We start from the raw sequence: 228086 nt of genomic DNA, 5'->3' as shown, positions 1-228086 counted from the left end.
TACCTCGCGGCCGTCGCACCGGCGCGGTCGGCGCGGCGCCGCATCCGGCCGACCGCGCAGTCGACGGGTGCCAATGATCCGGGGGCGCGGGCGCGCATCCCCTCGGCGGCGTGGCGCGCCGCGACGGACGCCCTCAGCGACGGCGCCGTGCTGCTGCAGGTCGCCCGCCCCGGCTTCGACCCGCGGCTCGTCTGCACCGACTGCGGCACCCCCGTGCGCTGCCGGGCGTGCTCTGGGCCGGTCGGGGTGCGTCGCGCTGGCGCGGCCCCCTCGTGCCACTGGTGCGGTGCGGTGGCGTCCGCCGCACCGTGCGCCGAGTGCGGCGGCACGCGGCGGCGTCCCACGCTGCCCGGGTCGCAACGCACAGCCGACGAACTGGGCCGCGCGTTCCCCGGGGCACGGGTCATCGTCTCCGACGGCGAGCACGCCCACCAGCGGATCGCGCCCGGTCGCACCATCGTCGTCGCTACGCGCGGGGCCGAGCCGATCGTTGACGGCGGCTACCGCGCGGTGCTGCTGCTCGACGGCGAGCGCATGCTGGCCCGCGACAGCCTGCGCGTGCTGGAAGACTGCCTGCGCTGGTGGCAGAACGCCGCGGCCCTCGCGGCAGACGACGCGCCCGTGCTGCTCGTCGGCGTCGACGGGCCGGTTGCCTCGGCGTTGGCGACCGGCACGACCGACGAGCTGATCGCCGCCGAACTCGCCGATCGCCGACGGCTACGGTTTCCGCCGGCCGTGCGCTCAGCGACCGTGACCGGCACCGCGGAGGAGGTGCGCAGGGCCCTCGCCCCGCTCACCGACATGACCGGCGTCGACGTGCTCGGCCCGGTCGACCGAGAGCCCGGATCGGTGCGGGCAATCGTGCGCTTCGATTACGCGCGAGGGGCGGATGTTGCCCGCGAGCTCCGCGCCGCCCTCGTGGCCGCCGCCACTGCCCGTGCGCAGCGCAGACGCTCGACCCTGCGGGCCCGGCTCGACGATCCCGCCGCCTTCGACCTCACCGCTGACGACACACCCGAGTAGACGGTGCGGCAGAATCGACGGGTGACCGCCCCCTTGCGCCTGCTGTTCGCCGGAAGCCCCCGGGCGGCCGTCCCGACCCTCCAGGCCCTCGCGTCCGGTCCGCACACGGTCGACACCGTGATCACGCGGCCGCCGACGCCCCAGGGTCGCAAGCGCGTGTTGACCCCGACCCCGGTCGAGGACGCGGCGCTCGAGCGCGGATTACCGGTGCTGCACGCGCGAAGCCTCACCCCGCTGCAGGACGAGGTGATCGCCCGCGGTGCCGACCTCGGCGTCATCGTCGCCTTCGGCGGGCTGGTGCGCGAACCGCTTCTGAGCGCGCCGCGCTTGGGCTGGATCAACCTGCACTTCTCCCTCCTGCCTGCCTACCGGGGCGCGGCCCCCGTGCAGCACGCCATCATCGCGGGGGAGACCACGACGGGTCTCAGCGTCTTTCGCCTCACCGCCGGGCTCGACGAGGGTGACCTCTACGCACAGCGATCGCACCCCATCGGCGCCCACGACACGGCGGGAAGCCTCCTCGAGCGTCTCGCCGTGGAAGGCGCCGACGTCGTCGCTGACGTCGTGAACAGGCTCGCCGAGGGCACCATCGAGCCGAGCCCACAACAGGGCGAGCCGACCTTCGCCCCGAAACTTGATCGCCGCGACGGACGTCTGAACTTCGCCGAACCGGCGAGCGCCGTCTACGCCCGCCTGCGGGGGACGACGCCGGAACCGGGAGCCTTCGGCGAACTCGACGACGGAACCGTCGTCAAGCTGCTCGACGCCTCGATCGCACACGACGGCCCGTCGCCGGCCCCCGGGGCCCTCGTGCTTGACGGGCGCCGAGCACTCGTCGGCACCGCCGACCGCGCGCTCGAGGTGATCACGGTGCAACCGGCTGGCAAGCAGGCAATGTCCGCTATCGATTGGATGCGCGGCCTGCGCGACCGCGACGCGCGCCGATTCGCATGAGCCCGCGCCCCGTATCGCGCCCTCCGAGCGCCCGCCGCATCGCCTTCGACGTCGTGCACGCCGTCTCGACCGACGACGCCTACGCGAACCTGCTTCTTCCGGGCCGGCTGCGCTCCGCCCGCCTGAGCGCCGCCGACGTCGGATTCGCGACCGAGCTGACGTACGGAACGCTGCGCGGGCGCGGTTTTTACGATGCGGTCATCGCCGCCGCCACGGGGCGCGCCGTCGACCGCATCGACCCTCCCGTCCTCGACGTGTTGCGCATCGGCGTTCACCAGCTGCTCGCGATGGGGACGCCGCCGCACGCCGCCGTCGACGAGTCCGTGCGTCTCACCCGCCAGGTCGGCGCGGCCCGCGCCTCGGGGTTCGTCAACGCGGCGCTGCGTCGCGTGAGTGAACGCGACCTCGAGGGATGGCGCAGCACGCTGTCGCGGGGCGTCGACGACCCGGACGCGATGCTCGCGATTCGCCACGCGCATCCCGACTGGGTCGTGCGGGCTCTACGCGACGCCCTGGCCGCCGAGGGGCGCGAGCACGAGCTTGAATCGCTGCTCGCCGCCGACAACCTGCCGCCGCGGGTCACCCTCGTGGCGTTGCCGGGGCTCGCCGATGAGCCGAGCGACGAGCGCGAGGAGCGCACCGCCTTTTCGCCGCTGGGCCTGCGCGCCCCCGCGGGCAACCCCGCCGCCGATCCCGACGTTGCGGCCGGCGTGCGACGCGTGCAAGACGAGGGATCCCAGCTCGCTGCCCTTGCGCTCAGCCGGTCCCGCCCCGCCCGGCCCGGTGAACGATGGCTCGACCTGTGCGCGGGGCCCGGAGGAAAGGCTGCGCTGCTCGCCGCGGAGGCCCGCGCGGCGGGAGCCGCCCTCACCGCCAACGAGGCCGTGCCGGCGCGGGCCGAGCTGGTGCGGCGCGCCCTCGCGCCCATCGACGCGACGATCCGGGTGCGTGCGGGGGATGGTCGCTCGATCGCTGACGACACCGACGCGCTTTTCGACCGCGTGCTCGTCGACGCCCCCTGCACCGGGCTGGGCGCCCTGCGCCGCCGGCCGGAGGCGCGCTGGCGCAAGACCGCCGCCGACGTGGCGCCGCTTGCCGCGCTGCAGGCGGAACTGCTCACCGCGGCACTGGATGTCACGGCCCCCGGCGGCATCGTGGCGTACGTCACCTGTTCGCCTCACCTCGCCGAGACCCGCGACGTCGTCGACGCCGTGCTCAGCGCGCGTGACGACGCTGAGACGATCGATACCCCCGCCGTGCTCAGCGCGATCACGCGCACGCCCCTCGACCTGGGTGCGCGGGGCGACGCCGCCCAGCTGTGGCCGCACCGGCACCTCAGCGACGCGATGTTCATCCAACTGATCGGCCGTCGCCCCTGAGTACGCTGGCGGTGTGAGCGTGCGCATTAATCCGAGCATCCTGTCGGCCGATTTCGTCAACATGGAGCGCGACCTCGGGCGCATCGCGAGTGCCGACTACGTTCACGTCGACGTGATGGACAACCACTTCGTGCCGAACCTCACGTTTGGCCCGCAGATGGTCGGCCGCGTGAACGACGTGTCGCCCATCCCGCTCGACGTGCACCTGATGATCGCCGACATCGACCGCTGGGCGCCGGGGTACGCCGAGCTTGGCGCGTTTTCGGTCACGTTCCACGTCGAAGCCGCACGCGATCCGGTCGCTGTCGCCCGCGCGCTGCGCGATCGCGGCGCACGCGCCGGCCTCGCGGTGAAGCCCGGCACACCCATCGAGCCCTACCTTGACCTGCTTCCCGAGTTCGACCAGGTGCTCGTCATGACGGTCGAACCCGGCTTCGGCGGCCAGTCGTTCATGCCAGAGACCATGCCGAAGCTTCGGGCCCTCCGGGAGGCGAGGAAGCGAATGGGGGTCGACACGTGGCTACAGGTCGACGGCGGCATCGCGGAGGACACCATCGCGATCGCTGCCGAGGCCGGTGCCGACACCTTCGTGGCCGGTTCGGCCGTGTACGGAGCCGCTGACCCGGCGGAGGCGATCAGCCGTCTGCGGGAGCGCGCGCAGTCTGCTTGGATGGAACCATGAGCCAGCTGAGCAAGCCCGAGATCGACTTCTTCGAGGGGCCCGCCCCCGCCGAGCTCGTCATCACCGACCTCGTCGTCGGCGACGGAGCCGAGGCCACCCCCGGCGCAACCGTTGACGTGCACTACGTCGGTGTCGAGTTCGACACGGGCGAAGAATTTGACGCCTCCTGGAACCGCGGCGCGTCGATCAACTTCCCCCTCGGAAGCCTGATCGCCGGGTGGCAGCAGGGGATTCCCGGCATGAAGGTCGGCGGACGCCGACAGCTGGTCTGCCCGCCCCACCTCGCCTACGGCCCCGCCGGCGGCGGCCATCGCCTGTCGGGCAAGACGCTCGTCTTCGTCATCGACCTGCTCGGCGTCTCCTGACGCGCGACAGAAACACGCAGTGCGCGCCCGGTACGCTGAGCGCGTGAAGACGTTCGACCAGCTGTTCGACGAGCTCGCCGAGAAGGCGCGGTCACGCCCCGAGGGGTCCGGCACCGTGGCCCAGCTCGATGCGGGCGTGCACGCGATCGGGAAGAAGATCGTCGAAGAGGCCGCAGAGGTCTGGATGGCCGCCGAGTACGAGAGCGACGAGGCCGCGGCCGAAGAGATCTCGCAGCTGCTGTACCACCTGCAGGTGCTGATGCTCGCCAAGGGCCTCACGCCCGCCGACGTCTACCGCCACCTCTAACCCCGCCCACGACGGTTGCGCCTCCCGCGCGGCCGAGGAAGACACCCGAATGCTGAGAATCGCGGTGCCCAACAAGGGATCGCTGTCCGAGACGGCCGCGCACATGCTCGCGGAGGCCGGCTACACCGGTCGCCGCGATCCGCGCGCGCTCACCAGCGCCGACGCCCGCAACGGTGTCGAATTCTTCTACCTTCGGCCTCGCGACATCGCCACCTACGTGGGCTCGGGAGCGCTCGACGTCGGAATCACGGGGCGTGACCTGCTTCTCGACTCGGGTTCAGACGCGCGCGAAATCCAGGCCCTCGACTTCGGCGACTCGACCTTCCGGTTCGCCGCCCCGCCGAACACCGTGCGCACCCTCGACGATCTGAACGGGATGCGCGTGGCAACCAGCTATCCGGGTCTCGTCGGCGACTTCCTGGCCCGACACGGCGTCACCGCCGACCTCATTCGGCTGGATGGCGCGGTGGAGTCGGCCGTGCGCCTCGGCGTGGCCGACGCCGTCGCCGACGTCGTGTCGACGGGCGCCACGTTGCGCGCGCAGGGCCTGGAAATCGTCGGCCCCGTGATCCTCGAGTCGACCGCCGTGCTGATCAGCGCCCAGCCCGATCGTCCGGGAATCGCCACGCTGCAGCGGCGACTACAGGGCGTACTGGTCGCGCGACAGTACGTGCTGATGGACTACGACCTGCCCCGCGAGCTGCTCGAGCGCGCCCAAGCGATCACGCCGGGCCTCGAGTCGCCGACGGTCAGCCCGCTGGCCGACAGCGGCTGGGTCGCCGTGCGCGCCATGGTGCCCCGCGCCGACGTCAACCACGTCATGGACGAGCTGTACGACCTCGGCGCCCGCGCAATCCTCGTCGGTTCGATCCACGCCGCCCGCCTCTGATGACGGTCGCCGTTCGGGTCATTCCCTGCCTCGACGTGGCCGGCGGCCGCGTCGTGAAGGGTGTTAACTTCATGGGCCTGCGCGACGCGGGCGACCCGATCGAGCTCGCTCGCCGATACTTCGAGCAGGGTGCCGACGAGATCACCTTCCTCGACGTGACGGCCACGGTCGACCAGCGCGAGACGACCTACGATGTCGTGCGGGCTACGGCCGAGCAGGTGTTCATCCCGCTCACCGTTGGCGGGGGAGTGCGGTCGACGGAGGACGTGGCGCGGCTCCTCGGCCACGGTGCCGACAAGATCGGCGTCAACAGTGCCGCCATCGCCCGACCCGCTCTGATCGATGAGATTGCTGACCGCTTCGGTGCCCAGGTGTGCGTGCTCTCGCTCGACGTCACGCGCGATTCGGCGGCACCCAGCGGATTCGTCGTCACCACCCACGGCGGGCGCACCCGCACCGACATCGACGCGCTGGCCTGGGCGACGGAAGCGATCGAGCGCGGCGCAGGCGAGCTGCTCGTCAACTCGATCGATGCCGACGGCACGAAGGCCGGTTTTGACCTCGAGCTGATCTCGGCCATGCGTGAGGTGGCGTCCGTTCCCGTGATCGCGTCGGGCGGCGCCGGCGTGCTTGAGCACTTCCCACCCGCGATTGCGGCGGGTGCCGATGCCGTCCTCGCGGCCAGCGTTTTCCACAACGCAGAATTGACCATCGGTGAGGTCAAGCAGGCTCTCGCCGCCGAGGGGGTGCTGGTTCGATGACGGCCCAGGGCTCCGCCGAGGCGCACGACGCGGCTCGCCTCGGCGATGCGGCCGCGGCGGCGGTCGTCGAGCGCGTTCGCTTCGCCGCTGACGGGCTGGTGCCCGCCATCATCCAGTCGCACGATGATGACGCCGTGCTGATGCTCGGCTACATGAACGCCGAGGCACTGCGTCGCACGCTGACCGAGGGGCGCGTCACGTTCTGGAGCCGCTCGCGCCGCGAGTACTGGCGCAAGGGCGACACGAGCGGTCACATTCAACTGGTGCGCTCGGCCGCGCTCGACTGCGATGGCGACACGGTTCTGATTCGAGTTCACCAGGTCGGCCCCGCGTGTCACACGGGTGCGCGCCGGTGCTTCGACGTCGATCCCGTCATCGCGGAGGGAGCGCAGACATGACGACCACCATGGAGGACGTCCTAGCGCGGCGGCGGGATGCCCGCGTCGTGCCCGTCATTCGTGAGCTGTTCGCCGACGCTGCCACGCCGGTTGGCCTGTATCGCGCCCTGGCACACGACCGCCCCGGCACGTTTTTGCTCGAATCAGCCGAGCAGGGTGGTATCTGGTCGCGTTACTCGTTCATCGGCGTCGCGTCGTTCGGGGTCCTGACCGAGCACGACGGCGCCACCCGCTGGATCGACACGGGCATCGATGCCGATCGCGCGTTCGGCGGTCCCATCCCCGATGATCCCCTCGCGGCGCTCGACCTGCTTCACGCGCGCTGGCGAACGCCGGCTGACCCCGCGCATCCTCCGCTCACCGGGGGGCTCGTCGGCTTCATCGGGTGGGATGCGGTGCGCCGCGTCGAGCACCTTCCCGATGCGCCGCCGGCCGATTTCATTGTGCCGGAGCTCGCTGTCGCCTTCACGAGCGAGCTCGTGGTTATGGACCACCGCACCGGAACCGTGCAGATCGTCGCGGCGCTGCTGCTCGACGGCGAGCCGGATGACGCCGAGATCGCGACGCGATTCGCGGAGGCGCAGGGCCGACTGGACGCGCTTGCCACCGCCCTGACGCGCCCCATCACGCCCGAGCCTGCGCTCATCGACACCTCGGTGGCGCCGAACCCGCAGCACCGGTCGACCCCCGAGCAGTTCCTCGACGCGGTCGCCGCGTCGAAGCAGCACATCCGCGACGGCGACGTGTTCCAGGTGGTCATCTCGCAGCGATTCGACCACCCGGTCACTGCTGCGCCCCTCGACGTGTACCGCGTGCTGCGCGCCCTGAACCCGTCTCCGTACATGTACGTGCTCAACCTGACCAGTGCCGCCGGCGCTGAGTACGCGATCGTCGGTTCGTCTCCCGAGGCGCTCGTGAAGGTGCAGGACGGACGCGCGTTCTCTCACCCCATCGCCGGCTCGCGCCCGCGCGGAGCGACGCCCGAGCACGATGCCGCGCTCGCCGACGAGCTGCTGGCGGATCGCAAAGAACAGGCCGAGCACCTCATGCTCGTCGACCTCGCGCGCAACGACCTGTCGAAGGTGTGCACACCCGGCAGCGTGGAGGTCACCGAGTTCATGCAGGTCGAGCGCTTCAGCCACATCATGCACCTCGTCTCGAGTGTGGAGGGCGACGTGCGCGAGACCGCCAGCCCCATCGACGTGCTGCGCGCGACGTTCCCCGCCGGCACCCTGAGCGGCGCGCCGAAGCCGCGCGCCCTCGAGATCATCGACGCCCTCGAGCCGGCACGCCGCGGCGTGTACGGAGGCGTCGTGGGGTACTTCTCGTTCTCCGGAGACCTCGACCTCGCTATCGCCATTCGTACGGCCTTTCTCGCCGACGGCGTCGCGCGCGTGCAGGCCGGTGCGGGGCTTGTCGCCGATTCGCAGCCGCAGGCCGAGTTTGAGGAAACCGTCGCCAAGGCTGCGGCACCCCTGCGCGCGGTCGCGATCGCGAACGCGCTGCGTCCCGTGGCCGCGGACGGTGATCGCGCATGACGCCGGAACGCCGTCGACTCATCGCCATCGTTGCTCCGCTGCTGGCCGCGGGCCTCGCCCTCCTGGCCTGGACGCAGGTGTGGGTCGTGCTTGACCTCGGAGGCGGGCTCGCCGTCGAGGCGCGCGGCGAGACCGCTGCGGCCACCGTTCCCGCGCTCGCGCTCGCGCTGCTCGCGCTCACCGCGGCGCTCGCGCTGGTCGGACGCACCCCGCGCATCCTGCTCGCCATCGTGCAGCTCGGCCTCGGGGTGGGAATTGCGGCAGCCTCTCTCGCCGTCCTGACCGATCCCGTCGGACGCGGGGGGCCCGCCGTCACCGCCGTCACGGGCGTCGACGGAGACGCGGGAATCGCTGCTCTTGTTGCCGCGTCGAGCGTGACGGGGTGGGTCAGTCTCGCCATTGTCGCCGGCGTGCTGGCTGCCCTGAGTGGGGTGCTGACGGCCGCGACAGCGCACCGCTGGCCCGAGCGTGTCCGACGCTACGACGCTCCCGACGGCGGTGCCGCTCCGCGCACCGACCGACTGGGTGACTGGGATGCGCTGAGCGACGGCGACGACCCCACGGCCCGGTAGACTGTAAGCCCTGCCCGTTCCCGACTCAGGAGACGCATGAACGCCCAGAACGACCCCGGACACGGACACTCGCCCGCCGCCTGGACGGCCGTGGTCATTATGCTGATCGGCTTTACCGTCGGCACGGTCGCGTTCTTCTTCGAACTCGCCCCCGTCGTGTGGGCCAGCGCCGTCGTCGTGGTCGTCGGCTGGATCGTCGGTGGCGTCATGGCGAAGATGGGCTACGGCGTGAAGGGTCCCCGCTACGCGCCGAAGGCGCACTCCTAAGTGCTCGACGGGCTCACGGCGGGCGCGCTCGAAGATGCGGTAGCTCGTCGCGCTGAGCGTCCCCTCGCGGCGGTAGAGGCTGCCGCTTCTGCCCAGGCTCCGGCGCGCGACGCCGTCGCCGCGCTCGCCCGTGCCTCGCACGTGAAGCTGATCGCCGAGGTGAAGCGAGCGAGTCCGTCTCGGGGAGCGCTTGCGAGCATCCCTGACCCGGCCGACCTCGCCACGCAATACGCGACGGGCGGCGCCCACGCGATTAGCGTGCTCACCGAGCAGCGACGCTTTCAGGGCTCACTCGCCGACCTGGAGGCCGTGCGCGCGGCCGTCGACGTCCCCGTGCTGCGCAAAGACTTCATCGCCGACGAGTACCAGATCGCCGAGGCCCGCGCGGCCGGTGCCGACATGGTGCTGCTCATCGTTGCCGCCCTCGACGAGCCCACGTTGCGCCGACTGCACGCACACGTGCTCGAGTGGGGGATGACGCCGCTCGTCGAAACGCACTCAGAAGACGAAGCGCGCCGCGCCGTCGATCTCGGTGCGAGCCTCATCGGGGTGAACGCCCGCGACCTTCAGACGTTCGAGCTCGACCGCGACCTGTTCGGTCGACTCGCCCCGATCATCCCCGATGACGCGATCCGCATCGCCGAATCAGCCGTCCTCAGCGTCTCCGACGTTGAGCACTACCGGCGCGCCGGCGCCGATGTGGTGCTCGTCGGTGAAGCTCTCGTCACCGGTGGCGACCCCGTCGCTACCGCCCGGCAGTTTGTGAGTGTGTCATGACCCTGCGCGACGTTGTCGGCCCGTACTTCGGCACCTTCGGCGGGCGGTTCGTGCCCGAATCGCTGATCGCCGCGCTCGATGAACTCGATGAGGCGTACCAAGCGGCGCGTGTCGATCCCACTTTCGCCGCCGAACTGGCCGAGCTACACCGCAGCTACACCGGCCGGCCATCGATCATCACCGAGGCGCCGCGATTCGCGGAGCACGCTGGCGGCGCCCGTATCCTGCTCAAGCGTGAAGACCTGAACCACACCGGTAGCCACAAGATCAACAACGTTCTCGGTCAGGCGCTGCTGGCCAAGCGGCTCGGAAAGACGCGTCTCATCGCCGAGACGGGAGCGGGCCAGCACGGTGTTGCGAGCGCAACCGCCGCCGCCCTGTTCGGCATGGAGTGCGTCGTGTACATGGGCGCCGTCGACACCGAGCGTCAGGCGCTCAACGTCGCGCGCATGAAGCTGCTCGGGGCCGAGGTCGTCGCGGTGCAGACCGGGTCGCGAACGCTGAAAGACGCGATCAATGACGCGATGCGCGACTGGGTTGCGAACGTCGACACCACCCACTACCTGCTGGGAACGGTGGCCGGCCCGCACCCGTTCCCGACGATGGTGCGCGACTTCCACGCCGTGATCGGCACCGAGGCGCGCGAGCAGGTTCTCGCGCTCACCGGTCGACTGCCCGACGCGGTTGCTGCCTGCGTGGGCGGGGGTAGCAACGCCATGGGAATCTTCCACGCCTTCCTCGACGACACCGCGGTGCGCCTGGTTGGCTTCGAGGCGGCCGGCGACGGCATCGACACCCCGCATCACGCCGCCACGATCTCGAAGGGTCGCCCGGGAGTCCTGCACGGGGCCCGGAGCCTCATGCTGCAAGACGACGACGGCCAGACGATGGAGTCGCACTCAATCTCCGCCGGCCTCGACTATCCCGGTGTGGGGCCCGAGCACGCGTGGCTGGCCGACATCGGACGCGCCGAGTACCGCGGCGTGACCGATGCCGAGGCGATGAACGCGCTGCGGCTGCTCAGCCGCACCGAGGGCATCATCCCCGCCATCGAGACGGCCCACGCCCTGCACGGCGCGCTCGAGCTCGGAAAAGAGCTCGGCCCCGAGGGCATCGTGCTCGTGTCGCTGAGTGGCCGCGGCGACAAAGACATGGAGACGGCTGCCCGCTACTTCCGCTTGCTCGATGGAGAGGGCGAACCGGAGGTCACGCGATGAGCGACGTCGAGACGACGATTCGCACCCGCCGCGACGCCGGCTCTGGCGCACTCATCGCCTATCTGCCGATCGGCTTCCCGACCCTGGAGGAGAGCATCCAGGCCGCCATTGCCGTCGTCAACAACGGCGTCGACATCCTGGAACTCGGCTTGCCGTACAGCGACCCCGTGATGGACGGCGTCGCGATCCAGAAGGCCACGCAGACAGCGCTGCAGAACGGCTTCCGCGTGCGCGATGCCTTTACGGCCGTCGAGCGGGTGCGCGCTGCCGTCGATGCGCCGGTGCTCGTGATGACCTACTGGAACCCCGTCGTGCAGTACGGCGTCGACCGTTTCGCCGCCGATCTGAAGAGCGCCGGGGGAGCGGGACTCATCACCCCCGACCTCATTCCCGACGAGGCCAGCGACTGGATGGCGGCTTCGGAGGCTCACGACCTCGACCGCGTCTTCCTCGCCGCCCCCTCCTCCTCCGACGCGCGCATGCGCCAGGCGGTCGAGGCAAGCCGCGGGTTCGTCTACGCGGTCTCGACGATGGGCATCACTGGCGCGCGCGCCGACGTCGACGCCGCCGCCCGCGGCGTCGTCGCCCGGCTCCGCGATGCGGGATGCACGTCCACGTGCGTCGGACTCGGCATCTCCACCGCCGAGCAGGTGCGCGATGTCCTGAGCTACGCCGACGGCGCGATCGTCGGCTCCCGCTTGGTCGCGGCCCTCAGCGAGGGGGGCGTAGACAGCGTCGCCCGCGTTGCCGCCGACCTCGCCAGCGGCACCCGCTAGCCTCCGTCTTCGGCCAGTCGCCAGTAGGCTGGCACGCGATTCCACCCTGTCGAAAGGCCCGCATCCGTGATCTCTGCCCTCAGCATCCCGAGTCCTGGCGAGGAGTGGCGCGCGTTCAACCTTGGTCAGTGGCTGCGTGACATCGGCCTGTCGTGGTTCTCTTTCGATGTCACGATCAATGCCTACGCGCTGTGCATCCTGCTCGGCATTGCCGCCGCCGTATGGCTCACCCACGTGCGCCTGACGCGCCGCGGTGCTGAACCGTGGATCGTGCTCGACATCGCGCTGTTCGCCGTTCCGCTGGGCATCATCGGTGGTCGCATATATCACGTCGTGACGCACCCCGCCGACTACTTTTTCCCGGGCGCCGACCTGCTGCGCGTTCTGTACATCTGGGAGGGCGGCATGGCGATCTTCGGCGCCCTCATCGGTGGAGCCGTGGGCGCCTACATCGGATGCCGCGTCACGGGCATCCGGTTCTGGTCGTTCGCCGACGCGCTCGCGCCGGGACTGCTGATCGCCCAGGCGTTCGGTCGCCTCGGCAACTGGTTCAACCAGGAACTGTTCGGTCTGCCCACCGACCTGCCGTGGGGTCTCGAGATCGACCGCCCGAACCCGGCGATCCCCGTGGGTCTACCCGAGGACGTGCTGTTTCACCCCACGTTCCTGTACGAGATCGTCTGGAACCTGGCCGGCGCTGCGGTGCTGCTGCTCATCGACGCGCGGTTGCGCGTGCAGTGGGGCAAGCTGCTCGGCGGCTATCTGATCTGGTACGGCGTCGGGCGCAGCGTGTTTGAGACGATCCGCCTCGACCCGAGCGAACTCTTCCTGGGCGTGCGCGTGAACGTCTGGGCGGCGTGGGCCGCCGTGGTGCTCGGCATCGTCATCGTGATCGTGCAACGCCGCCGACACCACGGCCAAGAACCGGGGCCGTACATCGAGGGTCGGGGTTGGTCTCCCGACGCTGGGGTAGACTCCGAGGACGTCTACACCGAGACGGACCTGGCCGGCAAAGACGCCGTCGAGGTCGCCGAGAAATCCGGCGCACCTTCCGCCACAAGCGGACCCGCCGCGAACGCGTAACCGCACGGATCGCCACCACCTTGATCCCGGTTCCACGCTCCGCGGCGCGCGATTCCGCGCACACAGTCCCTGGGCCAGCGACGTCCCGCACCTCAGCACGAACACATGTGAGGACGGTCACGCGCATGACTCACAGCCCGTATCGCCGGTTTTCGAGTATCCCTGCCAAGCAGGGTGCCTACGACCCCGAGCGCGAACGCGACGCCTGCGGGCTCGCCATGGTGGCGACCCTGCGCGGCACCGCCGGCCACGACATCATCCAGAACGCCCTCGACGCTCTGCGCAACCTCGAGCACCGTGGTGCGGTCGGCTCCGACGCCGGAACCGGTGACGGCGCGGGCATCCTCACCCAGGTGCCGGACGTCTTCTTCCGTGCGGTCGTGCCCTTTGCTCTGCCCGCCGCGGGCGCGTACGCCGTCGGCGCCGCCTTCCTGCCGACCGACGCGGCCGAGCGGGCGCGCGAGAAGTCGGGTATCGAGGCCATCGCCGTCGAGGAGGGCCTCACGGTCCTCGGCTGGCGCGAGGTGCCCGTCGACCCGAGCCAGGTCGGCACGCTGGCGCGCGAGGCCATGCCCGCGATCGAACAGCTCTTTGTGGCGTCGGCGCGTGCCGACGCGACGGGTGCTCCGCTTGCGGGTATCGCCCTCGACCGACAGACGTTCCGCACTCGCAAGCGCGCCGAGCGTGAGCTGGGCGCGTACTTCCCTTCGCTGAGCTGCCGCACCATCACCTACAAGGGCATGGTCACCACCCTGCAGCTGGAGCCGTTCTACCCCGACCTCAGCGACGAGCGCTTCGCGTCGAAGCTCGCGCTCGTGCACTCCCGCTACTCGACGAACACGTTCCCGTCGTGGCCTCTTGCGCAGCCCTTCCGCATGATCGCGCACAACGGCGAGATCAACACGGTCCAGGGAAACCGCAACTGGATGCGCGCGCGTCAGTCCCAGCTCGTCAGCGAGCTGCTGGGCGACCTGCGCGATGTGTTCCCCATCGTGACGCCCGGCGCGAGTGACTCGGCCTCCTTCGACGAGGTCGTCGAGCTGCTGAGCCTCGGCGGGCGCAGCATTCCGCACGCGATCATGATGATGATCCCCGAGGCGTGGGAGAACCAGACCGGCATCGACCGCAAACTGCGCGACTTCTACGAGTACCACTCGATGCTCATGGAGCCGTGGGACGGCCCGGCAGCGCTGTCCTTTACCGACGGTTCGCTCGTCGGCGCCACCCTCGACCGCAACGGGCTCCGCCCCGGCCGCTTCCTCGTCACCGACGACGGCCTCGTGGTGCTCGCCAGCGAGATCGGCGTGCTCGACATCGACCCCGCTCGAGTCGTGCGCAAGGGCCGGCTGCGTCCCGGCGCGATGTTCCTCGTCGACACGGCTGAGGGCCGCATCATCGAAGACGACGAGATCAAGCGCGAACTGGCTGAGCTCGAACCGTGGGGCGAGTGGCTGGCCGGCAACCGCATCGCCCTGTCGCAGCTTCCCGAGCGCGAGCACATCGTTCACACGCCCGCCTCGATCACGCGCCGTCAGCGCACCTTCGGGTACACCGAAGAGGAGGTGCGCGTTCTGCTGGCCCCCATGGCGAAGGCCGGCAGCGAACCGCTCGGAGCGATGGGTTCTGACACACCGATCGCCGTGCTCAGCGACCGTCCGCGCCTGCTGTTCGACTACTTCACCCAGCAGTTCGCCCAGGTGACGAACCCGCCGCTCGATTCCATCCGCGAGGAAGTCGTGACGTCGATGGCGCTGGGCCTCGGGCCAGAGCGCAACCTGTTGGCGGCGACCCCGCGTCACGCGCGGCAGGTCACGCTCGACTTCCCGGTCATCGACAACGATGAGCTGGCCAAGATCCAGCACATCGACCCGCGTCCCGGCAGCGCCCTGACCACCACGATCAAGGGCTTGTACCGCGTTGACAAGGGTCCCCGCGCGCTCGAGAAGCGCATCCAGGCGATGTGCGACGAGGTCGACGAGGCGATCGACGACGGCGCCGAGTTCATCGTGCTCAGCGACCGCGACTCGACGGCCGACCTTGCGCCGGTTCCGTCGCTGCTGATGCTCGCCGCGGTGCACCACCACCTCATTCGCACCGAGAAGCGCATGCGCGTGGGCCTGATCGTGGAGGCTGGCGACGTGCGCGAGGTGCACCACATCGCGCTGCTGATCGGGTACGGTGCCTCGGCGATCAACCCCTACCTGGCCATGGAGACGGTCGAAAACCTCGTGCGCAGCGGCATGATCACGGGAATCACGCCCGAGAAGGCCGTGGCGAACGTCATTAAGGCGCTCGGCAAGGGCGTTCTGAAGATCATGTCCAAGATGGGCATTTCGACGGTGGGTTCCTACGCCGGCGCCCAGGCGTTCGAGGCCGTGGGCCTCAGCCAAGAGTTCGTCGACCGCTACTTCACGGGCACCACGAGCATCCTCGGCGGTGTCGGCATCGAGACGATCGCGGAAGAGAATGCCCGCCGGCACGCTCTGGCCTACCCCGCCTCGTCGCCGTCAAACCCACACGAACGGTTGCCGATCGGCGGCGAGTACCAGTGGCGCCGCGAGGGTCCGCCGCACCTGTTCAACCCCGAGACGGTTTTCAAGCTTCAGCACGCGACAAAGGCTGGCCGCTACGACGTCTTCCGCGAGTACACGCGAGCGGTGGATGAGCAGGCTGAGAAGCTCATGACGCTGCGCGGGCTGTTCCGCTTCAAAGACGGACTGCGCGCGCCCGTGCCGCTCGACGAGGTCGAGCCGATCGAGTCGATCATCAGACGCTTTACGACGGGTGCCATGAGCATGGGGGCCATCAGCCCCGAGATGCACGAGACGCTCGCGATCGCGATGAACCGCATCGGTGGCCGCAGCAACACCGGCGAGGGCGGTGAAGATGTCGAGCGCCTGCTCGACCCCGAGCGCCGTAGTGCCATCAAGCAGGTGGCCTCGGGCCGCTTCGGCGTGACGAGCATGTACCTGACGAACGCTGACGACATCCAGATCAAGATGGCGCAGGGGGCCAAGCCCGGTGAGGGCGGCCAGCTGCCGGCCAACAAGGTCTACCCCTGGATCGCGCGCCTGCGCCACGGCACCCCGGGTGTCGGGCTCATCTCGCCGCCCCCTCACCACGACATCTACTCGATCGAAGACCTCAAGCAGCTGATCTTCGACCTGAAGCGGTCGAACCCGGCGGCGCGCATCCACGTCAAGCTCGTGAGCGAGTCGGGCATTGGTGCCGTAGCCGCGGGCGTGGCCAAGGCGAAGAGCGACGTGATCCTGATCTCGGGCCACGACGGAGGCACGGGCGCGAGCCCGCTCAACTCGCTCAAGCACGCGGGAACGCCCTGGGAGATCGGCCTCGCCGAGGCGCAGCAGACGCTCATGCTGAACCAGCTGCGTGAGCGCGTCACGGTGCAGGTCGACGGCCAGATGAAGACCGGTCGCGACGTGATCATCGCGGCCCTCCTCGGAGCCGAGGAGTACGGCTTCGCGACCGCTCCCATGGTGGTCTCCGGGTGCATCCTGATGCGGGTCTGCCACCTCGACACCTGCCCCGTGGGCGTCGCAACGCAGAACCCCGAGCTGCGCAAGCGCTTCACGGGAACGCCCGAGTTCGTCATCAACTTCTTCGAGTTCCTCGCGCAGGAGGTGCGCGAGTACCTGGCGCAGCTGGGATTCCGCAGCCTGGAGGAGGCCATCGGGCACTCCGAACTGCTCGATGTCGACCGCGCGGTGCGGCACTGGAAGGCCGATGGTCTCGACCTCGCTCCGATCCTGTCGGGGCCGGTGTTCCCCGCCGACGCCGCGCGCACGCGCCGGGTCGGTCAAGACCACGAGCTCGATGAGCACTTCGACAACCAGCTCATTCGACTCTCGGCCGACGCGCTCGAGCACGGCCAGCCGGTGCGCATCGACCTGCCGGTGCGCAACACCGAGCGCGCGGTCGGCACGATGCTCGGCAACGCCGTCACCGTGCGCCACGGAGAGCAGGGTCTTGCGCCCGACACGATCGACGTCACGCTCACCGGGTCGGCCGGCCAGAGCCTCGGCGCGTTCATGCCGCGCGGCATCACGCTGCGTCTCTACGGCGACAGCAACGACTACGTCGGCAAGGGCCTGTCGGGCGGCCGCGTCATCGTGCGCCCCGCCCGCGAGGCCGTGTTCCACGCCGAGCGCAACGTCATCGCCGGAAACGTGATCGGCTACGGCGCGACGAGCGGCGAGCTGTTCATTCGCGGCATCGTCGGCGAGCGCTTCCTCGTGCGCAACTCCGGTGCAACGGCGGTCGTCGAGGGTGTGGGCGACCACGCGCTCGAGTACATGACCGGCGGCGTCGCCGTGATCCTCGGTGAAACCGGGCGCAATCTCGGCGCCGGCATGTCCGGCGGCACGGCGTACGTGCTCGACCTCACCGACGACCGCGTGAACCGCGACAGCCTCGCGAGCGGTGAGCTGACGCTCGGCCCCCTCGACGCCGACGACCGCGCCCTGGTCAGCGAGCTGCTGAAGAAGCACCACGACGAGACCGAGTCGGCGCTTGCTCAGCGTCTGCTCGCCGACGGCGACGCCGCGCTGGAACGCTTCGTGAAGGTGCTGCCCCGTGACTACGCTGCCGTCTTGGCTACCCGCCAAACGGCGCTCGACGAAGGCCTCGATCCCGATGGTGACATCGTGTGGGGCCGCATTCTGGAGGTGACCGGTGGCTGACCCCCGCGGATTCCTGAACGTGCCCGAGCGGGAACTGCCGCCGAGGCGTCCCGTGCCGATCCGGCTCATGGACTGGAAAGAGGTCTACGAGCAGGGCGACCCCGGCCAGCTTCGGCGTCAGGCCGGCCGCTGCATGGACTGCGGCATTCCCTTCTGCCACCAGGGCTGCCCGCTCGGCAACCTCATCCCCGAGTGGAACGACCTCACGTGGCGCGGTGAAGGGCGCCAGGCGATCGAACGACTGCACGCGACGAACAACTTCCCCGAGTTCACGGGCAAGCTCTGCCCGGCGCCGTGCGAGTCGTCCTGTGTGCTCGCGATCAACCAGCCCGCCGTGACCATCAAGCAGGTCGAGGCGTCGATCATCGAGAACGCCTGGAACAACGGATGGGTGCAGCCGGCGCCGCCCGAGCGGTTGACGGGCAAGACGGTTGCGGTCGTCGGCAGCGGGCCCGCCGGCCTCGCGGCCGCGCAGCAGCTCACGCGCGCCGGGCACACGGTCGCCGTGTTCGAGAAAGACGATCGCATCGGCGGCCTACTGCGCTACGGCATTCCCGACTTCAAGATGGAAAAGCGCCACCTCGACCAGCGTCTGACGCAGATGCAGGCCGAGGGCACGCGGTTCCGCGCCGGCGTCGAAATCGGCGTCGACATCACGTGGAGCGAGCTGCGCCGGCGCTACGACGCGGTGCTCGTCGCCACGGGGGCGCCGCGCCCGCGCGACCTGCCGATCCCGGGTCGCGACGCTCTCGGCGTGCACTTCGCGATGGAGTACCTCACGCAGGCCAACCGTGTGCAGGCCGGCGACACCGTCGCCGAGCAGATCACGGCGGAGGGCAAGCACGTCGTCGTGCTCGGCGGCGGTGACACTGGTGCGGACTGCATCGGCACCGCCCACCGTCAGGGCGCCCTGAGTGTGACCAACCTCGCGATCGGTGTGCAGCCGCCGAGCGAGCGCCCCGAGAACCAGCCGTGGCCCATGCAGCCGACGCTGTTCGAGGTGCAGTCGGCCCACGAGGAGGGCGGCGAGCGCATGTACCTGGCCTCGACCGTCGAGTTCCTCACCAACGACGCGGGCGAAGTGCGTGCCGTCGTGGTCGCCGAGACCGACTTCGTTGACGGTCGCCGCGTGCCCAAGCCGGGCACGGAACGTGAACTGCCGGCCGACCTCGTGTTGCTGTCGCTCGGCTTCACGGGAGCCGACACCGACACGCTGAACCAGCAGTTCCCGCTGCCCGTGGATGCACGCGGCACGATTCGCCGGGACGCGGACTACACGACGGTCGAGCCCGGCGTGTTTGTCGCCGGCGACGCCGGACGAGGAGCCTCGCTGATCGTGTGGGCGATCGCGGAGGGCCGTGCTGCGGCCGCCGAGATCGACCGCTACCTGCAGGGCACCACCGATCTTCCCGCACCCGTGCGGGCCACAGACCGCCCCATCGCGGTCTGAACCCACGGAGGCTCGCCCCCGTGTCTACCACCACCCCAACTCACTGAAGGACCCCATGAGACGAGCAAAGATCGTCGCGACCCTCGGGCCGGCGACGTCGAGCTACGAGAACATTCGCGCCATCATCGAGGCCGGCGTCGACGTCGCCCGCATGAACCTCAGCCACGGCACCTACGCCGTGCACGAAGAGGTGTACCGCAACGTCCGCCAGGCCGCCGCCGACGCCGGCCGCCCCGTGGCCGTCCTCGTTGACCTGCAGGGCCCCAAGATCCGCCTGGGTAAGTTCGCCGACGGCCCGCACGAGCTCGCCGAGGGCGACATCTTCACGATCACCACCGAAGATGTCGAGGGTACGAAAGAGCTCGTCGGAACCACGTTCAAGGGCCTGCCCGCCGATGTGAAGCCGGGCGACTTCCTGCTCATCGACGACGGCAAGGTGAAGGTGCGGGTGCTCGACACTGACGGTGTCCGGGTACGCACCGAGGTGGTCGTCGCTGGCCCCGTGTCGAACAACAAGGGCATCAACCTTCCCGGCGTCGCCGTGAACGTTCCGGCGCTCTCTGACAAAGACGAGGATGATCTCCGCTGGGGCCTGAAGCTCGGCGCCGACTACATCGCGCTGTCGTTCGTGCGCAACGCCGACGACGTGACCCGTGTGCACGAGATCATGCGCGAGGAGGGCCGGTTCATCCCGGTCATCGCGAAGATCGAGAAGCCGCAGGCGGTCGACGCGCTCGAGGGCATCGTCGACGCGTTCGACGGCATCATGGTCGCCCGTGGTGACCTGGGCGTCGAGTTGCCGCTCGAGGCCGTTCCGATCGTGCAGAAGCGCGCGGTCGAGCTGGCCCGCCGCATGGCGAAGCCCGTCATCGTCGCCACGCAGATGCTCGAATCGATGATCTCGAGCCCCATTCCGACGCGTGCCGAGACCTCCGATGTCGCCAACGCGGTGCTCGACGGTGCCGACGCCGTCATGCTGTCCGGTGAGACGAGCGTGGGGGAGTTCCCCGTGATCACGGTCTCGACCATGGCTCGTATCGTCGACTCCACCGAGGAGCACGGCCTCGAGCGCATTCCGCCGCTCGGCACCAAGCCGCGCACCCAGGGTGGCGCGATCACGCTTGCCGCCGCCGAGGTCGCCGACTTCGTCGAGGCGAAGTACGTCTGCGTCTTCACCGAGTCGGGCGACTCGGCGCGCCGAATGAGCCGACTGCGCTTCCGCATCCCGATGAAGGCGTTCACGCCCGATGAGGCCATCCAGCGTCGCATGGCGCTGACCTGGGGCATCGAATCCTTCCTCGTCAAGCGCGTCACCCACACCGACGCGATGTACCGCCAGGTCGACGAGGCACTGCTCGGCAACGGCCTCGCGACGAAGGGCGACAAGGTCGTCGTGATCTCCGGATCGCCTCCCGGCGTTCCCGGCGGCACCAACGACATTCGCGTGCACACCGTCGGCGACACGATCGGCACTGAGCTGCCGGCGTGGCTGGCGGGCGCGAGCGTCGAGTAGTTCGCCGCGAATTACGCCGGCCCGGGGCGCCCTGAAAAGGCGAACTCCGGGTCGGCGGCGCGCCAGCGGTCGGCGACCAGTTCGAGCGGCAGCAGCTCCGTGAGCGGGCGGATGCGCGCATCCTCGTCGCCGGGGAACCGCACGACGAGCTCCGCGCCGTCAAGCTCGCCGCCGATCGCGGCGTACCGAGCCTTTCGGCGCTGCAACCAGTCGACGGCCTGGGCGTCCCAGTGTGAGCCGGGGAAGATCGCTGCTCGATAATCGTGCGTCCGCGCGGTGTACAGGTCGACGTGCGCCCAATCGCCGGTCTCGCAGGCGACCGCGAGGCGCCGGGGCAACTCGCGCACCATGAGTGCCGACTGCTGGGCAGAACACAGGCGCTCGGCGGGGGCAAGCACGTGGGTTCCCGCCGGGGAGAGCAGCACCTCGCTGAGCGGCTCGAGCCAGGTGTCCCGATCGGCGAGCAGTGACGCCGTCGCTGTCGCGGCGCGGTCCAGTTCGCGTCGGGCGGCCTCGGCCGTCGTGAGGCCGAGCAGGCGCTCGAGCACGACGACGGTGTGGCGGTAGGTGCGGCACGCCACGCCACTTGCCTCCACGCCGGCGTGCAACAGGCTCACGGCGTCGGCCGCCTCGGCCAGCGCCGATTCTGGTCGGTTGGTCACGGCGATGAGTCGCCCGGTGCCCCGGTAGCGGTCGACAGCGTGCAGCACCTCGGCGCTGCCGCCCGTCGCGGAGATCGCGATGACGGCGAGGTCGTCCGCCGGCGGCGGCAACTCGTCGGTGCTGGCGAGTTCGTCGATCACGACGTGTCCGAGCGCTCGGGCCGCCCGGGCGACGCGGCCTGCCGCGTACCGGCTCGACCCCATGCCCAGCACCAGCACCCGCGAGGGGGAGAGCCGCTCGCGGAGCGCGGCGCCGTCGTCCGGCTGACCGAACGCATCCGCGAGGTGCGCGAACGCCTCGGGAATCGCGGTCAGGTCGTCGAAAAAGCGGGCGGTGTCCACGGTGGGTCCTCCAAGTTGGGGTCGGCGGAGAATCGGTGGGCGATCGCCCAGTCGGCGGCGTACGCCCACCGCGGCAGGAAGTCGCGGGCGTAGCGGAGCTCGCGCACGAGTCGCGCCGCCCGAAGCCCCGGAAGGCGTGCGGGGTCGAGCAGCGGTTGCCCCCCATAACTGGGAGCAACCGCGTCGTAGGCGGCGACCAGGCGCTCCTGCGCCGTGCGACACCACTGCGCGATGCGTGTGTCATCGGCCCCCCGACGTTTGGCGACGATGGCGCCGACGAGGTCGATGGAGACCTGCAGGTGGGCGACATCCCGCGCGGCATCCCCGACGTCGTCGCCGGCGGGATGCTGGGGGTCACCGTCGAAATCGATCACGCGCAACCTGCCATCTCCGTCGCGCAGCACCTGGCCGACGTGCAGGTCGCCGTGGAGCGCGAATTCGGGAGCCGTGGGATCAGGGAGCGCATCGATAAGGTCGCGGAGCGCCGCCGATCGAGCGGCGAGCCGCTGCGCGGCGCCGGGGCGCTCGGCCGCGCCCGCGCCGTGCGCGATGACGTCGGCGAGAACGGCGACGGCAGCGGCGCGCTCCTCGGCACCGCGCGCACGGGGAGTCGTGCGCGACGTCGCCGTCGCAGCGGCGAGCGCCACGTGCAGCTGCGCCGTGAGTGTCCCGAGCTCGTCGGGAAACGAGGGGTCCGCTCCGCCGTCGAGGTGCTCCATGAGCGCGTCAACCGCCCACGACCATCCGTCCGTGGCGTCGGGCACCCGCGCGGTCACCACGGCGACCAGGGTGCCGGTGTCGGCGTGTTCGACCGTGCCGACGACGGGCGGCACGAGTGCCGGCGCGTTCTCGGCCACGAGTCGCTGCAATCGGGCGCCTCGGTCGGCCGTGCCGAGGTGCCGCGGAACCTTCACGATGTGGGTGCTGCCGACAATGAGGGCCCAGCTCGTCATGTCGACGTCGGCGGCGAACGCGGACTCGGCCCCCGAGACCGCGGGGGATGCGCTCGACGACGGTCGACCGACGAGGGGGCCCGCCGTCGCGCCGGACACCGCGAGGGCGGCGAGGGCGGCGGCGACCCCGTCGGAGGCGACCGCCTCGCCGGATGCGCCGGTAATCGAAACGGCGCCACGAGCATCCCATTCGACGCGGCCAGCCCCCAGCGACACGCCCCCGGGGGCGGGTAGTGCGGGGGTCGTCATGACGCCCATCTTTGCACTGCCGTTCCGACGGCGGCGGTGTCAGGATGGGGGAGAAGCGCGTGGCGAGGAGGCCACGCGGGAGGAGGAGAGCCGCGCCCATGACCGCACCGTTGACCTTCCTGTTCATGCCTGAAAGCGCCTACGGTCCGACGAACAACTGCATCGGCATCGGGGCCGAACTGCGTGCGCGGGGCCACCGCGTTGTTTTCGCCGCCGAGTCGTCGTGGGCGGGCAAGCTGGCACCCCTCGGCTTCGAGGAAGACCTCGTTGACCTCGCGCCCCCGCCGGAGGCCGGCGCGGCTGAGCAGTCGGCTGGCCAGTTCTGGAAGGACTACATCGACGCGATCAAGCCGGAGTTTCGCAAGCCCACCATCGAGCAGCTCGAGACGGTGGTCGCCCCGATCTGGCAGGAACTGATCGACGGTGCGCGGTACTGCGAGCCGCAGTTGCGCGAGATCATCGCGCGAGTGCAGCCCGATGTGATCATCGAAGACAACGTGCTGTGCTTCCCCGCGCTGGTGACCGCGGGCAAGCCCTTTGTGCGCATCGTCAGCTGCAACCCCCTGGAGGTTGGGGGCGATGACATCGCGCCGGTCTTCTCGGGGCTGGGGGAGGCCGATCGGGATGCCTGGGGCGCTTTCCGGGCCGAGTACGACCGCACGCACCGCGCCATGTGGCACGACTTCGCGGCCTGGGTCGAGTCACAGGGTGCGCCGCCGCTGGACGACCTTCAGTTCATTCACTCGGGCGTGGCCAACCTCTACGTGTACCCGCGCGAACTCGACTACACCGACGCGCGCCCGTTGGACGACAGCTGGACCCGCCTGGACTCGTCGATCCGCGACACGGACGAGGAGTTCACGCTCCCGGACGAGTTGCGCACGGGCGATGAACCCCTCATCTACTTCAGTCTCGGCTCTCTCGGCAGCGCCGACGTGTCGCTCATGCGCTCGGTGCTTGATGCCCTCGCGGATGGTCCCTACCGAGTGATCGTGTCGAAGGGCCCGCGACACGACGAGATCGAGTTGCCCGCCAACTGCTGGGGCGCTGAGTTTCTGCCTCAGACCCGGATCCTGCCCCTCGTCGACCTCGTGATTACTCACGGGGGAAACAACACCACTACCGAGGCGATGCACTGGGGCAAGCCGATGGTCCTGCTGCCGCTGTTCTGGGACCAGTACGACAACGCTCAGCGCGTTCACGAGCGGGGCTACGGTCGGCGCCTGTCGACGTATGGTTTCTCGGCCGACGAGCTACGCGCCGCCATCGACGAGCAGCTGGCCGATGCGGCGCACCTGGAGCGGTTACGGGCGACAGGGGAGGCAATCCGTGCCCGCGACGGTCGTCGTCGCGCCGCCGACGTGCTGGAACGGGTCGGCGCGGGGAGCCGCACGCTGTAGCGGCTCCCCGCAGTCCCCTACTGTGCGACGACGTTCGGGTCGCCGGTGTGGCGATGGCGCGTACCCGCGGCACTGCCGAGGATGGCGCCTGCCAGCGACACCACGGCGATGACTACGGCGGTGATGATTGTTGTCGCCGTGAGGTCGGTGCCCGTCAGCGGTAGCAAGGGGAACCCGTCGACGCGGGCGAACCCGTCGAGTTGCGTTCCTCCGACAGCGGCAAGTACGCCGACGACGATGGCGAAGACGACGGCCCACAGCCAGACGACGAACCCTTGCATGATGCCCGAGACGCGGGCCATGCGCCCGGCGACATAACCGCCTGCGACGTAGGCGATGAACAGCACCAGGGCCAGGATGATCGCACCGACAACGCCGATCGTCGTTGCTTCGGCAAGGGCGCCTTCGACCGCCTCTTCAGCCGTATTTGCGTTACCAAGGCCGATTGCAGCTCCAATGCTGGCGACCAGGGCGGTGAGAAGAAGGGCGGCACCTGTGGCGGTGAGCCAGCCGAGGAATGCCGAGCCCACCGCAACGCCCTCGTCCGTATGGACAGGGTGACGTGCGGGGTCGTGAGGATGCGTGGTGGAACGTGCGGTGGTCATGGTGATCTCCTTCGTTCGAGAACCACCAGGAAACCGCGATGTCGTCGTACGCTCACCGGGCTTGACCCAGAATCACAATGACGCTAGGGGCGCCCGTGAGGAGCATTCATTCGTACCGGCTGTGGGACTCGAACCCACACGCCCTTTCGGACAACGCATTTTGAGTGCGTCGCGTCTACCATTCCGCCAAGCCGGCCTGCGCGCATCCCCATCGATGCTTGCGTAGTGACCATACCGTAGGCTTTCGTCCGTGAGTGATGAGCAGCAGACCACCGCCCCCCGCCGTGTTGTCGTCGCCGAGGACGAGTCGCTGATTCGCATGGACATCGTCGAGATTCTGCGCGACAACGGCTACGACGTCGTTGCCGATGTGGGCGACGGTGAGGCGGCCGTCGAGGTCGCCACCGAGCTTCGCCCCGACCTCGTCGTGATGGACGTACGCATGCCGAAGCTTGACGGCATAGAGGCGGCGAAGCGACTGAGCGAGAACCACATCGCCCCCGTCGTGCTGCTGACCGCGTTCAGCCAGAAAGAGCTGGTTGAGCAGGCCAGCGAGGCCGGCGCGCTCGCCTACGTGGTGAAGCCGTTCACGCAAAACGACCTGTTGCCGGCGATCGAGATTGCGCTGAGCCGCTACCAGCAGATCATCACGCTCGAGGCCGAGATTGCCGACATGGCCGAACGCTTCGAGACGCGCAAGCTCGTCGACCGCGCGAAGGGCCTGCTGAACGAGCGCATGGGGCTGACCGAGCCCGAGGCCTTCCGCTGGATCCAGAAGGCGTCGATGGACCGCCGCACCACGATGCAGGCCGTCGCCCAGGCGATCATCGACCAGCTCGCGCCGAAGAAAGACGCGAAGAAGGACGACGAGAAGTAGAACGCGCCCCGCGCATCCCGCCCGTCAGCGGTCGCGCAGCATGTTCGTCATGCGCACCGTCGAGAGGCGCCGCCCCTCCTCGTCGCGGATGACGATCTCGTGGGTCGCGAGCGTGCGGCCGAGCACGAGCGCGGTGCAGGTGCCGGTCACGAGACCGCTGGTGACCGAGCGGGAGTGCGTCGCGTTGATCTCGATGCCGACGGCGTAGCGGCCGGGGCCGGCGTGAATCGCCGACGAGATCGACCCGAGGCTCTCGCCGAGCACGACGTGTGCGCCGCCGTGGAGCAGCCCGATGACCTGCGTGTTGCCCTCGACCGGCATCGTGGCGACCGATTTCTCGGCCGACAGCTCGAGAAACTCGATGCCCATTTTGCGCGTGAGCGCCCCGCCGCCAGATTCCACGAGACGGGCGACAAGCTCCGGGTCGAGATCATCGGGGATGCGCGTCACAGGTTCTCCTCGCGAGCGTCGGGCGGTCTCGGGGCCGCGTCGGCGCACGCCGTTAAGCTGGCGGGCGTGACGGACTCCGCAAAGCCTACTCTGCTCATTGTCGACGGCCACTCGCTGGCATTTCGGGCCTTCTACGCCCTGCCGGTCGACAGTTTCGTCACGCGCGACGGGCAACACACGAACGCGATCCACGGCTTCATTTCGATGTTCCTGGGGCTCTTGGCGAAAGAGAAGCCCAGCCACGTTGCGGTGGCGTTCGACATTTCGCGTCACTCGTTCCGCACTCGCGAGTACCCCGAGTACAAGGGCACACGCGGAGAGACGCCGCCCGAGTTTGTGGGCCAGGTGCCGCTGCTGCAGGAAGCATTGGCCGCGATGAGTGTGACGACCATCACGAAGGAAGACTTCGAGGCCGACGACATCCTGGCCACACTCGCGACCCAGGGGGCCGAGCAGGGCTTTGATGTGCTGGTCGTCTCGGGTGATCGCGACACCATCCAGCTCGTCAACGACAGGGTGACGCTGCTGTACCCGAACGCGCGCGGGGTGAGCGAACTCAAGCGCTACGACCCCGACGCGGTGCGCGAACGCTACGGCATCAACCCCGAGCAGTATCCCGAGATCGCCGCACTGGTCGGTGAGACCAGCGACAACCTGCCCGGCATCGACAAGGTCGGTGAGAAGACGGCGGTGAAGTGGATCACGCAGTACGGCTCGCTCGACAACCTGCTCGCCCACGCTGACGAGATCACGGGCGTCGTCGGCAACAACCTCCGCGAGCAGCGCGACCGTGCCGAGCGCAACCGCCGCCTGAACCGCCTCGTGACCGACGTTGAACTGCCGGTCGGCCCGAGCGATCTCGAGCGCAAGCCGATGGCCGTGCCCGCGGTGAAGAGCGTCTTCGAGCGCCTGCAGTTCCGCACCCTGACCGAGCGCGTGCTGAAGATCGCCGCGGCCGAGGGTGCCGATATGGGCGAGGCCGTCGACGCGGGAGCCGCCGCGCGTGACGCAGCCCCTGCCGTACGCACCCTCGTCGACGAGGAGCTCGCGGCGTGGCTGCGGGCAAACGGTGCGAGCGAGTTGGCGCTCGTCGCCGAGGCGGACGGCGGCGAGCTGCGCGCGATCGGGCTGGCGAACAGCCGCGAGACCGTCCAGGTGAACTGGGCCGCCCATCGACCCGACTACGCCGCCCTCGAGGAGTGGCTGGCAAGCGACAGTCCCAAGGTTGTCGCCGACGCCAAGCAGCTCACCGCGCTGCTCGACCCCGTCGGGATGCCCGTTGACGGCATCGCATGGGACGCCAAGCTCGCCGCGTGGCTGCGTGCCCCCGGCACGCGCACCGCAAGCCTCGCCGAGATTGTCGACGACGTGCTGGGGGAGACCCTGCCGCAAGCCGACCCCAACCAGTTGCTGCCCGACACCGAGGCCGTGCCGGCCGCAACCAGCGCGTGGTACCTCCTGCGGGTCGCGCAGGCGCAGCGTGAGCGTCTCGACGGGGGGTCGACCCGTGTGCTCACCGACATCGAGGTGCCGCTCGCGCCCGTACTGGCCCGCATGGAGGCGATCGGCGTCGCCGTCGATCGCGACGGGCTGCAGACGCTGAGGCGCGAGCTTTCCGAGACGGCCGCCGGCCTCGCCGAGCGGGCCTTTTCTGAGATCGGCCGCGAGGTGAATCTTGGCTCGCCGAAACAGCTGCAACAGGTCTTGTTCGACGAGCTCGGCATGCCGAAGACCCGCGCCACCAAGACCGGCTACTCGACCGACGCCGCCGCGCTCGCCGATCTGCAGGCGAAGCACCCGCACCCGTTCCTCGGCATCCTGCTCGAGCACCGCGACGCGACCAAGCTCGGGCAGATCGTCGAGAGTCTCGACAAGGCGGTGCGCGATGACGGCCGCATCCACACGACGTACGAGCAAACGGGCACGTCGACGGGGCGGGTGTCGTCAACAGACCCGAACCTGCAGAACATTCCCGTGCGCACCGACGTGGGTCACCGCATCCGTGCCGCCTTTGTGGCGGGCGACGGCTTCGAGAGCCTCTTGACCGCCGACTACTCGCAGATCGAGATGCGCATCATGGCGCACCTGTCGGGCGATGACGGCCTCATCGAGGCATTCCGCTCGGGCGAAGACCTGCACCGTTTCGTCGGTGCGCGCATCTTCGGCGTCGAACCGGCTGACGTGACCCCCGCGATGCGCACCAAGGTGAAGGCGATGAGCTATGGCCTCGCCTACGGGCTGAGCGCCTTCGGTCTGAGCAAGCAGCTCGGAATCGAAACGTCCGAAGCCAAGCAGCTCATGGCCGACTACTTCGCCCGCTTCGGCGCGGTGCGCGACTACCTGCGCAGCGTCGTCGAGCAGGCCCGCGCCGACGGCTACACCGAGACCATCTTTGGCCGGCGCCGCCCCTTCGGTGATCTGAACTCGCCGAACCGGGTACTGCGCGAGAACGCCGAACGCGCGGCCCTCAACGCTCCGATCCAAGGCACCGCGGCCGACATCATCAAGATCGCGATGCTTGGCGTCGCCGCCGACCTGCGTGAGCGGCGACTGTCGTCGCGGCTGCTGCTGCAGGTTCACGACGAGCTCGTCTTCGAGGTCGCTCCCGGCGAGCGTGATGAGCTGGAAGAGCTTGTGCGCGCCCGTATGGGTGGTGCCGCCGAGCTGTCGGTGCCGCTCGATGTGCAGGTGGGAGTGGGTCAGAACTGGAACGAGGCCGCGCACTAGTCTCGATTGCATGACTGAGAGCACTGGCGCTCACGAAGCGCGCACGCCCACCGAGATCGACCGCATCGCTGAAGAGTGGGTCGACACCCTCGTCGCCTTCAGCCCCGAGCTGGCCACCTACATTGGGGCCGACGGCGACCTTGACCGGTACCAGGACTACTCGCCGAACGGCCGTGCCGCGATGCGCGGCGCGGCTCACGCGACGATCGCCAAGCTCGAGGCGGCCGAGCCCGTTGATGACACCGACCGCGTCACCAAGACCGATCTGCTCGCCGAACTCACTCTGGAGATCGAGCTGGGTGATGCCGGCTGGGAGGCGCGCGACCTCAACGTTCTCGCCTCGCCCGCCCAGGGCATCCGCGAAATCTACGACCTGATGCCGACCGGCAGTGACGACGACTGGGCGATCATCGCGAAGAAGCTCACCCGTGTCTCCGACGCCCTCGAGGGCTATGCCGAAACGCTGCGCGAAGGTATCGCCCACGGCAACACACCCGCCGTGCGTCAGGTGCGCGAGGTGCTCACGCAGGTGCGCACGAACGCAAGCCCCGACGGTTTTTTCCACGAGCTGGCGAGCGGCGCCGAGGTCTCGGACGCTCTGAAGAATGACCTGCTCGACGGTGCCCGGCAGGCCGCCGAGGCTTACGGCCGGTTCGGCGACTTCCTCGAGAACGAGCTTGCGCCCGCCGCCCGCGCCGACGATCCGGTGGGCCGTGAGCTGTACGAACTGCTCTCCCGGCGCTTCCTCGGGGCCACAATCGACCTCGACGAGACCTACGAGTGGGGTATCGAGGAGCTGCGTCGCATGGTCGACGAGCAGACCCGCGTCGCCGACCAGATTCTGCCCGGCGCGAGCGTCGAAGAGGCCATCGCGCACCTCGAGAAAGACCCGGCGCGCAAACTGCACGGTCGCGAGGCGCTGCGCGAGTGGATGCAGCAGCTGAGTGACACGGCCGTCGACGAACTGTCGCGCACCCACTTCGAGATTCCCGACCCGGTGAAGAAGCTCGAGTGCATGATCGCCCCGACCCCCGGTGGCGCGATTTACTACACCGGTCCCACCGACGACTTCTCGCGTCCGGGCCGCATGTGGTGGTCGATTCCTGAGGGTGTCGACGAGTTCGACACGTGGCGCGAAACGACGACGGTGTACCACGAGGGGGTTCCCGGCCACCACCTGCAGATCGGCCAGGCGGTCTACAACCGAGCGCAGCTGAACTCATGGCGGCGCTTGCTGGCCGGCACGAGCGGGCACGCCGAGGGCTGGGCCCTGTACGCCGAGCGGCTCATGGAAGAGCTCGGCTACCTCGACGATCCGGCCGACCGACTGGGCATGCTTGACGGCCAGCGCATGCGCGCTGCCCGCGTCGTGCTCGACATCGGCGTGCATCTCGGCAAGATTCACCCCGAAACGGGGCAGGTGTGGACGAGCGAGGATGCCTTCGCCTTCATGCGCAAGAACGTCAACATGAACGACGGCTTCGTGCACTTCGAGGTGAACCGCTACTTGGGCTGGCCGGGCCAGGCGCCGTCGTACAAGGTCGGTCAGCGCATCTGGGAGAACCTGCGCGCCGAGACGAAGCAGCGCGAGGGGGCCGACTACAGCGACAAGGCGTTCCACAAGCGCGCCCTCGACATCGGCGGCGTCGGCCTCGACACGCTGAAGGTCGCTCTGCTCGGCTGAGTGGACGAGTGACGATGACGCCGCGCGTGGTGATCGCCGGGGCATCCGGCTTCATCGGCGACGCGGTGGCCCGCGACTACGCGGACCGCGGCTGGCAGATCGTGACGATCGGCCGCCGCGGTCCGGTGTCGTGGGGTGACACCTCCGCCGTGGCGGAGGCCGTTGACGGCGCCGACACCCTCATCAATCTCGCGGGCCGCAGTGTCAACTGCCGGTATACCGCGAAGAACCGGGCCGAGATCCTGTCGTCGCGCGTCGATACGACGCGACAGCTGAACGCTGCCGTGCGCGAGGCCACCCAGCCGCCGAGGATCTGGTTCAACGCGTCGACGGCCACGATCTACCGGCACGCGACCGACCGCCCCCAGACCGAGACGTCGGGCGACATCGGCACTCGGTTCAGTGAACAGGTCGCCTCCGCGTGGGAGTCGGCGCTGTTCGACGGCGAGCTGCCCGGCACCAGACGCGTCGCGCTGCGCTTGTCGATCGTGTTCGGTGCCGGGGGAGGGGCTCTTCCTCCCCTCGTTCGGCTGGCGCGCTGGGGTCTCGGCGGCCCGCAGCACGATGGTTCCTGGCCGTCGACGCGCGCTCGCCGCGCCGCTGGCACCGACCTGCCTCCCGGCAGCCCCGGTGGCCGGCAGATGGTCAGCTGGATTCACATCGACGACGTTGTCGCCGCGCTTCGATTCCTGGATGCTCACGACGACATCGCGGGACCGGTGAACGTCACCGCTCCCCGCCCCGTCGACAATCGCACGCTCATGAGGGCCGTGCGCCACCGCCTGGGACGACCCATCGGCCTGCCCGCCTACCGGTTCATGCTTGAGCCGGCAATGGCGGTGCTACGCACCGAACCCGAGCTCGTCCTGAAGAGCCGGTGGGTGCTGCCCGAGCGGCTCGACAAGGCGGGGTTCTCGTTCGCGTATCCCGATCTCGATGGCGCGCTCGCGAGCATCCTGAACCGGGCGTAGCCCGCCGTTTGCCGCGCGCCCGCTCGCCGCGCTAGGCTGGAGAGTCGTCGATTTGACGACGATCCTGTCCGCATGCCCGGACGACACCCACAATGCACCACGTCGTTTCGGGCCCGAACCCTGTCCGCATCGGAGCAACCACTACATGACAACCGCAACGACCAACGCCCCCAAGCAGATCGCGATCAACGACATCGGGTCTGCCGAAGACTTCCTGGCGGCGGTCGAAGAGACTTTGAAGTTCTTCAACGACGGTGACCTCATCGAAGGAACCGTCGTGAAGATCGACCGCGACGAGGTCCTCCTCGACGTCGGCTACAAGACCGAGGGTGTTATTCCCTCCCGCGAGCTTTCCATCAAGCACGACGTTGACCCGACCGAGGTCGTCGCCGTCGGCGACAGCGTCGAGGCCCTCGTTCTCCAGAAGGAGGACAAGGAAGGTCGCCTCATCCTGTCGAAGAAGCGCGCGCAGTACGAGCGCGCCTGGGGCGACGTCGAGAAGATCAAGGAGGCCGACGGTGTTGTCACCGGTACGGTCATCGAGGTCGTCAAGGGTGGCCTCATCGTCGACATCGGCCTGCGCGGCTTCCTGCCCGCGTCGCTGATCGAGCTGCGCCGCGTGCGCGACCTGACGCCGTACCTCGGCCAGGAGATCGAGGCGAAGATCCTCGAGCTCGACAAGAACCGCAACAACGTCGTGCTGTCGCGTCGCGCTCTGCTCGAGCAGACGCAGTCCGAGAGCCGGTCGAACTTCCTCAACGCGCTGGCCAAGGGTCAGGTGCGCAAGGGTGTCGTGTCGTCGATCGTCAACTTCGGTGCGTTCGTCGACCTGGGCGGAGTTGACGGCCTCGTGCACGTCTCCGAGCTCAGCTGGAAGCACATCGAGCACGCCAGTGAGGTCGTCGAGGTTGGCCAGGAGGTCACCGTCGAGATCCTCGAGGTCGACCTCGACCGCGAGCGCGTGTCGCTCTCGCTCAAGGCGACCCAGGAGGACCCGTGGCAGGTGTTCGCCCGCACGCACGCGATCGGTCAGATCGCGCCGGGCAAGGTCACGAAGCTCGTTCCTTTCGGTGCGTTCGTTCGTGTCGCCGACGGTATCGAGGGCCTCGTGCACATCTCGGAGCTGTCGAGCAAGCACGTCGAGCTCGCCGAGCAGGTCGTGTCGGTGGGTGACGAGGTCTTCGTCAAGGTCATCGACATTGACCTCGAGCGTCGCCGCATCTCGCTGAGCCTCAAGCAGGCCAACGAGGGTGTCGACCCCGAGGGCACCGAGTTCGACCCGGCCGTCTACGGCATGCCCACCGAGTACGACGAGCAGGGCAACTACAAGTACCCCGAGGGCTTCGACCCCGAGTCGGGCGAGTGGAAGGACGGCTTCGAGGAGCAGCGCACCAAGTGGGAGCAGGACTACGCTGCCGCCCAGGCGCGCTGGGAAGCTCACAAGAAGCAGGTCGCCCAGTCGATCACCGACGAGGCCGAGCTCGACGTTCCCGCCGCGGGTTCGTTCAGCTCCGACTCCGCCGGCGCGGGAACCCTCGCCGACGACGAGTCGCTCGCCGCACTGCGCGAGAAGCTGTCGGGCAACTAGCACCACCCGGGCGCGCGAGCGCCCGTACGACGCGGGTCGTCTCCTACACGGAGGCGGCCCGCGTCGCCGTTTCCGGCTGCGGAACACGGCGGCGTCGGTCTCGGGCGCGCCGCAACACGAGCGTTGTGCCCACCACGAGTGCGACGATCACGACGAGGACCAGGATCGGCACAACGAGCGCCAGAACGCTGAGCGTGACGGCGGCGATGTCTTCTGCGGTCGACAGTGCGGGCGCGGCGGCACCGGCCGTGAGGGTGTTCGCGGCGACCCGCACGAGGGCCTTCGCAAGATGGACGACAAGGGCGATCCCGACGCCGATGGCGATGGGCACCCACTGGCCCGATTCCACGAAGGCCGCCGGGTCGCTCACCGCGACCGTCTCCGCACTCGCTCCGCCACCGAAGACGATGCCACCCGAGGCGGGGCGCACAACGGACTGGATCCAGTCGTTGATCGAGTCCACGGCCGGAATCTTGTCGGCGACGAGCTCACAGACGAGCAGCACGGCGATGATGCCGAGCACCCACTCGTTGCTGAGCCACGCCCAGCCCGCTGGCAGCGTCACGCCCTCGATGAACCGGCCGGCAAGGCCCAGGATGAGCAGGGGAATGTAGGCGTTCAAACCGGCCGATACCGCGAGTCCCGCGCCGGTGAGCAGTTCGAGCATGGCGCCTCCTGACGGGTTCAGTTGCCGTCATGCTAGACCCGGGCGCTCACCTTCGCCCGATAGCCTTCGCGCATGGATGTCGTCGGCCTCACCGGAGGAATCGCCGCGGGCAAATCGACCGTCGCCACGCGGCTTGCCGAACTCGGCGCCGTCGTCATCGACGCTGATCGTCTGGCGCGGGAGGCGGTCCAACCGGGAAGCCCCGGGCTCGCCGCCATCGTGGCGCACTTCGGCGACGCTGTGCTCAGCGATGACGGTTCGCTCGACCGCGCGGCGCTTGGGCGCATCGTGTTCGCCGATGAGGAGGCGAGGGGCGTGCTGAACGGCATCGTGCATCCGGAGGTTCGCCGACGCTACGCCGAGGCGGTGGCGGATGCTCGCGCGAACGACCCCGACGCGGTGATCGTCTACGACGTTCCGCTGCTGGCGGAGGCGCGGGCTGCGGACGAGTTCGGCACGATTGTCGTCGTCGATGCCCCCGCCGAGACGCGGATCGCTCGACTTGTTGAGCTGCGGGGAATGGACCGGCGGGAGGCGGAGAACCGCGTCGGCAGTCAGATCAGCGACGCGGAGCGGCGCGCCATGGCGGACGTCGTGATCGACTCGTCGGGAACCCTCGACGAGACGCTCGCACAGACTGACGAGCTGTGGCGTCGGTTGCGCGCGGGCAGTTCCGCAGGCTGAGTGCCCGCCCAGCGTCGATGTCGGGGGTGCGGCCTAGGCTTTCGGCATGCAACCCACGCGGTCTGTTCGCCCCTTCGAGGTGGTCAGTGAGTATCAGCCAAGCGGTGATCAACCCCAGGCGATCGCCGAGCTTGCGGGGCGCATCAACGCGGGGGAGACCGACATCGTGCTGCTCGGCGCGACCGGTACAGGAAAGAGCGCCACGACCGCCTGGCTGATCGAACAGGTGCAGCGGCCCACGCTCGTGCTCGCGCACAATAAGACGCTCGCCGCTCAGCTCGCGACCGAGTTTCGCGAGCTGATGCCGCACAACGCGGTCGAGTACTTCGTGTCGTACTACGACTACTACCAACCTGAGGCGTACGTCCCGCAGACCGACACCTTCATCGAAAAAGACAGCTCGATCAATGCCGAGGTCGAGCGCCTGCGCCACTCGACGACGAACGCTCTGTTGAGTCGCCGAGACGTCGTGGTTGTGTCCACCGTGTCGTGCATCTACGGCCTGGGGGCGGCGGAGGAATACCTCGACGCGATGGTCGCTCTCCAGGTCGGCCAGAGCATTTCACGCGACCAGCTCATTCGGGCCTTCGTCGCGATGCAGTACCAGCGAAACGACGTCGACTTCTCCCGCGGCAAATTCCGCGTTCGCGGCGACACAATCGAGATCATCCCCGTCTACGAAGAACTCGCCATCCGCATCGAAATGTTTGGCGACGACATCGAGGCGCTGTATGCGCTGCACCCGCTCACCGGAGACGTGATCAAGACCCTGGACGCCGTGTCCGTCTTCCCGGCGACGCACTACGCGGCCTCACCGGACACGATGCACCGGGCGATCGGCACGATCCGCGACGAGCTTGACGAGCGACTCGCCGAACTTGACCGGCAGGGCAAGCTGCTCGAGTCGCAACGACTGCGCATGCGCACGACGTATGACCTCGAGATGATGGAGCAGATTGGCTTCTGCAATGGCATCGAGAACTACTCGCGCCACATCGATGGTCGGGCGCCGGGCGAGCCCCCGCACTGCCTCCTCGACTACTTCCCCGATGACTTTCTCGTGGTGATCGACGAGAGCCACGTCACCGTGCCCCAGATCGGCGCGATGTACGAGGGCGATGCGAGCCGCAAACGCACACTCGTTGAGCACGGCTTCCGCCTGCCGAGTGCTCTCGACAACCGCCCGTTGCGGTGGGAAGAGTTCCTACAGCGCACGGGCCAAAAGGTGTACCTGTCGGCCACCCCCGGAAAGTACGAGTTGGGCGTCTCCGACGGCGTCGTCGAGCAGATCATTCGGCCCACCGGCCTCGTCGACCCCCAGATCGTGGTCAAGCCGTCCCAGGGCCAGATCGACGACCTGCTCGAACAGATCCGTCAGCGCGTCGAACGCGACGAGCGCGTGCTCGTGACCACGCTGACCAAGAAGATGGCCGAAGAGCTCACCGACTTCCTCGAAGAGGCCGGCGTGCGGGTGCGGTACCTGCACTCCGACGTCGACACACTGCGCCGCGTCGAGCTGCTGAGAGAGCTGCGGCAGGGCGTCTACGACGTTCTCGTCGGCATCAACCTGCTGCGCGAGGGCCTCGACCTGCCTGAGGTGTCGCTGGTTGCCATTCTCGATGCCGACAAGGAGGGGTTCCTGCGCTCGTCCACTTCGCTTATCCAGACGATCGGGCGGGCCGCGCGCAACGTGTCGGGCGAAGTACACATGTACGCCGATGTGGTCACCCCGTCGATGGCGCAGGCGATCGACGAAACCAACCGCCGCCGCGACAAACAACTCGCGTACAACGCCGAGCACGGCATCGATCCGACCCCGCTGCGCAAGCGCATCGCCGACATCACTGACCAGCTGATTCGCGAGGGCGAAGACACTCGGGAACTGCTCGAGGGGCGTGCCGACGGCAAGCGGGCGGCTACGCCGGTGCGGCGACGCGAAGGAAAAGCTGCTGAAGGTGCCGCCGAACTCGAGACGATCATCGCCGACCTCACGGCCCAGATGCTCGCGGCCGCCGATGAGCTCAAGTTCGAACTCGCCGCGCGCCTGCGCGACGAGGTGCAAGAGCTGAAGCGCGAACTGCGGCAGATGTCCGAGGCCGGCCACGTCCGCTGAGAGACGGCCGGGCATCCGTGTCGGAGGCGGAGCCTAGAATGACGCGAGTGCCGGCAACCCCTCTCGAATCCGCCCCTCACTTGAGCGTGCGCGGCGCGCGCGTACACAATCTGCGCGACGTCGATCTCGTCATCCCTCGCGACGCACTCGTCGTGTTCACCGGTCTGTCGGGCTCGGGCAAGAGTTCGCTCGCCTTCGACACGATCTTCGCCGAGGGTCAACGGCGCTACGTCGAGTCGCTGTCCGCCTACGCTCGACAGTTCTTGGGCCAGGTCGACCGGCCCGACGTCGACTTCATCGAGGGCCTGAGCCCCGCCGTATCGATCGACCAAAAGTCGACCAATCGCAACCCGCGCTCCACGGTCGGCACGATCACCGAGATCTACGACTACATGCGTCTGCTGTGGGCACGCGTCGGTATTCCGCACTGCCCCGAATGTGGCGAGCGCATCCAGCGCCAGACGGTGCAGCAGATTGCCGATGAGCTCATGCAGATGGAGGAGGGCACGCGGTATCAAGTGCTGGCCCCCGTGGTGAGCCAGAAAAAGGGCGAGTTTGTCGACCTGTTCAAAGAGCTCGCCCAGGCGGGCTACTCGCGCGCCGTCGTCGACGGCGAGACGATCTCGCTCTCGGAGGCCCCCGCGCTGAAGAAGCAGAACAAGCACGACATCGCTGTTGTCGTCGACCGCCTGGTGGCGAAAGCCGATCTGCTGCAGCGTCTCACCGATTCGCTCGAGACGGCGGTCGGCCTCACCGACGGTCTCGTCGTCATCGACTACGTCGACCGCGACCCGAAGGCGGCCGACCGTACCCGCACCTTCAGCGAGAAGCTCAGCTGCCCGAACCGCCACCCGCTGCAACTCACCGAAATCGAGCCGCGCACGTTCTCGTTCAACTCACCGTTCGGCGCCTGCCCGGTCTGCTCGGGGCTCGGTACCCGCATGGCGGTTGACGACGACCTGCTCATTGGTGACCCCAGCCTGTCGCTCAACGACGGCGTGATTCTGCCCTGGAACCAGCAGGGGAAGGGCCTGTACAGCTACTTCCAGAAGCTGCTCGCCGGGCTGGCGCGTGACCTCGGCTTCTCCCTCGACACCCCGTGGGGAGACCTCGAAGAGAGTGTGCAGCAAGCCGTGTTGCACGGCAACGACTTCGAGGTGCGGGTGAAGTGGCGCAACCGCTACGGCCGCGACGTGTCGTACTCGACGGGCTTCGAAGGCGTTATCCCCTACATCGAGCGCAAGTACGCCGAGGCGGAAAGCGACTGGTCGCAGCAGCGTTTCGCCGAATACCTCCGCGAGGTGCCGTGCTCCGAGTGCGACGGAGCCCGACTGAAGCCCGAGGTGCTGGCGGTGCAGGTCTCGGGGCGCTCGATTTCCGAGATTGCCGAGCTGAGCATCCAGGATGCCTACGCATTCATGGAGTCGCTCACGCTCACCGAGCGCGAAGCGGCGATCGCCGCCGCGGTGCTGCGCGAGATTCGCGCGCGGCTCGAGTTCCTCCTCGAGGTCGGGCTCGGCTATCTCACGATGGCGCGCGCCGCGGGTTCGCTCTCGGGCGGTGAGGCGCAGCGTATTCGCTTAGCCACGCAGATCGGGTCCGGGCTGACCGGTGTTCTCTACGTGCTCGACGAGCCGTCGATTGGGCTCCACCAGCGTGACAACCGACGCCTCATCGACACGCTCGTGAAGCTGAAGAACCTCGGCAACACGCTGATCGTCGTCGAGCACGACGAAGACACGATCCGCACGGCCGACTGGGTCGTCGACATCGGTCCCGGCGCGGGTGAGCACGGCGGTCGCGTGGTGCACTCCGGTTCGTACGCCCAGCTCATCGAAAACCCGAAGTCGATCACGGGTGACTACCTGGCCGGGCGCCGGCACGTCATCGAGCGCGTCGAACGCCGCCCGATTGACGACAGCCGCACGCTCACGGTCGTCGGCGCGAAGGCCAACAACCTGAAAGACGTGACGGTCGACATCCCGCTCGGGGCGTTCGTGGCGGTCACCGGCGTGAGCGGCTCGGGCAAGTCGACCCTCGTGAACGACATCCTGTACAAGGTGCTTGCCAACAAGCTCAACGGGGCCCGACAGGTTCCCGGCAAGCATGTTCGGGTCACCGGGCTCGAGCATCTCGACAAGGTCGTGCACGTCGACCAGGCCCCCATTGGCCGAACGCCGCGCTCGAACCCCGCCACATACACGGGCGTGTTCGACCGCATTCGCCAACTGTTTGCCGAGACCGTTGAGGCAAAGGCCCGCGGCTATCAGCCGGGGCGCTTCAGCTTCAACGTCAAGGGTGGCCGGTGCGAAAACTGCGCCGGTGACGGCACGATCAAGATCGAGATGAACTTCCTGCCCGACGTGTACGTCGCCTGCGAGGTGTGTGGGGGAGCCCGCTACAACCGCGACACGCTGCAGGTGCACTACAAGGGCAAGAACATCGCCGAAGTGCTCGACATGCCCATCGAAGAGGCTGCCGAATTCTTCGAGCCGATCAGCGCGATTCACCGCTACTTGAAGACGCTCGTCGACGTCGGACTCGGTTACGTGCGCCTCGGCCAGAGCGCCACCACCCTCTCTGGGGGCGAGGCGCAGCGGGTCAAGTTGGCGACCGAGCTCCAGAAACGCTCGAACGGCCGCAGCATCTACGTGCTCGACGAGCCAACCACGGGGCTGCACTTCGAAGACGTACGCAAGCTCCTGGTCGTGCTGAACGGCCTCGTTGACAAGGGCAACTCGGTGATCGTCATCGAGCACAACCTCGACGTGATTCGCGCGGCCGACTGGCTCATCGACCTCGGCCCCGAGGGTGGGGCCGGCGGGGGCACGATCGTCGCGACGGGAACACCCGAGGAGGTGGCGCGGGTCGAGGCGAGCCACACCGGGAGCTTCCTGCGCGAACTGCTGCCCGCTCTCGAGGTCGTCGGAGCCTAGTCGTGGTCTCGCGCGACGACTGGAGGCCGCGGCGAGGCGAGATCCCCACCGCGCCCGGCGTGTACCGCTTTCGCGACGACGCCGGTCGTGTTCTGTACGTGGGGAAGGCCAAAAACCTCAGGGCGCGGCTGACGAACTACTTCCAGCCCCTTCACTCGCTGCATGAGCGCACGCGCCGCATGGTCACAACCGCCCGCGGTGTCGAGTGGACGATCGTCGGCACCGAGCTCGAGGCGTTGCAGCTCGAATACACGTGGATCAAGGAGTTCGCCCCGCCGTTCAACATCAAGTTTCGCGACGACAAGACCTATCCGTACCTTGCGATCACGCTGGGCGACGCCGTGCCGCGCGTCATGGTGACGCGCACCCGCGGCATCCGCGGAGCGCGCTACTTTGGCCCGTACACGAAGGTCTGGGCGGTCCGCGAGACGGTCGACACGATGCTCAAGGCCTTCCCGATGCGGTCGTGCTCGGACTCCGTCTACAAGCGCGCGGAAAGCACCAACCGTCCGTGTCTGCTCGGCGATATCGGAAAGTGCGCGGCTCCCTGCGTCGGGCGCATTGCGAAATCCGATCACAAGGCTATCGCGCTCGACTTCGCCAGCTTCATGGCGGGCAACGACGTCTCGTACGTGCGCGGCTTGAAGAAGAAGATGGCCGAGGCGGCAGAGGCGTTTGACTACGAAACGGCCGCGCGCATCCGCGACCAGATCGGCGCCCTCGAGACCGCTTTAGAGAAGAGCACGGTGGTGCTCGCCGAGGACGTTGACGCCGACGTGTTCGGCATCGCGCACGACCAGCTGTCTGCCGCGGTGCAGCTGTTCACCGTGCGGGGTGGTCGCATCCGAGGCGTTCGCGGCTGGGTCGTCGACACCGAGCTCGATGTCTCGCTCGGCGACCTTGTCGACACGGCCCTGCAGAACGCGTACGACGACCTCGTCCCGCCGCGCGAGATCATCGTGCCGGCGCTGCCGGACGACGTTGCTGCCCTGCAGCAGGTGCTCGGCGATCGGCGTCGAGCGGCGGGCGAGCGTGGCGGCGTCCAGGTGCGCACTGCGCTCCGTGGCGACAAGGCGTCACTCGCCGACACGGTGCGCCAGAACGCGCACGGCGCCCTTGTGCAGTACACCACCCGTCGCGCCGGAGACTTCACCGCTCGTTCGCAAGCCCTCGCCGACATTCAAGAAGCGCTGGGCCTCGCCGAGGCGCCGTTGCGACTTGAGTGCTTCGACGTGTCGCACTTCGGCGGAAAAGGCCAGGTCGCCTCCATGGTCGTGTTCGAGGACGGCCTGCCGAAAAAAGACCAGTACCGCCGCTTCGCGATCGAGGATGCGCGTGACGACACCGACGCGATCTACCAGGTGCTGCGCCGCCGGCTCGCGTACCTGACCGATTCCGCCGCTGACCCCGATGCTCCGCCGCCCAGCGGCACCCGCGCCGCATTCCACTACCGCCCCGGATTGCTCGTGATCGACGGCGGCGAGCCCCAGGTCAACGCCGCTGCGCGTGCTCTCGCCGACGCGGGCGTCACCGACATCGCGGTGTGCGGAATCGCGAAGCGCCTCGAAGAGGTGTGGCTGCCGGGGGAGGGGTTCCCCGTGATCTTGCCCCGGGCATCCGACGCGCTGTTCTTGCTGCAGCGACTGCGTGATGAGGCGCACCGATTCGCGCTGCGGTATCAGCGTTCGACCCGCAAACGCGACATTCGCACCCAATTGGCCGACGTTCCCGGCCTCGGCCCCGCACGCATCCAGAAGCTCCTCGCGCACTTCGGGTCGGTGACCCGGTTGCGCGCCGCCGACGAGGCCGACCTCACGGCGGTCGACGGCATCGGTTCCGCGCTTGCCGCGGAGATCCGCCGGGCGCTGCGCGGATGAGTCGGCGGGTAGGCTGGTGGTGTCCACAACCCAACCGCAGGCTGAGGCGATGACCGACACTCCCGCGCACGACGTTCTGATCGTTACCGGCATGTCGGGGGCAGGCCGGTCGACGGTCGCGAACGCCTTGGAAGACCTCGGCTGGTACGTCGTCGACAACCTGCCGCCCCAGATGCTGCGTCCGCTGGTCGATCTGGCCGTGCACCCCGGAAGCCAGCTGCCGTCGCTCGCGGCCGTCGTCGACGTTCGCGGCGGCAAACTGTTCGCCGACCTGGTTGACATCGTGCACGAGTTGCGCACGCGGTCGAACCTGCGGGTGCTCTTCCTCGAGGCGACCGACGATGCCCTGGTTCGGCGTTTCGAGCAGGTGCGGCGGCCGCACCCGCTTCAGGAGGACGGCACCCTGCTCGACGGCATCGCCCGCGAGCGGGAACGGATGCTCGAGGTGCGCGAGCTCAGCGATATCGTCATCGACACCACCAGCTTCAACATTCACCAGCTCGCCACGACCGTGTCCGACATCTTCGCGCCCCAGGGCACGGCCGACGTCAAGGTCACCATTGAGAGCTTCGGCTTCAAGTACGGCACCCCCACCGACGCGGATGTGGTGACCGACGCCCGGTTTCTCCCGAACCCCTTCTGGCAGCCCGACTTGCGCGGGTCGACCGGGCTCGACGAGCCGGTGCGCGACTATGTGCTCGCGCAGCAGGGCGCAGACGAGTTTCTGGAGGGGCTGGTGGCGATGCTGCGACCCGTCCTCGCGGGCTACGCGCGCGAGAACAAGCGGCACGCGACGTTTGCGATTGGCTGCACGGGGGGCAAACACCGATCGGTGGCGATGGTCGAGCAGCTCGCTGCTCGTCTGCGCGAGATCCCGTCGATCGCGGTCACGGTGAAACATCGCGACCTGGGACGCGAGTAGGCTCGACTGTCGCCCCGAGGGCACAGACATGGATTCGCGAGAAAGAGGTACGCCTGTGGCACTGACCGCCGACGTCAAGGAGGAGCTGGCCCGGCTGGCAGCGACAAAGACGACGGTGCGGGCAGCAGAACTCGCCACGATCCTGCGCTTCGCTGGCGGGTTGCACATGATTTCGGGCCGCATCGCCGTCGAGGTCGAACTCGATTCGCCGAACGTCGCTCGTCGTGTCCGCCGTGACATCGCCGAGCTCTACGGAATGCGCAGCGACGGTGCCATCCTGTCGCCCGGCGGGGCCCGCAAGAACCCCGCATACGTCGTGCGCGTCGTTGACGGCGGTGAGACGCTCGCTCGGCAGACCGGCCTGCTGGATGCACGCCGGCGCCCGGTTCGCGGTCTGCCGAACAAGCTCACCACGGGCGGTCCTGAGCAGTTGGCCGCGATCTGGCGCGGGGCCTTCCTGGCTCACGGCTCGCTGACCGACCCCGGTCGCTCGGCTGCCCTCGAGGTGAGCTGCCCCGGTAACGAGTCCGCGATGGCACTCGTGGGGGCTGCGGGCCGACTGGGCATCCCGGCGAAGGCGCGCGAGGTTCGCGGCGTTCACCGCGTGGTCATTCGTGACGGCGAGAAGATCAGCGACATGCTCCGGCTGATGGGTGCCGACGAGACGGTGCACGCGTGGGAAGAGATGCGCCAACGCCGCGAGGTGCGGGCAACGGCGAACCGCCTGGTCAACTTCGACGACGCCAACCTCCGTCGCTCCGCCCAGGCCGCGGTGGCGGCGTGTGCTCGTGTCGAGCGCGCCCTCGAGATCCTCGCCGACGATGTCCCTGACCACCTTCGATACGCGGGGGAGCTGCGACTCGCGCACCGCGATGCGAGCCTCGACGAGCTCGGTCACCACGCAGACCCGCCCATGACGAAAGACGCCGTGGCCGGGCGCATCCGCCGCCTGCTCGCCATGGCCGACAAGCGCGCCGAGCAGCTGGGCGTTCCCGGAACCGAGGCCAACCTTCCTGAGGGCGTCGACGTCGAATAGGCGGCGCGCACCGCACCCTGGGCATCCCCGGAGTATCGGGAACAGGCCGCGGGGCAGGCAGGTTGTCGTCACTAGACTGACGACCAGTCAGCGGGGTGGCCGACCGGGCGCCCCGGCATCCGTCACGGAGGAGATGACACGTCGATGACCACCTACAGCCTTCCCGATCTGGGCTACGACTACGGTGCGCTTGAGCCGCACATCAGCGGCCGCATCATGGAGCTGCACCACTCGAAGCACCACGCGGCCTACGTCGCCGGCGCGAACGCCGCCCTCGAGGGCATGGCCGCCGCGCGCGAGTCGGGTGACTTCGCCAACATCAACCGGCTCGAGAAGGATCTCGCCTTCCACCTGGGCGGGCACGTCAACCACTCGATCTTCTGGACCAACCTCTCGCCCGAGGGCGGCGACAAGCCGACCGGCGAGCTTGCGGCAGCGATCGACGAGTTCTTCGGATCGTTCGACAAGTTCGTCGCGCACTTCACCGCCGCGTCCATGGGCATCCAGGGCTCGGGATGGGGCGTGCTGTCGTGGGATCCGATCGGTCGACGCCTCGTGATCCAGCAGTTGTTCGACCAGCAGGGCAACACGGCGCAGACCACCGTGCCGCTTCTCCAGCTCGACATGTGGGAGCACGCGTTCTACCTCGACTACGTCAACGTGAAGGCTGACTACGTCAAGGCCTTCTGGAACATCGTCAACTGGCAGAACGTGGCCGACCGTTTTGCCGCGGCGCGATCGACCACTGACGGCCTCCTGCTACTGTCGTAATCAACGGCGACGTGGCCGGGGCGCTTTCGCCCCGGCCACGCGCGGTTCAGCCCACCACCACTACATCGCAGCCTCCGCTGCCCCCGCACCCCCACAGGAGTTCTTCGTGAGCGTGAAGATCGGTATCAACGGCTTCGGCCGCATCGGCCGTAACTACTTCCGGGCCGCCCTCGCCCAGGGCAGCGACCTCGAGATCGTCGCCGTCAACGACCTGACCGACAACGCGGCGCTCGCCCACCTGCTGAAGTACGACTCGATCACGGGACGCCTCGACGCCGACGTTCAGCTCGATGGCGACACCATCGTCGTCAACGGCAAGCCGATCACCGTGCTCGCCGACCGCGACCCCGCCAACCTTCCCTGGGGTGACCTGGGTGTCGACATCGTCATCGAGTCGACCGGGTTCTTCACCAAGGCCGAGGCCGCAAAGAAGCACCTCGACGCTGGCGCGAAGAAGGTGCTGATCTCGGCACCTGCCACCGGTGAAGACGCCACGTTTGTCGTGGGTGTGAACCACGAGGACTACGACCCCGCCACCCACCACATCATCTCGAACGCGTCCTGCACCACGAACTGCCTCGCGCCGCTGGCCAAGGTCTTCAACGACGAGTTCGGCATTGAGCGCGGCCTGATGACCACCGTGCACGCGTACACGGCCGACCAGAACCTGCAGGACGGCCCGCACGGCGACCTCCGCCGGGCCCGCGCCGCCGCGGTCAACATCGTTCCGACCTCGACCGGCGCCGCCAAGGCGATCGGCCTCGTGCTGCCCGAGCTGAAGGGCAAGCTCGACGGCTTCGCGCTGCGCGTGCCGGTGCCCACGGGCTCCATCACCGACCTCACGGTCGAAGCGAGCCGCGAGGTGAGCGCCGACGAGATCCTCGCCGCGTACAAGGCCGCCGCCGAGGGCCCGATGAAGGGCATCCTCAAGTACACGGAAGACCCGATCGTCTCGAGCGACATCGTGACCGACCCGCACTCGTCGATCTTTGACGCGGGTCTGCTGCGGGTGAACGGTACCCAGGTGAAGCTGTCGTCGTGGTACGACAACGAGTGGGGCTACTCGAACCGCCTGGTTGACCTCACCGAGTACGTCGCCGAGCGCCTCTAGGCGCCGGGGCTGAGGGCAGCCGTCGTGGCTCTGCGCACCATCGAATCCCTCGGCGACCTCGCCGGCAAGCGCGTCATCCTGCGCTGCGACCTGAACGTGCCGTTGGCAGACGGTCAGGTCACCGACGACGGCCGCATTCGAGCATCGCTTCCCACCATCAACGCGCTCGTGCACCGCGGCGCGAAGGTCATCGTGATCTCGCATTTGGGTCGCCCCGATGGCGCCCCCGACTCTCGCTATAGCCTGCGCCCCGCCGCGCAACGGCTGAGCGAGCTTCTGGGTGCCCCGGTGACCTTCGCGGCCGACACCGTGGGCCAGGCAGCCCGCGACGCCGTCGATGGGCTCGCTGACGGTGGCGTGGCTGTGCTCGAGAACCTTCGGTTCTCGGCAGACGAAACCAGCAAGAACGCGGATGATCGTGCTCGATTCGCCGCCCGCCTCGCCGAGCTCGGCGATGTCATGGTCTCGGACGGCTTCGGTGTCGTGCACCGCAAGCAGGCGAGCGTGTACGAGCTCGCGCAGACGCTGCCGAGCGCTGCGGGCTCGCTTATCGCGGCCGAGCTCGACGTACTGGACCGACTGACGGAGAACCCCGAGCGCCCGTACACGGTCGTGCTCGGCGGTTCAAAGGTCTCCGACAAGCTGGGTGTCATCGCGCACCTGCTGCCGCGCGTCGATCGTCTGCTGATCGGCGGTGGGATGCTCTTCACGTTCCTGAAGGCACAGGGAAAGAACATCGGAGCGAGCCTGCTCGAAGAGGACCAACTTGATACGGTGCGCGGGTATCTCGCCGACGCGGAGAAGCGCGGCGTCGAGATCGTGTTGCCGACCGACGCCGTTGTCGCCGACCGCTTCGCGGCCGATGCCGAACACTCGGTGGTGGCCGCTGACGCACTGGAGTCGGGTCCGGCGGGTGCCGCTGGCATCGGCCTCGACATCGGTCCCGAGACCGCGCAGCGGTTCGCCGAACTCATCGCGTCGTCGCGGACCGTGTTCTGGAACGGGCCCATGGGCGTGTTCGAATTTCCCGCGTTCGCCGCGGGCACCCAGGCGGTGGCTGCAGCCCTCACCCGCCTGGAGGGACTCGGCGTTGTCGGAGGTGGCGATTCTGCCGCGGCCGTGCGCGCACTCGGCTTCCGTGACGACCAGTTCGGCCATGTGTCGACCGGTGGTGGCGCCAGCCTTGAATTCCTCGAGGGCAAAGCTCTTCCCGGACTGGAGGTCCTCGGATGGTAGATACGCGCATCCCGCTCATCGCCGGCAACTGGAAAATGAACCTCGACCACTTGCAGGCGATCGCCACCGTGCAGAAGCTCGCCTGGACGCTTCGTGACAAGGGGCATCCGTTCAGCGAGGTCGAGGTGGCGGTGTTCCCGCCGTTTACCGATCTGCGCAGCGTGCAGACCCTGGTCGGTGCCGACTCGCTCGATGTTCGCTACGGCGCCCAAGACCTGTCTGAGCACGACTCGGGGGCTTACACCGGCGAGATTTCCGGTCAGTTCCTGGCGAAGCTTGGCTGCCAGTATGTGATCGTGGGCCACTCCGAGCGTCGCCAGTACCACGCGGAGGACGACGAGGTCGTCGCCCGCAAGACGGCTGCCGCCATCAAGCACGGCATCGTTCCGGTGGTGTGCGTGGGCGAAACGGCCGACGACCTCGAGACCCATGGCGCCTCGGCGGTTCCGGTGGGCCAGCTGTCTGCCGTGCTCGACGCTGTCGACGCCGGTTCTGACATCGTCGTCGCGTACGAGCCGGTCTGGGCGATCGGAAGCGGCCAGGCCGCGACCCCCGAGCAGGCCCAGCAGGTGTGCGCGGCGCTCCGCGCAACCATCGCCGACAAGTGGGGCGACGACGCGGCCGCGGCCACGCGCATCCTGTACGGCGGAAGCGTGAAGTCGGGAAACATCGCCGGCTTCATGGCGCACAAAGACGTTGATGGGGCGTTGGTGGGCGGCGCCAGCCTCGATGTCGACGAATTCGCGGCGATCGCGCGCTACCGCAACCACGTCGGCACCGCGTAACCACCGCGCTGCAGTGGTGACCCGTTCCGGCGGGTCGCTCGGGCCTGCGCTAGAGTTGTTCTTCGTTCCCCACCCCGGAAGGCGTCATCCGTGCAAATCCTTCAGGTCGTGCTCCAGGTCCTCCTGGGCATCACCAGCCTGCTGCTCACCCTCATGATCCTGCTGCACCGCGGTCGCGGCGGCGGGCTGTCTGACATGTTCGGTGGCGGCGTGACCTCGAATCTGGGCGCCTCGGGCGTGGCCGAACGTAACTTGAACCGCATCACGATCCTGCTCGCGCTGGTCTGGGTGTCGACGATCGTGATTCTCGGGCTCATTACCCGGTTCACCGGACTGTAAGGGGGTACCGAATGGTGTCAGGAGGAAGCGCGATCCGCGGATCACGCGTCGGATCCGGCCCGATGGGCGAGCAAGACCGTGGCATTCACGCCGAGCGCATCGCCGTGTCTTACTGGGACGCTCTTGGCAACGAGACGATTCGCTACTTCGCGGCGAACCTGCCCGACGAAGAGATCCCCGAGGTCATTGATTCGCCCTCGTCGGGTCTGCCGGCCGGTCGCGACAAGAACAACCCGCCGGCGCTGGCGAAGAACGAGCCGTACAAGACGCACCTCGCCTACGTGAAAGAGCGCCGTACCGAAGAGGAAGCGGCCCAGATTCTCGACGAGGCGCTGCAGAAGCTGCGCGAGCGTCGCGGCACCGCCAAGGCGTCGTCCTAGCGTTTACACGAACAACGCGCCGGTCCGATTCTCTCGGGCCGGCGCGTTGTGTTGTTGGTGGGGGCTAGCCTCGCGGGCTGCTGGGGGTCCAGTCCGAAGGCATCCAGTCCTGCTGGTCCATGGCGCCGGTCCAGTAGGTCGGGGGAGTCGTCAGTGACTCCGGAACGTCGGTGGCCGCATCGCGGTCGACGAAGAAGACGGTTCGCTTCGTGCCCTGGGCACCCGCCGCGGGAACGTCTGCGGGGTTCGCTCCGGCGAGCGCGAGCCCGAGCGCGGGTGCCTTGTCGGCTCCCGCGAGGACGAGCCACACGCGCTCTGCGCGGCGGATCACCGGCATTGTCAGGCTGAGGCGTCCGGCTGGCGGCTTCGGGGAGTCATCGAGGGCGATCACGGTGCGATCGTCGACGAGCGGCCCCGGCCGTTCAGGGAACAGCGACGCCACGTGCCCATCGGGCCCGACGCCGAGGAAAAGGATCGCGAAGCGCGGATGCTCGGCACCGTCGCGCGCGTGTGCGCGCAACTCCTCGGCATACCGGCTGGCGGCCTGCTCGAGGTCGAGCCCGTCATCGCTCGCGGGGAAGGGGTGCACGTGGTCGTCAGGGATCGCCACGTGATCGAGCAGGGCACGCCGAGCCTGCGTCTCGTTGCGCTCATCATCGCCGCGCGGCAGCCAGCGTTCGTCGCCCCACCACACGTGCACCGCTGACCAATTGAGGCTGTCACGGGCGGGGGAGTGCGCGATTGCCTCCAGTACGTCGATGCCGACCGATCCGCCCGTGAGCACCACGTGAGCCTCGCCCTCGTCGTCGACGAGATCGATCATCTTCGTGATGAACCGCGCCGCCACACTGCCCGCCAGGGTTGCGCGGTCGGGGTGGACGAGAACTCGTCGGTCTGTGCTCACAGTGCGGTGGTGCCTTTCCGGTGCGGGGAGGCGCTAGGGCGCCGTCGCCCCCAGCGCGCCGAAGCCGCTGAGGATCACGTCGCCGAAGGCGTCGTCAGGGTCGAGCCTACGCAATTCTTCCGCCAGGCACTCCCGAAGCGGGCGCCTGGGGAGTGCGATCTCGTGCGTGGGCTGGCCCGGCTGCGTCAGCGTGGCGACGCCGGGTTCGCTGCGGTCGAGCGTGATGGGTCCGCTGTCTCGGTGCAGCACCACGCGGTGAATCCCGGTGGAGGGGTTACCGTCGGCGACATCGACCTCAACCGGCACACCGAGCCGTGTGCGCAGCCAGGCGGCCAGCAGAACGGTTGACGGTGAGTCTTCCGCGCCCGATACCTCGACGCGCGTGATCGGCTCGAACGGGGGCTGGTCGAGCGCTGCGGCGAGCTGCGCGCGCCAGAGAGTGAGGCGGGTCCAGGCGAAATCGGTGTCGCCCGGCTGGTATCCCTCCGCGACGCGCCGAAGAGCATCCAGCGGGTTCTCGTTGGCTGCGGAGTCGGTGATGCGGCGCTGCGCCAGGGAGCCGAGCGGCGTGTGGCGCACGGCGCTCGGGCACTCTTCCGGCCACCACGTGACGACGGGAGCGTCCGGCAGCAGCAGGCCCGTGACGAGGCCTCGCTGATCGGTCGCTGTCGCGCCGTGTGCGCGAAGAATGATGACCTCGCTCGCGCCCGCGTCGCCGCCGACGCGAATCTCGGCGTCGAGGCGCGAGTCGGCACCGGCACCGTTCGTGGCGACCACGATAATCCGCATGGGATGCTCGCGCGACGCTTCGTTGGCGGCCGCGATCGCGTCTTCCTCGTGTCCGATCTGAGTCGCGATGATGAGCGTGAGCACGCGTCCCAGTGCGACAGCGCCCGCCTCTTCTCGGATGCGCACGAGAGCCTTGGACACCGCGCTCGCGGTTGTGTCGGGCAGCGGAATGATCATGGTCGCCTCCAGACGCGGCCATCGCGGGCCAGCAGCGCGTCGGCCGATGCCGGACCCCAGGTGCCGGGCGCGTACTGCTCCGGCTGGCCCTGCGTGGCCCAGAACTCTTCGATCGGGTCGAGAATCTTCCAGCTGAGCTCGACCTCTTCATGACGCGGGAACAGGGGCGGGTCGCCGAGCAACACGTCGAGGATCAGCCGCTCGTAGGCCTCGGGGCTGGCCTCTGTGAACGCGTGGCCGTAGCCGAAGTCCATGGTGACGTCGCGCACCTGCATGCCCGCACCGGGGACCTTTGATCCGAAGCGGATCGTCACACCCTCGTCAGGCTGAACGCGGATGACGAGCGCGTTTTGACCGAGCGCCGATGTCTGCGATTCGGCGAACAGGTACTGGGGGGCGCGCTTGAACACGACGGCGATCTCGGTCACCCGTCGGCCCAGGCGCTTGCCCGCACGCAGGTAGAACGGCACACCGGCCCAGCGTCGCGTGTTGATGTCGAGTCGCATCGCGGCGTAGGTCTCGGTCACCGATTCGGGGTTCATGCCGTCCTCTTCGAGGAACCCCGGCACCCACTCGCCGCCCTGCCAACCGCTCGCGTACTGACCGCGCGCGGTTCCGGTGGCGAGATCCTTGGGCAGGCGTACCGCCGACAGCACCTTTTCCTTCTCCGCTCGCAGGTCGGCGGCATCGAACGACACCGGCTCCTCCATCGCGGTCAGCGCGAGCAACTGCAGCAGGTGGTTTTGGATCACGTCGCGCGCGGCGCCGATGCCGTCGTAGTACCCGGCCCGGCCGCCCACCCCGATGTCTTCGGCCATCGTGATCTGCACGTGGTCGACGTAGTTGGCGTTCCAGATCGGTTCGTACAGCATGTTGGCAAAGCGCAGCGCCAGGATGTTCTGCACCGTCTCTTTGCCGAGATAGTGGTCGATGCGAAACACCGAGTCGGGGGGAAAGACCGACTCGACGACGTCGTTCAACTCGCGCGCGGTGGTGAGGTCACTCCCGAACGGCTTCTCGATCACGACTCGTCGCCACTGCCCAGGCTTCGCCTCTGCGAGCCCACTGCGGCGCAACTGCTCGGTCACCACCGGGAACGACTTCGGCGGGATGGACAGGTAAAACGCGTGGTTACCCATCGTTCCGCGTTCGCGGTCGAGCTCGTCGATCGTGTCCGACAGGCGCGAGAACGCCGCGTCGTCGTCGAAGTCGCCCTGCACGAATCGGATGCCCGTGCGCAGTTGACGCCAGACCTCCTCATCGAAGGGAGTGCGCGCGTACTGCCGCACGGCGTCGTGCACGACCTGCTCGAAGTCTTGACGCTCCCACTCTCGGCGGGCGAAGCCGACCAGGCCGAAACCCGGGGGCAGCAGCCCGCGGTTGGCGAGGTCGTAGACGGCGGGCATCAACTTCTTGCGCGACAGATCGCCCGTCACGCCGAAGATGATGAGGCTGCTGGGGCCGGCAATGCGGTTGAGGCGCCGGTCGTCGGGGGAGCGCAACGGGTTAACGCCCGCCGCGATCCTGTGTGGTGCGGTCACGTGGTGCTCCGTCCGGAGGGTCAGACGATGGCGGCGATCAGGGCGGCGATCGCGTCGTCGTCGGCGACGGTGAGAGTGAGCACCGGCCGGCCGTGGTCGGCGAGCACGCGAGCGTCGCCAGCGGCCTGCGCGGCGATGAGCTCGCCGAACGTGAAGGGTCGACCCTCGATCTCGCGATCGTGGGCAGGGGTGCCGACGATCTGCAGGAACACGCCGTGCGCGGGACCGCCCTTGTGGTACTGGCCGGTCGAGTGCAGGAAGCGCGGACCCCACCCGAAGGTGACGGGCCGCCCCGACTGCGCAGCGAGTGCGTGACGAATCGCCTCCAGCTCGGGGTGTGCCAGACGGTCGAGGTAGGCCTGCACGGCGATGTAGCCGTCGGCAGGCACGGCGTCGCGCAGCCGGGCGACCGCGTCGGTGACCGACGTCGTGTCGGCGACCAGAGCATCCGGGCCGGTAACGGCGATTCCGCCGTCGATGACCGCCGGAGCGACCGGTTCGGGTCGGTGGTCGAGCAAGCCGCGTGCCGCGACCTTGGCGCTCTCGACATCGGGCTGGTCGAACGGGTTGATGCCGAGCAGTCGCCCGGCGACCGCGGTCGCGTACTCCCAGGTCATCAGCAGCGCGCCGAGTGAACCCGAGACCTCGATCTCGTTGTCGGCGACGACGCGGGTTGCCTTCTCGTTGGCGACGTGGCGCAGCACCTGTACGTCGGCCGCGCCCGAGCTGAGTTCGGGCGCATCGACGCCGACCACGACCGGGAGAACGCCCGTACCGTCTTTGCCCGTCGACTCGGCGACGAGCTGCTCGACCCAGTCGCCGAGCCCCACGATGTGGGTGCCGTCGGCGACGATGACGAGCTTGTCGCGTCGTGGGTTCGTGCCCGCGATGGCGGCGCCGAGGCGAAGGCCCGGGTTGGACTCCGCGTCGACCGCCAGGGGCAGCGACGCGGCGTCAGCCTCGTCGAGCAGGGCGTCGAGGTCGACGCCCGCCAAGCCGCTCGGCACGAGACCGAACGCGGTGAGCGCGCTGTAGCGGCCGCCAACGGTCGGATCGGCGGTGAACACCCGGTATCCCGCGTCAGCCGATGCGCGGTGCAGCGGCGAGTCGGGGTCGGTGACGACGATGATTCGCTCGGTCGGGTCGATGCCCGCCGCGCGGAACGCGCTCTCGAACGCCCGCTTCTGGCTGTCGGTCTCGACGGTCGAGCCGGACTTCGACGATACGACGACGGCCGTGCGCTCCAGCGCGTGGTCGACAGCCGAGGCGACCTGGTCGGGATCGGTCGAGTCCAAGACGACGAGCGGCACACCCGCGGTGCGGGTGATGACCTCGGGCGCGAGCGACGAGCCACCCATGCCGCAGAGTACAATCCGGTCGACGCCGCGCTCGGCCAGCTGCGACCGGAGCGCGGTGATTTCGCCGACGAGCGGCCGAGACACGCTGACTGCCTGGGTCCACCCCAGACGGACGCTGGCTTCGGCCTCGGCGGCCTCGCCCCACAGCGTCGCGTCTCCCGCGGTGATGCGGCTGGCAACGCGATCGGCGACGAGCGCCGGAACGTGGGTGTCGATCGCCGCCAGCGCGTCGCCGCGTGCCTCGACGACGGCCGTCATCGGGCCGCCTCGAGTGCGGCGCTGACGGTGTCGAGCAGCTCGTTCCAGCTCACGATGAACTTCTCGACGCCCTCCTTTTCGAGCTTCGCGGTGACCTCGTCGTACGAGATGCCGAGCGTCTCGAGTGCGGCGAGCACGTCGCGCGCTTCGTCGTAGCTTCCGCTCACGGTGTCACCCGTGATGTCGCCGTGGTCGAAGGTGGCCTCGAGCGTCTTTTCCGGCATGGTGTTGACGGTGTGGGCGACGGCGAGCTGCGTCACGTACAGCGTGTCGGGCAGCGCCGGGTCTTTGACGCCGGTCGATGCCCACAGCGGCCGCTGCACGTGTGCGCCCGCCTCGAGCAGGGCGCGGGCGCGATCGCTGGCGAACAGTTCCTCGAACGCCTCGTAGGCCAGGCGAGCGTTGGCGATGCCCGCCTTGCTCTTGAGCGCCAGGGCCTCGGGCGAGCCGAGTGCGACAAGGCGCGCGTCGATCTCGGAGTCCACGCGCGAGACGAAGAACGACGCCACCGAATGGATGCTCGACAGATCGTGCCCCGCTTCCTTCGCCTTCTCGAGGCCCGTGAGGTACGCATCGACGACCGCGCGGTACCGCTCGAGGCTGAAGATCAGGGTGACATTCACGCTGATGCCCGCCGCGATGGTCTCCGTGATCGCTGCGAGGCCCTCGAGCGTTGCGGGAATCTTGATCATCGCGTTGGGACGGTTCACCTTCGCCCACAGCTCTCGCGCCTGCTGCGCCGTTCCGTCGGCGTCGTGGGCAAGACCCGGCTCCACCTCGATGGATACGCGCCCGTCGCGTCCGCCCGTCGCCTCGGCGACGCCGGCGAAGATGTCGCTTGCCGCGGCAACATCGTCGGTGGTGATCTCGAACACCGCGCTCGTGACATCGGCACCGGCCGCGGCGAGCTCACGAATCTGCTCGTCGTAGGTGGTACCGGTGGCGAGCGCGGCCGCGAAGATCGTCGGGTTCGTGGTGACGCCGACGACGTTTCGCTCGGCGATCAACCGCTCGAGGCCTCCGGAGGTGATGCGGTCGCGAGAAAGGTCGTCGAGCCAGATGCTGACGCCGACGTCGCTGAGCCGGGCAGTGGGAGTGCTGGTCATGGGGATCCTTGAGTGTGTGGTGGCGGTGCGGAGGAGCGAGGGCGGATGTCAGCCGGCGGCGAGGGTCTCTCGGGCGGCGGCGACAACCGCGTCGGTGGTGATTCCGAACTCGCGGAACAGGGTCTGGTAGTCGGCGCTCGCGCCGAAGTGCTCGATCGAGACGATGCGGCCTCGGTCGCCCACGAAACGGTGCCAGGTCAACCCGAGCCCGGCTTCGACCGCGACACGTGCGGACACGCTGGCGGGGAGCACGGACTCGCGGTACTCGGCCGGCTGCTCGTCGAACCACTCGACGCTGGGCATCGACACAACGCGAGCGTGCACGCCGTCGGCGGCAAGACGCTCGCGCGCTTCGAGCGCCAACTGCACCTCCGAACCCGTCGCGATCAGAATCACGTCGGGCGAGCCGTTCGCGGCTTCGGCGAGGATGTACCCGCCGCGTGCCGTGTGGCGGGCGGAGGCGAGCGTGTCGCCATGAGCATCCCCGTCGCCGCGTTCGAAGACCGGAATGTTCTGACGAGTCAGCGCGAGACCGACGGGGCGGTCGAAGCGCTGCAGCGTGGCGAGCCAGGCGTACGCGGTCTCGTTCGCGTCGGCCGGGCGCACGATGTCGAGGCCGGGAATCGCACGCAGCGCGGCGAGCTGCTCGATTGGCTGGTGGGTCGGGCCGTCTTCACCCAGCGCGACGGAGTCGTGCGTCCACACGTAGATCACGGGAACGCGCATCAGGGCGGCCAAACGAACGGCCGGGCGCATGTAGTCGCTGAAGATCAGGAACGTGCCGCCAAAGGCGCGCGTGCGTCCGTGCAGCGCGATGCCGTTCAGAATGGCGCCCATGGCGTGCTCGCGGATGCCGAAGTGCATGATGCGGCCGTAGGGATTGGCCGACCACTCCTTCGTCGTGATCTGCGCGGGCACGAACGACCCGCCGTCGTGGATCGTCGTCAGGTTCGACTCGGCCAGGTCGGCGGAGCCACCCCACAGTTCCGGGAGGTGGGGAGCGATCGCATTGATCGTCTTGCCACTCGCCGCGCGCGTCGACAGGCTCGTGCCGCCCTCGAAGCGCGGCAGGGCCTCTTCGAGACCGGCAGGCAGTTCTCCGGCCTGCATGCGGTCGAACAGCGCCTTGCGCTCCGGCTGGGCAGCCGCCCACGCCTCGAAGCGCGAGTTCCACGCCGCGTGCCGTTCCTGACCGCGCTGAACGGCCTGGCGGGTGTGGGCGATGACCTCGTCAGACACGACGAACGTGGCCTCGGGGTCGAAGCCCATGAGGGACTTGGTGGCCGCCAACTCGTCGGCGCCCAGCGCTGAACCGTGGATCTTGCCCGTGTTGCGCTTGTTGGGGGCCGGCCAGCCGATGATCGTCTTGAGGATGATGAGCGACGGCTTGTCGGTCGCGGCCTTCGCCGTCTCGATCGCCTGGTACAGCTCGTGGACGTCCTCGACGTACTCGCCGGTCTTCTTCCAATCGACGGTCAACACCTGCCAGCCGTAGGCCTCATAGCGCGCAGCGACGTCTTCGGTGAAGGCAATGTCGGTGTCGTCTTCGATCGAGATCTGGTTCGAGTCGTAGATGGTGATCAGGTTGCCGAGCTGCTGGTGCCCCGCCAGCGAGCTCGCCTCGCTGGTGACACCCTCCTGGAGGTCTCCGTCACCAGCGATGACGTAGATGAAGTGGTCGAACGGGCTCTCGCCGGCGGGCGCGTCGGGGTCGAGCAGGCCGCGCTCGAAGCGGGCGGCGTAGGCGAAACCCACGGCCGAGGCGAGGCCCTGGCCGAGAGGGCCGGTCGTGATCTCGACGCCGTCGGTGTGGCCGTACTCGGGGTGCCCAGGAGTCTTCGAACCCCAGGTGCGCAGCGACTTGATGTCGTCGAGCTCGAGGCCGTAGCCGCCGAGGTACAGCTGAACGTACTGCGTCAGCGAGCTGTGCCCTGCCGACAGGATGAAGCGGTCGCGCCCGACCCACGTGGGGTCGCTGGGGTCGTGCTGCATGACCTTCTGGTGAAGAAGATAGGCAACGGGCGACAGGCTCATCGCCGTGCCGGGGTGGCCGTGACCAGCCTTCTCGACGGCGTCAGCGGCCAGAAGGCGGCCGGTCTCGACGGCGGCGGCATCCAGGTCGTTCCAGGTCAGTTCGGTCATCTCGGCGAAACAGCCTTTCCTCGAATTGGCCGGCGGGCAGGGTCGCTCCTCCGGCATCGTCTCAGCCGTGCCCGGTCATCGGCGACCGTAACCGCGATCCAGCCGGGTGCGGGGCACCCCCGTTCGAGAGACGGAATTCGGCGGTCTGCAGGCTCTGCCCAGTATAGGGATGCGCGCGGCGGCCGCCGATCGCTCCGTCACCGCCGGGCGTGTGCACAGGCACCCTCCCGTAGAATGGCGGCCGACCGACGCCCGTCGTGAAGAGGAGACATGGACACAGCGCTCGAGCAGGTCGTCAGCCCCCCACGCCCCTCGCTTCGCCGGACGGTCACCGCGTACGTCGCGCTGACCAAGCCCCGCGTTATCGAGCTGCTGTTGGTGACGACGGCGCCGGTGATGATCCTCGCCGAGGGCGGGCTGCCCAGCATCTGGCTGGTGCTCGCGACCCTGCTCGGTGGTTCCCTGGCCGCCGGCTCGGCGAACGCGTTCAACATGGTCATCGACCGTGACATTGACCGCCTCATGAATCGCACCAAGAATCGGCCCCTCGTCACCGGAGAACTGACGGCTCGGCAGGCGACCGTGTTCGCGACCGTCATCGGCGTGGGGTCGATTATGTGGCTGTGGGCCACCACGAACCTCTTGGCGGCCGCCCTCGCGTTCGCGGCGATTCTGTTCTACGTCGTGATCTACACGCTCGTTCTCAAGCGACGCACCGAGCAGAACATCATCTGGGGCGGTATCGCGGGATGCTTCCCGGTGCTGATCGGGTGGAGCGCCGTCACGGGCTCGCTCGACTGGGCCCCGGTCATCCTGTTCTTGGTCGTCTTCCTCTGGACTCCGCCGCACTACTGGCCGCTATCGATGCGGTACCGCGACGACTACGCCGAAGCGAGCGTGCCGATGCTCGCGGTGGTGCGCGGGCGCACCGTCGTCGGCGTACAGGTGGTGCTGTATGCGTGGGCCACCGTCGTCATGTCGCTGCTGCTCATTCCGGTCGCACCCATGGGCGCGCTCTACACGGCGGTCGCCGTGCTCGCCGGCGGATGGTTCATCGTCGAGAGCCACCGGCTTTACGGTCGCGCGGCCCGCGGCCTCGACGACGTGTCACCGATGAAGGTGTTCCACGCGAGCATCACGTACCTGACGCTCGTCTTCGTCGCCGTCGGCGTCGACCCGCTGCTGCCCTTCTAGCTCTCGACCTCCGGGGCGCTGCAGCACGAGCACCAGCGTCATGACCGCGACGAGCACGCACGCGAGCACCATGTGGATGCCGACGAGCAGCTCCGGCAGGCCGAGCCGGGCCTGGGCGATGCCCACGGCGATCTGAACAGCCTCGGTCGCCACAAGCCCGACCGTCGCGATGCGCAGGCCGCGGCGGGGAACGCGGAAGGCCCACACCAGCAAGAGCAGCGACAGCACGCCCGTCACGTAGGCGGGCCACGAGTGGATGTGCTGGAGCAGTTCGGAATCGAGTCCGTTGCGCGCGGCGCCACCGTCGCCGGCGTGCGGACCGGAACCGGTGACGAGGATGCCGACGAGGACGGTAATCCAGACGCCGACCGCCGTGAGCGCCGCGACGAACCGGAACCGTGCATCCACGACGAACGTGTCGACCTTCCGGCCGCGATAAACCCGCGCCACGAAGACCGTCGCGAGCGCCACCAGCACTGCAGAGACGACGAAGTGCAGCCCGACCACGTACGGGTTCAGGTTCGTCAGCACGGTGATGCCGCCGATGATGGCCTGGGCGGGAATGCCCAGCCCGAGCGCGACGGTCAGGCGGAGCAGTTCGGGCCGCTCGCGGCGCATTCGCACCACGAAGAGGAAGGCGACGATCGCGATGATGATCAGCACGAAGGTCAGCAGTCGGTTGCCGAACTCGACGGCGCCGTGGATGCCCATTTCGGGCGTCGCGACGAACGACTCCTCGGTGCAGCGCGGCCAGGTCGGGCAGCCCAGGCCGGAACCGGTCAGGCGCACCGCACCGCCCGTGCCGACGATCAGGGTTTGGCTAATGAGAGAGAGCCACGCGAACACGCGCACTCGCCGGGTGACCTCCGTGGGCAGCCAGCCCACAAAGCGGCGGACGATCGACGGCTTCTGCGCCACCTGCTGACTCACAGCATGCACCCCTCGTTCTCAGCGGGAGCGCGGTAGACTTTCAGCGCTCACCATCAGTGTTGATCGCGGGCGTCACCGCGACACTGCGCGGGCGCCGACCCGCCTAGAGCCCAGTGTACGTGGGGCTCTTTGAGCATCAGCCCCAAACGCGACCGGTCACGCCGGGAGCGGGAATGCCGGGCGAGACCTGACGGTTTCGTCCGGTGACAGAGAGGAACGCGACATGTCTGACGTGCTCATCGACCGCCCCGAATTGGAAGGGCTCGGCCAATACGAGTTCGGCTGGTCCGACAGTGACGCAGCCGGCGCATCCGCTCGTCGCGGCATTGACGAGGAGGTTGTCACCGACATCTCCCGCAAGAAGAACGAACCGGCCTGGATGCTCGAGCAGCGGCTGAAGGGCTACAAGCTCTTCCAGCGCAAGCCGATGCCGACGTGGGGAAGCGACCTGTCGGGTATCGACTTCGACAACATCAAGTACTTCGTGCGCACCACCGAGAAGCAGGCCACCAGCTGGGAAGAGCTGCCCGAAGACATCAAGAACACCTACGAGCGCCTCGGCATCCCGGAGGCCGAGCGTCAGCGGCTGGTGGCCGGTGTCGCCGCTCAGTACGAGTCCGAGGTCGTGTACCACCAGATTCGTGAAGACCTCGAGCAGCAGGGTGTCATCTTCATGGACACCGACACCGCTCTGAAAGAGCACCCCGAGTTCTTCGAAGAGTACTTCGGCACCGTGATCCCGGCCGGCGACAACAAGTTCGCGGCGCTGAACACGGCCGTGTGGTCGGGCGGCTCGTTCGTCTACGTGCCGCCGGGCGTGCACGTCGAGATTCCGCTGCAGGCCTACTTCCGCATCAACACCGAGAACATGGGCCAGTTTGAGCGCACGCTGATCATCGCCGATGAAGGCTCGTACGTGCACTACATCGAGGGCTGCACGGCGCCGATCTACAAGAGCGACTCGCTGCACTCGGCCGTCGTCGAGATCATCGTGAAGAAGAACGCCCGCGTTCGCTACACGACGATTCAGAACTGGTCGAACAACGTCTACAACCTCGTGACCAAGCGGGCCGTCGCGCACGAGGGCGCCACCATGGAGTGGGTCGATGGCAACATCGGCTCGAAGGTGACGATGAAGTACCCGTCGATCTTCCTCATGGGTGAGCACGCGAAGGGTGAGACGCTGTCGGTCGCGTTCGCGGGCCCCGGCCAGCACCAGGACGCCGGCGCGAAGATGATCCACATGGCGCCGCACACGACGTCGTCGATCGTGTCGAAGTCGATCGCGCGTGGTGGGGGCCGTGCGGGCTACCGCGGCGAGGTGCGCGTTGACCAGAACGCTCACCACTCGGCCAACACCGTGCGCTGCGACGCGCTGCTTGTCGACACGATCTCGCGCTCGGACACCTACCCGGCGATCGACATCCGCGTGGACGACGTCCAGCTCGGCCACGAGGCGACCGTGTCGCGCGTAAGCGAGGAGCAGTTGTTCTACCTGCAGTCGCGCGGACTACCCGAAGACGAGGCCATGGCCATGATCGTGCGCGGGTTCATCGAACCGATCGCCCGCGAGTTGCCCATGGAGTACGCGCTTGAACTCAACAAGCTCATCGAGATGAGCATGGAAGGATCCGTCGGCTAAATGACCGCCACGAATACCGCACCGACCGTCCCTGGCGCTGCGGCCCACTCGCATGGGCCCGGATCGCCCGTTCCCGTTCAGACTCGCTCCGAGCGTTTCCGGTCGACGAACCACGCCGACTTCCCCGCAGTCACCGGCCGTGAGGCCGAGTGGAAGCTGACCCCGGTCGACAAGGTTCGCGACCTGATCGACGGCGAGCTGGATGGCTCTGCCCTCCCGACGACGGTCACGGAGGCCGCGGGAGTCAGCGTCGAATGGGTCGGCGTCGAGGATGCTCGGGTCGGTTCCGCAGGAACACCCGAAGATCGCGCCTCGGCGAACGCATGGTCGCGCACCGAGAAGGCGCTCGTCGTCACGCTCAGTGCGGAAGAGCACACCGAGGTCACGATCGATCGAACGGGTGCCGACCACCAGCCGCGGGCTGCTCACACGGTGATCGTGGCGAAGCCGAATGCGCGTGGTCTCGTCATCATCGACAACCGTGGCAGCGCTCGATTGAGCGAGAACGTCGAGATCGTGGCGGAGGACGGATCACATCTGACCGTCGTCAGCCTCCAGGAGTGGGACGACGACAGTGTCCACCTCTCGGCCCAGTTCGCGCGCGTCGACAAGAGCGCGACGCTCACCCACCTCGTCGTGTCGCTCGGCGGATCCGTCGTGCGCGTGAACCCCTCGGCCGCTCTCGCGGGTGACGGCGCGACCGGCAACCTCTACGGCCTCTACTTCAGTGACGCCGGTCAGCACCTCGAACAGCAGGTGTTTGTGCACCACATTGCTCCGCACACCGTGAGCGATGTGCTCTACAAGGGCGCGTTGAACGGGCAGGGTGCGCGCACGGTGTGGATCGGCGACGTGCTGATCGGGCGCGACGCCACCGGCACCGACTCCTACGAGGCGAACCGCAATCTCGTTCTGAGTGACGGCACGCGCGCCGACTCGATCCCGAACCTCGAAATCGAGACGGGCGACATTGCGGGTGCTGGGCACGCGAGTGCGACCGGCCGCTTCGATGACGAGCAGCTGTTCTATCTGCGTTCGCGCGGCATCGCTGAGAAGGAAGCGCGTCGCCTCGTCGTGCTCGGATTCCTGCTCGAGATCGTGCAGAAGATCGGTCAGGCCGAGCTTGAGCAGCGGCTTGTCGCCGCCGTCGAGGCGGAGCTCGACGCCGTGGAGAGCATCTGATGGCCGCCCAGCGTGTCTGCTCCGAGAGCGAGCTCAGCGTGTCCACCGCGATGAAGGTCGTGCTTGACGGCAAGCCGATTGCCGTCGTGCGCGACTCCTCGGGCCAGGTGCACGCGATCGGCGACACGTGCACGCACGGCGACATCTCGCTGAGCGAGGGATTCGTCGAGGACTCGACGCTCGAATGCTGGGCGCACGGCTCGAAGTTCGAACTCGCGACGGGCAAGCCGCTGAACTTCCCGGCGTACGAACCCGTACCGGTCTACACCGTCACGGTGGAGGGCGGAGACGTCTTCGTCGACCCCGACGCGATCATCACTCCCTGAGCGGCCCCGCCGCATCCCGATCTGCGCCCGCACACGGGCCTCATGAACCGAAAGAAGAGTTGAGAACCATGGCCACGTTGACCATCAAAGACCTGCACGTCAGCATCGAAACCGACCAGGGCCCGAAGCCGATCCTCCGAGGCGTCGACCTCACGATCAACCAGGGCGAGATTCACGCGATCATGGGGCCGAATGGCTCGGGCAAGTCGACGCTCGCGTACACGATCGCTGGCCACCCGCGCTACACCGTCGACTCGGGTTCCATCGAGCTCGATGGCGAAGACGTGCTCGAGATGAGCGTGGATGAGCGTGCGAAGGCCGGCCTGTTCCTCGCGATGCAGTACCCGGTCGAGATTCCGGGCGTCACGGTGTCGAACTTCCTCCGCACCGCAAAGACGGCCCTCGACGGCGAGGCGCCGCCCGTGCGCACCTGGATTAAGGACCTGCGTGGATCCATGCAGGCGCTGCAGATGGACCAGTCGTTCGCCGAGCGCAACGTCAACGAGGGCTTCTCGGGCGGCGAGAAGAAGCGCCACGAGATCGTCCAGCTCGAGTTGCTGAAGCCGAAGTTCGCGGTGCTCGACGAGACCGACTCCGGGCTCGACGTCGACGCGCTGAAGATCGTGTCGGAGGGCGTGAACCGCGCGAAGGAGTCGAACAACCTCGGTGTTCTGCTGATCACCCACTACACGCGCATCCTGCGCTACATCACCCCCGACTTCGTGCACGTCTTCGTTGACGGCAAGATCGCCGAGGAGGGTGGCCCCGAGCTCGCGGAGCGCCTGGAGGAAGAAGGCTACGTTCGCTACGCGCAGGCGACGGCGTAGACTCCCGGCATGCCCACCGCACTCGAGCCGGCTCTGTTCGACGAGGTCGAAGAGGGCCTGAAGAACGTTGTCGACCCCGAGCTCGGCGTCAACATCGTCGATCTCGGCCTGGTCTACGACCTGGCCTGGGATGACGAGGCTGACGCTCTCATCATCTCCATGACGCTGACGAGCGCCGGATGTCCGCTGACGGACGTCATCGAGGAATCGGTCGCGAATTCGCTCGACGGCATCGTCAAACAGTTCCGCATCAACTGGGTCTGGATGCCGCCGTGGGGCCCCGAGCGCATCACCGACGACGGTCGCGACATGATGCGCGCATTGGGCTTCAGCATCTGATTTCCTGCGTCGACCTTCCGATTGCCGACCGGCGCACAGTCGTGCGCGATGGCTGCACGGTCGTCGCGCACGCGTTCGGAGCGGACGGCCACGTCGTGGTGTTCCTGCACGGCCTCGCGGGGAGCGCGACCGAGTTTGTCGCAACGGCGGAAGCTTTGGCGCCCGACTATCGCGTGCTTCTGATTGACCAACGTGGTCATGGATGCTCGTCCCGCCTTCCCGACAACGTGTCGCGGCAGGCCTTCGTCGACGACGCGATCGCCCACATCCAGTCGTTCGCCCGCGAACCCGTGACCCTGATCGGGCAATCGATGGGTGGGAACACCGCACTTCTGGTCGCGCACGCGAGGTCCGACCTCGTCGCACACCTGGTCATGGTTGAGGCTCACCCGGATGGCGATGACGGCGGAATGCCTGCACACGAACTCGAGGCCTATTTCCGCCGCTGGCCGGTTCCGTTCCGGGACCGCGCGTCCGCGGTGACGGCTCTCGGTTCTTCCCCGCTCGCCACGGCCTGGGCTGCCGACTTGCGGGACGACGACGGAGGGTATGTTCCGCGTTTCGACGCGTCAGTATTGCGCGCGGCGATTGAACCCGTTCACTCGTCGTTCGCGGGGGAGTGGCGCGCACTTCGCGTGCCCATCAGCGTCATCGTCGGGGAACACGGAATCGCGAGCGAGCGGCGCGCGACCCTGCGGAATGGACAGCCCTCGGCGCGCGTGCTGGAAGTGAGCGGTGCGGCTCATGATCCGCATCTGGAAACGCCAGAGATCTGGCTCAGCGTGCTGCGCGACGCGCTGGGATTCGATGAGTAGTCCAGCAGATGACGAAGGCCCCGCCGGATCACCGGCGGGGCCTTCGTCTGTGTCGAGGACGCGGCCTATCAGTTGCGGCCTGCGGCACGATCGGCGCGTGAGATTGCCCACCACGCAGCCGGGAGAAGTGCGGCGGCGAGAAGGGCCTTGATGGCGTCACCCACAAGGAAAGGCAGAAGACCCGCGGAGATGGTGGTCGCGAGCACGTTTTCGACACCGAGCTGCGCGAGTACGACACCGAGCCAGGAGAGCCCGAACGCGTAGATGATCAGCGTCGACGCGACAAGGGCGACGAGGGTCTTCAGGATCTTGCGGTCCCACTTCTGCTGGGCGAACCAGCCCATAATCGCAGCTGCGGCAACGAATCCAACGATGTAGCCGAAGCTCGGCGCCGCAAGCGCGGCGAGGCCCGTGAGGTGGGAGCCATCAGCCTGAGGCGCGAACACGGGCAGCCCCACCAGGCCTAGCAGCGCGTAGAGGCCCATCGAGAGTGCGCCGCGGGTCATCCCGAGGCTAGCGCCGACGAGAAGCACGGCAAACGTCTGACCGGTAAAGGGGACAGGCCAGGCGGGGATGATCACCTGCGCCGCGGCTGCGGTGAGGCCGGCCCCGGCCGCAACGAGGGCGATGTCCGTGACGAGGGTGCGGGGGATGACGCGATCGGCGAGCGTGGGCCCGGAGAGGGGTGCGGCGAGTGACATGGGGCTCCTCGGGTGGGGTCGGGAGTCGGTAGGTGGCGGTCGGCGCACAGCGCCAACCCCCGTAGACTATCCCGCTGGCCCCCTCGCGCGTGGCCTGTCGAACCCCACCAAAGAATCGGACGATCGCTGTGCTCGCTGTGCAAGACCTCGAGATCCGGGTCGGCGCACGCCTACTGATGGAAAACGTGTCCTTCCGCGTCGCCGCCGGCGACAAGATCGGGTTGGTTGGACGCAACGGGGCGGGCAAGACGACGCTCACCAAGGCTCTCGCGGGCGAGTCGTTGCCGACCGGCGGCAGCATCACGCGCTCGGGCGAGATCGGCTACCTTCCGCAGGACCCGCGCGCCGGCGATCCCGAGCAGTTGGCGCGCACGCGCATCCTCGACGCCCGTGGGCTCGGCACGATCGTGGCCGACATGACGACGGCGAGCCATGAGATGGCGAGCGACGACCCGGCGATCGCCGAGCGGGCGATGCGTCGCTACAGCCGCCTCACCGACCAGTTCCAGTCACTCGGGGGCTATGCCGCCGAGGCCGAGGCCGCCGCCATCGCGAGCAACCTTGCATTGCCCGACCGCATTCTCAGTCAGCCGTTGAAGACCTTGTCCGGCGGTCAGCGGCGCCGTATTGAGCTGGCGCGCATCCTGTTCTCGGACGCCGAGACGATGATCCTGGACGAGCCGACGAACCACCTCGACGCCGACTCGGTCGTCTGGCTGCGCGACTTCCTGAAGGCCTACTCGGGCGGCGTGATCGTCATCAGCCACGACGTGCACCTCGTCGAGGAGACGGTCAACCGCGTCTTCTACCTGGACGCGAATCGCCAGGTCATTGACATCTACAACATGGGGTGGAAGCACTACCTGCGCCAGCGCGAGGCCGACGAAGAGCGCCGCAAGAAGGAGCGCGTCAACGTCGAGAAGAAGGCAACCGCCCTGCAGCTGCAGGCGGCGCGCTTCGGGGCGAAGGCGTCGAAGGCGGCGGCCGCCCACCAGATGGTCGCCCGCGCCGAACGGATGCTCGCCGGCCTCGACGAGGTGCGCGCGGTCGATCGCGTGGCGAAGCTGCGCTTCCCCGAGCCCGCGCCGGTGGGCAAGACACCACTGCAGGCGAAGAACCTGTCGAAGAGCTACGGCTCGCTCGAGATCTTCACGGCCGTCGACCTCGCCGTTGACCGGGGATCGCGGGTCGTCATCCTCGGCCTCAATGGCGCGGGCAAGACGACGCTGCTGCGCATCCTTGCGGGCGTCGATCAGCCAGACACGGGCGAGCTCGAACCGGGGCACGGCCTCCGCATCGGGTACTACGCGCAGGAGCACGAGACGCTCGACGTGAACCGCAGCGTGCTTGCCAACATGATGAGCGCATCCGAGTCGATCACCGAGCGGGAGGCGCGCAGCGTTCTCGGCTCGTTCCTGTTCGTCGGCGACGACGTGCAGAAGCCCGCCGGCGTGCTGTCGGGCGGCGAGAAGACCCGGCTGTCACTCGCGATGCTCGTGGTGTCGAAGGCAAACCTCCTGTTGCTGGACGAGCCGACAAACAACCTTGACCCTGCCAGCCGCGAGGAGATCCTCGGAGCGCTCGCCAACTACTCCGGAGCCGTGATTCTCGTCAGCCACGACGAGGGCGCCGTGGAGGCGCTCAATCCCGAGCGGGTGCTCATCATGCCCGACGGAGTCGAAGACCTGTGGACCGCCGACTACGCCGAGCTGATCTCGCTCGCCTAACGACGCGTTAGCGCGCTGCGGCGTCGAGCAGCGCGTCTTCTTCTTCGTCGTCTGTGGGCCCTGACCGGCGACGCTTCGGGGGAGGAACCGGCTCGCCGGCGTCGGCGGCGCGCAGCACGCGAACCTCCTGGCGAATCGCCCAGCCAAAGCCGATGAACCCCAGAAGCGCGAAGACGTACCACTGGAAGGTGTAGCTGAGGTGCGGGCCCTCATTGATCTCGGGGCGCACGGCAGCCTGCGGGCGAGTCGCGGGAGCGGGCGATTCGTCGGCCAGCTGCAGGTACGCGCCCTCGACGACATCGTCACCGAGTCGTTCGGCGATGGTGGGCAGGTGAATCGTCGCGATCTGCCCCTCGGGCGCGCCCCGGCCGGCGATCGTCGGCTCGCTCGGGCGAATGCGCCCGATGACGTCGACCCTGCCGGTGGGGGCGGCGGGCACCACATCGGGCGAGTCCTGGGCCGAGCCGACGGGAAGCCACCCGCGGTTCACCACGACAAGACCGCCATCGTCGAGCCGCAGGGGAACAATGACCTCGAAGCCGGGCTGCCCGGAGCGCGGCCGCGCCCGGACCAGCAACTGCTCGTCGACCAGATACTCACCGGACACGGCGACCGGCTGCCATTCGTCGTCGGCACGGAATGCATCGCGATCGGGCAGGGCCTCGTCGAGGGTCACGGGAGTCGCGTCATAGTTGTTCTCGATGCGTTCGATGGCGGCGACCGCCTGCTCGCGGCGGTTCCACTGCCAGACGCCCAGGAGCGAACAGATCACCGCGAAGATCACGGTGACGGCGAAGTAGCCGAGCCACCGCTTCGTCAGCGCGATCTGGAGGATGCTCACGGGGTGTCATTCTGCCCGACCGCGTCAGGCAACGCGTCGACGACGACACCCGCTGGCGTGATCGCAGCGGGGAACCCGCGCTGGTCGACGAAGTCGTAGAGGTAGTCGCGGTGCTCGTCGCAGGCGAGCCACACCTTCACACGAGAGGCGTCGTGAATCTTCGGGTTGCGCCAGTTGATGGCCCAGGTCGCATCGGCGCGGCACCCGCTTCGCGAGCAGCGCAGCCCCGAGATCTCGCCCGGGAGACCAATCACGACTGGGGGCCCTGCCCCGACAGCACGATCGATCCGGGCCGTTCGACCTGGTTTCCGCCGGTGCGGGTCACCTGGTTGGCTGCGATCACCGCGAAGTACGGCAGGAACACCGCGCCGAGAGCGGGAATCAACAGCCACCAACCGGGCGTGTAGAAGCACGCGATGATGCACACCACGCGGATACCCATCGAGGTGGCGTACTTGATCATGCGCGCCTTGCGCTCCTCGTCGGGAGCGTCACCGAGGCTGGTGATGGCGCTGGTGGATGCGGCCTTCTGCTTCATCGTGTGGCGATGCTAACCCCGATGCCTGCTAATAGGCTTGACGGCTATGAGCACCCCACGCACCGTACTCGTCACCGGAGGCAACCGCGGAATTGGCCGCGCGATCGCGGAGGAGTTCCTCTCGCAGGGTCATCGCGTGGCGGTGACCGCCCGTTCGGGGGCGGGTCCTGAGGGTGCCCTGACCGTGACCGCCGATGTGACCGACGCGGCCTCCCTTGATGCGGCTTTCACCGAGGTCGAGGCGCAGTACGGCCCCGTGGAAATCGTGGTTGCAAACGCGGGCATCACCCGCGACACGCTGCTGCTGCGCATGTCGGAGGATGACTTCACCGACGTGATCGACACAAACCTGACGGGCGCGTTCCGCACCGTCAAGCGCGCGTCCAAGGGGATGCTGAAGGCACGTTTCGGCCGCATCATTCTGATTTCGAGCGTGGTTGGCCTCTACGGCTCGGCCGGTCAGGTCAACTACTCGGCGTCGAAGTCGGCTCTCGTGGGGATGGCGCGCTCGCTCACCCGCGAGCTGGGCGGCCGGGGAATCACCGCGAACGTGGTGGCTCCCGGGTTCATCGAGACCGACATGACCGCGGCCCTGCCGGAGGATCAGCAAAAGGCCTACCAGGAGGCGATCCCGGCTGGACGGTTCGCGACCCCGGTGGAGGTGGCGCGCGTTGTGACCTGGCTCGCGGGCGATGACGCCGGCTACATCTCCGGCGCGGTCATCCCGGTCGACGGTGGACTCGGGATGGGGCACTAACCCCGCAGGCCCAACAACGGCAGCACGGCGCTGAGGTCGCGCTGGTCGACTGCGACGTGTGCCCGCTCGCGCACGACGGGCTTCGCACAGAACGCGACAGACAGCTGCGCCGCGCGCATCATCTCGAGGTCGTTGGCCCCGTCGCCGACCGCGACCGTGCGTGTCGACGGTACGTCAAACGACGCCGCCCACTCTCGCAGCGCGCTGGCCTTCGCGGCCGCGTCGATCACGGGGCCGGAGGTGCGACCGGTGAGTCGGCCGTCCGCGACCTCCAAGCGGTTCGCGCGGTGCGCATCCAGGCCGAGCGTTGCGGCGAGCGGGTCGAGCAGTTCGTGAAACCCGCCGGAGACGACCGCGACGACTCCTCCGGCGGCGTGCACGGAGTCGATCAGCGCACGCGCGCCCGCCGTGACCGAAATGCGGGATGCGGCATCCGCGAGGCGGCCGACAGACAGGCCGGCCAGGGTTGCCACCCGTTCCGTGAGGCTCTCGGCGAAGTCGAGTTCACCGGCCATCGCGCGCTCCGTGATGCGGGCAACCTCCGCACCCGAGCCGGCCTCGTCGGCGATGAGCTCGATGGCCTCCTCGTTGATGAGGGTGGAGTCGACATCGAGCACCACGAGAAACCGCGCCACGCCCGCCTCACTTTCGTCGCGCCCGCGCGGGACGCGGGCGGGGACTACGCGACGGTCTGGCCCTTGCCAACCACCACGATTCCGGTCTCGGTCACCGTGAACCCGCGGGCTCGGTCGGCGGCGTGATCGACGCCCACCTGCGCTCCGGGGGCGACGACGACCTCCTTGTCGAGAATAGTGCGCTGTACGACTGCTCCTGCGCCGATCTGTGCCTTTTCGAACACGATGGAGTCGACGATGCGGGCCGACTCGGCGACGACACCCGATCCAAGCACGCTGCGCTCGATGTGGCTGCCGGAGAGGACGGAGCCAAGCGACACGATCGAGTCGATGACGGCGCCCACGTCACCGTTTGCGTCGCGAACGAACTTGGCGGGGGGAAGGTTCAACTGCTGCGTGAAAATCGGCCATTCGGCGTTGTACAGATTGAACACCGGCAGGGCCGAGATGAGGTCCTGATGGGCGTCAAAGAATGACTCGATCGTTCCGACGTCACGCCAGTAGTACTTGTCGCGGTCGGTCGAGCCCGGAACATCGTTGCGGTTGAGGTCGTACACGTACGCCTCGCCGCGGTCGACGAAGGCGGGGACGATGTCGCCGCCCATGTCGTGGTTTGAGTTGTCGAGCTCGGCGTCGCGCGTCACGGCGTCGATCAGCACGTCAGCGTCGAACACATAGTTGCCCATCGAGGCGAGAATCTCGTGCGGAGAGTCCGCGAGTCCGAGCGCGTCGGTGGGCTTCTCACGGAACGCGGCGATGCGCTGCGGATTTGCCGGGTCGGTCTCGATGACGCCGAACTGATCGGCCAAGGCGATCGGCTGACGGATTCCCGCGACGGTCACCCCGGCGCCGTTGTCGATGTGGGCGTCGATCATCTGCCGGAAGTCCATGCGGTAGACGTGGTCGGCGCCGACCACCACGACGATGTCGGGCTTCTCGTCACGAATCAGGTTGAGGCTTTGAAAGATCGCGTCGGCCGAGCCCGAGAACCATCGCTTGCCGACCCGCTGCTGGGCGGGAACCGACGCAACGTAGGCGTTCAACATGCCGCTGAGCCGCCATGTCTGTGAGACGTGGCGGTCGAGAGAGTGGCTCTTGTACTGCGTCAGCACGACGACCTGGCGCAAACCCGAGTTGATGAGGTTGGACAGCGCGAAGTCGATGAGGCGATAACCCCCGGCAAACGGCACCGCAGGCTTCGCCCGGTCAGCCGTCAGGGGCATCAGGCGCTTTCCTTCGCCGCCAGCGAGCACGATTCCGAAGATCTTGGGAGAGGCCATGACACCCACAGTAGGCGAGCGGTGGGCACCGTACTAGGGTCATCCGCATGCGCGTCGACGTCATTTCTCGTGAGTATCCGCCGGAGGTCTATGGAGGGGCTGGTGTGCACGTCGCCGAGTTGGTGCGTGCTCTGCGCCAGCGCATCGACGTGCGGGTGCGCTGCTTCGGTCAGCCGCGGCAGGAGGCCGACACACACGCCTACCTCGTGCCCGGCGCACTGTCGAGCGCGAATCCCGCACTCGCGACCCTGGGCGTCGACCTGGCCATCGCCGAAGACGTCGACGGCGCCGATCTTGTGCACTCGCACACGTGGTATGCGAACGCGGCGGGGCACTTGGCCCAGCTGCTGCACGACGTGCCTCACGTCGTCACGGCCCACAGCCTCGAGCCGCTGCGGCCATGGAAGGCCGAGCAGCTCGGTGGCGGATACCGCGTCTCGCGCTGGATCGAGAAGACCGCGTTCGAGTCGGCCGACGCCGTCATCGCCGTCAGCGACGGGATGCGCCGCGACATTCTGCGCTGCTACCCCGAGCTCGACGAGCAGAAGGTCACGACCATTCACAACGGAATCGACCTCGAGCGCTGGCAGCGCACGATCGATCACGAGGCCGTGCGTGGTCTCGGCATCGACCCCGACCGCCCCACTGTGGCATTCGTGGGGCGCATCACCCGTCAGAAGGGCCTGCCGTACCTGCTCGAAGCGGCCCGCCGCCTGCCGAAGGACGTGCAGCTTGTGCTGTGCGCCGGTGCTCCGGACACGCCCGAGATCCTTCGCGAGGTGCAGAACGGCGTTGCCGCGCTCCAGACGGAGCGCACGGGCGTCGTCTGGATCGAGAGGATGCTCGCCCCGCGCGAGCTCGCGGCCGTACTGTCACACGCCACCGCGTTCGTGTGCCCCAGCGTCTATGAGCCGCTCGGCATCGTGAACCTCGAGGCGATGGCCTGCGGGGTGGCGGTCGTCGGCACCAACACCGGCGGTATTCCCGAGGTCGTCGACGACGGGGTTACGGGTCGCCTGGTGCCGATCGATCAGGTCAATGACGGCACCGGTACGCCGCTCGATCCCGAGCGCTTCGTGGGCGACCTGGCGCGCATCCTGGAAGAGGTCGTGATGGATCCCTCACGGGCACACGCGATGGGTGAAGCCGGTCGACGTCGCGCCGAAGAGATGTTCTCGTGGGATCGGATCGCCGAACGCACCGACGCGCTCTACCGCAGCCTCGTGTGAGTGAGCAGGTGCCCTAGGCTGGTGGCACCATGGCGCGTGTTCTCGACTTCGACGATGTTTCTCTGACGCGGGGCGACACCCGCATTCTCGACGGCGTGCACTGGCAGGTCGAGGACGATCAGCGCTGGGTCGTGCTGGGCCCGAACGGCGCCGGAAAGACGACGCTGCTGCAGCTCGCCGCCTCGCACCTGCACCCGTCGCACGGCCACGTGCGCGTGCTCGACGAGGAACTCGGGCACAGCGACGTGCGCGAGTTGCGCCCGCGCATCGGCTTCGCGTCGACGGCGCTCGCCCGCCAGTTGCCGGCCGACGAACGTGTGCTCGACGTCGTCATGACCGCCGCGCACTCGGTGACGGGCCGCTGGAACGAGGAGTACGAAGAGGTCGACGAGCGGCGCGCGCGTCGCGTGCTGCGCGAGTGGAAGCTTGACGAGTTCGCCGAGCGCACGTTCGGCACCCTGAGCGACGGCGAGCAGAAGCGCGTGCAAATCGCGCGGTCGATCATGACCGACCCCGAGCTTCTGCTGCTCGATGAGCCGGCCGCAAGCCTCGACCTCGGGGCCCGCGAGGAACTCGTGCAGTTGCTGGGTGCGTACGCCTCCGAGCCGAGCTCGCCGGCGATGGTCATGGTGACCCACCATGTGGAAGAGATTCCCGCCGGCTTCACCCACGCACTGCTTCTCGCACACGGCCGCGTAGTTGCTGAGGGTGCTCTCGACGAGGTTCTTACCGGCGACCGACTCAGCGAGGCTTTCGGCCTCGGGCTGAACGTATGGCGCGACGGCGACCGCTTCGTGGCGCGCGCTTCCTGAGCGTTTTCGCTCTGCTAGACTCGTGTGTCGGCCCAACGGCCGTATACGCGTGCCCCGAATCCGGGGAAATCCACCTCCGACAACATCCAAGGACCAACGAATGAAGGCTGACATCCACCCCGACTACGCGCCCGTGGTGTTCCGCGACCTGGCGTCGGGCGAGACCTACCTCACCCGTTCGACGGTCACGAGCGACAAGACGATCGAGCTCGACGGCGTGACCTACCCCGTCATCGATGTCGAAATCTCGGCCGCCTCGCACCCGTTCTACACGGGCAAGCAGCGCATCATGGACTCGGCCGGTCGCGTCGAGAAGTTCAACAAGCGCTTCAAGAACTTCGGCGGCTAAGCCTCCGATTCAACACGACAATGGCCCCGCTTCGGCGGGGCCATTGGTCGTTTCGGGGAAGGCGCGATTCGCGCTATGAGGAGTGCCGCAGCGGCCAGCCGCGATCGGCGGTGAAATTCTGGTCTTTGGATGCGCGCATCCATGATTCGAAGCTGTCGGCCTGCTGCTGGTGCCACACGGCCTGCTGCGCGTGGAGTTCGGTGAGGGTGCCCGGCAGATCGTCGGCCCACCGCTCAATGATCGCGCGAGCGACGTGGCCGGCCCCGATCGCATCGACGCTGGCGTCGTGTGCGCCGTCGAGGGTGACGCCGTAGTGAGCGCTGACCGCCTCGAGGGTGCGCTTACCCTTTCGGTACCGGTCGACGGCCTTATCGATCACGAGGGGATCGATCACGAGCGGTGGAGGGATGAACGGACCCGCGTGGTGACGCTTCGCCTCGTGCCTCAGCAGGGTCAAGTCATAGGGCGCGTTGTAGACAACGAGCGGCAGGCCATCGGCAGAGCGCGCGGCGATTTCGTCAACGATCTCGCGCACGACGGTGGCCGCGGGGCGCCCCTCGGCCCGCGCTCGCTCGGTGGTGACACCGTGGATCGCTGAAGCGCCCGCGGGAATCTCAACCCCCGGGTCGGCAAGCCACGATCGGCTGGAAACGAGGGTGCCGTCGACACCGAGCACACCGACAAACGCCGTCACGATACGTGCGGTCGCGACGTCAACTCCCGTCGTCTCGAGGTCGAAGACGGCGAGCGCCGGGGGAGTCAGGCTCATGCGCGGAGGCTACTCGGCGCCACCGACACCGGCCGGACGTTCGATGTGCAGCCAGAAGAAGCTCTGGGTACCCATCGTGACCGTGACCGTGCCGTCTGCGGTGACGGAGGGGAACTGTGCACCACCGAACAGGTCGAAGAGCTCGGCGTTCGCGTCGTCTGCTCCCAGGCGGATCGTCGCCGACGTGGGGTTGTGGGCGAACGAGAACACGCACAGGACGCGTTCGGGTCGATCACCCATCGGGCCACCGGAACCCTCGTACTCGCGCACGAAGGCCAGCACCGACTCGTTGTCGGTCTCCAACACGCGCATGGAGCCCAGGCCGAAGGCGGGATGCGCCTTGCGCACGTGAATGACGTTGCGAATCCAGTGCAGCAGCGAGCGCGGCTGAGCCAGCTGCGTTTCGACGTTGATCTGGTTGTAGTGGAACACGAGCGACTGCACGACCGGGAGGTAAAGCTTGCCGGGATCGGCGTGAGAGAAGCCCGCGTTGCGGTCGGGCGTCCACTGCATGGGGGTACGCGAGCTGTCGCGGTCGGGCAACCAGATGTTGTCGCCCATGCCGATCTCATCGCCGTAGTACAGGAACGGGCTGCCATTCAGGCTGAACAGCAGCGCGTGCGCGAGTTCGAGTTCGGCGCGCGAGTTGTCGAGCAGCGGCGCAAGCCGCCGACGAATACCGATGTTCGCGCGCATCCGCGGGTCGTAGGCGTACCAGCCATACATGGCCTGGCGGTACTCCTCGCTGACCATCTCCAGGGTGAGCTCGTCGTGGTTGCGCAAGAACACGCCCCACGCTGAGCCCTCCGGCGCGTGGGTCTCTTCCGACAGCTGACGCTGCAGCTCGGTGGCTTGCTGGCTGCGCAGCGCGTAGAAAATGCGCGGCATGACGGGAAAGTCGAAGGCCATGTGGCACTCGGGCTCGTCGTCGGTGCCGAAGAATTCGACAACCTCGTGCGGCCACTGGTTGGCCTCGGCGATGAGCACCCGGCCGGGGTACTCGGTGTCGACCATCTTTCGCAGCTTTTTAATGAACTCGTGCGTTTCGGGTTCGCTCTCGCCCGTGCCGCCGTCCGACTCGTACAGGTAAGGGATCGCGTCGAGTCGGAACCCGTCGACGCCGAGGTCGGCCCAGAACCGCACGACGTCGAAGATCTCGTCGTGCACCTTCGGGTTGTCGAAGTTCAGGTCGGGCTGGTGGGAGAAGAACCGGTGCCAGTAGAACTGGCGGCGCTCGGCATCGAACGCCCAGTTCGACTCCTCCGTGTCGACGAAGATGATGCGCACATCTTCGTACTTCTCGTCGGTGTCACTCCAGACGTAGTAGTCGCCGTATGGACCCTCGGGGTCGCTGCGCGAGGCCTGGAACCAGGGGTGCTGGTCGGAGGTGTGGTTGATGACGAGGTCGATCACGATGCGCATGTTGCGCTCGTGGGCCTTCGTCACGAGCTCGCGGAACTCGTCGATCGTGCCGAACTCGGGCAGGATCGCGCGGTAGTCGCTGACGTCGTACCCACCGTCGCGCAGGGGCGACTGGAAGAACGGCGGCAACCAGAGCGCGTCGACCCCCAGCCACTGCAGATAGTCGAGCTTGGAGATAAGCCCGGCAAGATCGCCCGTGCCGTCGCCGTTGGAGTCGACGAACGACCGCACCATCACCTCGTAGAACACGCTGCGGCGGTGCCAGTGCGGGTCGAGAGTGAGGCCGGGCAGGGTGATGGGTGCGGTGAAGTTCACTGCGCTCCTCGAGACGGCTATCGGTGCGGGCGCTTCCCACTGTAGACGGCACCGCCCGCCCGGCTAAACGGCCCGCCGCACCTAGACTGGGCGGCGATGAGCACCTCCGCCCCGCACGCCGCGCTGCTCGCCGCCATCCCGCGCCGCGAGCGCGTGATTGAGGTGCTGGGTAGCCGCACGCGCCTCGTCGAATACGGGCCGAGTGACGCCGCGACGACCGTGGTCGTGGTGCACGGCTTCCGCGGCGATCACCACGGGCTCGAACCGGTGGTGGCGCGCCTTCCTCACCTGCGCATCCTCGCCCCCGATCTGCCGGGCTTTGGAGCATCGACGCCGTTTCCGGATCGTCCCCACGACATCGACGGCTACGCGGCGTGGCTCAATGCACTCGTGGCGGCCGAGGGCCTCACCGGCGAAGCGGTGCTGCTCGGTCACTCGTTTGGCACGATCGTCGTGAGCGCGGCCGTTGCCCTGGGTATGCCAACACCGTCGGTGATCCTGGTCAACCCCATCGGGGCCCCCGCCCTATCGGGCCCCCGCGGCGTTCTGACGCGCGCCGCCATCGGCTTCTATCGCCTGGGCGCTGCCCTGCCCGAGCGCGCCGGATTCGCCGTATTGCGCAGCAGGGTGGTGACCCGCGTGATGAGCGTGTCGATGGCGAAAACCGGCGACAAAGACTTGCGGCGCTGGATTCATGCCGAACACGACCGCTACTTCTCGGGGTTTGCGAACCGCGACATGCTGCTCGAGGCGTTCCGAGCATCCGTGTCGCATGACGTGTCGGAGTACGCAGAGCGCGTGACCCCGCGCACGCTGCTGGTCGCCGCGACGCTCGACGACATCACTCCGATCGAGGCGCAGCGCCGCCTCGTCACCCTCTTTCCGGATGCGCGGCTCGTCGAAATCGCGGACGTCGGCCACCTCATTCACTACGAGAAGCCGGTCGAGGCGGCGGGGGCGATCACGGAGTTTCTCGCGTGAGGGTCGCCGTCGACTGCCGCTACACGCGGCTCGAGCGGCACGACGGCATCAGCCGGTTCACCGCCTCGCTCACGGCGGCGCTCGCGCGGCGTCTCGGCCCCGACGATGAACTCGTCATGCTGATCAGCGACGAGCGGCAGCTGTCGATGCTGCCCACGCTGCCGCACGCAGTGATCTCGAGCCCAACGAGCGCGCGGGAGCCATTCGTTGCCCGGCAGGTGAACCGCCTGAAGCCTGACGTCGTGTTCAGCCCCATGCAGACGATGGGGTCGTTTGGGCGCCGCTACCCGCTTGTGCTCACCGTGCACGACCTCATCTACTACACGCACCGCACGCCGCCGCGCGACCTTCCCGCTCCCGTGCGCCTGCTCTGGCGGCTGTATCACCTGGCGTGGTGGCCGCAGCGGCTACTGCTGAATCGCGCGGATGCTGTCGTGACGGTCTCCGAGACCACGCGCGCCCTCATCGCGCGGCACCGGCTGACGTCGCGACCCGTCACGGTGGTGCCCAACGCCGCTGAGGTGCCGCCTGCTCGCGAGCGCACGCGGCCGGACGGCATCGAGCTCGTCTACATGGGTTCGTTCATGCCGTACAAGGGCGTCGACACCCTCGTCGATGCGCTGCACCACCTGCCGGGTGCGCGCCTGCACCTACTCAGTCGCATTCCGGCGGGCGAGCGCGAGCGGCTGACCCAGGCAGCACCCGCCGGCTCGCTCGTCATTCACGACGGGGTCGACGATGCCGAGTACGCGGCGCTGCTCGATCGGGCGACGGCTCTCGTGCACGCCTCCCGTGAGGAGGGCTTCGGCATCCCCCTCGTCGAGGCGATGGGGCGCGGTACCCCCATCGTCGTCGCTGACACCCCGATTTTCCGCGAAATCGGCGGCGAGACAGCGCTCTACTTCGGCGTTGACGACACCGACGCTCTCGCTTCCGCCGTCCGTCGACTGATCGAACCGGGGGAGTGGGAGCGTCGCAGCGCCGCCGCCCCCGGCGAGGCCGCCCGCTTCGACTGGGATGCGAGTGCCGCAGTGCTCGCCGAACTGCTGCGCGCCCTGGCCGCGCAGGTCAGACGCGCGGATCGCTAGGACGCGACGGACGCGACGCGCCCGCCCGACCATAAGACCAACTGGTCGAACGTGAGCGGGAAGTTGTCGTACGCGCTGCCGGCGGCAGCCCAGAGCACCGGGAATCGGTCAAACGCGTCGTCGATGAGTGTCGGCACCGGGTGGGGATGACCGATCGGCGGCACGCCCCCGATCGAGAAGCCGGTCGCCTGCTTGACGGTGCGGGCGTCGGCCTTCTCGATCCGCGCATCCAGGACGGTCGCGAGCAGCTCAAGGTCGGCGCGACGGTCGCCGGGGACGAGCACGAGCACGGGCTCGTGGACTGCGGAACCGTCTGACCCCTCGCGCACGGCGACGAAGACGAGCGACTTCACGATCGCGCCCACCTCGACTCCGAGGGCCGCGGCCGCATCGGCGGCGGTGTGCGTCGAGTCGGGCATCCGGTGGATGTCGAGCGCGAGGTGTTCGGTCGCCGCGCGGAAGCGTTCGACTCCGGACGGCGCCACTAGCGCGCCCCGCCGTCGGACTCGCGGTGCGCGAGCGGGTTCTGCTCGTCGTAGTCGTCGGCGTACGGGAAGATCGACTGCTCGTCGAGCGGGTCGTCGAACAGCACCAGTTCGAGTCCACCGTCGGCGTGCTGGAACGAGTGGATCGAGCCGTTCGTGATCGGCTCGCGGTGGTGCCCCGGCGCGACGGTCTCGAGCACGCTGCGAATGACCCCGCCGTGCGCGACGACGATGATCGCTTCGCCGGGGTGTGCCGCAGCCAGGCGGTGCAGGCCGTCGATGACGCGCTCAGCGACCGCCTCGCGGGTCTCGCGGCCGGGAACATCGGTGCCCTCGGGGAAGCGCGCGTCGAGATCAGCGCCTGTGAGCCCTTCAGCCTCGCCGTAGTTGCGCTCCACAAACGCCGGCTCGTGCTCGACGGGCCCGATTCCGGCCTCGCGGGCGATGATTTCGGCCGTCTCGGATGCACGGGACAGCGGAGAGGCAACGATCCGGCTCCAGGCACGGCCAGCGAGCAACCGGCCAGCGGCCGCAGCCTGCTCGCGGCCGGTGTCGTTCAGCGGAATGTCGGTGGCGCCCTGAATGCGGCGGGCGCGGTTCCAGTCGGTCTCACCGTGGCGCACGAGCGCGAAGACGGTCATCGGTCCCTTCCGTGCGGGGCCGGATTTCGGCCGCGCTGGTCAGGGCAGGAGCGCGTCGCGGAGGAGGGCGAGCGTCTCGGAAGTGCCCGCATCGATCTTAACGGCGGCCCGCGCATCGGCCTTCGTGACCCCACGATTGACGATGACGGTCGGAATGCGCTTCTTCTGCGCGAGCCCGACGAGGCGGATGCCCGAGTTGACGACGAGGGATGACCCGAGCACGACGAGCGCGTCGGCGCGCGCCACGATCGTGCGCGCCTCCTCGAACTTGACCGGTGGCACGAACTCGCCGAAGAACACGATGTCGGGCTTCAGGGTGCCACCGCAGACGGTGCACTCGGGCACTTCGAAGCGGGACACGTCGTCGACCTCAGCGTCGCCGTCGGGGTTGATGCGGCTGGCGACTGACTCGTCGAACCAGGGGTTCAGCAGCTGGATGCGGTCGGCGATCGCATCGCGCGAGAACGCCTGCCCGCAGTGCAGACACACGACGCGGTCCATCGAGCCGTGCAGGTCGACGACGCGCTGAGACCCCGCGCGCACGTGCAGCCCGTCGACGTTCTGGGTGACCACGCCGGTGACGAGACCCGCCTGTTCGAGCTCGGCGAGCATCCGATGCCCGGTGTTGGGGCGGGAGGTTGCGAACCGTGACCAGCCGAGGTGGCTGCCCGCCCAGTAGCGCTTGCGGTAGGGCTCGTCGGCGAGAAACTGGCTGAAGGTCATCGGCGTGCGCACCGGCGCGCCCGCGCCCCGATAGTCGGGGATGCCCGAATCAGTGCTGATGCCGGCGCCCGTCAACACCGCGAGACGGCGGCCCTTCAGCAGCTCAGCGGCACGCGCCAGCTCGCCAAGCGCCTCATCGCCAAGGGCGAGGGCGGGGGCTGCGGTGCTCGTCACGGGCGGTCTCCGATTCGCGGTGCTGTCGCCACAGTAAACGCTCACGGTTTCCGATATGTTTCCGAGGGCTTTGAGGGAGGCAATTCCGTGCAGATTCGCGAGTTCGAGACGCTCGACGACCCGGCGCTCGACGACTACGCCCGGCTGACCGACGTGGCGTTGCGCCGGGCGATCGAGCCCGAGGGCGGACTGTACCTGGCCGAGTCACTCACCGTCATCGGTCGTGCCCTGGCGGCGGGACACCAGCCGCGCAGCGTGCTGACGAGCGCGCGCTGGCTGCCCGAGCTCGAGGCGCTGCTCGCGGGCCACGATGTGCCCGTGTACGTCGGCACACCCGCCCTTCTGGAGGAGCTGACCGGGTTCCACCTGCACCGGGGGGCGCTCGCGAGCATGCACCGGCCGCAGCTTCCCGATCCCGCCGAGCTGCTGCGCGGCGCACGCCGCGTCGTCGTCATCGAGAACGTCGTCGACCACACCAACATCGGCGCAATCTTCCGCTCGGTGGCGGGCCTCGGCGCCGACGCCGTCTTCGTGACGGCCGACGCGGCCGACCCGCTGTACCGGCGCAGCGTGCGGGTGTCGATGGGCACGGTGCTGCAGGTGCCGTGGACGCGCCTTCCCGAATGGGATGCGGCACGCACCCTCTTCACGGACGCCGGCTTCCAGCTCGCGGCCCTCGCGCTCGCCGACGACGCCGTGGGGTTGCGCGAGTACGCGGCCTCGGCACCCGAGCGGGTGGCCGTCGTCGTGGGCTCGGAGGGAGATGGGCTATCGCGGCGAGCGCTGGCCGCGGCCGACACAGTGGTGACGATCCCCATGGGGCACGGGGTCGACTCGCTCAACGTGGCCGCTGCGGCGGCCGTTGCCCTGTACGCGCTGCAGGTCTAGCTGGCGGCGACCGCGGTCGCGCGCAGCAGAATCGCCTGCTCGGGGGCGAGTAGGGGCACGGGAACCCCGAACTCGGCGAACGCGCGGCCCGTAATGTCGATCGACACTGCCTGCCACCACGCCGGAGGGGCGTCCTGCACCACGTGCGCTGGTGCGCCGAGCGCGACGGGTTCGAGGCGATACACGCGGCCGGCGTCGAGGCCCGGCAGTCGCAGGCGCGGGGGCGTCGCTGTGGGGGACGCGGTGAGCTGGATCAGCGCGATGAGGGCGTCGCGTGCATCCGCGCTGACGACCGCGTGCACGAGCCGGTTGTCGCCCGCCTCGTCGGTGCGGACGGTGCGGCCCCCGTGGAGCAGCGGGCGCAGTTCGCGGTAGAGCGCCGCCCAGGCGGCGAGCTGCTCGCGCTCGGCGTCGGAGGCGCGGGTGAGATCCCACTCGATGCCGGCGTGGCCGAACAGAGCCGTGATGAGGCGCAGCGACAGGTCGTGCGTGCGACCCGTGATGTGGGCGCGGTCGGAGCCGACGTGGCCGCCGAGCAACTCGGGCGGCATGAGGATGCTCGTGTAGCGCTGAATGGCCTGGCGCTCGAGCGCGTCGTTCGTGTCGGAAGTCCAGAAGCGGTGCACGCGGCGAGCGATGCCGAGGTCGATGCGGGCGCCGCCCGAGGCGCACGACTCGATCGCGACGCGCGGGTGCGCGGCGCGCAGCCGGTCGAGCAGCGCATAGAGGGCGCGTGTCTGGGACGCGGCCGACCCGGCGTGCAGCGCACGGTTGTGGTCCCACTTGAGAAAGGCGATGGGGTACTCGGTCAGGAGTGCGTCGAGCGCAGCGAACACGTGGTCGACCGCGCCGTTGGCGGTGAGGTCGAGGGTGTGCTGCCAGCGCCAGCTCGGGGGAACGCTCTGGCCACTGTTGTCGGCCGCCGTGTCAGCGAGTACCCACTCGGGGTGGGCACGGGCGAGCGCGCTGTCGGGGCTGACCATCTCGGGTTCGACCCAGAGGCCGAACTCCATGCCGCGCGCCTGCACCTGGGCAATGAGCGGGTGCAAGCCGTCTGGCCAGCGCTCGCGGTCGACGGTCCAGTCGCCGAGAGCGCGCTTGTCGTCGGTGCGGCCAGTGAACCAGCCGTCGTCGAGCACAAAGCGCTCAACACCGACCTCTGCCGCCGCGTCAACGAGGGGCGTCAGTCGCTCGAGCGACTGCTCGAAGTACACGGCCTCCCAGGTGTTCAGCACGAGCGGGCGCGACGCCGCGGGAGTGAGGCGCCGCACGAACGGGTGGAAGCGGTCGCTCAGCCCGTCGAGCCCCGCGCGTGAATACGTCACGACGGTGTCTGGGGCGGTGTACGTCTCGCCGGGCGCGATCACGAGCTCGCCCGGTTCGAGCAGCTCGCCGGCAATGAGGCGTCGGTCGCCGGTGGCGAGGCTGTCGAGTCCGGTGACGCTGTTGCCGCTCCACGCGTGGTGCAGCGCCCACACCTCGCCGTGGCGGAAGCCGAAACCGGGGGTGCCGGCAACGGTCAGGAACGGGCTGTCGTGTCCGGGGCGACCCTGGCGTTGCTCGCGCAGCATCAGGCCGTCTCGGACTGCTCCGCGCTGAGGGCGTCGCTCGTAGGCCCAGAGGCCGGTGAAGTCGAGGAGCTCGCTCGCTCGAGCGGGAACGGGAACGGCCGCGGCTAGGCGCGTCAGCTCGACCGGCTCGGCGCCCGCGTGCGCGGTGAGCGCGATCGTGACCACGCCCTCGGAGCTGAGGGCGAGCATCCATTCGATCGTCGCGACGAGACCGTGGTCATCGCGCGCATCAAGAACAATGCGGATGCTCGAGGCGGCATCCGACGCGACTTCTCGCGTCGCGAAGCGGGTGGCGAATCGCGAAGCAGGGGACGTCGCGCGGCGCAGCACCACGGTCGGCCAGCCGGAAAACCCCTCGGAGGGGTTGGCGACGAGCGACGGAACGACGGCGATGTCGGGGGAGCTGGGTGGGATGGCGGCGGGTGCGGCGAGGGCGGCGAGCGCCTCGTCATCAAGCCCGCCAAGGTCGCCGCCGACGTGAAGCAGCCGGGGCACGCCCGTGCCGCGGGCGTCGAGCAGAACGCTGACACCCGCGGCACGGAGGTGATGGAGTGAGATGGTGCCTACTCCTGGACGGGGATGCTCGCGGCGCGGAGCGCTGCGATGGTCGACTGCTGACCGGCGGTCAGCGCGTCCATGAGCGTACCGGTGCCCGAGATGGCTCCCGAGAAGCCGTCAGCCACGTCGTTGTAGACCTGCGTCATCGTCGGGCCCCACACGAAGTTGGGGTCGACGTTGGTGCCGGCCTCGGCGAAGACCTGGTAGATCTCCTGGCCACCGTAGAACTCGACGCCCTCTGCGAAGACGGGAAGGTTCGCACCCTCGATCGTCGCCGGGTAGATCTGCGCCGTGCGGTTCATGGCCGTCAGCGCGTCGGGGTCGGTGTTCAGCCACAGCGCGAACTGCGCGGCCTCGTACGGGTGGTCCGAGCCCTTCAGCACCGCGGTGGTCGAGCCACCCCAGTTACCGGCAGCGCTCGCGCCCGCCTCCCACTGCGGCATCGGGGCGACGGCCCAGTTGCCGGCGGTGTCGGGAGCACCGCTGAGGATGGTGTTTGCACCCCAGACGGCCGAGACCCAGGTCCAGACCTCGGAGTTGTTGAACGCGGCGTTCCACTCGTCGGTCCACGGCGGGTTGGCCGAAACCAGGTCATCGGCGAGCAGGCCCTGCCAGTACTCGGCAACCTTCAGCGACTCGTCGCCCGTGAGGTTGACCTGCCACTCGTCACCGTCGTTCGAGAACCACTGGCCACCGGTCTGCCACACGAAGCCGGCGAACTGATTGATGTCGCTCTGCGAGAAGTTGGTGATGTAGCCGCCCTCTTCGCGGATCGCCTCGGCCGCGGCGCGGTACTCGTCCCACGTGGTGGGCACGTCGATGCCGGCCTCCTCGAACAGGTCGGCGCGGTAGAACATGGCCATGGGGCCGGTGTCCTGCGGGATCGCGTAGACCGCGTTCTCTTCGCCGAAGGTGACCTGGCTCCAGGTCCAGTCGACGAACTGGCTCTCGGCCTCGAGGATGCCCTCGCAGGCCGCGATGTTCTCGAGACCGTCCTGCACGCGGAAGTTCGGCATGGCGTCGTACTCGATCTGGCCGAGGTCGGGCGCGTTGCCGGCAGCGAGCTGGTTGAAGAAGTTCTGGTACGTGCCACCGTTGCCGTTGGGGCCGGTCTGCACCTCGACCTGGATGTCGGGGTTGCGCTCGTTCCAGATGGCCACCGCTTCATCGATGCCGGGCAGCCAGCTCGTGAACGTGAGGGTGACGGGTCCGTCGCTCGGTGCGCAGTCGCCAGAGGCGCCGTCGCCTCCGGTGCCGGTCGAGCAGGCGGTAAGCGCGAGCGTTGCCGCGGACACGATGGCCCCGGTGCGCGCGATTCGGGAGATCGCCATGCGGGTTTCCTTTCTCTTGGTGGTGAGGGTGCGGGGAGGGCGTTGCGTGCCCGCCGCGGTTTCGCCGGCTGTCGGTCTCACTTGAGACCGCCGTTCGCCAGCCCGGACTGCCAGAACCGCTGCAGACCGAGGAACGTGATGATGAGGGGGATGATCGACAGCAGCGAGCCGATGATGACGAGCGCGCGGATGTCGGGAATCTGGCTCACCTGGGTGTTCCAGACGTACAGGCCGAGCGTGACGGGGAACAGGCTCTCGTCGCGCAGCATGATGAGTGGCAAGAAGAAGTTGTTCCAGATCGCGACGAACTGGAAGAGGAAGATGGTGACGAGTGCGGGCGCCATCATTCGCGTGGAGACGGTGAAGAACGTGCGCACCTCGCCCGCGCCATCGATACGCGCCGCCTCGATGATCTCATCGGGCACGCTCGCCGCCGCGTAGATGCGCGAGAGGTACACCCCGAAGGGGCTGACGAGGCTCGGCAGAAAAACGGCCCAGTACGTGTTTGTGGCACCGACCTGGCTGAACAGCAGGAACAGCGGCAGCGCCAGCGCCGTCGCCGGTACGAGCACGCCGCCGAGGATGATGTTGAACAGAGCGTTTCGGCCCCAGAAGGTGTACTTGGCGATCGCGTAGCCCGTCATCGCTGCGAAGAGCGTCGCGAGCGCCGCACCGAGGCCCGCGTAGAGCGCGCTGTTGAGCAGCCAGCGGAGGAACACGGCGTTGCGGTAGTCGAACAGCGCCTGGATGTTGTCGAACAGGGCGAAGTCGGCGAACCACAGGGGGGCGGTGGTCGTGAACTGTCCCCGCGTCTTGGTGGAGGCGACGAACAGCCACCAGATCGGCGTGAGGAAGTAGAGCGTCGCGATGCCCATGACGGCCATGGCGAGCACACGCGAGGCGATGGACTCCTGGACGGAGCTACGGCCCTTCGTGCGGGCGGGAGCGGTTGTGGCGCTCATGCTTGGGTCCTCCGCTGGGTGAGCTTCAGCACGGTGAACGACAGGATGAACGTGGTCAGAGCGAGGACGACCGACATGGCCGCCGCGAGGGACACGTTCGGAACGGACGCGGTCGAGTAGATGAGCAGGTTCGGGGTGAAGTCGCTCGTCACGGTGGAGGTGAAGCTCCGGAACACCTGCGGCTCGGCCAGCAGCTGCAGGGTGCCGATGATCGAGAAGATTCCGGTGAGCACGAGTGCCGGAACGATGAGCGGAATCTTGATCGACCACGCGATTCTGGCCTGGCCGGCCCCGTCGAGACGGGCGGCCTCGTAGATCTCCTGCGGAATCGCGAGCAGGGCCGAGTAGATGATCAGCATGTTGTAGCCGACGTAGACCCAGGTGACGACGTTCGCGATAGACCACAGCACGAGCTCGCCCGACAGGAACGGGATGGCCCGCGTGACGTCGGTGAACGGCGACAGGTTCGGCGAGTACAGGAAGCCCCACATGATCGCCGCGATAACGCCGGGCACGGCGTACGGAGCGAAGAACGCGAGCCGGAAGAACTTGGTGCCGCGGACCAGCGGTGAGTCGAGCAGCAGGGCCAGCAGGAGCGCAAGGCCCAGCATGACCGGCACCTGCACGATGCCGAACAGCATCACTCGACCGATGGATTGCCAGAAGGCGTCGTTCTGGAAGACGGCGATGTACTGCGTCAGGCCGCCGAAAACCTGGCGGGCGGCGCCGAACGTTCCATCACGCTCCACCACGAGAGTGGACTGGTACACGGCGTACAAGATCGGAACGATGTAGAACAGCGTGAACAGCACGCCGAAGGGGGCGAGGAAGAACAGCAGGGCGCCGCGGTGGCGAACCGCGGTGGACTTCGGTTTTCCTCGACGGAGGGTGTCGGTGCTCATCGGGTCTCCTTCGCCTCCTCGTCGGTGAGGGGAGTGCGCACGACAATCGCGCGGCCAGCATCGACCGGGTCACCCACCGCGATGGTCTCCGCGCTGAGCAGGTCGACCCCACTGACGGGGCTCGTGACCTGGCCGCTGCCGTGGTTGATGACGAACGTATAGCGAGCATGGGGGCCCCGACGCACCACCAGGTCAACGTCGGGACCGACCTCGGTGACAGGGACCGAGGCAGCCTCGCACACCTCGGACAGGAGGCGGGCGAGATCATCCTCAGCGAGCACCGTGCCGACGTACCACGCGGTCGCGGTGCCGCGCGCGTGTCGGGTGATCGCGGGGGAGTCGGCGGCGGGTCCGGTCACGAAGGTGTCGTGGGCCTCCGCACCGGCCAGGCGGATGCTGTCGACCCAGATGCTGCCGGTGGCGCCGCTACGAAGGCGTGCCGTTGACTCAGCGGCGAGGGGGCGGAACTCATCGATCGTGATGCCCAGAAGGTCGCGGAACGCGCCGGGGTACCCGCCGAGCCGGATGGCATCGGTCTCGTCGGCGATGCCGCTGAACGGGGTCACAACGATGCTCGTACCGGCGTCAACAGCGCGGGTGATTGCGTGCACATCGACGTCGCTCGGGGCGTAGAACGTGGGAAGGATGACGAGGTCGTAGCCGTCGAGGTCGGCACCCGGGCGCACCATGTCGACGGTGACGCCGAGCGCGCGCAGCGCCCGGGCGTAACGGTGTGCCTCGTCGAGGTAGCGCAACAGCGTGCTGGGGTGTGCTTCGCCCTCCGCTGCCCACCACTGCTGCCACCCGAAGATCATCGCCACGCGGGCTTCAACGCGGCTGCCGACGACCTCGTCGAGGCGGTCGAGCATGCCGGAGAGGGCGACGGATGCTCTCCACCCCTCGGAGTCGACCCCCGCGTGCGGCACAAGCGCCGAGTGAAACTTCTCGGCACCCCGCTGCGATTGCCGCCACTGGAAGAAGCACACGCTGTCAGCGCCGCGTGCCACGTGCGCGAGCGCGGTCAGCCGCAATTGGGTGGGCGACTTCGTGTGGTTGACCGGCTGCCAACTGACGGCGCTCGTGGAGGTCTCCATGAGCATCCAGGGTTCGCCGTCGGCCAGCCCGCGGGTGAGGTCGGCGCAGAACGCGAGCTCAGCGAGAGGATCCGAGAGCCGGTGATCGAGGTAGTGATCGTTCGCGATGAGGTCGAGGTCATTCGTCCACGACCAGTAGTCCTGCGTCTGGATGTGGGCGGTCACCATGAGGTTCGTGGTGATCGGAGCCGACGAGTGCTGCTCGATGACCGCGCGCTCCGCTCGGTAGTAGTCAAGCAGGGCGTCCGAGCTGAAGCGACGGAAGTCAAGGCTGTGGGCAGGGTTGCCGGCGGATCGGGTGCGCCGAGGGGGGAGAATGTCGCCCCACTGGCTGTAGCGCTGACTCCAGAACGCGGTGCCCCAGGCGTCGTTGAGGGCCTCGATCGTTCCGTAGCGGGCCTCGAGCCAGCGGCGAAAGGCATGCGCCGATGTGTCGCAGTAGCAGTGGGCGTTGTGGCAGCCGAGCTCGTTGGAAATGTGCCACAGCGCCAGCGCGGGGTGGTCGCCGTAGCGCTCGGCAACGCGCTCGACGAGGGCCAGGGCGTGCTCACGAAAAACGGGCGAGCTGGGGCACCAGGCCTGGCGGCCTCCCGGCCACGCGGTGACGCCATCGGCATCGACCGGCAGGATCGACGGTTCAATGCGCGACAGCCACGGAGGGGGAGAGGAGGTTCCCGTACCGAGGTTCAGCCGGATGCCTGCCTCGTGCAGAAGCGCGATGATCTCGTCGAGCGCGCTGAAGTCGTAGTCGCCTGGCTGCTTTTCGATCTGCGCCCAGCCGAAGATGTTGATCGCGACGAGATCGATGCCGAGCTCACGCATGAGCGCCACGTCGTCACGCCAGACGTCGCGGCCCCACTGCTCGGGGTTGTAGTCGCAGCCGAGCAGCACGTGACCCGCGGGGTAGCCGCGCACCAACTCGGGTGCGATGCGGGTTGCGGGGGTGATGCTCACAGCGGTCCTCTCGGAACGATCAACGACGGTGTTGCTCTGATCGCGCGGTCAATCTCTCGCCTTCTGTGAACGTGCACAGAAATGTGTCGAGAAAAAGACCCCGGAGGATCTGTGAGCGCTCACAGAATAGGAAGAGCCGGCGGGCGTGTCAACACCCGCTCCGCCCTTCGGCGTGTCGCGCCCGTGGATACACTGGCCCCGTGGCCGAGCCGAGAACGCGACCCAAGCGCGCGACAATCTTCGACGTCGCCGCCGAGGCGGGCGTCTCGCGCGGCACCGTTTCGCGGGTCTTGAACGGCGAACCCTACGTGTCGCAGGGCGCTCGCGAGGCGATCGAGGCCGCCATCGAGAAGGTCGGATACGTTCGCAACACCGCCGCGAGAAATCTCGCGACCCAGAGTTCGGGTGCCGTCGCCCTCATCGTTCACGAGCCCCACTCGGTGTTCGTGGAGGACCCCAACATCGGGGCCATTTTGCTCGGCACGAACGCCGCCCTGAGTGAGGCCGACTACCAACTCGTGTCGCTGATCATCGACACCGACCGCGACACCGAGCGCGTCGTGTCCTATCTCGGCGGAGGGTTCGTCGACGGGGCCATCGTGGTCTCGGCACGCGAAGACGACCCGATTGCCGAGGCGCTCCAGCGACTGCGCATCCCGACCGTCCTTGTTGGACGCCCCGAGACTGCACCTGAGTTGCCCTCGGTGAGCATCGATAACCGCACAGCGGCTCGCCAGATCACCGAGCGGCTCGTGAACACGGGGCGCACGCGCATCGGGATGATCGCGGCAGCTCTCGACCGCGACTCCGGTCGCGATCGCCTCGCCGGATTCCGTGACGCGCTGGGCGACCAGTTCGACCCCCAGCTCGTCGCGGATGTGCCGCTGTACTCCTTTCACTCGGGGCAGGAGGGGATGCGCGAACTGCTCGCGCAAGCCCCCGACATTGACGGGCTGTTTGCGGCCTCCGACGCGATTGCCGCGGGAGCGGTGGATGTGTTGCGCGCCCACGGCCGACGCGTTCCCGACGACGTCGGTGTGGTCGGCTTCGATGACAGCGCCTGGGCGCTGCGGTGCCAGCCAGCTCTCTCGACGGTGCGCCAGCCGGCCGACCTGCTCGGGGCGCGCGCTGCCGAACTCGTGCTCGACGAGATTCGCACGGGCGAGCGTCGGCGCGGTGTGGTGCTGCTGCCGACGGAAGTCGTCTGGCGCGACTCGGCTTAGCGCACGTCGTCGCGCCGCGCCGTCTCCTCGGCCTGCTCATGCCCTCGGGGGTGGGCGAGCGTGCGGCGCTTGGCCTGAATGAGGTCGCCCGACGACTGGTGTCGAATGCGGCGAACGACCCACGGCACGAGGTATTCGCGGGCCCATCCGATGTCGTCGACGCGGGCCTTACGCCAACTCTGCCTCGGCAGCGGCTCGGGGTGCCGGGCTTCCAGCCCGTGCTCGACGCCGAGTGCCTCGAGCATGGCGATCGCGATCGTGTGGTGGCCGAGCGGCGAAAAGTGCAGCCGGTCGCGATCCCACATCTGGGGGTCGCGCAGTTGGCGCAGCGCCCACATGTCGACCACGATCGCGTCGTGCTTTGCGGCGACGGCGCGGAGGTTCTCGTTGTAGATCGCCACCTTTCCACGAATGCGGCGCATCACCGGCGTCATGCCGATATCGGGACCGTTGAACATGACGACCGTTGCGTCGTCGCGGCGCAGGCGAACGACCGCGTCCTCGAAGCGGTTCGCCACCTCGTCGGGGTCGGTGCCCGGGCGCAAGATGTCATTGCCGCCCCCCGAGATGCTGATCAGGTCGGGGCGCAGTTCGAGCGCCGGCTCGATCTGCTCATCGGCGATCTGCTGGAGGAGGCGGCCGCGGATCGCCAGGTTTGCGTACGCGAAGTCGGTGGTCTGATCGGCCAAAACCTCGGCGACGCGGTCTGCCCAGCCGCGGTGTCCGCCGGGACTGCGTGGTTCACGATCGCCGATGCCCTCGGTGAACGAATCGCCGATCGCCACGTAGCGCGACCACGGGTGTTGCTGAGACATGCTCTCCAGAGTGGCAGAGCGCCGCTCGCGACGCGACCGGCGTCGGCGCCGGGCGCGTCGCAGCGTCGCTCGCGGGATGTGTGCGGCGGTGTCAGCGGGGGCTGAGAGGATCGCGGGGTGAGCAAGCAGGACGGATCGGGGCGGCAGGTCACCGACACGCCGACCGATGACGCGACCGCGCGCATCCTGCACGTCGATATGGACGCGTTTTTCGCGTCAGTCGAGTTGCTCGCGCGACCCGAGTTGCGCGGTCAGCCGGTCATCGTCGGGCATCGCGGACACCGGTCGGTCGTCACCGCTGCCACCTACGAGGCGCGCGCCTACGGGGTGAACTCGGCCATGCCGATGGCCGTGGCCCTGCGCCGCTGTCCGAAGGCGGTCGTGCTGGAGCCGCACTACGAGCGCTACCAGGCTGCCTCCCGCCAGGTCATGGCGATCCTGGGCGATGTGACGCCGCTCGTCGAACCGCTGAGCATCGACGAGGCCTTTCTCGACGTCGGTGGATCTCGCGCCCTGTTCGGTGCGCCCTGGCACATCGGGCGGATGCTGCGCGAGCGTATCCGTGCCGAAACCGGCCTCGTCGCCTCCGTCGGCGCGGCGTCAACCAAGTTCGTCGCGAAGCTGGCGTCATCTCGCGCTAAGCCCGACGGCTTGCTCGTCGTACCCCACGACGACACACTGGCATTCCTGCACCCCCTGCCCATCAGTGCGCTGTGGGGCGTGGGCCGGGCCACGGAAGAAAAGCTCGCGCGACTCGGCCTGCGCACGGTGGGCGATGTTGCCCAGACGCCCATCGACGCGCTGCGTCGCGCCGTGGGGGAGGCGGGCGCGGCGAAGCTGCACGCCCTCGCGTGGGCACGTGACCCCCGCAGCGTCACGCCTGAACGCGCCGAGAAGTCGATCGGTCATGAGTCGACGTACGAACGCGACCTCAGTGACCTCTCGCACATCGATCGCGAGCTGCTGCGGCTGTCTGACGCGGTGGCCAAGCGGCTGCGCTCCGGCGGATGGGTGGCGCGTACCGTGGCGGTCAAGGTGCGCTTCGGCGATTTCACGACCCTGACCCGCTCTCAGACACTCACGGAGCCGACCGATGTCGCGCAGAGAATCGCCGCCGAAGCGCGCGCGCTCTTTCGCGCGGCGGGTGCGGATGGGCGGGGAATCCGGTTGCTCGGCGTGCGAGCAGAGAACCTGTTGCCGACCGGCGCGGTCGAGCGTGGCCTGTGGGATGACGACGAGGGCTGGCGAGAGACCGAAGAGACGATGGATGCGCTCACCGCCCGTTTCGGCTCGGCGGCGATCCAGCGGGCAAGCCTTATGCGAGCGGAGGGCCGGCGTCGCTCGGCCCGGTCGAGTCGGGATGTCGGCTCGCTCGACTAGGGTTCTGTCACCGTGACAGCCTCCTTCCGCGCCGCCCCGCACGTCGGCACCTTCGCGGCAGAGCACCTCTCACCGTCGTACCCCGAGCGCGCCGCGCGCGGCACCGCTAGCCGCCTGCGCGCCTGGCAGGCCGAGGCCCTCGACCGCTACTTCGAGACGGAACCACGCGACTTTCTCGCCGCAGCTACCCCGGGCGCGGGCAAGACGACGTTCGCACTCCGCCTCGCCACCGAACTGCTGGCGCGCCGTACCGTCGACCGCGTCATGGTCGTCGCACCGACCGAGCACTTGAAGAAGCAGTGGGCCGACGCGGCGCACCGGGTCGGCATCCGCCTCGACCCCGCGTTCAGCAACTCGTCGGGAGCGATCGCTCGAGCGTTTCACGGCGTCGCCGTCACCTACGCCCAGGTCGCCGCAAAGCCCTACCTGCACCAGACTCTCACCGACCAGGTGCGCACCCTCGTGATTCTCGACGAGGTGCACCACGGCGGCGACGCCCTCAGTTGGGGTGAGGCGATCCGCGACGCGTACTCGGGCGCCACCCGCCGGCTGTCGCTCACCGGTACGCCCTTCCGCAGCGACACCGCGCCCATCCCGTTCGTCCGATACGAGCCGAATGACGAGGGAATCCGCATGTCGGCGACCGACTACAGCTACGGCTACGGTCGGGCGCTGCGCGACGGCGTCGTTCGCCCCGTGCTGTTCATGAGCTATGCCGGCCGCATGCGCTGGCGCACCACCACGGGTGACGAGATGGAGGCCGTGCTCGGTCAAGACGACACCGCCGACGTCACCTCGCAGGCTTGGCGCACCGCGCTCGACCCCGAGGGGCAGTGGATGCGCGGGGTGCTCGAGGCGGCAGACCGTCGCCTCACCGAGGTGCGCCACCATGTGCCCGATGCCGGCGGCCTCGTCATCGCCACCGACCAGACGACGGCGCGGGCATACGCGGCGCTGCTGCATCAGATCACGGGGTCGGCGCCCACGGTTGTGCTGAGCGACGAGCCAGGCGCCTCCGACCGCATCGAGACCTTCAGTCGCGGCGACTCGCGGTGGCTCGTCGCGGTCAGGATGGTGTCCGAGGGCGTGGACGTTCCGCGACTGTGCGTGGGTGTGTACGCGACCAGTGCATCCACGCCGCTGTTTTTCGCCCAGGCGATCGGGCGCTTCGTGCGCGCCCGCCGTCGCGGCGAGACGGCGAGCATCTTCATTCCGAGCGTGAAGCCGATTCTGCGGCTGGCCAACGAGCTCGAGCGTGAGCGCGATCACGCCCTCGACCGCGAAGGTGCGGGTGACGGCGAGCTGCTCGACGATTCGCTCATCGACGACGCGAACCGCGACGAGAAGGCGAGCGACGACCTGCTCGCCGAGTACACGTTCGCAGCACTCGACTCGACCGTCACCTTCGACAAGGTTGTGTACGAGGGCGCCGAGTTCGGCCAGCAGGCAGAGGTGGGAAGCCTCGAAGAGCTCGACTTCCTCGGTCTCCCCGGAATTCTCGAACCGGACGAGGTGCACGAGCTCTTGCGTCATCGCCAGGCGCGTCAGGCCCGCCGTGTGGCCGAGCGACCGCCGACGGCACCCGCCCCCGAGCCGCTCTACCGGTCACTGAAAGAGCAGCGCAGCCTGCTGAACAGCCTGGTGGGGCTGCGGGCGAAGCTCACCGGGCAGCCGCACGGACACATCCACGCCGAGTTGCGCCGCGTGTGCGGTGGGCCCGCCGTAGGCCAGGCGACGGTTGCCCAGCTGCAGGCACGAATTGATCTGCTGCGTCGTCAGATGCAGAGCCATTAGCACTCACACCGCGCCTCACCGGGCGTCGCGATGACCAGGCGGGTCGGGCAGGATGGGGGCGTGCGCGATACCCCGTACACCCGCGTCGATGTCGCCGTGCTCGAACAGAACCTCGCGGCGATGGCTGACCGCGCGCGGGCACGGGGCGTCGCGCTTCGGCCGCACGCCAAGACCCACAAATCGCCCGATATCGCGGCCCGGCAGCTGGCCCACGGCGCTGACGGCCTCACGGTTGCGACCGTGGCGGAGGCCGAAGTGTTCGCCGCCCACGGCTTCGCTGATCTGTTCATCGCCTACCCGCTGTGGCTGCAGGGCCCGCGCGCGGCCCGGCTTGCCGCCCTGCTCGCCCGGGGCGTGCGGCTCAGGATCGGCGTTGACTCTCTCGACGGGCTCAGGATGCTCGCGGCGGCCACCCGAGATGCCAACCGGTCACGATTGACGGTCGCCGTCGAGGTCGACAGTGGCCACCACCGCAGCGGCGTCGACCCCGAACGCGCGGGCGCGCTGGCGCGCGCCGCGACCGAGCTCGAGCTCGAGGTCGCGGGGGTGTTCACGTTTCCCGGCCATTCGTATTCCCCTGACGGCATGCATGCGGCGGCCGCGGACGAGCAGCGCGCCCTGCGGAGCGCTCGCGACGCGGTGCTCGCCGCGGGGCTCGCCTGCCCGGTCGTCAGCGGCGGCTCCACACCCACCACGGGCGATTATGCCGCGGCTGGTGGCGCACTCGACGGGGGCGCCGACGACGTGCTCACCGAGCTCCGCCCCGGCGTCTACGCGCTGGGCGACGCTCAGCAGTGGGAACTCGGAGCGGTGCGGCCCGAATCCATTGCGCTGAGCGTCGTGGCGACCGTCGTCAGCCGGCGGGAAGACGACGACGGAGGCCTGCGCCTCATCGTCGATGCGGGCAGCAAGGCGCTCGCGAGCGACCGGCCCGAGTGGGCGAGCGGATTCGGGCGGTGCATCGAGCATCCCGATGCGCGCATCGTGGCGCTGTCGGAACATCACGCGACGATTGCGTTTGCACCGGGCGACGCGGCACCGGCGCTGGGCGAGCGGATGCGCATCGTGCCGAATCACGTCTGCACGGCGGTCAACCTCGTCGACGATCTCATTGCGGCCGACGCAGACGGCACCGAGGAGGTCTGGCCGGTCGCCGCGCGCGGCGCCAACACCTAGCGCTGGCCGCGCTCCGGGGCGAGTTCAGCGGCGCGGTCGAAGAAGCGCTCGAACACCGCGCGCCCGAGCACCACCACCTTGTCGGTGCGATCGGGGTCAAGGTCGGCGTCGTCGGGAAAATCATCGCGCAGCGATTGCACCTCGGCCGAACCCATCTCGAGGTGAAATTGCAAGCCGTACTGGCACGACCCCAGGCGGAACGCTTGCTGTTCGTATCGTTCGCTGCGCGCGAGGTGCACCGCCCGCTCCGGCAGCGTGTACGTGTCTTCGTGCCAGTGCATGGCTTCGAAGTACCGGCCGAGCGGGCCGAGCACGGGGTCGGCGAGCCCGTCCTTCGTGAGTTCGACGGGCCCGAGGCCGTCTTCGCTGCCGTCCTCGCCCGCGAGCAGTTCACCGCCGCCGGCAATCGCCAACAGCTGCGCACCCAGACAGACGCCGAGCACCGGCAGGTCGCGTTCGACGGCGGCGGCCATCAGCGCGCGTTCGCCGGCGAGAGCGGGATGCTTATCGTCATCGAGCGCGCCCATCGCGCCACCCAACACGATGAGTCCCTCGTAGGCGTCGAGCGCGTCGGGGCTCGGCACGGGTTCACCCTGGTCGGTGCGGATGATGCGCAGCTGGAGGCCGCGCTCGCGGGCAACGTCGCCGATCGCCGCGGGACCCTCAAACCACATCTGTTGCAGCACCAGCCAGGTCATGGGGTCACTGTAGAGCGTGGCGACCCGTGTCTCGCTGAGCCGTCGAGTGGCGCGAGCTGGCGGAGGTGCTCAGTCGAGCCGCGCGTAGCGGGCACGGGCACAGCAGTAGACGCCGTAAGCGATGAGTCCAGCGCCGACGGCTCCCAGAATCCAGGCCCCGAAGGGCAGGTCGAGGAGCGACCGTAGCGCCCCGTCGAGGCCGGTCGAGCGCGCCGAGTCGGAGGCGATGGCGGCGCTTCCGATCAGGAGGCCGACCATACCGAGGGCGACTCCTTTCGCCAGGTAGCCGCCAACACCCAGCGCGACGACCGCGGTTCCGGCGCCCCCGGCCGGTGTGTCGAGGTCGTCGCGGAACCCCTGGGTGACGCCCTTCACGCTGAAGTACACGCCGATTCCGAGAACAATGAGGGCCGCGAGAATCACGAGGACGACGCCCGCCGGGGCTTCGAGCAACGTTGCGGTGACGCTCTGGGCGTCGCCGGACGAGTCCGTGCGGCCGCCGAGGGCGACCTGTCCGGCCGTTGCCGCAATGGCGAGGTAGGTCAGGCCTTTGGCGCAGGCGATAGCCACGTGCCGGACGGCACCCTCGTCGGGGCGGTCAATGATGCCGTCGACGAGGAGCCAGAGACCGAGCGCGGCGAGGCCGACGGTCACGACCCACAGCAACGGTCCGCCGACGGGTGTCGCGGCAAGGCTTTCGAGCGCCCCGCTCTGGTCGGCGTCGGCGTCGCTGCTGCCCGGCAGGGCGAGCTGGATGGCGATCGCGCCGAGAAGAATGTGCAGCAGCCCGTTGACCGCGAATCCGGTGCGGGCGAGGGTGCGCCAGGTGCGGCTGTTGTGCAGTCGGCGCGTGGTCTGGCGTGCGGATGAGCGCGAGGGTGTCTGCGGCATCCGCCGAGGGTAGCGCCGTGACTGCGGTGCCGCAGCGAACACTCGGGCGGCGCTCAGCGAAAGTCGCGGCTCGGCATGGTGGCTTTCAGCGATAGCGCCTCGACCCGGTCGGCGACGACATTGACAACGCCCTCGGGCGAGCGCTCGAGAATGCCGCGCACGATGAGCGCCCGGCTCTCGCGGACGGTGCGCCGGTAGCGCCCCCACAGCCCGACCGAGCAGATGATGTTGGCGAGCCCCGTCTCGTCTTCGAGGTTCAGGAAGGTGATGCCGCTCGCCGTCGCGGGCCGCTGCCGGTGCGTGACGACCCCGGCCACTTCGATGCGGCGCCCCGGCTCGGCGCTGCGCAGCTCGCGGGCGCTCAGCACCCCGCGGGCACGCAACCGCTCGCGGGCGTAGCGCACGGGGTGGTCGCCGGGAGCGACACCCGTCGTGACGAGGTCGGCGACCATCCGCTCGGCCGGCTCGAGGTCGTCGAACAGCGGAGGCTGAATGGCGACGACGCTGCCCGGCAGGTATTCGGGGCGCGCCTGCGCCGCAGCACCGGCGGCCCACAGCGCCTCGCGCCGCGTCATGCCCCACACCTCGAAGGCCCCGGCGGTGGCGAGCGACTCGAGCTGCGCCGCCGTGAGCCCGGTGCGGTACACGAGGTCGGTGAGGTCGCGGTAGGGGCCGTAGCGCTCACGCTCGGCGATCACCTTCTCGGCGGTCTCTTTCCCGAGCCCCGACACAGCCCCCAGCCCCATCCGCACGGCGAGGTCGCCGTCGCGGCGGTGCGGCAGGAGGTCCTCCAGTTCGCCGTCGCGCGAGTCTGGTCGAAACTCAGGGACGGGCGGATGCACGCGGTTCGCGCACGAGGCGAGCCCCGTCGGCGCCGCGCGGCGAGCATCCGCAGTGAGCGGCGAGAACGGGTCATCGACCGTGAGGTCGACCCGTTCGAGGCCCGCCTCAACGCCGGAGCGCACAATGCAGGGGCCGCGCACCTCGACGCCGTGCCGTTCGGCGTCGGCGGTGAGCGAGGCGGGGGAGTAGAAGCCCATGGGCTGGGCGCGCAGGAGGGAGGCGAGGAATACGCCGGGGTAGTGCAGTTTGATCCACGAGCTGGCGTAGACGAGCAGGGCGAAGCTCAGCGAGTGGCTTTCGGCGAAGCCGAAGTTCGCGAACGCCTGAATGCGGGCGTAGATCTCGTCGGCGAGGCGCCCGGTGATGCCGTTGGAGGCCATGCCGGCGTAGAGGGTTTCGCGCAGCGATTCGATGCGTTCGAGGCCGCGCTTTGAGCCCATGGCGCGGCGCAGTAGGTCGGCGTCGTCGCCCGTGCAGCCGCCGACCGCCATGGCGATCTGCATGAGCTGCTCTTGGAAGATGGGCACCCCGAGCGTGCGCTCGAGTGGTTCGACGAGCTTCGGGTGGTCATAGGTAACGGGCTCTTCGCCGAGCTTGCGCTTGACGAAGGGGTGCACGGCGCCACCCTGAATGGGCCCGGGGCGAATCAGCGCGATCTGCACGACGAGGTCGTAGAACTTTCTCGGCTGCAGCCGCGGTAACAGCCCCATCTGGGCGCGGCTTTCGACCTGGAAAACGCCGATCGAGTCGGCGCGGCACAGCATGTCGTAGGTGGTCTGTTCCTCTTTCGGGATCGTGGCGAGCTCCCACCGCTCGCCGAGATGGTCATCGATGAGGTCGAAGGCGTACTGCAGGGCGGCGAGCATGCCGAGGCCGAGCAGGTCGAACTTCACGAGGCCCATCCAGGCGCAGTCGTCTTTGTCCCACTGCAGCACGGTGCGCTTCGTCATGCGGGCGTGCTCGATGGGCACGATCTCGCCGACGGGTCGGTCGGTGAGCACCATGCCGCCGGAGTGGATGCCGAGGTGCCGCGGGTACGTGAGCACCTGCTGGGCAAGGTCGACGACCGCGTCGGGGATGTCGTGGTCGTCGCTCGAGAGCACGGCGCCCCAGCGTTCGACCTGACGGCTCCACGCGTCCTGCTGGCCGGTCGAGTAGCCGAGCGCCTTCGCCATGTCGCGCACCGCGTTCTTCGGCCGGTACGAGATGACGTTGGCGACCTGGGCGGCGTTGCGCCGGCCGTACGTGTCGTACACGTACTGGATGACCTCTTCGCGCCGGTCGGAGTCGAAGTCGACGTCGATGTCGGGCTCTTCGTCGCGCAGCGCCGACAGGAAGCGTTCGAAGGGCAGCTTGTAATAGATCGAGTCGACGGCGGTGATGTCGAGCAGGTAGCAGACGGCCGAGTTCGCGGCCGAGCCGCGACCCTGGCAGAGGATGCCGCGGCGGCGGGCGAACTGCACGATGTCGTGCACGATGAGGAAGTAGCCGGGAAAGTCTTTCTGCTCGATCACGTCGAGCTCGCGCGCGATGCGCGCCCGATCGGCGTCGGAGGCGTCGGGGTACTTCTGCGGCACCGCCTGCCAAACGAGTTCGCGCAGCCAACTCATGGGGGTGTGCCCCTCGGGAACGGGCAACTTCGGTAGCTTCGGCTTCGCCTGGCGCAGCGAGAACCCGAGCTCGCGGGCGAGCTCGACGCTGCGGTCGACGGCGCCGGGGTAGCGGGCGAACAGCCGCTGCATTTCGGCGCCGCTTCGGAGGTGCGCGGTGCCGGCGGCGGGCAGCCAGCCGTCCATGTCGTCAAGGCTGCGCCGGGCGCGCAGGCCCGCGAAGGCGCTCGCGAGCGGGTAGCGGCCGGGGTGCGCGTAGTGCACGGCGCCGGTGGCGACGACCGGCAGGCCACGCTCGGCGGCGAGGGCGGCCAGCGCGTCGTTGTAGACGGTGTCGAGCGGACGCCCGTGGTCGAACAGCTCGACGACGACGTTCTCGCGCCCGAACCGCTCGACGAGCGCGTCGAGTTCGCGCCCGGCCGCCTCCACGGATGCGCGGGTCGGCACCGTTTGCCCGTTCGGGTCGCCGGCGGTGAGCGCCGTGCGCACGGTGCCTTTGCGACAGCCGGTCAGGATCACCCAGTGGCCGGGTGCCGTGGCGTCGCCGCCGCGCCCGGCGTGCTGGGCGAGCACGTCGAGGTCGTAGACGGGGCGCCCTTTGGCGCCGCCGGCGAGCTGCCCGTCGGTGAGGGCGGCGGCGAGCCGGTGGTAGCCCTCCTGGCCGCGGGCGAGCACGAGCAGGTGGGTACCTTCGGGGTCGGGTTCGCCCAGCTGCGGCTTGGTGAGACCGAGCGAGAGTTCGGCGCCGAACACCGTCGTGAGGCCGTAGGGTTCTGCCGCCTCGGCCATGCGCACGACCCCGTAGAACCCGTCGTGGTCAGTGAGGGCGAGCCCGGTGAGACCGAGCCGCGCGGCCTCTTCGAGCAGTTCTTCGGGGCTGGACGCGCCGTCGAGGAACGAGAAGCTCGAGTGCGCGTGCAGTTCGGCGTACGGCACGACCGTCTCGGGGTCGGGCTGTTCCACGCGACCCGGCCGGTAGGGGGCCCGCTTGTTCGACCACGCGGGGGAGTCGCTGCCGTCGCCCACCTCGGGCAGCGAGGGGTTGGGGCGGTTGCCCGAGCGCAGGGTGCGTTCGAGTTCGCTCCAGGGGATGGGCGGGTTGTGCCAACCCATCAGTGCTCGCCACCCATCAGCGCTCGCCACCCATCAGTCGTACCGCGCTTCCGCCCACCAGCTGCCGCCGTCGAGCACGAGCAGCCAGGCGATGCCGGCCTCGTCGACGACCTGCAGCCGGTGCAGGCGGCGGCGCTGCGCCGCATCCCACCAGCGTTCGTCGAGCGGCCAGGGCCCCGCCCACGATCGGATGGGTCGGGTCGCCCCTCCGGCGGCGGGCGCGAACGCGGCGGGCGCACCGGTGACCCGTAGCCGGTCGTCGACGAGCACGATGTCGCCGCGACCGTCGATGACGGTGACGGCGTGCCGGCTGGGGAACACGGTCGCGGGCGCCGGCTGCGGCAGGGCGCCCGGCCAGGGCCGGTCGAGCGGGCGCTGGTGCACGGCGCGGTCGCCCCACGGCACGAGGATGCGCCGCTCGGCGAGGGTGCGCCCGCCGGCCCGCTGCGCGGTGACGACGGATTCGTGCCCGAGCATGCTCTGCACGCGCGACAGGGCGTGGTGCACCCGGTCGTCGGGTTCGCCTCCCCAGAGCCCCGGCTCGTGGTTGGTGGTGGCGTCGACGCTGTCGGGCGCGATGCTCACCCGGTCGACGGGCGAGGCGAGGCCGGGCCCGAGCGCCGCGTCGGGCGTGGAGCCGAGCCGGCGCGTCGAGCCGCTCAGCTGCCAGCGCACCCGGTCGACGATCTCGCTCGCCCGGAACGCGCGCGGGTGTAGCCACACCCGGTCGGATTCGCGTCCCGACTCGTCGCGCACGCTCACCCTGACTGCGGTGGCGACGAGCCGCCGGGCGGCGAGGGTTTCGACGACGTCGTCGGCGAGCTGCCGTACCGCGAAGGCGATCTGGTCGACCCGGTCGAGCGGCGGTTCGAGGTCGATCACCCGCTCGAGGTCGTCGGGTGGTGTTCTCGGGATGATCGGGGTCGCGTCGACAGCGCCGGCGAGCGCGTGCGCGTACGCGCCGGCCGGCCCGAAGCGTTCGCGCACGGCGGCGGCGGGGAGGGCGGTGAAGGCTCCGAGGGTGCGCACGCCGAGCCGCGTGAGCAGGGTGGCGAGCTCGGGGTCGGCGAGCGTCGACACGGGCAGGGGGGCGAGGTAGGCGGCAGCGGCGCCCTCGGCGACGATGCGCACGGGGGCGTGGGCGCGCGTGTCGCGGGCGGCGCGGTCGGCGGCGAAGGGTCCGTCGGAGACCCCGACCCGCGCATCCGCGACCCCCTCGTCGGCGACGGCGCTGATGAGCGCGAGGGCGGCCGCCTTTTCGCCGCCGTAGTAGCGGGCGGGGCCGCGCGCGGCGAGCGCGAGCAGGCCGGGGCGCACGATCTGCACGCCGGCGGCGCGCTGCTCGAGCGCGTCGACGAGGGGAGCGAAGTGGCGATGCTCGCGGTCGTCGTCGTGGGCGACGACGACGAGGCGGGGGCAGGCTCCCTGCGCATCCCGGCGTTTCTGCCCGCGATGCACTCCGTGAACTCGGGCGGCGGACGAGCACGCCACGACCCGATTGGCGGCCACGATCGCGATCGGATGCGCGTCACCGGCAGGTGCGGCCTCATCACGCACGGCGGCGATCACGGGCCAGTCGGGAACCCAGACGACCATGGTGCGCTGCATCAGCCGGCCCTCCTGGGGAGGGCGGTGACGGGAGCGGTACGGCCGCGTCCGGCGCCGAGAGGCGGATCGAGGCGGCGGATGCCGACCTCGGGGTCGGGCAAGACGAGCCTGCCGCTGCGCGGCGTGGGGGAGCGACGCGAGCTGACGGTGACGGTCACTTCGCGCTGGGTGAGGTAGCCCCAGCCCTGCCCGAGCCCCGACCAGCGGCTCGCGGTGATGCTGATCATCGCTTCGGTCTGCGGCCAGGTGCCGAGGACGAGCAGGGTCGCCCCGCGCTCGCGCAGCCGGCCGGCGAGCTTCGTGACGGCGCCGTCGCTCGCCGCGCGCCCTGGCTTGACGACGATCACGCTCATGGCGTCGGCGATCGCGGCGGTGACGGTGAGCCACTGGTCGCCGGGGTGCGGCACGAGCACGAGCCGGTCGAGGTCGATGCCGAGTGCCTCGGCCGCCTCGACGCCGAACTCGGGCATGCCGACGACCCCGCACCACGATCCGGCCTGCGACGGCCCGGCGAGCAACGCCATCACGAGCGCGCTCGACGAGGTTACCGAGTAGGCGGCGCCCTGCTTCAGCCCGCCGTCCGGCAGGAGGTCGGCGAGGGCCTCGTGGGTCGGCGTGAGCTTCGTGTCGAGCGTCGTTCGCTGCATCGCGTTGATGCGCGCCTGCAACGCCTCAACAGCCGACGGGGTCGGCTGGGGGGAGGCGAGGGCGAGAGCGGGCACCTCTCCATGGTCGAACATATGTTCGAATATGGCAACCTGCACCGACATTCCATCGGCGTGTCGGTGGAACCGTTGACAAGACGGCGCCGGAGGAGAAGGCTTCGAGCATGGCTCGGCTCATGACCGCCGCGGCGCTGGCCGCACTCGCCGCTCTGGGCGTGGCCGGATGCGCCCCCGCCGATTCCGGATGCTCGGGCGCGTTCGACGCCGAACTCACGCCCGACGCGTCCGGCTACGCGACCCCCATCGAGGCCGCCGAAGCCTGGGCCGCCACCACGGATGCGCCCGACACGGGGTGGACGGAGTCAGGGGAGACCGTCGTCGCCGACGACTGGGTACTCACGGTCGTCGAGGCGGGCGGAGGCGGCTGGCTGGTCCAGTCTCAGCGCTGCGCGTGACCCGTCTCGACAGGCTCGCCTAGAGCCCCAACGCGGCGACCCGCTCGCGCAGGAACGCCGCACCCGCCTGATCGTGAATGAGCGACCCCATCGTGACGACGGGGTAGTCGCGCTCGAGCATGCCGTCGCCCGGCCTGACGTCGACGTGCACGGCCTCGAGTCCGTCGGCGTGCACGTGGTCGGCCATCAGGTAGTCCGAGCGCGAGTCGCCCGCCGAATACCAGCGCGGCGCCGTGACGCCCTGCGCGGCGAACCACTCCAGCGCCCTGGCCGCACCGCGATCCTTGTCGAGCAGCACCGATTCGACGTCGGTCGAGATGATCGTCGGGTCGATGCGCCAGGGAACCTCGCCCCGCGCATCCGCGCGCACCCGCTCGCCGTAGCGCAGCCCCAGCCCCCGATCGACCAGCAGTTGCCAGACCCGCTCTTGGAACTCGTCCCGCGCCGGCCAGTAGTCCTCGTGCGGGATGTCGCTGCGGGCCTCCAGCGAGATCATCACGTGCTTGCCCTCGTCGACCTCCATCGCGTGCGCATACTCAGCCCGCGCAAGGGAGTGCACCGCCTCCGTGACATCCGCGGGAATCGCGAGCGCCGCATCCAGCTCGAGAGCGCCGAGGCCGCCACCGGCGGCGATCGGCGCCCACACGCCGCCCTTCTCCATGACCGCAAAGACGGGCGCGCCGTCGGGCAGCCCCGCCTCGACCAGCCGCGCCGCGACCTCATCGCGCACAAACACCGCACTGCGCCCCGTGATGAAGGCAATCGGCACGCCCACCGTCGCCAGCGCCACTAGGTCCGGCAGGATGCTCGGCTCGACGATGCGCCGCTCCACCGGGCTCGCGATCGGCCCGTCGACGTCGAGAAGCAGTCCGAACGGTGCTGAGAATGCGCTCACGCCTCCATCCTCGCCGAACCGCGCCGGGCACAATGACCCCATGACCCGCTACTGGACCCCGCGCGCCGTCGTCTTCGGCGTCATCGCCGTCGCCGGCCTCGTCGGCACCTGGACGTACAACGCCATCGCCATCATCGAACGCACCGACTTCCTCGGCGACTGGTTCAATAACGGCCCCGCCGTCGGCTCGCTCACCACCGATCTGCTCGTCATGGCGGTCGCGGGATGCGCCTTCATTGTCATCGAGGGACGTCGGCTCGGCATGCGCCACCTGTGGGCGTACATCGTCTTCTCGGGACTGACGGCGATCGCCTTCACCTTCCCGCTGTTCCTCATGAACCGCGAGCGCCACCTCGAGCGGCAGCGGCAGAACGCGGCCGCGCACGATCACGAAGTCGAGCCGGGCGCGTCGGGGCAGGGGAGTACCGTTCCCGCATGAGCATCGAGGTTCTCTCCGCCGTCGGCCGCTTCGCGGATGTCGCCGAGGTCGTCGGCACGAAGAACCCCGGCGCAGGCGCCTGCTGGTGCATGAGCTACCGCGACTCCCGGCCGGCGAACGCCGAGCGCCCTGCCTACATGGCGCGCGAGTGCGAGACCGCGCCCGGGCCTGGTGTCCTCGCGTACGTCGACGGCGAGGTCGCCGGCTGGTGTTCGGTTGCCCCGCGTTCGACGTATCGGCGACTGATGAACTCGCGCACGATCCCGCTTCTCGACGACGGCAGTGAGTGGTCGATCGTGTGCTTCGTGGTGCGCGCCGGTTACCGCAAGCGCGGCCTCATGCACGAGCTGCTTGACGGCGCGGTGGCTCACGCGGCGGCGCACGGTGCCACTGTGGTCGAGGGCTACCCGGCCGAAACCCAGGGCGAGCGCATCGACAGCATCTCGGGATACGTCGGCACGACCGCGCTGTTTGAGGCGCACGGCTTCGAGCGGGTGCTCGAGACCTTGGCGCACGCCGGCCATCGCACCCGCTGGCTCATGCGGCGCGAGCTGTGACGGCCACACGGCGAGAAATGCGAAACGGCCCCCGAGATTCATCGTCTCGGGGGCCGCTTACACCCAGCGTGCGCGAGGGGGGACTTGAACCCCCACGCCCTAATACGGGCACTAGCACCTCAAGCTAGCGCGTCTGCCAATTCCGCCACCCGCGCTGGTTTGTCAGGCCCCGAGGGGCCGAACGAGGTACGACATTAGCACGGAATGCGGGCCCGGATGCGCGCCGGGTAGCGTGGAAGTCATGGCCGCCGACGAGACCCTCAGCGACACCGCCCGGATCGCCCGCGACCTCATTCGTTTCGACACGACGAACTGGGGTGAGGGCCGCAGTCGCGGCGAGACGGAGGCGGCCGAATACGTCGGCGCGATCCTCGAATCGCTCGGCCTCAGCATCGAGTACGTCGACGCCGCCGATCGTCGCACAAGCGTGATCGCGAAGGTCGCTGGCTCGTACGCGAACCCGGTCGACACGAGCCGCTCCGAGCGCCCCGGGCTCGTCGTGCACGGCCACCTCGACGTCGTTCCCGCCGACCCGGCGAACTGGAGCGTCGACCCGTTCGGCGGCGAGATCCGCGACGGGCTCTTGTGGGGTCGCGGCGCGGTCGACATGAAAAACATGGATGCGATGATCCTGACCGCGCTCACCGAGATTCTCGAAAGCGGTCGCCAGCCGAATCGTGACCTGACGGTGGCGTTTTTCTCCGACGAGGAGAACGGTGGCGTCTACGGATCACATCACCTGGTCACCCACCGCCCTGAGCTGTTCGCCGGCGCGACGGAAGCCATCAGCGAGGTCGGCGGCTACTCCGTCGAGATCGGCGGCAAGCGCGCCTACCTGCTGCAGACGGGGGAGAAGGCGCTCATCTGGATCCGCTTGCGCGCTCGCGGGGTGGCCGCGCACGGATCCCGCGTCATCCCGAACAATGCGGTCACGAAGCTCGCCGAGGCGGTCGTCGCGCTCGGGCGCGAAGAGTGGCCGCTACATCTCACGGATACCACCACCCAGCTGCTCGGCGAGGTTGCCCGGCTGCTTGACGCCGACCTTGAGAGCACAGGCCCCGATGAGCTACTCCTGCGTACGGGCACAGCGGCCGGTTTCCTCACCGCAACCCTCCGCACGACGAGCAATCCGACGCTCCTCGCGGCGGGCTACAAGCACAATGTGATTCCGGACACGGCCGAAGCGCTCATCGACATCCGCACCCTGCCGGGGGAGGAAGACGCCGCACTTGCGCGCGTGCGCGAACTCATCGGCGACGAGATCGAGCTCGAGGTGGTCGTCCAAGACGTCGGGCTCGAAAACCCCTTCTCGGGTCCCATCGTCGACGCAATGGTGGGCACGCTGCAGCGTCACGACCCCGAGGCGCAGGTATTGCCGTATCTGCTCAGCGGCGGAACCGACAACAAGGCGCTCAGCGAGCTCGGAATCACCGGATACGGCTTTGCCCCGCTGCGCCTCACGCCCGACCTCGACTTTCCCGCTATGTTCCACGGGGTCGACGAGCGTGTGCCGCTCGCGGCCCTTGACTTCGGCCACCGAGCGCTGACCGACTTCCTCCTCACCTACTAGAAGGCGAGCCCCGATCCCGTGAGCACGAGTACGTACGTCGACGCGATCATCCTGGGCATCGTCCAGGGCGTCACCGAGTTCCTCCCCATCTCGTCGAGCGCGCACCTGCGCATTGTCGGCGAGTTTCTCCCCGCCGCAACCGACCCTGGTGCGACGTTCACCGCAATCACCCAGATCGGCACGGAGCTTGCCGTCGTGCTGTTCTTCTGGCGCGACATCACGCGCATCCTCAACCGCTGGTTTGCGCACGTTTTTCGCCGTGGGGTGCCGGCCAGCGACCCGGATGTGCGCATGGGCTGGCTGATCATCATCGGCTCCGTCCCCATCGCCGTCGCCGGCTATCTGGGGCAGGAGTACATTCGCGACACGTTCCGCTCGCTGTGGCTGGTAGCCATCGTGCTGATCGGCTTCGGCCTCCTGCTCGGCCTTGCCGATTACCTCGGCCGCCGAACGCGGGAACTCACCGACCTGACGTACCCCCACGGCCTCTACTACGGCCTGGCACAGATGCTGGCACTCGTTCCGGGGGTCTCGCGCTCGGGCGCCACGACGACGATGGGTCTCGCACTCGGGTACACCCGACCCGCTGCCGCCCGCTACGCGTTCCTCCTCGCGATTCCGGCCGTGTTCGGATCCGGCTTCTACGAGTTGCGTACGGCTCTGCTCGATCCGACGACGACGGGGCCCTTTGGGTGGGGAGAGACGCTCGTCGCGACCGGTATCGCCTTTGTCATCGCCCTCGTGGTCATCGCTGGCCTGATGGCGTACATCTCGAAGCGGTCGTTCCTGCCGTTCGTGATCTACCGGGTGCTGCTCGGTTCGACGATCCTGGTCCTGCTCTCGATGGGCGTTCTTGAGGGCTGAGCGGGCGCGTTAGTCGTCGCGGCGCACATCGCCGCCGGGTTCGTCGTCGTCGTGCCGGCGCAGGTACCGTTCGAATTCCTGCGCGATCGCCTCGCCGCTGGCCTCGGGAGCCTCCACAGCATCCCGCGCCTTCTCGAGTTGGGCGATGTACCCACGCATGTCCTCGTCGTCGTCGGCGAGCGCATCGATGCCCTCTTCCCACGTGCGGGCTTCATCGAGAAGGTCGCCGCGCGGGATCGTGACATCGATCAGCTCTTCGAGGCGGTCGAGCAGCGCGAGGGTCGCCTTGGGTGACGGCGCGTTGTGCACGTAGTGGGGAACCGACGCCCACAGGGACACCGTGGGAATGCCCACCTCTTCGGCAGCCTCGACGAGGACGCTGAGAATGCCAACCGGGCCTTCGTACGTCGAGCGCTCGAGCCCGAGTTCGTCGCGCACCTCGGCGTTTTCGCTCGTGGCGGTGACGGCGATGGGACGCGTGTGCGGGACGTCGGCGAGCAGCGCCCCCAGGAGGATGATGCCGGTCACGTCGGCGGTGAGCGCCTGGTCGACCGTCTCGGTCGCGAACGTGCGCCAGCCGCGGGACGGTTCGGTGCCGAGCAGCAGGTAAATGTTGTCGTGATTCATGCCGCTGACAGCCAGCGGGTTCTCGGGTTGCTCGGCGGATTCTCGCGGAAGCCCGTCATCGACGGCCGGTCCAAACAGGGTCACGCTGGGCCAGCGCAACCGGCGACGACCGTCATCGTCGGTCTCGATCTGCGGCCGGTTCAACTGAAAGTCGTAGTAGTCCTCCGGATCGATGTCGGCGATGGGGACGACGTCGAGTACATCCTTCAGCGCCCGCACCGCGCCGCTGGCGGCCTCCCCGGCGTCGTTCCAGCCCTCGAACGCCACCACCAGGAGGCGTCCTCCGCGAAACAGATCCGTGTGCGCCACGCGCCCTCATTTCCTTGCGATGTCCGGATGCTCACCGGAGCGTCCCCCAGGATAGAACGCAACTAGACTCGTGCGTCGTGACCCGCGTCAGTACACCCTTCGATCGCCCGGCCGCCGTGCTGTGGGATATGGACGGCACGATCGTCGATACCGAGCCCTATTGGATGGCCGCCGAGGTCGCCCTGGTCGAGTCGTACGGAGGGTCGTGGAGCACCGAGGACGCCATGCAACTCGTGGGCTCGGGTCTCGAGAACTCGGCACTCATTCTGCAGCGCGCAGGTGTTGATCTCGGCGTGCAGGAGATCATCGATCGACTGACAGACGAGGTGCTGTCGCAGATCGACGTTGCTGTGCCGTGGCGGCCAGGAGCGCGCGAATTGATTGATCAACTGCGCGCGGCCGGGATTCCAATCGCGCTCGTGACAATGTCGATGCGGCGTATGGCCGTGCGCGTGGCCGACGCGATTGGCCCCGGCACGTTCGATGTCGTCATCGGCGGTGATGACGTGTCACACGAAAAGCCCCACCCGGAGCCCTACCTGACGGCCGCCGAGCGACTCGGCGTCGACATCGCGCACTGTGTGGCCATCGAAGACTCGCAATTTGGTCTCGCGTCCGCGATCAGTTCGGGCGCAGCCGCGATCGGAGCACCGCTTCACCTCGCGTTGCAACAGGGGCCGACGCACGTGCTGTGGCCCACGCTGGAGGGCCGGACCGTTGACGACCTCACCGCCGTGCTGAACGCTCACCACGGTTTCCGCCGTGCTGCCGGAGGGCACCGGTGAGCGCCGCACGGCGCCGCGGACCCTTCCGCGCTGGCGATCAGGTGCAGCTCACCGACCCGAAGGGGCGGCTCAACACGGTCACCCTTCAACCGGGAGGCTCGTTCCATTCGCACCGCGGAGCCCTCGCGCACGATGACCTCATCGGCCTGGCCGATGGCAGCGTGGTGGAAAACTCCGCGGGCGTGGCGTACCTCGCGCTGCGGCCGCTCCTGACCGACTTCGTGATGTCGATGCCTCGGGGCGCGGCAATCATCTATCCCAAAGACGCGGCGCAGATCCTCGGCGCTGCCGACATTTTCCCCGGCGCGCGCGTGATCGAGGCCGGTGTCGGATCAGGCGCGCTGTCGACCTGGCTGCTGCGCGCGATCGGGTCAGACGGTCATCTGTACTCATTTGAACGCCGCGAAGAATTCGCCGACATCGCCCGGGGCAACGTGGAGACGTTCATGGGTGGTCCGGTGGCGAACTGGAGCATCACCCTCGGAGACCTGCAGGAGCAGCTCCCCACGGCTATGGAGCCGGGAAGCGCCGACCGCGCCGTCCTCGACATGCTCGCACCCTGGGAGTGCCTTGACGCCGTCGCCGACGCCCTCGCGCCCGGCGGTGTCCTGCTCTGCTACGTCGCGACCGTCACGCAGTTATCTCGCGTCGCGGAGGCGATGCGCGATAGTGGCCGCTTCACCGAACCGCAGGCCAACGAAACGATGGTGCGTGGCTGGCACCTCGACGGTCTTGCGGTGCGACCCGACCACCGGATGGTCGCCCACACCGGCTTCCTCATCACCGCTCGACGACTCGCTGACGGAGCCCCGACCTTCTCGAAGGCGCGTCGCGGCTCCAAGACCGAGGCGAGCGATGAGGACATCGAGCTGTGGACCCCCGGCGCCGTTGGTGAACGTCAGGCCAGCGCGAAACGGCTGCGGAAGGCCGCGCGCCAGGCTCAGTCGACCGCGCAGCGGTCAGCCGACGGCGCACTAGAGTGAAGATCGCCCACCCCGACGAAAGAGGTCACGTGCGCTCTGTTTCTGCGCTCATCGTCTCGACGGCCCTCGTCGCCACGCTCGCTGCGTGCGCGCCGCTGGGCGGTTCCGCTGCGTGCGAACCCGCCATCCCGAGCGGCGACTCACCGACGTTCGTCCGGGCATCCGGACCGGTGTTCAGCGCGCCGGAGGTGAGCTTCCCCACCCCACTGCGAACCCAGGGCGCTCAGCAGGCCGTGCTCGTTGAGGGCGAGGGAGAACCGATCGCCGAGGGGCAGATCGTCGACTTCCAGGTCAGCCTGTTCTCGGGCGTCGACGGTGAGTTGATCACGCAGAGCGCGTATGACGCCACGAGCAATCCGCTTCGGCGTACTGCCGGTGCTGACATGGACATCCTCGCCGAGGTCGTCCAGTGCGCCCAGGTGGGCTCCCGCATCGCGGCAACCGGCACGATCGCTGACGTTTTCGGTGCGGGCACCCTCGACCCGTCGCTCGGGCTTGCCGACGACGATGCCGTGGTGCTCGTGCTCGACATCGAAGCGGCCTACCTGGGACGCGCTGAGGGCACCCCTCAGCTCGGCGCCAACGGCGTTCCTGCCGTCGTCACGGCACCGGACGGTCGCCCCGGCATCACGATCCCGAACCAGGATGCGCCGGACGACCTGGTGGCCCACGTCCTGACGCGCGGCGCCGGTGCCGAGGTTGCCGCCGGCGACAGCGTGGTGATGCACTACACCGGACTGATCTGGCAGACGGAGCGAGTATTCGACTCCAGCTGGGAGCGCGGCGCCCCGTCGACTTTCCTCGTGAGCAGTTTCCTTGACGACCCGAACGGGATTGTGCCGGGTCTCGCAGAGGCGCTCGTCGGGCAGACCGTGGGTTCTCAGCTCGTCGTCGTGATTCCGCCGTCTCTCGGCTATCCCGCCGGGCAAGCGCCTGCCTCGATTCCCGACGGCAGCACGATGGTGTTCGTCGTCGACATTCTCGGCGTCGAGGAGCGCGACTGAGCAGCAGTCGCGTTCTAGGATGGCGATCGTGACCGACGACGCCCCCAGCCGCCGCACCTCGGCAGAAGAGCGCCAGTTCAGTCTTGTGCTCGCGCTGATCGCTACCGAGACCGGTCTCACCAAGACACAGATCCTGTCGACCGTCGAGGGGTACTCCGCGCGGTACGTACCCGGCGGCGACAATGCGAGCCTCGAGCGGCAGTTTGAGCGCGACAAAGACGACCTGCGCGAACTTGGTATTCCGCTCGAGACGTTCGACCAGCCAGGCGCTGACGGTGACACCAAGCTGCAGCGCTACCGCGTATCGCGGGCCGAGTATCCGCTGCCCGACGACATCACCTTCAGCTCGGAAGAGCTCGCGCTGCTCGGACTCGCCGGTCAGGTCTGGCGTGAAGGCTCTCTGAGTGACGACTCGCGTCGCGCCCTGACGAAACTGCGCGGGCTCGGTGTTGCCGTCGGCGACGCGGTGATCGGTGTTGCGCCCACGCTGCGCGCTCACGACCGCGCCCACGCGCCGCTGACGCTCGCAATCAGCCGCGGCCGCCAGGTCGAGTTCGACTACCTGAAGCCCGGTGACGCTCGTCCTGACCGGCGCCGTGTGTCTCCGCAGGCGCTCGTGCAGCACGAGGGTCGCTGGCATCTGCAGGCCTTCGACGAGGGCAGGGGAGGGTATCGAACCTTCCTCTTGCAGCGCATCGTTGGCGCGGTACGCCTGCGCACCGATGCGGCGAAAGAGCCCGCTGCCGACGCCGCCGAGCGCGCACTCGCCGAGTTGCGGGCCCTGTGGCAGAGCCAGCGGGCGACCGTGGCTGTGACCCCGGGAAGCGAGGCCGATGTGGTGTTGCGCAATCGTGCGGGCACCGACGTCGACGGCGATCTCCTCATCGTGCGCACGACCGACCTGCAGTTGCTTGCCGACGAACTTGCCGGCTTCGGAGACGATGTGCAGGTCGTGGCCCCGCGCGAACTCATCGACGCTGTCCTCGATCGGTGGATGCAGGTGGCGGGCTCCCATGGCTGAGCGTCGCGACACCGGCGGCACGAGCACCGATCGCCTGGCGTTCCTGCTCGCCCTCGTTCCGTACCTCATCGATCAGGTGAGCGTCACGGTGGACGAGGCCGCCGAGCACTTTGGCACCTCACCCGAGCGCATCCGTCGGGCCGTCGAGCTGATCGCGGTGAGCGGTGTGCCCGACGCCAGCGGCAGCGTCTTGCCTGGGTCCGGGATGTTCGACATCGATTGGGACCAGTTCGAGGAGCAGTCGATCATTCGCTTCCGACAGGCGCCGCTCACGGAGCAGCCGCGACTGTCCGGGCGCGAGGCCGCCGCGCTCATCGCCGGTGTGCAGACGATCATGGCGCTCCCCGACTTCGCTGAGCGTGACGATCTGTGGGCGTTGCGCGAGAAGCTCGCGCGCGGAACAACCTCGGGGGTTGCTCCTGTGGCGGTGGCGCCGGCGGATTCCGGCGAGACACTGACCGAGGTGCGGCGCGCACAAGCGGCGGGCCGTCGCCTGGCGCTCGACTACGTGAGTGCTGACGGCGTCCGCGAGGAACGACTCGTTGATCCCGTGCGTCTCGACTCCGTCGACGGCGTGTGGTATCTGCGCGCCTGGTGCCTGACCCGCGAGGCCGAGCGCACCTTCCGTGTCGACCGCATCGCAACGGTGCGATCTGTCGGGACCGCTGACGAGCATCCGGCATCGACGGCAGACCCGGCGAGTCTGTTCAGCGGGTCGGACGGTGGGGGTGTGCGCGTCGAGATTGAGCTCGATGAGGCCGCGCTTCCTCTCGTGGCCGATTACCTTCCCGACGACATCCGCCCCGTCGATGGCTCTGCGGCACTCGTGCGCGCCACCGTCGAGCTGTCACACCTGGCGAAGGTGGGGCGCTTGGCGAGCCGACTGGGCGCGGCCGGCCGGGTCGTGACGCCCGCCGCGGCTGACGAAGCCCGACACTGGGCGGAACGCGCCATCGCCGCACAGCATCGACGGTTAGACTTCTGAGCACCTCGCACCCCCGCACACGAAGGACGTGAGCTGAATGCCACAACTTTCCGGCTGGACCGGCCTCATTCTGCTGTTGGTCATCCTGCTCCTCTTCGCCGCGCCCAAGCTTCCGCAGCTCGCCAAGAGCCTCGGCCAGTCGATGACGATCTTCAAGAAAGAAGTGAAGGCAGGCCGGGAGGCCGACGCGGCCGAGCGCGAGCAGGCGTCGGGCGGCGCCGACACGACGACCGACGGTCCTGACTCCGCGTCCACCAAGTAGGGCGGTGAGCGACCGCCCGACGCGGTCCCGGAATCCCGAGGGCCGCATGACCCTTGGCCAGCACCTCGTCGAGTTGCGCAAGCGCATCACGATCGCTGGCGTTGCGATCATTGTGGCCGCGATCGGCGGCTGGTGGCTCGTCGACCCGATCTGGGCCGCGCTGAGCGAGCCCGTTCTGCGCATCGCAGAAGAGCAAGAGCGGAATGCGTCACTCACGTACGTGACGGTCGGCGAGGCGTTCGACACACGCCTGATCATCATGTTCCTCGTCGGCATCGTCGTCGCATCGCCGGTGTGGCTGTACCAACTGTGGGCGTTCATCGTTCCCGCGCTCCACAAGAACGAGAAGCGCTACGCCGTCGGTTTCCTGTTTGCGGGAGCGCCGCTGTTCATTAGCGGGTGCGTCGCGGCGTGGCTGGTTTTCCCGAACATCGTCACCCTGCTCACCGGTTTCGCGTTCGTTGAGTCAGCGACGTTGCTTCAGGCACGCACATACCTCGACTTCGCGGTGAAATTTATCCTCGCGATCGGTGTGGGGTTCGTACTTCCGCTCTTGCTCGTCCTGCTGAACTTCGCCCGGGTCGTGAGCGCCCAGGCGATGCTGAAGTCGTGGCGGTGGGCCATCCTCGCGATCGCGACATTCACGGCGCTCGCAACCCCCGCGGCCGACGTGCTCTCGATGATCTTGCTGGCCCTGCCGCTCATCGGCCTCTACTTCGCCGCCTGCGCGGTTGCCGCGTTCAACGACCGGCGAGTTGCCCGCAAAGAGGCGAAGATTGCGGCTGAGTACGGCTTCGCCGACGCGCCCGACGGCGCCGACGACACCGACGCTGGGGCGGTGGCGACGCGCGATGACCGCGACTGACGAACGGTCGCCGGCCGAACGGTATGAAGCTGCCCGCGCGATGAGGCAGCTTCCGCGTCTGCGCGCGTTCCGCGACCAGTTGGCGTTCGATCTCGATCCGTTCCAGGCGGCCGCCTGTCGGACCCTGGAGGAGGGTCGCAGCGTGCTCGTTGCCGCGCCGACGGGCGCGGGCAAGACGATCGTCGCCGAGTTCGCGGTCTTTCTCGCGATGTTTGATGCCCGCGCGAAAATCTTCTACACGGCGCCGATGAAGGCGCTCAGCAACCAGAAGTACACCGAGCTCGTCGCGCAGTATGGGCCCAGCGAGGTGGGGCTTCTCACCGGCGACACCAACATCAACGCTTCCGCCCGCATCGTCGTCATGACGACCGAAGTGCTGCGCAACATGCTGTACGCCGATTCGGCGCTGCTGACCGATCTGGCGTATGTCGTCATGGACGAGGTGCACTATCTCGCTGACCGCTTCCGCGGCGCGGTGTGGGAAGAGGTCATCATCCACCTACCCGCGTCGGTTCGGCTCATTTCGCTGTCGGCGACCGTGTCGAACGCGGAGGAGTTCGGCGACTGGCTGCAAGCCGTGCGTGGCGACACCGACGTGATCGTCTCGGAGGTGCGACCCGTGCCGCTCGAGCAGCACGTGATCGTGCGCTCAAAGATGGTTGACCTGTTCGATTCGTCGGGGCGGGCGGCCACCAACCGGGTCAATCCGGAGCTTGTGCAGCTGGCAAAAGCGGGCGGCTACTCGCAGAGCGGAGGCGGCCGCGGCAGGAAGCATCCGAACCGCTGGCAGGCCCACCGCGGGCGCGACGAGGGCCGCATGTCGCGCGCCGATATCGTGCACCTGCTGGACGGGAAGAACCTCCTCCCGGCGATCTTCTTTATCTTCAGCCGGATGGGCTGCGACCAGGCCGTTCGCCAGGTGCTGCGTTCGGGCGTGCGCCTCACCGACGCGCACGAGCGTGAAGAGATTCGCCAGATCGTCGAGGAGCGCTGCCGCACGCTGCGCGACGATGATTTGGCCGTCCTTGGGTACTGGGAGTGGCTCGACGGCCTCCAGCGCGGGGTCGCAGCCCACCACGCCGGACTGCTGCCGGCCTTCAAGGAGGTCGTCGAGGAGCTGTTCCAGAAGAAGCTCCTGAAGGTTGTGTTTGCAACCGAGACCCTCGCCCTCGGCATCAACATGCCCGCCCGCACGGTGGTTCTCGAGAAACTCGAAAAGTACAACGGCGAGGCGAGGGTGCCGATCACGCCGGGGGAGTACACGCAGTTGACCGGCCGTGCCGGCCGGCGCGGCATCGATGTGGAAGGCCACTCGGTGATCCAGTGGGCGTCGGGGCTCGACCCGCAGGCGGTCGCCTCGCTCGCGTCGCGGCGCAGCTACCCGCTGAACTCATCCTTCCGGCCGACCTACAACATGGCTGTCAACCTGATCGAGCAGTTCGGCCGGGCTCGCACGCGCGAGATTCTCGAGAGCTCCTTCGCACAGTTCCAGGCTGACCGTGCCGTCGTCGACCTGGCACGCACTGTGCGCAAGCACGATGAGGCTCTCGAGGGATACGCCAGGGCGATGGAGTGTCACCTCGGCGACTTCCGGCAGTACTCCTCGTTGCGACGTGAACTGAGTGATCTGGAGCGACGCCGGGCTGCGGATGCTCACGGTCGTGCTGAGCGCGATCGTCGCCAGAAGCAGATCGAGGGCGTGCGCACCCGCATGCGGAAGCATCCCTGTCATGGATGCGCCGATCGCGAGGCGCACTCGCGCTGGGCCGAGCGCTACTGGCGGCTCAAGCGCGAGCGCGACACCGTTAGCCGACAGATTCAGGGTCGCACGGGCGCGGTCGCGCAGGTGTTTGACCGCGTGACCGAGGTGCTCGGCGAGCTCGGATACCTCGTGGACGACGAGCACGGGCGGCTCAGCCTGTCGACGCACGGACGATCGCTGCGCCGCATCTACGGTGAACGCGACCTCCTGGTCGCCGAGGCGCTGCGCCGCGACCTCTGGCGCGATCTCGATCACGCGGGCCTCGCCGCGATGGCGTGCGCCGTCGTGTTCGAGGCTCGGCGCGACGACGGTCAGGCGCCCGAGTACGCGTTGCCGCGTGGCGCCTTCCGACCGGCCCTCGAACGCACTCAAGAACTGTGGGCGCGGCTCGACGACCTCGAGCGTGAGCATCGCCTGCCCGGAACCGAGCCGCTCGCGACGACACTCGCTCTTCCGATGCAGAAGTGGGCGCAGGGCGCATCCCTTGATGTGGTGCTGCGTGATGCGGATCTTGCCGCGGGCGACTTCGTGCGCTGGTGCAAGCAGACCATCGACCTGCTCGATCAGATCTCCCTCGTGGCTGACGGCCCCGTGGGCCGCACGGCCCGCACCGCCCTCGACTCCGTGCGACGCGGAATCGTCGCTTACAGCTCCGTTGCCTGACCTCAGCACGACGACCCGCCCGGCGCCAAGCATCGGCGTTGCGCTGCTTGCTGCCGTGTTCGGGGGCTGGCTGATGAGCCTTGCCTACCCCGACCCCGGCTGGTGGCCGCTGCTCCTTCCCGGGCTCGGTTTCGTGCTCTGGGCGCTGCGCGGGCGGAGCATCGGAGGCGGCCTGCTGGTCGGCGCCGTGAGCGGCTTCGCGTACTACGGAGCGCTCATCGAGTGGCTCACCGTCTATCTCGGAATCGTGCCCTGGCTTGCCCTCACGCTCGCGCAGGTCTTCTTCACCGCCCTCGGCGGCGCACTCATCGCTCTGGCCTGGCGCTGGATTCCCCGCGCCTGGCCCGGAACCGCCGGCCGTCTCGTGCTCACTCCGCTCGTGGTCGGGGGAGCCTGGATGGTGCGCGAATCCGTCTCCAGCGTCTTCCCGTTTGGCGGATTCGCGTGGGGCAGACTTGCCCACAGCCAGGCCGAGGGGCCGCTGGCGCCGATCGTTGCCTGGACGGGGTTCTCCGCCCTCAGCTTCTTCATCGCCGCCCTCGTGGCCCTCGGCGTCGCCGGCATCGTCGAACGCCGCCTCCCGCGCGCGCACCGAGCATCCATGCCGGTGGGATTCGCGGTGCTTCTGCTCGTCTGGCCTGCTTTTCCCGTGACGATCATCGGCACGACGACCATCGCTGCCGTGCAGGGAAACTCGAACTCCGGGCTCTTCGCCGACTACGAGCGCGGCGAAATCCTGCAGGACCACTACGACGCCACTCGGCCGCTGTTCGGACGCGACGATATCGACATGCTCGTGTGGCCCGAGAATGCGAGCGACATCGACCCGCTGCGCAACGAGTACGCGGCCACCGTCATGGACGTCGTGTCTGAGCAGGTGAACGCCCCGCTGCTCGTCGGCACCATCACGGCCGACGGCGAGCAGACCTTCAACAGTCAGCTGCTCTGGCGCTCCGGCGTGGGGGCGGTCGATCAGTACGACAAGATCCGCCCGGTGCCCTTTGCCGAATACCTGCCGGCGCGAGAGTTCTTCTACCCGTTGGCTCCCGATCTCTTCGACCTCGTGCCGCGCGACTTCGCGTTCGGAACGCGCGACACGATCTTCGACGTCGACGGCGTGATCGCCGGCATCGCGATCTGTTTCGATATCGTCGCTGACGACCTGTTTCTGCAGATGATTGACGAGGGGGCAGAGGTCATCATCTCGCCAACCAACAACGCCGACTTCGGCGTCACCGACCAGAGTGTGCAACAGCTGGCCATTGCCCGACTGCGCGCGGTAGAGGCGGGGCGTGCCCTGGTCAATGCGTCCACCGTCGGAGCGAGCGCGATCATCGCCCCTGATGGCTCGACCATCGTCGACCTGCCGCGCTTCGAGCCGGGAACGATGGTCGCTGATGTGCCGCTCAGCGACACCATCACCCCGGCGCACGCACTCGGCCGCACGCTCGAGTGGTTGGTGATCGTGTTCACGCTCTCGACCATGCTCGGCGCTGGGGTTCTCGCGCGTCCGCGACGCGGAGACAACGCCGTATGACTCCTCCTGCCGCCACGTCGGGGGCGGACTGTCTCGTCGTCGTGCCGACCTACAACGAGGCCGACAGTCTGCGCTCGATCATCGCGCGCATCCGCGTTGCTGTTCCCGACGCTGATGTACTCATCGTTGACGACGCCTCGCCAGACGGTACGGGCCGCATTGCCGACGAGCTGGCCGAGGCTGACACGCGTATCGAGGTGCTGCACCGCGCGGGCAAAGACGGGCTGGGCAGCGCCTACCTCGCCGGTTTTGCCATCGCGGCCGAGCGTGGATACGCCCGTGTGGTCGAAATCGATGCCGATGGTTCCCATGACCCGGCCGAGTTGCCGGCGATGTTGTCGCTCGCGCACACGGAGGGAGCCGACCTCGTCATCGGATCCCGCTGGGTGCCAGGAGGGTCAGTGGTGAACTGGCCGTGGTTTCGGCGAGCGATTTCGCGAGCGGGCAACAGCTACGCTCGTCGGATGCTCGGATCACGCATTCGAGACATCACCGCCGGCTTCCGGGTCTACCGCGTCGCCGCCCTGTCGGGCATCGATCGCGCGCATGTCTCGAGCCAGGGGTACTGCTTCCAGGTAGAACTCGCGTGGCGCATCGAGCAGGCGAACGGCGTGGTGCGCGAGCATCCGATCGCTTTCGTTGAGCGTGCAAACGGGCGCTCCAAGATGCACGCGGGGATCGTCGCGGAGGCGTTAGGCCGTGTCACCGCGTGGGGTATCGCCTCGCGCGGCGGGCGCCGGCGACTCACCAGCTGGGACGCCTAGGCGCCGATCTTCTCTCCGCCGCCGCGCCGGGCGCGCAGGAGTTCCAGTCGCTCCTGGAGCAGTTCTTCGAGCTCGTCACGCGTCCGCCGCTCCAGCAGCATGTCCCAGTGCGTTCGGGCAGCCTTCTGCTCGCCCTCGTCGACCTCGACGGGCGTGCCGTCCGGAGCGAGCAGGCGCCCCTCCTTGCCCGACTTGGGCGACTCCCACACCTCGGGCAGCTCGGCATCGGCGGCAAAGATCACCTCGAACTCTTCGCCATCCGACGTCCGGAAGCGGGCCCGCTGGCGCTCGGCGAACTCAACACCGTCTTCGCTCTGCAGGCTCTGCGAGCCGAGACGCATGCCGCGAAGGGTTCGATCAGCCATCGTGCACCTCCTGTTAGCGACCGCAAAATTCCATGTATAGGTATAGACCCGACACATGGGAACCGTGGACGAAGGTGCTGTGTTCCCAGAACATTGACAGACCCGGCGGGGCTGTCACGCGCGATCGGCAACCACCGAGAGCGCGAGGTCGGCACGGTCGGTGACGATCCCGTCGATGCCGCGGTCGAGCAGCCGAGCCATGTCGGCGGGCTCGTTGACGGTCCACACGTGCACCTCCACGCCCGCGGCATGAAACGCCGCGATGCGTGCCGGGGTCACCGTCGAGATGCCGAGGGCGCGTTCGGGAATCTGCACGGCGTGCAGCCCGCGCAACGCTTGTCGGACGACCGGGCCTGCGCGCACGACCGTGGCCAGCAGGGCCGCGGCGAATCGCGGCCCGGATGCGCTGGTCGCCACCTCAGGGAGCAACCGCAGCGCCGCCCGGCGCCGCTGCTCGCTGAAGCTCGTGAGCAGCACCCGCTGCTCCGCTCGCGCCGCGCGGATCGCAGCAACCGTCGGGGCGATCGCGGCAGCCGACTTGAGGTCGATGTTGAATCGCGCGTCGGGGAATGCGTCAAGCGTCTCGGCGAGCGTCGGCACATGTTGCCCCGCGCCGAGGTCGAGGCGGGCGAGGTCGCGTGCCGTCAGCGCGTCGACGCGGGCATCGATCCCTCCGACACGGCGGAGGTCGTCGTCGTGGGCGACGATGGCGTGCCCGTCACTGCTGGCGTGCACATCGATTTCGATGTGGTCGACGCCGAGCTCGAGTGCGTGCTGAAAGGCGAGCAGCGTGTTTTCCGGCGCGGAAACGGCGAGGCCGCGGTGCGCGAACACCCGCGGCCTCGCCGGAGAAAAGTACGGCAGCTCGGTCGACACTGACCCTTAGACAGCCGGGGGAGTGCGGCGGTCGCCCTGGGGAGCGAAGAACCCCTGGCCGATCCCCTTCAGGGCCTCGGTCAACTCGCTCGGGATGATCCACATCTTGTTCGAGTCGCCCTCGGCGAGTTTCGGCAGCGTCTGGAGGTATTGATAGGCCAGCAGCTTCGAGTCGGGATTGCCCCGGTGGATGGCGTCGAACACGGTCTGAATCGCCTCGGCCTCGGCCTGGGCGCGCAGCACCTGCGCTTTCGCGTCACCCTCAGCCTTGAGAATCTCGGCCTGCCGACGACCCTCGGCCTCGAGAATCTGCGACTGCTTCGTGCCCTCGGCCGTAAGGATCGCGGCGCGGCGATCGCGCTCGGCGCGCATCTGCTTCTCCATCGAGTCCTGGATCGACACGGGCGGATCGATCGCCTTCAGCTCGACGCGGTTGACGCGGATTCCCCACTTGCCCGTCGCCTCATCGAGCACGACGCGCAACTGACCGTTGATGTTGTCGCGACTGGTCAGCGCCTCCTCGAGGTTCAGACCACCGACGACGTTACGCAGCGTCGTAGTGGTGAGCTGCTCGACGGCGGCCAGGTAGTTCGCGATCTCGTAGGTCGCGGCACGCGCATCGGTCACCTGGAAGTAGACGACCGTGTCAATCGACACGACGAGGTTGTCTTCCGTGATCACCGGCTGCGGCGGGAACGAGACGACCTGCTCACGCATGTCGACCAGGGGCCGCATGCGATCGATGAAGGGCACGAGCAGGTTCAGACCGGGTTGGAGGGTCTTGTGATAGCGCCCGAGGCGCTCCACGACGCCGGCGTAGGCCTGTGGCACGATGCGAATCGCGCGCACGATCACCACGATCACGAAGATCGCAAGAACGACGAGCAGCGCGATGACGAACAGCTGCCCGATGAATTCGGATGGGCCGATCATTCGGTCTCAGTCCTTTCTTCTGGCGCAACCTCCACGGTCGCCCCGTCGACGCGGGTGACGACGAGACGAGCGCCCTCCGCGATGGTCGTGTGTTCGTGTTCCGGCGCGAGGCGCGCCGTCCACGTCTCTCCGTTGGCCAGCCGCGCGAAGCCGCCATCGTCGGTGATCGCGCTGGTTGCCCGCGCGCGCATCCCGTACAGGGCGTCGACGTTGCTCTTCGCAGGGTCTCCGCCCGACTTCAGCCGTTTCAGCAGGAGGGGTCGAATCGTGAAGAGCAGCCCGGCGGCAATGACCGCCGCAAGGGCGATCTGCGCCCACCACGGGAAGCCGAGCAGGTTCGCCCCCAAGCCGCCGATGAGGGAACCCGCGGCGATCATGAGGAAGGTGAACTCGAGCGTCAGCAGCTCGATGATCACGCAGATCAGCACGAAGACCAGCCACATGATCCACAGGTACTGGGTGAGGTCCAGCAGCATCGTGGCGCCCCTTCGTCGCGTGCTGTCAAACGGTGCTTTTGTCACGCTATCAGCACTGACCCGCGCGCCGCCGAACATCAGCACCCGGTACGCTCGGAACCCGTGAACAGTCCTCTTCCCGCTGGCGCACTCGCCGGCAAGACCGCCCTCGTCACCGGATCCTCGCGCGGCATCGGCGCGGACACGGCGCGCTACTTCGCCGCCGCTGGCGCCAACGTCGTCATCAACTACCGCTCGAAGGCCCCGCGGGCCGAGAAGCTCGTCGCAGAGCTTGCTGAGCAGGGCACCCAGGCGATCGCCGTCGGCGCCGACCTCACTGACCCCGCGTCGGTCGCCGAGATGATGGCGGCTGTGCGTGAGCGCTTCGGTTCGCTCGACATCCTCGTGCTCAACGCCTCGGGCGGGATGGAGTCGAACATGGGGGAGGACTACGCGTTGCGCCTCAACCGCGACGCGCAAGTGAACACCCTCGAGCAGGGCACGGCGCTCATGGGCGAGGGCGGTCGTGTCGTCTTCGTCACGAGCCACCAGGCCCACTTCATTCGCACGGTGCCGACGATGCCCGAGTACGAAGCCGTCGCGCTGTCGAAGCGGGCCGGTGAGGACGCCCTGCGCGAGCGCATCGGCACTCTCGCCGACCGTGGCATCGGCTTCACCGTTGTTTCTGGCGACATGATCGAGGGCACGATCACGGCGACGCTGCTGGAACGCGCACGACCCGGCGCGATCGAGACGCGCAAGGAGGCCGCCGGCAAGCTCTACAACGTGTCGGAGTTCGCTGCCGAGGTCGCCCTCGCCGCTGTCGAGCCGGTGCCCGCCGACAACACGCGGCTCGTCGGCGACGTCAGCTACTTCACCTCCTACGCGGGCGAGTAGGGGTGGGGCCGCGGCCCGGCCTGCGACGAACGTCGCGCATCCTCGTCGTCGACCCGTCGGGGGCCGCGCTGCTGTTTCTGACCGCGGCCCCCGACTCGTCGCGGTCCGCGCGCTGGATTACCCCCGGGGGCGGCGTCGACCCGGGTGAGACCCATGCGCAGGCAGCCGTGCGTGAGCTGTTCGAAGAGACGGGCCTTCGTGTCGATGACCTGGGGCCGAGCATCCATTCGCTCGACTTCGCCGTCTCGTGGGACGAGGCCGACCACGACCAGGGTCACGCCGAGTATTACGCGCTCCGCGTCGCCGAGAGATTCGTTCCGTCGAGCGCGAACTGGACGGCGGAGGAGCACGTGGATGTCACGGCGCATTGGTGGGCCACCGCGGAGGAGCTCCGTTCCGGCTCGGAGCCGTATGAGCCTGCGCACCTGCCCGACCTCATCCGGCTCGTCGCCGACGAGGGCTGACCGTCAGGACCGCGTGAGTTCCTTGCGGCCGAAGACCGCCTCCGCCTCCGCGAGTTCGTCGTCACTCGCCTCACGGAACGGCGGTGCCGCGTCGACCTGAGGAGCGTGGCGCCCCTCGCCCCGCGTCTTCACGATGCTGGCGACGATCGCCGTGGTGAGAATCACCGCGATCACGGCGAGAGAGATCGCGGTCGGCACGTGCAGCACCTCGATCAGAGCCAGCTTTGCGCCGACCCACAACAGCACGACTGCGAGTCCGATCTTCAAGTACACGAAACGGTGAATGAGGTCGGCCAGCAGGAAGTACAGCGCGCGGAGTCCGAGGATGGCGAACGCGTTCGCGGTGAAAACGATGAAGGCCTCCTGGCTCACGCCAAAGATCGCGGGAATCGAGTCGACCGCGAAGATGATGTCGCTGACCTCGACGAGTACGAGCACCGCCAACAGGGGAGTGGCGTAGACGACCCCGGCGCGACGGATGACGAACTTCTGCCCGTAGTACGCGTCCGTCATCGGGGTGACCCGCTGGAACCACTTCATGACCTTCGAGTTGGCGACGTCGATGTGGTCGTCGCGCTTCACGATCATGGTGATCGCCGTGTAGATGAGGAACGCGGCGAAGATATAGAGCACCCAGCCGAACTGGCTGATCAAGACGGCTCCGGCGGCAATGAAGATGCCGCGGAAGACGAGGGCGCCCAGGACTCCGAGGAAGAGCACTCGGTGCTGGTACTGCCGTGGCACGCCGAAGAAGGTGAAGATGATCGCCCACACGAACACGTTGTCGACCGACAACGACTTTTCGATCAGGTACCCGGCGTAGTACTGCTGGCCGAACTCCGCGCCCCACACGCTCCACACGATGCCGCCAAAGATTACGCCGACAACGATGTAGAAGACGCTCCAGAGCGCGGCCTCACGCACGCCGATGACGTGCGCCTTCCGGTGCGCGAACAGGTCAATTGCGAGGAGGGCGATGATGGCGCCAATCACGGCAAACCAGACCCAGAGGGCAACGTCCACGATGCAGTACTCCTGACCACCCGAGCGGGGTGACGATCAGGAGGTCTCTCCCGACCGGTCGTGACCGGCCCGTGGCCCCGGGTTCGATTGCGAACCGTGGTGACGAGGCGACGTCGAGTGCGGGGATACTCCCCTCCGGGCGCAAGTAGAGCACACCGGTGGCGGTGCGCGCGAATCGGCACGCGGCCGCTTCCCAGCGTCGCGCGGTGAAATCGCGTCATGGATGCGTCGATGACGGTGAGCGCGGATCTCGCGGCAGCGAGCATCCCCCCCTTTTTCGGCTCGCCGGTGTCCGGACTGTTGATCGTCGTGTTCGTGTTCGGGCTGTGCGCCCTCACCTCACTCCACGCGCATCGACAGTGGATGCGCGACTCCACCCTCATGGCGTGGGTCGCCGTGGTCATCATCGGGGGACCGCTCGGCACGATCTGCTGGTTTGCCTGGGGGCGGCCCGCTGTCCGTCGATTCGGCGTGTCGGGGGAGAAAGGTCTGGTCACCGGCGACGACTACCCCTAGAGTCGGGGCATGCTCACACTTTTCCTGCGTTCCGCTCAGCAACGGCACGTCGGTGTCGCGTCCACCGTCGTTGCGGCGGCGCTCCTGTTGTCGGCGTGCGCCGGGGGAGGGGAGAGCGTGGGAACCGAACCGACAGTCGAACCGCCCGTTCTCGAGATCGTCGACGCAACGCCGTCCGAGCTCACCGGCGTGGGGCCGGAGTTCGAGAAGCCGATCATGCTCGACATTCCCGAAGGATCGAACTCGTTCCACATCGAGTTCGACTGCGAAGGCCCCGGCGAGTTCGTCGTCCAGTTCGGCAACATGTGGGAGGCCACTGCGGGTTCGCATCGCGGCGAGTGCTCGACGAGCAGTGATTTCGCCTGGCCGATCACCGAGTCGTTCCGGTCGACCCTGCGCATTGTTGTGCACGACGAAGCGTCGTGGACGCTGAGGCCAACGTTCTCACCAATGGCGTTCATCTCCGACCAGGCGATCGGCGACGACTGCGCCGCGTTCATCCCCGTCGTGAGCGACCTGTCGAACGCTGATTTCGGGTATCGCTACTACAACGCTGTTGACGAAGACGAGTGGCGCGAGCGCGTCGCGCTCGCCACGGCCGAGCTCGACGCCCTCGTCTCGTCGGCCGAGTCCGAGCTGAAGGATGTGTTCGCCGAGGTGCGCGCGACCCTCGGCACCGACGTGGGAATGGCACTCGACAGTGCGTACGACGCGATCACCACCGTGCACACGGCGTGCAGCCGCAACCACACAGCGGTCTACTACATATCGGAGTTTGGCGGATGAGCGTGATGGAGTTTCCGGGTTCTGTCGCGGGTGTCGGGCTGATTCTTCCGCCGGTGTACGACCTGATCTGGTCGATGGCCGCCCTGGTCGTCGTCATACCGCTCCTGCTCGCCATCGTGTCTATTTCCCGACACCGAGACGGACTCACGAGTCTTGCTCTCGTCGGGTGGCTGCTCCTCGCCGTCTTCCTGCAGGTCCTCGGGCCGCTGCTGTGGTTTCTGATCGGCCGTCCACACACACGGGATCGCCTCCTCGTGCCGACCAACACGAGCGTTCGGCGGTGATCTACGAGGTGCGCACGGCCACCGCTGGTGACGCCAGCACGATCGCCCGCGTGCACCTGGACACCTGGATCGAGACGTATCGCGACCAACTTCCCGAGCACTTCTTTGGACGTGAGGCGCTTGAGCATCGAGAACGCATGTGGTCATGGATGCTCGGTGACGCCACGGCTCCGACGCAGCGCATCGCCGTGGCGGAACGCGACGCAGAGGTTATCGGCTTCGCATCGTCCGGGCCACCGCTCGATGAGTCCGATCGGGCGACAGGTGCCGGGCGCCAGCTGTACACCCTGTACGTGCTCGCTGAGCACCACGGAACCGGCATCGGCCAGCGACTGCTGGATGCTGTGCTCACCGCGAAGGACGACGCGGTTCTGTGGGTGGCAAAGCGAAACCCGCGCGCTCAGGCGTTCTACCGCCGCAACGGATTCCGATTCGACGGAATGGTCAAGCCTGACGACCGGGTGCCGACGTTCCTCGAGGCTCGAATGGTGCGCATCTCCGCGTAAAGTCTTTATCCGATAATCTTCATTATGTCAGAAAGTAAATCCAGAACTTGCAGGAAATGCAGGATCTGGAGAACCGGCTAACCACTTCCCCGCATGCGCAATTTACACATGACCAGGGAAAACTCGATCTCGGTCAGATTCTGCGGCCACGCTTGCGCTAATGCATGCCACGCGTCGCCATTGGGCTGAATTTGCCCTCTGATCGGCTTTTCCACAATCCGCCGTTGCGATTTCTGCAGGAATCCTGCAATATTTGCAGGCGAGGTGGTGAGGTCCGATGGCGGGTGCTGGTGGCGGTGGGACGCTGTCATTCCTGCCCGTTCCCGGGGCCGGTCCGGATCCGGATGCGTTCCTCGAAGAGGTCCTCGACGCGTGGGGTGCCTCGTTGCGCTCGCGCGGGATCAAGGCGGGTTATGTGCGCACGAGTCGTTCTGTGGTGCTCCGCCTGTGCGACTCGGCTGGCAAGTTCCCGTGGGAGTGGAGCATCGGAGACGCAACCGACTGGTTCGACCACCTTCGAGCGGTTCGAGGCTTGGCGCAGTCGACGCTGCGCGCGTATCAAGGCATGATCGAGGCTTTCTGCGACTTCGCGACGAGCCCGGCGTACGACTGGAGCGTGCGATCAGCTCAGATGTTCGGCCAGGTCTTCTCTCAGGTCGTCAATGAGTTCAACCGGATCACGCACTCGCAGACCAACGAGGCCAAGCCTGAAAAGCGGGCATTCACCGAGGACGAGCTCCAGCAGCTGTTCGACCTCCTGGACGTGGAGTACGTCCGTGTGCTCGAGTCTGGACGCAGCGGCGCCCTGACGGTGCTGCGGGACGCCGCGGCCTGCAAAATCGCGTACGGGTGGGGGCTTCGCGTCACCGAGGTCCGGCGCCTGCAGATCGTCGACTTCTCTGCGAATGCCCGTACGCCATACTTCGGCGATTTCGGCAACCTGCACGTGCGATTCGGGAAAGCGAAGGCTGGCCAAGTGTTCAAGCCGCGCAACGTGTTGACGGTGTGGCAATGGGCCGCCGAGGTCGCAGAGGACTGGACGAACAACGTCCTCCCCCGCTACGGCGAACCGTTGACCGATCTGTTTCCCACCAACACCGGCAACGTGGTGTCGGCGAACCACCTCTGGCAGCGAGTCAGCGATTGCGTCGACGAGCTCGGCTTCCCACCCGGGCTCGATTTCCACTCCCTGCGCCGTTCGTACGCGACGCATCTGCTCACGTCGTACCGATACGACATCAAGTTCATCCAGATGCAGCTCGGACACGAGCACGCGGCCACAACATCGATCTACACCCTCCCAGCGGCCGACTTCCAAATCGCCGAGCTCGCCCGAGTCCACCGTGAAACGCTCGAGGCGACCGGCACGACGGTGGCCCTGCCGAAGCGAAAGCTCAGGCTTCCGCCGCGGCCGCCGCTTCCACCGAACCGCAAGAAGAGACGGGGCGCATCATGAGACGCGAGATCAAGTACCAGTGGCGCATCCGCGAGCTGATGGCCCGCCAACACATCACCAGCAGCACGCAGCTGGTCGAGCCCCTCCGCGAGCGAGGAATCACGTTGTCGGCCTCACAGGTCTACCGGCTAGTGGCGCAGGATCCGGAACGGATCGCGTTCAAGGTCCTCGTCGCGCTATGCGACATCCTGCACTGCGAGGTGAATGACCTGGTCACCTTCACCGCGACCGACGCACGCAACATTCGTCAGAAGCGCGCGGCCAACGGTGATCCAGGAGTCCCCGACCTGCGGAACTATCGACCCGTTCGCGCACGCGTCACCCGAGACGATGGCTAGGCCCCGCGAGTTCGGCCGGGTCCGCCCAGCCACGCTGAACTCGCTCACACCGCCCGGGCAACGCGGGAGGCCCCGGAGCGAGGGCGACAAGCATTGCGACCGGTGCGGACGCATGAGCGCCAAGATCCGCGTCCATTGGCCAGACGGCGCGATCTGCGGCATCTGCTTCACCGAAGCGACACACACCTACGGGATATGCGCCGGCTGCGGCGACGACCGGCTGCTGCCGGGCCGGGACGCGCATGCCAAGCCGATTTGTCGCGACTGCGCCGGCATCACCACCAACATGACGTGCAACAAGTGCGGCGTCGAAGCCGAGCGATTCCGCGCCGGACACTGTGCCCGATGTGTGATCGAGGCCGACCTCACTCAGCTCCTCAAGCCCACCACTCCCCCAGACCTGCGAATCAAACGGCTGATCCAAATCCTCGTCGAATCCGCACGCCCCGAGAGCATCTACACCTGGATGCGCGGGGCGAAGGCCCAGGAACTGCTCAGGAAGATCGGCGACAGAGAACTCGACCTCACCCCAGAGGCCTTCAACGCATTGCCAAGCACTCACTCGGTGGAACATCTCCGCGAAATCCTCATCCACAACCGCCTCATGGTGGCCCCAGCGGATCGACACCTGGCGATCTTCGAACGCTGGGTCGACACCCGCCTGCGCGAGCTAGGTCCCCATCCCGACGTGGCATCCATCATCGAGCAGTACGCACGGTGGCATCACCTGAACCGACTGCGCGGACGCGTCGGCGTAGCGAACATGGACATCGCCTGTCGTAACGCGCGACAGCAGATCACCGAGGCCGGCAAGTTCCTCATCTGGGTCGAAGAGGCCCGCGAACGGACCGTCACAACGTTCCGCCAAGAAGATATCGACGCCTACCTCGACGGTGCAGTCACCACACGTTTCCAGATCAAGCACTTCATCGGCTGGTTCGCCCGCGGCCGCGGTGGCTCACGGAAGCTCTACGTCCCACCCCGCAAGGCGATCACCTTGCCCACGCTCACGCAGGCGCAACGCATCCAAGCGATCCGCAACGCCGTCGAGTTCCAGCAGGTCGCGCTTAGCACCAGAGTCGCCGCGCTCATCCACCTGCTGTGGGCTACCTCGCTCACGCGCATCGTCAGGCTCGCAACGGACCAGCTCGAGCTTCGCCCCGATGGCATGTTCATCCGCCTTGGATCGAACCCGAGCGAGATCCCCGAACCCCTTGCGCCCATGTTCTGGCAACAGCTCGAAGACCGCGACGGACTTACCACGAACACCGGCACCGACTGGCTCTTTCCGGGCTACAGGGCCGGTCGACACCTGTCAGTTCCTACGCTGCAGCAGCGGCTCAACACGCTGGGTATCGACCCCCAGCGCACCCGCAACACAACGCTGAAGCAGCTCACCGCCCTCATCGATGTGGCGTCCCTTTCTGACTTGCTCGGCTACTCGCCGAAGACGCTCGCTCAGCATGCTGAACGTTCCGGATCCCACATGGCGCGCTACGTAGACGCGAAACAGCACGCGCACGGCAATTGACCTCTGGGGGCGCCAGCACAGGTAACCGGCTCGGAAGGAACGTCGTCGATGCCTGCCGATCACCAGGCCGGCCGAGAGCTATGGCAACGACACCGATTGCCCGACAGATTCGCGCGCAACGCGGCGTTCAGGTACCCGGTCAGTCGTCGTCCTCGTCGAGCTCGTCGAGGACCTCGAACGGAGACTCGACGTCGCCACGCCATGCCTCGATACCTTCCCGGATCGCGAGTCCGGCCACGACGAGGGCCGCGACGGAGTCGGCCCACATCCACCCGAACAGCGAGTTCAGCAGCAGACCGATCAGGACGGTGCCGGACAGGTAGATGCACAGCAGGAGCTGCTTCGCATCCGCCTGGACACTCTTCGAGCCGAGTTCACGGCCCGTGCGGAACTCGAACCACGCCAGCACCGGCATTACGACCAGGCTCAGCGTCGCGATCCCTATGCCGAGCGGGCTGTGGTCGACCTCCTGCGCGCCGGTGAGCGTGAGGATCGCGTCGATGATGACGTACGCCGCCAGAGCGAAGAACGCGATCCCGATTGCGCGGACCGTGGCCTTCTCCCAGCGTTCCGGGTCCTTGCGGGTGAACTGCCATGCGACCGCGGCCGCTGAGAGCACTTCCACCACCGAGTCGAGGCCGAAGCCGATCAGCGCGGCCGATGAGGCGACCGAGCCGGCCCAGATCGCCACAATCGCCTCGATCACGTTGTACGTGATCGTAAACGCGACGATGAACCTCACACGCCGATGCAGCGTGGCACGACGTTCCGTGGTCAGCATGGTCATCGCGCCACCTCCTCACGGCAGCCAGGAACCGCGCAGGTGACGTCCATACAGGCGGCCCCTTCGTCGACGGCGAGCGTCACATCCAACAGCGCCGTCAGCGCGCGGGCCAGATGCGCATCGGCGATCTCGTACCGAGTCTGACGCCCTTCGGGTTCGGCGATCACGATGCCGCAGTCACGCAGGCAAGTCAGATGGTTCGACACGTTCGAACGCGTCAAATCCAACTCGCGCGCGAGGACCGCGGGATAGCTCGGCCCATCGAGCAGGGTCATCAAGATCCGCGACCGCGTTGCATCCGCCATCGCCCGGCCCAGCCGGTTCATCACATCAAGTCGAGTCGCAATAGTCAGCACCCACTGACTATACAGCGCAGGCTGACTATTGCAAGATAGGTGCGATTCATTGCGCGCCTGCAGGCCACCACGACCTTCGGGTTGGCCGTGATGGAACTAGGCCAGTGTGATTAAACATGGCGTCCGATTCGCCGGACGGCGAAACGGCGAGCACGTCCCAGGTCAGAGAGTTCTGGAAGAACGATTAAGCGACTTCACCATCAAAGGGTGATTCGGATCCGGCAGCGATCGCACGTCACTGCCCGCGACGCTCCGCTCAGTTCGCGAGCCCAAGCAACGGCCGCACCTCGACGCGGCGGTTGCAGGCGCGTGACGTGGCGACGGCCACGTGGTGCGCCGCGGCGACGCTCGGCGCCTCGATGATCCAGAACCCCGCAACGAAATCGTCCGCGTCTGTGACAGGACCGTCCGTGGTCACGGCCTCCGCCCCACGAGCATCAATCGTCACGCTCTGATCGGGCGCAGCGATCCCGCCGGCGAGCACCCAGTGGCCTCGCGACTTCAATTCGTTGTTGAAGGCGTCGATGGCCGCCCCTTCGTCGGAGGTTGCCGAACCGCTGACGGAATCGATGACGCCCACAAAGAAGTGCATGGCTCCGAGACTAGGTCTGCGCGCGCTTCCGATGGGCTCGATTTCATCAGTTGCACTATGTGTGCACTATAGTGCACTCATGGAATCCTCGTCCAGCGCCCCCGACGCGCTCGCCGTCGCGATCGGTGCCCGTGTGCGCGAGGCGCGCCAGCGTCGCTCCCTCACGCTCGATCAGCTCGCCGAGTCGGCAGAGCTCTCGCGGCGGATGCTCGTCAACGTCGAGCAGGGAACCGCCAACCCCAGCGTCGCCACCCTATTGCGCCTGGCGCAGGCCCTCGGTCTCGGACTCCCCGAACTGGTCGAGCCGCCGCGCGCCGGCGACGTGGTGGTCTCGCCGGCGGGTACAGCCCCGGTGCTGTGGCGCGGAGACGCCGGCGGCACGGCGTCACTGCTTGCCAGCGCGAAGACCCCCGACGTGCTCGAGCTCTGGACCTGGACCATGCATCCCGGTGAGTCCCGCGACAGCGACCCCCACCCCGCGGGCACGCGCGAGCTCGTGCACGTTCTTGGCGGCACGCTCGAGTTGGTTGTTGACGGCGAGTCCCAGACGCTCGGTGCGGGCGACGCGGCGAGCTTCCCGGGCGACCGGCCCCACGGTTACCGGACCGCTCACCATGAACCGGTCACGTTCATCCTCACCGTCTTTGAGCCAGCCCCGTGAGCGTGCTCGAGCGGGGCGCGGCCCGCGCGACCGCCGCCACTCCCCCGTGGACCCTCGCCGTCGCGGCAATGCTCATGATTCAGCTCGGCTCTGCCCTGTCGGCCGGGCTGCTCATACCCGAGCTGGGCGCCGGCGGTACCGCGTGGCTCCGCCTGACACTTGGCGCGATCATCCTCATCGCGATCGCCCGGCCGCCTCTGCGATCGATCCGCCGCAGTGACGTGCTGCCGCTCCTCGGGCTGGGGGTCGCGACGGGCCTCATGACCGTCTTCTTCCTGGCGGCGCTGGCGCGAATTCCCCTCGGCGTCGCCGTCGCCATCGAGTTCCTGGGCCCGCTCACCGTCGCGGCCATCCGGCGCCCCAGCGCTCGCGCGCTCGCCTGGCCGGCACTGGCCCTGATCGGCGTCATTCTCATGACCGAACCGTGGCGCGACAGCGTTGACCCGCTTGGCGTGCTGTTCGCCGCCCTGGCCGGAACGGGGTGGGGCATCTACATCGTGTTGACCCAAAAGGTGGGCGACCGATTCACCGGTATCCGCGCACTGTCCATCACCATCCCGATCGCCGCCTTGACCGCTGCCGTGATCGGCGTGCCGCAGGCCGTGGGTTCGCTGCGCTGGGAGCACGTCATGATCGGCGTGGGTGTGGCTCTGCTCGTTCCGGTCATCCCCTTCGCGCTGGAAATGGCCGCGCTCCGTCGGCTGACGACCACCGCCTTCGGCACGCTCATGGCCGTCGAACCGGCGATCGGTCTGGTGATCGGTTTGATTGTGCTCACGCAGGTACCGAGCCTGCTCCAGCTACTCGGTATCGGACTCGTTGTGCTCGCGGGCGCGCTCGCTCAACGCGGGGGTCGCCGGAGGCCCGCCAGCGGCGAGCTGGTCACCCCCGGCTGAGCGGCGTCTCGGCAAAGAAGCGCCGCTCCAGCTGCATCGAGGTGCGGTAGGCGACAGCCATGCGCCGACGCTCGGCCCGATCGACCCGATCTGCAGCGACACTCGCGATGCGCTCGGCGCGAGCGGAGGCCTGCACGAACGCAGCGCCGCCGTACAGCTCAAGCCATGCCGCGTACGCGTGGTCCGAACGCGCGATCGAGAGCCACCGCACGCCCAGGTCGGCGTACAGGGCGTAGCACGGCAGCACCGCGGCCACCGCGCGCGCGTAGGAGCCGGACGACACAGCGCTGCGCAGGTGAGCGAGATACTCGGTCGTCACGGCGACGGGATGCTCCCGGTGTTCACCGATGACCTCCGCGTGGAGGCGATCGACCTCGGCGCGCGACGCCTCGGCACCGGCCCGCCAGAAGTCGCGGTCAGCCGCGTCGGGCGCAAGGTCGGCGAGCTCCGCGAGCACCGCGGAGTACCCGTCGAGATAGTGAGCGTCTTGGGCGATGTACCGACGAAAGTGATCAGGATCGAGCGTTCCGGCACCGAGGTCAGCGACGAACGGAACGCTCAGCACGTCCTCCACAACCGCCGCGCACTCGATCCAGGCGGCTCGCGCCCACTCGCCCGACGCGCTCATCCGGTGGAGGTGATTGATCGGGCCATTGCCCTCACCCACGTCGAGGGAATCCGACGTGAGCAGCGCGCCCTCCATCCAGTGCTTTGCCTCGACGAGCGCGTCGTCCCAACTGAGCCCGGTTGCTCGCAGCGTCGCCATCGCGGACGACAACGAGCATCCCGTGCCGTGGGTGTTGAGCGTCGGCACGCGATTGCCGAAAACCTCGTGCACGGACGACGCCGTCACGAGCGCGTCGGGCGCCCCCGCTTCGGCCAGGTGCCCGCCCTTGACGAGCACCGTCGTCTGCAGGCGCGTCGCGAGACGGCGGCCCTGGTCGATGGCCTCCGGCCAGGAGCCGGCGACGGGCTCCCCCACCATGACCGCCAACTCACTGAGATTCGGTGTCACGAGGTGCGCACCCCGGGCGAGTTCTCGCACCGCGTGCTCGGCGTCGTCGTTCAGAAGGCGGTGCCCACTCGTGGCGACCATGACGGGGTCGAGAACGACCACGGGAGGCGCGACCCGCGTAAGCCATGCGTCCACTGTCTCGATCAATTCGACCGAGTGCAGCATCCCGATCTTCACGGCGTCGATGGTGATGTCGGCATCGATCGCGGCCAGCTGCGCGGCAAGAAAGCTCGCCGGCGGAGCGTGCACCCCGTCGACCCCGCGGGTGTTCTGCGCGGTGAGCGTCGTGATGGCGGCCATGCCGTAGCCCTGGAAGGCGGCGATCGACTTCAGATCTGCCTGGATACCCGCGCCCCCGCTCGGGTCGGAACCCGCGATCGTGAGGACACGCGGGGGCCGCTCGGCCATCGTCACGACGCCGCTCCCGCGACGAATGACCGCGCGGCAGCCTGCGGGTCATCGGCCGCGCAAATGGCGGACACCACCGCAACGCCCGCCGCGCCGGCGGCGCGAAGCGGGCCGACATCGGCAGGCGTCACTCCCCCGATTGCCACGCAGGGCAGTGCGGTGCGACGGGCCAAGCGCGCGAAGCCATTCACGCCCAGCGGCGCGGGATGATCCGGTTTGGTCGCGGTGGGCCGAATAACACCCACGCCGAGGTAGTCGGCCGCGCCGTGCTCCGCAGCCGCGTCCAGGTGGTCCAGCGTGTTGGCGGTGAGCCCGATCAGCGAGCCGTCGCCGAGCATCCGGCGAGCCGTCTCGACCGGGAGGTCGCTTTGCCCGAGGTGGACGCCGTCGACCGTGGCACCCCGATCACGCGCTGCGAGCACGACGTCCGCGCGGTCGTCGATCACGAACGCCGCGCGATCGTCGATCACGCCGGAGAGCATGACGGCGCGGTGTGTCAGCTCGCGGGCGGACGCACCCTTTGCTCGCAGCTGAACGACCGTCACACCGCCGCGGATGGCCGCATCGACCACCTGCGCGAGCGCGTGCCCGGTCAGCGACTCGTCCGTCACGAGGTGCAGCGACAGGTTGTAGCGGTGGTTCACTGCTGAGCGCCCTCGCGAACGTCGTCGGTGACCCGGCCGGCCGCGACGAGCGCGCTCGGGTCGACCGAGGCCAGCGCGTCGATGAAGGCCGTCGCGAACGAACCGGGGCCGGAACTGACGCTGGCCGCAATCTCGGATGCGGCGGCGTGCAGTGCCGAGGCCGCGATGGCGGCCGAGAACGGATCGGTGACGCCGAGAAACGCCGCCATGGTCGCCCCGAGAGAGCAGCCTCCGCCCGTGACTCGGGTGAGCAGAGCACTGCCTCCCGTCACGCGAACGTCGCGCAGTCCGTCCGTGATGAGGTCGCGCTCGCCCGAGACAGCGACGACAGCACCGGTCGTGCGAGCGAGTGTCCGCGCGGCGTCGCGGGCCGCCTCGGGGCCGTCCACCGAGTCGACTCCCCTGCCTCCCGCGCCGTCGCCGGCGAGAGCGCGGATCTCCGACGCGTTGCCTCGGATGATGGCCGGTCCCGCGTCGAGCAGTTCGCGGGCGAGCGCGGTGCGCACGGGCAGTACCCCGACCGCGACAGGATCAAGAACCCAGGGGGCACCTCCGGCCGCGGCCTCGCGCGCTGCCTCACGCTGTTCGGCGGTCGGCGTCCCCAGGTTGATCAGCACGCCGTTAGCCACCGACGCGAAAACACCGGCCTCCCCCGGCAGGTCACACATGGCGGGGGCCGCGCCGACGGCGAGCAGCGCGTTCGCGGTGAAGTTCGTGACGACCGCGTTGGTGATGCACTGAACCAGCGGGTGTGCATCGCGCAGTGCGACGAGAGCATCGTCAGCGCTGAGGATGGGCAGGGTGGACAGGCGAGCGCTCATAGAGAGACATCCCTTCGCTAGTACGACCTAGATCAGGTTCGACGGGTGTGATCTCAGCCCGCCGTGCGGGCACCCCGTGTCAACGGCGCCGACAGTAGCACGGGAGAGACCCGTTGGCAGACCGCGTAGCATTCCGAGGTGCGCTGCCCCTGCCTGAGCGGACTGTCCTACGACGAGTGCTGCGGTCGCCTGCACCGCGGCGACGCGCGCGCGATCACCGCCGAGCAGCTCATGCGCTCGCGCTTCAGCGCTTTTGCGGTCGGCAGGGCCGACTACCTGCTGGCAACGTGGCACCCGTCGACGCGACCGTCAGAGCTCACACTCGACGACGACGTCCGCTGGTACCGCCTCGACGTGCACGACACGATCGCGGGCGGCCTCATGGATGCGCGCGGCGAGGTGCGCTTCACGGCCCACTACCGCTCTCCCGACGGTCCCGGCCGTCTCGATAAGCACAGCACGTTCGAGCGCGTCGACGGCGCCTGGATGTACGTGGCGGCGAAGTGAGACCCGCGCCGGCCGTCAGCGCCTAGCGCAGTCCGTCCTCGAGGTCGGACCAGAGGTCATCCACGCCTTCGAGCCCCACCGAGAGACGAACGATGCCCGCTCCGGGCCGAGCATCGGGCGCGACGGGTCGGTGGGTGAGCGACGCCGGGTGCTGAATGAGCGAGTCCACACCGCCGAGCGACACCGCGTGCGTGAACCAGTGCCGTCCCGTGGTGAGCTTCTGAGCGGCGGCGAAACCGCCGAGCAGATCGACGCTCAGCATGGCGCCCGGTCCCCGCAGCTGTCGTCCCAACAGCCCGCGCGGGTCGCCGCCCTCGGCCGTCGGGTAGTACACGCGTCGAACGGCGGGATGGTCGGCGAGGCGCACGGCCAGCTCCGCAGCGCTTGCCTGCTGAGCGCGCACGCGCAGGGGCAGAGTGGGCAGACCGCGGTGCAGCAGGTAGGCGGCGAGCGGGTGCAGGATTCCCCCGGTGATCGCCCGGACGGGCCGGATCGCGGTTGCCCAGTCCGCGTTGACCGCCACGACGCCTCCTACGACGTCGCCGTGGCCGCCGAGGTACTTCGTCGCACTGTGCAGCACGACCGCGGCACCGTGTGCCGCGGGGTTCTGCAGCACGGGGGTGGCAAAGGTGTTGTCGACGAGCACGGGCCGCTCCCCCGCCGCGGCAACGACAGCGGCGATGTCCACGAGGTCGAGAGTGGGGTTGGCCGGTGTCTCCATGACGACGAGGCAGGTATCCGGGCGCAGCGACGATGCCACCTCGTCGGGTGAGCAAAAGGTCGTCTCCACCCCGAGCATCCCCGACGCCAGCAGATGATCGGTGCCTCCGTACAGCGGGCGGACCGCGACAACGTGGCGACCCGCGCCGCGGTTCGCCGCGGCGGTCACCGCCGCGGACAACGCCGCCATTCCCGAAGCGAACGCGACCGCCTCATCGGTTCCCTCCAATTCGGCGATGGCCCGTTCGAAGCGCGCGACGGTCGGGTTCCACAGTCGCGCGTACACGGCGCCGCCCTCGGTGGGGTGCCTGCCGGTTGCCATCGCCTCGTAGGACTCTCCCCCGCTGTCGATGTCGGGGAGTGGGTTTGTCGACGACAGGTCGAGGGGCGGTGCATGCACGCCCAGGTCAGTGAGGTCATCCCGGCCGGCGTGCACCGCCCGGGTGTCAACGGAGGCGGAGGAGACGGCGGAGTCAAGCAGCATGCGCACAGTGTGATGCGTACTGCGGCAAGGCTCAACATCTGTTGCAGAACGCGCGTTCATGTGCGCTGCTGACGAAGATCGTGCACACTGGAGTCATGCCTGACCGCGTCGCCCCGCAGAATCCACGTGTGCCCCTCGACGCTGTCGACCGGGCGCTGCTCAGCGCACTCGACCACAACGCTCGCCTGACGAACGCGGCGCTCGCACAGGTGGCCGGAATCGCGGAGTCCACGTGCACGCAACGCCTGCGCGCACTGCGCGATCGGGGCGTCATCCGCGCCTTCCGCGCCGACATCGATCCGGCGGCGGTCGGCAGGCCCATGCAGGCCGTGATCAAGGTGCGTCTCGGCAGTCACGATCGCGACGGCGTCCTTGCATTCCACGCCCGGCTGCGGCGCATCCCGGGCGTGATCCGCATCTTTCACGTCGCGGGCGCGGACGACTACCTGCTGCACGTTGCCGTGGCCGACGCCGGTGCGCTGCGTGACCTAGTGCTCGAGCACATCACCCAACATCCCGGGGTCGTGCACACCGAGACGCAACTCGTCTTCGACGTTATGGACGGGCCGGGCGTCATCACTGCTGGCGCGCCAGAGCCGTCACCGACTCAGCGCTGAGTCGCGGCTGCCCACTCGTCGAGCTTGGCCTGGGCGGCGCCGGAGTCGATCGACTCGGCCGCCGTCGCAAGGGCCTCGCTAAGGCGCTCGGTGATGGGGCGCGTGATTTGCGCGGGGTCATTCGCCAACTGGTACGAGACGAGACCCGCCGCCGCATTCAGCAGCACGATGTCGCGCACCGCACCCGTGTCTCCGGCAAGCACCCGCCGGGCGATCTGTGCGTTGTGCGCGGGCTCACCACCGAGCACCGCCTCGACCGGGTGGTAGTCCAGTCCGAGCTCGCGGGGATCGATGTCGTGCTCGGTGACGGACCCGCGCGACACCTCCCACATGTGCGAGTGCCCGCTCACGCTCAGCTTGTCGATTCCGTCATCGCCCCGATACACGAGCGCGGTCGCTCCGCGGGTGCGGAAGACGCCCACCATGAGCGGTACCCGGTCGAGCTGGGCGACTCCGACCGCCGAGGCCTCTGGTCGCGCCGGGTTGACGAGCGGGCCGAGGATGTTGAACACCGTCGACACACCGAGTTCGCGGCGCGCCGGCCCGGCGTGACGGAAGCCCGGATGAAAAACCTGAGCGTTGAGATACGTCACGCCCACCTCTCGCCACACGTCGGCGACCTCGTCGGGGTCGAGCGCCAGGTTGATGCCGAGCTCACCGAGCACGTCGGACGCTCCCGATTTCGAGCTGGCCCCGCGATTGCCGTGCTTGGCAACGCGCACGCCCGTCGCGGCCACCACGATCGACGCGATCGATGAGACATTCACGACGGCGCCATACGGGTCTCCCCCGGTGCCGACGATGTCCAACACCATCGGATCGATGGCAACGGGATGCGCGTGGCGCAGCGCGGCATCACGGAATCCGACGATCTCGTCGACCGTTTCGCCCTTCACCCGGAGGGCGACGAGAAACGCGGCGAGCTGGGCGTCGGTTGCCTCCCCCGCCATGACCTGCTCCATCGCCCAGGTGGCCTCTGCTATCGAGAGATTCTCACCCTCGATGAGTCGCGTGAGGATGGCCGGCCAGCTCAGGGTCACAGACATGTGACGATGCTAGTGAAATCCTGCAAAGAGGCGCGGCGAGCGCAATGAACCTCCAGGAACATCGGTCATAATGAACGGGTGACCAGTACCCCACTCGCCGCATCGCTCAACGCCCCCACGATCAACAGACCCAACGTCGTCGCCGTCGGAACGATCGTGTGGCTCGGCAGCGAAGTGATGTTCTTCGCCGGACTGTTCGCCATCTACTTCACGCTGCGATCGACCTCACCCGAGTTATGGGCGATGGGCACCGAGAAGTTCGACGTGACCTTCGCGGCGGTGAACACGACGATCCTCGTACTGTCGTCGGTGGCCTGCCAGTTCGGGGTGTTCGCGGCCGAGCGACTGCAGCCGCGACGCAAGAGCTGGAAGATCACCGAGTGGGGCATGATCGAGTGGTTCTTCGTCACCTACGCGATGGGCGCCATCTTCGTGGTCGGCCAGATCTACGAGTACTCGATCCTCACGAGTGAGTTCGTCTGGCTGAACTCCGATGCGTTCGGGTCGGCGTTCTACCTCACGACCGGATTCCACGGCTTGCACGTCATCGGCGGGCTCATCGCCTTCCTGCTCGTGATCGGCCGCGCCTACGCCGTCAAGAACTTCACCCACCGGGACGCCACCAGCGCCATCGTCGTGTCGTACTACTGGCACTTCGTCGACGTGGTCTGGATCGGCCTGTTCCTCGTCATCTACGTCCTCCAGTAAGTAGCCCGATCAGCTCGTAACGCGACAGCAGACACCGAGAATCGAGACGCACCGCACCATGGCAATCACCTCACCCGCTTCCCCCCGACGCACCGGCCGTCGCCACCCTCTGGCGACCGCCGCGCTGCTGATCGTCGGTCTCCTCGCGACGGGCGGCGCGTACGCGCTGGCTACCAGCACCGCGACGGCCGAGACGACGGCGCACACGGCCGAGATGGTCGAGGAGGGCGGCAAGCTCTTCGCCGCGAACTGCGCGAGCTGCCACGGCACGCTCGCCGAAGGCACGGCCGCTGGCCCCTCGCTGATCGGTGTGGGCGCCCTGGCCGTTGACTTCCAGGTCGGCACGGGTCGCATGCCCATGGCTGCGTCTGGGCCCCAGGCGGAAGTGAAGCCCGTGCAGTTCAGCCAGGAGCAAATCGACGCGATGGGCGCCTGGGTTGCCGAGCTCGCGCCCGGCCCCGCTCTGCCGGCCGAGCGCTACTTCGCCGGCGACGGTGACGTCGCCAACGGTGCCGAGCTGTTCCGCATTAACTGCGCGATGTGCCACAACGTCGCGGGCGCTGGTGGCGCATTGACCGAGGGCAAGTACGCGCCGGGTCTTGCCAACATCGACCCGATTCACGTCTACGGCGCGATGGTGACCGGCCCGCAGAACATGCCCGTGTTCAGCGACATGAACCTCACGCCCGAAGAGAAGAACGACATCATTTCGTACCTCCGCTACATCGACGAGAACCCGTCGGTCGGTGGCTTCGATCTCGGATCGCTCGGCCCGGTTTCGGAGGGTCTCTTCATCTGGATCTTCGGCCTCGGCGGTCTTGTCGCCGTGACCGTCTGGCTCACCGCGAAGTCGAACTGACGGATGCGCGCAATTAGGAAGGATCGATAATGGCCGACATCCACGACGACCGCGACGAGGCAGTAGCCCCGTCGAACGAGGTCGCCACGGTGGACGACCACAGCGCTGCGGCCCCCGCGACCGCTGTCGTGCGCGCTGACCGTATTCCGAACCCCGGCTTCCCGCCGCACCGCCCGCGGGTCACCGACCTTGACCCGAAGAAGGAGAAGCAGGCCGAGCGCACGATCAGCGCGCTGTTCCTGCTGTCGATCGTCGGAAGCGTCTTGGCCGTCGTGGCCTACTTCGCCTTCCCCATCGACGAGGCGAACCCCGGCTCGGTGCGACTGAACAACCTGTTCCTCGGTCTCGGCATCACGCTCGCCCTGCTGGGCGTGGGCATCGGTGCCGTGCACTGGTCGAAGGCGCTCATGCACAGCCACGAAGAGGTTGAGCTGCGTCACCCGACCCGCGGCTCCGACGAGTCCCGCACGAAGGCCGTCGAGATCTTCAGCCAGGCCAACAAAGAGTCGGGCTTCACCCGCCGTAGCCTCGTGCGCAACACCCTGATTGGTGCGGTCGCGGTTACCCCCATTCCGGCGGTCGTGATGTTCCGTGACCTGGCGGGTCAGGACGATCCCGTGGCTCTGCTGAAGCAGACCATGTGGGACGAGGGTGTTCGCCTGTGCCGCGACCCCTCCGGAACGCCGATCCGCGCCGCGGACGTCACCATCGGCTCGGCCTTCCACGTGATCCCCGAGGGCCTTGCCGAGCTCGAGTATCACCGCATCGAAGAGAAGGCGAAGGCGGCCGTGCTGCTCATGCGTCTTCCGGTCGACGAGCTCAACGAAGACCCGGCGAAGGCCGATTGGTCGTACGACGGCATCGTCGCCTACTCAAAGATCTGCACGCACGTGGGCTGCCCCGTCGCGTTGTACGAACAGCAGACGCACCACCTGCTGTGCCCCTGCCACCAGTCCCAGTTCGACGTCGCAAACCACTGCGAGGTCATCTTTGGACCGGCGGCACGTCCTCTTCCCCAGCTCCCGATCACTGTGGACGATGAAGGATTCCTTGTCGCGCGTAGCGACTTCACCGAACCTGTGGGTCCGAGCTTCTGGGAGATTGCGCGATGACCACGACCACTACCCCGCCGAGCGCTGGCACGACCACGCAGGTCGCGCCGAGCACGGGCATGCGGTTCACCGGATGGGCCGCCAACTACATCGATGAACGCACGAGCGCGTCGACCGCGGTCAAGACGCTCGGCCGGAAGATCTTCCCCGATCACTGGTCGTTCATGCTCGGTGAGGTGGCGCTGTACAGCTTTATCGTCATCCTCATCTCGGGCACGTTCCTGACCTTCTTCTTCGACCCGTCGATGACCGAGGTTGAGTACAGCGGCTCCTACGTGCCGCTGCAGGGCATCCCGATGTCGGTGGCGTACCACACGGCTCTCGACATCTCGTTCGAGATCCGCGGTGGCCTCCTGATGCGTCAGGTGCACCACTGGGCCGCTCTGCTGTTCGTCGCCTCGATCGCGCTGCACATGCTCCGGGTGTTCTTCACCGGCGCCTTCCGCAAGCCGCGCGAGCTGAACTGGGTGATCGGCTTCCTGCTGTTCGTCATGGCGATGGCCCTCGGCTTCACCGGCTACTCGCTGCCCGACGACATGCTCTCGGGCAACGGCCTGCGCATCATCGACGGCATGATCAAGGCGGTTCCGCTCGTCGGCGCCTGGATCTCGTACCTGCTGTTCGGCGACGAGTTCCCCGGTACGCAGATCATCCAGCGTCTGTACATCCTGCACATCATGCTGCTGCCGGCGATCACGATCGCCCTGATCGGTGTGCACATGCTGCTGCTCATCGTGAACAAGCACACGCAGTTCGCGGCCCCCGGTCGCACCAACGACAACGTCGTGGGCGCCCCGGTGATGCCGACGTTCGCGGCCAAGGCCGGTGGCTTCTTCTTCATCGTGTTCGGCACCATCGTGCTGATCGCCTCGCTGTTCACGATCAACCCGATCTGGAACTACGGACCATACGACCCCTCCCCCGTGTCCGCCGGTACACAGCCGGACTGGTACATCGGCTTCGCCGATGGGGCGTTGCGTCTGATGCCGCCGAACCTCGACTGGGTGATCGCTGGCTACACGCTGCCCATGGGTGTGTTGATCCCCACGGTCGTCCTCATCGTGTTCCTCGCGGCGATTGCGGCGTACCCGTTCATCGAGGCCTGGATCACCGGCGACAAGCGCGAGCACCACATTGCCGAGCGCCCGCGCAACGCCCCGGTGCGCACCGGAATCGGTGCTGCTGCGGTGGTCTTCTACTGCGGCATGTGGGCGGCGGCGAGCTCCGACCTCATCGCCACGCACTTCCGGGTGACGCTCGAAGGCGTGATCCACACGCTGCAGTTCATTACGGTGGTGGGTCCGTTCATCGCGTTCTGGATCACCAAGCGTGTGTGCCTCGCCCTGCAGCGTAAGGACCGCGAGATGGCACTCCACGGCTTCGAGACGGGCCGTATTGTGCGCCTGCCTGGCGGCGAGTACATCGAGGTGCACGAGCAGCTCGACGACTACGAGCGCTGGAAGCTGGTTGCGCACGACGAGTACCAGCCGCTCATGATCCGCCCCGACGACAACGGGCGCATCACGGTACGGCAGCGTGTCCGGGCCGGACTGTCACGCTGGTTCTTCGAGGACCGCGTGGCGCCTGTGACGCAGCGCGAGATTGAGGCGCAGAAGCACTAGCTCAGCGCTCGGTCGACGGCCCCGGTTCCACGCTCGGAACCGGGGCCGTTGCCGTTACTTGACGAGGAGAACGGTGCCGGCAGCGCGATCGTGCAGGCCCCGATGGTTCACGTCGAAGAACACGGCGGGAAGCACGAGCACGAGCAGAGCTGTGCGGAGGATGGGGCGCCACAGACCGATGCGGCCGCCCGCCATCGGCACCACGTGCATCCCGAGAATGAGGTGGCCGGGGCTCCCTCCGAGAAGCGCGGTCGACACGATGTGCAGTCCGGCGAATATCGCGATGGTCGCCAGCGGGTCGTAGGAGAAGAATGCCGCCGAAATCAGGACGCTGAACCCCCAATCAATCGCGATACCGCCGATGCGGCGGCCGATGCGGGCGACGGAGCGGGATCCGGATTCAGGCAGGCCGATGCGTTGCCCCGGCCAATCGGGCAATTCACTGTCGGGGGTCACCCGCTCAGTGTACGAGCGCACCGATGGCACACGGTGCGCCGCGTGCAGGGCGTTCCCCGCTGGGCGGCGTAGACTCGGCACGTGATCGACTACGTCGACACGGGGCTAAGCGCCAACTCCGTGCCGTATTTGTCGGGTCTCGAGCAGCAGCGTGCCCTGCATGCCGCCGTCGTCGAGGGCCGGGCGCCCGATTCCGTCATGCTGCTTGAGCACGAGAGCGTCTATACCGCGGGCAAACGCACCGAGCCCCATGAGCGTCCGCGCGACGGCACTCCCGTCGTTGAGGTTGATCGCGGCGGCAAGATCACCTGGCACGGTCCGGGTCAGCTCGTCGGATATCCCATCCTTCGCCTTGCGGAGCCGATCGACGTCGTCGGCTACGTGCGCTGTCTCGAGGGGATGCTCATCGCCGTTCTCGAGGATCTCGGCGTGACCGGGGCCGAACGGGTACCCGGGCGCAGCGGCGTGTGGTTGCGCGGCACCGACAAGATCGCCGCCATCGGCATCCGGGTCGCTTCCGGTGTCACCATGCACGGCTTCGCCCTGAACTGCTCGAACAGCTTCGAGGCATACGACAGCATCATCGCCTGCGGCCTCAGCGACGCCGGGGTCACCTCCGTCAGCCGCGAACTCGGCCGCACTGTGACGCCGGCGGAGGCTGCGGCCGCTGTGCGCGCGCGGTTCGATGAGCACGTGTACGCGCGTGTGTCGGCCCGAGCATCCTCCCCCGTTATTCACCCCTCACCCACTGGAGTCCCCGCATGACCGCACCCGTTGACGGCCGCAAAATGTTGCGCCTGGAGGTGCGCAATGCGCAGACTCCAATCGAGAAGAAGCCCGAGTGGATCAAGACGCGGGCCAAGATGGGGCCCGAGTTCAGCGCGCTGCGCTCCCTCGTGGGCGACAAGCAGCTGCACACCGTGTGCCAGGAGGCGGGCTGCCCCAACATCTACGAGTGTTGGGAAGACCGCGAGGCGACGTTCCTGATCGGAGGCAGCCAGTGCACGCGGCGCTGTGACTTCTGTCAGATCGACACCGGCAAGCCCGCCGACTACGACACCGACGAGCCCCGACGCGTCGCCGAGAGCGTGCGCGAGATGAATCTGCGGTACGCCACGGTGACCGGCGTGGCGCGAGACGACCTCCCCGATGAGGGGGCGTGGCTGCACGCCGAGACGGTGCGACAGATTCACGAACTCAACCCCGGCACCGGCGTCGAAATCCTCGCCACCGACTTCAGCGGCAACCCTGATCTGTTGCGGGTTGTCTTCGAGTCGCGCCCGGAAGTTTTTGCGCACAACGTCGAGACCGTACCCCGAATTTTCAAGCGCATCCGACCGGCATTCCGCTACGACCGCTCACTCAACGTCATCACACAGGCGCGCGATTTCGGACTGATTACGAAGTCAAACCTGATCTTGGGGATGGGCGAGACCCGCGAGGAGGTCAGCCAGGCGCTGCGCGACCTGCACGATGCCGGCACCGACATCGTCACGATCACCCAGTACCTGCGGCCGACCCCGCGGCATCACCCGATCGACCGCTGGGTCAAGCCGGAGGAGTTCGTGGAGCTGAAGGCGGAGGCCGAAGAGATCGGGTTCCTCGGTGTGCTCGCCGGGCCGCTCGTGCGGTCGAGCTACCGCGCCGGTCGCCTGTGGGCGCAGTCCATGGTGGCGAAGGGTCGACCCATCCCCGACCACCTGCGCCAGCTGGCCGACAGCGCCGCCGGTTTTGCGCAGGCCGTCAGCTAGTCCGCGTAACATCGCCGAAACATTGGGGACACTGCGGGGAAATGCCACCCGTTTACCGTGAACAGCGGTCGCAGTTGCGCCCGCCAACCCGGATCTAGCTCAGGAGACCATACGCATGTTCCGTGACTCGTCCGAGGTGCTGAAGTTCATCACGGAGACGGACGTCAAGTTCCTTGACATCCGCTTCACCGATCTGCCCGGTGTGCAGCAGCACTTCAACATTCCCGCCTCCACCGTCGACGAAGACTTCTTCACCGTCGGCCAGCTCTTCGACGGTTCGTCCATCCGTGGCTTCCAGTCGATCCACGAGTCGGACCTCCAGCTCATTCCCGACGTCTCGACCGCCTACGTCGACCCGTTCCGCACCGAGCGCACGCTCGTGATGGTCTTCGACATCTACAACCCGCGCAACGGCGAGATCTACACGCGCGATCCGCGCCAGGTTGCCAAGAAGGCCGAGAAGTACCTCGCCTCGACGGGCATCGCCGACACCGCGTTCTTCGCCCCCGAGGCGGAGTTCTACGTCTTCGATGACGTGCGCTACGAGGTCAGCCAGGGCAAGAGCTTCTACCAGGTCGACTCGGACGAGGCGGCGTGGAACACCGGGCGCGAGGAAGCCGGCGGAAACCTCGCCAACAAGACCCCCTTCAAGGGCGGCTACTTCCCCGTCTCCCCCGTCGACAAGCAGGCCGACCTGCGCGACGACATCGTGCTGAAGCTCATGGAGGTTGGCCTCGAGGTCGAGCGCAGCCACCACGAGGTCGGCACCGCGGGCCAGGCGGAGATCAACTACAAGTTCGACACGATGGTCTCGGCCGCCGACGACATCCTTAAGTTCAAGTACATCGTGAAGAACACCGCTCTCGAGTGGGGCAAGGTTGCGACCTTCATGCCGAAGCCGCTGTTCGGTGACAACGGTTCGGGCATGCACACCCACCAGTCGCTGTGGAACGACGGCAAGCCGCTGTTCTACGACGAGGCGGGCTACGGCGGCCTCAGTGACATCGCTCGCTGGTACATCGGCGGTCTTCTGAAGCACGCCCCCGCTGTGCTCGCGTTCACGAACCCGTCGCTGAACTCGTACCACCGCCTGGTGAAGGGCTTCGAGGCACCGGTCAACCTGGTGTACTCGGCCGGTAACCGCTCGGCTGCGATCCGCATCCCGATCACGGGATCGAACCCGAAGGCCAAGCGCATCGAGTTCCGTGCTCCGGACGCCTCGGGCAACCCCTACCTCGCCTTCGCCGCGCAGATGATGGCGGGCCTCGACGGAATCCTGAACAAGATCGAGCCGCACGAGCCCGTCGACAAGGACCTGTACGAGCTGCCCCCGGAGGAGGCCAAGGGCATCCCGCAGGTTCCCGGCTCGCTCGAGGAGGCGCTCGTCGCGCTCGAGAACGACCACGAGTTCCTGCTCGCCGGCGGTGTGTTCACGAAGGACCTCATCGAGACGTGGATCGACTACAAGCGCGAGAAGGAGATCCTCCCCGCCGCGCAGCGTCCGCACCCGTTCGAGTACGAGCTGTACTTCTCGGTGTAAGCGCGTCCCAGACGCCCGGGGGCCTCGTTCCAGCAGTGGAGCGGGGCCTTCGCGGCGTTAACGCCCAGTTCGCCGAGACCGATGAGCCACCACCTGTCGAATCGCAGGGCCCGTACCCCCGCCGCTCACGCGACGCTGAAGTCCTCCGTGATGATCCGATCGACCCCGACCCCGTGCTCGCGCAAGTCTTTCGTGACCGTCTGCATCATTGGCGCGGGCCCGCAGATGAGAAACACCTTGCCGTCGAGACCGCCGACCATCTCGCCGATCGTCGTGGCATCGAGAAAGCCGTCCTCGTCCGAAGAATGGCGAATATAGGACAGTGCCTCGGAGCGACTACGTGTCGTGATCTCGTCGTCGTAGACCGCCTCCTCCGGCTTCACGACGCTGTAAATCAGGTGCGCCGTGCGCTCCCCCTCCCGCACGAAGCGGTCGTCACCGATCATGCTGAGAAACGGCGTCACGCCGATGCCGCCCGCGATCAACACCGGGTCGAGGGTGGGCGTGGAACGGAGACTGTCACCGAACTTTCCGTAGGGGCCCCACACCTTGACCCGCTCGCCGCCTCGGAGTTCGCTCAGAGTGCTCGTCCAGTCACCGACCTCCGCAACGGAGAGTCGGAGGTGTGGCTGGCCCGGCGGAGACGAAATGCTGAACGGATGAAGTTCGGCGCTCACCTCGTCGGTATCGATGGAGATGTAGATGAACTGTCCTGGCCGATGGGTGAGGTGGCGACCCGGCCTCGTCGGTGTCAGATACAGCTCGGTGACATCGCCGCGGTGCGCCACCGTCGCCACCTCATAGTCATGGAGCGGACCCATCCACCGGTAGAGCACGCGGATATATAGGAAGCAAAACGCCGCCACCGCCAGCCACGAGAAGAACCACGCTCTCAGAACCGGGAACGTCATGATCTCGGCGTCGGCAACGATGGTGTGCACAATCACCACCAACAGCAGCAGCCCGAAAAAGTGGTGGGTCTGTTTCCACACGTGGTATCGCAGGGTGATCCACAGCGAGACCGAGACCAACACGATGAAGAGAAGCAGCGCGATGATGCCGGAGTTTCTCACCCAGTCGTCGGAGAACCAGAAGAAGCCGAGGAACTCGCCCCACTGAGGAATGAGCGGAACCGCCAGGAACGTGGGGTGCAAAAGGATGAGGACAAACGCCACGCGCCCGATGTTTCGGTGGGCCTTGTAGACCTTGTCCAGACCGCCGAAGAGACGCTCGACGACGGGAAAGCGCGTGGAGAGGACGAAGGTCCAGCAGATGAGCGTGGTCGCGCCCATGCTGCCAACCTTCGCGACGTACCGAAAGGGGTCGTCGTCCCAGTCGTCGACGTACCACTTCGAGCCGAGCCAGATGAGCAACGTTGTCACCGTTGTGGCGACGACGACGGTATAGCCCCAGAAATACTGCTTCCGCATGACAGCGGGAACGACAGGACCGGGGGCTGATTCCGCGTGAGTCATCAGGTTGCGTAGAAGCCCTTCTCAAACACCTGGCGCGCAAGCCGCGTGGTGCGCAGGTAGTCCTCCTCGAGGCGAGCGGCCGACTTCGGCGGGTACGCCAATAGACGCGCGATCGCGTCCAACTGGATGCGGTCAGCAGGCAGAACATCCGCCGTGCGTCCCGTCCAGAGCATCGCTGCTGAGCGCACGCGCGATGCGAGCAGCCAGGCGGCACGCAGCCGCTCAGCGTCGGATGCAGCGACGAGGCCTGCGCTGGCCGCCGCGTCCAGTGCCGCGAGAGTTGAGGGGGTTTGCAGCCCGGGGTGCGTGTGGGCGTGTTGGAGCTGCAGCAGCTGCACGAACCATTCGACGTCGCTCAGCGACCCGCGTCCCAGCTTCAGGTGCCGCGCCGGATCGGCCGCCTGCGGCAGCCGCTCTGACTCGACGCGGGCCTTGATTCGGCGCACCTCGCGCGCCTCCGACTCGCCGAACGAGACCGGATAACGAACCGCGTCCGCGAGCGCCATGAAGTCGGCACACAGGTCACCATCGCCCGCGGCGGGTCGCGCGCGCAGCAACGCCTGCGCCTCCCAGGTGAGCGACCATCGCTCGTAGTAGGCGCGGTACGACTCGAGCGAGCGCACGATCGGGCCGTTGCGTCCTTCGGGCCGCAGCCCGGCATCCAACTCGAAGGGAAGGCGGATGTCTTCGGTGAGCTGTCCCAGCCGGGTCACGATGCGTTGGGCAACGGTCGCCGCACGATCGCCTGCGCCGGTGTCACGGAAGACGTAGATGACGTCGGCGTCCGAGCCGAATCCGAGCTCGGCCCCGCCGTATCGGCCCATCGCGATGACCGCGAACTCAACGCCGTCATCGGCGGTGTGCGCGAGCGATACGGCGCCCGTCAGGTACGCGGTCGTGATGTCGCTGAGTGCTACCCCGAGCTCTTGTACGTCAATGACGTCGACCATGGCTGCCAGCGCTATTCGCAGCGTCTCGCGGCGTCGCGCCACCCGCAAAGCCGTCGCCGCGGCCTCATCATCTCCGGCGTGCCGCGCGACCGTCGCCCGTACCTCGTCGAGCAGCGTCGACAGGGGTCGGGGGCGCAGCTCGTCGTCGTCTTCGAGCCACGCGGCGCCCTCGGGGATGCGCTCGAAGAGTCCGCCCACGAAGTGCGAGGCCGCGAGCACGGTCGAGAGTCGCTGCGCCGCTCCCGAGGAGTCGCGCAGCATCCGCAGGAACCAGTACGTCTCCCCCAGCGCGTCGCTCAGACGCCGGAACGACAGCAGGCCGTGGTCAGGGTCGGCGCCGTCGGCAAGCCACTGCAGAATGACCGGAAGCAGGGTGCGTTGAATCGCCGCGCGTCGCGAGACGCCGCCGGTGAGCGCCGCGATGTGCTGAAGGGCACGCTGGGGGTCGGCGAAACCGATCGCCGCAAGCCGGGCTTCCGCCTGGTCTGACGTCAGCGCGAGCTGCTCGTCGGGGAGCTTCGCCACCGCCGACAGCAGGGGTCGGTAGAACAGCTTCTCGTGCAGAGAGCGCACGGCCAGCTTCGTGCGCTGCCACTGCGCGAGCAACTCGTCAGCGGTCGCCGCGAGCCCGGTGGCCCGCGCGATGACGCGCTGCCGGTCCGGATCGCGCGGCATCAAATGGGTGCGACTCAGTCGGTCGAGTTGCAGGCGGTGCTCGATGACGCGAAGCAACCGGTAGTCGCCCGAGAACTCGGCCGCCTCCGCCCGACCGATGTAGCCGCACTCCGCCAGGGCCGCGAGGGCACCCAGGCTGTCGCGCTGCCGGACCCGGTCGTCATGGGCGCCGTGCACGAGTTGCAGCAGCTGAACGGTGAACTCGATGTCGCGCAGCCCCCCTGGCCCGAGCTTGACCTGCACGTCGACCTCGTCAGCAGGAATGTGCGCCGTGACGCGTTCGCGCATCCCCTGCACCTGCTCAACGAAACCGTCGCGTTGCGAGCTGTCCCAGACGAGCGGCTGCGTGATCGCGAGGAATCCCGCTCCGACCTCGGGATCACCGGCGATGGGCCGTGCCTTCAGCAGCGCCTGGAACTCCCAGTTCTTCGCCCAGCGCTCGTAGTAGGCGCGGTGCGACTCGAGGCTGCGCACAAGGGCGCCGTCTTTGCCCTCCGGTCGCAGGTTGGCGTCGACCTCCCACAACGGCGGTTCGATTCCCGCCTCCTGGATGCTGCGGGCCGTCATCGAGGCAAGCCGCGTCCCGATCTCGACCGCGCGCCCCGTCTCGATCCCCTCCCCCGCCTCGACGGCGTAGATCACGTCGACATCACTCAGGTAGTTGAGTTCGGCCGCACCGCACTTGCCCATGCCGATGATCGCGAGCCGTGTTGCCGCGACCTGGTCAGCCGGGAAACCACACTCCCGTCGTGCGATCGCCAGTCCGGCTTCCAGGCTTGCCCCGGCCATGTCGGCCAGAGCCCGGCCCACCGCGGGCATGGCGGTAAGCGGGTCGTCGTGGTCGAGATCCCACGCGGCGAGCTGCAGAACGTGACGGCGGTACCGCACGCGTAAGGCGGTGCGCGCATCCTCGCCGGTGAGATCGGAGACGGCCGCGACGAGGTCATCGCGATACGCCGCGGCGTTCTGCGGGTGCGGGAGCGGCTGGCGCAGGGCGTCGAGTTCCGCCGGGCGGCGGAGGAGGAAGTGACCGAGCCCCTCGCTCGCGCCCAGCACGCGGATGATGCGGCGCATCCAGTCGGCATCGTCGAGGGCAGGTGCGAGCGCCTCGGCGTGCCGGTCGAGAAGTGACTGCAGCCCGCGCAACGCCCGATCGGGGTCGGCCGCGAGGGCGAACAGCTCGAGATGCTCGGTGATGCCGCCCGATCCCGGCGTCGCGTCCAGAGCGTCGATGGTCGACCGGGCGGCTCCGAGGTCGTCGAAGCCGAGGCGGGCGAGCAACGTCAGCGTCGACGCCGGACGGGAATTCATGCGGGCGACCTGGCCTCCGGCCGCTAGAGGATCTCGAGGTTGCTGGCCAGCTCGTACGGCGTCACCTGGGCGCGGTATTCACGCCACTCGCGCCGCTTGTTGAGCAGCACGTAGTTGAAGACCTGCTCGCCGAGCGTTTCGGCGACGAGCTCGCTGTCTTCCATCAGGCCGAGTGCGCGATCGAGGCTCGCAGGAAGCCCCTTGTAGCCGAGGGCCCGTCGCTCGGTCTCGCTGAGCGCCCAGACGGTGTCTTCCGCCTCGGGCGGCAGCTCGTAGCCGTTTTCGATGCCCTTCAGGCCGGCCGCGAGCAAGAGCGCGTACGCGAGGTAGGGGTTCGCCGCCGAGTCGAGACCGCGGTACTCGACGCGCGCGCTCTGGCCTTTGCCGGGCTTGTAGAGCGGAACGCGCACGAGCGCCGAGCGGTTGTTGTGGCCCCAGGTCACGTAACTCGGTGCCTCGTCACCGCTCCAGATGCGCTTGTACGAGTTGACGAACTGGTTCGTGACGGCCGTGATCTCGGGCGCGTGGTGCAGGAGCCCCGCGACGAACTGACGGCCGATCTGCGAGAGCTGGTACTGCCCACCGGGATCGAAGAAAGCGTTCGTGTCACCCTCGAAGAGCGACATGTGGGTGTGCATGCCGCTGCCGGGGTGCTTCTCGAGCGGCTTCGGCATGAAGGTGGCGTACACACCCTGCTCGATGGCGACCTCTTTGACGACCGTGCGGAACGTCATGATGTTGTCGGCCGTCGTCAGTGCATCGGCGTAGCGCAGGTCGATCTCGTTCTGCCCGGGGCCAGCCTCGTGGTGGCTGAACTCGACCGAGATGCCGAGGTCTTCGAGCATGCGCACCGCGCGGCGCCGGAAGTCGTGCGCCGAGCCACCCGGCACGTTGTCGAAGTACCCGGCGGAGTCGACCGGCTGCGGCCCCTCGGGGCCGAACTTCGAGCTCTTCAGCAGGTAGAACTCGATCTCCGGGTGCGTGTAGAACGTGAAGCCGGCGTCAGCGGCCTTCGCGAGGGTGCGCTTCAGTACCTGACGCGGGTCGGCGGCGGCGGGCTGGCCGTCGGGCGTGGTGATGTCGCAGAACATCCGGGCCGTCGGGTCGACGTCTCCGCGCCAGGGCAGGATTTGGAAGGTAGTCGGGTCGGGGTGCGCGAGCACGTCGGCCTCGTACGCTCGGGTGAACCCTTCGATCGACGAGCCGTCGATGCCGAGGCCCTCGGCGAATGCGCCCTCGACCTCTGCGGGGGCGATCGCCACCATCTTCAGGGTTCCGACGACGTCGGTGAACCACAGCCGCACGAACTTGACGCCGCGCTCTTCGATGGTGCGCAGAACGAAGTCCCTCTGCTTGTCCATGCTGCCCTTCCGCCGGGCCCGTCACGGGCCGCCACTACTGCCGGGTGTGGGCCCCGTGTGCGCCTCTCGGCAACAGGTCACGGGCCCGCCATTAGGCTACTGCGTATGCCTCGACTGCGCGTCGCCCTCGCCCAGACGAACCCGGTGGTCGGCGACCTGTCGGGCAACGCCCGTCGCATCCTCGACGCCACCGTCGCCGCCCACGCTGCCGGGGCCGACCTGCTGGTCACCGGCGAGATGGCACTGTCGGGCTACCCGATCGAAGACCTCGCGTCACGGCCGTCATTTCTCGCCGCGTCGCGGCGCGCCGTCGAAGAGCTCGCCCGCGAACTGGATGCGCGTGGTCTCGGTTCCCTCGCCGTCATCGTCGGTCACCCCGACGGTCCGTTCGAGCCGCGCGCTCTCGGCAGTTCGAACGCTCCCACCGCGATCGCGCAGAACTGCGCGAGTGTGCTGCAGGGCGGCACCGTCGTCGCCCGGTACGCCAAGCACCACCTGCCGAACTACTCGGTGTTCGACGAGTACCGGGTGTTCATTCCCGGCGACGAGCTGCTCGTGCTGCGCATCGGCGGCGTCGACGCCGCGGTCATCGTCTGCGAAGACCTGTGGCGCGACGGCGGTCCGGTCGGCCGAGTGCTCGAGTCCGACGCCGGCGTGTTGCTCGTGTTGAACGCCTCCCCGTTCGAGCGCGACAAAGACGAGGTGCGCCTGCCGCTCGTGACCCGTCGCGCCACCGAGACCGACACGATCGTCGCCTACGTCAACATCGTGGGCGGGCAAGACGATCTCGTGTTCGACGGTGACAGCGTCGTCGTCGACGGCTCGGGGCGCATCCTCGCCCGTGCACCGCAGTTCGACGAGCACCTGCTCATCGTCGATGTCGACGCCGACGAGGCGGGTGACCATCCCGCACCGGCTGGCGTGCACCGCGTCGAGCTACCCGCGAGTGAGAGCCGAGACCGTTCCCCCCTCCCCACCGATATCGCGACACTCCCCGACGACCGAGAACAACTCTGGAACGCGCTGGTCACGGGCCTTCGCGATTACGTCGACAAGAACGGCTTCCGTTCCGTCACGCTCGGACTCTCGGGGGGAATCGATTCGGCCGTGTGCGCCGCGATCGCCGTCGACGCCCTCGGGCCCGATCGCGTGTACGGCGTGTCGATGCCGAGCAAATACTCAAGTGAGCACTCGAGAAGCGATGCCGACCTGCTGGCCGCCGCCACGGGCATCCACTATTCGGTTGAGCCGATCGCCGACCTCGTCCACCCGGTCGAGAGCCAGTTGGCGCTCGACGGGGTAGCCGCCGAGAACCTGCAGGCGCGCATCCGCGGGGTCATTCTCATGGGGCTGTCGAACATGCACGGCCACCTCGTGTTGACGACCGGCAACAAGACCGAGCTCGCGGTCGGCTACTCGACGATCTACGGAGACTCGGTGGGCGGGTTCGCCCCCATCAAGGACGTGCCGAAGTTGCTGGTGTGGGAGCTCGCTCGGTGGCGAAACGACCACGCTCGCACGCGTGGCGAGACCCCGCCGATTCCGGTGGGCTCGATTGAGAAGCCGCCGAGCGCCGAACTGCGGCCCGACCAGACCGACCAAGACTCGCTGCCGCCGTACGAGCTGCTCGATGCCATTCTCGAGCACTACATCTCGCAACTGCTCGGCAAAGACGACATCGTCGCGCTCGGCTACGACCGCGAGACGGTCGAGTTCGTCACCGGGCTCGTTGACCGTGCCGAGTGGAAACGGCGCCAGGGCGCGATCGGCCCCAAGATCTCGGCGATCGCGTTCGGCCGAGACCGCCGACTGCCGATTACCTACAGACCCACCGACTGATCGGGGCGGCCGCGAGTAGGCTCGCTGCATGGCCGAAGCACCGAAGCGCGTCCGCACCCGCCACTTCGCCCGCGCGAAGCAGGAGGGCATCACCATTACCGGGCTCACGTCGTACGACGTGCTGACGGCCCAGATTTTCGATGAGGCGGGAATCGATTTTCTGCTCGTCGGCGACTCGGCCGGCAACACCGTGCTCGGCTACGACACGACCCTCCCCGTCACGATCGACGACCTGATTCCGCTCACGCGCGGCGTTGTGCGGGGCGTGAAGCGCGCGCTCGTCGTCGCCGACATGCCGTTCGGCTCGTACGAGACGGGGCCGGACGAGGCCCTGCACACCGCGTTTCGGTTCATGAAGGAGACGGGCGCCCACGCTGTGAAGCTGGAGGGCGGCGTGCGCTCGGCCGAGCAGATCCGTCGCATCGTCTCGGCGGGCATCCCCGTCATGGGGCACGTCGGCTTCACGCCGCAATCCGAGCACGGTCTTGGCGGTCACGTCATCCAGGGTCGAGGTACCGCCGCCGACCAACTGCTCGCCGACGCCAAGGCCGTCGAGGAGGCCGGAGCGTTTGCCGTCGTGCTCGAGATGGTGCCCGCAGAAGCCGCCGCGCGCGTGACGGCCGAGCTGAGCATCCCGACGATCAGTGTCGGAGCCGGCCCTCACTGCGACGGCCAGCTCGTCGTCTGGACCGACTGGGCGGGGCTCACGAGCGGCCGCATCCCCAAGTTCGTGAAGCAGTACGCGAACCTCCGCGACGTGCTGTTTGACGCGGCGACTGCCTTCAAAGCCGACGTGGAGTCGGGCGCGTACCCCGACGCGGCCCACAGCTACAGCGACGAGACGGCCGAGAAGGCGCACCGCGAGCGCGAGTAGCGCCGGGGCGGTGGCGCGACGTCAGTCGTTCTCGCGCTCCTCGGCCTCCCAGTCGTCCGCGCGCTGGCGAAGCCTCTGCGGAGCACGTTCCGCCTCCTCGCGCGTATCGAACGGGCCGTAGCGGTCGCTTCCGAGCGACTTCGGGCCCTCCTCGACCTCGCCGGTGCGGTGGTTGTACCACCAGGCCATGGTGTCCTCCTCACCCGCGCCCGGGGCCATCCCCGGCGCTCGATAGACTCGAGCCTATGCCCCGCGACGATTCTGGCCGCCTGATTCCGGGGCGAGTATCCCCCACCCGCGCCGTTCCCCCGAGCATCCCGAAGCCTCCGTACGTTGGGAAGGCCGCGCCTCCCGAGCACGTCGGGGGCGATGTCTACGACGCCGAGACGATCGAGCGCATCCGGGCCGCCGGTCGCATCGCCGCGGGCGCCGTCGAGGAGGTCGGCCGCGCGATCCGTCCGGGCGTCACGACCGACGAGCTCGACCGCATCGCCCACGAGTACGTGACCGACCACGGCGCGTATCCGTCGACCCTCGGCTACCGCGGATTCCCCAAGTCGTGCTGCACGAGCCTCAACGAGGTCATCTGTCACGGCATCCCCGACGACACGGTGATTGCCGAGGGCGACATCGTCAACATTGACATCACCGCGTACAAAGACGGCGTGCACGGCGACCTGAACAAGACGTTCCTCGCCGGCGCGGTCGACGACGAGGCGCGGATGCTCGTGGAACGCACCGAGGAGGCCCTGCGTCGCGGCATCAAGGCCGTTGCTCCCGGCCGCCCCATCAACGTGATCGGACGGGCCATCGAGGCGTACGCAAAGCGCTTCGGGTACGGCGTCGTGCGCGACTTCACCGGGCACGGCGTCGGCACCTCCTTCCACACGGGGCTCGTGATTCCCCACTACGACGCCGCCCCGCTGTACGACCAGGTCATCCAACCCGGCATGGTGTTCACGATTGAACCCATGCTGACCCTCGGCACCCACGAGTGGGACATGTGGGCCGATGAGTGGACGGTGACCACGAAAGACAAGAAGTACAGCGCCCAGTTCGAGCACACGCTGGTGGTGACCGAGCGCGGCGCCGAAATTCTGACACTGCCGTGATGCGGCCTTCCCCGGATCGCTGAGAAGAGACGACGACACCCATGACCCAGGCAATCGGAATCGACATCGGCGGCACCGGCATCAAGGGCGCGCTCGTCGACCTCGACTCGGGAGAATTGGTGAGCGAGCGGGTCAAGCGCGCGACACCGGCCGGCGGCCGCCCCGCTGACGTTGTGGCGACCGTTGCCGAGATCGCCGATGAGTTGGGCGCCGAAGCGCTCGACTCGGTGGGTGTGTGCTTCCCCGCCATCGTGCTGGACGGCCACACCATGTCGGCGGCGAACGTCTCAGACGAGTGGATCGGTCTGAACGCTGACCGACTGTTTGCCGACGCGCTCGGGCGAGATATTCACTTCGTCAACGATGCGGACGCGGCCGGGTACGCGGAGGCGCGCTACGGCGCTGCCGCAGGGCAGCCGGGGCTGACCATCGTGACGACACTCGGCACCGGCATCGGCTCAGCGTTCATCTACAACGGGGTTCTCGTTCCCAACACCGAACTCGGGCACCTCGAGCTCGATGGCGCCGATGTCGAGACCTGGGCGGCAAACTCCATCCGCGAACGCGATGAGCTCAGCTTCGCCGTGTGGGCGGAGCGACTGCAGCGCTTCTACTCCCACGTCGAGTTTCTGTTCTCACCGGACCTGTTCGTCGTCGGCGGTGGGGTCTCGAAGCACCACGAGGAGTTTCTGCCGCTGCTTCGCCTGCGCACGCCGATCGTGCCGGCCACCCTGCGCAACAACGCCGGGCTCATGGGCGCGGCGGCTCTCGCCCACCGACACGGCTGAGCGGCGACCTGCCGCGCTAGACCAGGACGTAGTTGACGACGACGTACCAGATGAAGACCGCCGCGATCACCACCGCGGAGAGCACGGAAACGGCCATGATGAGTCGCTGCGTCATCGCGATCCTTTCAACGGGAGCCTCACACCCAGTATGGCGGAGACCTCCTGAAGAATCGTTGCTGATCAGGTCGTTCGGAACCGGTTCACCAGCGGGCAGTCGAACGGGTCACGCGCGTTCAACCCGACCTCGTTGAGGTATCGGATCACGATCCCGTACGACTCGATAACGCCGGCCTCGGTGTACGGAATGCCCAGCTGATTCGCGTACTCGCGGGTGATCTCACGAGCGCGCGCGAGCGCCGGCCGCGGCATGTTCGGGAAGAGGTGGTGCTCGACCTGGTGGTTCAGCCCTCCGAACAGCACCGTCGCCCACCAGCCGCCGCGAATGTTGCGCGAGGTGATGATCTGGCGGCTCAAGAAGTCGAGCGGGCTGTCTGCCGGCAGAATCGGCATGCCCTTGTGGTTCGGGGCAAAGCTTGCGCCCATGTAGACGCCGAAGACGGCCAGCTGCACGCCGAGGAACGCGAACGCCATGCCGATCGGCAGCGCCCAGAAGAGCACGGCAACGTACAGGCTGAGGCGCAGGGCGATCAACGTCAACTCGAGCGCACGCCCTTCGATGCGACCCTTCTGCAACAGCGAACGCACCCCCTGCACGTGCAGGTTGAGGCCCTCTAGGGTCAGCAGCGGGAAGAACAGGTACCCCTGCTTACGCGTGATCAGCGCCAGGAACCCGGTGTGCTTGCTCGCGTCTTCCGGTGTGAACACGATCGTGTCGGGTTCGATGTCGGGGTCGGCACCACGCTGGTTCGGCTTGGCATGGTGGCGGGAGTGCTTGTGCATCCACCAGTGGTAGCTGATGCCCACCACGCCGGCAGCAAGGATGCGGCCCACGCGGTCGTTCACCTTCCCGGACTCCCAAATCTGACGGTGGGCCGCTTCGTGGGTCACGAAGGCGATCTGCGTGAGGATCAGGCCGAGCGCCGCGGCGATGAGCAGCTGGAACCAGCTGTCGCCGAGCAGCACGAAGCCGGTGACGGCCCCGCCGAGCGCGAGCGCGAGCCCGCCGAAGACGGCGTAGTAGAAACCCGTGCGGCGGCGCAGGAGGCCACCGTCACGGACCGTGCGCATCAGCGCGGAGTACGTACTGGTCGGATGTACGTAGTCGGTCGGACGGGCGGAGGTCGGCCGAACGGGGCCGAGCGAAGAAACGGTAGACATACGGCTCTCGGGGTGTCGGGACGCGACTTCCCAGCCGTCATGGTGATCGAGCAAGCGCCCGGTAGATGGTCTCCACGCTACGCGCCCCACCATGCCCGAACAGGGATATGGCCGGGGCTGGCGGCGTGTCGCGCCGGGGGCAAGTGGGTCGGCCGATACGCCGGGTTCTGTCCCCGGGTTGCCCCGGGTGACGGCCATCTGTCTCGGGGTGGCGTTGCCGACACCCTCTAGCGATCTACCCGGCACCTCGGCGAGCAGCGTCACCGGTGCCTGTCTGATCTAGCTCCGGGCGAGGTTTACCCAGCGGCCCCGGTCACCCGAGGCCCTGGTGGTCTCTTACACCACCGTTTCACCCTTACCGCCGGCCGAAGCCGGAGGCGGTCTGCTTTCTGTTGCACTTTCTCGCGGATTGCTCCGGGTGGGTGTTACCCACCGCCCTGCTCTGCGGAGCCCGGACGTTCCTCGGCGGTGCCGTTCCCCGATTGCTCGGGGCGTGCATCCGACGCGGCCGTCTGGCCGACCCACTTGCCCATCCAGGCTATCGCCTCGATGCGCGGATGCGCGGGGCGCGGGTCAGCGACGGAACGAACTGCGCGCATCCATCGCCTGATTCGCGCAGGCGTCGGCGCGCGCATTCTGCTCGCGGGGAATCCACTCGAAGCGCACCGGCGTTCCGGTGAGCACCTCGCGCGCCTCAGCGGCGAGCTCAGCCATCGCTGGGTGCTTGATCTTCCAGCGACCCATCATCTGCTCGACCACGAGCTTCGAATCCATGCGCACCGTGAGCTCGGCGCTCGGATCGAGCGCGATCGCGGCGCGCACACCCTCGATCATGCCGCGGTACTCAGCGACGTTGTTGCTCGCGGTGCCCACCCAGATGCCGAGTTCGGCGAGGACCTCGCCCGAGAGCGGGTCGATGACGACCGCTCCCCCGGCTGCGGGGCCGGGGTTGCCGCGCGAGCCGCCGTCGGCCTCGACGACGAGCTCGCGCGTCACAGTCCCGACTCCGCGGTGCGAACGAGGATGGCGTTGGAGTCGGGGCAGAGGATCACGGCGTCGGGTGCTGCCGCGCGAACGGCGGCCAGGTCGTTTCCGGTCAACTCCACGCCGCTCGCGCTGGAGATGCGTGCCCGCAGGTGCGAGGCGCCGACGCCGTAGCGTTCGCGCTGCTTCTCATAGAGGGCAAGCAGGTCTGCGGGGATGCGCCCGGCGACATCGGCCCGGTCGGCGCTCTGGTTGTCGCGATCGCGCGCAAGGGTGCCGAGCGCCTCGTCGCGGGCCTGGGTCGCGGCCGCCACCGCCGTCTCGTGCGCTGCCAGGGCCGAGCGAGCATCAGCGACCTCAGACTCGAGCGTTTCGACCTTTTCCATGATGGCGAGCTCGATCTCTTCGAGGTCGGCCAGGCGCGTCTTCAGTGACGCCACCTCGTGCTCGAGACCCGCGATATCTTTCACCGACGAACTCTGCTGCACGAGCCCCTCGTCGCGGGCGATGCGCTTCTCGACCAGCTCGACGTCAGACTCGACGCGCGACAGCTCGAGTCGGGCGTCATCGAGAGCGTTCTCGCGTTCGACTAGCGCCTCGCGAACCGAGGGGCTGAGCGCGGTGAGCTCGTCGAGCCTGGCCTGTTCGGGCAGGGTGCGCGCCCGGTGCGCGATGCGCTGCAGCTCGGTGTCGATGCGCTGCAGATCGAGCAGAAGCGCCTGAGCCTCGGGAGGAGCGGTGAGAGCCATGCGGGTAGCGGGCCTTCCTGGGGTCGGTGGTGGTGTTAGGAGGAGGACGCGGGATGCACGACACCCGTCCAGGGATCGGTCGACAGTCGGCTGACGGTCACCGTGAGGCCGGGCACATCTGCGCGCAGTTCGTCAGCGACGGCATCGAGCCAGAGGGACTCGCTGGCCCAGTGCGCCGTATCGATGAGGGCGGGACCGCCGGAGACGGCAGCCGACTCGAGCGCTTCGCTCGCCGGGTGGTGGCGAAGATCGGAGGTGATGTAGACGTCTGACTGGCGCACCGCCGATTCCGCCAGCAGTGAGTCTCCCGCGCCGCCGCAGACGGCGATCCGACGCACGACGCGGTCAGGGTCGCCGGCGAACCGGACACCCCCGACCGTCGGCGGCAGAACGTCGGCGACGCGCTGCGCGAGCTGAGCGAGGGTGAGCGGCTCGGGCAGCGAACCGACGCGGCCGAGCCCGTGAGCCCCAGTGCCCGGCACGATCGGAACCGTGTCCACCATGCCGATCGCGTCGGCGAGCCGCGCGCTTGTCCCCGTCTCGACGACGTCGGCGTTCGTGTGGGCGGCGTACAGCGCGCATCCTGATCGGATCAATCGCGCAATCAGCGCGCCCTTCGCCGTCGATTCGGCGACCGAGGTCACGCCGCGCAAGAGCAGCGGGTGGTGCACGAGCAACAGCTCGGCCCCGATGCGGATCGCCTCATCAATCGTCGCGGCGACCGCGTCAACAGCAATGTGGATGCGCGTGACCGGCTGATCGGGGTCGCCGACGACCAGCCCGGGCGCGTCCCACGACTCGGCCCCCTCGAGGGGAAACCGCCGCTCCAGCACAGAGCAGACGTCGCGGAGGGTCACGGGCATGTGGGTCAGTCTAGGAGGACGGCCGGACGGCAGACGGTGGTCGCTCACGCCGCGGCGCTGGCCTCGGCATCGTGCAGCCGTCGCAGACCCGGCACGCTCGCCACGGCGACGAGTGCGCCCACGAGCAGTGCGAGCACGACCCCGGCGTCTGACGCGAGCCACGCGCTGTCCGCGGGAAGGGGAAGCAGCGGCCACAGGTAGCCGGTCCAGCCGAGCGCGGGGCTGGCCGTGTCGATGAACCCGAGCCCGAGACCTGAGGCGACGAAGAATCCGACCAGGGGTGTCCAACGAACGCTGGGGTACACGCCGCCCGGCTGCAAGAGGGACGGCGCGTGCACGCGACGGCGGCGCAGCAGGGTCTCGGTGCCGAGGATTCCGGCCCACGCGGCGACGGGCACGGCGAGCACGATCAAGACATCACGGAGCAGACCGTCGACTCCCCCGCCGGCGATGAGAAGACCCACAAGCACGACCGCACTCACCACCGCCGCGATCAGCACGCCCAGCCAGCGCGGCGCCGGAGCGCCGAGGGTGAGAACGGCGAAACCTCCCGAATACAGACTGAAGGCGGCCCCGGTGATCAGGCTCAGCCCGACAGCGAGGGCGAGTGGCACCGGGTACCAGAGCGGCAGCAGCCGGGCGAGGGTGTCGACCGGGTTCGTCACGAGCCCGTCGAGCAGGAGCGGGCTGGAGGCGGCCAAAACGGCACCCCAGCCGACCAGCAGGAACGCGGGTAGTGCCACGCCGATTCCTGTCCACAGTGCGGCAGCCGTTCCCGACGATCCGGCGGCCTGGTAGCGGACGAGGTCACCGCCGCTACTCACCCAGGCGAGGCCAATCGCGCTGAGGATCAGCACAGATCCACCGACGAGCAGCGCCCATGAGCCGTCGGGAATCCCAAGCGCCGCGCCCAGGTCGACGCGCGGAGCCGTCAGGACGATGAGTCCGACGACGAGGACGCCGGCCAGCGGCGCGATGACGGCTCCGAGCCGCGCGATGAGACCGAAACCGAGCAGAGCGGTGGTCGCCGCGAGAACGAAGCCGATCGCGGCGACGATCGCGGCGATCACGGGCTTACCCAGTCCGCCGTCGAGCTGGGCTTCGACGAGCACCTCGGCCACGCCGATGCCCAGCACAAACAGCAGGGCGGATGCCCACACCACGCGAACGAGGACGGCAACGACCGCGGGAATCGCGTTACCGACCGTGCCGAACGTGGCGCGGGCGACAACGATGGTGGGCTGCCCACTCCAGCGGCCGGTACGCGTGATCACCCCGAGCAGGAACGACGACAGTGCAACACCACCCAGTGCGGCGAGCACGGCCTGCCGGAGGCTCGCGCCATCGGCGATGAGCAGGGCGCCCAGGGCGACCGTCACGACCGACGCGTTCACGGCGAACCAGAGCCAGAACAGGCGCACGGCGCGGCCGGCTCGCAACGCGGCGGGGGTCGGCTCGAGCGCGCTCTGCTCGAGCGCAAAGGCGCGGGGCCCGCGAGCCGGAGTCTCGTCGGCACTCGGCAGCGGCGGGTGGGCTGCGCTCGCTGGCGGCGCCGCTGCGGGCGTCGGAGCAGGCGCCGGGGCGGGAGCCTCGTACAGCGGGGCCGCCGTCGCGGGCGGGGGGTCGGACGCGTCGGGCGACGCAGAATCCCCCGGAGGTTCGACGTCGGGCGTCAGCTCGGCCGGCGCTGCGGCCTCGACGGGCGGCACCACCATCGGTGCCTCCTCCGCCGCGGCGGCAGGAGACGTGGGCGTCAGCGTGAACGGTGCCGGCGGCTCGGGCGACGCGGAGGGGGCCTCCGTGACCGGAGCGAGTAGTGCATCCCAATCGGAGGCCTGCGCGAGCGGATCGCGGGGCTCGTCGGGCATGTGCGGTTCGACGAGCGGCGGCGGAACCGGCGCGCCATCGGTGACGGAGTCGTCCGGCGGCGTCGCGACCGTGCGCTGCGCCGTGTCGGGCGGTGGGGCATCCGCGAGCGCGCTCGACAGCTCGTGGGGCGTCAGTGTCGCCGGGTCGATGGCGGGGGCGACGACCGCTCCCGGCGCCGTGGGAGCGCTGTCGGCCGAGACGACCTCACTGGGTGCGGGAGCCAGCGGCGGCGCGGCCGGCGAGGCGGGCGGCCCGGATGATGCGGGAGACCCGGGCGAAAGGGACAACGCTGACGACGCGCTCGGCGCATCCGCTTCCGGCGCGATCACGTCGATCACGCCCGTGTACGCAGAGCGCACCGAGGCGACGATCTCGTCGGCGCTGTCGACGCCGGAGCGACGCACCTGCTCTTCCCACTCGTCAAGCTGGCGAAGCTCTTTCTGGCGAAGCGTGAGCTGCTCCTCGAACAGGTCGATGAGTGCCCCGGTGTTGCCTCCCGCACGATCGGGGTCAAGCACCGCGACCAGGTCGTCATCGGTGAGCGACGCGCGCGCCGGTGGGGGCGGAATGGACGGGCCGAAGGGTGCCGCCTCGGGCGAGCTCAGCCCCGCGAGCGGGTTCTCGGGGGGCGTCACCGGATTGCTCACGCCGCCCGAGGGTGCCGGCGGCTCCGGCTGACGGCTCACGGGAACCCACGCGCGGTACTCCGCGGCGATGGCGTCCGCCAGCGGATCGGCCTCCTCGGGCGCGGGCGTCGGCGGGGGCGTGTAGGTCGAGCGGCGCGGCCCCGGGGGCAGCACAGAGTCAGCGTCGTCGGGAGTGGACGCGGGGCTGTCGACCATGGCCCCGATGTTAGGTGCGCGGAGCGCGCAAACGCGGGCGACGGGCCGGGGAAAGCAGGGTTACGCCGAGCAAAATCACGGCCAGACCCGCCCATCCGAGGGGGTCCAGTCGCTCCCCCACGATGGCGACGGCCAGGAGGGTCGCCATGAGCGGCTCCAAGAGGGTGATGACCGTGACCACCGAGCTGCGCAGACGCCGCAGCCCGATCCCGAAGAGCACATAGGCCAGAAACATCGGGCCGAGGGCGAGGTACGTGATGATCGACACGTTTGAGATCGACTGCACGAGCGGGGCGCCGGTCACCGCGAGCACCACGGCGAGCGGAATCGCGCCGAGGCCGAACACCGCGCCCATCGTCGCGCGACTGGAATGGCCGCGCGCGATGACCTCCGCCGACGTGAAGGTGTACAGCGCATAGGACGCGCCCGCGAGCAAGCCCACGGCCACCCCGATCGGCACCTCGTCAGGGTTCACCGGAGAGTCGGCGCCGTGGCCACCGGCGGCGAGCATGACGACGCCGCTGATCGCGATCGCGGCCGCGAGCATCCACTGCCTGGTGAGGGGTCGCCGGCTGACGCGCCATTCCAGCAGCGCGGCGAACAGCGGACCAGAGCCGAGCGACACGACGTTGCCAATCGCGACGCCGGCGAGGGACATCGAGCTGTAAAAGGCCAGCGGATAGATCACAACGCCGATCGCGCCGACCAACAGCCAGCGTCGAGTCCGCGGGTCGGCGATCGCGCGCGCTGCCGGACGCGCCGCGATCGCAAAGAGCAGCGCACCGCCGATGGCCATCGTGGCCGAGCCGGTCGCCAGTGGGCTGACGTCGCTCGACAGGAAGGTGGCGGCGGTGCCTGTGGTGCCCCACAGCGCTGAGGCAATCACGACGGCCCAGACGGCGAGAATCACGGCGGCTCCGAGGGGGTGAGGCCCGTGCACGACACGGGTGTGGGGCCATCGTATCCACGCAGCAAAGGGTGCGAGACTGACGAGCGTTCGGGCGCGGCCCGCGCCCATTCCCGATGCCGAGGAGCCCGCATGAGCGAGACCGACCTGATCCGTCAGTGGAACACGACGCGGTGGCACATCATCGTGTCCCAGATCGCGCCCACCCTGCTGTTGGCGTTCACCGTCTGGATGCTCGTCGACGGTCTCGCCGAGACGTCGCTCGCCGTGCGCCTGGCCGCAACGGGCATCCTGTTGGCATCGGGGATTCTCGGTGCCGCAGCGCAGTATGCGGCGGCGACCGAGGGTGCCGGGGTCGTGGACGGCTTGCGCCAGCTCGAGGCGCCCAGCGCGGTTGCCACGCGGATCGTCGCAATGGGCTGGGGCGTGAACGTCGTGCGCTTCGTCACGCCCGCCGTCTTCATCGTGGTCTTCGTGGCGCTCGTCCTCGCCCTCTTCGCCGGCCTCTGATCGGTCACGCGCCCGATTCGGCGCGTCGGTCGTAGGCGCCAACGAAGAGCGCACCACGGATCTCGCCGAGACGATCAACGAGCGCGTCGACCGCTCGGGCAGTCACGCCCGTCACGACGAGGTCGTGCGGCCCGAGCGGCCGCAGGGGCGCATGCCGGAGCCGCACCACCTCCCACCCAACGGCGCGCAGCAGCGCGTCTTTTCGCCGGTCGGATCGCTCCCGACGCCCGACGTGTTCGTCTCCGGCGCGGCCGACCGTGTCGTACTCGACGGCGACGGCCAGCTCCGGGAGGATCAGGTCGGGCCACACCTCGAAGCGCCCGTGGAACGGCTGAGCCACGCTGACGGCCGTCGACGAGAGGTCGCACGCCAGGCGCTCGCCGACGAGCGCGCGCAGCCGCTCTTGAGCGCCCGAGGTCGCCGAGGAGGCGTGGGCGGAAACGAACGCCGTGCCCGGCCGCGTGGGGCGCGGATCGGCGGCCCGTCGGGGGCGCACTGGGTCGCCCACCGACCGGAGGGCGCGCACGGATCGGACGCGCCCGTGTAGCGGGGCGAGCGGCCCGTCGTCTGCGGGGGCTGCTGCTGCGGTCGGCTCGGGACGCGGATAGCGTCGGGCCGCGGTGGGGGCAGCGGACGGCGTCGCGCAGACGGGACACCAATCGCCGCGCGCATGCCGCGCGCCCGGCCGGGCACGCTGTTCGGCGGGAGTCGCCACGAAGTCGTGCCCGATCGCGCACACCCACACCAGGTAGACGTCGGCCGCGGGAGGGATCTGCGACAGCAACAGCTCGGCATTGCGCTCGGGCCGGAACTGGGCGACGAGCGGGAGGTACGGGGCCCAGGCATCGCGAAACCGGCCGATGGGGTACGGCTCGGCTCGCCCGGTCGCCCACTGGCGGCGGGCCCACCACTCATGGACTGGTCGCGGCACACCGCGACAGTAGAAGCGACCCCCGACACGGGGGCGTGCATCTGACAGCGGTGGGCCCTGAGGGATTCGAACCCCCGACATCCACGGTGTAAACGTGGCGCTCTAACCAACTGAGCTAAGAGCCCGTGCGCCTCTCACCCTACCCGCCCCGCGCCGACACCTCAGGACCGACGCTCGCCCCTTCCGTGTCGACAATTCAGGACAAACGCCTCACAGCTCGGCGATCGCCTTCCGGTAGGCCGCGAGATCGCGGGCTTCGCCGGGAGAGGTGGCGAACGCCGCGTGCACTCGTCCTGAATTGTTGACAACGACGGTGGCGCGGGTGGCGAAGCCGCGCTCCTCCACGAAGGCGCCGTAGGCGCGGGCGACGGCACCGTGGGGCCAGAAGTCGCTCAGAAGTGGAAACGTGAAGCCCTCGCGGTCGGCGAACTCGCGCAGGGTCGCTGTGGAATCGACCGAGATGCCGACGAGCTGCACCCCCGCATCGGCAAACAGCCCGATGTTGTCGCGCAGCTCGCACAATTCCCCCGTGCACGTGCCGGTAAAGGCGAGCGGAAAGAACACGAGCGCCACCGGGGAAACTCCGCGAAAGCTGCTGAGGGTCACGGCGGCGCCCCATTGGTCGCGCAGCGTGAAATCGGGGGCGAGAGAGCCGATCGCGGGCATCGGCTCAGTTGTCGCACTCACACAAAGCTCCTTCGCGACAGTGACTAGACTCGGGGGGTTGCCGGCATGCCCACGTCGCACACCGACGGCGCGGCGCGCCGCAACGCACTCTTTTGTCTACCACCAGGAAGAGGTTCAGGGTGACGGTCAACGACCAGGATCCGTATTCAGTCGAGGCGATGGACGCCGATCCGGAAGAGACCGCCGAGTGGAGCGAATCGCTCTCCGCCCTCGTCGCTGAGCGTGGCCACCAGCGTGGCCGCGAGATCATGCTGAGCCTGCTGAAGCGGTCGAAAGAGCTGCACCTCGGTGTTCCGATGGTGCCGACGACCGACTACCTGAACACGATCGCGTCGGAGAACGAGCCGGAGTTCCCGGGCGATGAGGAGCTCGAACGCGAGTACCGTCGCTGGATCCGGTGGAACGCCGCCATCACGGTGCACCGCGCCCAGCGCCCAGACATCGCCGTGGGCGGTCACATCTCGACCTACGCCTCCAGCGCCGCGCTGTACGAGGTGGGGCACAACCACTTCTTCAAGGCTGCCGACCACCCCGACGGCGGCGACCAGATCTTCTACCAGGGCCACGCCTCCCCCGGTATGTACGCCCGCTCCTTCCTCGAGGGTCGCCTCGGCCCCGAGCACCTCGACGGCTTCCGCCAGGAGAAGTCGCACGCTGCCGGTGGCCTCTCCAGCTACCCGCACCCGCGGTTGATGCCGGCGTACTGGCAATTCCCGACGGTGTCGATGGGACTGGGCCCGATCAACGCAATCTATCAGGCACAGGCCAACAAGTACCTGACGAACCGCGGCCTCAAGGACGCCGGCGAGAGCCACGTGTGGGCCTTCCTCGGCGACGGCGAGATGGACGAGCCCGAAAGCCGCGGCGCCCTTCAGCTGGCGGCCAACGACGGCCTCGACAACCTGACCTTCGTGATCAACTGCAACCTGCAGCGCCTCGATGGGCCGGTGCGCGGCAACGGCAAGATCATCCAGGAGCTGGAGAGCTTCTTCCGTGGCGCCGGCTGGAACGTCATCAAGGTCATTTGGGGCCGCGAGTGGGACGCCCTGCTGGAGAAGGACCACGACAGCGCGCTGCGCGATCTCATGAACGCCACTCCCGACGGCGACTACCAGACGTACAAGGCCGAATCGGGCGCGTTCATCCGCGAAAACTTCTTCGGTCGTGACCCGCGCACCGCCGCGATGGTTGTCGACATGTCGGACGACGACATCTGGCGCCTGAAGCGCGGTGGCCACGACTACCGCAAGGTCTACGCCGCGTACAAGGCCGCTGTCGAGCACAAGGGACAGCCGACGGTTATCTTGGCGAAGACGGTCAAGGGCTATGGACTCGGCCCGAGCTTCGAGGGACGCAATGCGACCCACCAGATGAAGAAGCTCACGCTCGACAACCTGAAGCAGTTCCGCGACGAAATGCGCATCCCGATCACGGATGCCCAGCTCGAGGAGGACCCGTACCGTCCGCCGTACTACCACCCGGGCAACGACCACCCGGCCATCCAGTACATGCACGAGCGTCGCCGCGCGCTCGGCGGCTACCTGCCGGAGCGCCGCTCGAAGTACGTCGACGTACAGATCCCTGACGACAGCGTGTACGGGGTCGTGAAGAAGGGCTCGGGTAAGCAGGGCGTCGCCACGACGATGGCGTTCGCGCGTCTGCTGAAGGACCTGTTGCGTGACAAGAACTTCGGCGACCGGATCGTTCCGATCATCCCGGATGAGGCGCGCACCTTCGGCATGGACGCCTACTTCCCGACGTCGAAGATCTACAACCCGAAGGGTCAGCACTACACCTCGGTCGACCGCGAGCTGCTGCTGGCCTACAAGGAGAGCCCGCAGGGGCAGATCATCCACACGGGCATCAACGAGGCCGGCGCCTTCGCCGCATTCACGGCTATCGGCACGAGCTACGCCACGCACCAGCAGCCGCTGATTCCGGTGTACGTCTTCTACTCGATGTTCGGCTTCCAGCGCACGGGCGACGCCATGTGGGCGGCCGCCGACCAGATGGCGCGAGGCTTCATCATCGGCGCCACCGCCGGTCGCACCACCCTGACCGGTGAGGGCCTCCAGCACGCGGACGGCCATTCGCCGCTGCTGGCGTCGACGAACCCGGCCGTTGTGACGTACGACCCCGCGTTCGGCTACGAGATCGGGCACATCGTGCGCGCCGGCCTTGAGCGCATGTACGGCGGCTCGCACCCCGACCCGAACGTCATGTACTACCTCACGGTGTACAACGAGCCGATCGCGCAGCCGGCCGAGCCCGAGAACCTCGACGTCGACGGACTGCTGAAGGGCATCTACCTGCTCAAGCGCGGCGAGCACACGGGACCGAAGGCCCAGATCCTGGCCTCCGGCGTCAGTGTGCCCTGGGCGTTGGAGGCGCAGCAGTTGCTCGCCGACGACTGGGGCGTGAGCGCCGATGTGTGGAGCGTCACCTCCTGGACGGAGCTGCGCCGCGACGGCCTCGCCGCCGACGAGCACAACTTCCTCAACCCGACGGCCGAGCAGCGCGTTCCGTACGTCACGCAGAAGCTGCAGGGCTCCGAGGGCCCGTTCGTTGCGGTCAGTGACTTCATGCACGCGGTTCCCGACCAGATTCGCCCGTTCGTTCCCGGCGACTACGCGACGCTCGGCGCAGACGGTTTCGGCTTCAGCGACACGCGGGCCGCGGCGCGGCGCTTCTTCACGATCGACAGCCCGTCAATCGTGGTGCGCACGCTGCAGCAGCTCGCCCGCCGCGGAGTGGTCGACGCGCAGGCGCCGGCACGTGCAATCGAGCAGTACCGACTGCACGATGTGACGGCAGGCACCACCGGCTCCGCCGGCGGCGACGCATAGACAGCGGGCACGGTGCCCCGTCCCTGATCACGGGGCACCGCATCCTTCGTAAGGAGGGATCTACATGGCGGCGATGACAAAGACGCAGACGCTCGCCTGGCTGCGAAACATCTCGGGTGAGTTGGCCACCGAGACGCTTAAGCGGCTCGACGACACGCTGCCCTGGTACGGCGACATGCCACCCAGCCGACGCAGTGCCGTGGGCCTCGTGGCACAGGCGGGCATCACGTCGTTCATCAGCTGGTACGACGACCCCAGCTCGCAGCCGTGGATCGCCGCAGACGTGTTCGGTGCCGCTCCGCGTGAGCTGCTGCGCTCGGTCAGCCTGCAGCAGACGCTGCAGCTGATTCGCGTGGTGGTCGAGGTCGTCGAAGACCGTCTCACGAGCGGCGACGCGAGTCTGCGCGAGGCGATTCTGCTGTACAGCCGCGAGATCGCCTTCGCTGCGGCCGACGTCTATGCGCGGGCCGCCGAAGCGCGTGGACTGTGGGACGCGCGCCTCGAGGCACTCGTGGTCGACTCGATCCTCTCGGGTGAGTACGACAACGAACTGCCGAGCCGCATCGCCGCGCTCGGCTGGAACGGGCACGGCGAGGTCTGCGTGCTCGTCGGAACCGCGCCCCGCATTGTCGACGTCGATCAGTTGCGCCGCACCGCTCGCCACGTCGATGCCGATGTGCTCATCGGCGTGCAGGGCAACCGTCTCGTCGTCGTCATCGGCCGGGCCCTGCCGCGCGGCGAGGAGCAGGCGGGCGAGCGCAGCTTCACCTTCCCCCAGATCGCCGAAGCGCTCGAGCCGGCCTTCGGCCCGGGACACCTCGTGCTGGGTCCCGAAGTGCCCGACGTCGTCGACGCGGGCAAGAGCGCCAAGGCCGCCCTCGCGGGATTCGCGGTCGCCCGAGCATGGCGGAACGCCCCGCGGCCCGCCCTGGCCGACGACCTGCTTCCCGAACGCGCGCTCGCCGGAGACCCCATCGCGCGCGCCACCTTGATCAGTCGCATCTACCAGCCGCTCAAGCAGCACAACACCGAGCTGCTCGCAACCCTCTGGGCGTACCTCGACAATGGGCGCAGTCTCGAAGCGACCGCGCGCGAGTTGTTCGTGCATCCGAATACGGTGCGTTACCGCCTGAAGCGCATCAGCGACGTGATCGGGTGGGATGCGACCGGCCCTCGAGAGGCGACCATTTTGCAGACGGCACTCATCGTCGGCGCCATCGCCGAACCGGGCGCTCCCCGCCGCTGATTGTCGAGATCGACCAACGCTGTAGCCGCTGCACTGGAGACAACCACCACTGCCCCGACCCCGCACCTTGGGAGGATGGAACCCATGATCATCGTCGTCGCGCCCGGCCAGGGCTCGCAGACCCCGGGATTCCTCGAGCCGTGGCTCGAGGACGCGCAGACCCGTGACCGACTCGGCTCACTGGGTGAGTCGATCGGCGTCGACCTCGTTGCGCACGGAACGACGAGCGATGCCGACACGATTCGTGACACGCGTATCGCTCAGCCGCTCATCGTCGCGGCGAGCCTGCTGAGCGCCAGCGCCCTGCTCACCGGTCGGCGGGATCGCGTTGGTGCGGTCGCTGGCCACTCCGTCGGCGAGTTCGCCGCTGCCGCGATCGCGGGAGTGCTGAGCGATGAAGACGCGCTGGCGCTGGTGGGCGCCCGCGGAACAGCCATGGCGGCCGCCGCGGCCGAGGTGCCCACCGGCATGAGCGCGGTCATCGGCGGCGACGCCGCGGCGCTCGCGGAGCGACTCGAGCAGCTCGGACTCGTTCCCGCCAACGTCAACGGCGGCGGCCAGGTGGTCGTCGCCGGCGAGGTGAACAACCTCGCGGCATTCGCCGCCGACCCGATTCCGGGTGCGCGCGTCATCCCGCTGCAGGTCGCCGGCGCGTTCCACACCTCGTACATGGCCTCCGCCGTCGACGCCGTGCGGCAGGCGACCGAGGGGGTCGCGATCAGTGACCCAAGCATCCGCCTGTATTCGAACCGCGACGGCAGTGTCGTGACGTCCGGTGCCGACTTCGTCTCGCTGCTCGTCGGCCAGATCTCGTCGCCCGTGCGGTGGGACCTCTGCATGGAGTCCTTCGCCGCCGACGGCGTCACGGGCATCATCGAGCTGCTTCCCGGTGGCGCCCTCACCGGGCTCGCGAAGCGCGCGCTGAAGGGCGTACCGACCGTCGCCGTCAAGACGCCCGCCGACCTGAGCGCGGCGATCGACATGCTGGACGCCGCATGAGCGCCGCGCTGACGCCGTCAACCGGCTCGCCGTACACGCGCATCCTCTCGCTGGGCGCCGCCCGCGGCGAGCACGCCGTCACCAACGACGACATCGCCGGCCCGATCGACTCGAGCGATGAGTGGATTCGCCAGCGCACCGGTGTGATCACCCGCATGCGCGCGGGCGACGGCGTCGAGGCGGTCGACCTGGCGGAGACAGCGGCCCGTGAGGCCATCGAGAAGGCAGGCATCCAGCCGAGTCAGGTCGGCGCGGTCATCGTCTCGACGATCTCCAACACCGTCCAGACGCCCTCCCTCGCCGCCTTGCTGGCAGAGCGCGTGGGCGCGAACCCCGCCGCCGCCTACGACGTGTCGGCCGCCTGCGCCGGGTACACCTACGGCATCGCCCAGGCCGATGCACTCGTACGGGCGGGCCTTGCCACCTACGTGCTTGTCGTCGGCGCCGAAAAGCTCAGCGACTTCGCCAAGCCCACCGACCGCACCATCTCGTTCCTGCTGGGAGACGGCGCCGGAGCGGCCATCGTGGGGCCCGCCGACGAGCCGGGGATCAGCGCCACGGTCTGGGGATCCGACGGCTCCAAGTGGGACGCGGTGGGCATGGACCGGCCGCTCAAGGAGGCGTGGAGCGACCCGGACGGCGAGTTCCCGACGCTCCGGCAGGAGGGCCAGACCGTCTTCCGCTGGGCCGTCTGGGAGATGGCGAAGGTTGCGCAAAAGGCGCTGGATGCTGCCGGCGTGCGTCCCGAGGACCTGGCCGCGTTCATCCCGCACCAGGCGAACATGCGCATCATCGACGAGTTTGCCAAGCAACTGAAGCTGCCCGACCACGTCGTCGTGGCGCGCGACATCGCCACCACCGGCAACACGTCGGCCGCGTCGATTCCCCTCGCCACCCACGCGCTGCTCGCCGAGCACCCCGAGCTCAGCGGCGGACTCGCCCTGCAGATCGGATTCGGCGCAGGACTCGTGTACGGCGCGCAGGTCGTGCGCCTGCCCTAAACCCCTGACCAGGGCCGACCCCCGCCCTAGGATGGGGGACGGTCATCCGACACCATCCCCAAGGAGATAACACTCATGGCACTGTCCACCGAAGAGGTCCTCGCCGGCCTGGCCGAGCTCATCAACGACGAGACCGGCATCGCCACCGACTCGGTCGCGCTCGACAAGTCGTTCACCGACGACCTCGACATCGACTCGATCTCGATGATGACCATCGTCGTGAACGCAGAAGAGAAGTTCGACGTGAAGATCCCCGACGAAGAGGTCAAGAACCTGACCACCGTCGGCGACGCCGTCACCTTCATCGTCAACGCCTCCGCGTAGGCGCGCTGCGGCTGACGCCGCACTCGCGTCCGTGCGGCGTCAGCCGCGCCGCACGGACGCCTCCCCTCCCCCGATCTCAACCGGAGAACTCGCATGACCACGATCGTCGTCACCGGAATCGGCGCGACCAGCCCCATCGGCGGCACCGCCCGCGACAGCTGGAACGCCCTGCTCGCCGGCGCCTCGGGCGCCCGACCGATCGAAGAAGACTGGGTCGAGCAGTACGAGATTCCGGTCACCTTCGCCGCCCAGGCGCTCGTCCGCCCCGACGAGGTGCTCGAGCGGCAAGAGGTCAAGCGACTCGACCCGTCATCACAGTTCGCCCTCATCGCGGCCCGGGAGGCCTGGGCCGACGCGGGAGCCCCCGAGGTCGCGCCCGAACGCATCTTGGTCGACTACGCGACCGGTATCGGCGGGCTGTGGACCCTCCTCGACGCGTGGGACACGCTGCGCGACAAGGGCCCGCGCCGGGTCCTCCCCATGACCATTCCCATGCTCATGCCGAACGCCGCCGCGGCCGCGATCAGCATGCACCTCGGGGCTCGCGCTGGCGCGCGCTCCGTCGTCTCGGCCTGCGCCTCCGGCACGGAGTCGATCGCCAACGCCTACGAGCACCTGCAGCTCGGCCTCGCCGACGTCGTCGTCGCGGGCGGAACCGAGTCGGTCGTTCACCCACTGCCGATCGCCGCATTCGCCTCCATGCAGGCCCTGTCGAAGCGCAACGACGACCCCGCTGCCGCCTCCCGGCCGTACGACGTCGACCGTGACGGCTTCGTGCTCGGCGAAGGTGCCGCCGCGATCGTGCTCGAAACGAAGGAACACGCGCTGGCGCGCGGAGCCCGCATCTACGCCGAACTGGCCGGCGGCTCGGTGACGAGCGACTCGTACCACATCACGGCACCCGACCCGGAAGGATCCGGCGCCGCCCGCGCCGTCATCGCCGCGCTCGAGCAGGCGGGCGCGAGCGTCGACGACGTCACCCACATCAACGCACACGCGACCTCCACGCCGGTCGGCGACGTGGCCGAGTACGAGGCGCTGAAGCGGGTCTTCGGCGATCGGGTCGGCGAGATTCCCGTATCGGCGACCAAAGCATCCACGGGTCACCTGCTCGGTGGAACCGGCGCCCTGGAAGCGGTGTTCACGATTCTCGCGCTGCACGAGCGCACCGCACCGCCGACGATCAACCTCGATAACCAGGATGAGCGCATCCCGCTCGATGTCGTGACCTCGCCGCGCCCGCTCGGTGACGGCCCGCAGGTTGCGATCTCGAACTCGTTCGGCTTCGGCGGCCACAACTCGGTGGTCGCGTTCCGCTCGTACGACGCGTAGGCGCGCGTCAACAACTCAGGACTAGCTGCGTCTCACGAGCCCGGGGAGCGTGTCACCCGGTGTCCGCGTCGGCTTTAGTCCTGAGTTGTTGACAGTGCGCGGGCGGGGGGATCGGGGGGATCAGCCTGCGCGGTGCAGCCAGACGACGCGGGAACCGTCGCCGGCGTGGCGGAAGGGCTCGAGCTCGTCGTCCCACGCCTGCCCGAGGGCGAGACGCAGTTCACGCTGCAGCTCGATGGCGTTACCGCCAGAGACCTCCATCGCGTAGCGAACGCGGTCTTCAGGGATGACCGTGTTGCCTGCGGTGTCGGTCTGGGCGTAGTAGACGCCCAGGTCGGGGGTGTGCATCCAGCGGCCACCGTCGGCGCCGGGAGAGGCGTCTTCCGTGACCTCGTAGCGCAGGTGCTCCCAGCCGCGCAGGGCGCTGGCGATCTTGGCGCCGGTGCCGCGCTCGCCCTCCCAGACGAACTCGGCACGCTGGGTGCCCTTCAGGACGGGCTGGTCGGCCCAGTCGAAGTTGACGGCACGATCGATGGCGCGCCCGGCGGCCCACTCGATGTGGGGGCAGAGCGCGCGTGGAGCGGAGTGCACGAATAGCACTCCGCGTGCGAGTGTGTGTGCCACTGTTGTTCCGTCCATTTCTCTTTCAGGTGCGACTTCCCCATCGACCTTCGAGAAATGTGCCGGATCGCGGCGTATTCAGTTGCGGATGCGCGAAGAGCGCCTCAGGGGAATTATTGCGCACCCGTACCCGAAATCACAAGCATGTGATTTACGGCGCGGCGTCAGCCGTGCAGCAGCTCCCCCGACGTCGCCAGCACGTTTTTCTCCCCCGCCTCGATGCGGAACGGGAACCGGTTCTGCTTGGGGGGCAGCGGGCAGTTGAAGTGGTAGCTGAAGGCACAGGGCGGCAGGATCGCGGTGTTGAAGTCGAGCGTGATCGTGCCGTCGGGGTTCGGCGCCATGAACAGGAATCGGCCGACCGAGTACGTGTCGTCACCGTTCGTCGCGTCGGCGAACACCAGCTGCAGCGCGCGGCCCGACTTGAACGCCGCGATGTCGTATTCGACGCCGTCGTGGGTGAAACGGATCTCCCCCGGCACGACCTCATCACGCGTGTGACCGTCGCTCTTTAAGTGTTCGAAGCCAAGGGTGGTTCCGCCCTCGATCTCGCGGAAGGTGCCCGTCACCACCCAGTCGGGGTTGTAGTCGTAGGCGTCGATTCCGCCAAAGTTCTGGATGGCCTCGCTGTGGGCATCCCACACCCGAAGGGCGTAGAGGCCGTCTTCGCCGGCGATGACGAAGCCCGTGGTGTGCTCGTCGAACTGGATGGTGCTGGGCGACGGATCGTCCTTGCCGCGCACCCGCACGGTGCCGTCGACGAGCTCGCCGTCGACGGTGATGCCGTCGGCGGCCTCCGCTGTCACGAGCAGCCCACCTTCCGGCGCCGGCGCCCAGGTGCCGGGTACGCCCCAGATTGTCTGCTCCTCCCCCACCCACTGCGTGTTGACGAGCGCGAGCGGGCCCTGGGGCTGGCGTGCGGCGAGTTCCCGTCGTTCACGGAACGTCGCGTAGCGCTCGGCGGGGGTCGGTGCGGGGGCGGAGTCGGCCATGCGTCCATCCTGCAAGCGATGCGGGATGCGCGCCAATCGACGCGCGGGAAGGCTCAGCCCCCGAGAACCCCCAGCACCACAACCGCTCCAGCCGGGATGCTCGCGAGCGCGGCCGAGGACGCGACGCGCAGCGCCGCAGCGCGCTCCGGATCGCGCGCGAGGCCCGCGGGTCGCGCAATCGCCCACTCGGCGGCGGCCCACAGCGCGGTCACGGCGAGGACCACGAGCGTCGTCACTCGAACGCCCTCGCTTGCCGGCGCTCCGACGACGATCCCCGTGACCTGGACGAGCGCGACAACGCCCCAGGGCACGATGGCGAGCACCGTGAGGAACGCGTATGGCCACAGGTGCCCGCGCGAGCCGTCGTGACGGGGTGCGCGGTCGGAAAGCCAGCCGAGCATCCCGGAGCCGGCGGCGAGCGCGTACAGCGCGACGATCGTGGCGGCCTCATCGACGCCGTTGAGCGCCGCGATGATCACGATCGTGATGCCGAGCGACTGTGAGACCGCGACCCAGTGGAGTGTCGAGGCGGCGGGACCCGAGAGTGCACCACGACTGGCGGGGACAGCGAGCCACGCGAGGACAGCCCCCGTGACGAGCAGCACCGGCAGCATCCCCGCCTCGGCGGAGAACCAGATCCCCGCTCCCGGAACGAATGCGAAGGAGCCGTCCTGGCTCACCTGCGGCGGATCGAACGAGACCATGACATCGAGAAGTCCGCCGGTCGAGACGACGAGCAGCACCGAAACGAGCAGTTGGCCGGCGAGCACGCCCGCGCCGAGGGCTGCCGATCGAGCGGATGGCGGTGCGGGCAGGGTCACGACGGCCTCCTCGTCGACCACGGTGGTCCGTAGGGCGGACGGGACTTGAACCCGTGACCGATGGATTATGAGTCCACTGCTCTAACCAGCTGAGCTACCGCCCCGTGGCGCAGAAGGCGCCGCCAGTGATGCTACCCGGCGGCCTCGGCGTCACGCTCGATTACCGTGATGACACCCGTGTCGACCACGGGGTCGGTGACGGGTCGTCCTCGGTAGAGATCTTCGAACGTGTCGAGCGTGCGGCGAATGTCGTGACCGGCGACGATCCTCATGCTGTCGCGCTGGAAGGCGACGCGCTCCTCGTGCGACATCGTGAAGATGCGCCGCAGCCGCTCGGCAAAGCCCTCGACATCGCCGGGCTCGTAGAGGAACCCGTTCTCGCCGTCGTGGATGAGGTGCGGCAGCGCCATCGCGTTGGCCCCGACGACGGGAAGCCCCGAGGCCATGGCCTCCATGGTCGCGATCGATTGCAACTCGGCGCGCGACGGCATTGCAAACACGGATGCTCGGGTCAGCTGCTCGCGCAGGTATTCGTCGGTCGCGTACCCGGCAAAGTGGACGCGGTCGCCGAGTCCTAGCTCGACGGCCAGTTTCTCGAGGGCCTGGCGCTGCTCACCGTCTCCGATGATCTCGACCCGCACGCCCAGCGCCTCGTCGAGCAGCGCGACGGCCCGCAGGAGCTCGTCGATGTGCTTTTCGGCCTCGACCCGGCCGAGGAACAGCACCACGTTGCCGCTGCGCGGCGTGAGGTCGGCGGTGTAGTTCTCGACGTGCAGCCCGCAGCTGATCGCGTGAACCTTCTCGAGGTCGGTGTACTTCTCGAAGTACTGCGCGGCCTTGAGCGTCGGCGTGGTGACCTCTGCGGCGAGCCCGAAGGTGCGGCCCGCGGCCCGCCACAGCGCGCGCACGACGATGTCGTGCAGCGGCCCGATGAACGGCGTGAACTGCATGGCGTTTTCGGGCATGAAGTGGTTCGTGCCGATCACGCGGATGCCGCGTTTCGCCGCCTGGCGCGCCAGCCCGCGGCCCACGACGATGTGCGACTGAAAGTGCACGACGTCGGGCTTGACCGTGTCGAGGATGCGCGCGGCGTTGCGCTCGATGCGCCACGGCAGGGCGTAGCGCAGCCACGGGTGCGGCCGCCACCGCCACGAGCGCAGGCGGTGCACGGTCATCTTCTGCCCCTCGTGCACTTCGGTGCGGGTGACGTTGGGGCCGCGTTCGGCGCCGGGCGCGACGACGTGCACCTCATGGCCGCGCTCGACCATGCCGGCTGCGAGGTGCTCGGCAAACTTGGCGGCGCCATTGACGTCGGGGCCGAAGGTGTCGCATCCGATGAGGATGCGCAGCGGTCGGTCGCTCGAACCGCGGAACTGCGGGTCGTCGGGCACGGCGGGATCCTTGGCAGTCTCGGGGGATGTCGGGATGCGGTCGACGGTGTCGACCCGCGATAACCCTAGCTGAGGCCCGGCCTCACCGATGGGTTTGCGGATGGTGCTTCGCCAGCTCCCGCACGCCGACCACGGCAACGGCACCCGCCGCCACCCCGACGAGCACCGCCGGCCACGGCATGAGCACCGCTTCGCCGAGCACGAATGCGCCAATCAGCACGGCCACGATCGGGTCAACCACCGTCAAGCCGGCGATGACGAGATCGGGCGAACCGAGCTGATGGGCCGTCTGCACGAAGTAGCCGCCGAGCGCGGCGGCGGCGAGCAGCGCGACGATCGCGATTACCGTCAGCGGGTCCAGCCCTCCCGTCGTCAGGCGGGTGATGACCACCTTGGCGAGGGTGGCGACGAAGCCGAACAACACGCCGGCGGCCAGGATGGCGAACAGCGCCCCGGAGCGACGGCGCACCACGGCGAAAACGATCGCCAGCGTCAGGGTCAGCGCCCCGAGCATCCCGAGAATGATGAGTAGCTGGCGGTCGTCGACAAGGCGGTCGACGGCGTAGAGGGCTGCAACGACCACAAACACCGCGACGCCGCCGACGCACAGAGCGATGGCGCGCTGCGCCCGACGGTCGAGGCGGATGCGTGCGAGCCGCGCGTTCACCACGGCCGTCACGACGAGCGCGACCACTCCGATGGGCTGCACGACGATCAGGGGGGCGAAGCCCAGGCTTGCGAGCTGGAAGACGACGGCGACGCCGAGCATAAGGGACCCCAGCAGCCACGAAGGCCGCGCGAGAAGGCGCACCAGCTGCCGTCGGCTCAGCCCGGCACGGCTGCCGTCACCGTGGCGGAGCTCGATCTTCTCGACACCGCGGTTCTGAAACTGCGCTCCGAGCGAGAGAAACACCGCGCCAACGAGCGCGAGGGGGATGCCCACAGCGACGAGCGGGCTGCGCAGGAGCTCGCCTGCCAGGTCGGTCACGTCGGGCGCCACCGCGCCACTCTACTGAGCACGAGCCCGCCCGCGCGCCGATACGCTGGACGCCGTGGCAATCCTCCCGATTCGCATCGTTGGCGACCCCGTTCTGCACCGGCCCGCGAGCCCCGTGACCACCATCGATGCATCGCTCGAGCAGTTGGTGGCCGACATGCGCGACACCATGGCCGAGGCGCCCGGCGTGGGCCTCGCCGCCCCCCAGGTCGGCGTCGACGCCCGCGTGTTCGTCTGGGACTGGACCGACGACGACGATGTGCACCACGTCGGCGTCGCCATCAACCCCGAGCTGTGGATCTCACCGCCGCCCACCGACGAACCCGACGAGTGGGACCACGCGGAGGGCTGCCTCTCGGTTCCGGGCGAGCGGTTCCCTCTCATGCGCTCAGACCGCGCTCTCCTGCGCGCGACGGGGCTCGACGGTGAGCCGTTCGAGATCGAAGCCGACGGGTGGCTTGCCCGCATCTTCCAGCACGAGTACGACCACCTCGACGGGGTGCTCTACGTCGACCGGCTCGGGCACCCGCACGGCAAGCTCGCGGCCAAGGCGATCAAGCGCAACTCGTGGGGTGGGCCCGGGCACAGCTGGACGCCCGGAATCGACCGCCTCGAAGACTGAGCGAACGGTCGGGGCCGCTTAGGCGGCCCAGCCGAGCGCGCGCAGCGCCGCGGCCGTCGCGGCGGCGGCAATGATGACGAGGATGAACGGCACGCGCATCGCAAACAGGCCGGCGGCGACGCCGATGGCCGGGAGGCGTGCATCCAGGGCGAGCCCCTGTCCGGCCCCCACGGTCTGTACGACAATGAGGGCGGCCAACAGCGCGACCGTGACGAGTTCTGCGGTGCGGGCCGCCGCGGGCTTCTCGAGCACGCGGGGCGGCACCAGGTAGCCGAGCAGCTTGATCGCCAGCACCGCGATCGAGGCGAGCAGGATGATCTGCCAGAGGGTCATGCGCGCTCCCTCCGGGCGGCGATGATGCCGACGACGACCCCCACGAGTGCCGCCGCGAGCACCGGAATGCCGGGAGGAACCACGGGAATCAGCACGATGGCCACGACCGCGGCACCGACGGCGACGCTCACCGGTTGCAGGCTCTTCAACCGCGGCCACAGCAGGCCGAGGAACGCGGCCGCTGCGGCGGCATCGAGCCCGTACGCGCTCACGTCGCCGAGCAGGTTGCCGAGCAGCGCCCCGAGCAGCGTCATGAGGTTCCAGCCGACGTAGATGATGGCTCCCGTCGCCCAGAAACCGACGCGCTGGGCGCTCGGAACCGTCTGCGCGGTCGCGACCGCGGTCGACTCGTCGATCGTGAGGTGGCCGGCGACCAGGCGCTTGGCGAACCCGGGCCCGACGATCGGCGACACCCGGATCGCGTAGAGACCATTGCGCAGACCCAGCAGGGTGGCGCCGGCGATCGCGGCGGGCCCGGCGGGCCCGCCGGCCACTCCCCCGGCCGCGACGACGCCAATGAGGGCGAACTGCGACCCGCCCGAGAACATGACGAGGCTCAGCACGCAGGCCTGCCAGACCGTGAGGCCGGAGGCGACGGCGAGAGCACCGAACGAGATCCCGTACGCCGCAACGGCGAGCCCCACGGCGATGGAAGCGCGCAGCGCCTCCGCGCGGGCGGCGGCCTCCTCGAGCGGCTCTGCGTGCGACGTGCTGACCATCAGCGGCGCACGTTCACGCCGTGCACGGCGTTGTGGAATCGCAGGGCCGGGAACACAACCGACACGGAGAACCCGACGCCCGGGACCGTCTGCGCACTCACCACGCCGCCGAACAGCTCGGCGCGGGCGCGCATCGCCCCGAGGCCCGTGCCCGTCACCCGGTCGGTGAGGGCCGCGAGGTCGTCGTCGATCGTGTAGCCGCGAGCGGCGAGCTCGTCGGGCGTGAGGCCCTCGCGTCGCGCCTGCGCGCGAATGCCATCGTCGTCGACACGCACGTGCAACCCCTGGTCAGACCAGGTCAGACCGACCCGCACCTCGGTGCCCTCACCGCCGTACTGCGCGGCATTCGCGAGCGCCTCCTCGAGGATGCGGTACAGGGCGAGTCCCGCACCCTCGGCGACGGGAAAACGGTCGCCCAGCTCGGACACGGTCACCACGATCCCGCGCGCCCGCATCGCGTCAAACAGCCCGTCGAGCGCCTCGAGTGCGGGCCGGGCGGCCGCCAGCTGCTCGGCGTCGGTCGTCGCGGTCACGACGCGACGCAGCTCGGCGAGGGTGGTGCGGGCGCTCGCTGCGATCTGGTCGGCCGCGCGCGCGGCGATACCCGGATCCCGGGTGGCCGCCGAACTCGCGCCCTCAGCCAGCTGAACAACGCCCGACATGCGGTGGGCCGCGATGTCGTGCTGTTCGCGGATGAGGCGCAGCCGGGCGCTCTGCTCGCCCAGGGCGATCTCGAGCTCGCGGGCCCGATCTGCGGTCTCTTGGGCGGCGGCGCGGTGCTGGCGCAGCCTCGAGGAGGCGACGGTCGCGACGGCGACTGCGACGAGCATCCCGATCGTCGCCGCGACGGCGACCGCCACGAGGATGCTCGATGCGACGTCACTCACGGATGGGCTCCTTCACGGGACCGGACGCGCCGCGATCAGTGCAGGGGGTGTGTGGCTCCCCGACTTGGACTCGAACCAAGAACCTGCCGGTTAACAGCCGGCTGCTCTGCCAATTGAGCTATCGAGGATCGCTGTGAACAGCGGGCTCTACGGTACCAGAAATCGCGCGCGGGTTCCGACCACGCACGACGCTCACGGCGCCGGTCAGTACCCCGCCCGCGGGTCGACGATGCCGACAAGGCCCGTGCCCGCGAGGAAGCCGCGAACGTTCTCGTCAACGCGGCCGGCCAGAAGCGGAGCGGTCATCTCGGCGGTGTCGGCCGAGTGCGAGGTGATCAGGCAGCGGGGCTCGGCGAACAGCGGATGATCGTCGGGCAGCGGCTCGGGATCGGTGACATCGAGCCCCGCGCCCAGCAGGTTCCCGGACGCCAGGGCCTCGGTCAGAGCGTCGGTGTCGACCAGTGGCCCCCGCGCGATGTTGACGAGCACGGCATTGTGCGGCAACAGCGCCAGACGCCGCGCGTCCATGAGGTGCCGCGTGCCCTCCGTCGACGCGGCGGCGAGGATCAGCACATCGGTCGTCGGAAGCACCGCGTCGAGCTCGGCGACCGGCACCGTGCGGGTCGCGCCGGGCAGCGGATCGGCGCTGCGACGCACCACGGTCACCTCGCACCGCCAGGGCGCCAGCAGGCGAAGAAGCTCGGCGGCAATACCCCCGGCGCCGACGATCGTGACCGCGAGCCCGTACAGGGATCGGCCCGTGCGCTGCTGGGCCCAGCGCGCGGCGCGGGCCTTCGGCGCAAACTCGCGCAGGGTGGCGTGCGCGAGCGCGAGCGCGTGTTCGGCGACCGGTTCGGCGTATGCCCCCTTGGCGCTCGTGAAGACCGGGCCGTCGGCGTGGGCGCGCAGGACGTCGCGGAAGGCATCCACGCCCGCCCACGGAAGTTGCACCCACTCGATCGACGGATAATCGGTGAGGATCTGGTCGAGTTCGTCGGCGCGGCCGGCGCTCAGCCAGAGCAGCCCTCGCGTGTCGGCGCTGAGTGGTGCGACCTCACCGCCGGCCCGCTGCACGGCCGTGACGAAGAGCGCGTGCGCCTCGGGCAGCACCGCGATCGGCCCGGGCGTGATGGGGCGCGGCGGGGCGGTTGCGTGGCCCGAGAGGGGGTCTCTGTGCTGAGCCACCGCGGGAGCGTTGTCGGGTGGACGTACGTCGTAGCGGGACGGTGAGGCGTCGGCAGCGGGCATACGCCCAGGCTAGACGGCCACCGGCTTTCGACGCCCGAGCGCCGCCAGTTCGCGCACGTACGGGTGCATGCCGGTCTCGAGCACCTCGTCGATGGTGCCGTAACCCACGAAACGGCCAGCGTGCATGACCGCGAGCCGAGTCGTCAGGCGGCGCACCTCGCCGATCTCGCTGGAGACGACGAGGGCGGCGAAACCGCGGTTGCGCTGCACTTCGGCGAGATGGTCGAGGATCGTCGAGCGCACCGTGGCGTCGACCCCGCTCGTCGCCTCGTCAGTCACGAGAAGCTCGGGTTCGAGCACGAGGGCGCGCGCGATGGCCACGCGCTGACGCTGCCCGCGGCTGAGTTCGTGCGGGTACTTCGGGATCGTCGCGAGGGTCAGGTGCATGGCGTCGATCGCCTCGGCGACGATGCCCCCGGCGACCACGCGATCGAGCTTCGGGGTGCGCTGATAGAGCGGGTAGGCGACGTTCTCGCCGGCGGTGAGGTGCGGATCGAGCGCCGTTCCCGCGTCTTGCGGAACGTAGCCCACGCGCAGCGCGAGCTCGTTGTCGTCGCGCCGCCGCAACCCGCGCACGTCGATGCCGAGCACGGTGAGCGAGCCTCCCACAATGCGGGGGCCGCGCTCGATGGTGCGGTCGGTCAGGCCGGCGACAGCCCGTGCGAGAGCGCTCTTGCCGCTGCCCGCTTCGCCGAGGATGGCGAGCGTCTCACCTGGGGCGATGTCGAGGCTCACGCCGCGCACCGCCGACACCGCAGACGCCCCGTCGATGCCGGGAAAGCGCAGGCTCAGGTCGCGCGCGGACACCGCGGGTGTGGACATCGAGCGACTCCCCCTTTTTCCCGTCGACGACGGGTCTGCGCGAGTCTAGTGGGGAAGCACGCGAGCGTGATGAACACTCATCACAGGTCGCCGCGCATGCGACGTCGCTCCCCCTCGATGGCCATCAACTGGGTCTGCAGCTCGCGGTAGCGGGCCGGGTCGGCGGTCTGGTCGGTGCGTTGCAGGGCCCCGAGCAGCTCGGCCTTCCGGCGCAAGAGATCGCGCTCGATCAGCGACGTCGTGATGCCGGCGCAGTATTCAGCGACGTGGTCATCGCGCACCGGCAGCGGCGCGATCGCCAACTGGGTCACGAGCGGAGCAAAGGCCGCCGGCGCCTCCTCCGAAACCATCCGCGCCCAGTGCGCCGTGCCGTAGTGCTCGAACGCGGCGATCAGGGCGTCGCGCACCGTCGCGAGCGCCGGCTGGCTGAAGGCGGTGGCGAGAGCCCGCTGCGCCCGGTCACGCGGAACGTCTTCGGGATGCTGCAGGAGCGCCATCAGCAGCTCCCGTTCCAGCCGGGTCACCGGATCGTTCGGCAACTGCGCGAGCCCGATCGCCGGGGCCGCAGGAACCCCGCCCGCTGCGGACTCCCCCGGGCGCGACGGGGCGGCGCCCGCCGCCGGCGGCGGCGCGTCGCCGGGCCGGCCCACACCGGGTTGCCCGGCGGGACCGGACGCGGCCGGAGCGGTGCGCGCGTCGCGACCCCGTGCATCCGCTGCCGGAGCGGTGCGCGAGGCGGCCGACACGGCCCGCTGCACGTCGGCGGTATCGACGCCGATCCACCCGGCGACCTGGCGCACGTAACCGGAGCTCAGCGCCCGGTCGCGAATGCGTGCCACGACGGGAGCGGCCGCGCGCACCGCGGCGACCCGCCCCTCCACGGTCTCCAGGTCGAACTGGTCGAGCTGGCGGCGGATCATGAACTCGAACATCGGGCGGCGCGTGCTGACCAGCTGCCGCACCGCCTCGTCGCCACGCTCGAGCCGCAGATCGCACGGATCGAGCCCGTCGGGGGCGACCGCGACGAACGTCTGCGCCGCGAAGCGCTGCTCGTCGGCGAAGGCGCGACTGGCCGCCTTCTGACCCGCCTCGTCGGGGTCGAACGTGAAGATCACCTCGCCGAGCTGCGTCGTGTCGGCGTTGTCGGTGTCGCCCATGACGCGGCGGATCATCGTGATGTGGTCGCCGCCGAACGCCGTGCCACACGTCGCGACGGCGGTCGTGACACCCGCGAGGTGACAGGCCATGACGTCGGTGTAGCCCTCGACGACGACGGTCTGCTTGCCGCGCGCGATGTCGCGCTTGGCGAGGTCGAGCCCGTACAGCACCTTCGCCTTGTGATACACGGCCGTCTCGGGCGTGTTCAAGTACTTCGGGCCGGTGTCCGACTCCAGCAGGCGACGCGCGCCGAAGCCGAGCGTCGCACCCGTCGTGTCGCGGATCGGCCAGATGAGGCGGCCACGGAACCGGTCGTACGGGCTGCGGTCACCCTGGCCCTGCAGCCCCGCGGCGACGATCTCGTCGGGCGTGAAGCCCCGAGCGCGCAGGTGGGATCCGACCGCGTCGTACGCGTTCGGTGCGTAGCCCACCCCGAACCGCTCGGCGGCGGCCGCGTCGAAGCCTCGCTCGCCCAGGAAGCGTCGCGCGGGCTCGGCCTCCGGCGTCGCAAGCTGAGACCGGAAGAACTGTTCGGCCGCCTCGTTCGCCGCCAGCAGGCGGCGGCGGTTGCCCTGATCGACCGCCGGACCGCCGTCTTCGTAGGTCAGTGTGTACCCGATGCGCGCCGCGAGTCGCTCGACCGACTCGGCGAAGGTCATGTGATCCATCTTCTGCAAGAACGTGAAGACGTCGCCGCCCTCGCCGCAGCCGAAGCAGTGATAGAAGCCGACCTGGGGGCGCACGTGGAAGCTCGGGCTGCGCTCGTCGTGGAACGGGCACAAGCCCTTCATCGAGCCCACGCCCGCGCTTTTCAGCGTGACGTAGTCGCCCACAATGTCGGCAATGTTGACGCGGGAGCGCACCTCGTCGATGTCACTTCGTCGGATGCGGCCGGCCACAGGCCGATTCTAGGTGCGATCAGGCGGGCGCTCGGTGACCCTCGACCCAGCGCTCGTGCCAGGCCAGTGCCGACTGATCGGTGAGGGAGGCAACCTGGTCGACGACGACGCGGCGGCGCGCGTCGTCGTCGGAGGCCTCGGCGAAGTCGGCTTGGAAGACCGGGGCAAGCGCCTGAGGGCCCGCCGCCCACACCGCGTCGGCAAGGTCGGTGAGCAGCGCCCGCTGTCGGGCGTACAGCGGCTGACGCTCGTCGTTGGCCATGACCAGCGTGCCGACGATGCCCTTCAGCACGCCAATCTCGGCGCGGGTGTGCAACGGCACCACGACGTGTGCGTGATAGCGCACGAGCGACGACTGCGGGTAGGCGTGCCGCGTCGCGTGCACGGCGTCGTGAGCGAACCGGCCGATCAGTCGGCTCGTGAGGTTCTTGAGGCCCGCCAGGTCGGCACGGGAACCCGACCACGTTGTGATCCAGGTCTCGAGCCGCTCCAGCCGGGTGAAGGCGGCGCGAACGTCGCTCTCGGTCAGTTCGTCGCCCATCCAGCGCAACACGCCCGCGACGAGCGCCTCGTGGTCGTCGGCGCTGGTGAGGATGCGCGGATCAATCGACCCGCCCACGATCGCGTCTTCGAAGTCGTGAACGGAATACGCAATGTCGTCCGACAGATCCATGACCTGCGCCTCGATGCTCGGAACGCCCGCCGGCGCGCCCTCGCGCATCCAGTCAAACGCCTCACGATCATCGGCGTAGACGCCGAACTTGCGGCGACCGCCGGGGTCATCGACTGCGTTCGCGAGCGGCCACGGATACTTGCAGCTCGCGTCCACGCTCGCCCGGGTCAAATTCAGGCCGTAGCTCTGACCGTCAGCACCCATCACCTTCGGCTCAAGCCGTGTCAGCAGGCGGAGCGTCTGCGCGTTGCCCTCGAACCCCCCGATGTCACGCGCCCACGCGTTCAGCGCGCCCTCGCCGTTGTGGCCGAACGGCGGGTGGCCGAGGTCGTGGGCGAGACAGGCGGTGTCGACGACATCCGGGGCCAGGCCCAGCGCCGCGGCAAGCTCGCGACCCACCTGCGCTACCTCGAGCGAGTGCGTCAGGCGGTTGCGGGCGAAATCGACGCCCGCCGTCGGACTCAGAACCTGCGTCTTCGCGCTCAGCCGCCGCAGGGCGCTCGAATGCAGCAGGCGCGCGCGGTCGCGAGCGAAGTGGGCGCGGTTCGTCGAATGCTGCTCGGGGTGACGGCGCTCGGTGTCATGAGCGTCGTAGGACCGCGGGGCGGACGCGGGCGAGACCGGGGCGAGGCCCGTCAGCGAATCGGGACGCGCATCCCGTGCCGGGGACGCGGCGGAGAGGTGATCAGTCATCGCCTAGCCGCCGCTGTTGTGCAGTTCGGCGGCGGACACCTCGGCGCGGCCCGCGTCAGACAGCTCGCGGCTCTCGAGCCAGCGATCGGGCAGGGCGGGCTTCTTCGGCGTGCCCGCGCGGCCCCGCTGACCCTCGGCCGCCTCGCCGGGGTACGGCTCGTCACGGTCGAGCTCGCCGAGCATGTCGTCGAGGTGCTGCAGGCTCTCGGTGCGGGCCATGCGGGCGCGCAGTTCGCCGCCCACCGGGTAGCCCTTGAAGTACCAGGCGACGTGCTTGCGGATATCGCGGCAGCCACGCTGCTCGTCGCCGTCGAAAAACTCGACCAGTAGCTCGGCGTGCCGACGCAACGCGTCACCCACCTCGCCGAGCGTCGGAGTCGCCTTGCGCTTCTCACCCCGGAACGCCGCAGCGAGGTCGCCGAACAGCCACGGCCGGCCGAGGCAGCCACGGCCCACGACAATGCCGTCGCACCCGGTCTGCTCAACCATGCGCAGCGCGTCGTCCGCGCTCCAGATGTCGCCGTTGCCGAGCACCGGAACGCTCGTGATCGTCTGCTTCAGCGTGCCGATCGCATCCCAATCGGCGTTGCCCGAATAGAAGTCGGCGGCCGTGCGCGCGTGCAAGGCAATCGCCTGAACGCCCGCGCCCTCCGCCGCCTTCGCCGCCTCCAGGTACGTGAGGTGATCGGCGTCGATACCCTTACGCATCTTCACGGTGACCGGAATGTCGCCGGCGGCCTTCACCGTCTCCTCGACGATGCGGCGGAAGTGGCCGAGCTTCCAGGGAAGGGCCGCACCCCCGCCCTTGCGGGTTACCTTCGGCACCGGGCAGCCGAAGTTCATGTCGATGTGGTCGGCAAGGCCCTCCCCCGCCAAAAACCGGGCCGCCTCGCCCGCCGTCACCGGATCGACGCTGTACAGCTGGATGCTGCGGGTCGTCTCGCTCTCGTGGTGCCGAATCAGGCGCAGGCTCTCGGGTGTGCGCTCGACGAGGGCACGGCTCGTGATCATCTCGCTGACGTACAGCCCCGCGCCGTACTCTCGACACAGCCTCCGGAACGCCGTGTTGGTGATGCCCGCCATGGGTGCGAGCACGACCGGCACGCTGAGCGGGACAGGTCCGATGCTCAGCTGCGGGGCGGGAGCGGTGAGAGACGACATACCCGGCCATTGTCTCACCCGGCGGCGGGCGACAGGTGTGCGGGGCGGGAATGCGGTGCGATGCGCGGGGTGTTGCACCGAGCATCCCCGTGAGAGGTGAAAGAGGAGCGCATGACCAATCACAGCGAAGGTGCCGAGCGGGTCGACGCGGCCGTTGCCGCCCTCGGGCTCAGCGTCGACATCGTCGAACGCGGTGACGCGCGCACGCTCGAGGAGGCCGCCGCGAACGTGGGCGTTGCGCCCAGCCAGGTGATCAAAACGCTCGTGCTGAAGAAGAGCGACGACACCTACGTCTTCGCGCTGGTGCCCGGCGGGCGGGCGCTGTCGTGGCCCAAAGTGCGGGCGCTGCTCGGCGTCAACAAGGTGCAGTTGCCACGCCCCGAACAGGCGCTTGCCGCGACTGGATTCGAGCGCGGAACGATCGTGCCCCTCGGCTCGACCACGGCCTGGCCCGTCATCGCCGACATCACGATCTCCGGGCGAGTGGCGCTCGGCGCGGGGCGCCCGGGCCATAGCCTGCTCACCGACGCCGAACCGCTGCTCGCCGCCCTCGACGCCACCGTCGCCGACATCAGCGACCCGGAGTAGCGCGCCGCGGCCCGCGCGCGCTCACCCCGCCGCGCGCCGGGCGCCGGGCGCTCTCCCCGCCGCGGCACCCGCTCTCCCCCACGCCGTCGCCACAACCGCGGCGACGCTGTCAACAATTCAGGACTAGCGAGCGGTGTCGTCGATGCTCACGGGCGAAACCCGGGGCTGGGGGCACCCCCGCCCCGCGTTAGTCCTGAATTGTTGACGCGACAGCGGTCGGTGGGGGTGACTGCTCCGGCGTCGGAAGCACACACGCATCGCCTTCGCAGGCGGCAGCGTTCTGGCTGCCGAGCATCGTGAACTTCCCGGTGCCGGCTGCATGAGTCGTCACGAGTGGCCCTCGTGAGCGTCGGCGCCACCCTCGGTCGCGCGCTCCGACGCGGCCTGCCGGAGCGCCGCGAGGAATGACTCGGTTTCTTGGGCGCCGGAAATGCCGAACTTGCCGTCGAGCACAAAGAACGGAACGCCCTGAATGCCGTAGGCAACCGCCTGCGCCATGTCCTCCTTCACCTGGGGCAGATACGTATGCGCTGACAGGGCGGCCAATGCCGCTTCACGATCAAGACCCACCTCCGCGGCGAGCGTGGCTAGCTCGTCAGCTCGGCCGATGTGGCGACCTTCCGTGAAGTATGCGCGAAGCAGTCGCTCCTTGAGGTCGGCTTGCTTGCCGTGGCTCTTCGCGAAGTGGAGCAACTCGTGGGCAAGAACCGTGTTCGTCTGGTGGATCTGGTCGTAGTGATACTCGAGCCCCACCGACGCTGCGATCTGGGACACCCTGTCGATCATCTGCTGTGCCTGCTCGGGGCTGATGCCCTTGCGCTCGCTGAGGTAGTCGATCGGGGTTCCCTCGAAGTCGACGGGCGTGTCGGGCGCGAGTTCGAAGCTGCGGTACGTGACGGTCACATCGCCGCCCTGCGCACGAAAGTGCTCGACCGCACGCTCGAACTTCCGTTTGCCGATGTAGCACCAGGGGCACTGCACATCTGACCAGATCTGAACGTCAACTACCGTGCTCACCCTGGTGTCAACGCGCGCAGTCTGTCGCTATTCCGCTACACCCCCTCGCGGCATGTCAACAACTCAGGACAATCGCGCCCGCGGACGCGGGCGAGGGCTGGATGCACGCGGGTTCGCGCGTGTGAGGCGCCGATACCGCCGCCGTTGTCCTGAGTTGTCGACGTGTGGGGCGGAAGGGGGTGGGAGCGGGACGCCGCGTGCGGCAAGGGCGGTCAGGACGGCGGTCTCGACAAGCGCCCACTGGCTCAAGACGTGGCGGGCGGCCGGGCGTATTGCGTGTAAGCCCGTCACCGTGATTGCCAAGTCTTTGCTTCGGTCCCGCTCGAAGCGATCGCGGTGAAACCGATCACCGTCGATCTCGAGACCGACGACACCCGCGACGACCAGATCGACAGGGCTCGGATCGTCCGGCAGCAGAACCTGCTCCTCAACGCGCAGCCCGAGGCGCGTCAATCGTGTTCGCGCCAGACTCTCGGGCAGTGAATGGCATTTGTCGCTCGACATCTCCGCAGCCGGGCGAGCTCGCCGAGGCAGTCGGCTAGCGAGGGTATGGGCATCGACCAGATCGATGAGGCCTCTGCGACGGGCCCAGTCGACCGCGGCGACGGCATCCTCCAGGGCTTCGGTGGCAAGAACGACCTCTAGCGCCTCCAGCACCCCCACGACTCCCGAGGAACGATCCCGGTCGTGGGTTTCGCGCGTCCAGTGCACGACGACCTGCGAGCGTCGCGGCGACCTCGCGAACGTGACCATTCGGCGGCGGGGGCATCGCAATCGTGAGGCGTTGACGGCGACGGCCACGTGCATCCTGCCGCGCCGTCGCACCCACCCGCCCATCGCGGCGATCGCCGACAAACCCGTCAACCGCCCACCCACGCGGAGGGCGTGCGTGCGCGGGTCGCTATCGGGCCACACGGAGTACCACCCGCGACGCGGCCGGGCAATTGCGCCTGCGCGCACCGCTGCGTGAAGGGTGCGGTCAGGATGCCCGAGGTCCACGAGGTACGCGCGGCCCGCCGCACCCCCGGCTCGCGTGATGTCGCCAATGAGCGCCTCAAACATGGGCGCATCATGCGTCGCGCGGCACCCGGGTCGGCGAGGCACGGCGGATGCTGTGCACAGGCTGCCGCGAACTGTGCGATGGGTAGGAGCGACGGCGCGGCGGCGCACGCGAGACTCGTCAACAATTCAGGACATACGCGGCGTGGCGCCCGCGAGAGAATGTCCAGCGAGCGCTCGGGACCCGTTAGTCCTGAGTTGTTGACGCGCGCGGGGCGCGGGGGCGCCGGCGCGCAGCGAGGGGCTAGGCGCCGAGCAGCTCGACGGCGAGGAACTTCTCGACACCCTCCAGCGGGATGCGCTGCTGCTGCATGCTGTCGCGCTCGCGCACGGTCACGGCCTGGTCGTCAAGCGTGTCGAAGTCGACGGTGATGCAGAACGGAGTGCCGATCTCGTCTTGGCGGCGGTAGCGGCGGCCGATGGCTCCCGCGTCGTCGAAGTCAACGTTCCAGTGCTGACGCAGGCCCTCGGCGAGCGAGCGCGCCACGGGCGACAGCTGCTCGTTGCGCGACAGCGGCAGCACCGCGGCCTTGACGGGCGCGAGGCGTCGGTCGAGGCGCAGAACGGTGCGCTTATCGACTCCGCCCTTCGTGTTGGGCGCCTCGTCTTCGGCATACGCGTCGAGCAGGAACGCCATCAGCGCGCGAGTGAGGCCAAACGCGGGCTCGATCACGTACGGGGTCCAGCGCTCGTTCTTCGCCTGGTCGAAGTACGAGAGGTCTTGACCGGACGCCTGCGCGTGGGTCGACAGGTCGAAGTCGGTGCGGTTGGCGACGCCCATGAGCTCACCCCACTCGCTGCCGGTGAACCCGAAGCGGTACTCGAGGTCGACGGTGCGCTTCGAGTAGTGCGACAGCTTCTCTTGCGGATGCTCGTACTGGCGAATGTTTGCGGGGTCGATTCCGAGGCCGATGAACCACGCCTCCGACTGGTCGATCCAGTACTGGTGCCACTCTTCGTCGGTGCCCGGCTCGACGAAGAACTCCATCTCCATCTGCTCGAACTCGCGGGTGCGGAAGATGAAGTTTCCGGGCGTGATTTCGTTACGGAACGACTTACCGATCTGCCCGATGCCGAACGGCGGTTTCATGCGCGAAGCGTTCAGCACGTTGACGAAGTTCACGAAGATGCCCTGCGCGGTCTCGGGCCGCAGATAGTGCAGCCCTGACTCGTCGTCGACCGGCCCGAGGAAGGTCTTCAGCAGTCCCGAGAACTCACGCGGCTCGCTCCACTGCCCGCGGGTTCCGCAGTTCGCGCAGGCGATGTCAGCCAGCCCGTTCTCGGGGGCACGCCCCTTCTTCTCCTCGTATTCCTCTTCGAGGTGGTCAGCGCGGTACCGCTTGTGGCACTGCAGGCACTCGACGAGCGGGTCGCTGAACACCTCGACGTGTCCGGACGCCTCCCACACACGCTTCGGCAGGATGACGCTCGAGTCGAGCCCGACGACGTCGTGCCGCGACTGCACCATCGTCTTCCACCACTGGCGCTTGATGTTCTCTTTCAACTCGACGCCGAGGGGCCCGTAGTCCCACGCCGACCGCGATCCGCCGTAGATTTCGCCCGCCTGGAAGACGAAGCCGCGCCGCTTTGCGAGCGCGATGACGGAATCGAGGTGAGTGGATGCTGCCACGGGGGTACTCCTGCAGGTCTCGGGGCCGCCGCGAGGGCTGCGCGGCGCACGATCGCTCAGTCTACTGAGCGCCGCCTCACAGGATGCGCGGGGCGGCCTCGCCACGGACGATCCGTGCCAGCCGCTCCACGTCGTCGAGCGTGTTGTAGAGGTGGAAGGACGCGCGGAGCCGGCCGGCGCGGCCGGTGATGCGGATGCCGTCCTCGAGGGCGGCGGCGAGCATCCGGCCGTCGGGATCGGGGACGGAGACGATCGCCTGGCCCAGCGGTTCGTGGTCGATCGCTTCGCAGTACGCGTCGCCGAGCCCCGCGGCGTGGCGCCACAGTTCGGCGTCGTCGAGACCGGCGAAGAGCTCGAGGGCCGGCTCGGCCCCGACCCAGGCCGGCCACGCCGGGCTGACATCGAAGCGGCGCGCATTGGGGGCGAGACGCATCTCTGGCCCGTACGCCGACTGCCAGACCTGGTCGCCGGCGTACCAGCCGGCCTGGATGGGGCGAAGGGTGTGCATCCAGTCGTCGGAGACCGTGAGGAAGGCGACACCGCGCGGCGAGCACAGCCACTTGTACGGGTGGCATACGGTCGCGTCGGCGACCGACGCGTCGACCGGCATGACGCCCGCGGCCTGTGTGACGTCGCACAGCGTGCGCGCGCCGACCCGCGCGGCCGCCTCGCGGATCGCGGAGGCATCGGCGCGCTCCCCCGTCGCCGACTGGACCAGCGAGTAGGCGATCAGCGCGGTGCCGTCACGCACCGCATCGGCGAGTTGCGCGACCGGAACGTGCCGCACGTCGAGGTCGCCGCGGGTCAGAAACGGGAACACCATCGAGGAGAAGTCGCCCTCGACGACCACCACCTCAGACCCCGGGGCGAGATCCGCCGCGATCACGCTGACGGCGGCGCTGACCTGCGCGACGGCCGCCACGTTCGCTGACGGAACCCTCACGAGTCGCGCATACGCCTCCCGACATGCGTCCACCACGCGGTCGTAGTCGGGCGCACCGCGGTCGCCGGCGAACCACACGTCGAGGTCCGCCGTCATGGCGGCGACGGTCTCGCGCGTGGGCAGGCCGAGGGCCGCCGTCCCCAGGTACCCGGCGGCGCTGGGGCCGAAGTGCGCGCGGGCATCGTCGAGAGAGGTGGTCACGCGCCCAGTGTCGCGCGTCGGTGCGCACGCGTCCAGGGCCACCCGAGGCGCCGTGGCCTGCTCGGCGCGGTCAGCGCGGCGCGGTTGGCGCGACGCGGTTGGCGCGACGCGGTCAGCGCGATGCGGCGCGGGATGCGCGCGGCCCGGGCGAACGGATCGCCGCGTCTATGAAACCGGCGGCGACGCCGGCGGGGTGCGGGGAGCATCCACGGCACCGCCGAACCGGCGATCACGGCCCGCGTACTGCTCGATCGCGTCCCACAGGTGGCGGCGCCGGAAGTCGGGCCACAGGGTGTTGAGGAACACCATTTCGGCATAGGCGCTCTGCCACAGCAGGAAGTTGCTCGTGCGCTGCTCGCCGCTCGATCGCACGAAGAGGTCGACGTCAGGCTGGTCGGGCTCGTACAGGTGCTTCGCGATCGTGCGCTCGGTGATGCGCTCGGGACTCAGGCGCCCAGCCTTGACATCGGCCGCAAGGGCGCGCACAGCGTCGACGAGCTCAACGCGGCCGCCGTAGTTGACGCACATCGTGAGGGTCAGACCCGTGTTGGTGGCGGTGCGGGCCTGCGCCTCCTCGAGCTCGCTGATCACGCTGCGCCACAGGCGCGGACGACGGCCCGCCCAGCGGATGCGCACGTTCCACGCGTCGAGCTGGTCGCGCCGGCGGCGCAGCACCTCGCGGTTGAAGCCCATGAGGAAGCGCACCTCGTCGGGGCTGCGGCTCCAATTCTCGGTGCTGAAGGCGTACACACTCAGGTGCGTCACGCCGACCTGAATGGCCCCGGCGACAACGTCGAGCAGGCTCGCCTCACCGGCGCGGTGACCCTCGACGCGGGTGAGGCCCCTGGCATTCGCCCAGCGGCCATTCCCGTCCATGACGATCGCCACGTGGGCGGGAACAGCCTTCGCGGGAATCGGCGGCGGATGCTCGCCCGTCCAGTCGAGAGGACGCAGCGGCTCGGGAACCTCCTGGGCCGCACGGTCAGATCGGCGGCTCACGAGACCTCCTGTGGGGTGGGCGCGGGGCTGGGGGTGGACGCGTGTGGCGGCGCGGACGCGGGCGTCGCGGTGGGCGTGGGGCGCTCGCGCGCGGCGCGGTCGACGTGCGGCAGCGAGCGCAAGCCGCGTTCCAGGTGAAACTGCGTGTAGGCCGCGATCAGGCCGCTCGCCCTGTTGCGGGTGCGTTCGTCGGAGGCGTCAGCGAGCATCCAGTCGCCGGTGAGCAGCGCGGTCAGCAGGGCGCGCGTGTCGTCGTCGACGCGGGGCGCGCCCGGCGGGGCGACCTCGTCGGCGACCATGCCGCCGAGCTGCACGACGAACGCGCGGTGCGGTCCGGGGGCACCGGTAACCGCGCAGTCGCCGAAGGTCGGCGCCCAGCCGGCGATCGACAGGGCACGCAGCAGGTACGAGTCGAGAGTGAGCGACGGGTCATGCTCGCCGCGGGCCAGGGAGCGCAGGCCGCCGACCAGCAGCAGATACTGCTGCAGGCCTCCCCCGTCGTCGCCCGTCACCTTGTCAGCCGTCTCAACCATGGCGCTCGCCGCGGTGTAGCGGCCGTAGTCGCTCGAGATGTCGGCCCCGTACGCGCCGAGAGTCACCGCCTGCTGCACGATGTCGAGGCTGCGGCCGCGGTACAGCTGCAGGTCAGCGACCATGAACGGTTCAAGGCGGCTGCCGAAACGGCTGCCCGTGCGACGCACACCCTTCGCCACCGCGCGGATCTTGCCGTGCTGCCGGCCGAGCATCGTCACGATGCGGTCGGCCTCACCCAGCTTGTGGGTGCGCAGCACGACGGCTTCGTCACGGTAGGTGGGCACGGGCTCCAGTATCCCGCGCGGGGTGGAGTGCGGGCTGAGCGGCGCGCGCGGGTGGCCCGGTCCCGCGTGTGGCGTGTCGCGTGTCGCGTGCCGCGTCGACAATTCAGGACTAACGGCCCGCGGGGCGTGTCACGCGCGCAGCGAGGCCGCTGATTGCGCGAGAAGGGTCGCGGCGTGGGTCAGATTGTCCTGAGTTGTTGACACACCCCAGGTGAAGCGGATCGCCGTGCGCGCCGTGTCGGCGTCGAACCCCATAGCGAGCAGCACCGGCGACGGCTCGTCGCGGCCCGCCGCGCAGGCAGAACCACTCGAGGCGAGGACCCCCGCGTCGTCAAGGGCGACAAGCAGCGGCTCGCCGCCGATGCCCGGGACCACAAACGAGGCGTGTGCGGGTAGGCGCCTCTCGGGGTGACCGGTGAGGCGGGCGTCCGGAACCCCCTCACACACGGCGTCGATGAACGCGTCACGCCGAGCACTCACTGCGCGGACGGTCTCGGGGTCGTGCTCGGCCGCCGCGAGTTGCAGGGCGCGGGCCAGGCCCACCGCGCCCGCCACGTTTTCGGTGCCACTGCGGCGGTCCCGCTCCTGCCCTCCACCGTGGATGACGGGCTCGAGCGGCGCCGTGGTGCGGAGGACGAGCGCGCCGACCCCCTTGGGCCCGCCCAGCTTGTGGGCGGAGATGCTCACCGCGTCGGCCGTCGACAATTCAGGACAAACGGCCGGGTCGAGCGGCACCCACCCGGCGGTTTGCACAGCGTCGACGTGGAAGAGCGCCCCCGCGGCGTGCGCTGCAGCACCTAGCGCCTGCACGGGCTGAATGGTGCCCACCTCGTTGTTGGCATGGTGGACACTGACCAGCGCGGTGTCGTCTCGCACCAGGTGAGCGAGTTGCTCAGGATCGGTTAGTCCTGAGTTGTCGACAGGCAGCACGCTCACCTCGACGTCGTGCCAGCGCGCGAGGTAGTCGGCCGAGGCCCGCACGGCCTCATGCTCGATCGCGCTGATCACGATGTGACGGCCGCGTCCGGAGGAGATCGCCCCCAGGGTGAGGCCAACGACGGCGAGGTTGTCAGCCTCGGTGCCACCGCTCGTGAACACAATCTGGGATGCTCGCACCCCACACACCTCGGCGACCGCTGAGCGCGCGGCCTCTAATCCGTCGGCGGCGCCGCGCCCCAACAGGTGTCGGCTCGATGGGTTGCCGTAGGCGCCCGTGAGGTAGGGCCACATCGCCTCGAGCACCTCGCGGCGCACCGCAGTCGTCGCCGCCTGGTCAAGGTCGATGATGGTCACGGTCGCGCCTCAGTGCGCCTCGATGTCGAGGGCCAGGTCGAGGGCGCGAGCACTGTGCGTGAGAGCCCCAACGGAAATCACGTCGACTCCGGTTTCCGCGATCGCCCGTACCGTGTCGAGCGTCACTCCCCCGCTGGCTTCAACCACGCACCGGCCGTCGACCAGCGCGACGCCCGCTCGCAGCGAGTCGAGGTCGAAGTTGTCGAGCATGACCGTGTCGGGTGTCGCCGCCAGCACGGCGGGCAATTGGTCGAGCCGGTCGACCTCCACCTCAAGGTGCATGGTGTGCGGAATGCGCGCCCGCACCGAATGGATCGCTTCCGTGAGATCCAAACCCTGCGCCGTCAGCACCGCCAGGTGGTTGTCTTTCAGCATCACCGCATCGGACAGCGAGAAGCGGTGGTTGTGGGCGCCGCCGGCGCGCACGGCGGCCCGTTCGAGCATCCGCAGGGTGGGGGTGGTCTTCCGGGTGTCGGCGATGCGTGCGCCGGTGCCGGAGACCGCCTCGACGTAGCGCGCGGTCAGCGTGGCAATGCCGCTGAGCCGCTGCGCGAAGTTCAGGGCAATGCGCTCGGCGCGCAGGATCGCCCGCGCGTTGCCGGCGATGGTCGCGATGTGCGAGCCGGCGGCCAACCGCGCGCCGTCGCTCAGGTGAACGGTGATCTCGCTGCGCGGGTCGGTCTGACGAAACGCCTCGACGATGCACGCGACCCCGGCCAGGACTCCGGGCTCGCGGCTGACGAGTTCGGCGCGCGCACCCGCCTGCGCCGGGATGCTCGCCTCACCACTGATATCGCCCCACGGCGCGTCTTCTGCGAGCGCATCGGCGACGAGCTGCGCGACCGCTGCGGGCGTCATGCCCGGTCCATTTTCGGGATGCTCGGACGGGCTAACGGTCATGGACTCACCTCTCTGCGTGCTGCCGCCGCGGCAAGCTCGTGGCTGGGCCGAGCGGCGCCGCTCGCGTCGACCGTCAACAATTCAGGACAAACCGGTTCGGGCCGGGCGAAGGCGCGCCGCCACCGCGACGCGGGGTCGGTCAGCGGATAGTCGGTCCGAGCGTGGGCGCCGCGCGACTCGTGGCGCGCGAGCGCGGCCGCTGCCGTGAGTCGTGCGAGGGGAAGAAGCCGCGCCGCTGCGGCGTCGGCGGGTCGTGCATCCGCGAGTTCTCGGGCCAATTCGCCGAGCTCGGCCCCATCGCGCAGGAGCCCGAGGGCCTCCCACGCGCGATCGCGAACGTGGTCGGCCGTCATGGCGTCGGGGCCATCCGCGAAGGCGTCTGTCGGCGGCACCGTGGGGTCGAGGTACGTCGGCACGGGCTGCTCGTTGACGTCGTCGTCGCGATAGTCCTGAGTTGTTGACACCGCCGGGCGCGGGCGCGGCGCGGGCAGCGCGGGCACGTCGAGCTCGGCCGCGAGGAGGTCTCCGGCGCGCCAGCCGACGACGAGTGCCTCCAGCAGCGAGTTCGACGCGAGGCGGTTGGCGCCGTGCACCCCCGTCGAACCCGTTTCGCCCACGGCGAACAGCCCCGGCACCGTGGTGCGTCCGCTCATGTCGGTCAGCAGCCCGCCCATCGCGTAGTGCGCGGCCGGAGTGACGGGGACCGGCTCGCGGGTCCAGTCGTAGCCGGCCGCCCGCACGAGCCGGTCGATGGTCGGGAACCGGGTGCGCAGGGTGTCGGCTCCGAGCCGGGTCGCATCGAGCATGACGGGCTGGCCACCCTGCGCACGCATGGTGGCTGCGATGGCCCGTGCGACGACGTCGCGCGGCGCGAGCTCGGCACGCGGATCCTGCTCGGGTCCGACAAGAAACCGGCTCCCCGCCGCGTCGAGCAGCACCGCGCCCTCGCCGCGCACCGCCTCCGACACCAGCCCACCGCCGGGCAGCACGGTGGGGTGAAACTGCACGAATTCGAGGTCGACCACCGTCGCCCCGGCTGCGTATCCGAGCACAACCCCGTCACCCGTCGCGACGGGAGGGTTCGTCGTGTGCCGGTACAGCTGCCCGTTACCGCCGGTCGCGATCACGACCGCGTCGGCATCCAGGCGCTCGGCTCTCGCCCCCTCATTCGGGATGCTCGGGGCCAGATCGACGCCGCAGACGCGCCCGTCGCCGCCGCGCACGATCGCGACGGCCGTGGTGTGTTCGCGCACGAGCATCCGCCCGGACGTGCGAGCGGCGTCGAGCGCCGTCGCGAGCGCGTGCTCGATGATGCGGCCGGTGGCGTCGCCTCCGGCGTGCAGTACTCGGGCGACGGAGTGGGCAGCCTCAAGGCCGCGCGCCCAGCCGCGTGAGTCGTCACCACCGGATGTGCTGTGCGTGCCACTGCCCGCGACGCCACCGCGCTCACGGTCGAACTCGACCCCGAGCGCGACGAGGTCGTGCAGCCGCGCGGCACCCTCCGTGGTGAGCACACGCACCGCGTCGGGGTCGCTCAGCCCCGCGCCAGCGGCCAGCGTGTCGCGTGTATGCAATTCAGGACTATCGTCGGCGAACACTGCGGCGGCGATCCCGCCCTGCGCCCACGCGGTCGAACCCGCGGTCAGCTCTGCCTTCGTGACGAGCGTCACGTCGTGCGATCGCGCGGCACGTAAAGCGCTGATCAGCCCGGCAATGCCGCTGCCGATGACGACGACGTGTCCCATGAGTGTCCGAGTCCGAGAGCCGCGACAGCGCTAGTCGCGGGGCTTCGCCGCGAGCATGCGCTCGAGCGCGACGCGCGCATTGTCCTGAATTGTTGACGGCACGACGATCTCGTTGACGACGCGGCCGGCGACGAGCTCCTCGAGCACCCACGCGAGGTATCCGGGGTGAATGCGGTACATGGTCGAGCACGGGCAGATCACCGGGTCGAGGCAGAAGATGGTGTGCTGCGGGTATTCGGCAGCCAGCCGGTTCACCATGTTCACTTCGGTGCCGATCGCGAAGGTGGTCGGCTCGGTCGCCCCGGCCACCGCGCGGCGGATGTAGTCGGTCGACCCCGCCTCGTCGGCCGCCTCGACGACGGGCATTGGGCACTCGGGGTGCACGACGACCCGCACGTCGGGGTAGTCGGCGCGCGCCTTGTCGATCTGCTCGACGGTGAAGCGCTTGTGCACGCTGCAGAACCCGTGCCAGAGCACCACCCGGGCGTCCAGCAGCTCGTCGCGCGTCGACCCACCGAGCGGCTTGCGCGGGTTCCACATCGGCATCTGCTCGAGCGGAACGCCCATCGCCTTGGCGGTGTTGCGCCCGAGGTGCTGGTCGGGGAAGAACAGCACCCGCTGCCCCCGCTCGAACGCCCACTCGAGCACGGTTGCGGCGTTCGACGACGTGCACACGATGCCGCCGTTGCGCCCGCAGAACGCTTTCAGCGCCGCCGAGGAGTTCATATACGTCACGGGGATGATCGGGGCCCGGCCGTCCGCATCCGGTTCGGTCCCGTAAACCGAGAGCAGTTCCTCCCACGCCGCCTCGACGCTGTCGATGTCGGCCATGTCGGCCATCGAGCATCCCGCGGCGAGGTTCGGAAGGATCACTCGCTGCGAGTCGCGGGCGAGGATGTCGGCCGTCTCAGCCATGAAGTGCACGCCACAGAAGACGATGTACTCGGCGTCGGGCCTGGTGAGCGCGGCGTTCGCGAGCTGGAACGAGTCGCCGAGAAAGTCGGCGTGCTGCACAACCTCGTCACGCTGGTAGAAGTGGCCGAGGATCACCAGCCGATCGCCCAGGGTCTCTTTCGCCGCCCGGATGCGCGCGTGCAGTTCGTTCGTCGACGCCTCTTGGTACTCGCGCGGCAGCCCGCCCTGCACGGGCGCGCCGGTGGGGATCACGTCGAACATCGACGAGCCGGGGCCGTATCCGGGGGTGGAGTCGAACTCCCACGGGCCCTTGGCGAGGTCGGGGGTGCACGTCTCGCCGGGCAGCACGCCATTGGTGATGCCGCGGATCGTCGTGTCGAGGGTGAGGGGTGTCGTACTCATGCGGGGATCCTCGGGGTGAGCGGGCCGGCGTCGACCAGTTGCACGTCGCCGGTGTATCGGTAGAGCTTCGGGGGGCGGTGGCGTCCGCCGGTGACGACGCCGCCGGTGGGTTCGATGGCGCCGGAGGACTCCATCTGGCGCCGGAAATTCGCGGGGTCGAGGGGCTTCTGCAGCACGGCCTCGTACACCCGACGCAGCTCAGCGAGCGTGAACTCGTCGCCGAGGAAGGCGTGGGCGATGGCGGAGTATTCCATCTTGGTGCGTAGGCGCCACAGCGCGTAGTCGACGATCAGGTTGTGGTCGAAGGCAAGCTCGGGCAGCTCGTCGGCGGGAAACCACTGCACGTTGTCTCCGAGCGTCAGTCGCTCGGCCTCATCGGGCCGCACGAGCGCCCAGTACACGATCGACACGAGGCGCCGGTCGGGCGAGCGGTCGACGTCGCCGAAGGCGTAGAGCTGCTCGAGGTAGGCGGGTTCGAGCCGGGTGGTTTCGGCGAGGTTGCGGCGGGCGGCCCCCTCGAGGCTCTCGTCGATTCCGACCATGCCGCCGGGAAGCGCCCAGCGCCCGCACTGCGGCTCGCGTATGCGCCGCACGAGTGGCAGCCAGACGGTCGCCGGGGCGTCGCCGCCCGCCGGCGCGCCGAACGCGCCTCCGTGGCCGTCCGTCGGGTCTCCGTCGGCGTCGCGCAGCGCGAAGATCACGGTCGAGACCGCCAGCCCGATGGAGGCACCGAGCACGTCACTGCTGTCGCTCACGGCGCCCCTTCGGTCGGCTTCGCTGCGCCGGGCGACGCAGAGTTATAGTCACGGTGACTAGAACGGAGTCTAGCACTAAAGGTGGGGCGCACCCGAACTGGGTGGAGCGAGCGGCGGCGCGGTATGTCTCGGGAAGCGGCCGCGAGCATCCAGAATGAGGGCGTGAGCCCCCTGTTCGTGATTCCCCTGTGGGCCGACCTGCTCGCCGTCGGCGTCGGCGCGCTGCAGGGCGCCATGTTCGCCGCGCAGTTTCGCGACCGGCGCCTCGACTGGCTGGGCGTCGCCATCATCGGCATCGTCGTCGGCTTCGGCGGCGGTCTCTTGCGCGACCTGCTGCTGAACGTCGAGCTGGCTCCCCTGCAGTCGAACTGGTACGTCGCCGTGGCCACCGGGGCCGCGTTGCTCGGCATGCTGCTCGAGCGCGTGCTGTCGAAGCTGTCGCGCATCATCACGGCGCTCGACGCCCTCACAATCGGGCTCTTCGGGGCGATCGGCACGACGAAGGCGCTGTCGCTCGGACTTCCGCCGGTGGCCGCCGTGTTCGTGGGCGTGCTCGCGGCCGTGGGCGGCTCGATCCTGCGCGATGTGCTGCTGAACCTGCCGATCGCGCTCATGCACGTGGGGTCGCTGTACGCGCTGGCCGCCGCGGGCGGAGCGATCGCGATCTCGGTGCTCCTCGCGTTCGACGTCGACGTGTTCGTCGCGGCCAGCATCGGTGTCGTGCTGACCTTCACGATCCGGATGCTGTCGGTGCTGTTCGGCTGGAGCCTGCCCGAGCAGCGCGCCATCACTCGGCTGCCGAAGTTGCCGCCGCTGCCGCTGCGGCGCCGCGAGCCGGACGGCGACCGCGGTCGGACCGTTACTACCGCGACCGGGGTGATCCACCTGCACTCGACGACGGCCGCGATCCCCGTGGTCAGTGACGCCCCCGACGCCGAGCCGCGGGTGCGCCGCCGCTCCCCCATCCCGGGTGCGAGCCGCGCGCGCCGCTAAATCCCGCGGCGGGCGCCGCCCGCAGCTGTCAACAACTCAGGACTAGTGCGCCTCGTCTCATCCCGGTGCGCGCCCGCGGGGGTGTCGACAACTCAGGACTAACGCATCCGGTCGCCCTGCTGCGGCCCGGGCGGACGCGGGTCGCCGGGCCATCGCACTGCGTTAGTCCTGAGTTGTTGACACGCGGGCGGCGACTACAGCCGTCGGCTGCCGAAGCGTGTGCCCAGCCCCGAGCTCATGCGCGCGGTGGACGCGCTCAGAGCACCGGATGCGCGGGTCGCCATCGCGGGGGGTCTCCGGCTCGGGGATGTCCACGCTCGCTCGCCGGCTTTCGGCGGCCGTCGATCTGCCCTGCACCGAGCTCGACGACCTGCACTGGGGAGCCGATTGGACTCCTCGCCCCTCGTTCGCGGACGACGTCTCGGAACTCGTCGCTCGCGAGCGCTGGGTTACGGAGTGGCAGTACCGAGCGGTGCGCCCCCTGATCTTCGAGCGGGCAACGGTGATGGTCTGGCTGGACCCGCCGTTCCGCACGGCCTTCCGACGGGTGGTTTCACGGACACTCTGGCGACGCCTCCGGCGCGAAAACCTGTGGAACGGCAACCAGGAACCGGGCATCCGCCACGCGATTCTGCACCGCGAGCGCATCATCCGCTGGGCGGTGTCGACCCGCCACAAGTACCGACACCTCATCGAGAGAGCCGTGAGCACCCGTCCCGACCTCGTCGTCCTGCGCATCCGCCGAACCCGAGAAATGCGGGCACTCCTCGCCGCGGTGTCAACAACTCAGGACTAACGCGCGAGGTGCAGTCTGTGAGCCGCAGCACCGCGCGGCGCAAAAACCGCAATCGCGGCGTTAGTCCTGAGTTGTTGACGGCGCACGCGCGGGGGCCGCACATCGCGGCACTGCGCCACGCCCCTACGCGGTCGCGAGCTCGCGAGCGCTCGACTCGAGGCGAATGGCGCGGTTGATCGCCGACACCACGGCCTTCAGCGAGGCGGTCGAGATGTCGGGGTCGATGCCGACGCCCCAGAGCGTGCGGCCGTTGACCTCGAGTTCGACGTACGAGGCGGCGTGGGCGTCTCCGCCGGCCGACAGCGCGTGCTCGACGTAGTCGAACAGCCGCACGTCGATGCCTTGACCCTGCATGATGCCGAGGAACGCGGCGATCGGACCGTTGCCGGTCGCCGACACTCCGCCGATCGCGTCGCCGTCACGCAGCGTGACCTCGAGCGACACCGAGCCGGTCATGTCTGACGCGGTGCGGGTCGACAGCAGCTCGAAGCGCCCCCACTTGTCGGTCTCGACGGCGGCCGGGAGATACTCGTCTTGGAAGATCTCCCAGATCTGCTCGCTCGTGACCTCGCCGCCCTCGGCGTCGGTTTTCGCCTGCACGACGTGGCTGAACTCGATCTGCAGCTTGCGGGGCAGGTCGAGCGCGTGGTCGGTCTTCAGCAGGTACGCGACGCCGCCCTTGCCCGACTGCGAGTTGACGCGGATGACCGCCTCGTACGAGCGGCCCAGGTCCTTCGGGTCGACCGGGAGGTACGGAACACCCCACACCAAATCGTCGACACCGACCCCGGCGGCCGCGGCGGCCGCATCCATGGCCTCGAAGCCCTTCTTGATGGCGTCCTGGTGCGACCCGCTGAACGCCGTGTAGACGAGGTCTCCAGCCCACGGGGAGCGCTCGTGCACCTTGAGCTGGTTGCAGTATTCGGCGGTGCGCTTGATTTCGTCGAGGTCGCTGAAGTCGAGCTGCGGGTCGATGCCCTGCGTGAAGAGGTTGATGCCGAGCGCGACCAGGTCGACGTTGCCGGTGCGCTCGCCGTTGCCGAACAGGCATCCTTCGATGCGGTCGGCGCCGGCCATGTAGCCGAGTTCGGCGGCGGCGATCGCGGTGCCGCGGTCGTTGTGCGGGTGCAGGCTCAGGATGATCGAGTCGCGCCGCGCCAGGTGTCGGTGCATCCACTCGATCGAGTCGGCGTAGACGTTCGGCGTCGCCATCTCGACGGTCGCCGGCAGGTTGATGATCAGCTGGCGCTCGGGGGTGGGCTGCAGTTCGTCGATGACCGCGTTGCAGACTTCGAGGGCGGCCTCGAGCTCGGTGCCCGTGTAGCTCTCGGGGCTGTACTCGTAGAACACCTCGGTGCCGGGCACGGTCGCCTCGTACTGCTTGCACCAGCGCGCGCCCTGCAGAGCGATCTCTTTGACGCCCGCGACGTCGGTACGGAACACCACCTCGCGCTGCAGCACCGACGTCGAGTTGTAGAAGTGTACGATCGCGCGCTTCGCGCCCTTGATCGACTCGTAGGTGCGGGCGATGAGGTGCTCGCGCGCCTGCGTCAGCACCTGGATCGTCACGTCGTCGGGGATCAGATCGTCCTCGATGAGCGAGCGCACAAAGTCGAAGTCGGTCTGCGACGCCGACGGGAACCCGACCTCGATCTCTTTGAAGCCCATGCGCACGAGCAGGTCGAACATGATGCGCTTGCGCTCGGGGCTCATCGGATCGATGAGGGCCTGGTTGCCGTCGCGCAGGTCGACGGCGCACCAGCGCGGCGCTTGCGTGATGGTCTTCGTCGGCCACGTGCGGTCAGGCAGATCGACCCGCACGATCGACTGGTACGGCTGATACTTGTGCGTCGGCATTCCCGACGGCTGCTGGCGGTTTTTCATGGTCTTCGCGGCTCCTGGGCTTACGTGTCTGATGCTGGTCTCAGCCGACGACGAACTCCGCGACGAGGGAGGCTAAGGGCTAAGCCTCGTCGCGGCAACGAAGGAGAAGCGTGCCGAACACGCTTTCAGGGTACACCCGGCGCGCACGCACCCGCCAACGGTGCGGGATGCACGCCCCCGAGACCACGCGACGCATGCGGCAGCGGCGACGCCGGCCTAGAACCCGAGCCGGCCCAACTGCTTGGGGTCGCGCTGCCACTCTTTGGCGACCTTGACGTGCAGCTTCAGAAACACGCGCCGCCCGAGCAGCTGCTCGATCTCACCGCGGGCCCGCCGGCCCACGTCGCCAAGCCGCGATCCGCGGTGCCCGATGATGATGCCCTTCTGGCTGTCGCGCTCGACCCAGACGTTGGCGAAGATCTGCAGCAGGCCGTCACCCTCGCGCTCGACCATCTCGTCGATCGTGACGGCGAGCGAGTGCGGCAGCTCGTCGCTGACGCCCTCGAGCGCCGCCTCGCGAATCAGTTCGGCGACCCGGTCTTCGTCGGACTCGTCGGTGGTCGATTCGGCCTCGTACAGCGGCGGCGACACGGGCATGAGGCGAATCAGCTCGTCGGCGAGCACGTCGACCTGGTCGCCGGTCAGCGCCGAGAGCGGAATCACGAGGTCCCAGTCGCGCAGGGCCGACACCGCGATGAGCTGCTCGGCGACGCGCTCGGGGCCGACGCGGTCGGTCTTCGTCACGATCGCGACCTTGCGTACGCGGGCGCCGTGCGCATCCAGTTGCTCGTTGATGTATTTGTCGCCGGGGCCGATCGGCTCGCCGGCCGGCACGCAGAACCCGATCACATCGACGTCGCCGAGCGTGTCTTGCACGAGCGCGTTGAGACGCTCGCCGAGCAGGGTGCGCGGACGGTGCACGCCCGGCGTGTCAACGACGATCAATTGCCCGGATGCCCGGTGCACGATTCCGCGGATCGCCCGCCGCGTCGTCTGCGGCTTTGAGGAGGTGATGGCGACCTTTTCGCCGACGAGCGCGTTCATGAGGGTCGACTTGCCGACGTTGGGTCGGCCGACGAAGGTGACGAATCCGGCGCGGTGTTCCGCGGAGTCGTTCGGGGGTGTCGCCCCGGCGCGGGGCTCGCGGGCAGAAGGCGTGTCGGAGGTCTCACTCACGGGGCGCTCCTCGGGGAGGTGGGGCGGGCATCCTGCACGGGTATCGCGCCGGTGTCGGTCGAGGCGGCGGCGAACGCGAGCCGGGCGTCGATGAGCGCCTGGTCGGCCTCGACCAGCACGGTGACAACGCGCTTGCGGCGGCCCTCCGTGCGCTCGGCGGTGAGGTGCAGCCCATCGACCTCGACGGTCGAACCGGCCACGGGCAGGCGGTCAAGGTGCTTCGTCAGAAGCCCACCCACCGTGTCAACGTCGTCGTCGTCGAGATCGATGCCGAACAGGTCACCCAGCTCGTCGACGGGCATGCGCGCGCTCACCCGGAACCGGTTCTCTTCGAGCTGCTCGAACGCGCTCTGCTCGCGGTCGTACTCGTCGGTGATGTCGCCAACCAGCTCCTCGATGAGGTCTTCCATGGTGACGAGCCCGGCGATTCCGCCGTACTCGTCAACGACCAAAGCGAGGTGGTTCGACTCGAGCTGCAGGTAGCGCAGCGCGTCGTCGGCCTTCTTCGACTCCGGCAAGAACTGCGCGGGCTTCGCGAGCACGTCGACCAGCGTCGACCCCGCGGTCTCCGGCGACGAGACGGTGAGCCGCGTCACATCGCGCAGGTAGATCACGCCGCGAATGTCGTCGGCGCCATCACCGATGAGCGGGATGCGTGACACGCCCTTCTCGAGGAACAGCGCCATCGCCTCGGCGACCGTCTGACCTGTCTCGAGCGTGATCATGTCGGTGCGGGGCACCATGACCTCGCGCACGATCGTGTCGTTGAACTCGAAGATCGAGTGGATCAGCTCGCGGTCTTCGACCTCGAGCACGTCGAGATCGGTCGCCTCGTCGACCATCGACAGCAGTTGTTCTTCGCTGGAGAAGGCGACGCTGCGCGGCCGTCCGGGCGTGACGCGGTTGCCGATGACGACCAGCGCGTCGGCGATCGGTCCGGTCAGCACACGAATCGCGCGGACAAGCGGCGCCGTCGCGACGATCAGCGGACGCGGGTGGGCGCGCCCGACGCTGCGCGGACTCGAGCCGACGAGCACGAACGAGACACCGATCATGATGAGTGCGCTCACGATCAGCACCCACCACCACTCGGTCAGGATGCTCGCGAACGCGAGGGTCACGAGCACCGCGGCGATCGTCTCGGCCACGATGCGCAGGAAGTTCAGCGCGTTGACGTGCGCGCCGATGTCGTTCGAGATGGTGAGCAAGCGCTGCGGGGTCTTCCGCTCGGCGGCGAGCTCGACCAGGTCGTTGCGGCTGAGCACGCCGAGGGCGGCGTCGATGGCGGCGAAGAGGCCGCCGAGCACGACGAGCACGAACGCCACCGCGAAGAAGACGGCGGTGAGCACCATCAGCGTGTGCGTTCGGCGAGCGTGTAGCCAACGAGCACGTCGCGCTGAATGCCGAACATCTCGCGCTCGTCGTCGGGCTCGGCGTGGTCGAAGCCGAGCAGGTGCAGTAGGCCGTGCGTCGTGAGCAGCAGCAGTTCGTCCATCACCGAGTGGCCGGCGGTCTCGGCCTGCGCGATCGCGACCTGCGGGCAGAGCACGATGTCGCCGAGCAGCCCCGGTGGGGTCGGCTCGTCGTCGCTGCCCGGGCGCAACTCGTCCATGGGGAAGCTCAAGACGTCGGTCGGGCCCGGTTCATCCATCCATTCGATGTGCAGGCGCTCCATGGCGCCCTCGTCGACCATCTGAATGGCGACCTCGGCATCGGGATGCACGTTGAGGTGTTCGAAGGCGTAGACCACGAGCCGCTGAATTGCGGCCTCGTCGACGTCGATGCCCGACTCATTGTTGATCTCGACGCTCACGCGCGCACCCTCGCCTTACCCGACCTGCTCACGGTCACCATCGTTGCGTACCGCGTCGGCTGCGGCCGGGAAGCCGGTCGCGGGTCGCGGCGCGTCGAGCCGCGCGGTTCACGCCCTGTGCGCCCCGTGCATCCGCGTTCTGTCCGGCCCGGCGCCGCTCGGCGCGCTCGTACTCGGCCTTCTGCCGCTCGGCGTCGTACTTCGTGTAGGCATCGACGATGCGGCCGACGAGCGAGTGGCGCACGACGTCGTCGCTCGTCAGGCGGGCGAAGTGGATGTCGTCGATTCCGTCGAGCACGCGCGTCACGAGCGACAGCCCGCTCGCCCCGCCCGGCAGGTCGACCTGGGTGATGTCGCCGGTGACGACCATGGTCGAGCCAAAGCCGAGGCGGGTGAGGAACATCTTCATCTGCTCGGGTGTGGTGTTCTGCGCCTCGTCGAGCACGACGAACGAGTTGTTGAGGGTGCGGCCGCGCATGTACGCGAGCGGTGCGACCTCGACGACGCCGGAGGCGAGCAGCTTGGGCACGAGCTCCGGGTCCATCATCTCGTTGAGCGCGTCGTAGAGCGGGCGCAGGTACGGGTCGATCTTGTCGGTGAGCGTGCCGGGCAGGAAGCCGAGCCGCTCGCCGGCCTCGACGGCCGGACGCGTCAGGATGATGCGGTCGACCTCCTTACGCTGCAGCGCCTGCACGGCCTTCGCCATCGCCAGGTAGGTCTTGCCCGTTCCGGCCGGGCCGATGCCGAACACGATCGTGTGCTGGTCGATCGCGTCGACGTACGCCTTCTGGCCGAGTGTCTTCGGCCGGATGCTCTTGCCCCGGCTCGTGAGGATCGCCTGGCTCAGCACGTCGGCGGGGCTGCCCGAGCCGTCGCGCAGGATGCGCGCCGAGCTCTGCACCTCGACCTCGCCGAGTTCGTGACCGCCTCGCACCATTCGGATGAGCTCCTCTACCAGCGTTGCCGCCTGTTCGACTGCCGGGCGCTCGCCCTGCAGGGTGATCTGATTGCCGCGCACGTGCACGTCGACCCCCGGATGCTCGCGCTCGAGCGTCGTCAGCAGCCGATCTTGCGGGCCGAGCAGCCGCACCATCGCAACGCCGTCGACGTCGAGTTGGCGGGTGTATGGCGCGTCGGGAACAGGCGCCTGGGGTGCGTTATCCGTGGGCAAGCGACCCCTCGGCGAGCCCGCCCGCGAGCACGTGCGCGTGCACGTGGAAGACGGTCTGACCCGCGTTCTCGCCCGAGTTGAATACGAGCCGGAAGTGCCCGTCAGCGTGGCTGTCGGCCAGCGTCTGCGCGGTGGCAACCACCTCGGCCAGAAGCTCGGGGTCGCCGGCCGCCAGCTCGGCGACGGTCGCGTACTGGGCGGTCTTGGGCACGACGAGCAGGTGCACGGGGGCCTGCGGCTCGAGTGGATGCAACGCGATTAGCCGCTCGTTCTCGAACACGATCGTCGCCGGAAGCTCGCGAGCGACAATGCGCTCAAAGACGGACGGCTCACGGGTTTCCATGAGCGCAATTCTACGGGCGATATCGGATGCGCGCCCCGGCTCCCGCTCAGGGTTCGCTTCCAGCGGAGCCGCTGGCTCCACCTCCTGTGTTCCACCACGCCCGCCAGTCGGCGAGTTTCACGGGGTCGGCGTCGTACCCGTAGGACGCCAGATACGCCGCCTCCCAGCCCGCGCCGTAGTTCCACTCGAGCGACTGGAGGGCCACGGCAAGGTCGAGGTGACGATCGGCGACGGCGAGCGCGCCGAGGTCGACGTGCGCTGCGAACCGGCCCCGAGCATCCAGCAGCGTGTTGGGGGCACACGCGTCGCCGTGGGCGACGACGAGGTCAGCGGCGCGGTCCGGTGTCTGCGTCTGCGGCGCGCGTGCCGAGGTCACGCGCCACGGGCAGTCGTCGACGGGAAGCGCGTCGTGCAGTCGGCGAAGCGACGCGCCGAGCGCGCGCACGGTGGCCCGGGGGTCGGCCCGCCAGCGCTCGGCGACGGCCGTCGTCGCCGCGATGCGCCGGGTGAGGAGCCACTGTCCGTCGTCGTCGGCGCCAGCGTCGAGCACGCGGGGCACGGGGTGCCGGTCGCCGATCCATGCGAGCCGCTCGGCCTCCTCGAGCGGGGTCGGCTCGGCGGGGTGGTCACGGATGACCCGCGCCGGAACATGCTTGAGCACCGCGTCGCCGAGGGCGACGGTCAGCCCGCCCAGCTGGTTGCGCCACAGCGGTTCGGGGTCGCGGCCGGGCCGCAGGCGCGCGGCCAGGCGGCGCACTGTCGGCGGCACGCTGCGGTCGTCGAGCGCGAGTTGGGCACGTAGGTCGGGAGTCGTCACCATCGACCGAGCGTCGTCGACAGCACGCTGAGAGCGGCAGGCCCCGCCGTCGAGGTGCGCAGCACTGTGTCGCCGAGGCGCACCGGGCGCGCGCCCGCGGTCGTGAGCGCGGAGAGCTCGTCGGGCGCGACGCCCCCCTCGGGCCCGACGACGAGCAATACCCGACTGCCCAGCTCGGCCGGCGTGAGCGCGCTCAGCCGGTCCGCTGCGGTGGGCTCAAGCACGAGCACGCTGACGTTCGCTTCCCCGGCCTGCGCGACGAGCTCGCGGGTCGTCGCGACGGGGGCGACGGAGGGCACGCGCGGGCGAATCGCCTGCTTGGAGGCCTCCCGCACGATCGTCTGCCAGCGGGCGCGACCTTTCTCGGCCTTCGGCCCCTTCCAGATCGAGACACTGCGGGCGGCCTGCCACGGCACGATGGCGTCGACACCCAGCTCGGTCGCGGCCTGGACGGCCAACTCGTCGCGGTCGCCCTTCGCGAGCGCCTGCACGAGCGTGAGGCGCGTCGGGGGCTCGGGATGCGCATCCACGCTCTCGAGGACGAGCGCGACGCGATCGGGCGCCGCGTCGACGACGCGGCCGAGCGCGATCGTTCCCACGCCGTCGCCGACGCGCACTGTTTCGCCAGCGCGCAGGCGCGCGACCGTGACGGCGTGACGGGCATCCGGACCGGTCAGCGCCACCTCGTCGCCGGCAGCAGCGCCGGCGAGCGCGAGCGTCTCGTCGAGGTAGAAGTGCGCCACGGCGCCGACGCTACAGGTTCAGGAAGCGGTCGCGCAGCTTCGAGAAGAGCCCCTGCTGGAAGGTGGAGAACTGCGGAGGAACGGGGCGGCGACTCTGCGCGAACTCCTGGATGAGCTTCGTCTCTTTACTGTTGAGCCGCACCGGGGTGACGACCTGAATGCCCAGCTTCAGGTCACCGCGGCCGGAGCCCCGCAGCCGCGTGATGCCGCGCTCTTTCACGGTGATGACCTCCGCGCTCTGCGTGCCAGGGCGGATCTCGATCGACACGTCGCCGTCGAGGGCGGGCAGGGTGACCGTGGTGCCGAGGATCGCATCGGCCATCTGCACCTCGACCGTTGCCATCAGGTCATCACCCTGGCGACTGAAGGTCTCGTGCGTCTTCACCTTGATCTCGAGGTAGAGGTCGCCGTTGGGGCCGCCTGCGGGGCCGACCTCGCCCTGACCGGGTAGCTGAATACGCAGGCCTGTGTCGACACCGGCGGGGATGTCCACCGGGATCGACCGGCGAGCGCGCACGCGGCCCTGGCCGGCGCACGACGGGCACGGGTTCGGGATGACCGTGCCGTAGCCCCGGCAGGAACCGCACGGCGACGAGGTCATCACGTTGCCGAGGAGGCTGCGCACGGTGCGCTGGATCTGCCCGGAGCCGCGGCAGATGTCGCAGGTGACGGGCTCGGTGCCGGGGGCGCAGCACGAGCCGTTGCAGGTCTCGCAGAGGATCGCCGTGTCGACGTCGAGCGTGCGGGTGGTGCCGAAGATGATCTCGTTCAGCTCGACCTCGACGCGCAGGAGGGCATCCTGGCCGCGCTCGCGGCGCGACCGGGGGCCGCGCTGCGACTGACCGCCGCCAAAGAAGGTCTCGAAGATGTCGCCGAACCCGCCAAAGCCGCCGCCCATGCCGCCGGAGCCGCCGAGGTCGTACTGCTGGCGCTGGTTCGGGTCGCTCAGCACGTCGTACGCGTGCGTCACCTGCTTGAAGCGCTCGGCCGCCTCGCTTGACGGGTTCACGTCGGGGTGCAGCTCGCGCGCGAGGCGCCGGTACGCCTTCTTGATGTCGTCGACGCTCGCGTCTCGGGCGACCCCGAGGGTCTCGTAGTGATCTGCCACTTAGCGTTAGTCCTCACCCAGCAGTCGGCTCACGTAGCGCGCAACCGCGCGTACTGCCGCCATGTTGTTCGAATAGTCCATGCGGGTCGGGCCCAGAACGCCCAGCCTCGCTGATTGATCTGCGCCCATGCTGTACGGCGATGTCACGACGGCCGTTTCGTGCAGGGCCTCCGTGTTCTCGCGGCCAATGCGGGCCGCAACCGCTTGGGCGTCGAGTTCCATCTCGCTGAAGAGCTTGAGCAGGGTCACCTGCTCTTCGATCGCCTCCAGCACGGGGTAGACGCTGCCCGCAAAGTCACCCTCCGTACGCACGAGGTTCGCCGCGCCCGCCATCACGAGCCGGTCTTGCCGGTGCGCATCCACGTGACCGACGAGTGCCTCAGCGACGACGCGCACAGCGTCGCGGCGCTCGGGAGCGAACTGGTCGCCCAGCGCGTCGGCGAGTCCGCGCACGTCGGCCAGCGGGCGGCCATCAAGCAGCGCGTTGACCTTGGCGCGCAATTCGCCGACGAACACCTCATCGGCCTCGAGCGGAAGCTCGATGATGCGCTGGTCGACCCGCCCACCGTCGGTGATGAAGACCGTCATGAGCCGCGTCGAGGTCATCGGCACAAACTCGACGTGACGAACGCGGGCATTGCCGAGCGTCGGATACTGCACGAGCGCCACCTGGTTGGTGAGCTGGCTGAGCAAGCGCACGGTGCGGGCAAACACGTCGTCAAGGTCGATCGACTGATCGAGGAACTGCGCGATCGCCTGGCGCTGGCCAGCGCTCAGCGGCCGCAGCTCGGCGAGCTGATCGACGAACAGCCGGTAGCCCTTGTCGGTCGGAACGCGGCCGGAGGAGGTGTGCGGCGCGGCGATCAACTCTTCTTCCTCGAGAAGGGCCATGTCGTTGCGAATCGTCGCCGAACTCACGCCGAACTGGTGGCGTTCAACGAGTGCCTTCGAGCCCACCGGCTCGCGCGACGCGACGTAATCCTGCACGATGGCGCGGAGCACCTGCAGTGCCCGATCCGAAACCATGCGATGCCCCCTTTCCGCGTCGCCTTTGGCACTCGCAACGATTGACTGCCAATTCTATCGCGGCGCGCGGGGCCAAAATCGTTGCCCTCGCGGTGCGGCGCGAGTACGGTCATGCGTGTGTCAGCGCCAACGACGGCGTTTGCGGCTTTCCGATGGCGCCGGCACGGTCATGCTCCACCCTGGGTATCCATAAGCACCGATCGCTCGCTCGAAAGGCAGTTCACCCCATGACTGACACTCCTCCCCCTCCCCCCGCACCGTCGGCCGCACCGGCGCCGCTCAGCGAGGCCGAAGACCGCCAGTGGGCCTCGTTCGCGCACCTCGGCGGCATCATCGGCATCCTGCCGTCGCTCATCATCTACCTGGTCTTCAAGGATCGGGGCAGCTTCACGCGTCAGGAGTCGAAGGAGGCGCTGAACTTCCAGATCACGATGGCGATCGCGCATCTTGCGGTCTTCATCCTGAACTCGATCCTGGGCGTCGTGACGTTCGGCCTGTGGGCGTTCATCGGCTGGATCTTCCCGCTCGCACTCTGGGTGCTGATGCTCATCTGGAGCATCATGGGCTTCCAGAAGGCGAAGGACGGCGTGGCCTACCGCTACCCGTTCGCCCTGCGCCTCATCAAGTAGGCGTCACACAGCACCTCGACGAGGGGCTCGGCCGCCAGGCCGGGCCCCTCTCGCGTTGGAGAGCGTTCGGGGTGTTTACTGGCCTCATGACTGACGCGCCTCCGCCGAGCTCTCCGTACGCCGCCGCGCCGCAAGCCATGCGGCCGGAAGACGAGAAGCTCTGGGCCACCCTGATCCACATCGGTGGGATCTTCTTCGGTTTCCTGCCGTCTCTCATCGGCTACCTCGTACTGAAAGACCGCGGCCCGTTCGTCCGGGATCACACCGCCACGGCGCTGAACTTCCAGCTCACGATGCTCATCGCCGCCATCGTCGGCAGCATCCTGACGCTGGTGCTCATCGGTTTCTTCATCCTGGTCGGGGTGTCGATCGCGATCCTCGTGCTCTCAATCCTCGCCGCCGTCGCGGCGAACCGCGGCCAGGCGTACACCTACCCGCTCACGATCCCGTTCATCAAGAACTAGGCGCGACGCCTACACCGACTCGGGCAACAGCCGCCGCACAACCGCGTCGGCGAGCAGGCGACCGCGTGCCGTGAGCACGAGACGTCCCGCGAGAGCGAGACGAGCATCCACGAGTTCGTCGGCGATGAGGCTGGCGACCGCGGTGCGTCCTGCCCGATCGAGCGCGCTGACCGGAAGACCGAGCGCCGTGCGCGTCTCGAGTAGCACGCGCTCGATCCGGCGCGTCTCAGCGTCGAGCGTTTCGCGACCTGCGGCGGGACTCAGCCCCGCCGCGAGTCGCTGCGCATACGCGGCGGGATGCTTGACGTTCCACCAGCGCACGCCGCCCACGTGGCTGTGCGCGCCGGGGCCGACCCCCCACCAGTCCTCGCCGGTCCAGTATGCGAGGTTGTGCCGCGAGCGATAAGCGTCGTCGCGTGCCCAGTTGCTGACCTCGTACCAGGCGTATCCGGCTGCCGCGAGACGGGCATCCAGGTGCTCGTACATGTCGGCGTGCAGGTCGTCGTCGACCGGGGGCACCTCGCCGCGGGCGATCTGGCGGGCGAGCTTCGTGCCCTCCTCCACGATCAGTGCGTAGGCGCTCAAATGGTCGGGGTCGGTCGCCAGCGCCGCGTCGATGCTGCGGTCGAGATCGGCGAGGCTCTCGCCGGGCGTGCCGAAGATCAGGTCGACGCTCACCTGCAGGCCCGCCGCACGCGCCTCGGCGACCCGCCGCGGCACATTCTCGGGGTCGTGGGTGCGTTCGAGCGTCGCCAGCACGTGCGGCACGGCCGACTGCATGCCGAGGCTCACCCGGGTGAAACCCGCCTCGGCAAGCTCGGCGAGACCGCGCGCATCGATCGAGTCCGGATTCGCCTCGGTCGTCACCTCGGCGGCGTCGGCGAGGCCAAACGCGTCGCGCACGGCGTCGAGCATGCGGGCGAGGTCGCGCGTCGGCAGCAGCGTCGGGGTGCCGCCCCCGAAAAACACGGTGCTGGCGGGGCGGGGTGGCAGCTCGGCGTCGGCGAGCACGCGGGCGGCGAACTCGATCTCGGCGATCGCCTGATCGGCGAAGTCGGCGCGTGAGGTGCCGCGCACCTCGTCGGCGGTGTAGGTGTTGAAGTCGCAGTAGCCACAGCGCACCCGGCAGTACGGCACGTGCAGGTAGACACCGAAGGCGCGATCCTCTGCACCCTCACGGACGGTCGACGGAAGCGCCCCGTCGTCGGGGGCGGGATCGGCGATCGGCAGCGCGCTGGGCATCGGCTCCATTCTCCCCGGTCTGCTGCGGCGCCGCCGCCTGGAAGGATGGAGCCGTGACCACGATTCTCTGGGACGTCGACGGAACCCTGCTCCTCAACTCCTTCACGGGAGGGGGCGAGCTTTATCACACCGCCGTCGAGCGGGCCGTTGGTCGCGAGCTGAGCCCCGCACTGCCGCGCACACACGGCAAGACCGACGGACACATCCTTACCGACATCCTGGAGCACTTCGGCTTCGACCCGGCCGAGTGGCACGAGCGTGCCCGGGAAGCCCTCGACGCGTTGTCGGTCGAGCGCGCGAAGGCGGGCGATCGTCGAGAAATCGCACCGGGCATCCGGGAGGCGCTCGATCAGGCGGATGCCCGCGGCTGGGTGAACGCGTTGCTCACCGGAAACTCCGCCACGCGCTCGCGCGTGAAGCTCGACGGTTCCGGCCTCGGCGCCGACCGCTTCGACTGGAACCGCTCGTTCTTCGGCGCGACCGCCCCCGAGCGCAGCGACATCACGCGGGCGGCGCGCGCGGCACTGCCGGACGAAACGCTCGTCATCATCGGCGACACTCCCCGCGACGATGAGGCGGCGGTGGCGGCGGGCATCCCATTCATCGCGGTCGCCACGGGCGTATTCAGCGTCGAGGAACTGCAGGAGACCGGCGCCGTCCTCGTCGTGCCGACGATCGAGGGACACCTCGATGCGGTGTTCCAGGCGATCGAGGAGCTGTAGGGCTCCTACGCGCCGAGTGCGCCGCCCACCGTCTGCACGAACCAGATCTGGTTCATGCGGTACACCATGACCGCGACCGTCACCGCCACGACACCCAGGATGATGGTGGCCCAGCGGGTGCGATCGATCAGCGCCCACACGACGCCGGCGACCACGAGCAGCAGCGCCACGATCAGGTACAGCCACCACTCGACGATGTCACCCGTCGGATCGTTGCCGACCAGCGGCTGCACGACGCCGACCACGATCTGCGCAATCAGCAGCAGCGCGACCAGAGCGCTACCGAGCACCGTCACATCATCGGGCCGGCGGCCGAGAGCGCCGAACACCAGAGCGATGAGACCCACCAGAGCGGCAACACCGATCTGCACGAAACTGAACCACTCGATCACGGGCGACTCCTGGGCGGTGAACGACGGACGGACGGCGGGCGGGCAGCGGGCTGACGCGGGGCCTGCGCGAGGCTTTGCCTGTGCGGCGGCCCGTTAGGGCTCCTGCGGGAACCCCGTCAGAATACGGCCCCGACCCCGCTCGACGCTGAGCAACGCCACGAGACGGCCCTGCGCGTCGACCGCGGCCACCGGGGAGGCATCAGCGAAGTCCAGGGCGTCGAGCTTCTTGCCGTGCGACAGGTCGCGCGCCTGCTCGGCCGACGTGTGCAGCACGGGAAACAGCCGGGCCGCCCCCTCGGCGGGCGGGGTGAGCAGCGCGACCGCCGACGCGTTCTCGCCGGCGGCGACCAGAGCATCCAGCGTGACCGTCGCGTCGTCGTCGACATCGAACGGGCCGACGCGGGTGCGGCGCAGTGCCGTCAGGTGGCCGCCGACGCCGAGCGCGGCGCCCAGGTCGCGGGCGAGGGCGCGAATGTACGTGCCCGACGAGCAGTCGACGACGGCGTCGACGGTGATCGCCTCGGCGGTGCGGCGAACGTCGAGCACCTCGAAACGCGAGACCGTGACGCGGCGGGACGCGAGCTCGACCTCCTCGCCGGCGCGGACGCGGTCGTAGGCGCGGCGCCCGTCGACCTTGATCGCGCTCACCGAGCTCGGAACCTGGTCAAGCTCACCCGTGAGCGCTGCCACCTCGACGGCGATGCGCTCGTCTGTGGCGGCGGCCAACGCCTCGGGCGGCGCGGGGGCGCCCACGGGCTCACCCTCGGCGTCGTCGGTCGTCGTGCCGACACCCAGGTGGATCGTCGTCGTGTACTGCTTGTCGAGCCCCACCAGGTAGGTGAGCAGGCGCGTCGCCGGCCCCACACCGAGCGTGAGCAGGCCCGTCGCCGCCGGGTCGAGCGTGCCAGCGTGGCCCACCTTGCGGGTGCCGAGCGCGCGCCGGGCGCGGGCGACGACGTCGTGGCTGGTGAGCCCGGCGGGCTTGTCAACGAACAGCAGGCCCGAGATCACGGCATCAACGCTACCGGCTCGACCTAGCATGGGCGGATGCGCGTGACCGTGATCGGAGCCGGAGCCGTCGGCGGAGTGCTCGCCGCGCTGCTCGACCGCGCGGGCCACGACGTGGCCGTGGTCGCGCGCGGCGACCACGCCGCGGCGATCGCCCGTGAGGGCCTCGGGCTCGACGGCGGGTTCGGCGCATGGAGCGCCCGCGTGCCAGTCACCGAGCGCGTCGCCGCCGACACCGGGCTCGTGATCGTCGCCGTCAAAGCGAACGACACGGCGGCGGCGCTGACCGATCATCGAGTGCCCGAGGGATGCCCGGTGCTCGTCGTGCAGAACGGGCTCGGCGGCGAGGCGGTCGCCCGCGCGCTCCTGCCCGCGTCGCCCGTCGCCGTCGGACTCGTGCTGTTCGCCGCCTCCCTCATCGCACCCGGCCGCGTAACCGTCACCGGCGCGGCGCCCATGGTCGTCGGCGGTGACGAAACCGCCGTCGCCGCCTCGCTGGCCGCCCTCGGCCCGGCGCTACCCGAGCCGGTCACGCAGAGCCCCGACATCGTCGGTGCGCAGTGGACGAAGCTCGTCATCAACCAGGTCAACGCACTGCCCGCAATCACCGGGCTGAGCGTGCAAGACACCGTCGCCGACTCCGAGCTGCGCGCGGTGCTCGGGCGCGGGATGGCGGAGACCGCACGCGTCGGCGAGGCCCTCGGGGTTGGCTGGCAGCCGATCGGACCGGTCACGGCTGAGGTGATCCGCCCGCTCGCGCAGCCCGGCGTGGCCGGGCATGATGCCGGCGAGATGCTCGCGCGCCTGCTCGCGCGGGGAATGGGAGACGTGCCGAATCCGGCGTCGATGCTGCAGAGCATCCGGAGGGGTCGTCGCACCGAAGTCGACCAGATCAACGGCGCCGTCGTGGCGGCGGGGGCCGAGGCGGGCATCGCCACCCCCGTGAACGCAGCGCTCATCGCCTTGGTGCGCACCGTCGAAGCGGAGGGCGCACACCTCAGCCGCGCCGACACCCTCGCACGGCTGGCCCCCGCCCTCGCCCTCGCGTCGCGGTCATAGCCGGAGCGGCCCCACCGCCCGCCGCCGCGGCTGTCAACAATTCAGGACAAACGCGCGCGGGCGGTCGACACCAGGGCGCATTCGGGCGCGCTCGAGGCCTTTGTCCTGAGTTGTTGACACGGTCAGCCGCGGAGGGCGGCGACAGCGGCCCAGGCGAGGGCGCCAAAGGCGACACCCCACAGGATGATCGACACGATCTGCCAGACGATGACCTTATGCTTCGACGCGCCGATGCCCACCATGATCGACGAGGTGATCTGGCTGGGCAGGATCCACTGGCCGAGCAGGCTCACGCCGGGCACCCCCCACTTGTCGAAGGCGCGCGTGAAGCGCTGGCGGCGCGGGCTCTGCGGCGTGTCGGCGTTCGTGAGCTTGTCGCGCGCTCCGCTGGTCGCCAGCACGACGACGGCCATGGACACGATGTTGCCGACGATCGCAGCAAGGATGGCCACGATGGGCGTGACGCCCACGACGATGCCGATCGGACCGGCGCCGTAGGACTCGACAAACGGGATCGCTCCCGCGCCCATGACGGCGAGCCACTGCCACACCGGGTCAACGGTTGCGGTGAACTCCTGGATGCTGTCGATCATCGGAATCTCTCCCCCTCGCTATGAGCCGTCAACGCTACCGACGCGGGGTCCGCGCCCCATCCCTCGCGAGGCGGAACCCGCTCCCCCGCGCGACCCATGTGTCAACAACTCAGGACTAACGGTGCGCACGCCGCGCAGACCGTGGCAGAAACGCGCGCGGTGGAGCGATTGTCCTGAGTTGTTGACAACGCCGGTGTGGGCGATTGTCCTGAGTTGTTGACGGGACGGCGGGCTAGAGCATCGACTTGGTGTGCCAGACCGTTTTGGTCTCGGTGAACGCCGTGATGCGCTCGAGCGCCGGGGCGGGCACGCCCGCGACGGGGGCGAGCACGCGCTTGAGCGTCTCGGCGGCCGACAGTTGCAGGTCGACCCACTCGATGTCGCCCGCTCCGGCGAGGTCGAGCGCGTTCACGTCGGCGTGCGCGGCCAGCCACGGCGCCATTTCGGCGGGCGAGCCGGTCAGCACGTTGATGACGCCACCGGGCACATCCGAGGTGGCGAGCACCTCCGCGAGGGTGATGGCCGACAGCGGCGCCTGCTGGTTCGGCACGACGACGACGGTGTTGCCCGACACGATGATCGGCGCGACGACGGCGGCGAGGCCGAGCAGCGAGGTTCCGACGCGCTGTTGCGGCGCGATCGCGGCGACGACACCGGTCGGTTCGGGCACGGACAGGTTGAAGTACGGGCCCGCCACGGGGTTGCCGTTGCCGGCGACCTGCGCGTACTTGTCGGCCCAGCCGGCGTACCAGACCCACACGTCGATGGCGGCGTCGACCTGAGCGCCGGCGGCGGCCTCGGTCACGCCCTCGGTGCGGCTGATCTCGTCGACGAACTGCGCGCGACGCCCCTCGAGCACTTCGGCGATGCGGTAGATCACCTGACCGCGGTTGTACGCGGTGGCTCCTGCCCACCCCTTGACGGCCGAACGCGCGGCCACGACGGCGTCGCGAGCGTCTTTCCGCGAGGCGAGCGCCGCGTTGGCGACGAACTCGCCGGCCGGCGTCGTCACCTCGTAGGTGCGCCCCGACTCGCTGCGCGGAAACTTCCCGCCGATGTAGAGCTTGTACGTCTTCGGCACGGCCAACCGGCTCACTTCGCCACCGCCTTCTTCGTCGTCTTCTTGCGTCCGCCCGAGGCGGCCGTGGTCGCGGATGCTGCGCTCGCCATGATCGCGGCGGGCGCCTCCCAGCCGGCCGACTCGAGGTAGGCGGCCAGGCCCTGGCGGCCGCCCTCGCGGCCGTAGCCCGACTCTTTGTAGCCGCCGAACGGCGACGCGGGGTCGAACTTGTTGAACGTGTTGGCCCAGACGACGCCGGCGCGCAGGCGGTCGGCGACGGCGAGCATGCGCGAGGCCTTCTCGGTCCAGATGCCGGCCGACAGGCCGTACGGTGTGTTGTTGGCCTTCGCGATCGCCTCGTCGGGCGTGCGGAAGGTCAGCACCGACAGCACGGGCCCGAAGATCTCTTCACGGGCGATCGTGTGCGCCGCGGACACGCGGGTGAAGATCGTCGGCCGGAACCAGAAGCCCTTGTCGGGCACGGTGCAGTCGAGCTGCCAGCGCTCGGCACCCTCGTTCTCTCCGGTGTCGCTGAGCGTGCGGATGCGCTCGAGCTGCGCGGCCGAGTTGATCGCTCCGATGTCGGTGTTCTTGTCGAGGGGGTCGCCGAGGCGCAGGGTCGACAGGCGGTACTTCAGCTTGTCGACGACCTCGTCGTGCACGTTCTCTTGCACGAGCAGGCGGCTGCCGGCGCAGCAGACGTGACCCTGGTTGAAGAAGATGCCGTTGACGATGCCCTCGACGGCCTGGTCGATCGCCGCGTCGTCGAAGACGATGTTGGCCGCCTTGCCGCCCAGCTCGAGGGTGAGCTTCTTGGACGTACCCGCGACCTGGCGCGCGATCATGCGGCCCACGCCGGTCGAGCCGGTGAAGGCGACCTTGTTGACGTCGTCGTGGGTGACGAGCGCCTGACCGGTGGCGCCGGGGCCGGTGACGATGTTGACGACACCGGCGGGCAGCTCGGCCTGCTGCAGGATCTCGGCGAACAGCATCGCGGTCAGCGACGTGGTCTCGGCCGGCTTGATGACGACCGTGTTGCCGGCGGCGAGGGCCGGCGCGATCTTCCACGCGAGCATCAGCAGCGGGAAGTTCCACGGAATCACCTGCGCGGCGACCCCGAGCGAGCGCGGGTTCGGCCCGAGGCCGGCGTACTCGAGCTTGTCGGCCCAGCCGGCGTAGTAGAAGAACCAGGCCGCGACGAGCGGCACGTCGACGTCACGGGTCTCGCGAATCGGCTTGCCGTTGTCGAGGCTCTCGGCCACGGCCAGCTCGCGCGAGCGCTCCTGCACGAGGCGCGCGATGCGGAACAGGTACTTGCCGCGGTCGCTGCCCGACATGCGCGACCACACGCGGTCGTAGGCCCGGCGGGCCGCGGCCACGGCGCGGTCGACGTCGGAGGCGTCGGCCTGCGCGATGCGAGCGATGACCTCTTCGGTGGCGGGCGAGATCGTGTCGAAGACCTCACCCGAGCCGTCGACGAACTCGCCGTCGATGAAGAGTCCGTACTCGCTCTTGAGGTTCAGGATGCTCGTGGATTCGGGAGCAGGGGCGTACTCGAGGAAGCTCATGGGTTAGTCCACCGTCACGTAGTCGGGGCCACTGTAGTGACCGGTTCGCAGTTTCTGGCGCTGCAGCAGCACGTCGTTGACGAGGCTCGAGGCCCCGAATCGCCACAGGTGCGGCGTCAGCCACTCTTCGCCGACCGTCTCGGCGACGGTCACGAGGTAGCGCACGGCATCTTTCGACGATCGGATGCCGCCGGCCGGCTTCATTCCGACCTTTTCGCCGGTGAGACGGTGCCAGTCGCGGATGACCTCCAGCATGAGCAGCGTGACGGGCAGGGTCGCCGCGGGGCTCACCTTTCCGGTGGAGGTCTTGATGAAGTCGGCACCGGCGAGGATCGCGAGCCACGAGGCGCGCTTGACGTTGTCGTACGTCACGAGCTCGCCCGTTTCGAGGATCACCTTGAGGTGCGCGTAGGTGCCGTCGGGGCGACGGCAGGCCTCCTTAACGGCGACAATCTGGTCGAAGACGAGACCGTAGCGTCCCGAGAGGAAGGCGCCGCGGTCGATGACCATGTCGATCTCGTCGGCCCCGGCGGCGACCGCCTCGCGAGTGTCGGCGAGCTTGATGTCGAGGCTGGCACGACCGGAGGGGAAGGCGGTGGCGACGGCCGCGACCGAGACGAGGCCCGCATCCGGGTCGCCGTGCAGCGAGCCGAGCGCCTCGACGGCGTACGGAACCATGTCGCCGTAGACGCAAACGGCGGCGACGCGCGGCGTCGTCGGGTCGGTGGCGTCGGGGGTGACGGCCTTCGCGACGAGGGAGCGCACCTTGCCGGGAGTGTCGGCGCCCTCGAGGGTCGTCAGGTCGCACGTGCGGATGATCGTGTCGAGCGCCCAGGCCTTCGACGAGGTCTTGATCGAGCGGGTCGCGAGGCCCGCGGCACGCTGCTCGAGGCCGACGGCGTCAACACCGGCGAGTCCGTCGAGGTGCAGCGCCAGCGCCTTCTCGGTGAGGTCGCCGCCGAGCAGCCGTACGGCGCGCTCAGCGGGCGCCAGGGCGACCGGGTGGTCGATGGTCATGGGGTGTCCTCTCGCGCTGCGGTGGAGTCGTGGTCGGTGTCGGTATCGCGGTCGCGGCCGAGCAAGAATCGGGCCGTGTGCTCGTCGGTGACGAGCACCGAGCAGAGCCCGTGCGTGACGATCGCCCGGGCCACGGGATGCTTCGTCTCGCCTCCGACGGCGAGGATGCTCGTCGTCGCCGCGCGCAGTTCGTCGAGGCCGAGGCCAAGCGTGCGGGCGTCGAGTTCGGGGTCGGCGATCTCGCCGTCGGCGGTGATGTACCGGCCGAGCACGTCGCCCACGGCGCCGAGCTCGACAAGGCGGTCAATGTCGTCGGCGGTCAGGTAGCCACTGTCGACGTGCACCGAGCTGGTGTCGGCGGGGCCTGCCGAGTACAGGTAGGCGTTCGCGGTCCGCGCGAGCTGGATGACGCCGCCGACGGTGCGGTCGCCCTCGATGGCGCGCTTGGTCTCGAGACGCTCCAGGATCGCCGGGGTCGGCAAGAGGGTCGCCTGACCCCCGGCCTTCTGCGCGATCATGGTCGCGGTCGCGGCGGCCGTGCCGGGTCGCTTCGACAGACTCACTCCCCCGTTGAGCTGCACGACGTTGACACCGGTCGACCATCCGACGGGCAGCGCCTCGGCGACCTGGTGCAGGGTGCGGCCCCAGCTGAGGCCGAGCAGGCGCGGGATCGGGCGCATGCTGACGAGGTAGTCGGCGGTCGCCTCGGCGACGCGCGACTGCAGCTCGACGTCGTCGAGCGGCGCGGGCACGACAACCGCGTCTTTCAGCCCGAACTGCGAGGCGAGGTCGCGCTCGAGTCCGAGCCGGCGGGCGCGCGGGTGCACGATTTCGATGCGGATGATGCCGCGCTCACGCGCCTGGGCGAGCAAGCGCCCGACCTTCCAGCGGGTGATGCGCAAGATCGCGCCGATCTCGTCCTGGGTCTTGTTCTCTTCGTAGTAGAGCTCGGCCGCACGCACGGCGAGCAGTTCGCTGTCGCTGGTGTCGAGCGGCACGATCCCTCCGGGGCGGTGATGCGCGGCGTGGCGGCGCGGGCTGCATGGTGGCTGGGGCGAGCGCCCCTGGTTCTCCACGCTACGGCGCGCCCCGCGCATCCACCAACATTTGTTGCGTGTCTGCTCAGATGAGCAGAGTGGTGCGAATCGGTAGGCTGAGCGCGTGACCGACTACGCCCTCGCCGTCGACCTTGGCGGCACCAAAGTCGAGGCCGCCATCGTCGACCCGAACGGTGCACTGCTCCCCGGATCGCGCCACCGTCGCCCGACCGGAGCCGCCGCCACGAGCGACGATCTCGCCCGCAGCGTGACCGAGGCGGTCCAGGATGCTGTGGGCGCGCTGGTCGGCGCCACGCGCCACGACCGGGTGGTCGGCGTGGGCATCGGCTCTGCCGGGCCGCTCGTGGGCTCTGACGGTCGGGTCTCTCCGCTCAACCTGCCCGCCTGGCGCGAGTATCCGTTGGGTGACCTGGTCGCCTCGCTCGTGCCGGATGTGCCCGTGGTAACCCGCATCGACGGAATCGCCATCACCCTCGCCGAGACCTGGGTGGGTGCCGCGCAGGGCGAGCGCAACGTGATGGGCATGGTCGTGTCGACCGGCGTCGGCGGCGGACTGCTGCTCGATGGGCGCACCCACGGCGGACCCTCGGGCAACGCCGGGCACATCGGACACGTGCAGGTGGCCGGTCACGACGCCCCCTGCGCGTGCGGCGCGCGCGGCTGCCTCGAGGCCATCGCGTCTGGCCCACGCACCGTCGCCTGGGCGCGGCAGAACGGCTGGGCCGGGGACACCGGCGAACAGCTCGCCGAGAGCGCGCGCGGCGGCGACCCGGTCGCTCGCGCCGCCATCGAACGCTCCGCGACCGCTGTGGGCCAGGCCATCGCCTCGACGTCAGCGCTGCTTGATCTTGACGTGGTCGCCATCGGAGGCGGTTTCTCGCACGTCTCCGACGACTACGTCGAGATCGTCGCCCGCACCGTTGCGGGGCACAGCGACTTCGCCTTCGTCACGAGCACGCGCGTCCTGGCAAGCGGTCTCAGCGGTGAGGGGCCCCTCATCGGGGCCGCGGCGCTGGTGCACCACCGCGACCAGGTCGGCTAGCGCGCGATCTCGTCGTCGACGAAACGCGCGCGCCGCAGCAGCGGAATCGCGGTCGCCGTCGCGACCGTGAGCACCGTCATGAGCGCCATGGCGGCCTGCCAGGACCCCGTCTGGTCGCGCAGCACCCCGAGCACGGGCGGCACGGCTGCGGCAGCGACGTAGCCGACGGTCTGCACGAATCCGCTGACGGCGGCGGCGCTGCGATCGGTGCGAGTGCGCAGCCCGATCAGGGTGAGCCCCATCGGAAAGGCGATCTGCCCCAACCCGATCGCAGCGACCCACAGGCCCGGTGCGGCGGCCGGAGCCAACCAGAGTCCGCCCCATCCGATGCCGAACAGCACGGTGGCCGCCCCGAGCAGGGGCGTGGGGGTGCGCAGGCGCGCGGTGAGCCCCGGAACGGTGAGGGCGAGCGGTAAGCCGAGAATTCCGAACAGCGCCACGAGTGCCCCCGCCACGGCGGGGCCAACCCCGGCACTCTCCCGCAACACCTCGGGCAGCAGCGCGAAGAGGGCGTAGGCCGACACGCTCGACAGTCCGAAACCAATCGTGATGCCCCAGACGGTGCGGGAGCGTGCGAGAGCGAGCGCGCCACGTGCATCCGGCGCAGCAGGGGCGTCCACGCCGACGGCCGTGACGCGCCGTGCGCGGATCGCCAGCACCACCCACGGAACGAGCGCGACGACGGCTGCGCCGCTCCACACCGCGAGCGATGCACGCCAGTCGCTTCCCGCGGCGATCGGCACGGCCACGAGCGGCGGCAGGGCGGCGCCGACCGACATGACGGTGCCGTAGGCGGCGGTGACGGCGGCGATGCGATTCGGGGCGTAGCGCTTGACGGCGCTCGGCAGCAGGATGTTGCCGAAGCCCGCACCCAGCAACACGATCAGGCTGCCCGCGAGCAGCACACCGACCGTTGGTGCGGCCGCGCGGATGAGGTGCCCCGCGATCATGGCCACGAGCGCCGCGACGAGGGTGGCGTCGAGTCCGAATCGGTGCGCGGCTGTCGGCGCGAGCACCCCGGCCAACGCGAAGCCGAGGGGCGCGGCGATCCCGAGTGCGCCGAGGCTTGCGGCCGAGAGCGGGATGTCGGCGGAGATGGCGGAGGCCAGCGGGGAGAGCCCGCCGACGCCGGTGCGCAGGTTCGCCGCAAGCAGCAGGATCGCGACGATGCCGAGGATCACGCCCGGGGCGAGAGGGCGTGCTGCTGTTGAGGAGGGCACGCCGGGCACGCTGTCAGCCTAGGCCGACCCGTACAGTGGTCGTGTGAGTGACTGGGCGCGACACCTGCCGCTGAGCCACCGTCCGCGCCGCGACGAATCCGCCGTCACGGGTGACCGCTCCGCGGCGACGGCCACCGTGCTGGGCGACCTCGCGGAGGTGCTCGACGCGCGCCCCGAGTTGCTCGAGGCCGACACGGCGATCGCCGGCGTCACCGTCGAGCGCGCACTGCGCATCGCCCTCACGCGGATGCGCTGGTCGCGCTGGCAACGCCTGCTCGCGCTGGTCGGCGCAATCGACGCGCCGAGCGCCGAGCTGGCGGCCGTGGACGCCGCGGCTCTTCCCGAGATTGTACGGGTCGAGGCCGCCGCGCGCCGTGCGAGCGAGCGCCCCACCTCGGTGCGAGCGCTCGGCGAAATTGTTGTCGTCGCCCTTGACCTGGCCGCGCGCCACCGCGTGCCGCTGACGGTCGACCCGCGCGATCTCGGGGCCGTCGCGCTTGATCTGGCGCTGCGCGTTCCTACCGAACGTCGCGCCGTCGTGTCGGCGCGCGCGATGCGGGCCGTCGACGGCGGCTGGCAGGTCGGCAGCGGTCGGCCGCTGTACGCCACGAGCGCCGGCATCGTGCTGTTCCTGGCCGGCCGGGCCGGTGTTCCCGAGGAGCTGCCGGAGCCGGATCCGCCACCCCGCCGCCCGCGGGAGTACGACGACGATTAGGGCGTCGGCAAGCCCAGTACGTCGCGAATCTCGAGCTCGTCGACGCCCATCTGGTGCGCGAGAGCGTCGGCGCTCGGAAACTTGCGCATCCCCCGAATGAAACGCACAAACTCCAGCTCGACCGTCTGCCCGTAGAGGTCGACCGTCACGTCGATCGCGTGCGCCTCGACCGTCTTTTCCGGCACGTCGCCGAATGTCGGATTGTTGCCGACCGAGACGGCGGCGCCGAAGCGTTGCCCTGCCACGTGCATCCAGCAGGCGTAGACGCCGTCTGCGGGAATGAAGCCTTCCGCGCCGTGCGCGAGGTTGGCCGTCGGGTAGCCGAGCGTGCGTCCTCGCTGATGTCCCGGAACAACGAGCGAGCGGATGCGCGGGAAGCGTCCCAGCGCGTCGGCCGCGTCGGCGACCTGGCCGGCCTCCAAGAGGCGCCGGATACCGGTCGACGAGATGCGTTCGCCGTCAGAGACGCACACGTCATCGACGAGGGCGACCTCGAAGCCGAGCGCATCGCCCGCCGAACGCAGTGTCTCGAGCGTCCCGGCGCCGCGCGCTCCGTAGCGGAAGTCAGACCCGACCAGCACGCACGCCGCGCTCAGGCCGGAAACGAGGATGTCGTCGACGAAACGCTCTGGTCGCGTCGCGGCGAACTCGGGCGTGAACGGAATCACGACGACGGTGTCGACGCCGGCCTCGAGCAGGGCCTCCGTTTTCTGCGCGACGCTGAGCAGCGGAAGCGGTGCCGTGTCGGGGCGCAACACCTCGAGCGGATTACGGTCGAAGGTCACGACGACGGTGCGCTCGATCCCGCGGGCGAGAGCCTCGTCACGAAGCCGCTCCAGCACCCGGCGGTGGCCGAGGTGCACCCCATCGAACTTGCCAATCGTGACCGCGGAGGGGCGGCCGTCGCGCGGCAACTCCTCGACGCCGTGCACCACCCGCGCGTCGCTCACGCGGACACTCCCCCGCCATCGCGGCCCGCACGCGCCGCGCGTGACAGGGCCCACAGCCCCAGAATCGGCAGAACGAGTGGAACAAAGCCGTAGCCGCGCCCGAACTGCGACCACACGGTGTCGGCCGGGAACAGCTCGGGAATGGCGATGCTGATGACGCCCACGACGACGACCCCGACCATCTCGAAGCCGATCGCGAGCCACGCCACGCGGAACCAGCCGCGGCCGGGCGCCACGAGCGCGACCGTCGCGAGAATGTAGACGACGGCCGCGACCGCCGACAGCACGTAGGCCAGGGGCGCCTCGTCGAACTTCGTGACGATTTGGTAGAACGAGCGCCCCGTGGCGGCCAGGGCGAGAATGCCGTACACCGCGACGAGAACGCGCGTGAAGCCGCTCAGGCGGTGAGGTGCGACGATCGACTCGGACACGTTCGTCATTCTGACGCCTCGCGGGTGGGAATCGGCCCAGCGAGAGCCCTCAAGAAGCGGGCGGCGATCAGGCGGCGCGCCACGAGCATCCCGGGCCATGCCGGCCACAGCCACCAGTGGGCCGGGCGCGCGAAGCTGCGCACGGTCAGCCAGACCGTGCCGTCGGATGCACGCTCCAGCGTGAACGACTCCTCGCCGCGGAGCAGGTGGCCGGGTAGCGTCCCCATCGCGAGTGTCACGCGGGCGTCGGCCTGCTCGAGCAGCACCACCCGGGTCGGCAGCGGAAACCAGAGCGCGTCGCCGACACCGAGTCCGACGGTGATCTCGTCGGCGGGCCGCAGCAGTGGCCGCCCCTCGGCGGTGAAGACCTGTTCGGCCGGCGCCACCGCGGCTGGGTCGACCGGCTCGCCCGCGTCGTCGAAGACCACGGGCTGATAGGCGTCGGCCGCCAGGTCGGCGGGGGCCGGGTGGTAGCGCACCGTCATGCCGGCGCCCCGGTAGACGCCGCCATCGAGGAGCGCTTCGA

Annotated in this window: 219 protein-coding genes, 5 tRNA genes, 1 other RNA gene, 1 pseudogene and 1 riboswitch (2 of these 227 cut by a window edge); of the genes and pseudogenes, 113 read left to right on the top strand and 113 right to left on the bottom strand. The window is 68.8% G+C overall.

The window, feature by feature from the left end; genetic code table 11:
- The 19 genes from ACK4SC_RS01365 to pyk all read left to right on the top strand — a co-directional run.
- Positions 1–1023 carry the 3' portion of a primosomal protein N' gene (locus ACK4SC_RS01365; RefSeq protein ID WP_409614118.1) on the top strand. Its footprint begins 1008 nt before the window's first position, so only the last 1023 of its 2031 coding nucleotides appear in the window; its start codon lies off the left edge, out of view; the stop codon is at positions 1021–1023.
- Positions 1024–1056: 33 nt separating this feature from the next.
- Positions 1057–1977 (top strand): methionyl-tRNA formyltransferase, encoded by a 921-nt coding sequence (gene fmt / locus ACK4SC_RS01360; RefSeq protein ID WP_409614319.1) that lies wholly within the window; start codon positions 1057–1059, stop codon positions 1975–1977.
- Positions 1974–3356 carry an RsmB/NOP family class I SAM-dependent RNA methyltransferase gene (locus ACK4SC_RS01355; protein WP_409614116.1) on the top strand — a complete coding sequence of 461 codons (1383 nt, stop codon included), beginning with the start codon at positions 1974–1976 and terminating at the stop codon, positions 3354–3356. Before fmt ends, ACK4SC_RS01355 begins: the two co-directional genes overlap by 4 nt.
- A gap of 13 nt (positions 3357–3369) precedes the next feature.
- Complete coding sequence (gene rpe, locus ACK4SC_RS01350) at positions 3370–4038, top strand: ribulose-phosphate 3-epimerase (RefSeq protein WP_409614115.1); 669 nt, start codon at positions 3370–3372, stop codon at positions 4036–4038.
- Positions 4035–4403, top strand: coding sequence for an FKBP-type peptidyl-prolyl cis-trans isomerase (locus tag ACK4SC_RS01345; RefSeq protein ID WP_409614114.1), 369 nt, complete (start codon positions 4035–4037; stop codon positions 4401–4403). The genes rpe and ACK4SC_RS01345 overlap by 4 nt, the downstream gene beginning before the upstream one ends.
- A 43-nt stretch (positions 4404–4446) precedes the next feature.
- Positions 4447–4710: a phosphoribosyl-ATP diphosphatase gene (locus tag ACK4SC_RS01340; protein ID WP_409614112.1), complete on the top strand. Its 264-nt coding sequence runs from the start codon at positions 4447–4449 to the stop codon at positions 4708–4710.
- Between the two features lie 49 nt (positions 4711–4759).
- Positions 4760–5599 carry an ATP phosphoribosyltransferase gene (hisG, locus tag ACK4SC_RS01335; protein ID WP_409614110.1) on the top strand — a complete coding sequence of 280 codons (840 nt, stop codon included), beginning with the start codon at positions 4760–4762 and terminating at the stop codon, positions 5597–5599.
- Positions 5599–6360, top strand: a complete 762-nt coding sequence (hisF, locus tag ACK4SC_RS01330) for an imidazole glycerol phosphate synthase subunit HisF (protein ID WP_409614108.1) — start codon at positions 5599–5601, stop codon at positions 6358–6360. The genes hisG and hisF overlap by 1 nt, the downstream gene beginning before the upstream one ends.
- Complete coding sequence (hisI, locus tag ACK4SC_RS01325; RefSeq protein ID WP_409614107.1) at positions 6357–6758, top strand: phosphoribosyl-AMP cyclohydrolase; 402 nt, start codon at positions 6357–6359, stop codon at positions 6756–6758. The genes hisF and hisI overlap by 4 nt, the downstream gene beginning before the upstream one ends.
- A complete protein-coding gene (locus tag ACK4SC_RS01320) occupies positions 6755–8296 on the top strand; it encodes an anthranilate synthase component I (RefSeq protein ID WP_409614104.1) in 1542 nt (513 codons plus the stop codon). Before hisI ends, ACK4SC_RS01320 begins: the two co-directional genes overlap by 4 nt.
- Positions 8293–8868, top strand: a complete 576-nt coding sequence (locus ACK4SC_RS01315; protein ID WP_409614102.1) for a Trp biosynthesis-associated membrane protein — start codon at positions 8293–8295, stop codon at positions 8866–8868. The genes ACK4SC_RS01320 and ACK4SC_RS01315 overlap by 4 nt, the downstream gene beginning before the upstream one ends.
- 36 nt (positions 8869–8904) lie before the next feature.
- Positions 8905–9135 (top strand): DUF6704 family protein, encoded by a 231-nt coding sequence (locus ACK4SC_RS01310; protein ID WP_409614100.1) that lies wholly within the window; start codon positions 8905–8907, stop codon positions 9133–9135.
- Complete coding sequence (trpC, locus tag ACK4SC_RS01305; RefSeq protein WP_409614098.1) at positions 9136–9912, top strand: indole-3-glycerol phosphate synthase TrpC; 777 nt, start codon at positions 9136–9138, stop codon at positions 9910–9912.
- Positions 9909–11129 (top strand): tryptophan synthase subunit beta, encoded by a 1221-nt coding sequence (trpB, locus tag ACK4SC_RS01300; protein WP_409614097.1) that lies wholly within the window; start codon positions 9909–9911, stop codon positions 11127–11129. The genes trpC and trpB overlap by 4 nt, the downstream gene beginning before the upstream one ends.
- A complete protein-coding gene (trpA, locus tag ACK4SC_RS01295) occupies positions 11126–11905 on the top strand; it encodes a tryptophan synthase subunit alpha (protein WP_409614095.1) in 780 nt (259 codons plus the stop codon). Before trpB ends, trpA begins: the two co-directional genes overlap by 4 nt.
- Before the next feature lie 66 nt (positions 11906–11971).
- Positions 11972–12988: a prolipoprotein diacylglyceryl transferase gene (gene lgt / locus ACK4SC_RS01290; protein WP_409614093.1), complete on the top strand. Its 1017-nt coding sequence runs from the start codon at positions 11972–11974 to the stop codon at positions 12986–12988.
- A 125-nt stretch (positions 12989–13113) separates the two neighbouring features.
- The gene (gene gltB / locus ACK4SC_RS01285) at positions 13114–17688 is read left to right on the top strand and encodes a glutamate synthase large subunit (RefSeq protein ID WP_409614091.1); all 4575 of its coding nucleotides are present in this window, start codon (positions 13114–13116) and stop codon (positions 17686–17688) included.
- A complete protein-coding gene (locus ACK4SC_RS01280; RefSeq protein WP_409614090.1) occupies positions 17681–19138 on the top strand; it encodes a glutamate synthase subunit beta in 1458 nt (485 codons plus the stop codon). The genes gltB and ACK4SC_RS01280 overlap by 8 nt, the downstream gene beginning before the upstream one ends.
- Positions 19139–19193: 55 nt before the next feature.
- Positions 19194–20651, top strand: coding sequence for a pyruvate kinase (gene pyk / locus ACK4SC_RS01275; protein ID WP_409614088.1), 1458 nt, complete (start codon positions 19194–19196; stop codon positions 20649–20651).
- 11 nt (positions 20652–20662) lie between these two features.
- On the opposite strand, the gene ACK4SC_RS01270 is transcribed toward pyk, so the two are convergent.
- Both ACK4SC_RS01270 and ACK4SC_RS01265 read right to left on the bottom strand, forming a co-directional pair.
- A complete protein-coding gene (locus ACK4SC_RS01270; RefSeq protein WP_409614086.1) occupies positions 20663–21655 on the bottom strand; it encodes an SIS domain-containing protein in 993 nt (330 codons plus the stop codon).
- Positions 21625–22857: a phosphotransferase gene (locus tag ACK4SC_RS01265; protein WP_409614084.1), complete on the bottom strand. Its 1233-nt coding sequence runs from the start codon at positions 22855–22857 to the stop codon at positions 21625–21627. Before ACK4SC_RS01265 ends, ACK4SC_RS01270 begins: the two co-directional genes overlap by 31 nt.
- 98 nt (positions 22858–22955) lie before the next feature.
- On the opposite strand from ACK4SC_RS01265, the gene ACK4SC_RS01260 reads away from it, so the two are divergent.
- Positions 22956–24257 carry a glycosyltransferase gene (locus ACK4SC_RS01260; protein ID WP_409614083.1) on the top strand — a complete coding sequence of 434 codons (1302 nt, stop codon included), beginning with the start codon at positions 22956–22958 and terminating at the stop codon, positions 24255–24257.
- Positions 24258–24274: 17 nt separating this feature from the next.
- Here the strand turns inward: ACK4SC_RS01260 and ACK4SC_RS01255 are convergent, their stop codons facing one another.
- The gene (locus ACK4SC_RS01255) at positions 24275–24862 is read right to left on the bottom strand and encodes a hypothetical protein (RefSeq protein ID WP_409614082.1); all 588 of its coding nucleotides are present in this window, start codon (positions 24860–24862) and stop codon (positions 24275–24277) included.
- Positions 24863–24975: 113 nt separating this feature from the next.
- A tRNA-Leu gene (locus ACK4SC_RS01250) sits at positions 24976–25058 on the bottom strand.
- A gap of 54 nt (positions 25059–25112) precedes the next feature.
- Here ACK4SC_RS01250 and ACK4SC_RS01245 point away from each other — a divergent pair.
- Positions 25113–25739 (top strand): ANTAR domain-containing response regulator, encoded by a 627-nt coding sequence (locus ACK4SC_RS01245; RefSeq protein ID WP_409614080.1) that lies wholly within the window; start codon positions 25113–25115, stop codon positions 25737–25739.
- 24 nt (positions 25740–25763) lie between these two features.
- Here ACK4SC_RS01245 and ACK4SC_RS01240 read toward each other — a convergent pair whose 3' ends face one another.
- On the bottom strand, positions 25764–26189 hold the full coding sequence (locus tag ACK4SC_RS01240) for a hotdog fold thioesterase (RefSeq protein WP_409614079.1): 426 nt from the start codon (positions 26187–26189) through the stop codon (positions 25764–25766).
- Between the two features lie 66 nt (positions 26190–26255).
- On the opposite strand from ACK4SC_RS01240, the gene polA reads away from it, so the two are divergent.
- The 4 genes from polA (at position 26256) to rpsA (ending at position 33159) form a co-directional block, all read left to right on the top strand.
- On the top strand, positions 26256–28916 hold the full coding sequence (polA, locus tag ACK4SC_RS01235; protein WP_409614077.1) for a DNA polymerase I: 2661 nt from the start codon (positions 26256–26258) through the stop codon (positions 28914–28916).
- A 10-nt stretch (positions 28917–28926) separates the two neighbouring features.
- Complete coding sequence (locus tag ACK4SC_RS01230; RefSeq protein ID WP_409614076.1) at positions 28927–30600, top strand: DUF885 domain-containing protein; 1674 nt, start codon at positions 28927–28929, stop codon at positions 30598–30600.
- 14 nt (positions 30601–30614) lie between these two features.
- The gene (locus ACK4SC_RS01225) at positions 30615–31571 is read left to right on the top strand and encodes an epimerase (RefSeq protein ID WP_409614317.1); all 957 of its coding nucleotides are present in this window, start codon (positions 30615–30617) and stop codon (positions 31569–31571) included.
- 145 nt (positions 31572–31716) lie between these two features.
- Positions 31717–33159 (top strand): 30S ribosomal protein S1, encoded by a 1443-nt coding sequence (gene rpsA, locus ACK4SC_RS01220; protein WP_409614075.1) that lies wholly within the window; start codon positions 31717–31719, stop codon positions 33157–33159.
- 43 nt (positions 33160–33202) lie between these two features.
- Here rpsA and ACK4SC_RS01215 read toward each other — a convergent pair whose 3' ends face one another.
- A complete protein-coding gene (locus ACK4SC_RS01215) occupies positions 33203–33826 on the bottom strand; it encodes a DUF4126 domain-containing protein (protein WP_409614074.1) in 624 nt (207 codons plus the stop codon).
- A 72-nt stretch (positions 33827–33898) separates the two neighbouring features.
- Between ACK4SC_RS01215 and coaE the strand changes: the two genes are divergently transcribed.
- From coaE to ACK4SC_RS01155, 12 genes are all read left to right on the top strand, one after another.
- Complete coding sequence (coaE, locus tag ACK4SC_RS01210; protein ID WP_409614073.1) at positions 33899–34510, top strand: dephospho-CoA kinase; 612 nt, start codon at positions 33899–33901, stop codon at positions 34508–34510.
- A 46-nt stretch (positions 34511–34556) separates the two neighbouring features.
- Positions 34557–36623 (top strand): excinuclease ABC subunit UvrB, encoded by a 2067-nt coding sequence (uvrB, locus tag ACK4SC_RS01205; RefSeq protein ID WP_409614072.1) that lies wholly within the window; start codon positions 34557–34559, stop codon positions 36621–36623.
- Between the two features lie 38 nt (positions 36624–36661).
- A complete protein-coding gene (uvrA, locus tag ACK4SC_RS01200; RefSeq protein ID WP_409614070.1) occupies positions 36662–39559 on the top strand; it encodes an excinuclease ABC subunit UvrA in 2898 nt (965 codons plus the stop codon).
- A 2-nt stretch (positions 39560–39561) separates the two neighbouring features.
- Positions 39562–41436: an excinuclease ABC subunit UvrC gene (gene uvrC / locus ACK4SC_RS01195; protein WP_409614068.1), complete on the top strand. Its 1875-nt coding sequence runs from the start codon at positions 39562–39564 to the stop codon at positions 41434–41436.
- A gap of 49 nt (positions 41437–41485) precedes the next feature.
- On the top strand, positions 41486–42358 hold the full coding sequence (gene rapZ, locus ACK4SC_RS01190; protein ID WP_409614066.1) for an RNase adapter RapZ: 873 nt from the start codon (positions 41486–41488) through the stop codon (positions 42356–42358).
- Between the two features lie 55 nt (positions 42359–42413).
- Entirely contained in the window at positions 42414–43394 is a 981-nt protein-coding gene (gene whiA / locus ACK4SC_RS01185; RefSeq protein ID WP_409614064.1) for a DNA-binding protein WhiA, read from the top strand.
- Between the two features lie 144 nt (positions 43395–43538).
- Positions 43539–44165 (top strand): superoxide dismutase, encoded by a 627-nt coding sequence (locus ACK4SC_RS01180; RefSeq protein ID WP_409614062.1) that lies wholly within the window; start codon positions 43539–43541, stop codon positions 44163–44165.
- A 106-nt stretch (positions 44166–44271) separates the two neighbouring features.
- Entirely contained in the window at positions 44272–45276 is a 1005-nt protein-coding gene (gap, locus tag ACK4SC_RS01175) for a type I glyceraldehyde-3-phosphate dehydrogenase (RefSeq protein WP_409614060.1), read from the top strand.
- Between the two features lie 24 nt (positions 45277–45300).
- On the top strand, positions 45301–46512 hold the full coding sequence (locus ACK4SC_RS01170) for a phosphoglycerate kinase (protein WP_409614058.1): 1212 nt from the start codon (positions 45301–45303) through the stop codon (positions 46510–46512).
- The gene (gene tpiA, locus ACK4SC_RS01165) at positions 46506–47297 is read left to right on the top strand and encodes a triose-phosphate isomerase (RefSeq protein ID WP_409614056.1); all 792 of its coding nucleotides are present in this window, start codon (positions 46506–46508) and stop codon (positions 47295–47297) included. The genes ACK4SC_RS01170 and tpiA overlap by 7 nt, the downstream gene beginning before the upstream one ends.
- 90 nt (positions 47298–47387) lie before the next feature.
- Positions 47388–47636, top strand: coding sequence for a preprotein translocase subunit SecG (secG, locus tag ACK4SC_RS01160; RefSeq protein ID WP_096421432.1), 249 nt, complete (start codon positions 47388–47390; stop codon positions 47634–47636).
- Positions 47637–47647: 11 nt separating this feature from the next.
- Entirely contained in the window at positions 47648–48016 is a 369-nt protein-coding gene (locus ACK4SC_RS01155; RefSeq protein WP_409614054.1) for an RNA polymerase-binding protein RbpA, read from the top strand.
- A gap of 64 nt (positions 48017–48080) precedes the next feature.
- Here the strand turns inward: ACK4SC_RS01155 and pgl are convergent, their stop codons facing one another.
- Genes pgl through tkt form a run of 6 tightly spaced genes read right to left on the bottom strand, consistent with a single transcriptional unit; the run spans position 48081 to position 56291 of the window.
- Positions 48081–48920 carry a 6-phosphogluconolactonase gene (gene pgl, locus ACK4SC_RS01150; protein WP_409614052.1) on the bottom strand — a complete coding sequence of 280 codons (840 nt, stop codon included), beginning with the start codon at positions 48918–48920 and terminating at the stop codon, positions 48081–48083.
- A 33-nt stretch (positions 48921–48953) separates the two neighbouring features.
- Positions 48954–49886, bottom strand: coding sequence for a glucose-6-phosphate dehydrogenase assembly protein OpcA (locus ACK4SC_RS01145; protein ID WP_409614051.1), 933 nt, complete (start codon positions 49884–49886; stop codon positions 48954–48956).
- The gene (gene zwf, locus ACK4SC_RS01140; protein WP_409614049.1) at positions 49883–51427 is read right to left on the bottom strand and encodes a glucose-6-phosphate dehydrogenase; all 1545 of its coding nucleotides are present in this window, start codon (positions 51425–51427) and stop codon (positions 49883–49885) included. The genes ACK4SC_RS01145 and zwf overlap by 4 nt, the downstream gene beginning before the upstream one ends.
- Before the next feature lie 20 nt (positions 51428–51447).
- Positions 51448–53043 (bottom strand): glucose-6-phosphate isomerase, encoded by a 1596-nt coding sequence (locus ACK4SC_RS01135; protein WP_409614047.1) that lies wholly within the window; start codon positions 53041–53043, stop codon positions 51448–51450.
- Positions 53040–54149, bottom strand: a complete 1110-nt coding sequence (tal, locus tag ACK4SC_RS01130) for a transaldolase (protein ID WP_409614046.1) — start codon at positions 54147–54149, stop codon at positions 53040–53042. Before tal ends, ACK4SC_RS01135 begins: the two co-directional genes overlap by 4 nt.
- A gap of 48 nt (positions 54150–54197) precedes the next feature.
- Positions 54198–56291: a transketolase gene (gene tkt, locus ACK4SC_RS01125; RefSeq protein ID WP_409614044.1), complete on the bottom strand. Its 2094-nt coding sequence runs from the start codon at positions 56289–56291 to the stop codon at positions 54198–54200.
- Positions 56292–56561: 270 nt separating this feature from the next.
- On the opposite strand from tkt, the gene ACK4SC_RS01120 reads away from it, so the two are divergent.
- Entirely contained in the window at positions 56562–57485 is a 924-nt protein-coding gene (locus ACK4SC_RS01120) for a heme o synthase (protein ID WP_409614042.1), read from the top strand.
- On the opposite strand, the gene ACK4SC_RS01115 is transcribed toward ACK4SC_RS01120, so the two are convergent.
- Positions 57399–58415 (bottom strand): COX15/CtaA family protein, encoded by a 1017-nt coding sequence (locus tag ACK4SC_RS01115; RefSeq protein ID WP_409614041.1) that lies wholly within the window; start codon positions 58413–58415, stop codon positions 57399–57401. The two genes, ACK4SC_RS01120 and ACK4SC_RS01115, sit on opposite strands and share 87 nt — an antisense overlap.
- A gap of 223 nt (positions 58416–58638) precedes the next feature.
- Between ACK4SC_RS01115 and sufB the strand changes: the two genes are divergently transcribed.
- From sufB to ACK4SC_RS01085, 6 genes are all read left to right on the top strand, one after another.
- Positions 58639–60057, top strand: coding sequence for a Fe-S cluster assembly protein SufB (gene sufB / locus ACK4SC_RS01110; RefSeq protein WP_409614039.1), 1419 nt, complete (start codon positions 58639–58641; stop codon positions 60055–60057).
- On the top strand, positions 60058–61239 hold the full coding sequence (gene sufD, locus ACK4SC_RS01105; RefSeq protein ID WP_409614037.1) for a Fe-S cluster assembly protein SufD: 1182 nt from the start codon (positions 60058–60060) through the stop codon (positions 61237–61239). It begins immediately after the preceding gene.
- Entirely contained in the window at positions 61239–61565 is a 327-nt protein-coding gene (locus ACK4SC_RS01100) for a non-heme iron oxygenase ferredoxin subunit (protein WP_409614035.1), read from the top strand. Before sufD ends, ACK4SC_RS01100 begins: the two co-directional genes overlap by 1 nt.
- A 68-nt stretch (positions 61566–61633) precedes the next feature.
- Complete coding sequence (gene sufC / locus ACK4SC_RS01095) at positions 61634–62392, top strand: Fe-S cluster assembly ATPase SufC (RefSeq protein ID WP_409614033.1); 759 nt, start codon at positions 61634–61636, stop codon at positions 62390–62392.
- Between the two features lie 9 nt (positions 62393–62401).
- Complete coding sequence (locus ACK4SC_RS01090; protein ID WP_409614031.1) at positions 62402–62731, top strand: metal-sulfur cluster assembly factor; 330 nt, start codon at positions 62402–62404, stop codon at positions 62729–62731.
- Between the two features lie 41 nt (positions 62732–62772).
- Positions 62773–63546: an alpha/beta fold hydrolase gene (locus ACK4SC_RS01085; protein WP_409614029.1), complete on the top strand. Its 774-nt coding sequence runs from the start codon at positions 62773–62775 to the stop codon at positions 63544–63546.
- Between the two features lie 68 nt (positions 63547–63614).
- On the opposite strand, the gene ACK4SC_RS01080 is transcribed toward ACK4SC_RS01085, so the two are convergent.
- Entirely contained in the window at positions 63615–64247 is a 633-nt protein-coding gene (locus ACK4SC_RS01080) for a biotin transporter BioY (RefSeq protein ID WP_409614028.1), read from the bottom strand.
- 128 nt (positions 64248–64375) lie between these two features.
- Between ACK4SC_RS01080 and ACK4SC_RS01075 the strand changes: the two genes are divergently transcribed.
- Positions 64376–65974 carry an ABC-F family ATP-binding cassette domain-containing protein gene (locus tag ACK4SC_RS01075; RefSeq protein ID WP_409614026.1) on the top strand — a complete coding sequence of 533 codons (1599 nt, stop codon included), beginning with the start codon at positions 64376–64378 and terminating at the stop codon, positions 65972–65974.
- Positions 65975–65981: 7 nt separating this feature from the next.
- On the opposite strand, the gene ACK4SC_RS01070 is transcribed toward ACK4SC_RS01075, so the two are convergent.
- Genes ACK4SC_RS01070 through ACK4SC_RS01060 form a run of 3 tightly spaced genes read right to left on the bottom strand, consistent with a single transcriptional unit; the run spans position 65982 to position 67353 of the window.
- On the bottom strand, positions 65982–66815 hold the full coding sequence (locus ACK4SC_RS01070; RefSeq protein ID WP_409614024.1) for an SURF1 family protein: 834 nt from the start codon (positions 66813–66815) through the stop codon (positions 65982–65984).
- On the bottom strand, positions 66812–67069 hold the full coding sequence (locus ACK4SC_RS01065) for a hypothetical protein (protein WP_409614022.1): 258 nt from the start codon (positions 67067–67069) through the stop codon (positions 66812–66814). Before ACK4SC_RS01065 ends, ACK4SC_RS01070 begins: the two co-directional genes overlap by 4 nt.
- Complete coding sequence (locus tag ACK4SC_RS01060; protein ID WP_409614020.1) at positions 67066–67353, bottom strand: DUF3099 domain-containing protein; 288 nt, start codon at positions 67351–67353, stop codon at positions 67066–67068. Before ACK4SC_RS01060 ends, ACK4SC_RS01065 begins: the two co-directional genes overlap by 4 nt.
- A gap of 46 nt (positions 67354–67399) precedes the next feature.
- On the opposite strand from ACK4SC_RS01060, the gene ACK4SC_RS01055 reads away from it, so the two are divergent.
- The gene (locus tag ACK4SC_RS01055; RefSeq protein WP_409614019.1) at positions 67400–68110 is read left to right on the top strand and encodes a beta-ketoacyl-ACP reductase; all 711 of its coding nucleotides are present in this window, start codon (positions 67400–67402) and stop codon (positions 68108–68110) included.
- Here ACK4SC_RS01055 and serB read toward each other — a convergent pair.
- Both serB and glgC read right to left on the bottom strand, forming a co-directional pair.
- Positions 68107–68745, bottom strand: coding sequence for a phosphoserine phosphatase SerB (gene serB, locus ACK4SC_RS01050; RefSeq protein WP_409614017.1), 639 nt, complete (start codon positions 68743–68745; stop codon positions 68107–68109). The two genes, ACK4SC_RS01055 and serB, sit on opposite strands and share 4 nt — an antisense overlap.
- 44 nt (positions 68746–68789) lie before the next feature.
- Positions 68790–70025, bottom strand: a complete 1236-nt coding sequence (glgC, locus tag ACK4SC_RS01045; RefSeq protein ID WP_409614016.1) for a glucose-1-phosphate adenylyltransferase — start codon at positions 70023–70025, stop codon at positions 68790–68792.
- Positions 70026–70072: 47 nt separating this feature from the next.
- Here glgC and glgA point away from each other — a divergent pair, with 47 nt between their 5' ends.
- The 3 genes from glgA (at position 70073) to ACK4SC_RS01030 (ending at position 72415) form a co-directional block, all read left to right on the top strand.
- On the top strand, positions 70073–71254 hold the full coding sequence (gene glgA, locus ACK4SC_RS01040) for a glycogen synthase (protein ID WP_409614014.1): 1182 nt from the start codon (positions 70073–70075) through the stop codon (positions 71252–71254).
- Positions 71255–71283: 29 nt separating this feature from the next.
- A complete protein-coding gene (locus ACK4SC_RS01035) occupies positions 71284–72066 on the top strand; it encodes an ABC transporter ATP-binding protein (protein ID WP_409614012.1) in 783 nt (260 codons plus the stop codon).
- A gap of 100 nt (positions 72067–72166) precedes the next feature.
- On the top strand, positions 72167–72415 hold the full coding sequence (locus ACK4SC_RS01030; protein ID WP_096421480.1) for a type B 50S ribosomal protein L31: 249 nt from the start codon (positions 72167–72169) through the stop codon (positions 72413–72415).
- A 73-nt stretch (positions 72416–72488) separates the two neighbouring features.
- Here the strand turns inward: ACK4SC_RS01030 and ACK4SC_RS01025 are convergent, their stop codons facing one another.
- A complete protein-coding gene (locus ACK4SC_RS01025; protein WP_409614010.1) occupies positions 72489–73184 on the bottom strand; it encodes a 3'-5' exonuclease in 696 nt (231 codons plus the stop codon).
- Positions 73185–73193: 9 nt separating this feature from the next.
- Entirely contained in the window at positions 73194–74921 is a 1728-nt protein-coding gene (gene treS / locus ACK4SC_RS01020; RefSeq protein WP_409614008.1) for a maltose alpha-D-glucosyltransferase, read from the bottom strand.
- A gap of 96 nt (positions 74922–75017) precedes the next feature.
- On the opposite strand from treS, the gene ACK4SC_RS01015 reads away from it, so the two are divergent.
- Together ACK4SC_RS01015 and ACK4SC_RS01010 are read left to right on the top strand one after the other, a co-directional pair.
- On the top strand, positions 75018–75902 hold the full coding sequence (locus ACK4SC_RS01015) for an alpha/beta fold hydrolase (RefSeq protein ID WP_409614007.1): 885 nt from the start codon (positions 75018–75020) through the stop codon (positions 75900–75902).
- Positions 75899–76990 (top strand): glycosyltransferase family 4 protein, encoded by a 1092-nt coding sequence (locus ACK4SC_RS01010; protein ID WP_409614005.1) that lies wholly within the window; start codon positions 75899–75901, stop codon positions 76988–76990. The genes ACK4SC_RS01015 and ACK4SC_RS01010 overlap by 4 nt, the downstream gene beginning before the upstream one ends.
- On the opposite strand, the gene ACK4SC_RS01005 is transcribed toward ACK4SC_RS01010, so the two are convergent.
- The 3 genes from ACK4SC_RS01005 to ACK4SC_RS00995 are packed head-to-tail and all read right to left on the bottom strand — an operon-like array spanning position 76987 to position 79013.
- Positions 76987–77475: a YbaK/EbsC family protein gene (locus tag ACK4SC_RS01005; RefSeq protein WP_409614004.1), complete on the bottom strand. Its 489-nt coding sequence runs from the start codon at positions 77473–77475 to the stop codon at positions 76987–76989. The two genes, ACK4SC_RS01010 and ACK4SC_RS01005, sit on opposite strands and share 4 nt — an antisense overlap.
- Positions 77475–78116 carry a histidine phosphatase family protein gene (locus ACK4SC_RS01000; RefSeq protein ID WP_409614002.1) on the bottom strand — a complete coding sequence of 214 codons (642 nt, stop codon included), beginning with the start codon at positions 78114–78116 and terminating at the stop codon, positions 77475–77477. The genes ACK4SC_RS01005 and ACK4SC_RS01000 overlap by 1 nt, the downstream gene beginning before the upstream one ends.
- Positions 78117–78155: 39 nt before the next feature.
- The gene (locus ACK4SC_RS00995; RefSeq protein ID WP_409614001.1) at positions 78156–79013 is read right to left on the bottom strand and encodes a Sir2 family NAD-dependent protein deacetylase; all 858 of its coding nucleotides are present in this window, start codon (positions 79011–79013) and stop codon (positions 78156–78158) included.
- Between the two features lie 87 nt (positions 79014–79100).
- Here ACK4SC_RS00995 and ACK4SC_RS00990 point away from each other — a divergent pair, with 87 nt between their 5' ends.
- Positions 79101–79901, top strand: a complete 801-nt coding sequence (locus ACK4SC_RS00990) for a TrmH family RNA methyltransferase (RefSeq protein ID WP_409613999.1) — start codon at positions 79101–79103, stop codon at positions 79899–79901.
- Here the strand turns inward: ACK4SC_RS00990 and ACK4SC_RS00985 are convergent.
- The 5 genes from ACK4SC_RS00985 to ACK4SC_RS00965 form a co-directional block, all read right to left on the bottom strand.
- Positions 79898–81967 carry an alpha-galactosidase gene (locus ACK4SC_RS00985; protein WP_409613997.1) on the bottom strand — a complete coding sequence of 690 codons (2070 nt, stop codon included), beginning with the start codon at positions 81965–81967 and terminating at the stop codon, positions 79898–79900. The two genes, ACK4SC_RS00990 and ACK4SC_RS00985, sit on opposite strands and share 4 nt — an antisense overlap.
- Positions 81968–82035: 68 nt before the next feature.
- Positions 82036–83361: an ABC transporter substrate-binding protein gene (locus tag ACK4SC_RS00980; RefSeq protein WP_409613995.1), complete on the bottom strand. Its 1326-nt coding sequence runs from the start codon at positions 83359–83361 to the stop codon at positions 82036–82038.
- Between the two features lie 77 nt (positions 83362–83438).
- Positions 83439–84323, bottom strand: a complete 885-nt coding sequence (locus ACK4SC_RS00975) for a carbohydrate ABC transporter permease (RefSeq protein WP_409613993.1) — start codon at positions 84321–84323, stop codon at positions 83439–83441.
- On the bottom strand, positions 84320–85225 hold the full coding sequence (locus ACK4SC_RS00970; protein ID WP_409613991.1) for a carbohydrate ABC transporter permease: 906 nt from the start codon (positions 85223–85225) through the stop codon (positions 84320–84322). Before ACK4SC_RS00970 ends, ACK4SC_RS00975 begins: the two co-directional genes overlap by 4 nt.
- Complete coding sequence (locus ACK4SC_RS00965) at positions 85222–87273, bottom strand: beta-galactosidase (protein ID WP_409613989.1); 2052 nt, start codon at positions 87271–87273, stop codon at positions 85222–85224. Before ACK4SC_RS00965 ends, ACK4SC_RS00970 begins: the two co-directional genes overlap by 4 nt.
- A 200-nt stretch (positions 87274–87473) precedes the next feature.
- Between ACK4SC_RS00965 and ACK4SC_RS00960 the strand changes: the two genes are divergently transcribed.
- Complete coding sequence (locus ACK4SC_RS00960) at positions 87474–88496, top strand: LacI family DNA-binding transcriptional regulator (RefSeq protein ID WP_409613987.1); 1023 nt, start codon at positions 87474–87476, stop codon at positions 88494–88496.
- Here ACK4SC_RS00960 and ACK4SC_RS00955 read toward each other — a convergent pair.
- Entirely contained in the window at positions 88493–89311 is an 819-nt protein-coding gene (locus ACK4SC_RS00955) for an SGNH/GDSL hydrolase family protein (RefSeq protein ID WP_409613985.1), read from the bottom strand. The genes ACK4SC_RS00960 and ACK4SC_RS00955 overlap by 4 nt on opposite strands.
- 117 nt (positions 89312–89428) lie before the next feature.
- Between ACK4SC_RS00955 and ACK4SC_RS00950 the strand changes: the two genes are divergently transcribed.
- From ACK4SC_RS00950 to ACK4SC_RS00940, 3 genes are read left to right on the top strand one after another with little or no spacing between them, the layout of a single operon-like run.
- Positions 89429–90691 carry a DNA polymerase IV gene (locus ACK4SC_RS00950; protein WP_409613982.1) on the top strand — a complete coding sequence of 421 codons (1263 nt, stop codon included), beginning with the start codon at positions 89429–89431 and terminating at the stop codon, positions 90689–90691.
- Between the two features lie 12 nt (positions 90692–90703).
- Positions 90704–92485, top strand: coding sequence for a DEAD/DEAH box helicase (locus ACK4SC_RS00945; RefSeq protein ID WP_409613979.1), 1782 nt, complete (start codon positions 90704–90706; stop codon positions 92483–92485).
- A 60-nt stretch (positions 92486–92545) separates the two neighbouring features.
- The gene (locus ACK4SC_RS00940) at positions 92546–93661 is read left to right on the top strand and encodes an alanine racemase (RefSeq protein ID WP_409613976.1); all 1116 of its coding nucleotides are present in this window, start codon (positions 92546–92548) and stop codon (positions 93659–93661) included.
- On the opposite strand, the gene ACK4SC_RS00935 is transcribed toward ACK4SC_RS00940, so the two are convergent.
- The 5 genes from ACK4SC_RS00935 to ACK4SC_RS00915 form a co-directional block, all read right to left on the bottom strand.
- On the bottom strand, positions 93658–94359 hold the full coding sequence (locus tag ACK4SC_RS00935; protein ID WP_409613973.1) for a type 1 glutamine amidotransferase: 702 nt from the start codon (positions 94357–94359) through the stop codon (positions 93658–93660). The genes ACK4SC_RS00940 and ACK4SC_RS00935 overlap by 4 nt on opposite strands.
- Positions 94360–94428: 69 nt before the next feature.
- Positions 94429–95250, bottom strand: a complete 822-nt coding sequence (locus ACK4SC_RS00930; protein WP_409613971.1) for a DUF1206 domain-containing protein — start codon at positions 95248–95250, stop codon at positions 94429–94431.
- A 53-nt stretch (positions 95251–95303) separates the two neighbouring features.
- A complete protein-coding gene (locus tag ACK4SC_RS00925; protein WP_409614315.1) occupies positions 95304–98816 on the bottom strand; it encodes an error-prone DNA polymerase in 3513 nt (1170 codons plus the stop codon).
- 33 nt (positions 98817–98849) lie between these two features.
- Positions 98850–100424, bottom strand: a complete 1575-nt coding sequence (locus ACK4SC_RS00920; protein WP_409613968.1) for a DNA polymerase Y family protein — start codon at positions 100422–100424, stop codon at positions 98850–98852.
- A complete protein-coding gene (locus ACK4SC_RS00915) occupies positions 100424–101146 on the bottom strand; it encodes a hypothetical protein (protein WP_409613965.1) in 723 nt (240 codons plus the stop codon). The genes ACK4SC_RS00920 and ACK4SC_RS00915 overlap by 1 nt, the downstream gene beginning before the upstream one ends.
- A 107-nt stretch (positions 101147–101253) precedes the next feature.
- Here ACK4SC_RS00915 and ACK4SC_RS00910 point away from each other — a divergent pair, with 107 nt between their 5' ends.
- The gene (locus ACK4SC_RS00910) at positions 101254–101544 is read left to right on the top strand and encodes a hypothetical protein (RefSeq protein WP_409613962.1); all 291 of its coding nucleotides are present in this window, start codon (positions 101254–101256) and stop codon (positions 101542–101544) included.
- Positions 101545–101563: 19 nt separating this feature from the next.
- Here the strand turns inward: ACK4SC_RS00910 and ACK4SC_RS00905 are convergent, their stop codons facing one another.
- Positions 101564–102439 (bottom strand): hypothetical protein, encoded by an 876-nt coding sequence (locus ACK4SC_RS00905; RefSeq protein WP_409613959.1) that lies wholly within the window; start codon positions 102437–102439, stop codon positions 101564–101566.
- A 40-nt stretch (positions 102440–102479) separates the two neighbouring features.
- Here ACK4SC_RS00905 and ACK4SC_RS00900 point away from each other — a divergent pair, with 40 nt between their 5' ends.
- Entirely contained in the window at positions 102480–102878 is a 399-nt protein-coding gene (locus ACK4SC_RS00900) for a DUF2834 domain-containing protein (RefSeq protein WP_409613956.1), read from the top strand.
- Complete coding sequence (locus ACK4SC_RS00895) at positions 102875–103435, top strand: N-acetyltransferase family protein (RefSeq protein ID WP_409613954.1); 561 nt, start codon at positions 102875–102877, stop codon at positions 103433–103435. The genes ACK4SC_RS00900 and ACK4SC_RS00895 overlap by 4 nt, the downstream gene beginning before the upstream one ends.
- A 69-nt stretch (positions 103436–103504) precedes the next feature.
- Here the strand turns inward: ACK4SC_RS00895 and ACK4SC_RS00890 are convergent.
- Positions 103505–103590, bottom strand: a tRNA-Leu gene (locus ACK4SC_RS00890).
- 86 nt (positions 103591–103676) lie between these two features.
- Here ACK4SC_RS00890 and ACK4SC_RS00885 point away from each other — a divergent pair.
- On the top strand, positions 103677–105005 hold the full coding sequence (locus ACK4SC_RS00885; protein WP_409613951.1) for a M20/M25/M40 family metallo-hydrolase: 1329 nt from the start codon (positions 103677–103679) through the stop codon (positions 105003–105005).
- An 18-nt stretch (positions 105006–105023) separates the two neighbouring features.
- Positions 105024–105869: an undecaprenyl-diphosphate phosphatase gene (locus tag ACK4SC_RS00880; protein ID WP_409613948.1), complete on the top strand. Its 846-nt coding sequence runs from the start codon at positions 105024–105026 to the stop codon at positions 105867–105869.
- Positions 105870–105878: 9 nt separating this feature from the next.
- Here the strand turns inward: ACK4SC_RS00880 and ACK4SC_RS00875 are convergent, their stop codons facing one another.
- A complete protein-coding gene (locus ACK4SC_RS00875; protein ID WP_409613945.1) occupies positions 105879–106805 on the bottom strand; it encodes a PAC2 family protein in 927 nt (308 codons plus the stop codon).
- Between the two features lie 77 nt (positions 106806–106882).
- On the opposite strand from ACK4SC_RS00875, the gene ACK4SC_RS00870 reads away from it, so the two are divergent.
- From ACK4SC_RS00870 to ACK4SC_RS00825, 10 genes are read left to right on the top strand one after another with little or no spacing between them, the layout of a single operon-like run.
- Entirely contained in the window at positions 106883–107590 is a 708-nt protein-coding gene (locus ACK4SC_RS00870; RefSeq protein WP_409613942.1) for an HAD family hydrolase, read from the top strand.
- Positions 107587–108573 carry a tRNA (adenine-N1)-methyltransferase gene (locus tag ACK4SC_RS00865; RefSeq protein ID WP_409613939.1) on the top strand — a complete coding sequence of 329 codons (987 nt, stop codon included), beginning with the start codon at positions 107587–107589 and terminating at the stop codon, positions 108571–108573. The genes ACK4SC_RS00870 and ACK4SC_RS00865 overlap by 4 nt, the downstream gene beginning before the upstream one ends.
- Positions 108574–108602: 29 nt before the next feature.
- Complete coding sequence (locus ACK4SC_RS00860) at positions 108603–109577, top strand: FKBP-type peptidyl-prolyl cis-trans isomerase (RefSeq protein ID WP_409613936.1); 975 nt, start codon at positions 108603–108605, stop codon at positions 109575–109577.
- 28 nt (positions 109578–109605) lie between these two features.
- On the top strand, positions 109606–110598 hold the full coding sequence (locus tag ACK4SC_RS00855) for a helix-turn-helix transcriptional regulator (RefSeq protein ID WP_409613934.1): 993 nt from the start codon (positions 109606–109608) through the stop codon (positions 110596–110598).
- The gene (locus ACK4SC_RS00850; RefSeq protein ID WP_409613931.1) at positions 110591–111583 is read left to right on the top strand and encodes a helix-turn-helix transcriptional regulator; all 993 of its coding nucleotides are present in this window, start codon (positions 110591–110593) and stop codon (positions 111581–111583) included. The genes ACK4SC_RS00855 and ACK4SC_RS00850 overlap by 8 nt, the downstream gene beginning before the upstream one ends.
- Positions 111584–111620: 37 nt before the next feature.
- A complete protein-coding gene (locus ACK4SC_RS00845; RefSeq protein ID WP_409613928.1) occupies positions 111621–111845 on the top strand; it encodes a twin-arginine translocase TatA/TatE family subunit in 225 nt (74 codons plus the stop codon).
- 4 nt (positions 111846–111849) lie between these two features.
- Entirely contained in the window at positions 111850–112710 is an 861-nt protein-coding gene (tatC, locus tag ACK4SC_RS00840) for a twin-arginine translocase subunit TatC (protein WP_409613925.1), read from the top strand.
- Entirely contained in the window at positions 112697–115135 is a 2439-nt protein-coding gene (locus ACK4SC_RS00835) for a DEAD/DEAH box helicase (RefSeq protein WP_409613922.1), read from the top strand. Before tatC ends, ACK4SC_RS00835 begins: the two co-directional genes overlap by 14 nt.
- Positions 115128–116672 (top strand): apolipoprotein N-acyltransferase, encoded by a 1545-nt coding sequence (gene lnt, locus ACK4SC_RS00830; protein WP_409613919.1) that lies wholly within the window; start codon positions 115128–115130, stop codon positions 116670–116672. Before ACK4SC_RS00835 ends, lnt begins: the two co-directional genes overlap by 8 nt.
- Positions 116669–117436 carry a polyprenol monophosphomannose synthase gene (locus ACK4SC_RS00825; protein WP_409613916.1) on the top strand — a complete coding sequence of 256 codons (768 nt, stop codon included), beginning with the start codon at positions 116669–116671 and terminating at the stop codon, positions 117434–117436. Before lnt ends, ACK4SC_RS00825 begins: the two co-directional genes overlap by 4 nt.
- On the opposite strand, the gene ACK4SC_RS00820 is transcribed toward ACK4SC_RS00825, so the two are convergent.
- The 4 genes from ACK4SC_RS00820 to ACK4SC_RS00805 form a co-directional block, all read right to left on the bottom strand.
- Positions 117433–117801: an RNA polymerase-binding protein RbpA gene (locus tag ACK4SC_RS00820; RefSeq protein ID WP_409613913.1), complete on the bottom strand. Its 369-nt coding sequence runs from the start codon at positions 117799–117801 to the stop codon at positions 117433–117435. The genes ACK4SC_RS00825 and ACK4SC_RS00820 overlap by 4 nt on opposite strands.
- 114 nt (positions 117802–117915) lie before the next feature.
- Positions 117916–118677, bottom strand: a complete 762-nt coding sequence (locus tag ACK4SC_RS00815; RefSeq protein WP_409613910.1) for a glycerophosphodiester phosphodiesterase family protein — start codon at positions 118675–118677, stop codon at positions 117916–117918.
- Between the two features lie 6 nt (positions 118678–118683).
- A complete protein-coding gene (locus tag ACK4SC_RS00810) occupies positions 118684–119610 on the bottom strand; it encodes an SPFH domain-containing protein (RefSeq protein ID WP_409613907.1) in 927 nt (308 codons plus the stop codon).
- On the bottom strand, positions 119607–120086 hold the full coding sequence (locus ACK4SC_RS00805; RefSeq protein ID WP_409613903.1) for an NfeD family protein: 480 nt from the start codon (positions 120084–120086) through the stop codon (positions 119607–119609). Before ACK4SC_RS00805 ends, ACK4SC_RS00810 begins: the two co-directional genes overlap by 4 nt.
- A gap of 102 nt (positions 120087–120188) precedes the next feature.
- Between ACK4SC_RS00805 and ACK4SC_RS00800 the strand changes: the two genes are divergently transcribed.
- Positions 120189–120962 (top strand): SDR family oxidoreductase, encoded by a 774-nt coding sequence (locus ACK4SC_RS00800; protein ID WP_409613900.1) that lies wholly within the window; start codon positions 120189–120191, stop codon positions 120960–120962.
- Positions 120963–120964: 2 nt separating this feature from the next.
- On the top strand, positions 120965–121426 hold the full coding sequence (locus ACK4SC_RS00795) for an NUDIX hydrolase (protein WP_409613897.1): 462 nt from the start codon (positions 120965–120967) through the stop codon (positions 121424–121426).
- Between the two features lie 3 nt (positions 121427–121429).
- Here the strand turns inward: ACK4SC_RS00795 and ACK4SC_RS00790 are convergent, their stop codons facing one another.
- Entirely contained in the window at positions 121430–122449 is a 1020-nt protein-coding gene (locus tag ACK4SC_RS00790; protein WP_409613894.1) for a TerC family protein, read from the bottom strand.
- 231 nt (positions 122450–122680) lie between these two features.
- Here ACK4SC_RS00790 and ACK4SC_RS00785 point away from each other — a divergent pair, with 231 nt between their 5' ends.
- The 7 genes from ACK4SC_RS00785 to ACK4SC_RS00755 all read left to right on the top strand — a co-directional run bounded on the left by ACK4SC_RS00785 (position 122681) and on the right by ACK4SC_RS00755 (position 127866).
- Positions 122681–122965: a hypothetical protein gene (locus tag ACK4SC_RS00785; RefSeq protein WP_409613891.1), complete on the top strand. Its 285-nt coding sequence runs from the start codon at positions 122681–122683 to the stop codon at positions 122963–122965.
- A 9-nt stretch (positions 122966–122974) separates the two neighbouring features.
- The gene (locus ACK4SC_RS00780; RefSeq protein WP_409613889.1) at positions 122975–123751 is read left to right on the top strand and encodes a hypothetical protein; all 777 of its coding nucleotides are present in this window, start codon (positions 122975–122977) and stop codon (positions 123749–123751) included.
- Entirely contained in the window at positions 123748–124035 is a 288-nt protein-coding gene (locus ACK4SC_RS00775; protein WP_409613886.1) for a PLDc N-terminal domain-containing protein, read from the top strand. The genes ACK4SC_RS00780 and ACK4SC_RS00775 overlap by 4 nt, the downstream gene beginning before the upstream one ends.
- Positions 124032–124541 carry an N-acetyltransferase family protein gene (locus ACK4SC_RS00770; protein ID WP_409613883.1) on the top strand — a complete coding sequence of 170 codons (510 nt, stop codon included), beginning with the start codon at positions 124032–124034 and terminating at the stop codon, positions 124539–124541. Before ACK4SC_RS00775 ends, ACK4SC_RS00770 begins: the two co-directional genes overlap by 4 nt.
- 433 nt (positions 124542–124974) lie before the next feature.
- Positions 124975–125997 (top strand): tyrosine-type recombinase/integrase, encoded by a 1023-nt coding sequence (locus ACK4SC_RS00765; protein WP_409613880.1) that lies wholly within the window; start codon positions 124975–124977, stop codon positions 125995–125997.
- Positions 125994–126335, top strand: coding sequence for a helix-turn-helix domain-containing protein (locus ACK4SC_RS00760; RefSeq protein WP_409613877.1), 342 nt, complete (start codon positions 125994–125996; stop codon positions 126333–126335). The genes ACK4SC_RS00765 and ACK4SC_RS00760 overlap by 4 nt, the downstream gene beginning before the upstream one ends.
- Positions 126336–126447: 112 nt before the next feature.
- Positions 126448–127866: a hypothetical protein gene (locus ACK4SC_RS00755; protein WP_409613874.1), complete on the top strand. Its 1419-nt coding sequence runs from the start codon at positions 126448–126450 to the stop codon at positions 127864–127866.
- 139 nt (positions 127867–128005) lie between these two features.
- On the opposite strand, the gene ACK4SC_RS00750 is transcribed toward ACK4SC_RS00755, so the two are convergent.
- The 3 genes from ACK4SC_RS00750 to ACK4SC_RS00740 form a co-directional block, all read right to left on the bottom strand.
- Entirely contained in the window at positions 128006–128653 is a 648-nt protein-coding gene (locus tag ACK4SC_RS00750) for a cation diffusion facilitator family transporter (protein WP_409613872.1), read from the bottom strand.
- Positions 128650–129006 (bottom strand): ArsR/SmtB family transcription factor, encoded by a 357-nt coding sequence (locus ACK4SC_RS00745; protein WP_409613869.1) that lies wholly within the window; start codon positions 129004–129006, stop codon positions 128650–128652. Before ACK4SC_RS00745 ends, ACK4SC_RS00750 begins: the two co-directional genes overlap by 4 nt.
- A gap of 256 nt (positions 129007–129262) precedes the next feature.
- On the bottom strand, positions 129263–129598 hold the full coding sequence (locus tag ACK4SC_RS00740; protein WP_409613867.1) for a YciI family protein: 336 nt from the start codon (positions 129596–129598) through the stop codon (positions 129263–129265).
- A gap of 79 nt (positions 129599–129677) precedes the next feature.
- On the opposite strand from ACK4SC_RS00740, the gene ACK4SC_RS00735 reads away from it, so the two are divergent.
- Positions 129678–130259, top strand: coding sequence for a helix-turn-helix domain-containing protein (locus ACK4SC_RS00735; RefSeq protein WP_409613865.1), 582 nt, complete (start codon positions 129678–129680; stop codon positions 130257–130259).
- 68 nt (positions 130260–130327) lie between these two features.
- A complete protein-coding gene (locus tag ACK4SC_RS00730; RefSeq protein ID WP_409614313.1) occupies positions 130328–131155 on the top strand; it encodes an EamA family transporter in 828 nt (275 codons plus the stop codon).
- On the opposite strand, the gene thiD is transcribed toward ACK4SC_RS00730, so the two are convergent.
- The 3 genes from thiD to thiM form a co-directional block, all read right to left on the bottom strand.
- Positions 131142–132578, bottom strand: a complete 1437-nt coding sequence (gene thiD, locus ACK4SC_RS00725) for a bifunctional hydroxymethylpyrimidine kinase/phosphomethylpyrimidine kinase (RefSeq protein WP_409614311.1) — start codon at positions 132576–132578, stop codon at positions 131142–131144. The genes ACK4SC_RS00730 and thiD overlap by 14 nt on opposite strands.
- A gap of 2 nt (positions 132579–132580) precedes the next feature.
- On the bottom strand, positions 132581–133222 hold the full coding sequence (gene thiE / locus ACK4SC_RS00720; RefSeq protein WP_409613863.1) for a thiamine phosphate synthase: 642 nt from the start codon (positions 133220–133222) through the stop codon (positions 132581–132583).
- Positions 133219–134043: a hydroxyethylthiazole kinase gene (gene thiM / locus ACK4SC_RS00715; RefSeq protein ID WP_409613860.1), complete on the bottom strand. Its 825-nt coding sequence runs from the start codon at positions 134041–134043 to the stop codon at positions 133219–133221. The genes thiE and thiM overlap by 4 nt, the downstream gene beginning before the upstream one ends.
- Positions 134036–134130: riboswitch (TPP riboswitch) on the bottom strand. It overlaps the preceding gene by 8 nt.
- A 51-nt stretch (positions 134131–134181) precedes the next feature.
- On the opposite strand from thiM, the gene ACK4SC_RS00710 reads away from it, so the two are divergent.
- Positions 134182–134550: a YchJ family protein gene (locus tag ACK4SC_RS00710; RefSeq protein ID WP_409613857.1), complete on the top strand. Its 369-nt coding sequence runs from the start codon at positions 134182–134184 to the stop codon at positions 134548–134550.
- A gap of 22 nt (positions 134551–134572) precedes the next feature.
- Here ACK4SC_RS00710 and ACK4SC_RS00705 read toward each other — a convergent pair whose 3' ends face one another.
- Entirely contained in the window at positions 134573–135754 is a 1182-nt protein-coding gene (locus ACK4SC_RS00705) for a trans-sulfuration enzyme family protein (protein ID WP_409613855.1), read from the bottom strand.
- A 95-nt stretch (positions 135755–135849) separates the two neighbouring features.
- Between ACK4SC_RS00705 and ACK4SC_RS00700 the strand changes: the two genes are divergently transcribed.
- The gene (locus tag ACK4SC_RS00700) at positions 135850–136371 is read left to right on the top strand and encodes an Lrp/AsnC family transcriptional regulator (RefSeq protein WP_409613852.1); all 522 of its coding nucleotides are present in this window, start codon (positions 135850–135852) and stop codon (positions 136369–136371) included.
- On the opposite strand, the gene trpD is transcribed toward ACK4SC_RS00700, so the two are convergent.
- Positions 136362–137417: an anthranilate phosphoribosyltransferase gene (gene trpD / locus ACK4SC_RS00695; protein WP_409613850.1), complete on the bottom strand. Its 1056-nt coding sequence runs from the start codon at positions 137415–137417 to the stop codon at positions 136362–136364. The two genes, ACK4SC_RS00700 and trpD, sit on opposite strands and share 10 nt — an antisense overlap.
- A 78-nt stretch (positions 137418–137495) precedes the next feature.
- Here trpD and ACK4SC_RS00690 point away from each other — a divergent pair, with 78 nt between their 5' ends.
- Genes ACK4SC_RS00690 through ACK4SC_RS00675 form a run of 4 tightly spaced genes read left to right on the top strand, consistent with a single transcriptional unit; the run spans position 137496 to position 141718 of the window.
- A complete protein-coding gene (locus ACK4SC_RS00690) occupies positions 137496–138125 on the top strand; it encodes a heme-copper oxidase subunit III (protein ID WP_409613847.1) in 630 nt (209 codons plus the stop codon).
- A 58-nt stretch (positions 138126–138183) separates the two neighbouring features.
- The gene (locus tag ACK4SC_RS00685; protein ID WP_409613844.1) at positions 138184–138984 is read left to right on the top strand and encodes a c-type cytochrome; all 801 of its coding nucleotides are present in this window, start codon (positions 138184–138186) and stop codon (positions 138982–138984) included.
- A gap of 29 nt (positions 138985–139013) precedes the next feature.
- Positions 139014–140096, top strand: coding sequence for a Rieske 2Fe-2S domain-containing protein (locus ACK4SC_RS00680; RefSeq protein ID WP_409613841.1), 1083 nt, complete (start codon positions 139014–139016; stop codon positions 140094–140096).
- The gene (locus ACK4SC_RS00675; protein ID WP_409613838.1) at positions 140093–141718 is read left to right on the top strand and encodes a cytochrome b; all 1626 of its coding nucleotides are present in this window, start codon (positions 140093–140095) and stop codon (positions 141716–141718) included. The genes ACK4SC_RS00680 and ACK4SC_RS00675 overlap by 4 nt, the downstream gene beginning before the upstream one ends.
- A 54-nt stretch (positions 141719–141772) precedes the next feature.
- Here the strand turns inward: ACK4SC_RS00675 and ACK4SC_RS00670 are convergent, their stop codons facing one another.
- Positions 141773–142174, bottom strand: coding sequence for an RDD family protein (locus ACK4SC_RS00670; RefSeq protein WP_409613836.1), 402 nt, complete (start codon positions 142172–142174; stop codon positions 141773–141775).
- 81 nt (positions 142175–142255) lie between these two features.
- On the opposite strand from ACK4SC_RS00670, the gene lipB reads away from it, so the two are divergent.
- The 3 genes from lipB to glnA all read left to right on the top strand — a co-directional run bounded on the left by lipB (position 142256) and on the right by glnA (position 145465).
- Entirely contained in the window at positions 142256–142939 is a 684-nt protein-coding gene (lipB, locus tag ACK4SC_RS00665) for a lipoyl(octanoyl) transferase LipB (protein ID WP_409613833.1), read from the top strand.
- Positions 142936–143925 carry a lipoyl synthase gene (lipA, locus tag ACK4SC_RS00660; protein WP_409613830.1) on the top strand — a complete coding sequence of 330 codons (990 nt, stop codon included), beginning with the start codon at positions 142936–142938 and terminating at the stop codon, positions 143923–143925. Before lipB ends, lipA begins: the two co-directional genes overlap by 4 nt.
- A 115-nt stretch (positions 143926–144040) precedes the next feature.
- Entirely contained in the window at positions 144041–145465 is a 1425-nt protein-coding gene (gene glnA, locus ACK4SC_RS00655; RefSeq protein WP_409613827.1) for a type I glutamate--ammonia ligase, read from the top strand.
- Positions 145466–145590: 125 nt separating this feature from the next.
- Here glnA and ACK4SC_RS00650 read toward each other — a convergent pair whose 3' ends face one another.
- The 3 genes from ACK4SC_RS00650 to ACK4SC_RS00640 are packed head-to-tail and all read right to left on the bottom strand — an operon-like array spanning position 145591 to position 151237.
- Complete coding sequence (locus ACK4SC_RS00650) at positions 145591–146895, bottom strand: ferric reductase-like transmembrane domain-containing protein (RefSeq protein ID WP_409613825.1); 1305 nt, start codon at positions 146893–146895, stop codon at positions 145591–145593.
- Between the two features lie 44 nt (positions 146896–146939).
- The gene (locus ACK4SC_RS00645) at positions 146940–149876 is read right to left on the bottom strand and encodes a bifunctional [glutamine synthetase] adenylyltransferase/[glutamine synthetase]-adenylyl-L-tyrosine phosphorylase (protein WP_409613822.1); all 2937 of its coding nucleotides are present in this window, start codon (positions 149874–149876) and stop codon (positions 146940–146942) included.
- A gap of 23 nt (positions 149877–149899) precedes the next feature.
- On the bottom strand, positions 149900–151237 hold the full coding sequence (locus ACK4SC_RS00640) for a glutamine synthetase family protein (protein ID WP_409613819.1): 1338 nt from the start codon (positions 151235–151237) through the stop codon (positions 149900–149902).
- 105 nt (positions 151238–151342) lie between these two features.
- Between ACK4SC_RS00640 and ACK4SC_RS00635 the strand changes: the two genes are divergently transcribed.
- Both ACK4SC_RS00635 and panB read left to right on the top strand, forming a co-directional pair.
- Positions 151343–153076: an NAD+ synthase gene (locus ACK4SC_RS00635; RefSeq protein WP_409613816.1), complete on the top strand. Its 1734-nt coding sequence runs from the start codon at positions 151343–151345 to the stop codon at positions 153074–153076.
- Between the two features lie 28 nt (positions 153077–153104).
- A complete protein-coding gene (gene panB, locus ACK4SC_RS00630) occupies positions 153105–153950 on the top strand; it encodes a 3-methyl-2-oxobutanoate hydroxymethyltransferase (protein ID WP_409613813.1) in 846 nt (281 codons plus the stop codon).
- Between the two features lie 21 nt (positions 153951–153971).
- On the opposite strand, the gene ACK4SC_RS00625 is transcribed toward panB, so the two are convergent.
- Positions 153972–154139: a methionine aminopeptidase gene (locus tag ACK4SC_RS00625; protein ID WP_409613810.1), complete on the bottom strand. Its 168-nt coding sequence runs from the start codon at positions 154137–154139 to the stop codon at positions 153972–153974.
- A gap of 56 nt (positions 154140–154195) precedes the next feature.
- Here ACK4SC_RS00625 and map point away from each other — a divergent pair, with 56 nt between their 5' ends.
- Positions 154196–155062 (top strand): type I methionyl aminopeptidase, encoded by an 867-nt coding sequence (map, locus tag ACK4SC_RS00620; RefSeq protein ID WP_409613807.1) that lies wholly within the window; start codon positions 154196–154198, stop codon positions 155060–155062.
- Positions 155063–155103: 41 nt separating this feature from the next.
- Positions 155104–155850 carry a polyphosphate--glucose phosphotransferase gene (ppgK, locus tag ACK4SC_RS00615; protein ID WP_409613805.1) on the top strand — a complete coding sequence of 249 codons (747 nt, stop codon included), beginning with the start codon at positions 155104–155106 and terminating at the stop codon, positions 155848–155850.
- A 180-nt stretch (positions 155851–156030) separates the two neighbouring features.
- On the opposite strand, the gene ACK4SC_RS00610 is transcribed toward ppgK, so the two are convergent.
- The 7 genes from ACK4SC_RS00610 to ACK4SC_RS00580 form a co-directional block, all read right to left on the bottom strand.
- Positions 156031–157038 carry a fatty acid desaturase family protein gene (locus ACK4SC_RS00610; protein WP_409613802.1) on the bottom strand — a complete coding sequence of 336 codons (1008 nt, stop codon included), beginning with the start codon at positions 157036–157038 and terminating at the stop codon, positions 156031–156033.
- Positions 157039–157268: 230 nt separating this feature from the next.
- Positions 157269–157652, bottom strand: an RNA gene (gene rnpB / locus ACK4SC_RS00605) — RNase P RNA component class A.
- Between the two features lie 49 nt (positions 157653–157701).
- Entirely contained in the window at positions 157702–158124 is a 423-nt protein-coding gene (locus ACK4SC_RS00600) for a reverse transcriptase-like protein (RefSeq protein WP_409613799.1), read from the bottom strand.
- Positions 158121–158861: a zinc ribbon domain-containing protein gene (locus tag ACK4SC_RS00595; protein WP_409613796.1), complete on the bottom strand. Its 741-nt coding sequence runs from the start codon at positions 158859–158861 to the stop codon at positions 158121–158123. The genes ACK4SC_RS00600 and ACK4SC_RS00595 overlap by 4 nt, the downstream gene beginning before the upstream one ends.
- Positions 158862–158896: 35 nt before the next feature.
- Complete coding sequence (locus ACK4SC_RS00590; RefSeq protein WP_409613794.1) at positions 158897–159724, bottom strand: Nif3-like dinuclear metal center hexameric protein; 828 nt, start codon at positions 159722–159724, stop codon at positions 158897–158899.
- A gap of 44 nt (positions 159725–159768) precedes the next feature.
- Entirely contained in the window at positions 159769–162435 is a 2667-nt protein-coding gene (locus tag ACK4SC_RS00585; protein WP_409613791.1) for a cytosine permease, read from the bottom strand.
- A gap of 10 nt (positions 162436–162445) precedes the next feature.
- Positions 162446–163345 (bottom strand): DMT family transporter, encoded by a 900-nt coding sequence (locus ACK4SC_RS00580; RefSeq protein ID WP_409613788.1) that lies wholly within the window; start codon positions 163343–163345, stop codon positions 162446–162448.
- Positions 163346–163474: 129 nt separating this feature from the next.
- Here ACK4SC_RS00580 and ACK4SC_RS00575 point away from each other — a divergent pair, with 129 nt between their 5' ends.
- A complete protein-coding gene (locus ACK4SC_RS00575; protein WP_409613785.1) occupies positions 163475–163852 on the top strand; it encodes a hypothetical protein in 378 nt (125 codons plus the stop codon).
- Positions 163853–163856: 4 nt separating this feature from the next.
- Here ACK4SC_RS00575 and ACK4SC_RS00570 read toward each other — a convergent pair whose 3' ends face one another.
- The 3 genes from ACK4SC_RS00570 to ACK4SC_RS00560 all read right to left on the bottom strand — a co-directional run bounded on the left by ACK4SC_RS00570 (position 163857) and on the right by ACK4SC_RS00560 (position 165449).
- The gene (locus ACK4SC_RS00570; protein ID WP_409613783.1) at positions 163857–164783 is read right to left on the bottom strand and encodes a hypothetical protein; all 927 of its coding nucleotides are present in this window, start codon (positions 164781–164783) and stop codon (positions 163857–163859) included.
- Between the two features lie 51 nt (positions 164784–164834).
- A tRNA-Val gene (locus ACK4SC_RS00565) sits at positions 164835–164908 on the bottom strand.
- Positions 164909–164993: 85 nt separating this feature from the next.
- Positions 164994–165449, bottom strand: a complete 456-nt coding sequence (locus ACK4SC_RS00560) for a peroxiredoxin (RefSeq protein ID WP_409614309.1) — start codon at positions 165447–165449, stop codon at positions 164994–164996.
- Between the two features lie 140 nt (positions 165450–165589).
- Here ACK4SC_RS00560 and aceE point away from each other — a divergent pair, with 140 nt between their 5' ends.
- From aceE to ACK4SC_RS00530, 6 genes are all read left to right on the top strand, one after another.
- On the top strand, positions 165590–168316 hold the full coding sequence (gene aceE / locus ACK4SC_RS00555; RefSeq protein ID WP_409613780.1) for a pyruvate dehydrogenase (acetyl-transferring), homodimeric type: 2727 nt from the start codon (positions 165590–165592) through the stop codon (positions 168314–168316).
- Between the two features lie 73 nt (positions 168317–168389).
- Positions 168390–169562, top strand: a complete 1173-nt coding sequence (locus ACK4SC_RS00550; RefSeq protein WP_409614308.1) for a PucR family transcriptional regulator — start codon at positions 168390–168392, stop codon at positions 169560–169562.
- An 84-nt stretch (positions 169563–169646) separates the two neighbouring features.
- On the top strand, positions 169647–170561 hold the full coding sequence (locus tag ACK4SC_RS00545) for an ACP S-malonyltransferase (RefSeq protein ID WP_409613777.1): 915 nt from the start codon (positions 169647–169649) through the stop codon (positions 170559–170561).
- Complete coding sequence (locus ACK4SC_RS00540) at positions 170558–171562, top strand: beta-ketoacyl-ACP synthase III (protein ID WP_409613774.1); 1005 nt, start codon at positions 170558–170560, stop codon at positions 171560–171562. Before ACK4SC_RS00545 ends, ACK4SC_RS00540 begins: the two co-directional genes overlap by 4 nt.
- Positions 171563–171637: 75 nt before the next feature.
- Entirely contained in the window at positions 171638–171886 is a 249-nt protein-coding gene (locus ACK4SC_RS00535; protein ID WP_096421745.1) for an acyl carrier protein, read from the top strand.
- 93 nt (positions 171887–171979) lie between these two features.
- A complete protein-coding gene (locus ACK4SC_RS00530) occupies positions 171980–173218 on the top strand; it encodes a beta-ketoacyl-[acyl-carrier-protein] synthase family protein (RefSeq protein WP_409613771.1) in 1239 nt (412 codons plus the stop codon).
- Between the two features lie 120 nt (positions 173219–173338).
- Here ACK4SC_RS00530 and ACK4SC_RS00525 read toward each other — a convergent pair whose 3' ends face one another.
- The 6 genes from ACK4SC_RS00525 to ACK4SC_RS00500 form a co-directional block, all read right to left on the bottom strand.
- On the bottom strand, positions 173339–173857 hold the full coding sequence (locus tag ACK4SC_RS00525; RefSeq protein WP_409613768.1) for a DUF3145 domain-containing protein: 519 nt from the start codon (positions 173855–173857) through the stop codon (positions 173339–173341).
- Positions 173858–174003: 146 nt separating this feature from the next.
- Positions 174004–174831: a DUF1684 domain-containing protein gene (locus ACK4SC_RS00520; RefSeq protein WP_409613765.1), complete on the bottom strand. Its 828-nt coding sequence runs from the start codon at positions 174829–174831 to the stop codon at positions 174004–174006.
- Between the two features lie 53 nt (positions 174832–174884).
- Positions 174885–175652, bottom strand: a complete 768-nt coding sequence (locus tag ACK4SC_RS00515) for a hypothetical protein (RefSeq protein ID WP_409613761.1) — start codon at positions 175650–175652, stop codon at positions 174885–174887.
- A gap of 30 nt (positions 175653–175682) precedes the next feature.
- Positions 175683–175756: transfer RNA gene (locus tag ACK4SC_RS00510), tRNA-Ile, on the bottom strand.
- Between the two features lie 27 nt (positions 175757–175783).
- A complete protein-coding gene (locus ACK4SC_RS00505) occupies positions 175784–177043 on the bottom strand; it encodes a glycosyltransferase (protein WP_409613758.1) in 1260 nt (419 codons plus the stop codon).
- 82 nt (positions 177044–177125) lie between these two features.
- Complete coding sequence (locus tag ACK4SC_RS00500; protein ID WP_409613755.1) at positions 177126–178043, bottom strand: DMT family transporter; 918 nt, start codon at positions 178041–178043, stop codon at positions 177126–177128.
- 52 nt (positions 178044–178095) lie between these two features.
- Between ACK4SC_RS00500 and def the strand changes: the two genes are divergently transcribed.
- Positions 178096–178662, top strand: coding sequence for a peptide deformylase (gene def / locus ACK4SC_RS00495; protein ID WP_409613752.1), 567 nt, complete (start codon positions 178096–178098; stop codon positions 178660–178662).
- An 18-nt stretch (positions 178663–178680) separates the two neighbouring features.
- Here def and ACK4SC_RS00490 read toward each other — a convergent pair whose 3' ends face one another.
- The 9 genes from ACK4SC_RS00490 to dusB form a co-directional block, all read right to left on the bottom strand.
- Positions 178681–178995 (bottom strand): AzlD domain-containing protein, encoded by a 315-nt coding sequence (locus tag ACK4SC_RS00490; RefSeq protein WP_409613749.1) that lies wholly within the window; start codon positions 178993–178995, stop codon positions 178681–178683.
- On the bottom strand, positions 178992–179714 hold the full coding sequence (locus ACK4SC_RS00485) for an AzlC family ABC transporter permease (protein ID WP_409613746.1): 723 nt from the start codon (positions 179712–179714) through the stop codon (positions 178992–178994). Before ACK4SC_RS00485 ends, ACK4SC_RS00490 begins: the two co-directional genes overlap by 4 nt.
- Positions 179714–180601 (bottom strand): sensor histidine kinase, encoded by an 888-nt coding sequence (locus ACK4SC_RS00480; protein ID WP_409613743.1) that lies wholly within the window; start codon positions 180599–180601, stop codon positions 179714–179716. The genes ACK4SC_RS00485 and ACK4SC_RS00480 overlap by 1 nt, the downstream gene beginning before the upstream one ends.
- A gap of 52 nt (positions 180602–180653) precedes the next feature.
- Positions 180654–180729 (bottom strand) — tRNA-Asn (locus tag ACK4SC_RS00475).
- 76 nt (positions 180730–180805) lie between these two features.
- A complete protein-coding gene (locus ACK4SC_RS00470) occupies positions 180806–181849 on the bottom strand; it encodes an NAD(P)-dependent oxidoreductase (protein ID WP_409613740.1) in 1044 nt (347 codons plus the stop codon).
- 9 nt (positions 181850–181858) lie between these two features.
- Entirely contained in the window at positions 181859–182671 is an 813-nt protein-coding gene (locus ACK4SC_RS00465) for an ATP-binding cassette domain-containing protein (RefSeq protein ID WP_409613737.1), read from the bottom strand.
- An 80-nt stretch (positions 182672–182751) separates the two neighbouring features.
- Positions 182752–184728, bottom strand: coding sequence for a DNA primase (dnaG, locus tag ACK4SC_RS00460; protein WP_409613734.1), 1977 nt, complete (start codon positions 184726–184728; stop codon positions 182752–182754).
- A 19-nt stretch (positions 184729–184747) separates the two neighbouring features.
- Entirely contained in the window at positions 184748–186094 is a 1347-nt protein-coding gene (locus tag ACK4SC_RS00455; protein ID WP_409613731.1) for a deoxyguanosinetriphosphate triphosphohydrolase, read from the bottom strand.
- A gap of 3 nt (positions 186095–186097) precedes the next feature.
- A complete protein-coding gene (dusB, locus tag ACK4SC_RS00450; protein WP_409613729.1) occupies positions 186098–187255 on the bottom strand; it encodes a tRNA dihydrouridine synthase DusB in 1158 nt (385 codons plus the stop codon).
- A 111-nt stretch (positions 187256–187366) separates the two neighbouring features.
- On the opposite strand from dusB, the gene ACK4SC_RS00445 reads away from it, so the two are divergent.
- A complete protein-coding gene (locus ACK4SC_RS00445) occupies positions 187367–187843 on the top strand; it encodes an aminoacyl-tRNA deacylase (protein WP_409613726.1) in 477 nt (158 codons plus the stop codon).
- A gap of 327 nt (positions 187844–188170) precedes the next feature.
- Here the strand turns inward: ACK4SC_RS00445 and ACK4SC_RS00440 are convergent, their stop codons facing one another.
- Positions 188171–188860: a DsbA family protein gene (locus tag ACK4SC_RS00440; protein WP_409613723.1), complete on the bottom strand. Its 690-nt coding sequence runs from the start codon at positions 188858–188860 to the stop codon at positions 188171–188173.
- Positions 188861–189196: 336 nt separating this feature from the next.
- On the opposite strand from ACK4SC_RS00440, the gene ACK4SC_RS00435 reads away from it, so the two are divergent.
- On the top strand, positions 189197–189343 hold the full coding sequence (locus ACK4SC_RS00435; RefSeq protein WP_409613720.1) for a hypothetical protein: 147 nt from the start codon (positions 189197–189199) through the stop codon (positions 189341–189343).
- 820 nt (positions 189344–190163) lie between these two features.
- On the opposite strand, the gene ACK4SC_RS00430 is transcribed toward ACK4SC_RS00435, so the two are convergent.
- The 9 genes from ACK4SC_RS00430 to ACK4SC_RS00390 form a co-directional block, all read right to left on the bottom strand.
- Positions 190164–191549, bottom strand: coding sequence for a glycine--tRNA ligase (locus tag ACK4SC_RS00430; RefSeq protein ID WP_409613717.1), 1386 nt, complete (start codon positions 191547–191549; stop codon positions 190164–190166).
- A 76-nt stretch (positions 191550–191625) separates the two neighbouring features.
- Positions 191626–192693, bottom strand: a complete 1068-nt coding sequence (locus ACK4SC_RS00425; RefSeq protein ID WP_409613714.1) for an aminotransferase class V-fold PLP-dependent enzyme — start codon at positions 192691–192693, stop codon at positions 191626–191628.
- 165 nt (positions 192694–192858) lie between these two features.
- Entirely contained in the window at positions 192859–193692 is an 834-nt protein-coding gene (locus ACK4SC_RS00420; protein ID WP_409613711.1) for an isoprenyl transferase, read from the bottom strand.
- Positions 193689–194510, bottom strand: a complete 822-nt coding sequence (recO, locus tag ACK4SC_RS00415) for a DNA repair protein RecO (RefSeq protein WP_409613708.1) — start codon at positions 194508–194510, stop codon at positions 193689–193691. The genes ACK4SC_RS00420 and recO overlap by 4 nt, the downstream gene beginning before the upstream one ends.
- Positions 194511–194639: 129 nt before the next feature.
- A complete protein-coding gene (locus ACK4SC_RS00410; RefSeq protein WP_409613705.1) occupies positions 194640–195803 on the bottom strand; it encodes a cysteine desulfurase family protein in 1164 nt (387 codons plus the stop codon).
- 9 nt (positions 195804–195812) lie between these two features.
- The gene (gene nadC / locus ACK4SC_RS00405) at positions 195813–196703 is read right to left on the bottom strand and encodes a carboxylating nicotinate-nucleotide diphosphorylase (protein WP_409613702.1); all 891 of its coding nucleotides are present in this window, start codon (positions 196701–196703) and stop codon (positions 195813–195815) included.
- A complete protein-coding gene (locus ACK4SC_RS00400; protein WP_409613700.1) occupies positions 196700–198448 on the bottom strand; it encodes an L-aspartate oxidase in 1749 nt (582 codons plus the stop codon). The genes nadC and ACK4SC_RS00400 overlap by 4 nt, the downstream gene beginning before the upstream one ends.
- A 30-nt stretch (positions 198449–198478) precedes the next feature.
- On the bottom strand, positions 198479–199765 hold the full coding sequence (gene nadA, locus ACK4SC_RS00395) for a quinolinate synthase NadA (RefSeq protein WP_409613697.1): 1287 nt from the start codon (positions 199763–199765) through the stop codon (positions 198479–198481).
- Positions 199762–200520 (bottom strand): NUDIX hydrolase, encoded by a 759-nt coding sequence (locus tag ACK4SC_RS00390; protein WP_409613694.1) that lies wholly within the window; start codon positions 200518–200520, stop codon positions 199762–199764. Before ACK4SC_RS00390 ends, nadA begins: the two co-directional genes overlap by 4 nt.
- 123 nt (positions 200521–200643) lie before the next feature.
- On the opposite strand from ACK4SC_RS00390, the pseudogene ACK4SC_RS00385 reads away from it, so the two are divergent.
- Positions 200644–201318: pseudogene (locus tag ACK4SC_RS00385) on the top strand (trimeric intracellular cation channel family protein); the annotation flags it as partial.
- 502 nt (positions 201319–201820) lie between these two features.
- Positions 201821–202309 (top strand): AAA family ATPase, encoded by a 489-nt coding sequence (locus ACK4SC_RS00380; protein WP_409613691.1) that lies wholly within the window; start codon positions 201821–201823, stop codon positions 202307–202309.
- Between the two features lie 123 nt (positions 202310–202432).
- Here the strand turns inward: ACK4SC_RS00380 and leuA are convergent, their stop codons facing one another.
- The 10 genes from leuA to hrcA all read right to left on the bottom strand — a co-directional run bounded on the left by leuA (position 202433) and on the right by hrcA (position 212390).
- Positions 202433–204193, bottom strand: a complete 1761-nt coding sequence (gene leuA, locus ACK4SC_RS00375; RefSeq protein ID WP_409613688.1) for a 2-isopropylmalate synthase — start codon at positions 204191–204193, stop codon at positions 202433–202435.
- Between the two features lie 216 nt (positions 204194–204409).
- Positions 204410–205369: a GTPase Era gene (era, locus tag ACK4SC_RS00370; protein WP_409613686.1), complete on the bottom strand. Its 960-nt coding sequence runs from the start codon at positions 205367–205369 to the stop codon at positions 204410–204412.
- Positions 205366–206721 (bottom strand): hemolysin family protein, encoded by a 1356-nt coding sequence (locus tag ACK4SC_RS00365; RefSeq protein ID WP_409613683.1) that lies wholly within the window; start codon positions 206719–206721, stop codon positions 205366–205368. The genes era and ACK4SC_RS00365 overlap by 4 nt, the downstream gene beginning before the upstream one ends.
- Positions 206721–207182, bottom strand: a complete 462-nt coding sequence (gene ybeY, locus ACK4SC_RS00360) for an rRNA maturation RNase YbeY (RefSeq protein ID WP_409613680.1) — start codon at positions 207180–207182, stop codon at positions 206721–206723. Before ybeY ends, ACK4SC_RS00365 begins: the two co-directional genes overlap by 1 nt.
- 34 nt (positions 207183–207216) lie before the next feature.
- The gene (locus ACK4SC_RS00355) at positions 207217–208275 is read right to left on the bottom strand and encodes a PhoH family protein (protein WP_409614306.1); all 1059 of its coding nucleotides are present in this window, start codon (positions 208273–208275) and stop codon (positions 207217–207219) included.
- A gap of 64 nt (positions 208276–208339) precedes the next feature.
- A complete protein-coding gene (locus tag ACK4SC_RS00350; RefSeq protein ID WP_409613678.1) occupies positions 208340–208696 on the bottom strand; it encodes an HIT domain-containing protein in 357 nt (118 codons plus the stop codon).
- Between the two features lie 46 nt (positions 208697–208742).
- Positions 208743–209516 carry a phosphotransferase gene (locus ACK4SC_RS00345; protein ID WP_409613675.1) on the bottom strand — a complete coding sequence of 258 codons (774 nt, stop codon included), beginning with the start codon at positions 209514–209516 and terminating at the stop codon, positions 208743–208745.
- A complete protein-coding gene (locus ACK4SC_RS00340; protein WP_409613672.1) occupies positions 209510–210256 on the bottom strand; it encodes a 16S rRNA (uracil(1498)-N(3))-methyltransferase in 747 nt (248 codons plus the stop codon). The genes ACK4SC_RS00345 and ACK4SC_RS00340 overlap by 7 nt, the downstream gene beginning before the upstream one ends.
- 10 nt (positions 210257–210266) lie before the next feature.
- Positions 210267–211364, bottom strand: coding sequence for a molecular chaperone DnaJ (gene dnaJ, locus ACK4SC_RS00335; RefSeq protein ID WP_409613669.1), 1098 nt, complete (start codon positions 211362–211364; stop codon positions 210267–210269).
- A gap of 6 nt (positions 211365–211370) precedes the next feature.
- The gene (gene hrcA, locus ACK4SC_RS00330; RefSeq protein ID WP_409613666.1) at positions 211371–212390 is read right to left on the bottom strand and encodes a heat-inducible transcriptional repressor HrcA; all 1020 of its coding nucleotides are present in this window, start codon (positions 212388–212390) and stop codon (positions 211371–211373) included.
- Between the two features lie 227 nt (positions 212391–212617).
- Between hrcA and ACK4SC_RS00325 the strand changes: the two genes are divergently transcribed.
- Together ACK4SC_RS00325 and ACK4SC_RS00320 are read left to right on the top strand one after the other, a co-directional pair.
- Positions 212618–213019 carry a DUF4870 domain-containing protein gene (locus ACK4SC_RS00325; RefSeq protein WP_409613662.1) on the top strand — a complete coding sequence of 134 codons (402 nt, stop codon included), beginning with the start codon at positions 212618–212620 and terminating at the stop codon, positions 213017–213019.
- An 86-nt stretch (positions 213020–213105) separates the two neighbouring features.
- Positions 213106–213483, top strand: a complete 378-nt coding sequence (locus ACK4SC_RS00320; protein WP_409613659.1) for a DUF4870 domain-containing protein — start codon at positions 213106–213108, stop codon at positions 213481–213483.
- 9 nt (positions 213484–213492) lie between these two features.
- On the opposite strand, the gene hemW is transcribed toward ACK4SC_RS00320, so the two are convergent.
- On the bottom strand, positions 213493–214725 hold the full coding sequence (gene hemW, locus ACK4SC_RS00315) for a radical SAM family heme chaperone HemW (RefSeq protein ID WP_409613656.1): 1233 nt from the start codon (positions 214723–214725) through the stop codon (positions 213493–213495).
- Positions 214726–214778: 53 nt separating this feature from the next.
- On the opposite strand from hemW, the gene ACK4SC_RS00310 reads away from it, so the two are divergent.
- Positions 214779–215447, top strand: coding sequence for an HAD family hydrolase (locus ACK4SC_RS00310; protein WP_409613653.1), 669 nt, complete (start codon positions 214779–214781; stop codon positions 215445–215447).
- Between the two features lie 5 nt (positions 215448–215452).
- Here ACK4SC_RS00310 and ACK4SC_RS00305 read toward each other — a convergent pair whose 3' ends face one another.
- Both ACK4SC_RS00305 and truB read right to left on the bottom strand, forming a co-directional pair.
- Entirely contained in the window at positions 215453–215839 is a 387-nt protein-coding gene (locus tag ACK4SC_RS00305; protein ID WP_409613650.1) for a hypothetical protein, read from the bottom strand.
- Between the two features lie 93 nt (positions 215840–215932).
- Positions 215933–216880 (bottom strand): tRNA pseudouridine(55) synthase TruB, encoded by a 948-nt coding sequence (gene truB, locus ACK4SC_RS00300; protein WP_409613647.1) that lies wholly within the window; start codon positions 216878–216880, stop codon positions 215933–215935.
- A gap of 6 nt (positions 216881–216886) precedes the next feature.
- Between truB and ACK4SC_RS00295 the strand changes: the two genes are divergently transcribed.
- Positions 216887–217906 carry a ketopantoate reductase family protein gene (locus tag ACK4SC_RS00295; RefSeq protein WP_409613644.1) on the top strand — a complete coding sequence of 340 codons (1020 nt, stop codon included), beginning with the start codon at positions 216887–216889 and terminating at the stop codon, positions 217904–217906.
- A gap of 122 nt (positions 217907–218028) precedes the next feature.
- On the opposite strand, the gene ACK4SC_RS00290 is transcribed toward ACK4SC_RS00295, so the two are convergent.
- The 5 genes from ACK4SC_RS00290 to ACK4SC_RS00270 all read right to left on the bottom strand — a co-directional run bounded on the left by ACK4SC_RS00290 (position 218029) and on the right by ACK4SC_RS00270 (position 223142).
- Entirely contained in the window at positions 218029–218499 is a 471-nt protein-coding gene (locus tag ACK4SC_RS00290; RefSeq protein ID WP_409613642.1) for a hypothetical protein, read from the bottom strand.
- Positions 218500–218731: 232 nt separating this feature from the next.
- A complete protein-coding gene (locus ACK4SC_RS00285; protein ID WP_409613639.1) occupies positions 218732–219595 on the bottom strand; it encodes an aldehyde dehydrogenase family protein in 864 nt (287 codons plus the stop codon).
- On the bottom strand, positions 219592–221127 hold the full coding sequence (locus tag ACK4SC_RS00280; protein ID WP_409613636.1) for an aldehyde dehydrogenase family protein: 1536 nt from the start codon (positions 221125–221127) through the stop codon (positions 219592–219594). The genes ACK4SC_RS00285 and ACK4SC_RS00280 overlap by 4 nt, the downstream gene beginning before the upstream one ends.
- A gap of 3 nt (positions 221128–221130) precedes the next feature.
- Positions 221131–222144 (bottom strand): deoxyribose-phosphate aldolase, encoded by a 1014-nt coding sequence (deoC, locus tag ACK4SC_RS00275; protein ID WP_409613633.1) that lies wholly within the window; start codon positions 222142–222144, stop codon positions 221131–221133.
- Entirely contained in the window at positions 222141–223142 is a 1002-nt protein-coding gene (locus tag ACK4SC_RS00270) for a sugar-binding transcriptional regulator (RefSeq protein WP_409613630.1), read from the bottom strand. The genes deoC and ACK4SC_RS00270 overlap by 4 nt, the downstream gene beginning before the upstream one ends.
- A 163-nt stretch (positions 223143–223305) precedes the next feature.
- Here ACK4SC_RS00270 and ACK4SC_RS00265 point away from each other — a divergent pair, with 163 nt between their 5' ends.
- Complete coding sequence (locus ACK4SC_RS00265) at positions 223306–224244, top strand: ROK family protein (RefSeq protein ID WP_409613627.1); 939 nt, start codon at positions 223306–223308, stop codon at positions 224242–224244.
- Here the strand turns inward: ACK4SC_RS00265 and ACK4SC_RS00260 are convergent.
- Positions 224241–225473 carry an MFS transporter gene (locus ACK4SC_RS00260; protein ID WP_409613624.1) on the bottom strand — a complete coding sequence of 411 codons (1233 nt, stop codon included), beginning with the start codon at positions 225471–225473 and terminating at the stop codon, positions 224241–224243. The two genes, ACK4SC_RS00265 and ACK4SC_RS00260, sit on opposite strands and share 4 nt — an antisense overlap.
- Positions 225474–225507: 34 nt before the next feature.
- On the opposite strand from ACK4SC_RS00260, the gene ACK4SC_RS00255 reads away from it, so the two are divergent.
- Positions 225508–226179 carry a hypothetical protein gene (locus ACK4SC_RS00255; protein ID WP_409613621.1) on the top strand — a complete coding sequence of 224 codons (672 nt, stop codon included), beginning with the start codon at positions 225508–225510 and terminating at the stop codon, positions 226177–226179.
- Here ACK4SC_RS00255 and ACK4SC_RS00250 read toward each other — a convergent pair.
- The 3 genes in view from ACK4SC_RS00250 to ACK4SC_RS00240 are tightly spaced (each overlapping or abutting the next) and all read right to left on the bottom strand, a layout consistent with a single transcriptional unit that may run on beyond the window.
- Positions 226176–227129, bottom strand: coding sequence for a bifunctional riboflavin kinase/FAD synthetase (locus ACK4SC_RS00250; protein WP_409613618.1), 954 nt, complete (start codon positions 227127–227129; stop codon positions 226176–226178). The genes ACK4SC_RS00255 and ACK4SC_RS00250 overlap by 4 nt on opposite strands.
- Complete coding sequence (locus ACK4SC_RS00245) at positions 227126–227569, bottom strand: hypothetical protein (RefSeq protein WP_409613615.1); 444 nt, start codon at positions 227567–227569, stop codon at positions 227126–227128. The genes ACK4SC_RS00250 and ACK4SC_RS00245 overlap by 4 nt, the downstream gene beginning before the upstream one ends.
- Positions 227566–228086, bottom strand: the 3' portion of a protein-coding gene (locus tag ACK4SC_RS00240) for a DUF1990 family protein (protein WP_409613612.1). Its footprint extends 151 nt past the window's final position; only the last 521 of its 672 coding nucleotides appear in the window; its start codon lies off the right edge, out of view; it ends in the stop codon at positions 227566–227568. The genes ACK4SC_RS00245 and ACK4SC_RS00240 overlap by 4 nt, the downstream gene beginning before the upstream one ends.

Source organism: Microcella sp., from assembly GCF_046293215.1.
In the GTDB taxonomy this organism is placed as follows: domain Bacteria; phylum Actinomycetota; class Actinomycetes; order Actinomycetales; family Microbacteriaceae; genus Microcella.
This window is presented reverse-complemented; position numbering and strand designations above follow the sequence as displayed.

Excerpts from the sequence above, each read along its gene's own strand:
- tal (WP_409614046.1), bottom strand. The coding sequence starts at position 54,149 with ATGACCAGCACTCCCACTGCCCGGCTCAGCGACGTCGGCGTCAGCATC.
- ACK4SC_RS00895 (WP_409613954.1), top strand. The coding sequence starts at position 102,875 with ATGAGCATCGAGGTTCTCTCCGCCGTCGGCCGCTTCGCGGATGTCGCC.
- ACK4SC_RS00805 (WP_409613903.1), bottom strand. The coding sequence starts at position 120,086 with ATGCTGCTGGACCTCACCCAGTACCTGTGGATCATGTGGCTGGTCTTC.
- trpA (WP_409614095.1), top strand. The coding sequence starts at position 11,126 with ATGAGCGACGTCGAGACGACGATTCGCACCCGCCGCGACGCCGGCTCT.
- ACK4SC_RS00680 (WP_409613841.1), top strand. The coding sequence starts at position 139,014 with ATGGCCGACATCCACGACGACCGCGACGAGGCAGTAGCCCCGTCGAAC.
- ACK4SC_RS00245 (WP_409613615.1), bottom strand. The coding sequence starts at position 227,569 with ATGACGAACGTGTCCGAGTCGATCGTCGCACCTCACCGCCTGAGCGGC.
- ACK4SC_RS00355 (WP_409614306.1), bottom strand. The coding sequence starts at position 208,275 with ATGGTGCGGCTGCTCGGCCCGCAAGATCGGCTGCTGACGACGCTCGAG.
- glgC (WP_409614016.1), bottom strand. The coding sequence starts at position 70,025 with ATGGCCTCTCCCAAGATCTTCGGAATCGTGCTCGCTGGCGGCGAAGGA.
- ACK4SC_RS00700 (WP_409613852.1), top strand. The coding sequence starts at position 135,850 with ATGCCTGACCGCGTCGCCCCGCAGAATCCACGTGTGCCCCTCGACGCT.
- ACK4SC_RS00400 (WP_409613700.1), bottom strand. The coding sequence starts at position 198,448 with ATGGGACACGTCGTCGTCATCGGCAGCGGCATTGCCGGGCTGATCAGC.
- ACK4SC_RS00575 (WP_409613785.1), top strand. The coding sequence starts at position 163,475 with ATGAGCGAGACCGACCTGATCCGTCAGTGGAACACGACGCGGTGGCAC.
- ACK4SC_RS00540 (WP_409613774.1), top strand. The coding sequence starts at position 170,558 with ATGAGCGCCGCGCTGACGCCGTCAACCGGCTCGCCGTACACGCGCATC.
- ACK4SC_RS00675 (WP_409613838.1), top strand. The coding sequence starts at position 140,093 with ATGACCACGACCACTACCCCGCCGAGCGCTGGCACGACCACGCAGGTC.
- hisI (WP_409614107.1), top strand. The coding sequence starts at position 6,357 with ATGACGGCCCAGGGCTCCGCCGAGGCGCACGACGCGGCTCGCCTCGGC.
- hisF (WP_409614108.1), top strand. The coding sequence starts at position 5,599 with ATGACGGTCGCCGTTCGGGTCATTCCCTGCCTCGACGTGGCCGGCGGC.
- ACK4SC_RS00455 (WP_409613731.1), bottom strand. The coding sequence starts at position 186,094 with ATGACTGATCACCTCTCCGCCGCGTCCCCGGCACGGGATGCGCGTCCC.
- ACK4SC_RS00980 (WP_409613995.1), bottom strand. The coding sequence starts at position 83,361 with ATGGCGATCTCCCGAATCGCGCGCACCGGGGCCATCGTGTCCGCGGCA.
- ACK4SC_RS01100 (WP_409614035.1), top strand. The coding sequence starts at position 61,239 with ATGGCCGCCCAGCGTGTCTGCTCCGAGAGCGAGCTCAGCGTGTCCACC.
- nadC (WP_409613702.1), bottom strand. The coding sequence starts at position 196,703 with ATGACCGTTAGCCCGTCCGAGCATCCCGAAAATGGACCGGGCATGACG.
- ACK4SC_RS00820 (WP_409613913.1), bottom strand. The coding sequence starts at position 117,801 with ATGGCTGATCGAACCCTTCGCGGCATGCGTCTCGGCTCGCAGAGCCTG.
- ACK4SC_RS01025 (WP_409614010.1), bottom strand. The coding sequence starts at position 73,184 with ATGAGCCTGACTCCCCCGGCGCTCGCCGTCTTCGACCTCGAGACGACG.
- ACK4SC_RS00885 (WP_409613951.1), top strand. The coding sequence starts at position 103,677 with ATGGCCGCCGACGAGACCCTCAGCGACACCGCCCGGATCGCCCGCGAC.
- ACK4SC_RS01355 (WP_409614116.1), top strand. The coding sequence starts at position 1,974 with ATGAGCCCGCGCCCCGTATCGCGCCCTCCGAGCGCCCGCCGCATCGCC.
- ACK4SC_RS00775 (WP_409613886.1), top strand. The coding sequence starts at position 123,748 with ATGAGCGTGATGGAGTTTCCGGGTTCTGTCGCGGGTGTCGGGCTGATT.
- ACK4SC_RS00485 (WP_409613746.1), bottom strand. The coding sequence starts at position 179,714 with ATGGTCAGCACGTCGCACGCAGAGCCGCTCGAGGAGGCCGCCGCCCGC.
- ACK4SC_RS00685 (WP_409613844.1), top strand. The coding sequence starts at position 138,184 with ATGGCAATCACCTCACCCGCTTCCCCCCGACGCACCGGCCGTCGCCAC.
- ACK4SC_RS00290 (WP_409613642.1), bottom strand. The coding sequence starts at position 218,499 with ATGATCGACAGCATCCAGGAGTTCACCGCAACCGTTGACCCGGTGTGG.
- sufC (WP_409614033.1), top strand. The coding sequence starts at position 61,634 with ATGGCCACGTTGACCATCAAAGACCTGCACGTCAGCATCGAAACCGAC.
- nadA (WP_409613697.1), bottom strand. The coding sequence starts at position 199,765 with ATGAGTACGACACCCCTCACCCTCGACACGACGATCCGCGGCATCACC.
- deoC (WP_409613633.1), bottom strand. The coding sequence starts at position 222,144 with ATGACCATCGACCACCCGGTCGCCCTGGCGCCCGCTGAGCGCGCCGTA.
- ACK4SC_RS01260 (WP_409614083.1), top strand. The coding sequence starts at position 22,956 with ATGACCGCACCGTTGACCTTCCTGTTCATGCCTGAAAGCGCCTACGGT.
- hrcA (WP_409613666.1), bottom strand. The coding sequence starts at position 212,390 with ATGGTTTCGGATCGGGCACTGCAGGTGCTCCGCGCCATCGTGCAGGAT.
- ACK4SC_RS00735 (WP_409613865.1), top strand. The coding sequence starts at position 129,678 with ATGGAATCCTCGTCCAGCGCCCCCGACGCGCTCGCCGTCGCGATCGGT.
- ACK4SC_RS00640 (WP_409613819.1), bottom strand. The coding sequence starts at position 151,237 with ATGGACAAGCAGAGGGACTTCGTTCTGCGCACCATCGAAGAGCGCGGC.
- ACK4SC_RS01035 (WP_409614012.1), top strand. The coding sequence starts at position 71,284 with ATGGCGCGTGTTCTCGACTTCGACGATGTTTCTCTGACGCGGGGCGAC.
- ACK4SC_RS00595 (WP_409613796.1), bottom strand. The coding sequence starts at position 158,861 with ATGGCTCTCACCGCTCCTCCCGAGGCTCAGGCGCTTCTGCTCGATCTG.
- rapZ (WP_409614066.1), top strand. The coding sequence starts at position 41,486 with ATGACCGACACTCCCGCGCACGACGTTCTGATCGTTACCGGCATGTCG.
- ACK4SC_RS01255 (WP_409614082.1), bottom strand. The coding sequence starts at position 24,862 with ATGACCACCGCACGTTCCACCACGCATCCTCACGACCCCGCACGTCAC.
- thiD (WP_409614311.1), bottom strand. The coding sequence starts at position 132,578 with ATGGCCGAGCGGCCCCCGCGTGTCCTCACGATCGCGGGTTCCGACCCG.
- ACK4SC_RS00900 (WP_409613956.1), top strand. The coding sequence starts at position 102,480 with ATGACCCGCTACTGGACCCCGCGCGCCGTCGTCTTCGGCGTCATCGCC.
- ACK4SC_RS01055 (WP_409614019.1), top strand. The coding sequence starts at position 67,400 with ATGAGCACCCCACGCACCGTACTCGTCACCGGAGGCAACCGCGGAATT.
- ACK4SC_RS01135 (WP_409614047.1), bottom strand. The coding sequence starts at position 53,043 with ATGACGGCCGTCGTCGAGGCACGCGGCGACGCGCTGGCGGCGATCGAC.
- ACK4SC_RS00280 (WP_409613636.1), bottom strand. The coding sequence starts at position 221,127 with ATGAGCTTCCTCGAGTACGCCCCTGCTCCCGAATCCACGAGCATCCTG.
- ACK4SC_RS00470 (WP_409613740.1), bottom strand. The coding sequence starts at position 181,849 with ATGCCCGCTGCCGACGCCTCACCGTCCCGCTACGACGTACGTCCACCC.
- ACK4SC_RS00975 (WP_409613993.1), bottom strand. The coding sequence starts at position 84,323 with ATGAGCGCCACAACCGCTCCCGCCCGCACGAAGGGCCGTAGCTCCGTC.
- ACK4SC_RS00465 (WP_409613737.1), bottom strand. The coding sequence starts at position 182,671 with ATGTCCACACCCGCGGTGTCCGCGCGCGACCTGAGCCTGCGCTTTCCC.
- ACK4SC_RS00295 (WP_409613644.1), top strand. The coding sequence starts at position 216,887 with ATGCGCGTGACCGTGATCGGAGCCGGAGCCGTCGGCGGAGTGCTCGCC.
- ACK4SC_RS00525 (WP_409613768.1), bottom strand. The coding sequence starts at position 173,857 with ATGGACGGAACAACAGTGGCACACACACTCGCACGCGGAGTGCTATTC.
- ACK4SC_RS01320 (WP_409614104.1), top strand. The coding sequence starts at position 6,755 with ATGACGACCACCATGGAGGACGTCCTAGCGCGGCGGCGGGATGCCCGC.
- ACK4SC_RS00560 (WP_409614309.1), bottom strand. The coding sequence starts at position 165,449 with ATGCCCGCGATCGGCTCTCTCGCCCCCGATTTCACGCTGCGCGACCAA.
- ACK4SC_RS00920 (WP_409613968.1), bottom strand. The coding sequence starts at position 100,424 with ATGCAGCGCACCATGGTCGTCTGGGTTCCCGACTGGCCCGTGATCGCC.
- panB (WP_409613813.1), top strand. The coding sequence starts at position 153,105 with ATGGCCGAAGCACCGAAGCGCGTCCGCACCCGCCACTTCGCCCGCGCG.
- uvrA (WP_409614070.1), top strand. The coding sequence starts at position 36,662 with ATGACGCGAGTGCCGGCAACCCCTCTCGAATCCGCCCCTCACTTGAGC.
- ACK4SC_RS00590 (WP_409613794.1), bottom strand. The coding sequence starts at position 159,724 with ATGCCCGTGACCCTCCGCGACGTCTGCTCTGTGCTGGAGCGGCGGTTT.
- ACK4SC_RS00345 (WP_409613675.1), bottom strand. The coding sequence starts at position 209,516 with ATGGTGACGACTCCCGACCTACGTGCCCAACTCGCGCTCGACGACCGC.
- ACK4SC_RS01310 (WP_409614100.1), top strand. The coding sequence starts at position 8,905 with ATGAACGCCCAGAACGACCCCGGACACGGACACTCGCCCGCCGCCTGG.
- ACK4SC_RS00365 (WP_409613683.1), bottom strand. The coding sequence starts at position 206,721 with ATGGTGCTCACCGCCGTCTTCTTCGCGGTGGCGTTCGTGCTCGTCGTG.
- ACK4SC_RS00550 (WP_409614308.1), top strand. The coding sequence starts at position 168,390 with ATGACAAAGACGCAGACGCTCGCCTGGCTGCGAAACATCTCGGGTGAG.
- ACK4SC_RS00445 (WP_409613726.1), top strand. The coding sequence starts at position 187,367 with ATGACCAATCACAGCGAAGGTGCCGAGCGGGTCGACGCGGCCGTTGCC.
- ACK4SC_RS00490 (WP_409613749.1), bottom strand. The coding sequence starts at position 178,995 with ATGACCCTCTGGCAGATCATCCTGCTCGCCTCGATCGCGGTGCTGGCG.
- ACK4SC_RS01180 (WP_409614062.1), top strand. The coding sequence starts at position 43,539 with ATGACCACCTACAGCCTTCCCGATCTGGGCTACGACTACGGTGCGCTT.
- ACK4SC_RS00645 (WP_409613822.1), bottom strand. The coding sequence starts at position 149,876 with ATGAATTCCCGTCCGGCGTCGACGCTGACGTTGCTCGCCCGCCTCGGC.
- ACK4SC_RS00610 (WP_409613802.1), bottom strand. The coding sequence starts at position 157,038 with ATGCGCACGGTCCGTGACGGTGGCCTCCTGCGCCGCCGCACGGGTTTC.
- leuA (WP_409613688.1), bottom strand. The coding sequence starts at position 204,193 with ATGAAAAACCGCCAGCAGCCGTCGGGAATGCCGACGCACAAGTATCAG.
- hemW (WP_409613656.1), bottom strand. The coding sequence starts at position 214,725 with ATGCCCAGCGCGCTGCCGATCGCCGATCCCGCCCCCGACGACGGGGCG.
- glnA (WP_409613827.1), top strand. The coding sequence starts at position 144,041 with ATGTTCCGTGACTCGTCCGAGGTGCTGAAGTTCATCACGGAGACGGAC.
- coaE (WP_409614073.1), top strand. The coding sequence starts at position 33,899 with ATGGATGTCGTCGGCCTCACCGGAGGAATCGCCGCGGGCAAATCGACC.
- ACK4SC_RS01080 (WP_409614028.1), bottom strand. The coding sequence starts at position 64,247 with ATGTCACTCGCCGCACCCCTCTCCGGGCCCACGCTCGCCGATCGCGTC.
- ACK4SC_RS01215 (WP_409614074.1), bottom strand. The coding sequence starts at position 33,826 with ATGCTCGAACTGCTCACCGGCGCGGGACTCGCGGTATCGGCCGGTTTG.
- ACK4SC_RS00625 (WP_409613810.1), bottom strand. The coding sequence starts at position 154,139 with ATGGCCTGGTGGTACAACCACCGCACCGGCGAGGTCGAGGAGGGCCCG.
- dusB (WP_409613729.1), bottom strand. The coding sequence starts at position 187,255 with ATGTCGTCTCTCACCGCTCCCGCCCCGCAGCTGAGCATCGGACCTGTC.
- ACK4SC_RS00780 (WP_409613889.1), top strand. The coding sequence starts at position 122,975 with ATGCTCACACTTTTCCTGCGTTCCGCTCAGCAACGGCACGTCGGTGTC.
- sufD (WP_409614037.1), top strand. The coding sequence starts at position 60,058 with ATGACCGCCACGAATACCGCACCGACCGTCCCTGGCGCTGCGGCCCAC.
- gltB (WP_409614091.1), top strand. The coding sequence starts at position 13,114 with ATGACTCACAGCCCGTATCGCCGGTTTTCGAGTATCCCTGCCAAGCAG.
- ACK4SC_RS00705 (WP_409613855.1), bottom strand. The coding sequence starts at position 135,754 with ATGCTGCTTGACTCCGCCGTCTCCTCCGCCTCCGTTGACACCCGGGCG.
- tkt (WP_409614044.1), bottom strand. The coding sequence starts at position 56,291 with ATGACCGAACTGACCTGGAACGACCTGGATGCCGCCGCCGTCGAGACC.
- ACK4SC_RS00325 (WP_409613662.1), top strand. The coding sequence starts at position 212,618 with ATGACTGACACTCCTCCCCCTCCCCCCGCACCGTCGGCCGCACCGGCG.
- ACK4SC_RS01225 (WP_409614317.1), top strand. The coding sequence starts at position 30,615 with ATGACGCCGCGCGTGGTGATCGCCGGGGCATCCGGCTTCATCGGCGAC.
- ACK4SC_RS01060 (WP_409614020.1), bottom strand. The coding sequence starts at position 67,353 with ATGAAGCAGAAGGCCGCATCCACCAGCGCCATCACCAGCCTCGGTGAC.
- ACK4SC_RS01015 (WP_409614007.1), top strand. The coding sequence starts at position 75,018 with ATGAGCACCTCCGCCCCGCACGCCGCGCTGCTCGCCGCCATCCCGCGC.
- ACK4SC_RS00530 (WP_409613771.1), top strand. The coding sequence starts at position 171,980 with ATGACCACGATCGTCGTCACCGGAATCGGCGCGACCAGCCCCATCGGC.
- ACK4SC_RS00955 (WP_409613985.1), bottom strand. The coding sequence starts at position 89,311 with ATGTCTCAGCAACACCCGTGGTCGCGCTACGTGGCGATCGGCGATTCG.
- trpD (WP_409613850.1), bottom strand. The coding sequence starts at position 137,417 with ATGTCTGTGACCCTGAGCTGGCCGGCCATCCTCACGCGACTCATCGAG.
- truB (WP_409613647.1), bottom strand. The coding sequence starts at position 216,880 with ATGCTAGGTCGAGCCGGTAGCGTTGATGCCGTGATCTCGGGCCTGCTG.
- ACK4SC_RS00520 (WP_409613765.1), bottom strand. The coding sequence starts at position 174,831 with ATGGCCGACTCCGCCCCCGCACCGACCCCCGCCGAGCGCTACGCGACG.
- map (WP_409613807.1), top strand. The coding sequence starts at position 154,196 with ATGCCCCGCGACGATTCTGGCCGCCTGATTCCGGGGCGAGTATCCCCC.
- ACK4SC_RS00810 (WP_409613907.1), bottom strand. The coding sequence starts at position 119,610 with ATGATCGGCCCATCCGAATTCATCGGGCAGCTGTTCGTCATCGCGCTG.
- ACK4SC_RS00910 (WP_409613962.1), top strand. The coding sequence starts at position 101,254 with ATGGCTCGGCTCATGACCGCCGCGGCGCTGGCCGCACTCGCCGCTCTG.
- ACK4SC_RS01000 (WP_409614002.1), bottom strand. The coding sequence starts at position 78,116 with ATGACCGTCTTCGCGCTCGTGCGCCACGGTGAGACCGACTGGAACCGC.
- ACK4SC_RS00850 (WP_409613931.1), top strand. The coding sequence starts at position 110,591 with ATGGCTGAGCGTCGCGACACCGGCGGCACGAGCACCGATCGCCTGGCG.
- ACK4SC_RS00935 (WP_409613973.1), bottom strand. The coding sequence starts at position 94,359 with ATGACCTGGCTGGTGCTGCAACAGATGTGGTTTGAGGGTCCCGCGGCG.
- ACK4SC_RS00760 (WP_409613877.1), top strand. The coding sequence starts at position 125,994 with ATGAGACGCGAGATCAAGTACCAGTGGCGCATCCGCGAGCTGATGGCC.
- trpB (WP_409614097.1), top strand. The coding sequence starts at position 9,909 with ATGACCCTGCGCGACGTTGTCGGCCCGTACTTCGGCACCTTCGGCGGG.
- ACK4SC_RS01265 (WP_409614084.1), bottom strand. The coding sequence starts at position 22,857 with ATGACGACCCCCGCACTACCCGCCCCCGGGGGCGTGTCGCTGGGGGCT.
- ACK4SC_RS00750 (WP_409613872.1), bottom strand. The coding sequence starts at position 128,653 with ATGACCATGCTGACCACGGAACGTCGTGCCACGCTGCATCGGCGTGTG.
- ACK4SC_RS00320 (WP_409613659.1), top strand. The coding sequence starts at position 213,106 with ATGACTGACGCGCCTCCGCCGAGCTCTCCGTACGCCGCCGCGCCGCAA.
- ACK4SC_RS00635 (WP_409613816.1), top strand. The coding sequence starts at position 151,343 with ATGCCTCGACTGCGCGTCGCCCTCGCCCAGACGAACCCGGTGGTCGGC.
- ACK4SC_RS00380 (WP_409613691.1), top strand. The coding sequence starts at position 201,821 with ATGTCCACGCTCGCTCGCCGGCTTTCGGCGGCCGTCGATCTGCCCTGC.
- ACK4SC_RS01030 (WP_096421480.1), top strand. The coding sequence starts at position 72,167 with ATGAAGGCTGACATCCACCCCGACTACGCGCCCGTGGTGTTCCGCGAC.
- ACK4SC_RS01120 (WP_409614042.1), top strand. The coding sequence starts at position 56,562 with ATGGACACAGCGCTCGAGCAGGTCGTCAGCCCCCCACGCCCCTCGCTT.
- ACK4SC_RS00930 (WP_409613971.1), bottom strand. The coding sequence starts at position 95,250 with ATGCCGCAGACACCCTCGCGCTCATCCGCACGCCAGACCACGCGCCGA.
- tpiA (WP_409614056.1), top strand. The coding sequence starts at position 46,506 with ATGGTAGATACGCGCATCCCGCTCATCGCCGGCAACTGGAAAATGAAC.
- ACK4SC_RS00740 (WP_409613867.1), bottom strand. The coding sequence starts at position 129,598 with ATGCACTTCTTTGTGGGCGTCATCGATTCCGTCAGCGGTTCGGCAACC.
- ACK4SC_RS00350 (WP_409613678.1), bottom strand. The coding sequence starts at position 208,696 with ATGGAAACCCGTGAGCCGTCCGTCTTTGAGCGCATTGTCGCTCGCGAG.
- ACK4SC_RS01145 (WP_409614051.1), bottom strand. The coding sequence starts at position 49,886 with ATGATCATTCCGCTGCCCGACACAACCGCGAGCGCGGTGTCCAAGGCT.
- ACK4SC_RS01315 (WP_409614102.1), top strand. The coding sequence starts at position 8,293 with ATGACGCCGGAACGCCGTCGACTCATCGCCATCGTTGCTCCGCTGCTG.
- ACK4SC_RS01230 (WP_409614076.1), top strand. The coding sequence starts at position 28,927 with ATGACTGAGAGCACTGGCGCTCACGAAGCGCGCACGCCCACCGAGATC.
- hisG (WP_409614110.1), top strand. The coding sequence starts at position 4,760 with ATGCTGAGAATCGCGGTGCCCAACAAGGGATCGCTGTCCGAGACGGCC.
- ACK4SC_RS00755 (WP_409613874.1), top strand. The coding sequence starts at position 126,448 with ATGAGCGCCAAGATCCGCGTCCATTGGCCAGACGGCGCGATCTGCGGC.
- ACK4SC_RS00730 (WP_409614313.1), top strand. The coding sequence starts at position 130,328 with ATGCTCATGATTCAGCTCGGCTCTGCCCTGTCGGCCGGGCTGCTCATA.
- ACK4SC_RS00825 (WP_409613916.1), top strand. The coding sequence starts at position 116,669 with ATGACTCCTCCTGCCGCCACGTCGGGGGCGGACTGTCTCGTCGTCGTG.
- sufB (WP_409614039.1), top strand. The coding sequence starts at position 58,639 with ATGTCTGACGTGCTCATCGACCGCCCCGAATTGGAAGGGCTCGGCCAA.
- pyk (WP_409614088.1), top strand. The coding sequence starts at position 19,194 with ATGAGACGAGCAAAGATCGTCGCGACCCTCGGGCCGGCGACGTCGAGC.
- ACK4SC_RS00845 (WP_409613928.1), top strand. The coding sequence starts at position 111,621 with ATGCCACAACTTTCCGGCTGGACCGGCCTCATTCTGCTGTTGGTCATC.
- ACK4SC_RS01090 (WP_409614031.1), top strand. The coding sequence starts at position 62,402 with ATGCCCACCGCACTCGAGCCGGCTCTGTTCGACGAGGTCGAAGAGGGC.
- ppgK (WP_409613805.1), top strand. The coding sequence starts at position 155,104 with ATGACCCAGGCAATCGGAATCGACATCGGCGGCACCGGCATCAAGGGC.
- ACK4SC_RS00785 (WP_409613891.1), top strand. The coding sequence starts at position 122,681 with ATGACGGTGAGCGCGGATCTCGCGGCAGCGAGCATCCCCCCCTTTTTC.
- ACK4SC_RS00535 (WP_096421745.1), top strand. The coding sequence starts at position 171,638 with ATGGCACTGTCCACCGAAGAGGTCCTCGCCGGCCTGGCCGAGCTCATC.
- ACK4SC_RS00585 (WP_409613791.1), bottom strand. The coding sequence starts at position 162,435 with ATGGTCGACAGCCCCGCGTCCACTCCCGACGACGCTGACTCTGTGCTG.
- ACK4SC_RS00545 (WP_409613777.1), top strand. The coding sequence starts at position 169,647 with ATGATCATCGTCGTCGCGCCCGGCCAGGGCTCGCAGACCCCGGGATTC.
- ACK4SC_RS00650 (WP_409613825.1), bottom strand. The coding sequence starts at position 146,895 with ATGCGGAAGCAGTATTTCTGGGGCTATACCGTCGTCGTCGCCACAACG.
- glgA (WP_409614014.1), top strand. The coding sequence starts at position 70,073 with ATGCGCGTCGACGTCATTTCTCGTGAGTATCCGCCGGAGGTCTATGGA.
- lipA (WP_409613830.1), top strand. The coding sequence starts at position 142,936 with ATGACCGCACCCGTTGACGGCCGCAAAATGTTGCGCCTGGAGGTGCGC.
- ACK4SC_RS00925 (WP_409614315.1), bottom strand. The coding sequence starts at position 98,816 with ATGGGTTGGCACAACCCGCCCATCCCCTGGAGCGAACTCGAACGCACC.
- ACK4SC_RS00835 (WP_409613922.1), top strand. The coding sequence starts at position 112,697 with ATGACCGCGACTGACGAACGGTCGCCGGCCGAACGGTATGAAGCTGCC.
- thiM (WP_409613860.1), bottom strand. The coding sequence starts at position 134,043 with ATGAGCGCTCGCCTGTCCACCCTGCCCATCCTCAGCGCTGACGATGCT.
- rpsA (WP_409614075.1), top strand. The coding sequence starts at position 31,717 with ATGACAACCGCAACGACCAACGCCCCCAAGCAGATCGCGATCAACGAC.
- ACK4SC_RS00970 (WP_409613991.1), bottom strand. The coding sequence starts at position 85,225 with ATGAGCACCGACACCCTCCGTCGAGGAAAACCGAAGTCCACCGCGGTT.
- ACK4SC_RS01345 (WP_409614114.1), top strand. The coding sequence starts at position 4,035 with ATGAGCCAGCTGAGCAAGCCCGAGATCGACTTCTTCGAGGGGCCCGCC.
- ACK4SC_RS01155 (WP_409614054.1), top strand. The coding sequence starts at position 47,648 with ATGGTGTCAGGAGGAAGCGCGATCCGCGGATCACGCGTCGGATCCGGC.
- uvrB (WP_409614072.1), top strand. The coding sequence starts at position 34,557 with ATGCAACCCACGCGGTCTGTTCGCCCCTTCGAGGTGGTCAGTGAGTAT.